Source organism: Paenarthrobacter sp. 2TAF44, assembly GCF_052114885.1.
Taxonomy (GTDB): Bacteria; Actinomycetota; Actinomycetes; order Actinomycetales; family Micrococcaceae; genus Arthrobacter.
In genome coordinates this window covers 1-230686 of record NZ_JBFRFP010000013.1, presented here as the reverse complement: position 1 = coordinate 230686, position 230686 = coordinate 1, and the positions used below count along the sequence as shown (strand labels likewise).

Genomic DNA, 230686 nt, shown 5'->3' with positions numbered 1-230686 from the left:
AGATCCATGCCATCGGCGATACCTGCTCGCACGCGGACATCTCGCTGTCTGAAGGCGAGATTGAAGGCTGTGCGATTGAGTGCTGGGGCCACGGTTCCCAGTTCGACCTCCGCAGCGGACAGCCTCTTCAGCTGCCTGCCTACGACCCCGTTCCCGTTTTCGCAGTCACCATCGATGGTGACGACGTCTACGTGGACGTGACCAACGTTGTGAACGGTGCTTCGGTAGATAACTACTAAGCGCCCGGTATCACCAGACTTACGAACGGAAAAGAAAGAAGAGCATGTCTACTCTTGAGATCAAGGACCTGCACGTCAGCATCGAGACGGAGCAGGGCACCAAGGAGATCCTGAAGGGCGTCAGCCTCACCATCAAGACCGGTGAAACGCACGCCATCATGGGCCCCAACGGCTCGGGCAAGTCCACCCTCGCGTCCACCATCGCCGGCCACCCGCGCTACACGGTGACCAGCGGTACCATCACTCTCGATGGCGAAAACGTCCTGGAAATGAGCGTTGACGAGCGCGCCCGTGCAGGCGTCTTCCTCGCCATGCAGTACCCGGTAGAGGTTCCCGGCGTCACCATGACGAACTTCCTGCGTACCGCCAAGACGGCGATCGACGGCGAAGCACCCGCCCTTCGCACGTGGACCAAGGACGTCAAGGCTGCCATGCAGCAGCTGCGCATCGACGCCGACTTCGCTCAGCGCAACGTCAACGAAGGCTTCTCCGGTGGCGAGAAGAAGCGCGTCGAGATCCTTCAGCTCGAGCTCTTCAAGCCGAAGTTCGCTGTTCTGGACGAGACCGACTCCGGCCTCGACGTCGACGCCCTCAAGGTAGTTTCCGAAGGCGTCAACCGCGCACACGCAGAGGGAAACATGGGCACGCTGCTCATCACCCACTACACCCGCATCCTGCGCTACATCAAGCCCGACTTCGTCCACGTTTTCGTCGATGGCAAGGTCGTTGAAGAGGGCGGCCCCGAACTGGCCGACCGTCTTGAAGAAGAGGGCTACGACCGCTACGCCGCAGGCGCAGGCGTTGCCGTTGCTCCTGCCGTACAGGCCTAGTTAGGATCATTCCATGACCGAAATCAACGCGGCGCGCACCAGCCTCGAGGACGTTGAGGAAGCGCTCAAGGACGTCATTGACCCGGAGCTCGGTGTCAACGTCGTGGACTTGGGCCTCCTCTATGGCCTGAAGTACTCAGATGAGGACGGCGCACTCCTGATCGACATGACACTGACGACGGCGGCTTGCCCGCTCACGGACGTGCTGGAAGAGCAGGTAGGCAAGTCCCTCGACGGAGTCGTGGACGAGTGGCGCCTGAACTGGGTATGGATGCCGCCATGGGGTCCCGAGCGGATCACCGACGACGGCAAGGACCAGATGCGGGCCCTCGGCTTTAACATCTGATTGGCAGTTTTCGCCCTCCAAGGGCAAAGAAATGGTTCCGGACCTGTGGTCCGGAACCATTTCTGCATTTAGCCGTTGGCTCAGGAAATAAACCGTCGCCACCGCAGCTATGGCGCCGCAACACCAAACGTGTCGCATTTGTTGATGTCGCCCGTGGCGTATCCCTGGTAGAACCACTTCTGCCGCTGCGCGCTTGAGCCATGGGTCCAGGACTCCGGCGAGACGCGACCTGTTGCTGCCTTCTGGATTCGGTCATCGCCGACGGCGGACGCAGCGGACAGCGCGTCCTGCAGGTCCTGCTCGGTGAGGGGGTCAAGGAACGGCTTGCCCGTTGCCGGGTCTTTCTGCGTGGTCGCATGGCGAACCCAGAGTCCTGCGTAACAGTCCGCCTGCAATTCAACCCGGACTGCACCGGACTCCGGCCCTTGGGGATCCTGTTGTGCCCGGTCAAGGTTGCCCAGGATGTTTTGGATGTGATGGCCGAATTCATGGGCCACCACATACTCCTGCGCCAGTGGCCCGCCTGATGAGCCAAAACGGGTCACGAGCTCATCGAAAAACCCGGGGTCGAAGTATGCCTTGGTATCCGCCGGGCAGTAGAACGGACCGACAGCCGTGGTAGCAGCACCACATCCGGTATTCGTCCCTTGCTCGAAGATGACTGTTCCGGGCCGGGAATACTGAACGTTGTACTGGGCGAGGTATTCGGGCCAAAAAGCATTAAGGCTGTTGACAGTGCCTGTGATCCGGCAGTCGAGTCGTTTGTCCGCATCAGCGCCCGTCTTGCACTCCTGCACACCGCCGCTTCCACCTTCGACGGCGGGTGGCTGGGTTCCGCCGCCAGTAAGGTCGCCAAGGATGTTGGGGTTGATTCCGAAGAGGGCCAGAAGCAGCACGACGATGCCACCACCAATCCCGCCACCTATTTTCGTCCCGCGGCCCATGCCTCCGCCGCGTCGGTCTTCTACTTGGGATGGGTCTAGCTGCGCACCGTCATTGAAACTCATACAGTCAGAATAGACGTCACCATTGGTGCCGGAGCGCGGACACTGCCGTAAAATTGCGGGGATGCCTTTCCTGGATAAAATTCAGCTCTGGGCCGATGAGCGTCCCCACGACACCGCCGTCGTTGTGGGCCGCAGCCGGCTCAACTGGGCCGAGCTCCGCGACGCCGCGGCAAGCCTGCTTGGCCACGCGGCGGCCACTACTGTGCTTGCCGAACCCAACTCCACTGACTTCGTCGCGAAGTTTACGGCGGCGGTGGCGGGGGAGCGCCGCTGTGCTGTGCTGGACCCACTGTGGCCTGCAGCAATGGTGGAGGAAGTGACGTCGCGCATCGTCGATCCTGCCATAGCAACCGATGTGGAACTTGTAGACGGAGATCCGTCCACTACCTTCCTGATTGGGCTTACGTCCGGCACCACTTCGGTGCCGAAGGCGTTCACGCGGTCCCGCCGTTCGTGGCAGGTTTCGTTCGACGCTTCGATCGAGTTCTTCGGACTCTCCCAGGACGATCGGACCCTGGCGGCAGGTCCGCTCTCCTCCAGCTTGAACCTCTACGCCCTGTCTGAGTGCCTGTACGCGGGCTCTGCATTCCACACGCTGGAGTCTTTCGATGTCGGTGACGCCCACGCTTCGATCAGCCATGACAACATCACAAGACTGGTGCTCACCCCGACCATGCTTCGTTTGCTCAGCGAACGCGGCTTAGCTGGGGATGTGGATGCTTCCGGCATCCGGAGCATCATCTGCGCCGGTTCCAAGCTCGATGGCCGTACGTTGGAAGCGGCGCGCCGCTGGGCTCCACATGCTGCCATCTTTGAGTACTACGGAGCCTCCGAGTTGAGCTTCGTCTCCGGCACACGGCTGGCTGCCGGCGAGCCCCTCGACCTCGGTGGTACAGGGATTGGCCGGCCTTTTCCTGGTGTGGAATTGCGAATCCTGGACGACACCGGCCAGAACCTCCCGGACGGGGAGCACGGCAACATCAGCGTCCGCAGTGGAATGGTCAGCAACGGCTACCTCTGGGGCGACGACGGCCAAGCCCTCCGCTGCCTGGATGGCTGGTACACCGTTGGGGACCAAGGCTATCTCGCCGACGGCACCTTGCACATTCTGGGACGTCGTTCGGACATGATCATCACTGCGGGAAAGAACGTGTACCCGCACGAGGTGGAACTCGCCCTCGCCTCCGTTCCAGGCATTGAAGTTGCGGTAGCAGCCGGAGCTCCGGATGACATCCGCGGTCAAAAGGTGATTGCCGGCGTCGTTCCTGCCTACGGTGCCGTCACGGCGACGCAGTTGCGCACCGGCCTTGATGGCCTGCTCGCCCGTGACAAGTGGCCACTGCAGTACTACGTCCTGTCCGAATTGCCCATTACGGATCGCGGTAAGGTCAGCCGGATGGTGCTGCTCGACTGGATCAAAAACCATGACGTCCGGGCGCGTCCCCTTGGGTAGCGGCGGCCCCTTGGGAAGCGACCCTTCCATGCAGCAGGTCGACGAGTCCCGCCAGCCGGTCATCATCGCGGCGCTGCGGACTCCGATATGCCGGGCAAACGGGCAGCTGAGGCAGCTCCGCGCCCCGGATCTTCTGGCACCGGTCATACGTTCCCTCATCGAATCGGCTGGCATTGATCCAGCCGCGGTGAACGATGTCATCATGGGCAATGCTGTTGGTGGTGGCGGAAACGTGGCGCGCTTCGCCGCGCTCCAGGCCGGTTTGCCTGTCACGGTCCCGGGGCTCACCGTGGACCGGCAGTGTGGTTCCGGCTTGGATGCCATTGCGCTTGCGGCGCGTCTGGTTGGCGCCGGCGGAGATCCGCTGTTTATCGCCGGAGGGGTGGAAAGCATCAGTACGGCTCCAGCGCGGGCCAACAGGACCGACGACGGCGGACTGGACTTTTTCTCTCGGGCCGCCTTTGTGCCACCCCTGTTTGGTGATCCTGACATGGGTGTGGCTGCGGAAAATGTGGCCCGCACATTTGGTATCAGCCGTGAGCGGCAGGATGAGTACGCCCTCCGCAGCCATCGGCGGGCTCTTGAGGCTGCGGCAGCGGGCAAGCTCGCACGCGAAATCGTGCCGCTTGAAGACGCCGGGACGATCGTCGACGCCGACGACGGCCCCAAGCCTTCGTTGCGCGCCCCACTGATGTCGCGGTTCCCGGCAGTTTTCGTCCCCGACGGGACTGTCACGGCAGCGAACTCGTGTTTTGATGCGGACGCAGCTGCCGCCGTCGTCATAACATCGCTGAAGCGCGCCCGCGAGATGGGGGCGGTGGACGGCTTGCTGGTTTTGGGTTGTGAGACCACAGGTGTGGATCCGGAGTTGCTGGGCATCGGGGCCGCACACGCCGCCGAGCAGTTGTTGGCTCAACATGGCGTGGCTGCAACCGACGTAGACCTCATCGAATTCAATGAAGCCTTTGCGTCCCAGACCATCGCTTGCCTTGATCATTTGGGTATCGATCCTGGAAAAGCCAATGCCGAGGGCGGGGCCTTGGCTTTTGGGCACGGTTACGGCGCTTCGGGGGCTGTTCTGGTGACGCGCTTGCTTACCCAGGCTCGTGGCGTCTCCCAAAATTCCGGGCTGGCACCACTGGGCTTGGCGATGATAAGCATCGCGGGCGGCATGGGCACCGCAGCCCTGCTGCGCTACTCCCGGCTCCAGCCCAACTGACCAGCATTAGTGGTTGTTATGACGCCTGAAAACAACCACGAATGCCAGCTACTTGGGCTCGTCAGGTTCCCCGAGTCCTCGGGCGGCCAAGGCGTCGCCGGTTTGGCGCGCATAAGCGACCGTGGTGATAAAGACCGGGAGTATCAGTGCCCTGGGATTGCGTTCAAGTCCGCGGGCCCGAGCCGCATCCCTGACGTCCGAAAAGGCTCCGGCAATGAAGGGGATGCTCCTGAGCATCACGGCGATGGTGAGCGCGAAGCGCTCAGGATCGGCACCGAAGCGCCGGAATGGTTTCGCGAGGGAGACAACACCGTCCAGCAGGTCCTGGACAGGGGTGGTGGCGGTCAGAACCGAGGCTGCGACGACGCACACCAGGACGTTCAGGACGATGCGTGCAGCCGTGGGGGCACCTAATTGCCACCATTGGAACAATCCGATCACCACGAGGATGGGCGTCACCATCCATATGGCACGCATCAGACGGCGCAAACCGGCCCCGCTCAGCAGGAACAAGCCGCACATGATGGCGAAGACCAGCAGCGAAACTGCCCAGTCGACAATCAGGAAGGACGCGGTCCCGCACGCTGCAACCACCAGGAACTTCAGCCACAACGGGGTTCGGTGGATGGGCGAGTTGCCCGGCACATAGTTTGCGATCAGGAAGCCGTGGCCCCTCATAACCGGCCTCGTCCGGGGCGTTCGCCATGGCTCGGAACCTCACCATGGCTCCGAACCTCACCAAAGCCCGGAACTTCGTCGAGCGCAGTCGCGCATAGCTCCCGGTACCGCGCAACGCCTTCGGCCGCACCGCCGTCGAAGACTATCCGCCCCGACTCCACCACGAGGACACGGTCCATCTCCAACGCAAGGTCGAGGTCGTGGGTGGACATGACGACTTGCTGTTCCAGGCCCGCCAAGGTGCGCCGCAGCAGCTCGCGATTCCGCAGGTCAAGGAGGGTGGATGGCTCGTCGAGGACCAACACTTTGGGATTGACGGCGAGGACTGCCGCCAAGGCGAGCAACTGACGCTCACCACCCGAGAGCTCATAGATGCTCTGGTCAGCCAGGGGCAGCAGGCCAAACCTGTCAAGCACTGCTTCCGCGTGCGCGGCTCGTTCGCGGGTGTTCTTGATGGAGCGGCGGAGGGAGAGCTCAACGTCTTCACGGCCGGTAGGCATCACCAATTGCGACAAGGGATCAGTGAAGACGAATCCGACGTTTGCACGAACCCGGCGCACGGCTTTAACTGTGTCATCGCCGTAGACGTCAACAGTTCCGTCGCTGGGCTCCACCAGCCCGTTCAATAGCCGCAATAACGTGGACTTTCCGGAGCCGTTGGCTCCGATGACGCCGATACGCCGCTCGGCGAGGCTTAAGGAAACATTCTCCAGCAGGGTCTTGGACGTTCTGCTGCCGTCAATGGCTACACGAACCGAGACCCTGTTGAAGTTGATGGAGTTCATAGAGATATTGTTTCCGACTTTTGCGTGACGCAGGCTATTTGACCCTGCGGACCAGGACATCCGGGAAGGCCTTGTGAATAGCCACCGCAATGATCACGGCGAGGACATTCTTGATGATGTCCCCGGGGTAGAAGGCCAGATCGGCAATGAAGGCTTTGGTGAAGTCCAATTTGCCGTTGACCATCATGCCCAGGACGCCCAGGCCGTGGATGAGGACGATGCTGCTGACCATGGCGGCAGCAAACAGCAGCAGGGAACGGCTCCGTACCGTCTTGCGGATAATCAACGCCGCCAGATAGCCCGTGGCAGCCGCCGCAAGGGGGAAAGCAATGATGTAGCCCGCGGATGGAGTAGCCAGGATGCCCAGTCCGCTGCGGCCCCCGCTGAAGATCGGCAGGCCAGCCAGGCCAAGGAGGACATAAAGCCCGACGGCGGCGAATCCCCGCCCGGGGCCAAGCACCAGGCCGCTCAGCATCACAGTGAGGGTCACCAAGGTGATCGGCACGCCAAGGGCGCCAACCGGAATGCCGGGAACGATCGCGGACGCGGCCACCAGGGCTGCGAAAACGGCAATGAGGCCGAGGTCTGTGGCGGTCCATCGCTTGCGCGAAGAGTTGCGCTCCACAGAGGCGGAGGTGGTTTGGCTCATGACGGGTCCTATCAGGAAATGCTGTGGGTGCGAGGTTGAAGTTTTGTTTCCCCCAACAGTGAGAATACGGAGCTTGGGAAAGGGCTTTTTTGGAGCCTCCCTACAACCATGGGGACAGATTCTATGCCAGATGGCACAATCAGCCCTTCGGGCGACGTTATGTCCGAGGGAGGGCAGGCTGCCGGTAGACTTGAACAGGCTGTTCTCACGGCCGTCCCCGCCGCAATTACCGGGCCAACCGGTCACGCAGGCGTTCCCCATTGAAAGGCATCACCCGAATTGATTACCGTCCAGGAACTCGAACTCCGCGCCGGCGCACGCCTGCTCATGGACAAGGTCAACTTCAGGGTAGACAAAGGCGACAAGATCGGCCTTGTCGGCCGCAATGGCGCGGGCAAGACCACTTTGACCCGCGTCCTCGCGGGCGAAGGCCTTCCGGCTGGCGGCAAAGTGACCCGCAGCGGTGAGATCGGCTATCTGCCCCAGGATCCCCGCACCCCGGACATGGAACAGCTCGCCCGTGATCGCATCCTTTCTGCCCGTGGCTTGGACGTGGTGGTGGGAAAGCTGAAGAAGGCCCAGGCCGAGATGGCCAGCGAGGACGAAGCAGTCCAGCGCAAGGCCATGAACCGCTACGACCGCTTGGAAGCTGAATTCCTGGCTGGCGGCGGATACGCCGCTGAAGCTGAGGCAGCCGCGATCTCCTCCAACCTTGCGCTCCCTGAACGCATCCTCAACCAGCCGCTGAAGACCCTCTCCGGTGGCCAGCGCCGTCGTGTTGAGCTCGCCCGCATTCTGTATTCCTCGGCAGAAACCCTGCTCCTCGACGAACCCACCAACCACCTCGACGCCGACTCCATCACCTGGCTGCGCGACTTCCTGAAAGACCACCAGGGTGGGCTGATCGTGATCAGCCACGACGTCGAATTGCTGGAAGCCACTGTCAACAAGGTGTACCACCTTGACGCCAACAGGGCCCAGATCGATTACTACAACATGGGCTGGAAGCGCTATCTCCAGCAGCGCGAAACGGATGAACGAGCCCGCAAGCGCGAACGCGCCAATGCTGAAAAGAAGGCCCAGGTCCTCATCGACCAAGCCAACAAGATGCGTGCCAAGGCAACAAAAGCTGTCGCAGCGCAGAACATGGCAAAGCGTGCTGAACGTCTCCTCGGCGGCTTGGAAGCGGTCCGCGAAAACGATCGCGTCGCCGCCCTGCGCTTCCCGGATCCGTCCCCGTGCGGCAAGACCCCACTGACCGCCGAAGGGCTCAGCAAGTCCTACGGCTCACTGGAGATTTTCACTGACGTGGACCTGGCGATCGATCGCGGCTCCAAGGTGGTCATCCTTGGCCTCAACGGCGCCGGCAAGACTACCCTCCTGAGAATGCTTGCAGGCGTGGACAAGCCGGACACCGGCGACATCATCCCGGGACACGGATTGAAAGTGGGCTACTACGCCCAGGAACACGAAACCCTGGATCACGATCGCACGGTCCTTGAAAACATGCGTTCCTCCGCACCTGACATGAAGGACGCCGAGGTCCGCGGCATTCTGGGTTCGTTCCTGTTCTCAGGTGACGACGTCGAAAAGCCGGCGGGAGTTCTGTCCGGCGGTGAGAAGACCCGGCTGGCCCTCGCGACCATCGTTGCCTCCAGCGCCAACGTGCTGCTCCTCGACGAGCCCACCAACAACCTGGACCCAGCCAGCCGCGCGGAAATCCTCGGTGCGCTGAAGAACTACAGCGGCGCCGTCGTCATGGTCAGTCACGATGAAGGCGCCGTCTCAGCCCTGAATCCGGAACGCGTGGTGCTGCTGCCGGACGGTGTTGAAGATCACTGGAACGAGGACTACCTGGATCTGATTACGCTGGCTTAGGGTTCGCGGTGCCGCTTGCGTCCGCTTCGCGGCGCGCTCGATGTGCCGCGTGCTCGCTCGTTCCTCGCTTGGACGCACGCTACACAAATCCACCGCGCTGCTCCGCTCGTGAGCCAGTCGCCTTCGCGGGGGCTAGCGGACCTGCAACGGCTCGGCGTTCGTTATCCTTTGCAGCTGGTCGTAGGTGATGGAGAACATTGAATTGTGGTCTCCGGCGCCGGCCCACAGTAGTGGGTGTTCTTGCAGCGAGGTGTCCAGGATGGTTCTTATGCGTTGTGGGTGACCGATAGGCGCGACTCCGCCCACCTCCTGGCCGGTGTGTTTCAGCACGAAATCTGGCTTCGCGCGGCGGATCTTTTCGGTTCCCAGGAGTTTGGCTACCAGTGTCGTATCTACCTTTGCGGCTCCGCTGGCGAGTATCAGCAAAGGTTTGCCGTCGAGTTTGAAGATCAGGCTGTTCGTAATGGCCGCAACGTCACATCCAAGGACGGAGGCCGCGGCAGCAGCGGTGGGCACCTTGTCCTCGAAGATCCGGACGGTGTCCTCAGCGCCTGCCGCCGTAAGGGCCGACTTGACGTTGAGAACTGGGTCCGGAACCGCTTCAGTAACCTTGGGCATCCAGGATTGCGTCTTCCTCTTCTTCTGACGTGGGGCGCTTGTTCTTTCGGTTTGCCGACACGCGGCGCTTGGGCGGCCCGTTGGCAGCAATAACTTCCTCGGCGTCGTCTTCGTCCTCTTCAGCGTCGATGGCAGCGTTACGCGCCTGCTGCCTGGCTGCGTAGCCGAAACCAATGAACATCAGGACGCCGAAGGCAAACCACTGCAGGGAGTACGAGAGGTGCGTGCCCTCTTCCGTGGCTGGTTTGGGGAACGGCGTGGGCATGGGTTGGACTGCGGGATCTTCGCTGGCCAGCTGCCCATAGGCGCCCGTCGCGATGGGGTAGGGGAGTTCGCTTGCAAAGCTGGCCAGGTCAATGGATGGCAGTTGTCCATCCACCGCACCGCGGTCCAGCTTCGGTTCCGTTGGCTTGAGGCGGGCAACCACGGTCACTTCGCCCGCGGGAGGTGCCGGAACGACGTCGGGACGGCCCGGCGTGTTGTTGCCAATCGGCAACCAGCCGCGGTCGATAACTACCGCGTCGCCGGTGGTGAGGCGGAAAGGAACCACGACGTCGTAACCTGGCTGCCCGTTCAACGGACGGTTCCGTACAACGCGCTGGCCATTCAGGTCATAACTACCCCGCAGTTCCACCTGGGTCCACTCCCGCTCGGGGTCCAGGGTGCGGAACTGGTCCTTGATCCCAGCGAAGGGGACAGGCGTCGCGGAGTAGTTGTTCACCACGCGGTTGATCTCAGCCAGCGTCTCTGCCCGCCGATCCATTTGCCAGCGGCCGAGGAACACGCATGCTGTGGCGAAGATAACGGCCAGAACGAAATAGCCCAGCCACTTGCTGGAGAAAAGGAAACGATACATTCAGCGGGCCTCGCCAACAGCAGCGTCATCTGCCTCGAAAGGGACGGTCTCTTTCCAGAGGCCCCGCGTTTGGAGGTAGTCCTCAAGCCACTCGCGATGCTCGTTGCACGAAAGCCAAACCTTCCGCCGTTCGGGGGTATGGATCCGGGGGTTATTCCACAGGAGTTGCCACGCCGCCCCCTCCCGGCATCCCTTACGGGAGCACAGGGCGGAGCCACTGGCGCGATCGGACTCCTGGCTGCCCAAACCGGCGCCGCCAAGGTTAAAGATGTTCATGAAGCCGCCCGTTCGTTGCCGGCGTCCCCGGCCTTCGGTGTATGAGTCGCGTCAGGCCCTGTTTCCTGACTTGGTGGATCATCGTCCACCAACTCGCCTTTTAGCACGGTGACGTTGTCCGTCGATTCCTCTTCGATGGGCAGCGAAGAGCCCTCGATTTCCGCTGTTCCCACGTAGTCCAGCAAGGAATCGCTGTGATCCTCGGCTTTGTCGCTGCCATTGGCAATGACCACGGCTATCCAGGGAAGGAACACGGCGCCGGCCACGGCGATTATTTTCAACCAGCCGTCCACCACGAAGATCAGGATGATGCAGACCATGCGAATACCCATCGCCACTGCATACTTGATCATGCGCTCCCGCATGTCTTCCGAGTGGGCAGCCGCGGCATCGGTGATGCTGTGGACTTCGGGGTCGCCAGAGACGGCGTCCGGATCCCCGGGCACCTGCTGCAGGGGACTGTTTTCTCGTGTCACAACTGAATCATCACGCTCCAAAGGCTTCTCTCAATTCTCTCACCAAGGCGGTGGCCGCCCAAACCGCGGACAGGCCGGTTACCGGGCGGTTGGAGCACGTGCCCGATAAGATCGAGGCAGGAAATCCCCTCTTCACCGCAGCACACCCATGCCGCAGAACCTGGAGCGAAAGTATGTCTGAAGCAGTATCCACCGGCCGGAGCGTCCTCATCACCGGCGGCAACAGGGGCATCGGCCTGGCCATTGCCGAGTCCTTCCTCGCGAACGGTGACAAGGTGGCAGTGACCTATCGAAGCGAAACAGAACTGCCTGAAGGCATCCTGGGAGTCAAAGCCGATGTCACTGACGAAGCCTCGATCGATGCCGCCTTTAAGACAGTAGAAGAAGCGCACGGCCCGGTGGAGGTTTTGGTTGCCAACGCCGGCATCACCAAGGACACGCTGCTCCTGCGCATGAGTGAGGACGACTTCACCTCCGTGCTGGACACCAACCTCACCGGTGCGTTCCGCGTCATTAAGCGTGCTTCCAAGGGCATGATCCGTCTCCGCAAGGGCCGCGTGGTCCTCATCTCATCGGTCTCCGGGCTGTATGGCGCTCCGGGCCAGATCAACTACTCTGCCTCGAAGGCGGGCATGGTGGGCATCGCACGCTCGCTGACCCGCGAACTGGGCAGTCGGGGGATCACGGCCAACGTGGTTGCTCCGGGATTCATCAACACGGACATGACGGCAGAACTTCCCGAGGAAACCCAGAAGTCGTACCTGGCAAACGTGCCGGCAGGCCGTTTCGCCGAGGCTTCCGAGGTAGCCAATGTTGTGCGTTGGGTGGCCAGCGACGAGGCCGCCTACATTTCAGGGGCAGTGATTCCCGTTGACGGCGGTCTCGGGATGGGCCACTAAAGCGGCCCACTCCGAGGCAAACAGCAGGTTTTTGTCGCCAGCCGACAACGGGGGTCGAGTCGGTCGCTGGCATGATGGAACCCGGGACCACACATTTTTAGATGAAGTGAACAAAAGGAGCACGAATGGGAATGCTGGATAACAAGACCGCGATCGTCACGGGATCTTCGCGTGGCATCGGTGCTGAAGTCGCCAAGATCCTCGCGGGTGAGGGCGCCGCTGTGGTCGTCAACTACCGTCAGAAGGCACCGCGCGCCAACAAGGTCGTCGCTGAAATCCAGGCAGCGGGCGGCCGCGCTGCGGCCGTGGGTGCAGACCTCACCACCGACGAAGGCGTTCACACTCTTGCCAGCACCGCAATGGAGCAGTTCGGCTCGCTTGACGTGCTGGTGCTGAACGCATCCGGTGGCATGGAGTCCGGCATGGAGGAGGGCTACGCGCTCAAGCTAAACCGCGACGCCCAGATCAACATGCTCAATGCGGCTGTGCCGCTCATGCGCGAAGGCTCGCGCGTCGTCTTCGTCACCAGCCACCAGGCGCATTTCGTGGAGACCGTTCCCACCATGCCTGAATACGAGCCGGTAGCAAAGAGCAAGCGCGCCGGTGAGGACGCACTGCGCGCACTCCTGCCCGACCTTGCCGACAAAGGCATCTCGCTGGTGGTTGTTTCCGGTGACATGATCGAGGGCACTGTGACGGCCACCCTGCTTGACCGCTCCAACCCGGGCGCCATCGAGGCCCGCCGCGCAGAAGCAGGCAAGTTGTATTCCGTTGAAGAATTTGCGGCAGAGGTCGCCAAGATGGTGACGGCCGACGTCGAAACCGGCCACACCGAATACGTGGGTGGAGCAGACTACTTCGGCAAATCCGCCGAGTAGGCACCCTGGCAGAATTAGTTGTGGCCCGGACACGCGTCCGGGCCACAACTGTTTAACCGTCCAGATGCCAATCAAAGTGGACCATGACAATTTGATAAATTGTTCAGTTTCCTGCAACACGAAATACTAAAAGTTGTTTCAAGTTCCCGCTTTTGCATTTGGGGAACCTATCTGATTGAATCTGCAAGGCGTCGTCGTCCCTAAATGCAAGCAAACTGTATTAAGCCAAGGTAGGAACTTTATGGCAGTGTCCAGGGTCGAGCCCACTACTGTGAACTAGGAGCATCTTTGGACCTGTTACTGCACGCTGATGATATTCATGCGTCCTACGATCAAAGGCGCATCCTCAAGGGCGTGGAGCTTTCCCTCCACCGCGGCGAGATCCTGGGATTAATCGGGACCAATGGTGCGGGCAAAACCACTCTCATGGGCGTATTGGCAGGATCCCATAAGCACGATGACGGGCGTATCATGCTGGCTGGCGAGAAATACGGACCGGATTCCATGGAGGAAGCGCAGGCCTGCGGCGTCGGCCTCATCCCGCAAAACTTCCGCCTCGACCCTGAACTGTCCGTCGCCAAGGCCATTTTTCGCGGAACTTTTCAAGCTGACAAATCCCATGATGAACTCCGGATTCAGGCGGTTAAACTCATCAAGGACATCGGGATCACCTTGGATCCGGACGTGAAAGTAGGCACGCTGATCCGTGCCGAGCAGACACTCGTGGAAGTTCTGAGAATGGTGGCCGAAGAAGCCCAACTCGTCATCATGGACGAAGTTGCTGCGTCGCTACCGGATCATGACGTCGCCGTCCTGCATCAAGTTTTGCGGATGCTCGTCGGGCAGGGGCGTGCGATCATCTACATCACCCATCGCCTTGATGAAGTCCGCTCCATAGCCCACCGCATCGCTGTCATGCGGGACGGCAAGGTCCACAAAATCCTGGAAGCCAGTCGGACAGACGTCGACGAGCTCGCTTTCCTCTTGCTTCAGCACAAGCTGGCCAACACCTCCAGACCCACTGATCCGGCACCCGGAGATGAAGCTATGCGGGTGGTTGAGCTCACTGTGGAAGACAGTATCCGCGATATTTCCTTCAGCGTATCCAAAGGTGAGATTTTCGGGTTGGCGGGAACACATCGCTCAGGCATATATCAATTGCTTGAAGCGCTTGTGGGTATTCACCCGAGTACCTCGGGCCAGATTTTCATGCAAGGAAAACCAGTACAGATCCGAGGGCTGCAGGATGCACTGCGTTTGAAGATCGGTTACTTGTCAGACACCGCAGACACCCTGGAATCGGCAGGTGGAATCGTTGAAGGCCTTCAGCGCAGTGACGATACGGCCGGGGCCAATTTACAGGAAGAGATCACTCAGCTTCGTGGCGTGATCGAACTGGTTCGCCGTATGCGCATCAACACGACAAACATCCATGGCGCCATCACCACTCTTTCGGGTGGCGATCGCCAGAAGGTGCAGCTTGCCAAGTGGATGACGAGCGACTGCGATGTGTTGATCCTTAGCCACCCCAGCCGCGGTATAGATGTTGGGGCCAAAGAGACGGTGTACAGGATGCTCCAGGAGCTCAGCCGAACCGGGGTTGCGATCATCCTGTTGTCGTCGGATTTGTCGGAACTGGTCAGCTGGTGCCATCGGATTGGTGTGATGCGCAACGGCGAAATGGTAGCCATAGAGGCTAATGCCAATACCAACGAAGACGCCCTGGTACACCATATGCTGGGCGAGAAGTTCACGTCCGGCAGTGGGGAAGCCCGTCGCGTGAAGAGTTGACTGCAGTGTGCCTTCCTGACGTGAAACCGAAAGGGGCGACCGCGAATGTGCGGCCGCCCCTTTCGCTCTTACGGGGAAGATCAGATGGTAATTCCCTTGGCAAGATTGCTGAGCTTGTGGCGCGCCAATGCAAGGTTTGCGTAGGTGCGGTCAAGCACCAAGTAGACAAACAGGCCCTTGGAACCGCCTGAGTTAAGAACGTTGATCAGGTGGTACTGCGAACCCAGGGTGATGAGGATGTCTTCGATATCGCTATCCACGTGCAGGTCGGCCATGGTGCGGAGTTTTGCACTGACAACATTCGAGTTACCGGCAGCGGCCACTCCCAGGTCAAAGCCAGGACTTCCGCCCTGGGCCAAAGCCATTCCGCTGGAGTAGTCCACGACGGCCGCGCCTGTTGCGCCCTCGATGGACAGCAACTGCTTTATGGATTCGTCAAGCGTGCTCATATTTTGTTCTTCCTTTTCTTTTTTATCATCACCGATATGTGTGAAGTAGACCGCCACGGGCTGCTGGTACACCGGTGCATTACGAAGTGATTCATCCTCATGGGCATGCACTTCAGCAGGAACATGCTTTTCCCGACGTTGCCACCATCTTCGTGCGTGCCGCGAACGATTCACTTTCTGCCCCTGCTGGTCTTAATCCCGGGCCGCCTAATGCATCACGACTCCGTCTTGGAATTTCCAACAATACACATTAAGAAGCCACCGGAACGCACTGTCTCAAGAAGCGAACCAGTTAGTGACAATCGCATAAATTATTCGAAAGTTGGCGTCACGAAATGCGACCCCGGGCTTCGGAGGCGCTTCTGTGCAGCGTCTTTCGATTAATGAAAGCGACGTTAATAATGTGGTCTCCTCCAGCTTCCGTCGTATTTTGGAAGATCACTTGATACGGAGTACGCCGAATCAAAAGGGCTATCCCGTCAGGAGCCCTGTCGGGCGTTTTGGACGCATTGGCGAGCATGTCCCGGAAACCCGGGTGGTTTTCCACGTGCCCCCGGATCCCGGATTGATCAAAAGACGCCAGGGTAGACAACCACACAGTTCCATCTGCCTCGATAACTCCGTGAGCCGGGTACACCACGTGGCCGGTTTCGGTGGCGAAGCCGAAGTCTGTTGGAAAGATCTTGAACCGCGCACACCAAGCGGCGAAGTGCTTCCTCAGCACACCGTCAGGATCTGCTGAAACAACAGATCTGAAAAGGGTTTCATGCTCCGGCAACGCATCTCCTTCGGATGGGCAAGCCGATGTTCGCTCACCGGCAAGGGTCACATCTGATGAGTGTCCTGAAAGCGCCAATCGTTTCGCTGAAAACCCTGTGAAATGCGCAACATGAACCCTGTGGTCCCGCTACTCGAATGGTGGAGGTCCCTGGGCAACTGCCCGGGGCACCATCAATCGAAGGGACAAGTGTGATAAATCAACGCGCATCACGGCACTGGCGAGCGGCCACTGCCACCTTGGTCGGGGCGGTGCTGACTGTGTCATTTTCCGTTGCCCCAGCTTCGGCCGCACCCGTGATTGGCAGCGACCAAACCGGTTCCATCACCGTTCACAAGTTCGAGAAGCCGACCGGTGGAGGCGGCGGCGGGAACAACGGCGGCGGACACGGTGGCGGCGGCAGTAATGGCAGCGGGAACGGTGGCGGCGATAACAACTTTTCCCGCGCCGTTCCTGACACCACCGCGCTGACGCCCCTGGCTGGCATTGAGTTCACGGTCCAGCAGGTCAACACCATTGATCTATCCACCAATGCGGGCTGGGACGCGGCACACAACCTCAGCGGTGTATTTGCGGCGTCTGACCCGTCCGGTTCCATCACAGGCGCTGGATACACCCTCGGTGCCGGGCAGGCCCAGATCACTGCCGCCGACGGCACTGCCGTCTTTGCCAACCTGCCCATAGGCCTGTATCTAGTGACCGAGACGAACTACCCGGCCGGAGTCACCCCATCGGCCCCGTTCCTTATCTCGGTGCCGCTAACCGATCCGGACAACCAGGACAACTGGATCTACGACGTCGACGTGTACCCGAAGAACTCTGTTTCGGGTGCGGAGAAGATCGTCACTGATGCTCCCGACGTCAAGCTGGGCGACCAGGTCGATTGGACGATCACAGCTGATATCCCGAACGAGGCTGTGATCGACGGTTACAAGGTGGTGGATCAGCTCGACCCCAAACTGACCTACGTCGGTGCGACGGCCATGCTCGAGAACGGTCCCGAACTTGCTGAAGGAACCGATTACGTTGTGAGCTTCGATCCCACGACCAACACCGTCTCGGTGGTCTTCACCGATGGCGGGCGTGCCTTCCTGGCCAGCTACACCGAAACCCGTGTGCGGATCGTAGTGAGCACCAAGGTCAACACCATCGGGGAGATCGAAAACGAAGCACTCGTCTACCCGAACGCTGCGAGCTTCAGCATCACCCCCGGCCAGCCGGGAGGGCCAATCGTAACGCCGCCTGTCGCTACCAAATGGGGCGGGATGACGTTGCAGAAGGTGGACGAGAATGCTGCCGCCCTGGCCGGCGCTTCTTTCTCGGTCTACACCAATGAGGCTGATGCCAAGGCAGGCACCAACCCCGTGGATATTGAAGGCCAAAGCGTCTTCACCGTTGCCGGCGATGGAACCTTGACCATTTCAGGCCTGCGCTACTCGGATTGGGCCAACGGTGCGGCCGTTGCCCCTGGGGACGCGGACTACCGCACCTACTACCTGGTGGAGACCACAGCGCCGGCAGGGTACGAACTGCTCGCCGAGCCTGTGTCCTTCCTGATCAACTCCACCACCACAGCCGTCGGTATTGACCTGAGCGTGAAGAACATCCCGTCCAACAACGGCTTTGAACTGCCGCTGACTGGCGGCGTGGGAACCGGCATTCTTTACGCAGCCGGTGCTCTGCTGGTCATTGGTGCCGGCTTGTTGTTCGTCCGCAACCGCAGGGCGGGTAGGAACAGCTAAGCACGTGGGCTTCAGACGTTGGCGATGTGCCGCACCGCATCAAGGTACGGCATGTTGATGACGGCGTCTGCCGCTGCACGGACGGCCGGTTTGGCGTTGAAGGCAACGCCAATTCCGGCCGTCCCCAGCATGTCGAGGTCGTTGGCGCCGTCGCCCACAGCGATGGTGTGCTCAAGGTCGATCCCCTCAGCGGCTGCCCACTCACGCAGGTACTTCTCCTTAGCCGCGCGATCAATCACGTCGCCCAGCACCCTGCCCGTCAAAGCGCCATCGACGATTTCCAACTCGTTGGCAATCCAGTAGTCCAGGCCGAGTTCTTCAGCGATGGGCCCCAGGATCTGGTTGAAGCCGCCGGAAACAACAGCCACCACGTGGCCTGCCTCCTTGAACGCGGCCACCAGTTCTGCTGCACCAAGGCTGAGGCGCACTTCCGCGCGAACTGAATCGACGACGGCGGCAGGCAGCCCTGCGAGCACCTCAACGCGGGCGTACAGGCTCTGGGCGAAATCCAGCTCCCCACGCATGGCCGCTTCGGTAACAGCTGCAACTTCATCGCGCTTGCCCGCATACGCCGCAAGCAACTCGATGACTTCCTGCTGGATCAGCGTTGAATCCACATCCATGATGAGGAGTTTCCTGGGAGCCTGGCGAAGGGCCTCCGGAACGATCGCAGTATCTACTCCGGCATTCGCGGCCTCAGCCACCCGCCGTCGAATAGCACTTAGTTCTGCAGGTGTGATTGCATCAACGGCGAGACCGGCCGTGTGAACACCGAAGCGGTCGTCCCCGGAATGTGATTCCGATGACACTGCGGCACCGGCATCAGCCAGCACTTTGCGCACGTTATCAAGCGATTCAGGGGACAAATTCACGCCATAGCTGACTGCAGCCAAGTTCGAAGTCATGGCCTCAATCCTACTGAGCGTGCCAGGTTCACCCGAATTCGTTTCTCCGCAGCAGCGAGCACCTATGCCCGGTTATCAGTCATCTGTATTTTTGTCCTAGTGTCTACTGCTATGAGTGATGTTCTGGAATTGGCTTCCGTCAGCGTTGTCCGAGGCAAGAAGACCCTGCTGGACAAGGTTGACTGGCAGGTCAACGAAGGCGAACGCTGGGTCATTCTTGGCCCCAACGGCGCAGGCAAAACCACACTTCTCCAGATTGCTGCAGCACGCATGCACCCGTCCAGCGGAAGGGCAGGGATCCTTGACGAAACCCTGGGCCGGGTGGACGTCTTTGAACTGCGCCCGCGGATTGGCCTTTCCTCGGCAGCACTCGCTACCCAGATTCCGGAACACGAGAACGTCCTCAATGTCGTAGTTACCGCGGCCTATGGCGTCACGGGCCGCTGGCGTGAAGGATACGAGCGCGACGACGAGCGTCGCGCCTTTGGCCTTCTGAACGACTGGGGGATGGGCCCGCTGCTCAACCGCACGTTTGCCACTCTCTCCGAAGGTGAGCGGAAGCGGGTGCAGATCGCGCGCGCACTCATGACCGATCCCGAACTCCTGCTCCTGGATGAACCGGCGGCCGGACTGGACCTCGGGGGGCGCGAAGAGCTCGTGCACAAACTTGGTGAACTGGCCAAGGACGAGGCGGCTCCGGCGATGGTCCTGGTTACCCACCACCTCGAAGAAGTTCCCCCGGGATTCACCCACGCAATGCTGCTGCGCGAAGGTGGAGTAGTGGCAGCTGGTGCCATCAAGGACGTTCTCACGGACGAACACCTGAGCAACACCTTCGGCCTTGCCCTGGACGTCACGGAAAACGCCGGCCGCTACACCGCAACTGCACGCCGCTAGGCGAACTCTTCGTCAACTGTGGAGATTCTTAGCAGCGTCCTGGTCTTTTTCGCGGGCTTGTGGGCCGGCACCATTAATGCGGTAGTCGGCTCCGGCACCCTCGTGACTTTTCCAGTGCTCATTGCGCTGGGCGTAACCCCGGTGGTTGCCTCCATGAGCAACGCCATGGGCCTGGTGGCCGGAACTGCGGCCGGAGCATGGGGATATCGCCAGGAACTCGCGGGCCGCGGCAGGCAGTTGCTGAAGCTGCTGCCGGCTTCACTTCTGGGCGGCATCACTGGCGCATGGTTGTTGCTGCACCTTCCGGACAAGGTGTTCCATTACGTCGCCCCCGTCCTGTTGGTACTGGCGCTGCTGATGGTGGTGTTCCAGCCTCGACTCCAGGCCTCAGTGCGAAACCGTGAAGAGAACCCGGAGCATGCCCTCAGGGACCGGAGCCACGGCATCCTCCTCGTGGTCCTGGTTTACCTCGCCGGGGTATACGGCGGCTACTTCGTAGCGGCCCAAGGGATTTTGCTCGTAGGAATATTGGGCGTGTTCCTCACTGGGACCATGCAGAACGCCAACGCCATGAAGAACATCCTCGTGCTCGGCGTTAACATGGTGGCCGCTGTGTCCTACCTGATCTTTGCCTTCGATCGCATTAACTGGCTCGTGGTCCTGCTTATCGGCGTGAGCTCAACCATTGGAGGCCTGGTTGGATCCAAGGTTGGCCGCAAGCTTTCCCCGCGCGTTTTGCGTGCGATTATCTTCACCCTTGGCATCGTGGCCCTCGTCGTCATGATCGCCAACCTGCTGAAATAATCACCCGGTGACGTTCCACTACCTTGAGTCCGCGGATGATCCCCGCGTGACCGACTACACCACCCTGACCGATGTGCACCTTCGCAAGCTCCGCGAGCCTAAGGAAGGCATGTACATCGCCGAATCCTCCAAGGTTCTTCGTCGGGCGCTGGCAGCAGGTCATCAGCCACGTTCCTTCTTCCTGGCTGAGAAGTGGCTGGAAGACCTCGACGACGTTTTCCGGGCCTATCCCGACGTTCCGGTCTTCATCGGCAAGGCCAAGCTGCTGGAAGAAATCACGGGATTCCACCTGCACCGCGGAGCGATGGCAGCCATGCACCGTCCGGAACCGGTGCCGCTCACGGAGCTGCTGGCCGGTGCCCGCCGGATTGCCGTACTGGAAGACATCGTGGACCACACGAACGTCGGCGCCATCTTCCGTTCAGCTGCCGCCTTGGGAATGGACGCCGTGCTTGTTTCGCCGCGCTGCGGGGACCCGCTGTATCGCCGGAGCGTCCGGGTCAGTATGGGAACGGTCTTCCAGGTTCCCTGGGCACGTCTGGAAAGCTGGCCGGGCGACCTCGAAAGGCTCAAGGAACAGGGCTTCACAGTTGTCGCTATGGAATTGACCGATGACGCTGTTGACCTTGACGAACTCGCTGCCCGCAACATCCCCAAACTCGCTCTGGTACTTGGCACGGAAGGTGCCGGAATGAGCGCAGAGACGCTTGCCGCCGTCGACCTCGCCGTCAAGATTCCGATGCGCGCCGGAGTCGATTCACTGAACGTCGCATCCGCCTCGGCAGTGGCGTTCTGGGAGCTTCGCCCGCAGGACTGAGCCTGGTTCGTGCACCCGGCTGGTTTCGGCTATGATTGATTGTTGGCCCGGCCGCTGGAATTTCTACATGGCAGCAGGCGGACCACCTCCATTCATACCTGGCAGCTGGCAAAATCCAGTTGCGTGAACAAAAGGTCCCATTATGAAGTCTGATATCCACCCGAAGTACGAAGCTGTTGTTTTCAACGACCTGGCTTCCGGCACGAAGTTCCTGACCAAGTCGACTGTGTCTTCCTCGAAGACCATCGAATGGGAAGACGGAAACACCTACCCGGTTATCGACGTCGAAATCTCTTCGGAGTCCCACCCGTTCTACACGGGCAAGCAGCGCATCATGGACTCCGCTGGCCGCGTCGAGCGCTTCAACGCTCGCTTCAAGGGCTTCGGCGGCACGAAGTAACCCACTTCACCCCAAAGCTTTTCGAAAGCCCGCATCGCTGGAATTTCCAGCAATGCGGGCTTTTTTGTTTTCCGGCAAGATGGAACGCATGACGTCCCAGCCCGTACCCCAAAAGCCCACTGACTACATTGACGACGGCGCCACTCGCCTTCACGGGGAGTATAAAGTTCCCGGCGGCAAACTCGTGGTGGTGGATCTGGACGTCCAAGGCGGCCTCTTGGCCAACGTTTCACTGAGTGGCGACTTCTTCCTGGAGCCGGACGAAGCCCTGCAGGACATCAATGCGGCGCTGACGGGCCTGCCTTCGACGACGTCGGCTGCAGACATCACTGCAGCTGTCTCAGCCGGGTTGCCCCCAGGGTCCGTTCTTTTTGGATTCTCGGCGGAGGCCGTGGCAGTGACCGTCCGCCGTGCGCTGTCCAAAGCCACAGGCTGGTCCGATCACCAATGGGAAATTATCCCGCCTACGGTCCTGCCCACCGAGGTTAACGTCGCACTCGATGAGGTCCTCACGGAAGAAGTCGGCGCGGGACTGCGAAATCCCACCCTGCGGTTCTGGGACTGGGAGGAACCTTCAGTGGTGATCGGGAGTTTCCAGTCCGTTCGCAACGAAGTCGATCCTGAAGGCGTATCCAGGCACGGCATCACGGTAGTCCGGCGGATCAGTGGTGGCGGTGCAATGTTCATGGAAGCCGGCAACTGCATCACCTACTCCCTCTACGTACCGCAGACGTTGGTGGACGGCATCAGTTTCGCTGATTCCTACGCCTTCCTCGATGCATGGGTCATGGCGGCGCTGGAGAAGCTTGGCATCACGGCTTTCTATGTTCCCCTCAATGACATCGCCACTGAGCAAGGCAAGATCGGTGGCGCCGCCCAGAAACGGCTCGCCAAAGGAGGCATGCTGCACCACGTGACCATGAGCTATGACATCGACGCCGACAAGATGGTGGAGGTCCTGCGCATCGGAAAGGAAAAGCTCTCAGACAAAGGCACGCGAAGCGCCAAGAAGCGAGTGGATCCATTGCGCCGGCAGACCGGCTTGGCCCGCGCCGCCATCATTGAGGCCATGCAGGAAGTTTTTACGGAACGGTACGGCGCAGTTGAGTCCCGCGTGTCGGACGACGAACTTTCGGAGGCCAGGAAGCGGGTGGAAACGAAGTTCGGCACAGAGGAGTGGTTGTACAGGGTTCCCTAACCGGCGGCCTGCGCCGTCAGCGCCCGTAGCAGGTGGCTGCGCTGTTCGATGATGATGCGGCGCAAAGCGCGGGGTGCATCGGCATGCTCATGCAGCCACCGGTCAGTCTTCACCAGCACTGGATGCGTGATCGGCTCCATCCCGGCGGCTAAATCCTGGGCGCTGGGGTAGAGGCCCCTGACGATCCTGCCTGCGATTTCGATACTGCGCTCAGCCCAGACACGTTCCAGGCATTCAAAGTAGGGCTCGATGTATGGGTCCACGAGGTCTCTGGGCGCAATGGTGAAACCCGTGATTGTTGCACTGAGGATCTCGTTGGACAGGCCAGTGGTGTTGACTGCTGCGTCCCATGCTCCAGCCTTTACGGAGGGGTCAGGGCGGGCTGAGGAGGCTACTGCATGGCCTTCACGGCCGGAGGCCGTCTTGTCCGCCTCAAGTTCAGCCTCCAGCTCGCGCTGCGTGGCTTGTCCATGGGCGGCCAGGGCCTGCCAGAAACTCCAGCGCAGTTCAGCATCAACGGCCAGGCCCTCAATAACAGTGCCGCCTTCCATGATGCCCCGCAGCAGGGGGAGCTCGCTGTCGCCGTGCCTGGAAACATCGGCCAGGGTTCTGGCCCACGCAAGCTGGTGGTCGGATCCAGGGGCTGCGGATTGCAATTGGGCGGCGGCGACTGCCAGGAAGTCCTTACGCGCGCCTTCCCGCATGACAGCGGGGACATAACGTTCAATAGCGGTGGCCGCATTTCCCAGCACGTTCAGGAGGACGCCGATGCCGGTTTCGGTGGCTGCGAATTGTTCGACGGCGGCAACGTACCGAACCGCTGGCGTAGCGCCATCCCGAGCCGAATCCCACAGTGCGGTCCAGCACAGGGCACGTGCCATGGGGTCCTGGATGGTGCCCAGGGAACTGCGGACCGTGTGCTCCGAAATGACGTCCAGCCGCACCTTGGCGTAACTGAGGTCCTCATCGTTGACCAGCAGCAGGGCGGGCCGGGGCTTCCCTGCCAGTTCGGCCACCAGCGTGCTCGGGCCAGAGACGTCCAGCTCGATGCTCTCTCGCCGGACGAGGTGGCCGGAGGAATCGGGGTCATACAGGCCCAACCGGAGTCGATGGGTCCGCAACTCCTGCCTGCCGGTCAGGGGGTCGATTGCATCCTGTTGGAGCGTCACGGTGCCCATGATCCCGTTGTCATCAACGATGTCCGCCGTGATCGTGGAAATGCCCGATGTCTGCAGCCACTGGCGCGCCCAGCCGGCAAGGTCCCTTCCCGACGCGACGCTGAGCGCCTGCAGAAGGTCCTGTAGCGAGGTGTTGCCGAACTCGTGGTCCCGGAAGTACTGACGGGACCCGGCAATAAAGTCATCAAAGCCTACGTAAGACACCAGTTGCTTCAGAACAGAGGCCCCTTTGGCATACGTGATTCCATCAAAGTTCTGCTTGGCCGCCTCGAGGTCCGGAATGTCAGCAACGATGGGGTGCGTGGTAGGCAGCTGGTCCTGTACATAGGCCCAGGCTTTGCGTTTGCTGGCAAAATTCACCCATGCGGTATCCCAGTCAGTGGCGCGGTCCACGCCGAGGGTCCCCATGTAGTCAGCAAAGGATTCCTTCAGCCAGAGGTCATCCCACCAGGTCATGGTGACGAGGTCGCCGAACCACATGTGGGCCATCTCGTGCATCAGTGTGTTGGCACGGGCCTGGTACTGGGCGTCCGTTGCCCGCGAAGCGTAGACATACTTCTCGGTGAAGGTGACCAGCCCGGGGTTTTCCATTGCGCCGAGGTTGTACTCGGGCACGAACGCCTGATCGTATTTGCCCCAAGGATAGGGGTAGTCGAAAAGTTCGTTGAAGAACGCCAGCCCGCTCTTGGTCAGCCGGAAGAGTTCATCGGCATCGAACGACTCCGCCAAAGACGCGCGGCAGTAAAGGGCCAGTGGCACGTCAAGGCGGGTGCCGTCGTCGAGAGTTGCTCCCCAATGATCCGTCGCCTTGAAGTAGGGCCCGGCGAGGATCGTGGTGATGTATGTGGACATCCGCTTGGTGGTGGCAAAGTCCCAGCAGCATGCTGCCGCATCATCCGCTAGAGGCGTTCGGGCGGTCTCCACGCCATTGGAGGCGACTTCCCAGCCTGCCGGAGCGATCACGTGGAAAGTGAATTCGCCTTTGAGATCGGGCTGCTCGAAGTTGGCGAAGACGCGGCGACTGTCGGCCGGTTCGTACTGGGTGTAGAGGTAGCACTGGCCATCGGCGGGGTCGACAAAGCGGTGCATGCCCTCTCCGGAGCGGCTGTAGAGCGCTGTCCCGGTCACAGTGACGGTGTTTTCGGTGGCGAGGCCTTCCAGGATGATTCTGTCCCGGTCCACGGCACGGTCAACATCAAGCTCCCTGCCGTTCAGGACCACGGACTTCACTCCGCCACTGATGAAATCCAGGAAGGTAGCTGAACCGGGCTTGGCTGAAAACCTGATGGTGCTGGTGCTCGTGTAGCCGGCGGTTGCGGGATCTGCCGCGTCGCGGACATCGAGGGTGACCTCGTAGCTGTGGGTTTTGATCAGGGCTGAACGTGTTGCGGCTTCGTCGCGCGAGAGATTGTGATTCGACACACAGCTATCTAATCATGATCCATACGGCGCCCAGGCCCAGCGTTGCGATCAGCAGCCACGATCCCAGTGCAACAGCAACGGCACGGCCACCGGTATGAACCAGGGTGCGCACCCGCACGGCGGAACCGAGCCCAAACAGGGCGGTCGCAAGCAGGATGTCCTGTACTCCGGCGGCGGCTTCCAGAGCTGCCGGTGGCGCCCACCCCAAGGTGCGGACGCCCACCATCGCGATGAAGCCGAGGACAAACAGAGGGACAATCGGCGGGAACCTGCCGTCGCCGTCGTGCTGTCCTGATTGACCTGGTACCCCATTGGACCGCCGCCGGACGTGCATCGCCCGCCGGTGGAGCCCTGCCGCGGCCGCGATGGGCGCCAGAAGCACCACTCGCGTCAATTTAACGACGACGGCGACAGCCAGCGCCGCTGTCCCCGCAGTTTGGGCGGTGGCAACCACTTGACCGACATCATGCACGGATGCACCGGTCCAGGCTCCGAATTGTTCCGGGTTCAAGCCCAGGGGGTGCATAAGGAGGGGGAGTACTCCAATGGCCAGAGTGCCGCACAATGTCACCAGCGCCACGGGAAGAACAGTGTCCTGATGCTTGACCCGCCGTACCGCTGCCATGGCACCGATGGCAGACGCACCACAAATGGAAAACCCTGTGGCGATCAGGAGGGCCGCCTCGTCCGGAAGGCGCAGGATCTTCGCGAGTCCATATGTCCCGGCGAAACTCAGTACTACAACGGCCGCAATCAGAAGCAGTGACAACCACCCCAATCCCAGGACGTCGCCCATGCTCACCTTGAGTCCAAGCAGGACGATTCCGGCACGCATGAGGTGCTTCCCGGCGAAGTCCAGGCCTGGCCGGGCGCGCCCCGCCGCCCAGACAGCAGTGCCCGGTATATTTGCAGAGAGCAGACCCAGTGCAACAGCAAGCGTCATGACGGGAATGACCCCCAATGCCGGAAATACCGTGTGGACGGTAAAGGCGACCCCCGTTGCGGCAATACTCAGGACCAACCCCGGCCCCAGCCGGGACAGGTGGGGCGCAAGACTGTTCAAGGGCATGCCTCAACCCTGCCGGATGGGGGCACCGAAAGGCGAACCGGGAGTCTCCGGAAACCGCGACACAATCAGTGCGAAATGCGCTTGACTCAAAAAGGTGATTGTCTAATTCCCATGTCTGACCTATTTCAGGATTATTCCGAGGCCGCTGCGCGCAGCGGTGCCTACGACGAGATGTTCGCTCCCGGCCACGTCGCCAGAAAATCCTACGGTCAGGTCTCCGGTGCACTGCGCGAACTTTCCCTGGCCGATGTCACCGCCCGCGCCGATTCCATGGCACGTACGTTCCTGGACCGCGGTGTGACGTTCGACTACGCGGGGGAGGAGCGGCCATTCCCGCTGGATATCGTCCCGCGCGTTATCCCCGCCGATGAGTGGGACGTCCTTGAGCGCGGCGTGGCGCAGCGGGTCAAGGCCCTTGAAGCATTCCTCAACGATGTGTATGGCCGGATGGCCGTGGTGGCTGATGGCGTCATTCCCCGGCAACTCGTCACCACAAGCGCCCATTTCCACCGTGCGGTTCACGGCTTCGAGCCTTCCGGTGGTGTTCGCGTCCACGTCTCAGGCATCGACGTCGTCCGTGATGCCGAAGGTACCTTCCGTGTCCTCGAGGACAACGTCCGGGTCCCCTCCGGCGTGAGCTACGTACTGGAGAACCGCCGTGCCATGGCAAAGGGCCTGCCGGAGGCATTTGGCCAACAACACATCCGGCCGGTGGAGGAGTACCCCCGCAGGCTCCTCTCAGCGCTGCGCAAGACCGCACCGGCCGGCGTCGACGATCCCACGGTTGTGGTGCTCACACCTGGCGTGTTCAACAGCGCTTATTTTGAGCACACCCTCCTTGCCGGACTCATGGGCGTGGAATTGGTGGAAGGCCGGGACCTGATCTGCCGCGGCAACCGTGTGTACATGCGGACCACAGCCGGCGAACAGCGCGTGGATGTCATCTATAAGCGAATCGACGACGACTTCCTGGATCCGCTGCAGTTCCGTTCCGATTCCATGCTTGGTTGCCCTGGCCTGGTCAACGCCGCCCGCGCTGGTGGCGTCACCATCGCCAACGCCGTTGGCAACGGCGTAGCCGACGACAAGCTCGTGTACAGTTACGTGCCTGACCTGATCCGGTACTACCTTCACGAAGAGCCAATCATCGCCAACGTCGACACTTTCCGGCTTGAAGAAAAGGAAGCCAGGGAACATGTTCTGGACCGCTTGGAGGAGCTTGTGGTCAAGCCCGTCGATGGTTCGGGCGGCAAGGGCCTGGTCATCGGTCCGGATGCTTCCAAGGAAGAGCTTGACGCTTTGCGGAAGCGCGTGATTGCAGATCCGCGCGGCTGGATCGCACAGCCCGTTCTTCAGCTCTCCACTGTCCCCACGCTCTCCGGAGACAAATTCGGGCCGCGGCACGTGGACCTCCGCCCCTTTGCGGTCAACGACGGCGACGACGTCTGGGTCCTTCCCGGCGGCCTGACGCGTGTGGCGCTCAAGGAAGGTTCCCTGATTGTGAATTCCAGCCAGGGCGGTGGTTCCAAAGACACCTGGGTGTTGGCCAATTCGCCACAAATGCCTGCCGAGATCATTCCCCGCCAGTCCGTGACGGTGCGCGAGCAGGTTTCTGTGTGGCCCGTGGAAAGCAATTGGCGGGACCGCCAAACGGAGCAGCAGCAGTGAGCCGGATCGCAGGCCTCAGCGGAATCCCTTCTCGATCAAACCCTGAACTTCGACAAGCACCACGCGAAGGAGGCGCAGTTTCATGCTGAGCCGTATTGCCGAGTCACTTTTCTGGATCGGACGCTATGTGGAGCGGGCCGACGGCACTGCCAGGATCCTGGACGTGCACCTGGAGCGCTTGAACCACCTGCCCCTTGAGGAGCAACGCAGTGTGGCCCGCGAACTCCTCGCCGTAATGGGCGCAAAACCACAAAGCGAAGACTTCGGCCTGCCGGAGTTGCTGCACGCACTTGCCTATGACAAGCAGAGCGCATCCTCCATCGCGGGCTCGCTTGGCGCCGCACGTGAGAATGCGCGCAGGGCGCGGGAGACCGTCTCGCAGTCACTCTGGGAAAGCCTCAACACTACGTATTACGGCCTCAGCCAGCATCGCAAGGACGTCGTGGGAACCTACCGTTTCTGCAACTGGGTCCTTGAGCGGACCGCCATGGTGCGCGGCCTGGCCGACACCACCGTCAGCCATGACGAGAGCTGGCTGTTCATGGTGCTCGGGCGTTCCCTTGAGCGTGCCGACATGACAGCACGCATGCTGTCCACGCGGGATGTGCAGTCCGCGGGAATGTCGTGGGTGAACATGCTGCGCTGCGCCGGAGCCTATGAGTCCTTCATCCGGACCCGGAGGGCCGCATTTGGCGACCAGCACGCAGCCGAGTTCCTCCTTCTGGACCGTTTGTTCCCGCGCTCGATCGTCTACGCCCTGCGCGACGCGGACGAGTGCCTGGCAAAGCTGGATCCTTCAGCACAGCGGGTCGGCTTCATCAATGATGCGCGTCGGATTGTCGGGCAGGCCAGAACGTTCCTTGAGTTCCACCGGACGGATGACCTGATGTCCGAATTGCCAGAGCATATGGAACGTGTGCAGAAGGCCGTGACCCAGGCTTCGGACGCGATTTCCCGTAAGTACTTCAATCAGGCTGATGAGCACGCCTGGGTGGGAGAAGTTTCATGACCCGGCTGAGCATCGTCCACAAGACGGCGTACAAATACAACCGACGCGTGACGTTGTCCTACAACGAGGCGCGGATGACTCCGTTGACGGACGGCCAGCAGGTGGTCCTGGAGTCCTCGCTGAAGGTTTCACCCAACCAGGCCTCGGTCAGCACGTACCGCGACTACTGGGGCACGCGGGTCACCGCCTTCGATATGCAGATGCCCCACGAGAGCCTCGAAGTCCTTGCAACGGCCACGGTGGAAGTGCACCGGACCGAGCGCGTGGCAACCGAGGACGACATCGTGGGCTGGGACGTCATCGCCTCGGAGAAGGTCCAGGACGATTTCAGCGATTGGCTGCCCCAGTCCCGCTTGAGCGGTCCGGGCGAGGAAGTCCTCGGCATCATCCCAGGGGTAGTCGACGGTAAGAACCCCCATGAGGCGGCCTTGGCGGTCTTTTCCTGGATGGCCGGCGAGATGACGTACATGAAGGGCACCACGGGTGTCACGACGAATGCCGAGCAGGCGTGGACCCAACGCCAGGGTGTCTGCCAGGACCTTGCCCATTTGGCCATTGGTGCATTGCGTAGCCGGGGCATTCCAGCGCGCTACGTTTCCGGATACATCCATCCGCGATCGTCCGCTGACATCGGCGAAACGGTTGCCGGGCAGTCCCACGCCTGGCTGGAGTGGTGGGACGGGGAGTGGCGAAGCTGGGATCCCACCAACCATAAGCCTGCCGGCGACTACCACGTGACCGTGGCGAGGGGACGGGATTACCGGGATGTTCCGCCGCTGAAAGGTATTTTGTCCGGCGGCGGAGGTTCGGGGCTATCCGTTTCCGTGGAGATCACCCGCCTCGCATAAGCGGTTAATGAACAGATATGGCCCCCAAGAAAGCACTTGGGGGCCATATCTGTTCACAAGTCGAGGATTTTTTGATCTACCAGGGGGAGGGCTTGTAGTCCTTGAGGAACACTCCATACTGGTCCTCGCCATTCTCACCCATCACGATGGGGTCATACACGCGGGCAGCACCGTCCACCAGGTCCAAGGGCGCGTGGAATCCTTCTTCCATCAGCCGCACCTTGGTGTAATGCGGACGTTCATCGGTGATCCAACCGGTGTCCACGGCAGTCATGAGGATGCCATCGGAATCCAACATTTCCTGCGCACTGGTGCGCGTCATCATGTTCAAGGCAGCTTTGGCCATGTTGGTGTGAGGATGCCCCGGACCCTTGTAGGCACGGGAGAACTGCCCCTCCATGGCCGAAACGTTCACGATGTACTTTCGCCTCGCCGTTGAGCGTTTCATGGCATCGCGGAGGCGGCTGACCAACAGGAACGGAGCTGTGACGTTGCACAGCTGCACTTCGAGCATTTCGAGCGGATCCACTTCGTCCACTACTTGCGTCCAGCTGTTGATGGTGGCGAGGTCCGGCACCAGCCCGCCGGCATCGATAGCCGTTCCGGATTCAATCCGGGCCAAAGACGCCGAGCCTGTAGAGAGCGCCAGGGAAGTGATCGCGTCTCCGGCAAGGACAGGATGTTCGGTGACGCTGCTGGCCAGGGCCAGTGGATGCTTGTCATGGGCGTGGCCGAACGTGACAAGCTCGGGCCCTCCGTTGGAAGCCTCCAATGCCGCCGGCAAGGGCTCGTCCTCGGCGTCAACCAAGGGTTTGTAGGCGTTACCGGTCCGCCGCACGGTTTGCGCGGCATTGTTGATGATGATATCCAGCGGACCGGCCTTGTTCAGGGAGTCCGTAAGGGCCATCACCTGGGCGGGATCACGGAGGTCGATGCCAACGATCCGTAGACGGTGCAGCCAATCCGCGCTGTCTTCCATGGCCGCAAACCGACGTGCCGCGTCTTTGGGGAAGCGCGTTGTGATGGTGGTGTGGGCACCATCCCTGAGCAGGCGGAGCGCAATGTACATACCAATCTTGGCGCGGCCACCGGTCAACAGGGCATTGCGACCCGTGAGGTCCGTGCGGGCATCGCGTTTGCTGTGGCTGAACGCAGCGCACTCGGGGCACAGCTGGTGGTAGAACGCATCCACCTGGGTGTAGTGCTGCTTGCAGATGTAGCACGGGCGTGAACGGATCAGGTGACCCGCGACCTCGCCGGTCGCTGAAGGAGCGAGCTTGTTGCCGCGGGTTTCGTCGTCAATGCGGTCCGGTGCAGCTGTTGCCGTGAGGGCAATGACTGCACGGTCCGCTTCCGCGATCAGATCCCGCTTGGTGACGCGGCGGTGCCGCTTGACGGCTTTGAACATTTTGCCCGTTGCGCGGCGGACCGCGACGTAGTCCGGGTGCTCCTCGTCATAGACGTGGATTGTGGTCAGAACCTTGAGGCAGGCCTGGATCTCTTCAGGCGTCAGATCGGTGGAGCTCATTGACCTGATTTTACAGCCTTGGGAGCCTGGGGCCTGCCTCGGGTTCTACCAGCGCAACCGGTGATGAAGGGGAGCCTAGCGGCCAGCGCCGTTTGACGCTGCGTCTACTACCCGGGCCTGGATTCCGGCAGCTACCTTTTCTGCAGAATCCCGGATATCGGGGTCATCCTGCGTCGCAGCCTTAACGGCTTCCGGCAGGCCCCGGCGGTACTCTGCGGACAACGCGAGCTCCTCTTCGCCAGGTTCAGGTACAAGCTGTCCCTTGGCAAGGACTGTGATCCCGGATTCCGTGACCTTATATCCACGGGCCTTGTCCAATGCCGGGTCCAGTCCGATAGCGGCGCCGGCAGGGACCTTGACATTCTTGTCCAGGATTGCCCGCTTGATCACGGCACCTTCGCCGACGCGGACCTTATCCATCAGTACCGAGTCCTGGACACGGCTCCCCGCCTCCACGAAGACGTCGTTGGAGAGCACCGAACCTTCAACGATCCCGCCTGAGATGACCACACCGCTGGCCACGATGGAGTCCAGGGCGGTACCCACCGTGCTGTTTCCACCGCGGACAAACTTGGCGGGAGGGGAAATGCTCTGGCGGGTGTAGATGGGCCATTCGGAGTTGTAGAGATTAAAGATGGGAACGGGGGAGATAAGGTCAACGTGGGCGTCGTAGAAGGAGTCGATGGTGCCAACGTCCCGCCAGTAAGTACGGTCACGTTCCGTTGCACCAGGGATGTCGTTGAGCGTGAAGTCATAGACTCCGGCCTCACCCTTGTCCACGAAGTAGGGAATGATGTCCCCGCCCATGTCGTGCTTGGTATCCAGTCGCTCAGCGTCAACATGAAGCGCCTCAACGAGGGCGTCGGCATTGAAGACATAGTTGCCCATGGAGGCGAGGAACTGGGTGGGATCGGCCGCAAGTCCTGGCGTGCTGGCCGGCTTCTCCACGAATGCCCCGATCTTCTGGGGATCGTTCTGGTCAACTTCAATCACACCGAATTGGTTGGCCATGTTCAGCGGCTGTCGCACGGCTGCTACGGTAGCCTTCGCGCCACTGGCAATGTGCTGTTCCACCATTTGGGAGAAATCCATGCGGTAAACGTGGTCTGCGCCGACCACAACCACGATGTCCGGAGCGTCGTCGTGAATGAGGTTCAGCGACTGATAGATGGCGTTGGCGCTGCCAAGGAACCAGCTCTTGCCGACGCGCTGCTGCGCCGGAACGGAAGCTACATAGCGGCCCAACTGTGTGGACATGCGCCAGGTCTCGGAGATATGTCGGTCAAGGCTGTGCGATTTATACTGCGTCAGAACCACGATTTTCAAATATCCCGAATTGACCAGATTCGATAGTGCAAAGTCAATAAGCCTGTAGCCCCCGGCGAACGGAACTGCTGGCTTGGCCCTATCCGCCGTCAAAGGCATGAGGCGATTGCCTTCGCCGCCAGCCAACACGATTGCCAATACTTTCTTCAACGCCATGGTCATAGCTCCCCGTACGTCTTCGTAGCCCCCAAAAGTCCGATTTTCCGGACCCTTTCACACTAGAACACATAAGCCGGAACGACTACGTTGGGTAACGTGCGAATAGACATTGTGACTAAAGAATTCCCTCCGGAAATTTATGGCGGTGCCGGTGTCCACGTTGCCGAGCTCAGCCGTGTGCTGGCGAAGCACGTGGATCTTCATGTCCGGGCGTTTGGCGCCCCACGTGATGCCGACTACCATGGGGCCACCGTGGCCTCCTATGCCACACCCCAGGACCTCGGCGATGCCAATGCTGCCCTCCAGACGTTGGGCGTGGATCTTCGGATCGTTCCGGACATTGCGGGAGCGGATCTCGTCCACTCGCACACCTGGTACGCCAACATGGCAGGACACCTCGCTTCGCTGCTGCATGGCATTCCCCATGTACTGAGCGCCCACAGCCTGGAGCCGTTGCGTCCATGGAAGGCCGAACAGCTCGGCGGCGGCTACGCGTTGTCTTCATGGGTGGAGAAGACAGCCTACGAAGCTGCTGCGGCGATCATCGCCGTATCCGATGGAATGCGGCAGGACATCCTGCGCAGCTACCCCGAAGTTGACCCGGCCAAGGTCAGGGTTGTCCACAACGGCATCGACGTTTCCCTGTGGGAACGGGACGAAGAGGACGACGCCATCCGCGCGCTGGGCATAGATCCCGCCAAGCCAAGTGTGGTGTTCGTTGGCCGGAACACCCGCCAAAAGGGCGTCCCCTACCTGCTGCGCGCAGCGTCCAGCCTTCCCGCCGATGTTCAACTGGTCCTCTGCCTGGGCGCAGCTGATACTCCCGAATTGGCAGCTGAAACAGCACGCCTCATTGAGGAGCTCCAAAGCAAGCGTGAGGGCGTGATCCTCATTGAGCGGATGCTGCCGCGCCGGGAACTCATCCAGGTCCTCAGCCATGCCACCGCATTCGCCTGCCCCTCCATCTACGAACCGTTGGGCATCGTGAACCTTGAAGCAATGGCTTGCGGCGCCGCTGTGGTGGCAAGCGCAACCGGCGGCATTCCAGAGGTTGTCCAGCATGGCGAAACCGGCTTGCTGGTCCCTTTGGAGCAGGTTACCGACGGTACCGGGACGCCGCTGGATCCACAGAAATTTGTGGCCGACTTCGCTGCAGCCCTGAACGAGGTAGTGGCAGATCCAGAGCGCGCCCGCAAGATGGGCATGGCCGGCAGGCGCCGCGCCGAGGAACATTTCTCGTGGGAATCGATCACTGAAACCACCCTTGAGGTATACCGCTCCGTTCTTAACTGAGCACCCTTAACTCAGCCCGGCCCGTCCGGAAAAGCAGTCAAGACCACGACGGCGCCGCCCCCTTGAGCGGGGGACGGCGCCGTCGTGGTTTGGCGAAACTTCCTAAAAAGTTCACTGACGGGAAATCTCGTACTGTTACCGCGACTTTGACGCTTTCAGGGCCAGTAGTGACTTCTCGTCGGCTGGTGCGGAGCCGCTGGCCCGCTGTTTACGGAAGTGCGTGCTGGCCTCATCCTGGCGGCTTGCTTCAGCGCCGGTGGCGATGGCTGCGCGCAGGTGCTCGGGACCGTAGCCAAACGCGTCCACGAGGTCCAGCGCGTGGGGACGGATCTTGACCAGCAACCGGTTGATGTAGGTCCCCACGGTCCGGCCGCGTTGCATCGAGAGCCGCCCATTCATGAGATACCAGGACAGGTGCTTCTCAATGAGCGACAGTCCGAACAGGTCCCGCAGCCAAGTGAGGACCCGCTTGGTTCCCTCATCGGAAACCTCAGCCAGGGCCTCCGTGAAGGCTTCCCATTGAAGGAGCTCTGCATGGGCTTGGGCGGCTTCGATGAGTTCATGCTGGTGCTGGTTGAACAGGGCTGCCGCCTGATGCTGCGGCAACTTATTGGCCCCCTTCAGCGCAGCACCTACTTCGGCCACCATGGACTGCACGCGGTCAGTCAGCAGGGTCCGCTGGCCTTCCTCGTCGCGCAAAGCCAGCGCTGCTTTCTGCACCGAACCCGTGTCGGCTACGAACTGGGCAACCTGGCGAAGGCCCGTCCTGTGCAAGGCGACACCCGCGGCCTGGTCCACTACATAGCGTGCAAGCACGCCGAAGTCCGCGCTGCGGAATTCCTTGGCATAGTCGGCAAGGAGGCGCTTGGCCACCAACTGCAGCAGGACGGTGTTGTCGCCTTCAAAAGTCACGTAAACGTCGAGGTCCGCGCGCAACGAGGCAAAGCGGTTCTCGATCAGGAATCCTGCGCCACCACAGGCTTCGCGGCATTCCTGCAGGGTGTCCAGCGCGTGCCAGGTGCTGAGGGGCTTCAGCGCTGCCGCCAAGGTTTCCAGATCCTGGCGGTCGGCGTCGGTGTCGTGGGCACCGGAGAAAACGTCGTCGAACTTTTGCAGGAGCTGCTCGTGGGCAAAACTCGCGGCGTACGTCGTGGCAAGCCGGGTGAACAGGCGCCGCTGGTGACGCTGATAGTCCAGCAGGACTTCCTCATCAGTGGGGGAGGACGCATTGAACTGACGGCGCTCAGTGGCGTACTGAATGGCTGTTTTGAGCGCAACCTTGCTTGCTGCCACAGCTGCACCGTCCAAGGAGACCCGGCCTTGGACCAAGGTTCCGAGCATCGTGAAGAAGCGGCGACCCGGGCTCTCGATGGTTGACGCATACGTACCATCCACAGCTACGTCGCCGTAGCGGTTCAGGAGGTTGGTGCGGGGGATACGGACATCGGTGAAATGGAGCCTGCCGTTGTCGATGCCGTTGAGGCCGCCCTTGATGCCGTCATCCTCCCCGCCGATGCCTGGCAGGAATTCTTTGGTAGTAGGGTCGCGCAGTTCTACGTAGAAGGCGTGGACGCCGTGGTTAACGTTCTTGGTTACCAGCTGCGCGAACACGACGGCGGCCAAGCCATCGTTCGCGGCGTTGCCGATGTAGTCCTTCCAGGCTGCCCGGAAGGGGGTGTTGATGACAAACTCCTGGCTACCCTCGTCATAGGTGGCCGTGGTGGCGATGCTTGCGACGTCGGAGCCGTGGCCCGTCTCCGTCATCGCGAAACAACCCGGAATTGCCAGACTCATGATGCCGGGGAGCCATTTGTCGTGGTGCTCCCGGGTACCAAGGTGCATGACAGCGGAGCCAAAGAGGCCCCATTGAACGCCAGCCTTGATCTGCACGGAGGGGTCCGCCGTGACGAGCTCTTCGAATCCGGCAATATTGCCGCCGTGATCATCGGAGCCACCCAGGCGCGTGGGGAACGCCCGGTGGACAGCATTGTTATCCACCAGGAACTTCAACTGCTCAAACACGCGGGCCCGGTGTTCCGTGTGATGCAGGCCTTCGATCTTCTGGACATCGGGATGACCTGCTACTTCGCGGGCTTGGTGCCGGATGTGGGCCCACTTGCCCAAGAGCTGCTCACCCAGCGCAGCGACATCGACCACCGGGTCCGCACCCTGCTTGCCAGAGTCACGGCCTCCGGATCCACTGGTGCCGAATGCGCTATTGCGGGTGGCCGCATCCTCGCGGCCTGAGGGTTGTTGGGCTGATGCCGCCCGGTCCACTACTTCAGTCATGTTGATTCCTTCTTTGGTTCCTACAACTGATGGGTCGTTGCTCATGTCACGTTGTTGTTTTGAGTTCGGGTGCGATGCCCAGGCACAGCCAGTCCGTGATGTGTCCGGCCATGGCTGCCTGATTCGGTTTCGTCTCGGAGGCAGGGCTTCCAAGCCACATTTCGCCGGCGTTCCGAACGAGCCCAATGGCTGCAGTGGGCCAATACTCGATCAAAGCCTCTTTCTCTGTACCGAGGTACTGCCGCATGGGTGTGGCGATCATGTCCGTGATTTGTTCGAAGAAGTTTCCCAGCGCACCCGACGCCGCAATGGCATCCTGTGAGGAAGCTTCCCCGGGCGTCAGCCGGGTGATGAACGCATACACGTTGGGGCTGGATTCCGCCATTTGCAGGTAGGCCGAGACCATGGCGTAGAGCCCTTCACGTGGCGTCTGCGCCAATTGGGCCGCTTCTTTCATGCGGCGCTGCATTTGCCCCAGCACCACTTCTCCCATCGCCTGTTGAAGGCCTGCCTTATCGCCGAAATAGCGGTAGTAGACCGACTTTGAGGTGCCCGCGGCACCGGCGATGTCTTCCATGGACGCCTCGCTGCCCAAGGCGTGCACAGCCCTGCGTGCTGCCTTGATGAGCTCGCGCCGACGCTCCTCGCGATGGCTCTGCCACCTGGCAGCACGCCCATCTACGGCAGGATCCGGGACGGCACTGCCGGACTCCGCTGCGGTATCAACAGCGCCAGCGCGGGAAGAGGCAGGAGCGTGCGGAAATTCTGTACGACGACGGTTCACGATACCCAGCGTATCAGGTACGCTGGGTATCAGTAACTGGTATTCATCGAAGGAGTCAAGCATGGCTGCAGCAGACGGACCCGCGGGCACGAACACAGGTACAAACAGCTTCGCAAGCGCAGAGCAGAGTGCCGAACAGAACAAGGGCATTCAAGGGACGCGTTCTGCCGTGATCGTTGGAGGCAACAGGATTCCGTTTGCCCGGACGGGCGGCGCTTACCTGAAGTCCTCCAACCAGGACATGCTTACTGCTGCGCTGGATGGACTGATCGCCCGCTTCGGGTTGCAGGACGAGCGGATCGGTGAAGTAGCAGCTGGGGCGGTGCTGAAGCATTCACGGGACTTCAACCTCACCCGGGAGGCGGTACTGGGTTCGGCGCTATCTCCAGAGACACCTGCATACGACCTTCAACAGGCATGTGCAACGGGACTGGAAACCGTGCTTGGGCTTGCCAACAAGATCAAGCTTGGCCAGATCGATTCCGCGATCGCCGGTGGTGTTGACTCCGCGTCCGATGCCCCGATTGCTGTCAGCGAGGGGCTGCGGGAGATCCTGCTGGACCTCAACCGTGCCAAGACCTCCGTCCAGAAGCTGAAGATCCTGGCCCGTATCCGTCCAAAGGATCTGGCCCCGGATGCTCCCAACACCGGCGAACCACGTACCGGCCTCTCCATGGGCGAACACCAGGCCCTCACCACGGCACAGTGGAAGATCAGTCGGGAGGCACAGGATGAACTCGCGTTCAACAGCCACCGCAACCTCGCCGCCGCCTACGAACGGGGCTTCTTCGACGACCTCATCACTCCCTACCGGGGCCTGAACCGGGACTCCAATCTGCGGGCGGACACCACATTGGAGAAGCTCTCCACGTTGAAGCCTGTCTTTGGCAAGAACCTGGGATCCAAGGCCACGATGACGGCCGGCAATTCGACGCCACTGACCGACGGTGCGGCAACCGTGCTGCTTGCCACCCAAGAGTGGGCGGACAGCCGGGGCCTGCCCAAACTCGCCACCGTCCTGGATGGTGAGGCGGCCGCCGTCGACTTCGTCCACGGCAAGGACGGACTTCTGATGGCGCCGGTCTTTGCCGTACCGCGCCTCCTGGCCCGCCATGGGCTGACTCTGGAGGACTTCGACTTCTTCGAAATTCACGAGGCCTTCGCCGGAACCGTCCTCAGCACCTTGGCTGCCTGGGAAGACGAGGACTTCGGACGAACGCGGTTGGGGCTGGACGGCGCTTTGGGAAAGGTGGACCGCGCCAAGCTCAACATCAACGGTTCCTCGCTCGCTGCCGGCCACCCATTCGCCGCAACCGGTGGCAGGATTGTGGCTTCGCTGGCAAAGATGCTCCATGACAAGGGGAGCGTGGACGGAAGGCCGGCACGTGGCCTGATTTCCGTGTGCGCCGCCGGCGGGCAGGGCGTTGTTGCCATTCTGGAAGCAGCCTAGGGGAGCGTGATGACAGACAAGTACACCAAAATCGTCAGCAAAGGACTGGGCAAGGACGTCGCCAAAAGGCTGGGCCTGCCACAGCCTGTTGAGCTGCGTCGACACCAGCCAGGCGCACCGCTCATTATGGGGCCGGTGCTGGTTAACGGCGACAGCCTGGGCGCAGATGACCTCGCCACCACGCTTCTTGGTTGGGGCCTGGACATCCGCCGTCATGCGTTGCCCAAGGAAAAGCTCGGGGCCATCATTGTTGTCCTCGACGCCGTGCAGCACCCGGAAGATCTGGGCAAGCCAGTCCTGACAATTGGCGCTTCCTTGCGGGACCTCGCACCCAATGGACGCGTCATTACCGTCTCAAGGACGGCCAGGTCGGCACCTGCGCCCGCTTCGGCCGCCGCCCGGCAGGGCATCGATGGCCTTCTGCGTTCACTGGCCAAGGAATTGCGTGCTGGAGCCACGGCGAACGGCATTCTTCTTGACGAGGACTTAGCCACCACCAGCCCATCCACGCTGGGGGCGCTCCGATTCTTCCTTTCCGGCCGCTCCGCCTACGTGGATGGCCAATTCCTGACGATCAGTTCGTCCTCCGGCAGCCTCCCCTTCGACGCCGACAAACCCCTTGCCGGAAAAGTTGCCGTTGTCACCGGTGCAGCGCGGGGCATTGGAGCGGCGATCGCCCGTACGCTCCACCGTGATGGCGCGAAAGTTGTGCTGGTGGATATTCCTGCAACAGGCGACCATTTGGCGGCGGTCGCCAACGAGGTCCATGGAACCGCGCTCCAGCTGGACATCACCCGCGACGACGCCGGTCACCGGATCATCGACCACGCAGTGGAACGCCATGGCCGGCTCGACATCGTAGTCCACAACGCTGGCATCACCCGCGACAGGCTCCTGGCCAACATGGATGAGGGACGCTGGCAGTCTGTCATCGCCGTCAACATCGCTGCGCAATTGAGGATCAACGGGACCCTCCTGGCATCGGAGCACTTCAAGGACAAGCCGCGCATCGTTTCGGTGGCATCCACCAGCGGGATTGCGGGTAATCGAGGCCAGACCAACTATGCCGCGTCCAAGGGCGGCGTGATCGGAATGGTGCGCTCAACAGCGCCGCTCATGGAGTCCTTCGGGGGGACGATCAACGCCGTTGCGCCAGGGTTTATTGAAACAGAGATGACGGCCCGGATGCCGTTCGCCATCCGGGAAGCAGCGCGAAGGGTCAATTCCCTCAGACAGGGTGGCCAGCCCCAGGACGTAGCCGAAGCCATCGCTTTCCTGGCGAGCGATGCCGCGGGAGGAATCTCGGGCGAAGTCCTTCGCGTGTGCGGGCAGCAAATGGTGGGAGCATGAGCAAACCCCAGCCCGTCATCCTTGGGGAGCTGCCGTCGCTGTCCAAGCTCTACATGAATGCCGCGGCAACTGCCGCTCGACGGCGGGTCCTGGGGTCATCGACGGGGCAGGCGACACTGCCTGCCGCTAGCCACGAGGTCAAGGGAGTCCAGGCGGACGTCGCCAATCTCACCGCCTACCAGCACCTTCTGGGGGAGACCGCCAGTGACATCCTGCCAGCAGGTTTCGTCCACGCGCTTGCGTTTCCGGTGTCAATGAGTGTCATGAACCGGGATGACTTTCCCTTGCCATTGCTCGGGATGATCCACCTCAGGAACCATGTGGAACAGCGGGTTCCCATCCAGTTCACAGAAGCCTTGGACATCCGGTCATGGTCGGAGAACCTGTCGGGTCATCGGGCGGGGACGCAAGTCGATGTCATCGCCGAAGTCCGCTCGAGTTCGTCAGGCGCGCTGCTGTGGCGGGGAATTTCCACTTACCTTGCGAAAGGGGTCTTCCTGCCTGGCATCGACAAGCCAGGAAACTCAAGTGGCTCCGGTGATAATGGCGGCTTTTCTCCGCCGGACCCTACGGCCCTGTGGCAACTCGACCTGGACATCGGCCGTAACTATGCCGCCGTCTCCGGCGACTTCAACCCCATCCACCTGAGCGTTCTATCGGCCAAAGCCTTGGGTCTGAGAGGGTCCATTGCCCACGGCATGTACCTTGCCTCCCGGGCGTTGGCAGACGTCGGTGCGGTCAAGTCGGATGCCTTCACTTGGGACGTGGCGTTTGAAGCGCCTGTGTTCCTTCCGGCCCGGGTGGCGCTTGACATCTCCACCATCCAGTCGGAAACCGGGGCTTGGCAGCGTTCGTACTACGTGGCGTGGAACCCACGCAGCGGTCGGCGTCATTTCAGGGGCGGCGTGGCGCCCTTGTAGGAACCTGCTGAATTCTGCGAGGACCTGACTGAGAGGCCATGACTTTGTGCATGCACTCAGTCGTATTCGAATATATGTTCTATTCTTAGTCCATGAGACCCAAGCAAGACTCCAAAGCCTTTGCCCGCATGATGCTGCAGACCGAGGCGGAGGCAAACCACCCCAAACCTGACGATGGCAAGATCATGGAGCTCAAGCAGGGTGCCCAACCGCTTGTCCGTGTTGGTGAGGTGTACGGACGTGCGATCAAGTACACCCGTACCTATGGCCTGGTGGAGTGGATGGATGATCGGCGGGACTATCACGTGGAATGGTTTCCGGCCGGACAGATCAAACGGGTGGCCCAGGAGTCATGGAGGGGCTGGCCGTTGGCTTAGCAAACGGTATGAATGATCGGACAAGCGTCACCCAGGGTGGCTGAGGGCACAAAAAAACCCCGGTTTCCCGGGGCCTTCTTTGTGCGCGGAGGGGGACTTGAACCCCCACCCCCTTTCGAGGACTAGCACCTCAAGCTAGCGCGTCTGCCATTCCGCCACCCGCGCAGGTGGTGTTCAGAGAAGCCATTCTGCACCTTCCGGTGCTTCACTTTCCTCCGAAGCAGCGAGAAAAACTCTAACACGGTTTGAAGCAACTAAAAAATCGATGCTGGTGAGGACCGGGTGCAAGCTTTCAACCCGTGGCGATGCCCGGAATTGCTCAACCGACGGCGCTTCCGGTGAGTAGGCTGGTGGAACACGGGACGGTAGAACTGCGGGGTCCGCAGTGCGCGTCGCCGGCACCTGCAGCCCAGCCAACGCAAGGAGAATTTCCATGTCTGTCATCCGCCCCGAAGATGAAGTTGTCCGGATCTGCCAGGAGCTCATCCGTATCGACTCCTCCAACTTCGGCGACGACACCGGACCGGGCGAACGCGCTGCTGCGGAGTACACGGCTGGCCTGATCACGGAAGTGGGTCTTGAGGCCGAGATTTTCGAGTCCGCACCGGGACGCGCCAACGTCGTCACGCGCATGGCGGGGGAGGACCCCTCAGCCGACGCGCTGGTGGTCCACGGACACCTGGACGTTGTGCCGGCCCTGAAGGATCAGTGGAGCGTTGACCCCTTCAGTGGTGAGCTGAAGGATGGACTGATCTGGGGCCGCGGTGCCGTGGACATGAAGGACATGGATGCCATGATCCTGTCAGTGATGCGGGACTTCGCCAGGACTGGCCGCAAGCCCAAGCGGGACATCATTTTTGCCTTCTTCGCAGACGAGGAAGCGGGCGGTACCTATGGCGCCCGCTATGCCGTGGAGCACAGACGAGAATTGTTCGATGGGGCCACCGAGGCTATCTCCGAAGTGGGTGGATTCTCCGCGACTATCGGTGGCCAGCGGACCTACCTGCTTCAAACTGCAGAAAAGGGGCTGTCCTGGTTGCGCCTGGTTGCCCATGGACGGGCAGGCCACGGCTCGCAGATCAATACAGACAACGCGATCACCAGGCTCGCGGCCGCAGTCACCAGAATCGGCGAATACAAGTGGCCTGTGGAACTCACTCCCACCACCAGGCAGTTCCTGGACGGCGTGACTGAACTCACCGGCGTCGAATTCGATGCGGACAACCCGGACATCCTTCTCAAGGAGCTTGGCACCGTTGCCCGCTTTGTTGGTGCGACGCTGCAAAATACCTCCAACCCCACCCTGCTCCGCTCGGGCTACAAGCACAATGTCATCCCGGAATCGGCGGAGGCCTTCGTGGATTGCCGCACGTTGCCCGGCCAGCAGGAACTGGTGTTCGAGACCATCAAGGAACTCGCTGGGGACGGCATTGAGATCAGCTACGTCAACAAGGACGTCTCCTTGGAGGTGCCGTTCGCCGGCAACCTGGTGGACTCCATGATCGACGCCTTGCACTCGGAGGACCCGGGCGCCAAAGTGCTTCCCTACACTCTCTCCGGAGGTACCGACAACAAGTCCTTGAGCAAGATCGGCATCACCGGTTATGGCTTTGCTCCACTGATGCTGCCGGACGAGTTGGACTTCACGGGCATGTTCCACGGGGTGGACGAGCGGGTACCTGCGGAGTCCCTGCAGTTCGGCGCGCGCGTCCTCAACAGGCTGCTGAGCAGCTACTAAGAAAGCAAGATTCGGGAGGGCAGGTTCGCGATGACTCCAGAGGAAATCCTTCCGGATGCACTGTTGGAACGGCTACGCGGGCGGGCGGCCGGTTATGACCAAAATAACCTCTTCTTCCACGAAGACCTTGAAGAACTGGCAGCCGCCGGTTACCTGAAACTGTTCGTGCCAGTTGCCGACGGCGGTATGGGACTTGGCCTCGAATCGGTGGCTGCGTTGCAGCAGCGCCTCGCCACGGCCGCCCCGGCCACAGCGTTGGCAATCAACATGCACTTGGTGTGGACCGGCGTCGCGCATGTCATGGCCGCCAGGGGAGACGACTCGCTGGACTTCGTGTTGAAGGAAGCCGGCAAGGGGGAAGTGTTCGCTTTCGGGATTTCGGAAGCGGGCAACGATTCAATGCTGTTCGATTCCACTACCGTTGCGGAGCCGCTGCCTGACGGAGGTTATCGCTTCACCGGACGGAAGATCTTTACGAGCCTGTCCCGTGGTTGGACCCGCCTGGGAACGTTCGGCAAGGACGCGGAGGGCAGGGACGGAGAGGGCGAATTGGTTTTCGGCTTCATCCATCGTGATGAACCCGGGCACGAGACCCTTAACGATTGGGACACCCTGGGCATGCGGGCCAGTGCCTCGAACACCACACTGTTGAAGGGAGCGGCGGTTCCTTCGGAGCGGATCTTCCGTAAACTGCCTGTCGGCCCCAACCAGAACCTGCTGATCTTCGCCATCTTTGCCTGCTTTGAGACCTTGTTGGCGGCCGTCTACACGGGATTGGCGGAGCGCGCCTTCATGCTGGGCGTTGAAAGTGTCAAACGACGGGTCTCGGCGAAGCACGGCGGACGCAGTTTCGCCCAGGACCCGGACATTCGCTGGAAAGTTGCTGACGCGGCCCTGGCCATGGACGGTATCTATCCCCAGTTGTCGGCAGTAGCGCGCGACGTCGACAATCTGGTGGACCATGGACCCCAGTGGTTCCCCAAGCTTGTTGGACTCAAGTCGCGGGCCACGGAAAATGCCCGCTACGTGGTGGATCTGGCGATCAGGGTCACGGGAGGATCCAGCTACTTCCGCGGCTCGGAACTGGAACGCCTCTACCGGGACGTACTCGCTGGAATTTTCCATCCATCTAACGACGAATCGGCGCACAACACCGTGGCGAACGCCTGGCTGGGGCCCCTGGACAGCTAAAGTCTCGACAGCTGAGGCACGTGGACAGCTGACTAAACCGTGCGCTGAACGGAATAGACTTTTCGGCGCAACCAGAAGCGTCTGCCGCCGCCCAGGTACAGCCGGCTGCGTTCCAACTCCCACTTCCCGTACTCCGAGTGCTCAGCAAGCCGTCGCCGGGCTTCGGGCAGTGAATCGTCAGGTCCTACCGTCAGTACGAGGTACTCGTACTGACGTGCATAGTCACGTTGGCGCTCTTCGGAGCTGCCTCGAAATTGTTCCTTCATCCCTCTCCATTTTCGTCCTTTTCGGGCTAACGTGAAGTCATGAGCATCGATCCGCGTGTCGCGCTTCAGTCACTGACTGCTGCCCTGGAAGAGCACTTGGCCGCCGCTTCCGCCCGTCGGGGCGAGGGTGACCCCAACGTCGAGGCGGCGTTCTTCGCCGTCGCAGATGCCTTCGAGGTTTACGAAGACGCCTTGTACGAGGCATATTCCGAGGTTACTCCGCTGCAGGTGTTTGATGACGAGGAAGAGGACGATGACGAGATCCTGGACGAAGACCTCGAAAGCCTGGAGGACTAGGAACTTTCAATAGGCGGCAACTAACCGGTCACCGGCGGTGGCCGGTTTCTTGTGTCGTTTCGCGACCTGTTTGTCCTGTTTCCAGCCCGAAATGTAGCGGTTTTCGGTGCTGCAGTGAGGCTTAGAGCACGTAGTCCTGCCTCATCCGGCTAGGTACTGGCACGTAGGAGCCATGGGTAAACCTGCGCAAAGTTGAGTACCGACTACTGGTGCGCCTCCTGACAGCCGCCGCTTCACTGGGATGTAGGCAACGGCAGGTCTGCGAAGAAGGCTGACATGGTAAAAGTTCCAGTCTTGCGTTCGGGCAAGGTGGCGGCCCCTCAGGGTCCGCACGACTTTTCCTTGGGCGCGGCGTTCACCGCGAAACCTGGTGTTGTCGATGTCAATCCGCCGGCGTCTCCCTGGATTGACAAGTCCGTTGCTGCACAACGGGCTGAAAAGGCGGGACTGGCGGCGTTGAGGGCAGATGTCACCCTGGACCTCAAGCCGCCAGTCACCCACCGCAAAGCCCGCAACTCCTCCTCTTTGGCCGATCGGTCAGACCGGTACGAAGGGGCCGGCTGGACCAAGGCGCTCACCAACGGTCTTCGCTGGGCAGACAGCGCCCTGGTAGGGGCAGCAGTCACATCCGGATTCTTTCTAAACACTGACGGTCTTGCCGTTGCGCCAGGCGGCGCGGGATATGAGCGGCACCTCATGCTCGGTTTCATACTTGGCATTGCCTGGCTGGGCGCACTGGAGGTCTACCGGACACGGGATCCGAAAGTACTTGGGGTTGGGGCCGAAGAGTACAAGCGTGTCCTGTCGGCAAGCCTGCGCGTTTTCGGCTTCCTGGGGCTCGTGGCAGTCGTTGTCCGGCTGGAGTCAGCAAGCTCCTTCGTCCTGGTGTCCCTGCCCGTCGGCTTAGTGGCCCTGACAGGCAACCGGTGGATGTTCCGCCGCTGGCTGACGCGCGAAAAGTCACGCGGCCGGTGCCTGTCCCGTGCCATTGTGGTGGGGGAGCCACAGGACGTCAGATACGTCATCAAGCAAATCAACCGGAAGTCCGGTGCCGCGTACAACATACTGGGGGCATGCCTTCCAGGGGCGCGGCGGGGTGCCGTCCTGGTGGTGGATAACGTGCGGGTTCCCGTGTTGTCATCGATTTACGGCATTGCCCACACTGTGCGTCAGACGGGCGCCAACGCGGTGATCGTTGCCGGTCCGGTCCCTGGCGGCAACCAGTTCATCCAGGAGTTGGGCTGGCGCTTGGAAGAAGATGCCGCCGAACTGGTACTGGCAGCAACGTTGACCAACGTGGCCGGCCCGCGCATCCACTGGCGCCCCGTTGAGGGCCTGCCCTTGATGCATGTGGATATTCCGCACTACTCCGGTGGCAAACACACACTCAAACGCCTCCTGGACGTTGTGGTCTCGGCTGCTGCGTTGCTTTGCTTGGCGCCACTGCTGGCTGTTTTGGCGCTGATTGTCAGGTTGGACAGCCCCGGCCCAGTGCTCTTCCGGCAGGAACGGATTGGCAGGCGAGGCACCACCTTCCAGATGCTGAAGTTCCGTTCGATGGTGGTTGACGCCGAAGCGCGGCTGGAAGAACTCAGCGGAAAAGACCAGGGCGCCGGTGTCCTCTTCAAGATGCGCGAGGATCCCCGCGTCACCAAATGCGGCCATTGGATGCGCAAGTACTCCTTGGACGAGCTACCCCAGTTCTGGAATGTGCTGGCCGGGAACATGAGCCTGGTGGGCCCCCGTCCGCCGCTCCTGCGCGAAGTCAGTGGTTACGAAAGGCATACCCATCGCCGGCTGCTCATCAAACCTGGAATTACGGGCTTGTGGCAGATCAATGGACGATCGGACCTTCCCTGGGATGAAGCTGTCCGGCTGGACCTCTACTACGTCGAAAACTGGTCGATAGCGGGCGACCTGATGATCATGTGGCGGACCTTCCGGGCCATGATCCAGCCCTCCGGTGCCTACTGATGGGCTGGCTGGAACGTACTGGCTGATCCGAGACACGTCGAGCAGCCCCAAAAGCATTACCTGAGAAAGAACCGAGCTATCCAACACAGAATCCGAGTGGAAAATGAGCATAGGAACTATTCCATCAGGCCACCTTAACGGCCACGGGATGACCCCGAAGTTACGGATCGCCGTGGTCGGAGCGGGATATTGGGGCCCGAACCTCGCCAGGAACCTCAAAGCCAGCCCGGATTGGGAACTGGTGGCAATTTGCGATCTTGACGTGGAGCGCGGACTTCGGCTGGCTGAAACGGTAGGCGGCGTCGCCGTCGTCGAGTCCTTGGACGAACTTCTGGACACGTACAACCTGGACGCCGTCGCCGTCGCGACCCCGGCGCACACGCATCACGGAGTAGTGATGACCGCGTTGCGGGCCGGCATGCACGTTCTCGTCGAGAAGCCACTCGCGGATAGCCGCGCCAAGGGCCTGGAAATGGTGGAGGAAGCCAAGGCCCGCGGCCTGGTCCTCATGGCAGACCATACCTATTGTTTTACTCCGGCGGTTTTGAAGATCCAGGAGCTCGTCTCCAGTGGGGCGTTGGGCGACATCTTGTATGTCGACTCCGTGCGCATCAACCTCGGACTTGTCCAACCGGACGTCAATGTCTTCTGGGATCTTGCACCCCACGATCTCTCGATCCTGGATTTCGTCCTGCCAGGAGGCCTGCATCCCACCGAGATCTCTGCACACGGCGCAGATCCCCTGGGTACGGGCCGCGACTGTGTAGGCCACCTGACCTTCGGCCTGCCAAACGACGCCATGGTGCATATCCACGTGAACTGGCTCAGTCCCACCAAAATCCGACAGATGATCATTGGCGGCTCAAAGCGGACGCTCGTCTGGGACGACCTGAACCCCCAACAACGCCTCAGCGTCTATGATCGCGGCGTCAGCCTGGAACAGCAGCCACGGTCAGCGGCGGACAAAAAGAACTCGGCCATCTCCTATCGCCTCGGCGATACCTGGTCACCGGCGTTGCAGGAACGCGAACCGTTGGGCCAGGTCGTCGCCGAGCTGGCCGGATCCATCCGGAACCACACGATGCCGCGCACCAGCGGCGAATCCGGACTCAGGGTCCTCTCAGTCCTGGAAGCCGTCACCCAAAGCCTTGGAACAGACGGCCAGTCAACCATCGTTGCCGGCAACGAGGTCGCTCTCCAGGTCGCACAGTGAAGAAGCTGCTCGGCGCCAACGTCCTGGTCACCGGAGGCGCCGGAACCATCGGATCCACCCTGGTTGACCAACTGGTCGACGCCGGCGCGGCGCACGTGGACGTCCTGGACAACCTCGTCAGGGGGCGCCGGGCCAACCTCAACGATGCGCTGGCTACCGGACTCGTACAGCTGGTGGAAGGTGACCTGCGGGACCGGGACCTGATCCACGACGTCACCAGGGGCAAAGATCTGGTTTTCCATCAGGCTGCGATCCGCATCACCCAATGCGCCGAGGAACCACGGTTGGCTCTTGAGGTCCTGGTGGACGGAACCTTCAACGTGTTCGAAGCCGCCGTTGAGCACAACGTGGAAAAGGTCATCGCGGCGTCAAGCGCCTCGGTCTATGGAATGGCAGAAGAATTCCCCACCACCGAGAGGCACCACCACCACAACAACGACACCTTTTATGGGGCCGCGAAATCGTTCAATGAGGGAATGGCGAGGAGCTTCCGGGCCATGTCCGGCCTGGACTACGTCCTCCTGAGGTACTTCAACGTGTACGGACCCCGCATGGACGTCCACGGCCTCTATACGGAGGTACTTGTCCGATGGATGGAGCGGATAGTCGACGGCGTTCCGCCCCTGATCTTCGGCAGCGGCCACCAGACAATGGACTTCATCCACACCGCCGACGTCGCAAGGGCCAACATCCTCGCAGCCGCAAGCGATGTCCGAGAGGGTGTCTATAACGTGGCCAGCGGCATCGAAACCAGCCTGGCCGAACTCGCACAAACACTGCTCCGGGTCATGCAATCCCCGCTGCACCTTGACCACGGACCTGAACGCGCAGTCAACGGCGTCGCTCGCCGACTCGCAGACGTCACCGCCGCCAAACGGGACCTTGGTTTTGAAGCCGCAATAGAACTTGAAGATGGACTCCGCACACTCGTCACGTGGTGGCGTCCCCTCCGTGAAGAAATCGCAGCCTCCCGGCAGCTGGCCCGGCCCGAAACACCCTCAGTAGGTGCACGATGACCACCTCCGAAACTTCCCTGGCACGCATCGACGTGATGAAACCGTGGCTTGGGGAAGAAGAAGCCCAAGCAGTGGCAGAGGTCATCGCTTCCGGTTGGGTGGCGCAAGGCCCCAAAGTCAAGCAGTTCGAGGAAGCCTTCGCCATGGAGCAACAGGCTGCTTTCGCCGTCGCGGTTTCCAGCTGCACCTCAGCCCTGCACCTGGCACTCGCCGTGGCCCGGGTTGGTCCGGGAGACGACGTCGTTGTTCCCTCCTTCTCCTTCATTGCCACGGCAAACGCCCCCAGTTATGTAGGGGCCCGGGTGGTCTTTGCCGACGTCGACGTACTAACAGGTTGTGTCACCGCTGAAACGATTGCCGCCGCGTTGACGCCTGCTACACGGGCCGTCATAGCCGTGGACCAAGGCGGAGTACCCGTGGATCTCGATCCCATCCGGGCCCTGTGCGACCCCCTAGACATCATCGTGGTGGAAGACGCAGCCTGCGGCATCGGTTCCCGTTACCGCGGCCGTCCGGTAGGAGCGGGCGCCGAGCTGGTGGCTTGGTCCTTCCACCCCCGTAAGATCCTCACCACAGGCGAGGGCGGGATGCTGTCCACGCCGCGGCAGGACCTCGCAGACCGGTCCCGCCGGCTCCGCGAACACGCAATGAGCGTCTCAGCCGCGGACCGTCATGCCAGCATCCTTGCCCCGGCCGAGGAATATCTCGAAGTAGGTTTCAACTACCGCATGACCGACCTTCAGGCCGCCGTCGGAATCGTCCAACTCGGCCGGCTGCGCCAAGCAGTGCAACGCAGGCGCGAACTGGCCGCCAACTACGCCCAGGCCTTTGCGGGCGTCGAAGGCCTCCGTTTAGTGGACGACCCCGGATACGGAACCGGAAACTTCCAGTCCTGCTGGCTGGAAGTAGGCGACGCCTTCCCTATGGGAAGGGATGCCCTGATGACCCGCCTGGCCGAGGACGGAATATCGGCACGGCGCGGCATCATGGCCGCACACCGGCAACCTGCCTACGCCCGGACAGCCAAGGGAGCGGTTTCGCTGGCAGCAACTGAATGGTTGACAGACCACACATTGATCCTGCCTCTGTACCACCAACTCACCCTGGGTGACCAGGTCCGGGTCATCGACTCAGTGCTTCGCGCGGCAGGACAGGGAAGATGACCGAGCTCCTCCTCATCGCCGCCAGCGGACTCGCCCGCGAGGTCCTGGCCATGGTCCGCAACACCGGACAATACGACGTCATCGGAATCCTGGACGACGACGAGGACAAACTCGGGCGCGTCGTGGACGGCGCCCACGTACTGGGCCCCATCCGCGATGCTCTGACCTTCCCACACGCCATGCTGCTGGTCTGTATTGGATCGGGCCGAGGACGCGAAAGCGTCGTCATGCGGTTACGCACCCTGGGCCTTGCGGAAGACCGCTACGCAACGGCGATCGACTCATCTGTACATCCGCCGGAGGGATGCAGGATCGGCCTTGGCAGCATTCTCCTGGCGAACGTCACCATGACGGCCTCCGTCACAGTGGGAAGCCACGTAGTAGCCATGCCCGGCGTCACGCTCACCCACGACGACGTCGTCAGCGACTTCGCCACCCTTGCCGCAGGCGTATCCCTCGGCGGGAACGTCCACATCGGCCGCGCAGCCTACATCGGCATGAACGCCAGCGTCCGCGAGCGCCGCACCGTCGGCGCCGGCGCAACCATCGGTATGGGAGCGGCCGTGCTTACTGATGTTCCTGAAGAAGAGACCTGGGCCGGGGTGCCGGCACGCGTTATCCGCCGCGGATTTTCTCCTGAGCTGGAGGATGCCTTGTGACCCTCCCGAGCCCTGTGCCCACTAAATCCAAACCCACACCGTCCAAGGCGTTTGTGATCAGCGTTGTCAACGCGTTCGTCACACGTCTGGGCACAATCGGTATCGGGATAGCGCTGGCGCGGCTGCTTGGCCCTGAGGAATTCGGAACGTATGCGGTGGCGTTTGTAGCACTCGTAGCGGTGCTGAGCTTCAACGAGTTGGGGGTAAGCCTGGCAATCGTGCGTTGGCCGGGTGACCCGAAGGCTATTGCCGGCACGGTGACCACAATCTCCACTGCATGCAGCCTCATTCTTTTTGCTGGTTCCTTCGTGTTGGCTCCCTATTTCACTAGCGCCATGGGCAACGAAGCCGCCACAGATGTAGTCAGGGCGCTGGCATTTTGCATCGTGCTTAACGGATTGGTAGCAACGCCGGCAGCGCTCCTTCAACGCAACTTCCAGCAGGGCCAACGCATGATCATTGATCAGGTCAATGTATGGCTGGGAGCAGCTGTATCCCTGGTTCTTGTCATCATGGGCATGGGAGCCATGAGTCTTGCCATCGGACGGGTGCTGGCCAGTCTGGTTTCCGCCGTTCTCTTCCTGGTCTATTCACCGTTACCGTATCGTTTTGGGTTCTCGCGGAGGTCAGCGAAACAGCTGTTGGCATTTGGGTTACCTCTGGCCGGCGCGAGCGCAGTGGTCTTTGCTGTGGGCTACGTTGACCAGCTCATTGCGGGAAGAATGCTCGGCTCTGTTGCTCTGGGTCTCTATGTCATGGCGTTCAATATGGCTGGATGGCCGTCGAGTTTGCTGTCCCAGCCGCTTCGCAGCGTGGCACCGGCGACTTTTGCCCGTTTGCAGGACAAACCCGAAGACATGAGTTCGGCCCTGTTGTCGCTGACCGGGGCGCTTGCAGCAGTCCTCTTGCCAACGTGTGCCGTCATGATGGGTTGTGCAGTCCCACTGGTGACGCTGGTCTATGGAGATGCGTGGGCTCCTGCTGGCGTGGCCCTTATCTGGCTCGCCCCGCTGACTGCCTTTCGCGTGCTGCACGAGTTGATTTACGACTACCTCGTGATTCTGGGATTGTCAGTATCGATCTTCACTGTCCAACTGGTTGCGCTGGGAGCTTTGGTTCCATCTTTGATAGCCGGTGCCCTTTTTGGTGGGATGCCGGGTTTGGCTGCGGCACCTGTTGCCGTAGCTGCTGCAGTGACCTCACCTTTGTACCTGAAGGCAATGCGGCGGGCAAAGGTTCCTCTTAGGGCTATGGCTGTCCGCCTGCTCCGCCCGGCTTGTGTTGCTGCCGGCGCGGGGCTTGCGTCCATGCTGTTGAGCCAGTTCATACGTTCACCCCTTGAAGCTGTTTTGGCATCCACAGGTGTTGGTGTTTTGGCGCTGGCAGCAACCCTGGCCCTGGCCCGGCACGATCTTGCCGGTGTCAGGCTCTGGGGCCGGGGCCAGGAGGTGTCTCTGGTATGAGGATCCTTGTTTATCCCCATGACCTCCGCGTGGGAGGGAGCCAGTTGAATGCTATGGAGTTGGGCGCCGCCGTTCAGCGCCTGGGCCATGACGTCGTGCTCTTTGGACAGCAGGGGCCGCTCGCGCAGAAGGCAGTGGAACTGGGTTTGGAATACGTGGAAGCACCGGCCCCCGGGAAACGACCCTCGCCGGCTGTCATCCACGCATTGGTCCGCACCGTCCGCGAGCGCCGAGTGGATATCCTCCACGGATACGAGTGGCCACCAGCGTTGGAGTGTTTGGTTGCCTCCAAACTGGTCCGCGGCACCACTTCTGTGGCCACGGTGATGTCCATGGCTGTGGCTCCGTTCATACCAAAATCCATGCCGTTGATGGTTGGTACAGAACAAATCCGGCACTGGGAGGCTTCCCGGGGCAGGCGGGACGTGCACGTTATGGAACCACCGGTGGATATTCTCGCCAACCAAGTTTCCGCCACGCCGGGGTTGAGAGCATTCAGGCGTAAGTTCGCCTTGACTGACGGTTTCCTGAATGTTGTGTGCGTTACCCGTCTGGCGCACGAATTGAAGCTGGAGGGCATCATCTGCGCCATGGATGCTGTGCGGATGCTGTCCGTTGAGGGGCCCGTTCGCCTGATCATCGCGGGAACCGGCCCGGCGAGGGCAGAAGTCGCTGCCAGGGCTGCCCTTATCAACGCAGCCACCGGTCGGGACACTGTGACCCTTACAGGTCAACTTTCCGATCCCCGCCCTGCCTATGCCGTTGCTGATGTCGTACTAGGCATGGGTGGCTCAGCGCTGCGGGGTTTGTCCTTTGGAAAGCCCCTTGTGGTGCAAGGCGAGAGAGGCTTTTGGGAACTCTTGACATCGGAGTCACTACCATCGTTTCTGTGGCAAGGGTGGTACGGATTCGGTCCCGGCACAGCCGGAGAAGGACAAATCGCTTTGGCCGCTATCCTGAGGCAACTCATGGACGATGATCAGCTTCGTCGCGGCTTGGGGTCCTTTGGCCGGCAAATCGTTGAAGAGCGGTACTCCCTGGACTCTGCGGGGCGACGTCAGGATCTCCTTTACCAGCGTTTCGCGGCTTCCCGCCATGGTCTGACTTCGACCATGGCACCTGAGGTGGCCGCAATGATCCGCTACTGCGGCTATGTGGGGAAGCGACGTGGTCAACGCGTGCTGGGACGGCTGCCCAGGGACGATTTCAATGCCCGTCCTGTCGCTATGACGGCCGCTGAATCGAAGCTAGCCGCGGCGGTGAAGGCATGAGCGGCACCATCATGTATATCTCTGGAGCGCAATGGGATGGAGTGCCCGGGACAGACAGGCTGCTGGCGGAGGCGCTGAGCGCCCGCACGAAGGTTATCTGGGTCGATCAACCGGTCTCAGTTGCCAGGGATGGGAACGTGCGTCGTCACGCGGTACGCAGCTTTTGTGGCATGGCTGAGACCGTGGCCCCCACAGTGGGCAGGTTGCGCGTCCCCGCCCTGCCCGGCTTCAGCCGGCCCCTGGTACGACGCTCCACAGAGGCCATCGCCCGGTGGACCCTGCAGTCGGCAGCGAAGAAGGTGGGCGACGGCATTGCAGGAGTGGTGAATACATCGCCCTTGATTCAGTTCCCCCGAGGACTATCCGCGCCCCGGCTTCTTCATCTGACCGATGATTGGCTTGCCTCAGCGAAGCTCATGGGATTATCCCGCCCCCACCTGGAACGGGTCCTTCGCACCAACATGGCTGCGGCCGATGTCGTCACAGCGGTGTCGCCCGGACTGGCACATAAAGCTTCTGAATTCTCAGGCCGGAAGGTGAAGTTCCTGCCAAATGGTTGCAGGCCCCCCGTTCCAGCCGAACCCGGAACTGTCCGCCAACCGGTCGCTGTGTTGATCGGCCAGCTTAATGAACGTTTGGACTTTGCCACCCTTGGTGATCTGGGCAGGACACGACTTCCCATTATCGTCTTGGGTCCGAGGACAGAACGAGAACGGTCCGCCCGGAGGAGCCTTGATGAATTCTTGTCCCGGCCGAATGTTGACTGGCGTGGCGAGGTACCCCCTGAAGAGGTTGCCAGGGTACTGGGTACGGCTGCCCTGGGCCTTACCCCTTACACGGATTCGGAATTTAACCGGTCAAGTTTTCCCCTCAAGACCCTCGAATATCTTGCCTTCGGAATACCTGTGGTCGCCACTGACCTTCCGGCCACGCGGTGGATTAGCTCCGAGTTCGTAAAGATAGCCACGACGTCGCAGGATTTTGTGGAACTTGTGCGATCAGGCCTTGAGACAGTGCTGACGTGTGAGCAGCAACGGGGAATCCAAGCCTCAGCACAGGAGCACACATGGGATGTAAGGGCAGAAAGCCTGCTTTCCCTTTTGGGTGTGCAACAAACCACGGAGCGGGTCAGTCAACGCGCTCCCCGTCATATTGGGAGCACATGATGCAGCTGCGAACTGTTCTAACGAGTGTTGTCCGGCGCTGGTATCTGGTGGTTGCAGGCATCCTCGTTACGGGGCTGCTGTGCATGGCCATCCAAACCACGGCCCCGGAAAAATACAAGTCCCAAGCAAGCCTGGTCCTCATGCCGTCGAGCCAAAGCATCGGCGAGGCCGGGAATCCTTACCTCTATTTGGGCGGAATGAGCGAGGCCCTTGACATCCTGATCCGCAAAATCACGTCGCAGCCTGTGAAGGAACGGCTTCTGGCCAACTTCGGATCCGCCACCTACATCGCCGAGCCCGACCGCGGCACCAGTGGCGCGATTCTGATCATTACTGCCACTGCGGACAACCCCGAAGAGACCATGGCACTGCTGAAGGCGGTGATGGACGAAACTCCCCGCTCACTCAACGAAATGCAGGAAACCCTGAACGTCGCGGTGCCGGCCAGGATCACCACGATGAGTCTTCTCGTGGACCGGCAAGCCGTTCCCGAGGTGAAGGCCCGCACGCAGTTGGTCCTCATTGCCGGGGCTGGGGGGCTGGCACTCACATTGCTCCTGTCTGTCCTGGTGGACGGACTCCTGATGACCAAGGCCCGCAAGAAGCAAGCAGCAAGGAAAGATACCTTGCCGGAGGGCGACGCTTCTCCCTTTGAGGGCCGTGACACCGCCGAACATGCCACTGTCCACAGCCCGACGATGCTGGCAAAAGAGGCCGTGACCGCCCCCTCCGAGATCCGCCCCGGGGGATCCCGGAGCAGGCACACTTCCCACGACGCCAAGGAAACCGATGAAGAGATCCATGGCGTCCTGCCACTGTCCTCCGGGTCAAGCTAGCCATGACTGCGTCAACTTTCCTGGGGATACTTCTGCGCCGATGGTACATTGTGGCCTTCGGACTGGCGGTAGGCCTGGCTGCCCTTGGCGCGATCCGTTCCTCGGAGCCCGTCTTTTGGACCGAAGCTGACGTCACTTTCCTGGCCCCCGAACGCGAACCGGCCTACTGGATCTCGGGTGGCAGCGCCATGACCTTGACTGAATTCGCCGACATGGTCAAGCGCCGTGTCAACCAGGAAGCTCCGTCGGTGGACCTGGCCCTGACCAGGGGGACCCTATATGGCGCCGGCGTTCAACAGGGGTTCTCAGTGACACTCCCCGCCAGCGGTGGTCAATGGAACAAGACCTTCAGCCAACCCGTGCTCAAAGTTCAGGTGGTGGACACGAGCGCCGAAAGGGTGAACCAGGTTCTGGCAGGCATTCTTGACCGTATCAACGACGCAACGATCCAACTGCAGAACGAGGCATCCGTAAAGGCCGACCGTATATCCACGCAGACCACGCCGTCAAAAGCCGAGGTCATCTTCGGCGGCGGAACCCCCGTGACCCGCATGAAGGGCGCTGTAGCGTGGGCAGGGCTGTCTTTGGCCCTAACATCAGTAGCAACCCTTTACGCTGATCGCGTTTTGGTGCGACGGAAGCGTAACCGGATCAAACCCGCAGGGAAGCACAACCGGATCACGCCAGTAGAGGGGACAGTCCATGCATCCCTCCTATGAGAACACCAAGGATCCCGGCATCCTCAGCACCGCGAACCCCCCGGAGCGCAGGGACGTTTCCTGGTTTGTCATCGTTTACTTGGTGGCTACGTGCTTTATTCCGTCAAATCTGACCATTACAGCCTTGGGTTCCGTAGGCCGGCCAACCACGCTGTGCGGACTCCTGGCCCTGGCTTGGTGGCTGCTTTATCAGTTGCAACGGACCACGCCAACGCGCGCAGGCGTCCAAACAGTCCGTACCGCCATGGTGGTCTTTCTCGCCGCCGCCTTGACCAGCTATTCATTGGCAATGCTGCACGGTGTTCCTGATCCGGAGGCCAGCCCCGCAGACAGCGGCCTCATCCGTTTGGCCAGCTGGGCCGGCATCTTCCTTCTCATCAATGACGGACTGGCCAGCCGCCAAACACTGATCAAAGTGCTGCGAAGCCTCGTCATGGTCGGGACAGCGACTGCTGTCCTGGGATTGATGCAATTCGCCACCGGATCATCCCTTGTGGACTGGATCAGCATTCCAGGCTTCAGCGCCGCCTCGGAATTGACCGGCGTGCAATCCAGGGGCGGATTCATTCGTGCGGCCGGAATGGCCAGCCACCCCTTGGAGTACGGAGTGGTGCTCGCTGCCTCCCTTCCCATCGCCATAGCGCTCGCCGTTACTGACCGGGCCAAAGGCTGGATCCTGCGATGGCTGCCCGTGGCGGCAATCTCTGCAGCAGCTGTGCTATCCGTCTCACGCTCGGCACTGATGGCGTTCGGCGTCGCTGTGCTTGCCCTGATACCGTCCTGGCCCAAGAAGGTTCGGCGTGGTGCGCTGCTGCTCGGCATCGTGCTCGCGGCGGGAATGTATCTGGTGACTCCCGGGATGCTTGGCACCCTCCGCGGGCTTTTCACGGTGGGCACCGCAGACCCGAGCATCAGTTCGAGGACCAGCGCATACGCAACAGCTTTTGGCATGCTGGCAAACAACCCCGTCGTCGGACGTGGGTTCGGGACGTTCCTCCCGGACTACGTCATCGTGGACAATCAATTCCTCGGCATTCTGGTGGAACTGGGATTCGCTGGATTGGCAGCATTCACAGGGCTGATTCTTTGTGCCATCGTTGGCGCCTGGCGTGCACGGAAGCTGTCGACCGATGCACAAATGCGCCAGATCAGTCAGGCCGTTCTCGCCTCAATAACCGCGATCGCCGTGACATTCGCGTTCTTTGACGGACTGTCGTTCCCCATGGCAGCCAGCCTCTTGTTCTTCATGCTGGGAATCGCTGGTGCACTGTGGCGCTTGGCACGACAAAGCACCGGCGACGGAGCGACGCGGCCGCTCGATGGCAGGCCAGAAAGGCGCTAGCCATGAAGCGGAGAACAATCGCCAGGTTCGGCGCCCTTGCCGCGTTGTGCCTTCTGGCGACAACCGCGATGGTCAGCGGCGCGCCTATCCCAGGCCCGATCACTGCACCCGCTCCCAGCATCCAAACGCCGCACAGCACCTCGACCCCTATGCCTGGAATTGATGTTCGCGATGTCGACGGCGGCCTTGACTTCTACTCGCCATTCACGAATGCCTTACCCACGGAACCACATTTCTTCCCAGTCGGCGTTTGGTTCGAAAGCGCTTTGGAAAAGGACTACGTGGCAAAGGACCGCGCTGAGGGACTGAACACCTACGTTGTCTTAACCACAGATTCCGACCTCGACCTCGTCCGGGCTTCCGGAATGTACGCAATTCCGACGTTCGCAGCAGCCCAGGCATCAGGCTATGCCTTAGGCGACGAAGTGGACATGTGGGCTGGTGCAGGAGACGCTCCATGGACCGGTAAGTACCCGGGCGAAGGACCTATTTGCGTCCCGGAACAATCCAAATGCGGCTACACAGTCCAGAACCAGTTACGCGCCGCCGCACCACCAGGATCAATGATCTACGCGAACTATGGCAAAGGGATAACGTTCTGGCTCTCCGACGAACAATCACGGGCTTTCATCAACGGAACCCAGAATCTCGTATCAGCGGACACCTACTGGTTCACTGACCCCAACATCTGCGCCAAAACAGAGGGCGGGGCAATCAACGGCTCGACGAACGACCTGACGGAATCCGAATGCCGACTGGCAGCAAACTATGGGTGGACAGTTGAACGCATCCGAAAACTCACTGAGGGGAAAGCACCCGTCTGGGCTTTCGTAGAAGTCGGACATCCCTTTGAGGACTCGCCGCAGGCGACAACCATCAGCGGACCGCAAATTCGAGCAGCAGTCTGGAGCAGCCTCATCCACGGAGCCCGCGGGATCATCTACTTCAACCACAGTTTCGGCGGAGACTGCGTGACCCAGCATGTGCTGCGTGACTGCCCGGGCGAAGCACAATCCACAGTGACTGCCGTCAATAAGCAAATCCACGACCTCGCACCCATCCTCAATGCACCCTTTCTCGACGGCGCCACCACAGCCAGCGGCCCCGTGGACCTCGCCACTAAACTCCACAACAGCAAGCTCTATATCTTTGCCGGAGCGAACAAGAACACCGGCGGAGCAGCAACTTTCGCGGTGAAATGCGGCGGCAGCACCGCCGTCGTCATCGACGAAAACCGCACCATCCCCATGGTGAAGGGAACCTTCACCGATACCTTCGCCGACGGCAACGCGGTCCACCTTTACAGCATTGAAGGCGGCGGCAGTTGCGGCTTCTGACTAACGGCTGGTCTCGTCCCGCTCCCAGGCAGTCACCATATTGCCGGAGGACAGCGGACGACGGCGGCCCGCACCAGCGAACACGACGTAGACCGCGGCATCAAAAGCACTCAGCGGCCCCCTGACGGAGGCGATCAACTCACGTATGGTCCGCACAGCGGAAGCACCTCCGGACATGCGATCCTGCTGCGCGTTTCCCCGGTACGTACGCCTCAGGACAGACAACAATGCGGCACACGTCCGCGGCGTCCGGACAACCACAGGCTCGGTGGGCAGGACCGCCTTCTCCCGGGCAGAGAACAGCCGGTCCACATAGTAGTCATCACCTGTAAGGGCAGGAAACGTACCCAGCCGCTCATGCCCTGAATAGCTCAGCGCATACGCACCGGCACCCCAAAGCCTCTGGGCGTTACCCGGGATGCGGCTACGGGCGCGGTAGTAGGCCCTGACCAGCGCCGAAGCGCCTCGGGTGTCATATCGAAAGGCAGGACGGGCAGCCAGCAACCCGGTATTCTCCAGCGCCGCAAAGACCACACGCAGCGCCGAAGCAGGGACCTCAATATCGGCGTCCAAATACAGCCGCGGCCAACGCAGCGTCGCCTGGTCGGCAGCGTTCAACGCCTCGGTCTTGGACGCCTCAGTCACGTGAAGGACGCGGACACCTTCACACCTGGACGCAATAGCCTCTGTGGCGTCCACGCACCCATTACAGGCCACCACAACATCAACAGTGCCCCACGCAATGACCTCCCTCAACGCATCAAGCGTTCTGCCGATAACACGGGCCTCGTTATGCGCCGGGATAATGACTGCACCGGAGGGATGTGAAGCAGCAGTCATGGCATAACTGTGGTCGAGGTCCGAGTAGCGTGGGGGAGCGAGTCCCAACGCCGTTGACTTAGCACCGCCCACGCCGCAACCCGATGCCCGGGCTTATTCAAGCGGGCAACTTCCGCGGCCAGGACCACACCCCGGAAAGCCAGCGCCCGGCCACGCCCAAGATACTTAGCTGCATAGCGAACCCGATTGACGGACATCAACGCAGTCAGCTGCGGCGACGTGCCCGACCCCCCACCTTCGTGCCACATCCGGGCCGCGGGCTCAAACCAGATGGAAAAACCCGCATCTCTCACCCGGTGGCAATAATCCGTTTCTTCCGAATACAGAAAGAACTGCTCGTCCCAGGCACCCACCGCCGTCGCTGCCCCCGCACTGATTAGGAGAGCCGCACCCGTAGCCCAATCAACGCGATGCCCGTGCAGGTAACTCTCCGGATCAAAGTCCATCTCCGACAACCATCCAGGCCTGGCCTTCACATGACTGCCCAACGCAGCGTCACCCAGCGCTCGCAGGACGCCCGGCTCACGACGCAACGAAGGGTAGATACTGCCGTCATCGTCCAGCAGGACCGGCACCACCATGCCCGCCCCTTGCTCATTCATCCGCTTGAGCATGGCGGCGACTGCGCCTGGTTCGACGCGCAGGTCTGGATTTAGGACGAGGTAGCTTCCGGCGTCGCCGGCCGCCGACACCGCCGCGTTGATACCGCCGGCATAGCCGAGGTTTCCACCTGTTCGAACTGCTGTGACGTCGGGATGGTGCGAAAGTTGAAGGAGGGTGCTTTCATCAGGGGAGTTATCTGCCACGACCACTTTGATCGATTGATTCGTCGCTTCCTTCCGCAGGCCCGCGACAAGCGGCCCGACGTCGTCCGCATTATTGTAGGTGACAACAATCACAGCGACGTCGGCCCTGTCGGTCACCGGCACAAACGATCCCGGAGCCCGGCTGGGCACGGGCCCCGGGACGGACCTTGCAGCGATGGATGGCCGGGCGGCCTCCGTAGTGCTCGCCTCAATGTCACGACTGCTGGCCGTGCGCAATTTCACGTAGGCCTCCGGTCCTTCCACCAAGTACCGGCGGGCCAACCGGCGCGGTTCCAACATCAGGCGCCACGCCCATTCAAGACTGTGCGAGCTCACCCAGGAAGGCGCACGGCGAATATGTCCGGCCAGGAAGTCCACAACCGCCCCAAAGGCCAGGAGGACCTTGGCCCCGGTCAAATGGCCGTACTCGGATATCCATAGTTCCTGGCGGGGTTTGCCCAGACCGACAACAAGGATGTCAGGTGTTGTCTCCGAAATATGGGCTGCGAGCTGGCGGGAAGCCGTGTCGTCCCCAAGCGTTGGCCGGCCAGGCGCCCACCATCCGGCGACCTCCAGCTCCGGGCGCTCAACAGCGAATCTCGTCCGGATGAGCTGTTGCGTCTCCTCTGAGCCGCCCAGGAAGCCAACCCTCAGGCCCCGTTGCGAGGCCGAATCCAGCAGGTGCTCGATCAGGTCGCTGCCAGCAAGCCTGGGCCACGCCCTGGCCGTGAGGCGACGGGCTTGCGTCGCCAAGGGTGCACCGTCAATCAAGGTCAGCCACTGAATGGACGCTGGCTGGTCCAGCGTGCCCATCCACCGGCTTCCTGCGCCGAAATGGCGGATGTGGTCAAGATTTGCTGAGCATACGCCCATGGGGGTGGCCTCAGCGGAGGCTGCGCGATCCACAATTTCCTGCAGTGCATCATTGAGCTGCGTCAGTTTCACGGGGACCCCACCCAGGCAAACCCAGGTCCCTTCAGCGGTGCCCGGCCCAGCGTCAATCTCGCCCGTGGGAGGCTGAAAAAGGAGACGGCCGCCGTTAAGTCTGCCGAACGGGCGGAGGCGGGGAACTGTCAGGTGCGCAACGTCACCGACGGACGTAATTTTGGGAAGCAGCATTTTCGGCTCCGGGCTCGGGTCCAGCTCAAGGCACAACCATGTGGCCCACGATCCAAGGCTGCTGCACTGCTTGGATCGTGGCTGGCGGACAACTGCCGCCTCTACAACATGTTCACTTGAGGTGTCTCCCGGCCCCTGCTTGAGGCTGCCGTTAGGCCCACTTTAGGCCGTTTCGCCGGACTCCGCTAGACCTCCGCCTCAAGGTACTCAGCCAAACGCTGGGTGGCGTCCGGCGGATTAAACCCGATGGCCATCATCTTGGACAGGTCCAGGACGCTGCTGCGCGGACGAGGCGCCATTCCGGGCTTGGCGTAGTCGGCCGTTCTCACGGATCCAACCTGAGTGGGATCGGCCCCGCAAAGCCGGTAAACCTCCCTGGCGATGTCCGCCCAGGATTGCGGTTCGCCGCTGTTGCTGAAGTTGTAGGTGCCATAGGGCGCACCGCTCTGAAGCAAGTGCCGGATAAAGCCTGCGATGTCCTCTGAGAAGCTAAGCCGTCCCCACTGGTCATCGACGACGGCGGGTGAGACGCCTTGGGCGGCCAACCCGGCCATGGTGCGTACAAAGTTGCGGCCTTCGCCCACCACCCAGCTGCTCCGCACAATGTAATGCCTCGGCACGGAAGCGACAGCAGCGTCCCCTGCAGCTTTACTTTGCCCGTAGACACCCAGGGGAGTGGGCGTCTCCTCCTCCATGTGCACGGCGGCCGTACCGTCGAAAACGTAGTCGCTGGAGACATGGACAAGAGTCAGTGAATGTTCGACGGCGGTCCTGGCCAACCTGGACACTGCGGACGCGTTGATGCGCCAGGCAGCCGTACGGCCTTCCGCTGTCTCCGCCGCGTCGACTCCCGTAAAGGCTGCAGCATTGATGATGGTGGAGTACTTCCGCCAATCGGTGCCGAGATAGGAATCCTCTGTGGAGATATCGAACTGCGTTCGCCCGACGAAATCCACCGTCAGGTCGTCGTCGAACTCCTGTCTAAGGGCCTTGCCCAACTGTCCGTCCGCACCAAGGACCAACGTGCGCCGGCCCTGCATGGGCGCGACTGCCGCCAACCGGGGGTGGCTGCGGTCCTGCGGAGACAGGATGGCCTGTTCCAGTGGGATCGGCCAGGGTATGGCGACGTCTTCGTCGGCAAGGTTAAGGAAGGTGTATTCAGACTGGGCCGCGGCGCTCCAGTGATCGTTAACCAAGTACGAGTATGCAGTATTGTCCTCGAGCGTCTGGAAGGCGTTGCCCACGCCCCGGGGAACAAAGATGGCTTCTCTGGGGGACATCTCTGTGTGGAAGACCTTACCGAAAGTCGGGCCCTCACGAAGGTCCACCCAGGCACCAAAAATCCGCCCCGATGCGAGCGAAATAAACTTGTCCCATGGTTCGGCGTGGATACCGCGGGTTGTTCCACGGAGGGCGTTGAAGGAGATGTTGTTCTGCACAGGCCCAAAATCCGGGAGTCCCAAGGCCGCCATCTTTTCGCGGTGCCAGTTCTCCTTGAACCAGCCACGGTTGTCGCCATGGACCGGAAGATCGAAAAGGACCAGTCCGGGGATCGGCGTGGGTCTGGATCTTAGCTGGTCTGCCGGTTCCATGAGGCTAATGGCCCTGTTCGGCGTACTTGTTTTCGGTCACGGCTTTTTGGGGTCGCCACCAGTCCTCGTTCTCCACGTACCAGCGCAAGGTGTCGGCCAGCCCCGCGTTGAAATCCTTGTAGCGGGGGGCCCACCCAAGTTCCGTCCTCAATTTGCTGGAGTCGATCGCATACCGCAGATCGTGGCCCGGCCGGTCCGTCACGAGATCGTAGGCATCCGGCGACTGGCCATCCATGGAAAGCAGCAATTCCACCACTTCCCGATTGGAATGTTCACCGTCAGCCCCGACCAAGTACGTTTCACCGATCCGTCCCCGCTCCAGAATCGCGAGGACAGCCGATGAGTGGTCTTCAACATGGATCCAGTCCCGCACGTTCCTGCCCTCGCCGTAAAGACGCGGACGGGTCTGGTCCAGAATATTTGTGATCTGCCGGGGGATGAACTTCTCCACATGCTGGAACGGCCCGTAATTGTTCGAACAATTACTGATGGTTGCCTGCAGCCCGAAGGAACGGATCCATGCGCGCACCAACATGTCCGATCCCGCTTTTGTGGCTGAGTAGGGGCTGGTGGGCCGGTACACAGAGCCCTCCGTGAACCGGTCCGGATCGTCCAGTGCGAGGTCGCCGTAGACCTCGTCCGTGGAAATGTGATGGAACCGCGTGCCGTAACGGCGTGCTGCCTCGATCAGGGTGAATGTCCCTACCAGATTCGTATCGATAAACGGCCTGGGATCTTCGAGCGAGTTGTCGTTATGCGATTCAGCGGCGAAATGGACCACGGCGTCCGTATCGGCCACCAGCGTGTCCACCAGTGCGGCATCACAGATATCTCCCCGGACGAAGTCCAGGCGACCAGCCGGCAATCCGGCCAAAGACTCTTCGTTGCCGGCGTAGGTGAGTTTGTCCAGGACCGTGACATGGAGCACAGTGTGCTCCATGATGTAGTGGACAAAGTTGCATCCAATGAATCCGGCCCCGCCGGTGACAAGGATTCTCTGCATGGCCATAGCGTAGCCGTCAATTACGGCTAAGTGCAGCGGGAGGGACAGCAAATATGCGCGGGATAATTCTTGCCGGCGGCACAGGTTCCAGGCTTCATCCCATTACGCTTGGCATCAGTAAGCAATTGGTCCCGGTCTTCGACAAACCAATGATTTACTACCCCCTGTGCACGCTGATGCTGGCTGGAATCCGTGACATCCTGATCATCACCACACCGACTGATGCCCCTCAGTTCGAGAATCTCCTGGGGGATGGATCCCAATTTGGGATAAACCTCAGCTATGCACTGCAGCCGACACCGGATGGCCTGGCCCAGGCATTCATCCTGGGGGAGCAGCACATTGGCAATGGCAAAGTAGCGCTCATCCTGGGGGATAACATCTTCAACGGTCCCGGAATGGGTAACCAATTCCGCAAGTACGCCGACGTCGAAGGCGGCGCCATATTTGGTTACTGGGTCAAGGACCCGAGTGCTTACGGCGTCGTGGAATTCGATGACGATGGTCTGGCCGTCTCCATCGAAGAAAAGCCCACGTCCCCAAAAAGCAACTATGCGGTCCCGGGACTGTACTTCTATGACAATGACGTCGTCGCCATGGCAAAAAACCTCCAACCTTCCCCTCGAGGGGAGCTGGAGATCACGGACATCAACCGGCAATACATGGAGCTAGGCAGGCTCCACGTACAGAAATTCCCCCGCGGGACCGCCTGGCTGGATACGGGAACCTTCAGCGACCTCAACGATGCGTCAAACTACGTCCGCACCACCGAGAACCGGCAGGGCCTGAAGATCGGAGCGCCGGAGGAGGTGGCCTGGCGAATGGGATACCTGAACGACGAAGAACTCCGCCAGCAGGCTTCCAAGCTCGCCAAGAGTGGCTACGGCAGCTACTTGTTGGACATCCTCGACCGCCAGTAAGGACCTCGGGGGCTATGCCGCCGAGACGTCTTCCAGGGCACGCGCAATCTCGGCCGGGAGAACCGTCAACTTGGCATCCAGCAATTCCTTGAGCTGGACGGCGTTCCGGGCTCCCACTATCGCCGTGGCAACGCCGGGACGGGAAAGCAACCAACTCAGCGACACGTCCAGGGGCGATCGTCCCAGCCCCCGGCCGGCCATGGCGACGGCCTCCACTACCCGTGATGCCTTCGGTTCAAGGTATGTCTCCACATAGGCAGCAAGCCTGCTCTGCGCGGCACGGGAATCCGCGGGAATCTGGCCCCGGTACTTTCCGCTCAAGACACCACGGCCCAGGGGAGCCCAAGCCATCAGGCCGAGACCGGCATCCTCCACGGCAGGAATGAGCTCTTCCTCCGGCTTTCGCTGCACCAGGGAATATTCGGACTGGTTGGCTACAAGCGTGAAACCAGCCACTGCCGCCGCTTTGGCTGTCTGCCACCCGTTGTAATTGGAAATTCCCACATAGCGGGCACGTCCTGACCTCTGTGCGAGCTCCAGCGCTGACAGAGTCTCGTCCAAGGGAACATTCGGGTCCCACTCCTGAACGAACCAGATATCGAGATAGTCGGTTCCAAGCCTTGCCAGGCTTGCGTCCAAGGCCGAGAGCAGGGCACCGCGTGATGCGTTGATGCTGCGCCTGGATTCCGACGACGAAACACCGGCTTTGGTTGAGATCACGACTTCCGAACGGGATACGACATCACCCAACATGGAGCCAAGCATGGCCTCAGCCTGGCCCTGGGCATACGACGCAGCGGTGTCGATGACGGTGCCGCCTGCGTCCACGAAAGCGTGAAGCAACTCCGCAGCGTCCTGCTCATCCGTCTCCTGCGCCCAGGACATTGTTCCGAGGGACAAAGAGGAGACACGGAACCCGCTGTTCCCGACATAACGCTGCTGCATGCTGATAGCTTACGGGGAGTTCCCAGTCTTCATGACGTAGGGTCTATTCACGTGAACTGGATAGAAGCAGCCTTGTTGGGCCTGGTGCAAGGCCTCACCGAATTCCTCCCGATCTCCTCAAGCGCCCACTTGCGGATCGTGGGCTCATTCCTTCCGAATGCAGCCGATCCCGGAGCCGCCTTTACGGCCATTATCCAACTGGGTACGGAAACGGCGGTCATTGTCTATTTCTGGCGCGACCTCGTGCGGATCATCGGGGCCTGGTTCAGGTCCCTGAGTGGGAAAGTCCCACGAAACGATCCGGACGCCCGAATGGGATGGCTGGTAATCCTGGGCAGCCTCCCCATCATCGTGCTCGGCTTGTTGTTCCAGGACCAGATCGAGTCGGTCCTGCGAAGCATGTGGATAGTTGCCACCATGCTCATTGTCTTCGGCATGATCCTGGCAGTTGCCGACGCCATTGGCTGCCAGGAACGGGATCTCACACAGCTCAGCTATAAGCACGGCATTCTGTACGGCCTTGCCCAGGCGATGGCCCTTATTCCGGGCGTTTCGCGTTCCGGCGGAACCATCACTGCCGGGCTGCTGATGGGGTACACGCGTGAAGCTGCGGCCCGCTACTCGTTCCTCCTCGCCATTCCGGCGGTTTTCGGCAGCGGCCTCTACCAGCTCTACAAAACAGTTTCCAAGGAGGGGCTCGCCGGTCCCTACGGCCTTCCGGAGACGGCACTGGCCACAGTCATCGCTTTCGTGGTGGGCTACGTGATCATCGGCTGGTTCCTGAAGTTCGTCTCCACACGCAGTTACAGGCTCTTTGTCTGGTACCGCATCCTTCTTGGCCTGGCCTTGTATGTCCTGCTCGGTTTCAATGTGATCAGCGCGTAGCACTAAGGTTGAGTCGTGAAATCGTGGACTTCCCGCCCTGTTCCTGAGCTGCCCGGCAGCATGCCGCAACTACGCCTCTTCGACACCGCCCTCGGCCGCGTCGTGGAGATAGAGCCGCAGCCGGAACAATCGATGTACGTCTGCGGCATTACGCCGTACGACGCGACGCACATGGGCCACGCCGCCAGCTATGTAGCCTTCGACCTCCTCAACAGGGCGTGGCGCGATGCCAGGATCCGGGTGGACTACGTTCAAAACGTTACGGACATCGACGACCCGCTGCTTGAACGCGCCACCGCCACCGGCGTGGATTGGCGCGACCTGGCGCAGAGCCAGATTGAACTGTTCCACACCGATATGGACGCCCTGAACGTCCTTGCCCCCAATCACTACATCGGCGCAGTCGAAGCCATTCCGGATATTGTGCCGGCGATCGAGCGGCTTATTGCGGACGGCGTCGCCTACCGCGTACAAGGTACTGATGGGGAGCCCGACGGCGATGTCTACTACGACGTCGAAATGGCCGGCAAACGATCCGACGCCACGGACGCATGGACTCTGGGCGACGTTTCAGGTCTCGGCGAAGCGGAAATGCTTGCCCTTTTTGCAGAGCGCGGGGGCGATCCGGACAGGGCAGGCAAACGCCAGGCGCTCGACCCCTTGCTCTGGCGGGTAGCACGCGAAGGAGAACCCAGCTGGCCGGGGGCCACCTTGGGCGACGGCCGTCCCGGGTGGCACATCGAATGTACGGTCATCGCCCAGAAGTATCTCCCCGCACCATTCACCGTGCAGGGTGGCGGCTCGGACCTCATCTTTCCCCACCACGAAATGGGAGCAGGACACGCCTACTCGCTGGCGGGCGTTCCGCTCGCCCGACACTATGCCCACGCCGGCATGGTGGGCCTCGACGGGGAAAAGATGAGCAAGTCCAAGGGCAACCTGGTACTTGTCTCCAAGCTCCGCGCCGCCGGAGAAGAACCAGCGGCCATTCGCCTTGCAATCCTCGCCCACCACTACCGCTCGGACTGGTCCTGGACCGATGAGGACTTTGCGGCAGCAAAGGACCGGCTCGCCCGGTGGCGCAATGCCCGCGACGCCGCCCCTGCCGGTTCGGCCGCAACACTCGTCGCCGCCATGCGCCTGGAGCTGGCCAATGACCTCAACGCTCCCGGAGCCATTGCCGCCGTCGATCGCTGGGCTGATGAGGCATTGAAGAACAACTCCCCGGTGTCTGCGCTGGACGCCGCACTTATGGGCGATGCCATCGACGCGCTGCTCGGCGTGGAGCTTTAGGGCCGGTCCTTACCGCGCCGCTTCAAATACCGCTCGAATTCCCGGGCAATGGATTCGCCCGATGCTTCCGGGAGGTCCGCTGTGTCTTTGGCCTCCTCCAATTGGCGCACGTACGCGGCAATCTCAGGATCTTCGGTGGCAAGTTCGTCTACTCCGCGTTCCCAGGCCTCGGACTCTTCCGCCAGGGCTTGGCTGTCCAAGGGAACCTGGAGCAGGTCCTCGATCTTGTGAAGGATGGCCAGTTGGGCTTTGGGCGAGGGCGGTTGTGCGACGTAGTGGGGGACTGCTGCCCACAATGAAACCGTTGGCAGCCCTGCCAGCATGGCAAACTCGGCCAGCACACCCACAATGCCCACGGGCCCCTCGTATTGGGAGGCCTCCAGGTTCAACCGTTCCCGCAGTGAACTGTCTTCCGTGGTGGTGCTTACAGGAATAGGCCGGCTGTGCGGAACGTCGGCCAGCAGCGCCCCCACAAGAATGACCGAGTCCACCTTCAGCGCTTCGGCGTGGACCAGGAGTTCGGTGGTGTAGGCGCGCCAACGGTATGAAGGTTCTGTGCCCAGAACAAACACCACGTCCACGTTGCTGTCCGGAACTGATGCTTTGTAGATCCGCGTCGAGGGCCATTTGACCTTGCGCGCACCAGAGGACGTACGCCGCACGGTGGGCCGGGTGAATTGGAAGTCGTAGTACTCCTCGGCGTCCACTGTGGCAACCTTCTTGCCGTCCCAGAGCTTGTTCAAATAGTGCAGCGCATCGCTGGCGGCCTCGCCGGCGTCGTTCCAGCCTTCAAACGCGGCGATCATTACGGTGACGCGCTGGCCTTCCGCGGGTTCCTTAAGGAAACGCTCGGGCTCCGCGGTGATGTCCTGTCCTTCGGGGGTCCCGTCCACACTGTTCATCCACTCACCCTACGTCCAAGACCCTTGTGGATGCATGGCATTTCGACGCGAAGCGTGTCCTGTATTCGCCCACAGCGCAAGCCCGGCCGGAAGCGCCCCGGCTTCCACGTAGACTTGAAACCATGCCTTCGTCATCCAGTCAGCCCCTCCTCAAAGCCGTGCTCTGGGACATGGATGGCACCCTAGTGGACACTGAGCCCTACTGGATCGCCGCCGAGCGCGCACTCGTGGAGGCGCATGGTGGGAGCTGGTCACACCAGCAGGCCATGCAGTTGGTGGGTCAGTCCCTGCTGCACTCGGCCGCAGTGCTCCAAGCTGCAGGAGTCCGCCTCGAAGCCCGGGAAATTGTGGATACCCTCAGCGCACAGGTGATCATGCACGTCCGCAATGAAGTTCCCTGGCGCCCAGGAGCACGCGAGTTGCTGGACGAATTACACCAGGAAGGCATCCGGTGCGCCTTGGTCACAATGTCCGAGGGGCCCCTGGCTGGCGTCATCGTCGAAAGCCTCCCCAAGCCCTACTTCGAATTCCTGGTCACGGGAGACACGGTCGTCAACGGCAAACCGCATCCGGAGGCCTACCTCACGGCTGTTGAACGGCTTCGGCTCGATGACCCGTCGCTGACTATCGATCACTGTGTTGCCTTGGAAGATTCTATTCCGGGCGCTACGGCTGCCCTGGCATCCGGCGTACTGACAGTGGGCATCCCGCATCAGGTTCCGCTGCCCGAGTATCCAGGCATGGTCATGTGGGAAACCCTGGTGGGCCGGTCCGCAGCAGACGTCAGCCAACTGGTTGCCGACCGCTTTGCACCGGGAAACCTGCTTGAAGGGGCAAACTAGGTGAGCAGCTCCTCCACGCCACACCATGCTGTTACCAAAAAGGACGGCATCCCGCTCGGAAAAATCGCGGGAATCTCCGTGTACCTCGCGTACTCGTGGTTCGTTATCGCCGGCTTCACCGTCATCGTCTATGGGCCTGCCCTGCTGGTGCGAATGCCCAACCTGGGCATCTGGGCCTACTTTGTGGCCCTCGGCTATGCCTTGCTGCTCGCGCTCTCTGTCCTGGTCCACGAGCTTGCGCATGCGCTCAGCGCCAAAATGTTCAACTGGCCCACGGAAAAGATAGTCCTGAATCTGTGGGGCGGGCACACCCAATTCGAGAGCTTCACTGCATCGCCGGGACGCTCTGTCATCGTTGCCCTTGCCGGACCGGTTTCAAACTTTGTCCTGGCCGGCGGCATGTGGGCTGTCCTTTCTTCAGGCATCCTCGGTGGCGTCGCGGAAATCCTGGCAAACATCCTGATGTGGGCCAACCTCCTTATTGGCATCTTCAACGTTCTTCCCGGTTTGCCCTTGGATGGCGGCCGCTTGGTGGAGTCGGCGGTATGGAAGGCCACGGGCAGCCAGGACAAGGGAACCATAGCGGCAGGATGGTCAGGCCGCGTCATCGTCGCCGCACTTGTCATTTGGTTCATCGGAGTGCCGTTCCTCACCGGAGCGCCCCTTGACATCAGCCTCATGCTCATCACGGTCCTTGTGTGTGGCTTCCTGTGGATGGGCGCATCGAGCTCAATCAACCATGCAAAACTCCGCAGCCGCCTTTACCTGGTGAGCGCGGCCGGGCTCGCGGAGCCCGCAGTGGGCCTCCCGAACGCGGCTACTGTGGCGGACGTCCTGGTGGTATCACCTGCCGGGAGTCCCGCCGTCGTGATTTGTGGACCTGACGGTAAACCGCAGGGAGTGGTGGATCCCGGCGCAGCTGCCGCGGTCCCTCCCGATGCAATAGCGACGACGCCGGTTACCGCCGTGGCGCACGCCCTGGCAGCCGGAGCCTATGTCCCGGAATGGTCCAAGGGGCAGGAGTTGATCCAGTATCTGGCGCGGCTGGAGGGTGGCGAATACGCTGTGGTGGACCACAACGGAACCGTGACCGGGTTGCTGCGCCAGCAGGCAGTAGTGACTGCGATTACAGGTAAAGAAGCCCGGGGCAGCGGGCGCGCCTAGCACCCTTGCCGGTAGAGTTACCTGCCGGTCCATAAAACAGACAAAACAAACCAACCTTTTCGGCGCCCATACGGCAGCAACACATGGCGGCGCAGCCGCCCAGGAGCGAGGAACACCACATGAGCAGCGAAACCGCCGCGGCTGAGACAAGCGCAGGCACTGTCACGGGCACGGATCAAGGCACCGACAAGCCAGCCACTGACTCTGCCACGCAGCCAACAGGGGCAGCCCGGCGCCGTGGTCCTTTCCGGGTGGGCGAGCGGGTGCAGCTCACGGATGAGCGTGGCCGCATGAACACCATCACGCTTGAGGTTGGGGGAGCTTTTCATACCCACCGCGGGTTCCTGAACCACGATGAAATCATCGGCAAGGTTGATGGCTCAGTGGTCAGCAACAACATTGGTCAGCAGTACCAGACGCTGCGTCCCCTGCTCTCGGACTTTGTCCTGTCCATGCCGCGTGGTGCCGCTGTCGTCTATCCCAAGGATGCCGGCCAGATTGTCACGATGGCTGATATCTTCCCGGGTGCGCGCGTCGTTGAAGCCGGCGTGGGCTCCGGTGCGCTGTCCATTTCCCTGCTGCGTGCAGTAGGTGACGGCGGCTACCTCCATTCCTTTGAGCGCCGCGAAGAATTCGCGGATATCGCACGGGGGAACGTCGAGACGATTTTCGGTGGCCCGCACCCCGCGTGGCAGATCTCCCTGGGTGACTTCCAGGAAGAGGTGGTCCGTGCCGAGGCACCTGGCTCCGTAGACCGTGTAGTGCTGGACATGCTTGCTCCCTGGGAGTGCCTTGACGCTGTGGCAACGGTCCTGGCCCCCGGTGGTGTCTGGATCAATTACGTGGCGACTGTGACGCAACTTTCCCGCACCGCCGAGGCCATCAGGGCTGACGGACGCTTCACCGAGCCGGATGCCTGGGAATCCATGGTCCGCGGCTGGCACCTTGAAGGACTCGCAGTGCGCCCCGATCACCGCATGGTGGCCCACACAGGATTCCTCCTGGTCACCAGGCGGCTCGCTGACGGAGTCACTGGGATCTCCGTCAAGCGTCGCCCTTCCAAGACCGAGTTCAGCGAAGAAGACCTGAACGCCTGGACTCCGGGAGCAGTAGGGGAGCGTGCCGTATCAGATAAGAAACTCCGGCGCGCCGCACGTGATGCCATCGCCGGAACCAACGTCCAGGACGATCCCTCGGTCACAAACTGAAAAGGTCACAATAGGGTCCGCATTCCGGATGTCACCAAGCACCCTGAGCTTTTCGGGACTAAGGTCTTGTTAAGCGCAGGAAGGGGCTGATGAATCGTGGATACGTCGAACAACAACGACATTGGACGGCCGACGCCGGAGGAAGCTAACGCCGCAGCTGAAGAGGCAGCAAACCGGAGGCTTGCCGCCATCCAGCCGCCCGACCCATCCAGTGAATTGACCGTGGCCGAACGCCAGATCAACATCCTCCGGGACAAGCTTCGCCACATCGACCGTCAGCTTGCAGCCGCCACCCAGAACAACAGCAAGCTCGTCAGCATGCTTGAAACGGCCAAGAGCGAGATCCTCCGTTTGAAGGGTGCTTTGGAGCAGGAAGGCCAACCGCCCTACAGCTTCGGAACAGTGGTTCAGATCAACCCCCGCAGGCAGCCAAGCCCAGGCAGTTCCGGGCAGGCCGCCACGGAGGAATCCGTGGACATTTTCAACGCAGGCCGCAAGATGCGCGTTGGCATCAGCCCGCTGGTGAACGTCAACCAACTGGCCGTAGGCCAGGAAGTCCTTTTGAATGAGGCTCTGCTGGTGGTTGCCGGCCTCGGCTACGAGCGGGCGGGTGAACTCGTCACGCTCAAGGAGATGCTGGGCAAGGACCGCGCGTTGGTAGTTGGTCGCGCGGACGAGGAGCGAGTGGTCCGGCTTTCCGGAGCGTTGCAAAGCGTGCACCTGAAGGTGGGAGACGCGCTGTCACTGGATTCGCGCACCGGCTACGCGCTGGAGAAAGTCCCGCGCGCTGAGGTGGAGAACCTTGTCCTGGAAGAAGTCCCGGACATTACCTATCAGGACATCGGCGGCCTCGGTCCCCAGATCGAACAGATCCGTGACGCTGTTGAACTCCCGTTCCTGCATCCGGACCTGTACCGGGAACACGGGCTCAAGGCGCCCAAAGGCATCCTGCTCTACGGTCCGCCAGGTTGCGGCAAGACCCTCATCGCCAAGGCCGTGGCCAATTCCCTGGCAGCCCGTGCCGCTGAGCGCGCCGGCAACACCGACCTCAAGAGCTACTTCCTGAACATCAAGGGTCCTGAGCTTCTGGATAAGTACGTCGGCGAAACCGAACGGCATATCCGGCTGATCTTCTCCCGTGCCCGCGAAAAGGCGTCCGATGGCAGCCCCGTAGTGGTTTTCTTCGATGAAATGGACTCGCTGTTCCGGACCCGTGGCACCGGTGTGTCTTCCGACGTCGAAACCACCATCGTCCCGCAGCTGCTCAGCGAGATCGACGGCGTGGAGCGCTTGGACAACGTGATCGTCATTGGTGCCTCAAACCGCGAGGACATGATCGATCCCGCGATCCTTCGGCCGGGCCGCCTTGACGTAAAGGTCAAGATCCAGCGTCCTGATGCTGAAGCTGCTGCAGATATTTTCGGCAAGTACATCACCACGGACCTGCCTTTCCACGCACAGGATCTGGCTGAGTACGGCGGGGACGTCCAAGCCACTGTCGACGCCATGATCCAGCGCACGGTGGAGGCCATGTACTCCACCGAGAAATCGAACGAATACCTTGAAGTTACGTACGCCAACGGTGACACCGAAATGCTTTACTTCAAGGATTTCAACTCAGGTGCCGTAGTCCAGAACGTCGTGGACCGGGCCAAGAAGTACGCCATCAAGGACCTGCTGACCAACCATCAGAAGGGTCTGAGGATCGATCACCTGCTGCGTGCAGTGGTGGATGAATTCCGGGAACACGAGGACATGCCGAACACCACAAACCCTGACGACTGGGCACGGATCTCAGGGAAGAAGGGTGAACGGATCACGTACATCCGTACGATCGTGCAAGGCAAGGCCGGCCAGGAACCTGGCAAATCGATCGAGACCACAGCCAACACGGGCCAGTACCTGTGACGGCCAAAACCGAGGGCGTGCCCGGGGACAGGTTGCCTGTGGGCGGCGCCATGCGCGTCATGGGTTCAGAAACCGAGTACGGAATCCATGCGCCATCGGCGCCGGGGGCGAATGCCACCATGATGTCCGCCCGGATCATCCAGGCCTACGCCACGGTCACGCGCCAACGTGCTGCCGGGGGGGCGGAAACCCGTTGGGACTACACCGACGAAGAACCTTTACATGATGCCCGCGGTTGGACCGTGGACCGGGCGTCCGCCGATCCCAGCCAGTTGACTGACCAACCGCCTGTGCTCGACGCCGAGGCAGTCGCGTTGGCGTATGGCCGCCAGGAACTGGAACTGGACGGCCAGGACGAGTCCGGTTCGCTCCTCATGAACATGGTCCTCGGGAACGGTGCCCGCCTTTACGTGGACCATGCACACCCGGAGTACTCCAGCCCTGAAGTCACCAACCCGCGGGATGCGGTGGCCTGGGATGCGGCCGGCGATCTCGTCGCACTTGCCACGGTGAGGAAAGTAGCGGCAGACACCAGCCTTCCGCCGATCAATCTCTACAAGAACAACACTGACAACAAGTCAGTGTCCTATGGCTCGCACGAGAACTACCTCATGCCGCGTTCCGTTCCCTTTGGCGACATCATCCGCGGTCTCACACCATTCTTCGTGTCCCGGCAGGTGATTTGTGGAGCCGGACGTGTGGGGATCGGACAGGACAGTTCCACTGCCGGCTACCAGATCAGCCAACGGGCAGACTTCTTCGAGGCTGAGGTGGGCCTTGAGACCACTATCCGACGCCCCATCATCAACACCCGGGACGAGCCCCACGCTACGGCGGATAAGTACCGGCGGCTGCACGTCATTATCGGCGATGCGAACCTCAGCCAGGTTTCCAACTACCTGAAGTTCGGCACCACGGCCATGGTTCTCAGTCTCATTGAGGCTGGCCAAGCGCCCCGGATCGAGGTCCACGAACCGGTTCAGGCGCTGCAGGCCATCAGCCATGACACAACCCTGACCACCACGGTAAGACTGCTCGACGGACGAAGAGTGACCGCCCTGGACATCCAGTGGATGTACTACGAGGCCGCCGCAAAGCTGGCGCAAGAGACCGGAGTTGCCGATTCCGTCACTGGCGACGGGCACACGCATGGCGTCCTTGAGCGCTGGGAATCCACCCTGTCACTGCTGGGCAGCGACCCCGCCGCTGCGGCATCATCCGTGGAGTGGGTAGCCAAGAAGTCCCTCATTGAGGGGTACCGGAACCGGGACGGCCTTGGTTGGGACAATGCCAGGCTCGGGCTGGTTGATCTCCAATGGTCCGATATCCGCCCGGAGAAGGGCCTTTACTACAGGATGCTGTCCAGGGACAGGATGATCCGGATCGTCGACGACGCCGATATCGGCAGGGCGGTGAGTGAACCGCCGTCGGACACGCGCGCGTATTTCCGCGGAAGGTGCGTTTCAAGCTTCGGCAAAGACGTTGTTGGCGCCAGCTGGGACTCTGTCATCTTCGATGTTCCGGGACTTGGGAAACTGCAGCGTGTCCCCACCCGGGAACCGCTTCGGGGAACCCGGGCGCTCACTGGAGCCCTCTTTGACCGGCATCAGGAGGCTGGCTCGTTCCTGGCCGAATTGCTGGGCCAAAAACCGCCGCCACCCAAGGAATGAGTCGTTCAGGCCGAAGGGAAAATGGTGCCCCGGCAAAGCCGGGCGCAGCAGCCCTCGGCGTGGCAATATGGCAGTAGGAAGTCCCCACAAACGGGGGCTGACAGTAGGGAGAATGAAATGGCAGCTCAGGAACAGCAGCAACCGCAGTCACGGGACACCGAGACTGAAGTGGACGTCCCGGAGGCCCCACCGGCAGCACCCGAAGCCCAAGCCTCGGATGCGACGCAGGGTGTGGATGATCTCCTTGACGAAATCGACGGCGTCCTGGAATCCAACGCTGAAGAGTTCGTCAGGGCCTTCGTCCAAAAGGGCGGCCAGTAAGCGGACCCGGACAAACTATGTACTGCCCGGCCGGCGCGAGGCCGCCGGGCATCGGAATGCAGAGTCGAAGGAGTGCAGCAATGCAGGACCCATCAACAGGCCCCCTGGCCACCCAGGCAACGTCTTCATTCACGGAGCACCTTCAACGCTCGCGTCCCGAACTCCTTCCTTTCAACCAAACGTTGCCAGCCGGCACCGTACCGTCCTCGCCGCACGCAACCACCATTGTCGCCTTGACGTATGCCGGCGGTGTGCTGATGGCGGGGGACCGGCGGGCAACCATGGGAAACGTGATCGCCAGCCGGCACATTGAGAAGGTCTTTCCCGCGGACCAGTATTCGGTTCTGGGTATTGCCGGTACCGCTGGCCTGGCGATCGACATTACGCGGCTCTTCCAGGTGGAACTGGAGCACTACGAAAAGATTGAGGGCACGCTCCTTAGCCTCGTCGGCAAGGCCAACCGATTGGGTGCGATGATTCGCGGCAACCTGCCCATGGCAATGCAGGGAATGGCCGTCATTCCCTTGTTTGCCGGTTTCGACCAGGTATCGGGCACCGGACGGCTTTTCTCCTACGACGTAACCGGTGGACGCTACGAAGAACAGGAACACCATTCAGTGGGTTCCGGTTCTGTTTTTGCACGTGGGGCCCTGAAAAAACTCTGGAAGCCGAACCTCTCGGAAGAACAAGCCGTTGCCGTCGCAGTTGAGGCCCTCTACGACGCCGCGGACGACGACTCCGCAACGGGCGGCCCGGATCCCGTCCGCCAGCTATGGCCAGTGGTTTACACGGTCAACCGTGCGGGTAATCGCCGGGTACCTGAACGGGACCTGGCGGCGATAGCCGGTGCCATCGTCGAATCCCGTGCCATCGCCGGACGGGAGGCCTGACATGACGCAGCAGTTCTATGTCTCGCCTGAACAGCTGATGAAGGACCGTGCGGACTTCGCACGGAAAGGGATTGCCCGAGGACGTTCAGTAGTGGTGATCAGTTGCGCTGATGGCATCGCACTGATTGCTGAGAACCCGTCACCTTCGCTGCACAAAATCGGCGAGATCTACGACAAAATCGCCTTCGCGGCAGTGGGCAAGTACAACGAGTTCGAAAGCCTGAGGCAGGCAGGGGTACGGTATGCGGATGTCCGTGGCTACTCGTACGATCGCGAAGACGTGACCGCCCGGGGACTGGCCAGCGTCTACGCGCAGAGCCTCGGAGCCGTTTTCACCGCAGAACAAAAGCCCTTCGAAGTGGAACTGGCCGTTGCGGAAGTCGCCCCGACCCAGGAGCAGGACCACCTGTACCGGCTCACCTTTGACGGTTCGATTGCCGATGAGAACGGCTTCGTGGTGATGGGCGGACTTGCCGATCAGATTTCCGACGTCGTGAGCGGGGCTTGGGAGCCTGAGCTTGGTTTTGCCGGGGCGATGAGATTGGCTTTGCGCGCTTTGGCGACAGACAAGGAAGCCGATGCCCTCCCGGCGACCGCCGTCGAAGCCGCAGTCCTGGACCGCGCTTCGGAGAGTCACAGGGGTTCCCGCCGGGCTTTCCGGCGTCTGCTTCCCGAGGACATGACACAGTTGCTCACAGAGGAGGCTTGAGATGGACAAGCGCATATTCGGCATCGAGACGGAGTTTGGAATTTCCTATTCCAGCCCCGACTCCCGTCCTTTGGCCCCCGAAGAAGTGGCCCGCTATTTGTTCCGCAAGGTGGTGAGCTGGGGCAGGTCTTCCAACGTCTTCCTGACCAACGGTTCACGCCTTTACCTGGACGTTGGTTCGCACCCGGAATACGCCACCGCGGAATGTGACGACCTCGCGCAGCTCATCGCCCACGACCGCGCCGGCGAGCTCATCCTGGACGACCTCGTCGATGAGGCCCAGGCCCGCCTCGCTGCAGAAGGTTTCAACGGCACGGTGTACCTCTTCAAGAACAACACCGACTCCGCCGGAAACTCCTACGGCAGCCACGAAAATTACCTCATACCCCGCCGCGGTGAGTTCTCCAGACTGGCTGAAATCCTCATCCCGTTCCTGGTGACTCGTCAGCTCATCGCAGGGGCCGGCAAAGTCCTGAAGACGCCCCATGGTGCAACTTTCGCCTTTTCGCAGCGGGCGGACCACATCTGGGAAGGCGTCTCCTCCGCCACCACCAGGTCACGCCCCATTATCAACACCCGTGACGAGCCGCATGCCGACGCCGAGTTCTATCGCCGGCTCCATGTGATCGTGGGCGATTCCAACATGTCCGAAACCTCGGCACTGCTCAAGGTGGGCACGGTGGACCTCATCCTGCGCATGATCGAGGCAGGGGTGATCATGCGGGACATGCGAATGGAAAACCCGATCCGGAGCATCCGGGAAATTTCGCACGACCTCACGGGCAGCGCCTTGGTCCGCTTAGCAAACGGCAGGCAACTTTCGGCGCTCGATATCCAGCGGGAGTACCTGGCAAAGGTCACAGAGTTCGTGGCCGCAAACGGCGCACACAATGCCCACGTGCCGCTTATTCTGGACCTGTGGGAGCGGACCCTGGATGCGATTGAAAGTGGCGATACCAGCACGATTGACACCGAGGTGGACTGGGCGATCAAGAAGAAGCTGATGGACGGTTACATGCGCCGGCACGATCTCAGCCTGGACTCGCCACGCATCGCTCAATTGGATCTCACCTATCACGACATTTCCCGGCAGCGCGGCCTCTTCTTCCTGCTGCAATCACGGGATGCCGCGCGGCGTTTGGTCCCGGAAACCGAAGTGAAGGACGCCGTGGACACGCCCCCACAGACAACCAGGGCCAAACTGCGGGGAGATTTCGTCCGAAGGGCGCAGGAGCTTGGACGCGATTACACGGTGGATTGGGTACACCTGAAGCTCAACGACCGCGCACACCAGACGATCCTTTGCAAGGACCCCTTCCGTAGCGTTGACGACCGCGTCGATGCGCTGCTGGACTCCATGGGCTAACCGCCTTTCTGAGCGGACTCCCAGCTTCACGCGCTATTCTGGACTGTGGCCTCTTTCCAAGAGGCCATTGCCTTGGATCTGCGATGCGCCTTTCCGAGTGTCCTTTGCCCCGACGAAAGTGTCTTTTTTGTGCGCCGACTCCTAGCAATTCTTCTTCCTGCCCTGCTGCTCATCACTGCGTGTGGGGGAGGGGGCACGCCAGCCGCCGAGCCCACCAGCCAGTCATCCGGCGATGTCTCCAAACTCGATTCCGTGAAAGTGACGGACAACGGCGATGATAAGGCCCCGGGTCTGGACTTCACCAAGCCGCTGACCGTCGCTGAACCTACCATCAAGGTAGTCAGCGAAGGCAACGGCGAGCGTATCAAGGCCGGCCAGGTTGCCGAGCTCGCATACATCGCCGTAGATGGCAATGACGGCAAGACCGTTGAAGACGTCTACAAGAATGGCCCCCAGCCCATTGAGCTGAATGACGAGCTGAAGAAGGGCAACGAGCTGATCTACAACGCCATTGTTGGCGCCAAGATCGGTTCACACATCGCGTTCGCCGCGCCGGGCTCGGCCGCTGCGGGCGCGGCCGCCGGCTCGACGCAGTTGGTGGTTTTCAAGCTGCTTTCCGCTAAGGAAGCGGCTCCGGTCCTGTCGAAGCCGGAAGGCGAGACAGTCACCCCTCCGGCTGGGCTCCCCACCGTGAAGGAAGACGACAAGGGCGTCCCTCAGATCTCCGTCGACGGCGCAGCCGCTCCCAAGGAACTCATCGCGCAGGACCTCATCAAGGGCTCCGGCGCTGCCGTTAAGGCCACTGATACCCTCACCGTGAATTACGTGGGCGTCAATCTCGTGGGAGGCCAGAAGTTCGATTCGAGCTTTGACCGGGGGCAGACAGCAAGCTTCGCACTTTCCGGTGTCATCAAGGGCTGGACCCAAGGTCTGGAAGGCAAGACTGTTGGCTCCCGCGTCCTTCTGGTGATCCCGCAGGACCTTGCTTACGGCGCGGCCGGACAGGGTGACGCCAAGGGCGATCTCGTGTTCGTCGTTGACATCCTCGGCATCAAGTAGGCAGCCACCTGATCAGGGACTGGCTAAGCTGGTTCCTGACACCATTCCTCCCTCACACCCATTCGTCCCCCAAAGCAAGGAGCAACCATGTCATTTGGTCAGCGTGACTTCGACCGCACCAAGCCGGAAATCGACTTCCCGGAAGGCGATGTTCCCACCGAACTCGTCATCACGGACCTCATTGAAGGTTCCGGCGCCGAGGCAAAAGCCGGCGATACCGTTTCCACCCACTACGTTGGCGTCGCCTGGTCTACCGGCGAAGAGTTCGACGCTTCCTGGGGCCGCGGCGCTCCGCTGGACTTCCGTGTTGGCGTGGGCCAGGTCATTCAGGGTTGGGACCAGGGCCTGCTGGGTATGAAGGTTGGCGGCCGTCGCCGCCTGGAGATCCCTTCAGAACTGGCGTATGGATCCCGTGGCGCCGGTGGAGCAATCAAGCCCAATGAGGCCTTGATCTTCGTCGTTGACCTCGTAGCTGTCCGCTAGGGCAGAAAGCTTCCTGCCAAGGCGCGTTACCTTCCGGCTTTGCCGGGCCGGTGACGCGCCTTGCTGCTTTCGCCCAGGACTTTAGTAACGTAGCAAGCGTGTCCGCTTCCCGCACTGAACGACTCCTGAATCTCCTGCTTGCCTTGCTCAATACCAGGGTGGGCCTTCCGCGCTCTGTCCTGCGGGAGAAGGTCTATCACGGCTCCGCTGAAAACGACGTCGCCTTCGGGCGGATGTTCGAGCGCGACAAAGTGGATCTGAAGCAGTTCGGCTTTGAGATCGAGACCCTCACCGACCCCCGCAGTTTCGGGTCCGACGATCCCGCATCAACCCGCTACCGCATCGGCAAGGATTCCAACAGGCTTCCTGATGTCAGCCTGACTCCCGCTGAATCCACTGTCCTCCTCCTTGCCGCCCAGTTGTGGGAACGCGCTGCTCTCGGCAACGCCGCAGTCAACGCTGTCCGCAAGCTTCAGGCCGCAGGCGGATTTACCGACGTCGACCTGCCTGCCGGTGTCCAGCCGAGGATCAAGCCAGCGGGACAAGCATTCGACGACGTCGTTGGAGCCATGCACGGCCGGCATGCGGTCCGCTTCGGGTACCTCGCCGGAAGCACCGGGCGTGAGGAATTGCGCGAGGTAGAACCTTGGGGCCTGGGGAGCCGGTTCGGGCAGTGGTACCTCGTGGGGTTTGACCGGGGGAGGGAAGCCAAGAGGATTTTCAGGTTGTCACGCATGACCACCGCCGTCTCAGTCATACCAAGCAGTTCCTTTGAGCCCCCTGCCGGTTTCAACGCCCGGGCGGAGCTGGATTCGCTCAACGAACTTCCCGTGCAGCAGGCTGTCATGGACGTAGACGCCGGACGACTTCTCGCCCTGCGCAAACGTTCTGATTCCATCGGCGCCGGGAAGGAACCGGCTGAGAAGGGGGCGGACGGCCGGGACAGGCTCGTGGTGGACTTCCGGGATCCCGAGCAGTTCGCCGAAGAGCTGGCCTCGTATGGCCCCCACGTCAAAGTGGTTGAACCTGCCGAGCTGCGTGCCGCCGTCGTACGCCGGCTCAAAAGCGCTGCGGAATTCAATGCGTCTCCGGCCATCCCCGTGGAGTTCCCCGAAGCTGCGCGCGCGCAGCGATCAAGGAAACGCACGTCCGAAGACCAACTCACACGCATGCTGCAACTGGTGCCCTTCCTCGTCCACCATCAGGGCCTGCACGTACAGGAGGTAGCCGACCGTTTCGGCATCAGCCGCAAAGCACTTATTGACGACCTAAAAATCCTGATCTGTTCCGGGCTGCCCGGAGGCTACCCGGACGACCTCCTGGACATCCAATGGGAAAACGACCATGTGTACATCACGGAGCATTTGGACCTGAACCGTCCTGTTCGCTTCAGCGAGGACGAAGCCGCGGCGCTGCTGACTGGATTGTCCATGCTCGGCGATCTCCCCGCACTTGCGGGTTTGCCCGAAGACGAACCGGGCAGCGCCCTGGAGTCTGTGACCATCAAATTGACCGGTGCCGCAGGACAGGCCGGACGCTTGGCCGGGGCCGTTGCAGGCCAGTCGGTGGCGCCCGAGCAATCGGAAGCCTTCGCCACCATCACGCACGCCATCAGGGACGGCCAACAACTGCGCCTGAGCTACCTTTCCCCTCAAAGAGATGAAGTGACCGAGCGCGACGTGGACCCCCTGCGGCTCTACTCCATGGACAATACCTGGTATTTCGAGGCCTACTGCCATAGCAAGTCGGGACTCAGGAATTTCCGCCTGGACCGTGTGCAATACCTGGAACCCAATGGCCGTCCTGTCTCCGGGACGGCGACTGCTGATGCAGACTTTCCGGCAAGGCTCTTCACGCCCAGTGATGATGACGTCCTGGTGGTGCTTGAGTTGACCCGGCAGGGCGCTGGCCTGGCTGACGACTACTATGCCGAACGCACTGCGGAATTGCCCGACGGCGGGCTGCTCGCCGAAGTGCGCTTTGGAAATGTGGAGTGGTTACCGATGTTTGTGTCCCAACATGGAGGGACGGTGCGGGTGTTGGACCCCGCGGAGTTGCGTCAGGAAGTCCAAGCGTGGCTCACGGCGGCGCTTGCCCAATACGGCGAAGTTTCCTCGTCGGACAACGTGGCTGGCTAGACTACTCAGATGCCTTGGTGGTTTTGGATCCTGTTGTGGATCGCGCTCATAGCCCTGTCGTTGCTCCTTCATGTGACCCTTGGTTTTCGGCTGTTCAGGAAATTCATGGCCACTGTTCACGAATTAGGAGACGCCGGGAAACGTTTCAGCCATGTCTCTCCTGCCGCAGAAACCTCCGATGTTGAGGCCCCCGAGCGCCACCTGGAGCCGGGATCCGCAATTTTTGCCTCGCCGGAGCAGATGCGTCATGATTACCTGACGGCCAAAGCCTTCCGCCAGGAAGTTCGTCGCCAGAAGCGCGTTCAGCGCAAAGCAGAGCGGGGTCAGCCCCAATCCCTGCACGACATTGAATTCAGATAGACGTAGGATGTATCCAAAAGGAAAGGACCTCCCCACATGAGGCTCGAAGGCTGGCATCTCATCATCATCATCGTCTTGGCTCTGGTGCTTTTCGCTGCACCGAAGCTGCCGTCCATGGCGCGCAGCATTGGCCAGTCGATGCGTATTTTCAAGTCTGAAGTCCGGGAAATGAAGAAGGACGGTTCCTCCGAAAAGAAGGAAACCCAGGACCCCTCTGACGCCGTCGAAGGCAGGGTTGTAGACCACCCGGACGTGAAGGCCAAGAACAACGGCGAGACCGACGTTCCGCCCGCCAACCGCGTCTAAGAAGAAGTGGTAGAGACGAAGGGGCGCAAGGCCAACCCCGAAGCCCGGATGGCACTCCTTGACCATCTCAAGGAGCTGAAGAACCGGCTCTTCAAGGCTGCCATCGGCGTTATTCTTGGGACGGTGCTGGGCTTCATCGTCTATCAACCCCTCTTGGAAGCTTTGATCAAGCCGATCAAGGACCTGAACGCAAAAGAAGGCCGCGCCGCCAGCCTCAACTTTGATGGCGTAGCCAGCTCATTCGACCTCATGGTCCAGGTCTCCGTATTCCTGGGCGTGATTCTTTCCAGTCCTGTCTGGATCTACCAGTTGTGGGCATTCATAGTCCCGGGCCTGCACAAGAAAGAGCGCAGGCTGGCTCTGTCGTTTGTAGCAGCTGCAGTTCCGCTCTTTATCGGTGGTGTCCTGCTGGCATGGCTGGTGCTGCCCAACGCCGTACGTGTCCTCACGGACTTCACACCTACCGGCGCTTCAAACTTCATTAGTGCCGAAATCTACCTTGCGTTTGTCCTGAGGCTGCTTCTGGCTTTTGGAATCGCCTTCCTGGTGCCGGTGGTCCTGGTTGGGCTGAACCTGGCCGGAATCGTCAAGGGCAAGCAATTGGTCAAAAGCTGGCGGATTACTATTTTCCTGGTCTGCCTGTTCGCGGCCATGGCGGCCCCAGGTGCAGATGCCATGAGCATGTTCTACTTGGCGGCGCCCATGCTGCTACTGTTCTTCGCTGCCATCGGCATTTGTCTTTGGAACGACCGCCGGCGGGAACGCCGCGCCATCAAGCGCGCTGCTGAGACCGAAGCCACGGCAGATATTGCCACCCCGGCCTCGGATCTGGAGAATCTCTAGACCTCAGGCCATTAGGCTTGGTGCATGTCCTCCATTTCCGGGTCTCCATCACCATCAGACCGCTACCAGGCGGCAGCTCACCGGGCAGCTGAGGCCAAGACATATCTTGGTGCCTTTGCCTTGACGCTGGACTTCGAATTGGACGATTTCCAGCGTGAGGCGTGCCGCTCATTGCAGGAAGGCCGCGGCGTCCTCGTCGCGGCTCCCACAGGTGCGGGAAAGACGATCGTTGGCGAGTTTGCCATCTACCTGGCTTTGGAACGTGGCCTCAAAGCGTTCTACACGACACCCATCAAGGCGCTGAGCAACCAGAAATTCTCCGAGCTCGCCGCCAAGTATGGCTCTGCCAACGTTGGCCTGCTGACGGGCGATACAACCATCAACGGTGAGGCGCCCGTTGTGGTCATGACCACCGAAGTCCTCCGCAATATGCTGTACGCCGACTCGGAGACCCTCGGCGACCTCGGCTTCGTCGTGATGGACGAGGTCCACTACCTCGCGGACCGCTTCCGCGGAGCCGTCTGGGAGGAAGTCATCATTCACTTGCCCAGTGAAGTGCAGGTTGCTTCCCTGAGCGCCACTGTGTCCAACGCCGAAGAGTTTGGTGCCTGGCTGGATACCGTTCGGGGCGATACTGATGTCATCGTGTCCGAACACAGGCCCGTGCCATTGTGGCAGCACGTCATGGTGGGCAGGGAGATCGTCGACCTTTTTGCCGGCGATACCACTTTTGATGAAATCGCTCCCCAGATACCGGATACAGAAGTTCCGGATCTTAGCGATACTGACGACGCCGTGGACGAGGTCACCCTCCCGGCAGAAACCCGGAAGATCGCCGTAAAGAGTTCCGTGGCACCTCCTGTCCGCCAGGCAGTGACAGGTCCCGAGTTCGAAGTGAACCCGGACCTGCTGGCAATGGCCCGTTCCGAGAGCCGGATGAACTTCAACGGCCGATTCGGCCACGGTGGCCGGAGCCGCCGTCGGCAGGACCGCTATCGGGATGAACGGCAGAACACTGAACAGCGCAGTCCAGTTCGGAAAGCAAGCCGCCCTCAGGTTATTGAAAGCCTTAACCGTCAGGGCCTGCTGCCTGCCATTACGTTTATTTTTTCCCGGGCCGGTTGTGATGCTGCAGTGGCCCAGTGTGCAGCATCGGGACTATGGCTCACTACTGAGCGCGAACAACAGATCATTGCCCAGCGGGTGGATGAAGCAAGCCACGAAATCCCTGCAGACGATCTCGATGTTTTGGGGTTCTGGGGCTGGCGCGATGGCCTTATACGGGGCTTCGCGGCTCATCACGCAGGCATGCTTCCCACCTTCAAGGAGGTAGTGGAGAAGCTGTTTGCGGATGGCTTGGTCAAGGCGGTTTTTGCCACCGAAACGTTGGCACTCGGGGTGAACATGCCTGCGCGTTGCGTGGTATTGGAAAAGCTTGAGAAGTTCAATGGCGAAGCCCACGTCAACATCACGGCGGGGGAGTACACACAGCTCACTGGGAGGGCTGGACGCCGGGGTATCGACGTCGAGGGCCATGCCGTCGTGCTGTGGCAGCCGGGAACAGATCCCGCTGCCGTGGCTGGCTTGGCGTCACGCCGCACCTACCCGCTGAATTCCAGCTTCCGGCCCACTTACAACATGAGCATCAACCTCATTGCCCAGTTTGGGCGGGTCCGGGCACGGGAAATCCTCGAGTCGTCTTTCGCACAGTTCCAGGCAGACCGCTCGGTGGTAGGGCTGGCCAGGCAGGTCCGCGGCCGCGAGGAGTCCTTGGCAGGATACGCGAAATCCATGGAATGCCATCTGGGCGACTTCACCGAATACGCCAGGCTCCGGCGGGAGCTCACTGATACCGAACAGTTCGCTGAGCGGAACTACCACCGTGCGCGAAAGTCCAGGGTGGCGGACTCACTGACGCGGCTCATTCCAGGGGACGTCATCAGCGTCTCCAGCGGCAGACTGGCGGGCTACGCCGTCGTGCTTGATTCCGATGCCAATGCCCGCGAGCCGAGGCCTTCTGTCCTCACCTCGGACAATCAACTGCGCCGGATCGGCGTTCACGACGTCGATGCCCCGGTCTCTCCTGTGACCCGTATCAGGATCCCGAAATCCTTCAATGCCAAGGTCCCCAAATCGCGGCGTGACCTCGCCTCCTCCATGCGCCATGCCATCAGCGACGAAGCGCCCAAGTCGAGCCGCAACAGCAGGCATGAAGACTTTGGACTGGGTTCCCGGCTCCCGGACCAGGAACAGAAGATCACTGAACTACGCAGGGCGCTCAGGGCGCATCCTTGCCATGGCTGCAGTGAACGAGAAGACCACGCGCGCTGGGGGGAGCGTTGGTGGAAACTTCGCAAGGAGACAGACGGCCTGATTCGCCAGATCCAAAGCAGGACCAACACGATTGCCAAGACCTTCGACCGCGTCTGCGATGTCCTGTCCGCCTATGGCTACCTCGAAACCAACGACGCCGGCAAGGTCACCATCAGCACGGATGGGCAGCGGTTGCGGCGCATTTACGGTGAGAAGGACCTGCTCATCTCGCAGTCCATCAGGCGGGGTGCCATCAACGATCTCGATGCTGCCGAGCTGGCCTCCTTGGTCAGCACCCTGGTGTACCAGGCAAAGCGTGAAGACCGGGGCCTTCGCCCGAGGATGCCTTCGATTGCACTGGAAACGGCTGTCGACATCGTCGTCCGGGAATGGTCGCAACTTGAGGACACCGAGGAACAGAACAGGCTTCCACTGACCGGCGAACCGGAGCTGGGCCTCATGTGGCCCATGTACAAGTGGGCCAAAGGCCGCCATCTTCAGGACGTGCTCAGCGGCACGGACCTTGCTGCGGGCGACTTCGTCCGTTGGGCAAAGCAAGTGGTTGACCTCCTGGACCAACTCGCCAAAATTCCACAACTGGATCCCCGCTTGACGGGGATCTGCCGTGAATCCATCGATCTGGTCCGCCGGGGCGTCGTGGCTTACTCCACCATCGCCTGACCCGGAACCGTTTTCGAGACCCAGACCTTCTTCAACGCTCGAGGAGCACACCGCATGAACCAGCCAGGCCTGTCCGCCGGCGACCGCCCCCACGAAAACGTTCGCAAGGTGACCCTTTACCGGAACGGTTCGATCTATACCGCTGCCGATCCGTTCGCTACCGCCATGGTGGTGGACGGTGACACGGTGGCGTGGGTGGGTTCCGAGCAAGCGGCAACATCCATCGCTGATTCCACGATGGACATCATTGATCTTCGGGGAGCCCTCGTGGCGCCGGGCTTTGTTGACTCCCATGCGCACTTGACGGAGACGGGCCTCGCTTTGGCTGGACTGTCCTTGACGGGCGTTCGCTCTGCCCGGGAACTGCTGGACGCCGTTGCTGCCGCTGGCGGTACCGGGACTGTCTTTGGGCATGGCTGGGATGAAACAACCTGGCAGGATGCCACCCTTCCAACGCTTGAAGAGCTGGAACAGGCCTCGGGCGGCAGGCAGGTTTACCTTTCCCGCATTGACGTTCACTCCGCCGTCGTTTCATCCTCCCTTGCGGCGTCGGCAGGCCTTGCTGGCATGGACGGCTTCACGGGGGACAGCGGCCGCGTAGTCAGGACAGCCCACACCGCCGCCCGCCTCGCGGCCCGGCGCCTCAGTGAGGCCGAACGGAGTGGGTATCAGGAACAGGCCCTGCATTATGCGGCTTCCAACGGCTACGTTGCCTTGGCTGAAATGTCGGCCCCACACATTTGCGGGCCGGAAGATCTTCACATGGCCATGTCCTGGAACAGGCAAGCCGGCAAACCGCAGGTGCTGCCGTATTGGGGCGAGCTGGCTTCATCGGAAGATCATGCCCGCAGGATCCTGGACAGCGTGGGCCCCGAGGTCCTGGGCTTGGCGGGAGATCTGAACATCGATGGTTCCATTGGTTCGCGGACAGCTGCCTTGAGGCAAGACTATTCCGATGCGCCAGGTCAACGGGGCAACGTGTATCTTTCAGTGGATGAAGCCGCCAAGCACCTTGCTGCATGCTCGCTGTTGGGCATCCAGGGCGGTTTCCACATCATCGGAGATGCAGGACTTGATGTTGCGCTTGAGGCATTGGACGCAGCAGCTGACGAGGTGGGGGAGCAGCGGATCCGCGCGGCGGGTCACCGCTTTGAACACGTTGAGCTCGCCGACCAGTCCGCCGTCGAGAAGCTGGCCAAGTACTCCGTGACTGTCAGCATGCAGCCGGCATTCGACGCTCTCTGGGGAGGCTCCGGGGGACTCTACGAGCAACGACTCGGCGGCCGCAGCAAGGCAATGAACACGTTTGCGTCCTTCTACGCCAGCGGAGTTCCGATCACCTTTGGCAGCGATAGCCCGGTCACACCGCTCAGCCCTTGGTCCAGCATCCGGGCTTGCCTGGAACACAGCAACCCGGACCAGCGCATTTCAGCCCGCGCGGCTTTCCTTGGCCATACGAGGGCGGGCTGGCGGGCCACCAAACACAGGAACCCTCTCATGGGCCAACTCGTCCCTGGCGCGCCGGCAAGCTTCGCGGTATGGGAAATTGAGGAACTCATGGTGCAAGTAGCGGATAGCCGTGTGCAATCGTGGAGCACCGATCCCCGAGCCCGCACCCCCTTGCTCCCGGCACTGGATACTGGCAGCGATCCTGTATGCCTGCAGACCGTGAGGGAAGGCCAGGAGCTCTTCGCTCACGAATCCCTCCGGGTCTGAGGGCACTATTTCCTTGGCTTCGAATGGGCCCCCTGAACTGGGTCGATACACGAACCCGCAGGTCAAGTCCTGGTTGACAGCTTTTGTAAAGTCCGTAACATTGAGCCTCAACAGATCGTTAGGGCTTCGGGTTCTCCCGCGAGTAATTATCTGGTCGCGGCCAGAAAATGGTCTGGTGGCGGTACGCGAGTGGGCAGGCCCATAGGGTCCTAGAAAACAGTTCGTCCGGCAAAATAACTGTCCGGACAACACTGGTCCTGGGTCTATGGACCTGCCCTCAGCACTTAACCCTGTGTGGCCATGGCCACAGCTGCCCTTAGTAGTGCACTCGATCGTCCTATAATGGAGAGTTGCGCCAGAATGCCAGCCCCAAGGCTGGTCCGGCACACTGACCGCTCCATCAAGGAAAGGCCTCTTCTTGCGTGTCCTGACGATCATCCCTACCTACAACGAGCTGGAATCGCTCCCCAAGACATTGGGTCGGCTGCGGACAGCAGTACCTGAGTCGGACGTCCTGGTGGTTGATGACAACAGCCCGGACGGCACGGGACAGCTTGCCGACGGCATAGCCGCCGAGGACAAGCAAGTGCACGTACTGCACCGCAAAGGCAAAGAAGGCCTCGGCGCAGCCTACATCGCCGGCTTCAAATGGGGCCTCGCGGCAGGGTATGACGTCCTGGTCGAGATGGACGCCGACGGCTCCCACAAGCCCGAGCAGTTGCCCCTTCTTCTTGATGCCGTCAATGAGGGCGCGGACCTTGCCATGGGCTCACGCTGGGTGCCGGGAGGCAGCGTTGTGAACTGGCCTCTCTACCGCCAGGCAATCTCCCGAATCGGCAGCACGTACGCCCGCCTCATGCTTGGTTTGAAAATCAAGGACGTCACGGGCGGTTATCGTGCTTTCCGCCGCAGCACACTTGAAGCCCTCAAGTTGGATGACGTGGATTCAGTGGGCTACGGCTTCCAGGTTGACCTTGCCTGGCGCGTGGCCAAGCTCGGCCTGCGTATTGAGGAGCGACCCATCACCTTCGTTGAGCGGGAACTCGGCGCATCGAAGATGAGCGGCAACATTGTGGTGGAAGCCATGATCAACGTCACCAAATGGGGCCTGGCAGCACGGTGGGCCAAGCTCACCAGAAAACAGCCTGCCCTCGCAAAGTAAAAATTCCACAAGAAAAGGCCGGACCAGTTCCCACGAGGAACCGGTCCGGCCTTTTTGCTTGAGTCTGAAGACTAAGCTGAGCGGCGCTCTCCGCGGCGCTCACGCAGGATGTTCAAACGATCCTCAAGGATCTGCTCCAGCTCCGGAAGGCTGCGGCGTTCCAGGAGCATGTCCCAGTGGGTACGGACGGCTTTCTCGTTGGCATCCACGGGACGCTCGCCATCTACGAGCAAGGCTTCCTTGCCAGTCTTGGAAACCCAAACAGGGGGGATCTCGGCTTCGGCAGAGAAGGTTACGAAGACCTGCTCGCCGTCCTCGCAGCGGTATTCAACCCGCTGGCGCGGTGCCGGTTCAACGCCGGACTCGGTTTCCATGCTTTGGGCGCCAAGACGCATACCCCGCAGGCTGCGATCGCTCATGATTACTCCCTCTGTCTGTTCGCGGAGCCTGAACCCCGCGCTAGCCGTAAGCCGTTATTACGGTCTCAACGGACTACTTCTGCACACCTTGCATCACTAATTGCAACGCCTGGCCAAGCTTTAATGTTCCATCCACACTGAACCAGCCGGACAAATATCCCATTATACGCCCATGGATAGCGAGTACCCAAAAGCAGTGCAAACGCAGCGAGCGGCCAGCCGCCTGGCTGACCGCTCAACTGCCTGACGGCAGAGTTATTCTGTGGGCCGTGTCTGTGCTGCCGTGGTGGATTCCACCGGAGCCGCCGGTTCTGAAGCCGCAGCTTTGTTGCTGCCGCCGAACAGGCCAGCAGCATCGGAGTCACCGTTGACGCCTCCGAGCGCGCTGCCAATGCCCTTCAGGGCTTCGCCAACTTCGCTCGGGATGATCCACAGCTTGTTGGAACTCCCCTCCGCGATCTTGGGCAGCGTCTGCAGGTACTGGTAAGCCAAAAGCTTCTGGTCGGGGTTGCCTTTGTGGATGGCATCAAAGACCTTCTGGATGGCCTGGGCTTCACCGTCTGCCCGAAGGATCGCGGCCTTCGCATCACCTTCAGCTGCAAGGATGGCCGCTTGGCGCTGGCCTTCTGCCGTAAGGATTTGCGACTGCTTGGTTCCTTCAGCAGTCAGGATGGCTGCTCGACGGTCGCGCTCTGCACGCATCTGCTTTTCCATCGAGTCCTGGATGGAGTGGGGCGGATCAATAGCCTTCAGTTCCACGCGCGAGACGCGGATGCCCCAGCGGCCTGTGGCCTCGTCCAATACTCCACGCAGCTGGCCATTGATCTGGTCACGGGAGGTTAGCGCCTCTTCGAGGTTCAGGCCACCCACAACGTTACGAAGTGTGGTGGTGGTCAGCTGCTCTACTGCCTGGATGTAATTGGCGATTTCGTAGGTGGCCGCCCGGGGGTCCGTTACCTGGAAGTAGACCACGGTATCGATCGAAACCACGAGGTTGTCCTCGGTGATCACTGGCTGCGGCGGGAAGGACACCACCTGCTCACGGAGGTCAAGCAACGGCAAGAGCCGGTCGACGAACGGAATCAGGATGGTGAGGCCGGGGTTGAGCGTGCGTTGGTACTTACCGAGGCGTTCAACGACGCCGGCACGTGCTTGCGGGATGATCCTTACCGACCGGACCAACACGATGATGACAAAAATGACGAGAACAATCAGCACAACTGCTGCCGCTGTTCCTCCTAAACCGTCCATGCGTCTCCTTGATTCCCCAATTGCGTGGCTTGCTTTGGCCATTTGCGGGCAGGCTGCCAAGCCGTTATCCGCAGAATTCTGGTTTTCCGGTTCGAATCAGCGCGGGCTGTTTTCCGCAGGCGAGGCAACTACCGCCGTCGCGCCGTCAATCCTGGTGACCTGAACCGTGGCACCGGCGTCGAGGACTCCGGCGGTGCTGCGCGCACTCCAGACGTCGCCGCCGATCTTTACCAGTCCGCTGGTGCCCGTGACGGCTTCGATGACGAGGGCGGGTTGACCGATAAGGCGGTCGATGTTCGTCCGCTGTTCTGCTGGTCCCTTGTGCAGGTGCTTCAAGGCGACCGGCCGGACGAAGGCGATCATCAAGAGGGAGACCACGCTGAAGATGACGATCTGGAGCCAGAAATCGGCGCCGGCGAAGTCCGCGACCAATCCCGCTAGTGCGCCGCCGCCGAGCATGATGAAGAAGAGGTCGAGGGTAAGCATCTCCACCACCGCGAACGCGAGGAAGACCGTGAGCCAGAGCGCCCACCAGTTCTCGCCGAGCCATTCAAACATCAATTCCCCCTTGGTCCCGGATTCCGCCGCAGGCGGGATCACAGTCGCTGTTCCTCCATCCTAGCCCGACGCTGAGTCCCTCGTCAGGAAGCCGAAGCCCCCACTGTGAAGCGGCTGATTCGGAACTTCGCGGTGGTTGCTACGGTCCCAAGCTCATCGGCCAGAAGTGCGAGTTCTTCGGGCTTGATGTGGTGGCCGGCTGGCCCCATATAGGCGATGTCGGCCAGCTCGGAGCCCGTGAGGATGAGCGGCACGTCCAGGTTGTACGTTGAATTAGCGTGGAAATAGCCGCCCAGCGACTCAGCCAGGCGCTCGGCCTTGCCTTCCTCAATGCTGAGCATTCCGGTGCGGGCAGCGATTTCAGCTAAATGTCCGGGCTGCGGCGTCACCACAATCAGTTGTCCACCAGGCCGCAGTACTCGGGCAAACTCTGACGGATTCCGTGGGGCGAACACCACCAGCACGACGTCCACCGCGTCATCGGCAATGGGTAGCGGACGCCAAATGTCCCAGACGAGGTTGGCAGCGTCCCCGTTGAGCCGCGCGGCGCGACGCAGCGCGAATTTGGAGATGTCCAGCCCTATCGCGGAGGCCGGAGTGGTTTCCAGGACGCGGTGGAGGTAATGCCCGGTGCCCGTTCCGGCGTCGAGAACCACGGCCCCGGGCCGCTGCAGCGATGGAGCTACGAAACTGGCGACGCGATCGGCCAGCACAGCGTAATGTCCGCTGTCCAGGAATCGCAGGCGGGCTCCCACCATCTCCGCCGAATCAGCTTCGAACACTGTGCCTTTGCCCGTCAGCAGGTTGAAGTAACCCTGCTTCGCGGCATCGAATACATGCCCGGAATCGCAAACGAGCCGCCGCTGTGGATCTTCGACGAGCTGAAACCGCCCTTCACAAACGGGACATCGGAGGGCGGCAACGGCGTCGGACAACATGGATTCAATCCTACGGTGGGCCGGAGTGTCTGGTGCCGGCGCCAAGCCAGCGGGGCTAGGCTCACCAAGGTGAAACCCGAGCAACTGCCTTTGTTGAACTCCGTCTCCGCCCCAGCCATCCATCCTGACGGGACCAAAGCGGTGGTATCCGTCGTCAGGCCCGATTTCGACGCCGATGCTTATGTCGGTCAATTGTGGAACGTACCGCTGGACACTAAGAGGCGCCCACGACGCATTACCCGCGGGTTCAGGGATACTTCCCCGGCTTTCTCGCCTGACGGCCTGGTTTTGGCCTTCCTGCGGAGCGACGCAGAGGGAAAAGCACAACTGTTTGTTGTGGAGTCGGCAGGTGGCGAACCACAGCAGGTCACGGATCAGCACGCCGGAGTCAACGGGTTTGCGTGGGCTCCCGATTCCCATCGGGTGGTCTTCACCAGCCGTGTTGCCGAACCAGGCCGTTATGGAACGGTCGACGGCGTTACTTCCGGCAGCGAAGATGCACGGCTTATCGGCGTGAACCAGTACCTGATGAACGGCGTGGGCTACGTCCTGGACCAGCGCCAGCAACTATTCGTCGTTGACGTGCCGGAATTGGGTGGCGAGCCTGTTGTCATTCCCCGCGGCAGAGCCGCCCACGAACGGCCAGGCGCCAGGGTAACTGGTGTTCCCGATGCCAGGCAGATGACGTTCGGCGAATCAGACCATGAGGCGCCCTGCTTCTCGGCCGACGGCAGATTCCTCTACTTCGTAGCCGCCCTCCACGACGGGCATGATGACGACCTCGTAACGTCCGTGTATCGGATGGACGCAACAGGCGGCGAACCCCAGCTCGTCAAACCTCACAACCCAAAACTGCAGACCGTCACGGCCGTGCGGGCGTCCACCGATGGCCGCTCGCTGTTCTTCACCGCGCAGGACCTGGGCGACACAGGACGTGACTTTGTCGCGCGCAACAGCGTTCTCTACTCAATGCCTGTCATCGGGGGAGATGCCGTTGCCCTCACCGACGTCGAGCATTTGGACGTCTCGGGTCCGCTGGAACCGAGCGGACCAGACAGCGTCCTGGTCCTGAACACAGCGTTGGGCAGCGTGGAGCTCCTCGATGTCACTGCAGAAGGAAGCATTACACCGCTCGTCCATGGAGCCCGGGTAGTCAACGGCGCCACTGTCGCTGCCAATGGTGAAATTGCCATCAGCTTCCTGGATGCGTCTACCGCCGGCGACGTCGCCTCCCTGGAGCGTGGTGAACTGCGTCTGCTGACGGACTTCTCGGCGGGACTACGGAATAACTCACGAGTCAGCGAGCCCGCGGATTTCCAGGCAACCGCAGACGACGGATACCCCGTGAACGGTTGGTTGGTGCTGCCCGACGGCCCCGGACCGCACCCTGTCCTGCTGAACATCCACGGGGGTCCGTTCTCCCAATACACCGGAGCCTTCTTGGACGAAGCGCAAGTCTATGCAGCTGCAGGATACGCAGTAGTGATGTGCAACCCGCGGGGCTCCTCAGGGTATGGACAATCCCATGGAAGGGTCATCAAGGAACGCATGGGAACCGTGGACATGCAGGACGTGCTCGCCTTCCTTGACGCTGCCCTGTCCGCCCACGCAACCTTGGACACAGACAGCGTGGGCATCATGGGTGGATCCTATGGCGGTTACCTTACGGCGTGGACCATCGCACACGACCACCGTTTCAAAGGGGCAATTGTCGAACGCGGATTCCTGGACCCTGTCAGCTTTGCGGGTACGTCCGATATCGGCTGGTTTTTTGGCGGCGAGTACGCTGGAGCCACACCCGGTCAGCTTGTGGCACAGAGCCCCCTGGCCGTAGGCGGCTCCGTCGTGACACCGACCCTGGTGATCCACAGCGAAAACGACCTTCGGTGTCCTCTCGAACAAGGGCAGCGGTACTATGCGCTCCTCAAAGAGAAGGGAATTGAGACGTCGTTACTCGTCTTCCCGGGCGAAGACCATGAACTGTCGCGTTCGGGGACTCCGCACCACCGAAAGCAACGGTTCGAACACATCCTTGCGTGGTGGGCCAGGCATCTGCCGACGGCATCAAAGCATATGGCGGAATGATGCATAAAGAGGAGCGGCTAGCCGTGCAGGAAACCGAGGGTCCGGCGCGCGTCCTCAATGTCCGGGTTGGTCCACCGTAGGGAGTGTTCGGCGTTGCTGGAGAGGGAACGCATTTCTGCTTTGTCCACGTAAAGGATTCCCTGCAGGTGGTCTGTTTCATGCTGCACAATGCGTGCCTGCCACCCTGAGAACCATTCCTCCACAGGACGTCCCTCTGGCGTGAGGTAGCTCAATTCCACATTGCGATACCTGGTGACCACCGCTTGGTAGCCGCTAATGGACAGGCACCCTTCGTAGAAGGACGCTGTCTCATTGCCCAAGGGCCGATATTGCGGGTTGAGCACAACCATGAACTCCATTGGCTCCCTGTGCCGGACCGTTGCCGACTCCGGATCCACCTCGTACTTGTCCTCAAGGACTGCCAACTGCAACGGAATGCCCAACTGCGGAGCCGCCAGTCCAACCCCCGGTGCCGCATGCATGACCTCACGCATCCGCTCGATGAACGCCGCCAATTCAGCGCCATCAAGCTGGCCGTCATAGGGCGCCGCCTGTTGCCGGAGGACGGGGTGCCCGGCTTGAACGATCGGCGGAAGTTCCTCGGTTTCAAGTAGCCGCAGGACTGCGTCCCTGATCTGAAGGGGATTAAAATCAGTGGCCGGGCTGGGCGCCTCGGAGTGAGGTTGCTGCGTCATGACTCGAGCCTAGCGCGAAGGCTCCGCTTCGCGCCTGCGTCCTGCACTACGGTTCGCCCTTGCCGGGCCTTGTCTCCGCGTTCAGCTAGGCTCGTCGAATGAGCGAAAGCAACCCCCTGGACCATGTACTCGGATTTATCAGGACGGTTGAGTCCGGCGGCGGCGCCACTGAGATCAGTCCGTACCTGGCCTACGACTTCACACTCACGGAATGGCCGCACGCACTATCCAAGACCGGGTCCACCAGGACTCTTCAGGAGACTCTCACCGGCGCGGATCACAGTAAGAACATCGTGGCGAACCAGAGCTTTGAGGTGGTCCGGACCACCTGCGAAGGCAACCGGGTAGTCCTGGAAATGAACTGGTCAGCCACATTGCTGCTGGACCTCCCGCACTGGGACGCAGGCGAAACCATACGTGCGCGGAGCACCGCTGTCTTTGAGCTGCGGGACGGTCTAATCGTCAGCCAGGACACTTACGACTGCTACTACACCCTCCCTGAACAGACAGCCGCGGGCTCCTGAACGAGCGCTGAGTGAACACCCACGAGCTAGCGCATGGTGAAGCGCCGCTCCACCAGCGCTGAGACAGCGGGCAATTCCAAGGCGTGGGCAAAAAACGAGTTCCTGGTCGCCATGATCGCCGGAGGGAGAGGCCTTCCAAGTGCCATGTTCAACCCCGCCTGCAAGGATGCGCGGGCCGCTGCCCGGCGTCGGTCCTTCTCGAACAGCTGAAGCTGGCGGCCGACGCCCTGTCCCCTGAGGGAGGCATCAATGAGAGGTACCAAGGCAGCAGCGTCGAGCCATCCAAGACTCATTCCCTGGCCACCGATGGGGCTGATCTCATGGGCGGCGTCGCCCATCAACACGGTTCTGCCATGGATCATGCGCCCCGCAAGCCTGGATTGGACATCAAATGCACTCAGCATGGTGTTGCTGTGCGAATCCACCACAGCCCCGGTCCTGGCGTGGACCATGGCAGCAAGGTTGGCCGCCGTCGCGCCTTTGGCCGGGGCTCCCAGCCGTACCACCCATCGCCGAACCTCTCCAGGCAAAGGGAAAGACTCCACGATGCCCTCCGGCTCCAGATACAGGACCGCGTTGTCTCCGTGGCCTGTCCCATCAGTGAAGTCGCCCATCAGATAACTATCCGGATAGTTACGGGCCGGGAGGTCGGGGAGAAGACGTTCTCGTATCAGCGAGTGGGCTCCGTCAGCTGCCACCAAAAGACGGCTGGTAAAGGTGCGTTCCCCGGAAGCTGAGGCCGCTCGGACGCTGACAGTGCCGCCGTCGTCGGCAAAATCGCGCACGTCCGCGCCGCGGACGATCGCGTCCGGGTCCAACGCAAGGACTGCTTGCTCCAGTGCCTGCTCCGTCACTGGTTGCGGGACCGCGAGGATGAAGGGGAAGTGCGGGTCCCCTGTAAAAGGCAGCTCGGCAATTTTCTTGCCTTTGCTGTAGGCAATGCCCCGCTCGATCCGCACGCCGGATGCCAACAACGGCGCGGAAAGACCGGCCCTTTCCAGTTCCATGAGAGCCGGCGGGTGTATCCCTATTGCCCTTGAACGGTGGCTCCTGTTCAGACGGCGTTCAAGGATTCGGACCTGGTGCCCTTGTTTGAGCAACAAAGTGCCCATGAACAAACCGACCGGACCGGCACCCACGATGACGACGTCATGGTCGTCCATCTTCATGGCCAGGATCCATTGCCGGCATGCTCGTAGACGAGCAGGTTGTGCCATGGTCCGTTTCGATCCACCCTCCATCCTCCCGGAGCCGCCGTTTGGAGCTCTGCAGAGGTGAAACTGCGTTTGATGGAGACCAAACCATCTCCGCAGATGAAGGAGCCAACGCCCAAAGGCCAAAAGCCGGCCGCGAAGAGAAGGTAGGCGATGTTGCTCCGTTTGAGATCGTTATGCAGCGCGAGCCTGCGGCTCAGTACTTCTGAGTCCTTCAACACTCCGGCGAGTTGCTCAGCGTCGAGGTGGTGAAGCATGTGGTTCGACAGGACGATATCGAAACTGCTGCCCTCGGCCACAAGCTCGGCACTGTGCGCCCGCCGGTAGGTGACGCCTTCCACCGCTGGCGCACGGGTCGCAAAATTGTACGCCCGTTCGTCAGGGTCTATGGCAGTCACCTCTAACGCAAATCCATCCTTTGCCGCCCATTTGGCCAGGCTTCGAGCGACGTCCCCACCACCGCACCCGATGTCCAGGACCGACGCCGTGCCACTCGCTGCGAGAACTGGCCGGAAGCGGTCACGGTACGTCCGGTGCCATCCGGAAAGGAGGCGGTTAACCACCGGGAAGCGGGCGTAGCTGCGATCCAGGCGCTGGAGGTCACAATCAGGCCGGTCCATGTCCTCGATGGCCTGCAAGTCCCTGTCCTTCAGGAATCCCCACGGGCTCACAGGCTGGGAGAGACCAGGGTAAAGAGGCCTGTCTCCACCGTGAGGCCGGGACCGAAAGCCATGGAGCAGATCCGCTCCTCGCGTTGGTTTGCGGCCTGTCCGAGCATGTACTTCAAAACAAACAGCACAGTGGCGCTACTCATATTGCCGTATTCCCTGAGAGTCTCCCTTGCCGGGACCAGTTGCTCCGCAGTGAGTTCGAGCTTGGATTCGACCTTGTCCAGAATGCTGCGCCCACCCGGATGAATGGCCCAGTGCATTATGTCCCGATAGGGCAGTCCTGCCAGTTGAGGCTCCTTGGCGAGCAGCGGCTCCAAGGCGCCGGTGATGTGCTCCTCGATGATGTGGGGCACATACGAACCCAAGACCATTTCAAAACCCTCGTCACCGATGTTCCAGGCCATCGCTTCTTCACCTACGGGAGTGAGGACCGTTTCGAAGTGGTCCAGCCTGATGACGGGCTCAGGCCCTTGCGGTTCCTTGGACGTCACGATGGCCGCGGCTGCACCGTCGCCGAAGATCGCCGAGCCCATGATGGTGTCAGGGTCGTTGGAGGTGCGCACGTGCAGCGAACAAAGCTCCACACAGATAACCAGAACGACGGCGGCTGGATCTGCCAGGCAGAACTGCTTGGCTGCTTTCAGGGCTGGAAAAGCGGCGTAACAGCCCATGAAGCCCAAGTGGTAACGCTGCACGGAGGGGTTCAGTCCCAGTGCGCGGACGACCTTGTAGTCGGGACCAGGGTTGAAGAATCCAGTGCAGGAAACAGTAATGACATGAGTGATGTCATCGAGATCGATATCCGGTACGCGGGCTACTGCAGCTTTGCCGGACTCTATGAAGAGCTTGGTGGCCTCTACGGCAAAAATCTCGTTCCTGACTTTGGTGCTCGGGCTTAGCACTTGGTTGGTTGAGGGATCGAAGAATCGTGGATTTTCGGGATGCGCGTCCAGGCTCAGCTCTTCTACCGCCGTATAGCGGGTATCTATGGCAGCGGAGTCGAAGCAGGTGGAGACCAGTCGTGACCCCAGCCGGGTCAGGCCTGGTTGCGCTGCGAAGACGTCGCGTGCCTGCGACTGCACGAGGATGGTTGGCGGAACTGCGGTTTCAAGGGACCTCATGTATACCGGCATGCTTCATTCTTAGTGAGTCCGCAGCTGATGACAATGGTTGGAGTGGTTCAGGATTCGCGTCCTCCCGAAGGCATGCAGCGCAGGCCGTTAGTGTGGACAATGACCGTTGCCGCTTTCGCGACGACGAACGAGAATTTTACGTACTGACCGAGGCTGGCCGGTCCGGGCCAGGCGGGCCGCCGAGCTTTTGGGCAGCGCCGACCAACAGATGGTGCCTAAAGATGGAGAAATCATGAGCATTGCCACGAGCACCGACACGCAGTCTGCTGCGTCGCACGTAGCAGACACCCACGACCTCATTCGGGTGCAGGGTGCGCGCGAGAACAACCTCAAGGACATCAGCGTAGAGATCCCCAAACGTCGTCTCACTGTGTTCACGGGTGTCTCCGGCTCGGGCAAGAGTTCTTTGGTCTTTGCAACCATCGCCGCAGAATCCCAGCGGATGATCAATGAGACATACAGCGCTTTTGTTCAGGGCTTCATGCCTTCGTTGTCACGGCCGGATGTGGACATGCTGGAAGGCCTGACAACGGCCATCATCGTGGACCAGGAGAGGATGGGCTCGAATCCGCGCTCAACCGTGGGCACTGCGACAGATGCCAATGCCATGCTCCGCATTCTCTACAGCCGGCTCGGGCAGCCCCACATCGGGTCGCCGAACGCGTACTCATTCAACGTGCCCACCGTTAAGGCCAGCGGGGCCATCACCGTCGACCGCGGCGAGGGCAAAACCAAGACGGAGAAGGCCAGCTTCAACCGCCTGGGCGGCATGTGCTCACGCTGTGAGGGAATGGGCTCGGTCAACGATTTCGATCTCACCGCGCTCTACGACGACACCAAGTCCTTGAACGAGGGCGCGCTCACGATTCCCGGGTACACGATGGATGGCTGGTATGGCCGGATCTTCAGCGGATCAGGCTACTTCAATATGGACAAGCCAATTGCCAAGTTCACCAAGAAGGAGCTCCACGACCTCCTGTACCGGGAACCCACCAAAATCAAGGTCGAAGGCATCAACCTCACCTACGAAGGTGTCATCCCCAAAATCCAGAAATCGATACTCTCAAAGGACGTTGACGCACTTCAACCACACATCCGCGCCTTCGTGGAGCGGGCCATCACTTTCACCACCTGTCCGGAGTGTGAAGGCACCAGGTTGAGCCCGGAGGCACGTTCTTCCAAAATCAGCGGCAAGAGCATTGCGGATGTGTGCAAGATGCAGATCAGTGACCTTGCTTTGTGGATCCGTGAAATCAATGAGCCTTCAGTGGCGCCGCTTCTCAAGGGACTACAGCACCTCCTGGACTCCTTCGCCGGGATAGGCCTCGGATATCTTTCCCTCGATCGGCCTGCCGGTACATTGTCCGGGGGAGAGGCGCAGCGAACCAAGATGATCCGGCATCTGGGCTCATCCCTGACTGACATCACGTACGTCTTCGACGAGCCAACCATAGGGTTGCACCCGCATGACATCGAGCGCATGAATCAGTTGCTGCTGCAGTTGCGGGATAAAGGCAACACTGTCCTGGTAGTCGAGCACAAGCCTGAAACGATTGCGATCGCTGACCACGTGGTGGATCTGGGTCCGGGTGCGGGCACAGGCGGCGGCACCGTCTGTTTCGAAGGCGATCTGGACGGGCTGCGAGGGAGCGACACCATCACTGGACGCCACCTCGACGATCGCGCATCCATCAAGGAGCAGGTTCGTTCCGCCTCCGGCACACTTGAAGTCCGTGGCGCCTCCACCAACAACCTTCAAAACGTGGATGTTGATATTCCATTGGGCGTGCTGTGTGTGCTCACCGGGGTGGCCGGATCGGGCAAGAGCTCGCTCATTCACGGGTCCGTAGCCAAACGTGACGGTGTCCTGGTAATCGACCAAGGTGCAATCCGGGGTTCCCGCCGAAGCAATCCTGCAACCTACACCGGACTCCTTGAGCCCATCCGCAAGGCATTCGCCAAGGCCAACAACGTGAAACCGGCACTTTTCAGCTCCAATTCCGAAGGCGCTTGCCCCACCTGCAACGGCGCCGGGGTCATTTACACGGACCTGGGCGTCATGGCCACTGTGGAGTCAACGTGCGAGGAATGTGAAGGGAAGCGCTTCCAGGCATCCGTACTGGAGTACAGGCTTGGTGGCCGCAATATTGCAGACGTGCTTGCAATGTCTGTCAACGAGGCTGGGATCTTCTTCAGCGAAGGCGAAGCACGCACACCGGCCGCCCACAAGATCCTGGACCGCCTTGCCGACGTCGGGCTTGGTTACCTGACGCTTGGCCAGCCGCTCACCACACTGTCCGGTGGGGAACGCCAGCGGCTCAAGCTTGCCACGCAAATGTCGGAGAAGGGCGACATCTACATCCTGGACGAGCCGACCACAGGCCTTCACCTGGCCGATGTCCAGAATCTGCTCGGGATGCTGGATCGTTTGGTGGAGTCAGGAAAGTCAGTCATTGTCATCGAACATCACCAGGCCGTCATGGCACATGCCGACTGGATCATCGATCTCGGTCCCGGCGCCGGACACGACGGCGGCAAAATTGTTTTCTCTGGCACGCCAGCTGACTTGGTGTCTGACCGCTCGACGCTGACCGGCAAGCACCTGGCTGCTTACGTCGGGCTTGACACTCGATTGGCCTGAAAAGACGCCAATCCAGCTTGTTGCGAAGCCGTCTAATAGCCGCTTCTCAAGTAAGATTTTTAAGGGATTGCTTGACTATTCCCTGTGATGTGACCCACACTTACTCAAGATTTGGACTATTTACAGACCATTAAAGATCTTGAGCGCAGGGGGAAGCATGTCCACATTTTCGTCAGGCTTGGTCAAGGGTGACAACACCCACGCGAAGGAATCTCGCCGGAAGCACCATTTCCGGTTTGCGACCACTGTGGCGGCAGTGGCGATCCTCATGTCGGCCACGTCGTGCGCCACGCCACTTGCAACCGGCATTGAGCCAGCAGCTGAGTGCCGCCAACTTGACGCCAAACTGACGTGGCCGGATGAGGTCCGGGAACAACTACAAAAGACCATCGACGCGCACAGCAGCTGCACCGGAACAGCCCGCGGAGACCAACCTCGAGTGGCGATCTTTGACTGGGACAACACCGTGGTGAAGAACGACATCGGTTACGGCACGAACTTTTGGATGCTGCGGCACGACAAAGTCCTGCAACCGGCGAACAAGGACTGGAAAAGCACAAACCGCTACCTTACAGATGCGGCAGCGAAGGCGCTGACAGCAGCCTGCGGCACTGACACTCCCGCAGGCCAACCTCTCAAGACCAGCAGCAACATTGACTGCGCCGATGAAATCCTCGCCATCCTTGAGGACAAGACACGTTCCGGCGAACCGGCATTTGAGGGCTTCAATGCCCGCCACCTCATAGGCGCCTACGCCTGGGGTACGGCTCTCTCTGCAGGATATACCGAGGAGCAGCTCGGCCAGTTCGCCCTCGCGATGAAGCAGGAGAACCTGTCCGCAGCACAAGGCAGCATGCAGATGGTTGGAAGCCAGCAGGTGGACGGTTACATCCGGATTTACCCACAGATGAAGGACCTCATCAGTGTCCTTCAGGCACACGGCTTCGAAGCCTGGGTGGTGTCCGCATCGCCCGAGCCGGTAGTCAAGGCCTGGGCCGGCGACGTCGGCATCGACGCCGGGCACGTCGTGGGCGTCCGCAGCGTATACGAGGACGGCATCCAAACGTCCCACCTGAAAGGCTGCGGCGGAATACCCGACGGCGAAGATTCCGTCATGACCTACATCGAAGGAAAACGTTGCTGGGCCAATCAGGTGATCTTCGGCGTCGAGGGTCCTTCAGCCTTTGAGCAGCTGCCTGCCGAACGCCGCCAGATCCTGGCCGCCGGTGACTCCGGCACAGACGTAACCTTCGTTGGCGACGCCACCGAAGCCAGGCTGGTGGTGAACCGGAACAATGCCGAAATCATGTGCCGCGCGTACGACAACGAGGACGGCAAGTGGTTGATCACGCCAATGTTCATCGACCCCAAACCACAGCGTAGTGAGCCGTATCCATGCACCACCAAGGCGTACACCAACCCGGACAGCAGCAAGGGGCCGGTGATGCGCGGGGTCGGCAGCCTCATCCCGGATCAGGCGGACCGTGTCCACTGAGGGGATTTCGTGGTGGGCGCTTCTGTCGCGAAGGCTCCTACTTCAGGCTTCCCATGGTCACGCCTGAGCGCCAATAGCGTTGCATGGCGATCATGAGGACGACCATGGGAATCGTGGAGATGAGTGATCCCGTGATCACGAGACCGGTCAGGTCATACTGACTGTCAGTTCCACGCTCGAGCCATGAATAGAGTCCGAGCATCACAGGCCATTTGTCTGCGCCCTTGAGGAAGACCAGAGGCCACATGAACGTGTTCCAGGAAGCCACAAAGTGAAGGAGAAATATTGTTGCGCCTGCAGTTGTCATGAGCCTGAGACCGAGGGAGAAGAAGATCCTGTACTCACCAGCTCCGTCGATCCTGGCTGCCTCCATGAGCTCACTGGGGACTGCTCCCTCGGCGTATACCTTCGCCAAGTAGACGGAAAATGAGCCAAACATGCCGGGGAGGATCATGGCCCAGATCGTGTCGTAGATACCCATCTGTGTGAACAGCACAAAGGAGGGGACGATCATGAGGGTTCCAGGAATGAGGAACGAAGCGATAATGAGGCCCATGGTGAACCCTCGCCCTAAATAGCGGTACTTGGCGATGGCATAACCTGCTGCCAAGGCAACCAACGTCAACCCGACTGAGCCCAGCGTGGCGTAGACCACGGTGTTCCAGAGCCATCGGGCGAAGATGCCGTCCTGATAAGTGAAAAGGTCCGAGAGGTTGTCCAGGAGACTGAATTCCCCAAACCACATGCCGTTGGTTGTGTACAGCTCTTCTTTCGACTTCGTCGATGCCACGATGAGCCACCACAGCGGGCCCGCGGAGTAGACGGCCAGGAAAGCCAGAATTCCCAGCATGACCCAGCGGGAGACTCCCACAGCCTCGTTCGCGGATCGCTGTACATTTGGATTTCGCCTCCGCTTGCGGGGGAAACGAGCAGTGTGGGACGCGCCTACTCCTTCATGGACTGTCCCGCTCACCGCGGGCCGCAATGATGCCTGGGTCATGACTCGATCCTGTTCGTAAAACGGTAAATGATGGTCGAAACGATGCCCACCACGACTCCCAGCACGATTGAGAGCGCCGTGGCGTAGTTGATGTTTCCCACTTGGAAGGCCTGGTTGTAGATCATCATGGCGGGCGTGAAGTCCTTGGTTATGGTCTCCGGAGTCACGGCTCGGAAGAGAAGCGGCTCGTTGAAGATCTGGAGGGTTCCGATGATTGCCAGCAGGCTTGTCAGAACGAGGGAGCCCCGAAGGAACGGCACCTTAATGTCCATGGCGATTCGCAGTTCCCCGGCGCCGTCGATCCGGGCGGCTTCAAAAATTTCATGGGGGATCGACTGAAGGGAGCCGTACATGATGAGCATGTTGAACCCGATGCCGCCCCAGATTGCCAGGTTCCCGATTGAGGACCATATGGTGTTGCCGGCGAAGAAATTTACCTGGACCCCAAACACCTGGAGGAAATCACTCAGTGGTCCGACAACGGGGCTGTAGAGAAAAATCCAGACCATGGTGGCCACCAGCCCTGGGACCATGTAGGGGAGCAGCAGCACGATCCTGAACCGCGCCGCCACCCGCCGCCGGACGCCGTCGAGCACCAAAGCCATCGCGAGGCTGGCCAACTGGCCAAGCGGAACGACGATGATCGCGTAGATGAACACGCGAAACATTCCAGCCCAGAAGGACGTGTCCACGAGGGCTTCGGCAAAGTTGTCAAAGCCAACAAAGGTTGACGTTGCCTTGCCGAAGCCGAGCCCGGACGTCTTGGTCGCAAAAACGCTTTCCTTGAGCGCCATCGCGACTGGGATGAGGGTAAATAAAGCAAACCCGAGGAGGAAAGGCAGACTAAGGGACGCACCTTTCAGGTCTTGCTTTACGCGCCACCCGGATCGTGCCCGGAGGGCTGGCCCGCCCGTTCCACCGCTGTTTTTCTTCCGGGTTGTGTTTCCACGAGGGGACCGGCGTCGCTTGGCTGCTGCCTGGATAGTTGCTGTCATGAAGTCCTCCTGCTCTCAATGCACCACAGCCGTTAGCTGCCGGTGGTGAATGAGATGCCCTTCTTTTCCAGGTCCGAGGTCACGAAGTTCTGGACATTCTTCAGTGCTTCGCTCAACTTGATCTGGCCGGCCACGGCCTTGCCCCATTGATCCTGCAACTCCGGGAACCACGCATCGTAGTTCGGTCCCAGCTCAAATTTGCCTACGGTAGCCTTCTGGGCCTCCACCATGACTTCTGCAGCTTTCGTGTCGTCGACGAAGAAGCCCTTAGGGATGACATCCTTGACGTACGGGGACGGGTCCTTCAGGGAGGAAGGCAGGCCTACGGAACCAGTCTTGGGGTTTTTGCCCGCCTGGATACCTTCGGGCGTGGCCAGCCAGTCTGCGTACGTGACCACAGCTTCGGGGGAGTCGCAGCCAACGGGGACAAAGCTTGGAGTCGATCGGCCTGGAGTAGCCTTCTTGTCGGAACTGAATTGCGGGATCTCCACTGCCTCCCAGTGGCCTGACGTGGCGGGAAAGTTCGTTTTGTAGCCAGTTAGCGACCACCATTGCGTGGTTGTGGAGGCCATCTTGCCTGAGTCGAAGTACGAGTACAGGGCAGGACGATCTTTATAGGTCTGGTTTGAGACGAAGTCGTTGTCGATAAGTTGCTGAATGATGTCGGCCGCCGCCATCGTGGCCTTGTCGGTAAAGTTGACCTTCCATTTGTCCCCGTCTATCGCGAACCACTCCGCGCCGCCCTGCTGGGCCAGGTTCATCAGGGTACTCGGGTCCTCACCGGCGAGGTTGGTGACGTCAACGCCGTTGGCTTTGAAGATTTTGCCGGCGTCCACGAATTCCTGCCATGTGGTGGGTATCTTCACTCCGTACTTGTCGTACGTGTCCTTGTTGACGATCATGAACTGCCCGTCAGACCCGGAGGGAAGACCGTAGTAGCGGTCATTCACCTTAGCCGCGGCCTTGGCACCGTCGTTGTAGATGTCCTCGGTAGGAGTGACAGCGTCAGTGATGTCCTGGGCCCAGCCGTTGACCACCATCGTGGTCAACGGCGCGAAACCCTGAACCAGGCATGGAACATCGCTCTTGGCTTCCATGGCATTCCGGAAATTTGTTTGGGTAGCGGTGTTGGAGGCCTGGAGAACGTAGTTGACCTTAACATCGCTCTGTGCGGCGTTGAACGCGTCCGCTATCTGCTTACCCGTTTCGGCATTCCAACCCCACACGTCAATCGTGACCGGGCCCGACCGGGCCTCTGGGGCTGCCGGTGAGGCAGAGCCCCCGCCGCATGCCGAAAGTAAAGCGGCTGAGGCTAGGACGGCAGCACTCAAAGTGACCCGCCTGCGATGTGTGAACTTCATATGTCTCTCCTTTGAGGTGGTACGAAAGGTGGGGAAAGGGCCCGTTCCCCACATGACTAAGGCGCGGGCGAACTGGACAGGAAATCGTTATCCCAAGCATGAGTGATGAAGGCCACATTGTCAACGCGTTAGCGCTAACAACGGCTTCGGCGCGCTGTTGCTGATAACCAGGGACCGAATGCTGGGGGAGTAGCGGACGCTTTTGGCTAAGAGGGCTTACTGGTGGGAGTGTGGCCAGTGAACTTGCCTGGACCCACCAGAACGGCCCCTACGGATGGTGTTCCATCCGTAGGGGCCGTTAGCCACTGACCGACTTCTAAGGGGCAGCTAGCTCTTTTGGCTACGCGGCAAGAGCGGCATCGAAAAGTTGCTCGGCCAGCCGGAGCAAGTGAGGGGGTGCATCTAACTCCTCGCCGTTGTCGTCATGGCCAAGTAGAACGGCGGTCCCACTAACGGGCTGTGCAATATCCAAGCCTGCTTCGCGCAGCAACACCTCGGCCCGGGCATTCAGTCGCAGGGGAATAGACCCTGCCTCATCGTTCAAATAGACGTACCAATCGTTCCAGGTAATTGCTTCAACGTTTCCTTCAACCAGCCTCTGCATGGTAGGCAGGGCCGCATCGATTCTTTCGACGCGGACGGGCTGCCTGAGGGGAGCTGGGATAATCAGGGCATTGCGTTTCCGATACATAATTCATCCCTTCCACGTCTGGGCGACCGGCATTCCCAGGGCTTCAAACCCGCCCCTCCTGGGAATGACCAAGTGACCGCTCGGGGCAAACTTTTACATAGACTTGGCCGCGATTTAGACCGCGTCGTGCCCGTGTGCCAGATCCACTAACAACACTGACCCTAAGCGCGACGCGTCACCTTTGGTTTTTACGCGGCTTTTGGAAGAGATTTTCGCTGGTATCAATTTTTGCCTTTTTCGCGGCTCTTTTTTCAAGAATCGATTTTCCCGATTTTTTGGCACTAATATTTCTGGGGGACTTACCGGCCACAGGAATCACGCCTTTCTGAACGCTATCTAGCAATCACCATACCGACTTTAATTTTTAAAGCCAGTCCGCGGTTTGGTGGATATTTCTGCAAGCTACTCGTAGACAAGACTTTCGAAAAATTTATCGAAGACTTCAACACCAGGAGCCGACATTGCCGCCCGAGCGCACGGACATCGCCGGCCTGATAGTGGCAGCGCGCCGTCAGTCCGGCTTGATGCAGGTAAGCCCCTTCTACTCCCGTATTTATAACGCCGATAATCTACATTATGTAAAGTAGCGGTTGATTGCAGCACCTCGTCGCCCCCTTGCCCGCCCCCCCTCGGCTTCGCAGGCTGTCTTGACTGGAACACCGCGGTCCATTTGCAGGCGACGGCGTCTGCTCCTGACCGGCGCCGGTTCACTAGGCAGCTTTGTTTGACCGGGCCGATGACTCGGTGGACCGGATCACGACTCTGGGCCGTAAGGGCTGGCTGCCGACCTACCGCGGTTCTGTCCTGTTCAAGGTGGCCTACTGTTGGGGGCTGCGACGCAATGAGGTCAGACACCTGCAGACCGTGGACTTTGCCAGGAACCCGCACGCCCGGGAATTCGGCAAGTACGGAGTGCTACAGGTCTGCTATGGCAAGGCCATGAAAGGGTCTCCCCCGAAACGCTGCAGCGCCCTGACGGTGTCTGAATGGTCGGCGGAGATCCTCGCTGCTTGGCTGGAACGCCGCCGCCCCAACATGACCGACAGGCTGGACCCGTTTCCTCCGAACCCAGCACTTTGGTTTCCGACACTGCGCTGAACGGCAGGTTCAACCGGTAGTGCCAAGATCTGGGCCTCTCCCCCGGCCTGGACGCTGTTTCCCGGCCCCGGCCCGGGCAACACATCCACCCAAACACGCCCATGGAGCGCTTCAGGGAAATCGGAATCCAACTCCTGGACGCACGCAAGGCGTCCCGAATCTGCAAATTCTCGCTCTGAGGCGTGGACCGGATAAGTTTCGCCTGCTGGCTATGATGCATTCAATTACGCGCGAAAGTACTGCAGATGACACAGGTTTCGATATATGTGTACCTCTTGCTCTTGGGCTACAACCTCAGCTGGGCTGGGCGACACCGTATGGCTATCAAAGCCGGTGGTAAGGGCGAGATCGCCTTTGAGGCGGTACACTTGGCGTTCCTTGTCGCCGCCGCGGCGATCATTTTTGCCCTGCCTTCGATGACGTCCTATCAGGGGCTACCCGCACTTGCGTACGCGGCCTTTGGGGCACTGATGGTTGCGCTCGTAATCTACGGCCTAAAACCGTTGCGCCTGGAACATCTAGATCGTAAGGGCAGAGAAGAAGCGGAGAGATCCAGACTTTTCTCGGCAAAGCGGCCGCAGTCGGCGGCTTGGGTAGTAGGGCACGGGCTCGCAGTCATATACATTGCTTCGATTGCACAATATATGTTCCGCTGACTAGCTCTGCCCTCAGGAGGAGCCGCATCCCACGCGCCGCAGTTCAGCAAGATCGTCGAAGGTCAGCCATGCCCGAGGTAGGCGGCGCCGCCACATGTCCACCGGCCGCGCGGTTCAGAGCGCAGGGTGCAGTATCGGCCAGTATCCGCGGGCAGACCACAGAATAGTTCCACATCGAATATGAGCGGTCACCAGTAAATCGGGATATTGGCACCCAACGCAGAATCAACGCTCCTCTGCAGCGCTATGCACTCAGCCCAGCCTCTGCCACCTCAGATATACCGAACTCTGGCCAGCGATAGGAGCCCTGAACCCATATCGGTGCGACTCGAACCCGCCCCTACTGGAAGGTCGAAGAAGCCTCACTAAAAGCTTCAAGCCTGGAGAGGCTCGTCAAGGACTGACCAACCTAGTCGAAACGAAAAGCTATCTCTTAGGAATCCGAGGCTTCTTCGCCAAGATCATGTCGGCAAGCTCCATTCCGGTCTCCCGGTTTTGCCTTCCGGATGGCACCAGCCGAACGACTGCGACGTAGGGTGTGTTCCACGAATCGATCTCGATGACCAACATTGGACGGCGACTCAATGGCCTCCTGAGTGTTTCCATTCTTACTGAAACGACCTGCCCCCACGGCACCAAACCGAAAAACACAGGTTGCCTTCGTTGTCGGACCAACTGTAGGCCACGGGCATCTGCAATCAAATCGAGGATGAACCCCGTCCCCTTCGTCTTTGAAGTCAACGGGCCCTTCTTGAGGAACCTTCCGAGTTCCTTTCCTGTCCAAAAGGTGTCGACGACCAAGCCTCCGGGATGGTTTAGCTGCAGCCACGTCTTGAACGTTCTCGCTTTATAGAACAGCCACACCAACCATGGCGGTATGACAATCGCCATGATCAGCAGGGCAACCCCGAGAACCTTTAGACCGTCCGGGTAGCTAAGGGCTTCGTCAAGTTGAACTAGGAATCTGACCAATAGGACTGCGACGCCGATTAGCCCTATGGATATACCCAGCTGGCGCTTCTTATTCATCCCGACATCCCCCAACTTGCTACCACACTGCGCGCTACTGCCTACCGTACTTCTTGTGGACGAGGTGGCGGGGCCTGCAGCTTGACGAATATAGAAGCATCCAAGAGACAACTGCCAATTGCTATATATGTGGGCGCAGCGACAGCCCAGACCAGCATCTGCACCGGAGCCTGGTTGAGCCACGGGAACCCCAACACCACGGTAATGATGCAGATCCCAGACCTTGGACCGTTCGTGAGGGGCGCTCTTGCCCGTCCAACTGGTTGGCGGCCAACGAATCACCTTCGAAGTCTGGGTATCCATCCACCCCGACGAGCTCCAACGCGCCTACTCCGTTTGGTGGGAACCTGAATACGCAGATTTGCGCTCTACAAGCTACCTGGCCTACGCCATCAATCCATGGGGCTTGCTGGGAGCACCCGTCGCGCTAGCCGTCAGAGGCTCCGAGTAAACGCCATACAGCGTAAGCAGTCCCCGCAAAGACGCTTCGGACCTCCTACTCAAGGATTGGCCCCACGAGATCATCGACGAGATCCGCTAAGAAGGGCACGATCGGTCGCTGAACGTTCGCGGTGACACCCATTTCGGTGATGAGGGTTGGGCGCTGCTTCAATGAGCCAATGAACGAACCGTCGACAATTGATCCGATTCTCCTCCGCTCGGTGCCCCCGGCTGCGAAGCATCACTGCCGGCGTGCAAGCCGGAGATACGCGGCAATCAAGCGGGGGACGACGACGTATACGGCTACGGGGACCACGATGAGCGTGATTGCCAGGGCCCGGAGCACAGCCGGCCATGGCCCGATCAACGGTGTGAGCGCCCACTGGCTGAGCGCGACGAGCGGAAAGATGGCGGTCCATGTGATCGCCGCCCGCTCATGGATTGTCGGCGGGGCGGGTGTTCGCGCCGGGGTTGGTGTTGTGGCGTACATGGTGGGCTCCTTACGGTCTGTGTGCCCTTTCTGATGCCTTTACAGTAGGTCTCGACTGCTGGCCGAGACATCGGGGCGGCTACTCAAGTGCCTACTCATTTAGGGGGGATAGACACACTTCTCCCCTGCCGCAGATACTGATGGCATGGCCAGGAGAACCCATGCCCTGGGACCTAGGGCGCGTTCGCCGGGGCGTCTCCCGGCGTCTCCCAGCAGCTTCATAGGCCGCGTCGACGAACTAGCCGCCATCAATAACGCTCTCCTGTCGAGCCGCCTCGTGACGCTGGCCGGCCCCGGGGGTGTCGGGAAGACACGCATCGCACTCACCGCGGTGAGCGCCGCCGGCGATCGCTTTGGTCATCCGGTATTCGTGGACCTCACCCGAATTCCAAAAGGAGCCCCAGTCGCGCTATCCGTCGCGGAGGCGGTGGGCCTTCGCGGTGTCAAGAGGGAGGGCGCCGTCAACGCGATCCTGTGGTGGCTCGACGGCGGGGAGCGCGTACTCCTCATCCTGGACAACACGGAGCATGTCCTTGAGGAGACGGCTGCCCTTGTGGCCGAGCTCCTGGAGGGCGCCTTGGACTGTACTGTTCTGGTTACGACCCGAGAGCCGCTGCGCATTTCGGGTGAGCGTATCGTCCCGGTGGGGCCCATGCTGGACGACGACGCAGAGGCTCTCTTCTGGGAGCGCGCGCAGGCAGTTCGGCCGTCACTTACGGTTTCCTCGGAATCCCGCTCCGCCTCCCGCGAACTGTGCGCACGTCTGGACCGGCTGCCGCTGGCCCTTGAGTTGGCAGCTGCTCGCATGTCCGTCATGACGCCGGCGGAGATGCTGCCCCTACTCGAACACCCCTTGCATGTGCTTGGGTCCGGATCTTCCACAGGACCGGCCCGCCACCGCAGCCTGAGAGCCTGCATCGCTACAAGTGTGGACCCACTTGGGGAGCACGAGCGCGCCGCGTTCGAGGCGTGCGCCGTCTTCGCGAGCCCGTTCGACGCGCGTGCGGCGGCCGCCGTCGCGGGTGCGTCGCTGGAGGCCCTCGAAGACCTCGTGGCCCGATCCCTGCTCCAGCCGTCCTTCGACGCTGCAGGCCACACGGTCTTCCGACTTCTTGAGAGCTTGCGGGAGTTCGCTCGGGAAGGGCTCGACAGTGAACGGCTCGAGGAGGTGCAGAGGCGCCACCTTGCGTGGATCGCCGCAGAGTTCAGCGCCGACAGGCCACTGAGCGTGATGGAGAGCTCACGCAACGGGCAAGCCGTCGATCGCCTACCGGACCTCCGGGCGGCTCTCGACTTCGCGGTCGTTGCCGCACCTGCCGAGGGCCTTGAGGTCATGGGTGCAACGCGCGAACTGTGGTTCCGCTATGCCCAGGACGAAGGGCTTTCCCGCGCCTCTAGTCTTCTGCAACGCCATCCAGTCCACGATGATGCGCGGGCCCAAGGTCTGGTAACGGCTTCCGTCTGCCACACCTCGCGCCAGGAGACCGAGGCCGGGAACCGGCTGGCTGCGGAGGCGCTTGCCATTCTTGAACCAGGTTCGGCAGGGGCAGGCGCCGCCTTCTTCTATCAGGCCATCGCCCGCTGTCTTGCCAAAGACACCGAAGGTTGTATCGAGTCGTGTGAGGCGGCTCTGGACGTATATACAGGGCTCGGTGATGTAGCCGGACAGAGCAGGGCCATCGGTATGCGGGGAATGGCGGCGGTGTGGGCACATCGCGACGAGGAGGCAATAGGCATCCTCATTCGGGCTTTGGACCTTGCCGTTTACGCGGGGGACCTCTGGGCGCAGGGGCAGATCCTCACGTACCTGGGTCTTGCCGAGTCGAATCGGGGCCGCCCTGCCAGGGGCCGGGCAAGGCTTTTCGAAGGGGTGGAAGCCTTCGCCCGGGTGGGCGATATCTCCTACCGCGGAGTCGCGCTCGCCCGTCTCGCGGCGCTCACTGTGCCCCGGGACCCGGCGACGGCGGTGCGAGCTGCCGCCGCGACGACCCGCAGAGAGGGAGCCGGCGGAAGATTCCACGAGATTGCGCTTGCCGACTTCGACTACGTGCGGTCGTCCGCTGAGCTGCTGCTCGGACCGCAGGGCTTCGCGGCCGCATGGGAGGCCGGGGAAAAGCTCTCCTTCGCTGAGGCCGCGGCGGAGCTCCGGGCCGTCGAAGGTGTGCTGCAGCCGGACATGCTCACGCCCCGCGAATTCGAGATCGCTGAGCTTGTACGCAGAGGCCTCAGCAACGCGTCCATCGCGAGGCAGCTCTCGCTCTCGGCGCGAACCGTGGAGAACCACGTTGCGCATGCCCTGACAAAGCTGGGACTGCACAGCCGCGCTGCCTTGGCTGTCTGGGCTGCCGAACACCGGAAGCCTGACTAAACCTCGGCGAAGCCAGTGGGCGAACCGTCGTCAACGCCGAGGAGCAGCACGGCCTATTGCGTAGTTCCCCCTCGAAAACGCACGGTCACCAGCAAATCGGACTTTTGGCAAATAACGCATGATCAACCCTCCCTCCGCAGCGCCATGAGCTTTCGGACCTCCTTCTAAACGATTGGCCACGAGATCCTGGACGAGACCTCGTGAGAAGGTCTCGACCGATCGCGGCAACGTTCCATTTCGGTGATGCGGGCCTAGGCGCTTGCTTTAATGAGCCAATGAATGAATCGTCGATAACCGATCCGCTTCTCCTCGGTGCGGTGCCTCCGGCGGTTCGCGCGGACGCCGACGCTGCACTGGGTGCTCTGCCGCGTCCAGACCACCCAACGATGTCCGTTCTCATTCAAGACACAAATGGCCAGTCGTCCTCCCACATCGGAATTCGCGTCGAGGGTGAGTTGGTTCAGATCCCGTACAGGATCTACTACGGGTGGCCCGAGTTTGATCGCACTCAAGGACTGAGCCCAGAGCAACTACTCGTACTTGCGGCCTGGATGTCGAGACATAGTGACGGGAGAATCCGCCAAGCGGCTCTCCGCCAGCTCCTAGAAGCGGACGCTTCGTGGACGATTCCATTCGTCGTCCAGCTCTGCGGCGAATACATCGTCGAAATCGGCAGTGATCTGCTGCATTTCTTCGAGATCACGCTCACTGAGCGGCCGGGACTCCGACAGGCTTACGTCCAATTCACTCATGACAATCCGGCATTCATAAGCCTGACAGCTCAAAGAGCGCTGAGCTATTGGAACGCCTATGACCGATGGCGGTTTCACAGGGATCAGTACCCCCAACTGGCCGCGCTCAAGTGCCTGGCGTTATTGGCCAGTCCTTCCTCCAAAACGAATATGCACGGTTACCAGTAATGACCCCGAGCAGCCCGCAGTCAGGCCTATCCAGCGCGGGACCCGGCCTGTTTCATTCCTGACTGAACTTCCACCAGCTCAGCCAACACCCCTGTGCAACGGAGGCAATCGTCCAAGTGCCGGCGAACTTTCCCCTGGGCGGCCTGGCGCACGGCATTTCGGACATATTTGCCTAAGTAGCGCGAAAAGTCCGTGCAGGGGCCCGGCGCTGATTCCTGCACGTGTTTTTGCAGGTACGCCTGGCGGAGACCCTCCCGTGCGCGGATGAGCAATGACGACACAGCGTTTGGAGTCAGTTCCATAGTCCGTGCCGCTGCAGCAGGCTTCATGCCCTCAACGTCCACGTGCCAAAGTACGGCCTGCCACCGGGATGGCAAAGAACGGAAAGCCAGCATCAGGATCGTATTCTCGAAGTCTTTGAGAACAGGATCATCATTACCAACCACCACTTCACTCACAACGCCATTCACTGTCGCCGCTGCTCGTCTGCTTTGCAGATTGCGGCGGTGTGACATTCGCCGAACGGTGGTCAACAGATAAGCCCTGAATGAGTCCGCCGGTCCCCTGCCGTCCAGCAGCAATTTTAGGATCGATGCAAACGCCTCGGACACCACGTCCTCAGCATCCATTGGATTATCCGATTCAGTCCGGGCGACATAGGTGGCAATGCCTTGGTACCGGCGAAAAAGTTCCTCGTAGGATCCAGAGTCACCCCCGCGCACGGAAGCAAGCAGAAATGGCTCACTCTCCCCCGCCGCTAATGGGTGTGTGCCTGCTCCCCTCCCCTGCTGACTTTGCGCAGGTTTCAGAAGCACTTGTACTTGCTGAGCCGTCATGGAAGATTGGACGCGGCCGAACGGCAGGACGGGAGCAAGCATGGCTGCCTTCCGAAGTGTTTGAGTGGTGACGCCTAGAATCTAGGCAGCAAGTGATTGGTCACACTCAAAACGCAGGCAATTTGTTGGAAGTAGACGTTCCATGCAGGATTTTGACTTTGATGAACGGGACCTCAAACTCCTGCATGCCCTTCAGATCCGCCCCCGGGCACCATGGACGGCCTTGGCACCTGGTGTGGGTGCCGATGCAGTCACCTTGGCCCGACGCTGGAATTTTCTGTCCGGTGAAGGGCTGGCATGGGTAGCAACCTACCGTGGGCTCGGTTCCAAAGTCGCCTTTGCCCTGGCGGAAATTGAGTGCTCGCCCGCCAGCATGGCAAGCGTGACCGAGGAGCTTGCGGCCGATCCGGATGTGCTCTCAATGGATCACACCGCAGGTGGCAGGGACATGGTCATCACTGTCATGAGCCGCGATGACGCCTCCCTCGGACGTTTCATTTTGGACCGCTTGCCAGCGGTCAAAGGAATCCGCAGTACAAGAACCCATCCGGGCATTAATCTGTTGGCGGACGCCAGGAGCTGGCGGTTGCGCTCCTTGACGGACCACGAAGCAAAACTCATAGAACGCGCAGCGCCTCAACCAAGTCCGGCCGCCAAGGGCGCATCGGCGGATCTGGAAGAGCAACTTTTTTGGATCCTGCGCGCTGATGGTCGAGCGTCGATAACGGAAATATCCCAAAAGTTGGGAATCAGCCCACCGCGCGCGAAGAGCGCTTTAGGTGCGGCCCTGGCCCAGGATCGGATCGTTGTCCGGCTGGAAATGGCCCGTACATTCTCGCCTTGGCCGGTAAATGTTTGGTACTTCCTCCGCGTCCCGGCCACACAGGTGGAGGCAGTGGCGGCCAGGCTGGTCGGTCTCGGCGAAGTGCGTTTGGTCCTCACTACGGGCGGGTTGTATTCGATTGTGATGGCGATATGGCTTCGCAGGCTTGAGGACATGACTATTCTCGAACGGCAACTGGGTGAAAGGTTGCCCATTGTGGAGATCATGGACCGTTCAGTCGTCTTGCGGACGCCAAAGCATGTTGGCGTCAGGCTGGATCCCTCTGGCCGCCGCATTATGTAAGCCGGACACAGGAATGCCTCGTCCAACGCGAGTCGGACGAGGCATTCGTTTACGAAGTATTCTGCGCGACTGCTACGGCTCCTGTTGTTGCGCTCCTGCAATATTTACCAGCCAAGCGATGCCGAACTTGTCCACACACATCCCGAAGGTGTCACCCCACGGTGCGCTTTCAAGTGGCATGGTGACGGTACCGCCGTCGGCCAGTTTGTCCCAGTAGCCACGAAGCTCGGCTTCATCTTCGGATTGGCCGCTCAGCGACACCGAGATGTTGTTGCCAGGACTGAATTCCATGCCGTTGGGCGTGTCGGCAGCCATCAACGCCAGGCCATTGGGTGTTACCAGCATTGCGTGCATGACCTTCTCCGCTTCGGCGGGGTCTTCGCTTGCCTGATATTCGCCAAAGGTGCTGATTGTCAGTTCGCCACCGAAGACGGACTCATAGAAGTTGACTGCGTCCCTGGCATTGTCGCGGAACGAGATATATGGGTTGAGGCGGGTTGTCATTAGTCAGTTCTCCTCATGGTTGTGATAGGTGCGCACGTCACCGTGCGGTAATGCTAGCAGCGCCCAAAGGCGCCTGTCCCCCAAACTTTCAGTCGCCCTCGTACGCCCTTTGCAGAACGTTGATATCAAGCTTGCGCATCTTCAACATGGCTTCCATTGCCCGTTGGGAACCTGCTGGATCCGGACCATTCAACAGGCCCGGCATCCCAGCAGGGACGATCTGCCACGACAAGCCAAACTTGTCCTTCAGCCATCCGCACTGGCTTTCTTCTCCCCCTCCTTCCAGGAGCGCGTTCCAGTAACGGTCCACCTCGTCCTGCGAATCGCAGTTCACCACGAGGGAAACTGCTTCGTTGAAGGTGAAGGCGGGTCCCCCGTTCAGGGCTATGAACTGCCGCCCTTCAATCTCAAAGTCCACGGTTAGGACCTGTCCGCCTGGCCCCGGCATCGATGTCAGGATGGACGAATCATCAAATGTCGAGGTGTAGAACTCAGCCGCCTCTGCCGCCCGGCCGTCAAACCACAAACAGGTGGAAATCTTCTGCATTCTGCAAGTCCTCCAGGATCGTGAGGAACCACTTGTCCCCCGACCGAGGCTAGTCGTGTGGGTTCGCCCACACAACGCCCGACGGCGGCTGTCACCGCATGCGCTGTACGCACCAGCCATCGGCGGCCAGTCCTTGAGTCAGAGTTAGTCGCCGGACGTTCTGATCCGGCTGACCAGGCCTACCGTATTTGCCTCGCTGTCCTCAATGAACGCCATCCATTCCTCGGAATCTGCCGGTCCGAGGACGTCATCCTCATGGGTGAAGATCATGTGAGGCTCCGAAATGATCTTGACGCCTTTGCTCCTCAATGCCGCCACTGTGCCGTGAAGGTCTCCAACCTCGAAATAGAGCAGGGACGACGGCGCCCCTTTCTCCAGCAGAAGCCGCACGCCGCCCACGTCAAAGAAGAGGAGCCCAGGAGGGTCAAACAAGGCTCTGGGCTCCGCGCCCAGCAATGCAGCGTAAAAGGCCGCAGCCCTCTTCAGGTCTTCGGCATGCTGGGCTACTTGAACGAATCGCATGATCTCCTCCAGTAATTGGGGTGCGTCCTTTGTTCCTGCCAGTCATCGTGGCCGCAGCAGAAACCAAGCGCAAGAGAGAATCTGCGGGACGTCAACTTCGCACCCGCACTTCCGCCCGGATAGTGTCAGACCATGCCCTCATCGCTTAGATCCTGGATTCCTGCTGCCGCCGCCGACCTCGTGTTGATTCTTGTCTTCGCCGCGATCGGCCGCGACGCCCATGCCCGGGGAGACATCATCACAGGCGCCTTTGTCACGGCCTGGCCCTTCCTCGCTGGTGCGGGCGTTGCCTGGCTGGTCGCAAGGGTTTGGCGTGCGCCCTATGCCCTCTGGCCTTCGGGCATTTGCGTCTGGATCGGTGCGGTAATGATCGGCATGCTGCTCAGGGCGGTGACTGGCCAGACGGTGGTGTTGCCCTTTGTCATCGTGGCACTTATCAGCCTGGGCGTTTTCCTGCTCGGCTTCCGCGCCATTCTCGCGTTAATTCTGCGGGCGTCACGAAAACGCCATTCCAAAGCCTGAAAGGGTCCCTTCATCTCCCATGTACTAGGCTGAAGTTCGTCCGCAATGAAGGTTTTCCGGAAAGGCCCCACGTGATCACCGCTTTCGTCCTGATCAAGACCGATGCTTCGCGCATTCCGGAAACCGCCGAGCAGATTTCAGCCATCCAGGGCATCAGTGAAGTCTATTCCGTCACTGGAGAATGGGACCTGATCGCTGTAGCCAGAGTGCCCAAGCATGAAGACCTCGCGGATGTCATCGCTGATCGCCTGTCGAAGGTGGATTCCGTAGTTCACACCACTACCCACATAGCCTTCCGTGCCTACTCGCAGCACGATCTCGACGCGGCCTTTGCCCTCGGCTTCGAATAGGACTTAAGGACGCCTCTAGATCCCGCTTCGAGGCGGCAGCACAGCCTGCGAGGCTGACGCTGTGGCTAGTCTTTGGAACTCTGGCTAAGGGCGATCCACTTGGTCAGGACACCAGCGGCCTTACCTGTATCCACGGACTCCGCCGCCAGCATGAAGGCGGCTCGCATCCGTTCCAACAGATCGCCTTCGGCGTTCATGTCAACGGAAACCAGGCCAGCTGCAGCATTCAAGAGGACAGCATCACGCACAGGACCTGTCTTGCCATCAAGGACTTCACGTACAACCACTGCATTTGCGGCTGCGTCCCCGCCCCGCAGATCTGCAACGGTGGACGGTTCGATACCGAGCTCAGCGGGTGAGAACACCTGTTCTGTGACGGTTCCGTTCCTTATCTCCCAGACTGTGGATGGCCCCGTGGGTGTCAATTCGTCCAGCCCATCGTCGCCGCGGAACACCAGGCCGCGGCTGCCGCGACGGGCAAGGACGCCCGCAACAAGTGGAGCCATCCGGGCGTTGGCGACGCCGACTGCCGAAGCCTGAACATGAGCAGGATTCGTCATGGGGCCGAGAAAATTAAAGGCCGTGGGCACTGCCAACTCCCGCCGGGGTACTGCGGTATGACGGAACGAGGGATGGAAAACCTGCGCGAAGCAGAAGGTGATTCCTGCCTCCTCCGCATTCCGGGCAACCTGGTCAATCGAAAGGTCCAGACGGACACCCAAGGCTTCCAATACATCAGCAGAACCAGACGTCGACGACGCCGCCCGGTTTCCGTGCTTGACGACTTTCGCGCCCGCACCGGCCGCAACAAGGGCTGCCATGGTGGAGATGTTGACGGTGTTCAGCCTGTCCCCGCCTGTTCCCACGATGTCCAGCTTTTCACCGGAGATCTGTATGGGGTTGGCATTCTGAAGCATGGCCTCCACAAGGCCGGTCAGTTCTTCCACCGTTTCGCCCTTGGCCCGCAGGGCAACCAGGAAACCAGCGATCTGCGCGGGAGTCGCTTCGCCGGCCATGATCGTGTTCATGGCCCACTCAGTGTTGCCCACTGCAAGGTCGTCGCCGTTGATCAGTGCTGAGATGAGCCCTGGCCAGTTATTGCTGGCTGCAGGTGCCGATGCCGGAGAAGTCACTCCTTGATGCTATCGACCGGGCTGCACCGATGACCAATGTGAACCGGACCGGGAACTTTTCCGCGCGATTTCGCGTCTTTGTAGAAAAAGTCTCCCGAATCGGTGGTTTGCATTGGGAACTCTGGACTTTTACAGACATAATGTCCTTGTGACATCTGCGACCCATGCCCCCAGTACCCCGGCGCACCCGACGCTGAACCGCCCCAATCTGGTTTCTGTTGGAACCGTTGTTTGGCTGTCCAGTGAGTTGATGTTCTTCGCCGGTCTCTTTGCCATGTACTTCACCCTGCGGTCCACATCAGGATTGATGTGGGCCGAGGAGACGACCAAGCTCAACTTCCCGTTTGCGCTCGTCAACACCATCGTCCTTGTGGCCAGTTCCTTCACGTGCCAGATGGGCGTTTTCGCCGCTGAGCGCCTTGAACCGCGCCGCACCGGCGGACCCCTGCAGTTCACCCGCTGGGGCATGAGCGAATGGTTCGTTCTCACCTTCATCATGGGTTCCTTCTTCGTAGCCGGACAGACCACGGAATACGCCATGCTCGTCTCAGAGCACGTTTCCCTGTCATCCAACGCCTACGGTTCCGCCTTCTACATGACCACAGGCTTCCACGGCCTTCACGTCATCGGCGGTTTGATCGCGTTCCTGTTCATCATTGGCCGTGCGTTTGCAGCCAAGAAGTTTGGGCACTTTGAAGCCACATCCGCGATCGTCACCTCGTACTACTGGCACTTCGTGGACGTTGTCTGGATTGGCCTCTTCCTGGTCATCTACGTCCTGAAGTAGCCCGGCTTTGACTCTTTTTCTACAAGAGGCAGAATTTCAAGAAGCGGCTCGCGGAGCCGACGCAGGATCGAATAAAGGAACCACCACGTGAAGGCACTCTCGCAGAAGCGACGTCACCCACTGGCAGCCATAGCGCTGCTGCTGATGGGCCTCCTCCTCACTGGTGGGCTGTACGCCGTTGCCACATCTGTCAACCAGGCCAAGGCCGACACCACCAGCTACAGCGCAAGTGACGTAGAGCAAGGCGGCAAGTTGTTTGCTGCCAACTGCGCCACCTGCCACGGCATGGGTGCAAGCGGTACCAAGGACGGCCCCTCGCTGGTCGGCGTGGGCGCCGCAGCAGTTGACTTCCAGGTTGGCACCGGCCGCATGCCCATGCAGATGAATGGCCCACAGGCCCAGAAGAAGCCCGTCCAGTTCAACGAGGAGCAGACCAGCCAACTGGCGGCTTACGTTGCATCATTGGGCGCAGGCCCTGCGATTCCGGAAGAGCACCTCCTTGACGAAAAGGGAGACGCAGCCAAAGGTGGCGAGCTCTTCCGCGTCAACTGCGCCATGTGCCACAACGCTGCAGCAGCCGGCGGCGCCCTGACGCGCGGCAAGTTCGCTCCCGCGCTGGCAGATGTCACTGGAAAGCACATTTACGAAGCCATGGCCACAGGCCCTCAGAACATGCCTGTGTTCAACGATTCGAACGTCTCACCCGAAGGTAAGCGCGACATCATCACCTTCCTCAAGACCATCGAAGCCAACGGCTCACCGGGCGGTGCCGATCTCGGCGCCCTGGGCCCGGTGTCTGAAGGTCTCTTCGTCTGGATTGCCGGCTTGGGCGTCATCATCGCCTTCACCATCTGGCTGACGTCACGCACGTCCTAGTCCGGACGAAACAACAAACTTCTGCTGCATGGTCAGCAGTTTCGAACTGAAAATTAACTCGGCCCAGGCCGAGACAACGAGAGAAGGATGAGGCGAATTATGGGCAACCATAGTGACGGCAGTCCGAACCACTCGGGCACCGTAGCTACGGCTGGTCAGAATGAAGTGGAGAAGTTCCAGGATCCTGGACTTCCTCCGCATCGTTTGCGCCTGGCTGACACGGACCCGGTAGCCGCAAAGCGAGCCGAGCGTCAGGTAGCCATTTTGTTTGGCACCTCTGTCATCGGCACGCTGATCTTCCTGGTGGCGTACTTCGCCATCGATTTGGGCGACGATTCGACGATTGCAAACATCCGTACCCAGAACCTGCTCCTGGGCCTGGGTACGGCGTTCGCAATGCTCGGCATCGGCACCGGCATCGTGCACTGGGCCAAGGCCTTGATGCCGGATCACGAGGTGTCGGAAGAGCGCCACGCTATCCGTCACGAGGAAGATCGCCAGGCTGCGGTGCGCATCGTCGACGACATCGTCGAGGAAACCGGCATTAAGCGTCGCCCGCTGATCCGCAACACCCTTCTTGGCGCCGTTGCCCTTGCCCCGCTTCCTGCTCTCGCTATTTTCGGCGACCTGGGACCGCGTCCTGATGACAAGCTCGCACACACGATGTGGGCTCCTGAAGGTGGCAAGCTCAAACGACTGACGCGCGATCCCGATGGCACTCCCATCAAGGCTTCGGATGTCACTATCGGTTCTGCCTTCCACGTTATTCCCGAAGGCCTCAACGAACTTCACGAGGGCAAGCTGAACGCAAAGGCCAAGGCCGTCGTTCTGCTGATGCGCCTGGATCCGAACTCGCTGAACCCCTCTGAGGGCCGCGAGAACTGGAGCTACAACGGCATTGTTGCCTACTCCAAGATCTGCACACACGTTGGTTGCCCGGTTGCTCTTTACGAGCAGCAGACACACCACCTTCTGTGCCCGTGCCACCAGTCCACGTTCGACCTCACGCAGGAATGCAAGGTCATCTTTGGACCGGCCAGCCGTCCGCTCCCCCAACTGCCCATCGCAGTTGACGCAGAAGGCTACCTCGTCGCCACCAGCGACTTCAAAGAACCTGTAGGACCGAGTTACTGGGAGCGTGACGAGCATGAGCGCCTCATCAACAGCTGAAGCCCCCTTCGTAGCGAAGACCAAAGTTGGCCGTTTCACTGATTTCGTGGACGAACGTGTAGGTGGCTCCGGCATCCTGCGCGAGTTCGGACGCAAGGTCTTCCCGGACCACTGGTCATTCATGTTCGGTGAGGTGGCGCTGTATTCCTTCGTCATCCTCCTGATGTCGGGCACCTTCCTGACCTTCTTCTTCGATCCCTCGATGGCTGAAACTCACTACCAGGGTTCCTACACGCCGTTGTACAACGTCGAAATGTCCGTGGCTTACAGCTCATCGCTGAACATCTCCTTCGATGTCCGCGGTGGCCTCTTCATGCGCCAGGTGCACCACTGGGCGGCGCTGCTGTTCGTGGCCTCCCTGGGTGTCCACATGCTGCGTGTCTTCTTCACCGGCGCGTTCCGCAAGCCGCGTGAAATGAACTGGGTAGTGGGCGGCGTCCTGCTGATTCTGGCCATGGCTGCCGGCTTCACTGGCTACTCCCTCCCCGATGACCTCCTTTCCGGCAACGGTCTGCGCATCATCGATGGCGTTATCAAGTCCATTCCGGTCATTGGTACCTACATCTCGTTCTTCCTCTTCGGCGGAGAATTCCCGGGCACAGCGATCATTGGTCGTCTCTATGTGCTTCATATCCTTCTGGTTCCGGCCCTGATTCTGCTCATGATCGTGATTCACCTGTTCATGGTTGTCGTGCACAAGCACACCCAGTACCCCGGCCCGGGACGTAACGACGGCAACGTCGTCGGTTACCCCCTTGGCCCGGTTTACGCAGCCAAGGCTGGCGGGTTCTTCTTCATCGTCTTCGGCGTCCTGGCCCTTATGGCAGCTGCCTTTACGATCAACCCGATCTGGAACTACGGTCCTTACGACCCCTCCCCGGTTTCCGCCGGTACCCAGCCTGACTGGTACATCGGATTTGTTGACGGCGCTCTTCGACTCATGCCTGGCGTCATCAACAACTTCCACTTTGAATACATCATCTTCGGACACACGCTGACGCTGAACGTCCTACTGCCGGCACTCGTGCCCGCGGGCATCATCTTCACCGTGCTGTTCATGTACCCGTGGATCGAACGCTGGGTAACCAAGGACAACCGTGAGCACCACGTCCTTGACCGTCCCCGTAACGCACCCACCCGTACCGCGATCGGTGTTGCAGGCTTCACTTGGTACTGCGTCATGTGGGCAGCGGCAGGCTCGGACCTCATCGCAACGCACTTCCACGTATCCCTGAACGACGTCACGTACTGGTTGCGCACACTGTTCTTCATCGGCCCGATCCTCGCGTTCATCGTGACCAAGCGAATCGCCCTCGCTCTGCAGCGTAAGGACCGCGAGATCGCCCTCCACGGGCGTGAGACCGGCCGCATCGTACGGCTCCCCCACGGTGAGTTCATCGAGGTACACGCTCCCCTGGACGAGTACAAGCGCTACAAGCTCGTTGGATTCGAATCCCCGGTTCCGTTGCCCGCGACGCCGAACGAACACGGTGTCGTAACCCGCAAGGAAAAGCGGCGTGCAGCGCTCTCCAAGTGGTTCTTCGAAGACCGTGTTGCTCCGGCAACTGGCACGATCCATATGGATCGTGCCCTTCCCTGTTGCATTTAGTGTTTGTGACGAGCGGACCGTTTCCGGCGCTATTGAGTTCGATAACCAGAGGAATAGTTGCGTGTGGGCCGCACCCCTGGTCGCTGCAGAGGAACCCAGAGCTTGTAGCGATCTGCCCGATAGTACGAAACAGAGTAGTCCACCATTGCGCGGGCCACGAAGGCATGACGTTGGATCTTCAGCAGCGGCGAGCCCACATCCACGTTCAACAGCCTTGCCGTGGAGGGGGATGCAGCCGTTGCCTCAATCATGTCCTCTCCCCATTCCATGACCAGGCCGAAGCGTTCGCTGAGGACGTTGTAGAGCGACGTGGGCGGCGCCTCATCCAATAGTCCGGGGACACGGTGCGCCGGGATGAAATTCTCGTCGACGCTCATAGGTTCGTTGTCGGCCAACAGCAACCGCCTGAAACGGACCAACGGCGTGCCCTCCTCGAGCTGTAGCTCCCGCGCCAGAAAGGCACTGGCAGCAATCTGTTCGAAACTCAACACCTTGGCAGCCGGAACCATCCCGCGTCGTTGCATCTCCTCGCTATAGGAGGTCAGCTTTACTTGAAGATCCAGTTTGGGCTTCTTCACGAACGTGCCCAGTCCCACCACACGCTCAATGACTTCTTCGCCCACCAACGCATCAATGGCCTGCCGTACCGTCATCCTTGCAAGGCCAAACCTTAGCGAGAGGTCCCTTTCGGACGGCAACGACGAACCAGGAGGACATGACTGGGCTATGAAACTCCTCAATATCTCACGGAGTTGGATGTAAATGGGAGTGCTGCTGGTCCGGTCAATTTCACCGGCGATACTCGCGGCTTCAGGCATGACGAGCGCCCAACATCAAATGAGTCATGCATTAAGGGTAGATCAGTCAGGGCACAGGTCTAGACCAGCCGGAGTCCCCGATATGGAGAGCAGGCCAAGCAACGGCTACGCTTGTATGGATCAAATTTCACGGACGCATATTCCGTCTTAGCAAAGGAGCTGGCTTGCTGGAGCAGAAATCCTTCGTCGCAGCAGAGATTGGCTTGCATGCGCGAGCAGCAGCCATATTTGTCCGCGCAGTAACTGAGACAGGCCTGCCAGTGACGATAAGGAAGCCTGACGGACCGCCAGTAGACGCACGCTCCCTCCTGGAAGTCATGACAGAAGACTTTGGCCATGGCTGCGAGGTGCTCCTTGAAGTCGCGCTGGACGGCCTCCTGGACGGCCAAAGTGTGTCCGACGCCAACAAGGCCCTCGTCGGGCTGTCTGCTGTGCTGGAGGGCATTCACGCCCTGTGAAACCCCAATAATGGCCCAGGACACTATCTAAAAGCCAGCGACCACCCATAGAGACAACGACGACGGGCCCCACCAGAAGGTGGGGCCCGTCGTCGTTATGCTGTTTTGTTGCTAGTGCGCGTGGTCGCCACGGCTGTATTCGAAGACCCAGCCGACCAGTGCCACAACGGCAATGCCACCCGCGATGAAGGTGATCCAGAAACCCACCGCAAGGCCCAGGAAGCCGCTTGCGCATGCAATGCCGAGAACCAGCGGCCACCAGCTCCAAGGGCTGAAGTGCCCCTGTTCACCCGCGCCCTCGTGAATTTCAGCATCAGGACGGTCTTCTGGACGCATGCCAATCCGCTTGCCAGTAAAGCCCAGGTAAGCGCCGATCATGCCTACGAGACCGCCAACCAGGAGAATGCCCAGAACGCCGACCCACTCATGCCATTCCGTCAGGAAGCCGTAGGCGATGGCGACCGGGATGAAGAAGAATGCTCCTGCTCCAAAGAGCCACGATTCAATTTTCACTTGCGAACGTCCTTCTGGTCGGCGTTGCCTAGCAGCACTGCTGCGGGGTCCGGGGACTGGGCGGTGTGGACCTGGGCCAACTCAGGGTGGTGCAGGTCCAGTGCCGGGCGCTCCGAACGGATACGGGGCAGCGATGTGAAGTTGTGGCGCGGCGGCGGGCAGGAAGTCGCCCATTCAAGCGACGCTCCGAAGCCCCAAGGGTCATCAACTTCCACCTTCTTGTTGCTGCGCCACGTGATGTAGACATTCCAGAAGAATGGCAGCAGGGATGCACCCAGGACAAAGGACGAGATCGTGGAGAACTGGTTCATCCAAGTGAAGTTGTCCTGCGGCATGTAGTCGGCGTAACGGCGGGGCATACCCTCAACACCCAGCCAGTGCTGGATCAGGAAGGTGCCGTGGAAGCCAAGGAATAGAAGCCAGAAGTGAATCTTGCCCAGACGCTCGTTCAGCATCTTGCCGGTCCACTTCGGCCACCAGAAGTAAAAGCCGGCGAACATGGCGAACACAACCGTACCGAAGACCACGTAGTGGAAGTGTGCCACCACGAAGTAGGAGTCCGAGACGTGGAAGTCCAGTGGCGGGGACGCAAGGATAATACCCGTGAGGCCACCAAACAGGAAGGTCACCAGGAAGCCGATGCTCCAGAGCATCGGAGTCTCGAAGGTGATGGAACCCTGCCAGAGCGTACCGATCCAGTTGAAGAATTTCACGCCGGTGGGCACCGCAATCAACATGGTCATGAACGCGAAGAACGGAAGGAGCACGGAACCGGTCACGTACATGTGGTGTGCCCAGACGGTGACGGACAGCGCCGCAATTGCGATGGTTGCGTACACAAGGCCCTTGTAACCAAAGATCGGCTTCCGGCTGAAGACCGGGAAAATCTCGGACACGATGCCGAAGAACGGCAGGGCGATGATGTACACCTCGGGGTGGCCGAAGAACCAGAAGAGGTGCTGCCAGAGGACGGCGCCGCCGTTTTCGGGGTCGAAGATGTGGGCACCAAATTTGCGGTCCGCACCGAGGGCGAACAGGGCAGCGGCCAGCGGCGGGAACGCCATAAGGACGAGGATGGACGTCACCAGGGCATTCCAGGTGAAGATCGGCATGCGCCACATGGTCATGCCGGGGGCACGCATGCAGATGATCGTGGTGATGAAGTTGACGGCACCAAGGATGGTGCCGAAGCCGGACAGTGCGAGGCCGAAGACCCACAAGTCACCGCCGACGCCGGGCGTAAAGGTGGTATTCGACAGTGGCGCATACGCGAACCAGCCGAACGATGCAGCACCCTGTGGCGTGATGAAGCCGGACACAGCAATGGTGGAGCCGAAGAGGAAGAACCAGAAGGCCAGCGCGTTCAATCGCGGGAAGGCGACGTCGGGGGCGCCAATCTGCAGGGGCATGATGACGTTCGTGAAGCCCGCAAACAGCGGTGTCGCAAACATCAGCAGCATCACGGTGCCGTGCATCGTGAACATCTGGTTGTACTGTTCCTTGGTCTGCAGGATCTGCATACCGGGTTCGAACAGTTCAGCACGGATCAGCAGCGCCATGACGCCGCCGAGGCAGAAGAACACGAAGGACGCAATGAGGTACATGTACCCGATGGTCTTGTGGTCCGTGGAGGTGATCCAGTTGACGACTATGCGTCCCTTGGATTTAGGAACTACGGGAGCCTCTAGGGTCCCGGCGGATTGAGTGTAAGTAGCCACGTCGCTCCCCTTACTTGGTTTCGATCAGGTCCGGGTTGCGGTCGTATTCCGCACCGAGCAGGCCCGTGTTGCCGTCCTGGCGAAGCTTGTCCATGTGGTCCTGGAATTCAGACTCGGAGACAACCTTGACGCGGAACAGCATTTCGGAGTGGTATTCACCGCAGAGTTCGGCGCACTTGCCATCGAAAGTGCCCTCCTTGGTGGGAGTGAACCTGATGTAGTTGGTCTTGCCGGGGATCATGTCCCGCTTCTGCAGGAAGGCCGGAACCCAGAAAGAGTGGATGACATCGCGGGAGTTCAGCTCCAGGTCAACCGACTTGCCAACAGGCAAGTACAGCGTGGGAAGCAGGTCCTTGTTGACCTCGTTGCCGGTCAGGTGAGCCTGAACGCCGGCCTCGTGGAGGTCTTCGTTGATGACCTGGCCCTTTTTGTAGTTGAAGTCCCAAGCCCACTGCTTGCCGCGCACGTCAATGACGACGTCTGCCGGCTGTGAGCGGTCATCGATCGCGCGCTGGTCCTGGTCGGTGAAGTAGAAGAACACCAGCACCATGAACAGCGGAATGGTCAAGTAGAAGACCTCAAGCGGCAGGTTGTAGCTGAGCTGCTTCGGGAATCCAATGGTGCCCTTGCGGCGGCGGTAAGCGATGATGCACCAGACCAGAAGGCCCCACGTGATGATACCGACTGCCAAGGCGGCGATCCATGAGTTGACCCAGAGGTCCATGATCCGGTCAGTGTGGTTGGTCGTGCCGCGCTCAGTTGGCAGCCAACCCTTCTCTACCTCTGGTGAACATCCGGTCAAAACCAACGCGCCGGCTAGTGCCAAGCCAGTGATCGAGGTGATCTTTATGCGTCGGCTGCCGGTTCGGTTCTGCGAACTCACAGACGGCCCTTCCTCTTGTTGCTGTCTCCCGGCAGGCCAAAGGCCACCGGGCACACTAAAAGTTTTACTACCCGATGTAGAGCTTACCGCTATGAAGCGGTTTTCGCGCACATGTCGGCGCCGTGGCTCCGAATGCGTTGGAACGCATGCAGAGGGGCGCCGACATGCGGCGATAGCTCACGTCAGTGGAACGAATCGCCGCAAGCGCAAGACCCACCGGCGTTCGGGTTATCAATGGTGAAGCCCTGCTTCGAGATGGTGTCCTCGAAGTCGATGCTGGCCCCACTCAGGTAAGGGACGCTCATCTTGTCGACTACGACCTCAACGCCGTCGTAGTCGCGGACGGCGTCGCCGTCGAGGAGGCGCTCGTCGAAGTAGAGCTGGTAGATCAAGCCGGAGCAGCCGCCCGGCTGGACTGCAACGCGCAGCCGCAGATCGGTGCGCCCTTCCTGTTCGAGGAGGCTACGGACCTTGCCTGCCGCGACATCGGTCAGATTGACCTCATGCGTGGGAAGCTCCTCGTCGGGGACGAGCTGTGCTCCGGTGCTGTTTTCGTTGGTTGCAGTGCTCATTGGCCTACCTTCTTATGACGCTTCTGGCGGCGGCGCCGGAACGCAGCCTGCCCTTACCCAATTACGTACGGGTTATAGCTCCATGCTACGTCGCGCAGACGCTGATCTATAACTTCTGACGTAACCACGGACGGCAATTACTTGTTCCCGGCGTGCTCGACCGCCCACGGAAAAAGTCCCCCGGAACGCCAATGCGCTGCTTACCGGTCCAGGCCTTCGACATTAAGCCGCGCCAGCATCAGCGCCTCGGCCAGCACAGCATGACGGAAATCGCCGATGTGAAGTGATTCGTTGGCACTGTGGGCGCGGGAATCCGGATCTTCTACACCCGTCACGAGAATCTGGACATCGGGATACATCTCGGTCAGGTCGGCAATGAACGGGATGGAACCGCCGATTCCCATTTCCACTGGTTGGACTCCCCAGGCCTCCCCCAGGGCCCAGAGTGCCACCCTGGCAGCTGCTGACGAGGTATCGGTCGCGAAGGCATTTCCTCGCTCCCCCGGCGTGAATGTTACTTCTGCACCGAATGGTGCACGGGACTGAACGTGGTTCCTTAAAGCCTCCATGGCGGCGTCAGGATCCTGACCGGGTGCCAGGCGCATGCTGAATTTCGCCCGGGCTGCGGGAATGAGCGTATTTGAGGCAACGGCAACAGCGGGAACATCCATGCCGATGATGGACAACGCCGGCTTGGTCCACAAACGCGAGCCGATCGTCCCGCTCCCGGCAAGTTTGACGCCGTCGAGCACTGAAGCGTCAGCGCGGTATTCTGCCTCGGTCAGGTCAACCGCAACGTCGTCATTTCCCACCAGGCCCGCCACGGCGACGTTTCCTTCGTCGTCGTGGAGCGTCGCGATGAGACGGGACAACAGGGTGGGGGCGTCCAGCACCGGGCCACCGTACATTCCCGAATGCACCGCATGCTCCAGCACACGGACTTCGAAGGTGCCATCCACGAGCCCACGCAGGCTGGTAGTTAAGGCGGGAATGCCGACCTTCCAGTTGCTGGAGTCCGCCACCACGATCACGTCGGAGCGGAGAAGCTCGCGATGTTCCTCAAGGAATGTCCGAAACGTGGGTGAACCCGCTTCTTCTTCGCCTTCAAAGAAGAAGGTTACGCCCAGGCCAAACTCATCCCCCAGGACTTTCGTAGCAGCGGCGTAAGCCGCCAGATGGGCCATGATGCCGGCTTTGTCGTCAGCAGCGCCACGACCATAGAGCCGGCCTTCCCGCTCCTCCGCGATGAAAGGCTCGGAAGCCCATAGATTTCGATCGCCTGGAGGCTGGACGTCATGGTGCGCGTACAACAGAATCGTCGGCTGACCGTCGCGGGCCGGGCGGCGGGCGACGACGGCGGGACCACCGGGCGTTCCATCCAATTTGTCGCAGCGAAGAATTCGGACGTCATCCATTCCCGTTGCCCTTACCAAGGAGGCGACAGCTTCAGCGCTGCGATCCAGTTCCGCAGGGTCGAAGCTTGGCCACGCGATTCCGGGGATCCCGACGAGGTCCTTCAAGGAGCCAAGGGTAGCGCTGAATGATTCATCTACTGCTTTGGCCAAAGCGGCCACGCCATTGGAGTCGATGACCTGGTTCGACGACGGACCCTCCATGCTGTGGCCGGAGTTCCGTTGCTGATTCTGCGGGGTCTCCGCATGTGCTGATGTCATGCCCAAACTTTACAGCTGGCCAAGAGACGGCGACGGAAGGCGCGGCAGGCTGCCACACGCCCACCGAACCACGGTGGGCCCGTAACCTGCGCCACCTTCCTGCGGGGTATTCTGTATGGGTGTTCGGACGCAAAAAGGAAGAGCCCAGCGCTCAAGCAGTAGTAGACCAGGCCCAGGCCGCCCAGGAACCGGGTGTCGGAAAGGGCGCCCCTACGCCCAAGCGGAAGGACCAGGAGGCAGCCCGCAAGCGCCCGTTGGTGCCCACTGACCGCAAAGCTTCCAAGGAGGCCGAACGGGTAGCGGTTCAGGACCAGCGGCAGAAAATGCGGCAGGCCTTGGACACTGGGGATGAAAAGTACCTCCCCCTCAGGGACAAGGGACCCCAGAAGCGTTTCGTTCGGGATTACGTCGACGCCCGGTTCAGCCTCGGTGAATACCTGATGTTCGGCGCACTGCTGTTCGTGGTCATCTCCCTGATCATCCCGGCCAGCAGTTCACAGATTACGTATGTCCTGATTGGCTTCTGGATCATGTTCCTTGCCGTCTTTGTGGATGTTTTCATCCTTTCGCGCAAGCTCCGTAAGCGCCTGGGCGAGAAGTTCGGTGAAGTCGAGCGTGGATCAGTCTGGTATGGATGTATGCGCGCCCTGCAGTTCCGCAAGCTCCGCCTCCCCAAGCCGCAGGTCAAGCGCGGCCAGTACCCCGCTTAGCGTCACGCTGAAGAGGCCCCAACCCACTACTTATACGAAGACCCCGGACCATTGGTCCGGGGTCTTCGTATTGTCGCCTTCGTCCAGGCTCCTGGATGGAGGCCCCGGACCAACGGCAGCCCTGGCCTAGCGGGAGTTACGCTTCCGGATCTTCGCCAGGCCCTTGTTGATGCGTGATGCCCAGAACGGGCCCTCGTAAAGGAACGCGGTGTAGCCCTGCACCAGGGTTGCCCCTGCATTCAAACGGTCCTGGACATCCTGCGCTGACTCCACGCCACCCACGGCAATGAGTACGAGCTGATCTCCCACGGCGTCCTTGAGTCGTCGCAGGACCTCCAGGGATCGCTGCTTCAGCGGGGCACCAGAAAGCCCGCCCGCTCCCAGTGATCCAACCTTCGCGGCATCAGTGGTGAGCCCCTCACGGGCGATGGTGGTGTTGGTGGCGATGATGCCGTCCAGCTTGAGGTCAAGCGCAAGCCGGGCGACGTCGTCGATGTCCTCATTGCTCAGGTCAGGCGCGATCTTGACCAGGAGGGGAACATGGCGGCCAGCAGCTTCATCTGCTGCATCTCCCACGGCCCGTAGCAGCGGCCGAAGAGTTTCCACGTTCTGGAGCAGCCGTAGTCCCGGCGTGTTGGGCGAACTGACGTTGACCACCAGGTAATCGGCGGCGGGAGCGAGGCTCCGGGCGCTGACGAGGTAGTCTTCTGTGGCCTCATCCAGCTCAACAACTTTCGTCTTACCGATGTTGACACCAATCACGGGTCGTACGTCGGCATGCAGGCGCTGCAGTGCAGCTTTCGCCGACTTGAGCCGCGGAGCAACTGCTGCTGCGCCATCGTTATTGAAGCCCATGCGGTTGATGACGGCGCGGTCCTCAATCAAGCGGAACAAACGCGGCTTTTCGTTGCCCGGCTGCGCCTGACCGGTGATGGTTCCGACCTCTACATGGCCAAACCCAAGATCGGCCAACGCTTCGATTCCGTGGCCTTCCTTGTCAAAGCCGGCCGCCAAGCCGAAGGGAGAGGGGAACGTCAACCCAAAAGCCTCAGTTCGAAGGGAAGCATCCGGAGCTGTGATCCTGGCAAGAACCCGGCCTGCACCGGTGCGGTGGGCCGCCCGGATCGCTTGAAAGCCGATCTTGTGTGCTTTCTCGGCATCCATCCAGGAGAAGGCGAGCTTGAAGAAGGTGGGGTAAACACGCATGGTCCTAGTTTTCCGGTTTACGGACAACACACCAAACCCGTGACCTTGCCTGCGGCTAGCATGTACGCATGCCGCTACAAGATCGTGATGCAGATCATGGGAATCGAATCCTCGCCGACGTCATCGTTGTAGGTGCGGGCTTGTCCGGGCTGGTAGCGGCAGCAACCGCCTATGCGGCAGGTAAGCGCGTGGCGATCCTGGACCAGGAACCAGCGGCATCCTTGGGTGGACAGGCGCATTGGTCCTTCGGTGGCCTGTTCATGGTTGACACCCCGGAGCAGCGCCGGCTCGGTGTCAGGGATAGCGCTGAATTGGCGCTCTCGGACTGGGTGGCCTCCGCAGGCTTTGACCGACCACACGATGCGATGGCGCGGCAGTGGGCCGAAGCGTACGTCGAGTTTGCATCCGGTGAGAAGCGCGCCTGGTTGAAGAGCCTCGACGTCGGCATCTTCCCTTTGGTTCAATGGGCAGAACGCGGGGGTTACGGCCCCCAGGGACACGGAAACACGGTTCCCCGATTCCACGTCACGTGGGGAACGGGCCCCGCCCTCGTGGAACCGTTTCTGGCCAAGGTCCAGGAAGGTGTCCAGGCCGGGAGGGTATCGCTGCACTTCCGGCATAGAGCTACTTCGTTGACGACGACGGCCGGCCGGGTGGCGGGTGTCTCGGGCCAGATACTGGAACCCTCGACGGCGGTGCGCGGCCAAGCGTCCTCGCGAGCCGCCGTCGGGGGTTTCGACGCCAAGGCAGGCGTTGTGGTCGTGACGACAGGCGGCATCGGCGGCAATCACGAGACGGTGCGTCGCCAGTGGCCGGGCAACGCCGCGCCGGCCGACCTGCTCAGCGGCGTTCCTGCTTCAGTGGACGGTGATTTCCTTCCTGTTGCGGAATCTCTCGGTGCAGCACTGGTAAACGGTGACCGCATGTGGCACTACCCCGAGGGAATCCACAATTACGATCCCGTGTGGCCCAAGCACGGCATCCGCATCCTGCCCGGTCCGTCATCCCTATGGTTGGATGCCGAAGGGCGCCAATTGCCTGCGCCCCTGTTTCCGGGCTTCGATTCCCTTGGCGCGCTTCGCCACATCGTCGCCACCGGTCACAGCCATTCATGGTTCGTCCTGAACCGCACCATTGCGCTCAAGGAACTTGCGCTTTCAGGATCCGAGCAGAACCCGGACCTGACGGGGAGGGACGTGTCACTGCTCGTTTCCCGACTGAAACCAGGCAGCGATACTCCCATACAACGTTTCCTGGACAAAGGCATCGACTTCATTCAGGGATCCTCACCCCATGACCTTGCCGGAAAGATGAACGCACTCACGGGGAATCAACTGATCAGCGCTGACCGCTTGGAGGCGCTGGTACGGGCCCGGGACCTTCAAGTGTCCAGCGGGCTGGGCAAGGACCCCCAACTGGCTGCTATCCGGGCGGCCCGCCGTTTTGCCACTGACAAACTGATGAGGGTGGCTCCCCCACACCGCTTGGCGGATCCTGCCCATGGGCCGCTCATTGCCATCAGGCTGTCCGTCCTCACCAGGAAGAGTCTGGGAGGGCTGCAGACCGACCTCCGATCCAGGGTCCTGGATCAGGAAGGCCGAGTGATCCCGGGCCTTTACGCTGCAGGTGAAGCGGCGGGCTTCGGCGGAGGCGGTATCCATGGGTACAGGGCGCTGGAGGGAACCTTCCTGGGTGGATGCCTTTTCACAGGGAGGTCCGCGGGACGCGAAGCCGCGGCGGATGTCTAAGCTGAAGGCATGGAGTGGTCGGCGGATATCCTCGGAATGGACTTCCAGGCATGCGCCCTGGACGTGGAAGGACCTGACGGTGTGGTGCGACGGGCAACCTTGGTCCGTCACAGGCCGGAGTCGATGACCCCGGAGGCCGAGGCAACTCGTGGCGCATTGCTGTTCCTGCATGGCTGGAGCGACTACTTCTTCAACGTGGAACTCGCCAGGTTTTGGGCAAGGCACGGCTATGACTTCTATGCATTGGACATGCACAACCACGGAAGGAGCCTGACTTCAGGTTCGCCGGGCGGATACGTGGCCAACCTTGGGGACTACGATGCCGAAATCAGCCGTGCCCTCGAGGTCATCCACAGCGAAAGCCCGGGACCTCGCCTGAACGGCGTTGCCATGATGGGCCATTCCACCGGGGGCCTCATCGCAGCGCTGTGGACGAGCAAGCACCCAGGCCAGGTGCAACACCTGATACTTAACAGCCCTTGGCTTGAAATGCATGGCAGCTCGATTGTCAGGCGGGCCGCGCAAGTCATGGTGGGACCCATTGCCAGGGTCCGGCCCGAGATGGTTTTAAGGCTGCCGGAGCGTGGGTTCTACTTCCGTAGCATCAGCAATACCGCCGAGGGCGAATGGCCGCTGGACGAAAAGTACCGGCCTCCCCTGGCCTTTCCCGTCAGGGCAGGTTGGCTGAGCGCCGTCCTGGCCGGCCATTCACAGGTTGCACGCGGCCTGGACCTGGACATCCCGGTCCTGGTCCTGACATCGGCTGCCAGCGCCAACGGAATGGTGTGGCAGGAGTCCATGCGACGTTCGGATGCGGTGCTGGACGTGGGCATTATCGCACTGCGTGCCATGGCCTTGGGTCGCAGCGTGACCCTGGAGAGAGTGGATGGCGGGCTGCATGATGTCTTCCTGTCCGCACCCAAGGTCAGGGCAGATGCCTACGCGAGGCTTTCACGATGGATTCGCGGGTACATGGAAAGTGAGTTGCCGCAGGTACGGCAGGAAGGGGACGCATGACCACCACTGAAGAATCGGTATCTCTGTGGCAACCGGACATCCTGGGCACCGGATACGAACGTCTGGAACTTCCCCTCTCCCCTGACGAGGAAGGACCGGTCAAAGCCACACTCGTCAGGCATGCCCCGCCAGTTACGGCCCCAACTCCTCACGGCATCCTCGATTTTCTATCCTCCTTCACACAACGCAAGCGACGTGAGGCGTCCATGGATCCCACGGGGGCGCCGCGGGTGGTCCTCTACCTGCACGGCTGGGCTGACTACTTCCTGCAGACCGAACTCGCCGAGTACCTGACGGCGTCCGGCTTTCATTTCTACGCGCTGGATCTTCGGAAATTTGGACGGAGCCTGTTGCCCGGTCAGACACCCGGATACACCACTGACCTGGCTGTCTACGACGAAGATATCGAGGCGGCCTTGCTGGAGATCGAACGGGATGTTGTGGCCAGGACCAACAACCCAGCATCACCGACCATTCATATGGTCGCGCACTCCCTGGGCGGGCTGATTGCTTCGTTGTGGGCTGACCGCCATCCACGCCGGATCGGGTCACTGGTCCTGAACTCCCCTTGGCTGGAGCTTCAGGGCAGCAGCCTGGTTCGCAGCATCGCCATGCATCTGGTGGAGCCCTTCGCGCGAACCGACCCCAAGCGTCCGTTCAGGTTCCCCGAAATGCCTGCGTACTGGGAGAGCGTCAGCAACCAGGCCCACGGCGAATGGGTGCTGGATTCTGTCTGGCGGCCGCGGGCCTCATTCCCCATCCGCGCTGGTTGGACGAAGGCAGTGCTTGCCGGCCACAAGGCGGTGGAGCGAAAACTGAACATAGACGCCCCGGTCCTGGTCCTTTTATCAGGCCGGACCAGGATCCAGTCCGAATGGACAGCAGACCTCATGAGGGCCGACGCCGTGATCGACGTCGAGGAGACATCCCGGCGCGCCTTGGGCTTGGGCAGGCGAACTGCTGTGTTCCGCTACCCAGGGGCACTGCACGACATCTTCTTGTCGCGAAGGACCATTCGCCAACAGGCTTACCGTGACGTGTCGGTCTGGCTTTCGTCCTACCCGTATTGAAGTAGCAGGACCATGTTGAAGTGGCAGACCCCTGCTAATTTGCGGTTGGCGCCGCATCTATCGCGCCACCGTAGCGCCGGTCACGCTTTGCGTAAATCTCGACGGCGTCCCAGAGCGTGCGCCTGTCAACGTCAGGCCACAGGGTGTCCATGAAGACGAATTCAGCGTAGGCGGACTGCCACAGCAGGAAGTTTGACAATCTCTGCTCCCCGGAGCTGCGCAGGAAGAGGTCTACGTCAGGAAGGTCTGGCTCGTCCAGGTACTTCTGGATGGTCTTTTCCGTCACCGATCCCGGCTTGAGCCGCCCGGCGGCAACGTCCACGGCAATGGCCGAGACGGCGTCGGCGATTTCCGCCCGCCCGCCGTAGTTAACACACATGGTCAACGTGCAGGTGTCGTTGGCCTTGGTAAATTCCTCGGCCTCTTCAAGCTCACGAATCACCGAACCCCAGAGGCGCGGCCGTCGACCGGCCCAGCGGATACGGACTCCCCATTCATCGAGTTGGTTCCGTTGGCGACGTAGCACATCCTTGTTAAATCCCATCAGGAAGCGGACTTCCTCCGGGGATCGTCGCCAGTTCTCCGTGGAAAACGCATACACGCTGACGTACTTGATGCCTAGTTCGATGGCTCCGGCCATCACGTCCAACAGTGCAGGCTCACCGGCCTTGTGCCCTTCAATGCGGGGCAATCCCCGCTGGTTGGCCCAACGGCCGTTGCCATCCATGACAATGGCTACGTGCTGCGGAATAAGTTCACTTGGAATGCTGGGCGGAACGGCACCTGAAGGATGTCCGTAAGGGGCCACTACGGGCGAAGTCCGCACCCGGGTTGTCTTGCTCTTCTTGCCAAGTGCCACAGTCAGCTTCGCTCCACGTGTTTAAGTGATTTCAAGGCGCGTTCCAAATGCCATTGCAGGTAACTGGCCACCAGTCCGGCTGCTTCGCGTCGATGTCGCGAATCCGAGGCGTCAGCTACGCTCCAATCCCCAGTCAGGAGGGCTCCCAACAACACCACGGTCTCCGGTGCCGGGGCCGGGGAGCCGGGAGGGCGGCACTCGCTACACACCATACCCCCCAATGGCGCGGCAAACGCCGTGTGCAGTCCGGGCCTGCCGCACCGGGCGCAGTCAGTAAAGCTCGGCGCCCACCCGCCAGTGGCCAACGCGCGCAAGAGATAGGAGTCCAGAATAAGTTCCGGAGCATGGTCCGAGCGGCTGAGCGCCGCCAGGGCACCCACCAAGAGGTTGTACTGGGCGGTGCCGGATTCGGCGTCCGCGTCCGTAAGCTTCTCGGCCGTCTCTGTCATGGCAGCAGCTACAGTAAAACGGCCATAGTCCGCTGCGATGCTGCTCCCATAAGCGCCTTTGGCCACAGCCTGGGTAACGATATCCAGAGTTCGGCCCGAGATGAGCTGCAAGTCCGCCACCATGAACGGTTCCAGGCGGGCGCCGAAACGGCTGGTGGTCCTGCGCACACCTTTTGCGACCGCACGTACTTGCCCGTGATGCTTGGTCAGCAGGGTAATAATCCGATCTGCCTCGCCCAACTTATGGGTGCGGAGCACAACGGCATCGTCCCGGTAGGACCGTGCTGCAAATGAGGAGGGATTGGCCACAACTAATCTTCGCACTAAGCCAGTGGCCAAGGAGGACCACAAGCCGTGTGGTGACGGTATTTCCCGTCACCACACGGTCCAGGCGTTAGGCCCGGGCGTCCCGAACTGCCCGGTTTACGGCAGAGATGAGTGCTTTCAGTGAAGAAGTCGTGGTGCTGGGGTCGATTCCCACGCCCCAGAGGACACGTTCGCCTACCGCGCATTCAACATAAGCAGCCGCGCTTGCGCTGCCGCCTTCTGATAGGGCATGTTCGCTGTAGTCGAGCACACGAACATCAACACCGTCATGGTGCAGGATGTCCAGCAGCGCGGCGATTGGACCATTACCGTGGCCGGTCCTGCGAACCTCTACGCCATCAATCCGCAGGTTCGCGTTCATGGTCATGGCGCCGGATTCATCCGTTTCAGTGCTTACGCTGCCCAGGGAGTACCGGCCCCACTGGGCTTGTTCCTCATCGGAGGGCAGGTATTCGTCCTGGAAGATCTGCCAAAGCTGCGCACCGCTGACCTCGCCGCCAACAGCATCTGTCCGGCGCTGGATAACGCCGGAGAATTCAATCTGGGCGCGCCGCGGCAGATCGAGGTTGTGCTCGTTCTTCAGCAGGTAGGCGACGCCGCCCTTGCCGGACTGCGAGTTGACCCGGATGACAGCTTCATAGCTTCGGCCCAGGTCCTTGGGATCAATAGGCAGGTAGGGAACCTGCCAAGTGAAGTCATCCACGGGTACGCCTGCTGCGGCAGCATCCTTCTCGAGTGCTTCGAAGCCCTTCTTAATGGCGTCCTGGTGCGATCCCGAAAAGGCAGTGAAGACGAGGTCGCCACCATAGGGCGAACGTTCGGGAACCGGCAACTGGTTGCAGTACTCAACCGTGCGGCGGATCTCGTCGATGTCTGAGAAATCGATCATCGGGTCCACGCCCTGGACAAACATGTTCAGGCCCAGGGTGACGAGGTCAACGTTTCCGGTGCGCTCCCCATTACCAAACAGGCAGCCCTCAATGCGGTCTGCTCCAGCCAGGTAGCCGAGTTCCGCGGCAGCAACGCCGGTACCGCGATCGTTGTGCGGGTGCAGTGAAATGATGATGCCGTCACGGGGATGCAGATTGCGGTGCATCCACTCAATGGAGTCCGCGTAGACGTTGGGAGTTGCCATCTCCACCGTGGCCGGCAAGTTGATAATGACCTGCTTGTCCGCTGATGCTTCAAAAACGTCTGCAATCGCATTGCACACCCGGGCTGCATACTCCAGCTCGGTTCCGGTGAAAGACTCCGGCGAGTACTCGTAGGTGATGTGGGTATCGGTCAGCGTCTCTTCATACTTCTTGCACAGGCGGGCACCCTGCAGGGCAATATCGAGGATGCCGTCCTCGTCCTGGTTGAAGACAACGCGGCGCTGCAGCACAGAAGTGGAGTTGTACAGGTGCACGATCGCCTGCTTGGCACCCACCAAGGACTCGTAGGTCCGTTCAATGAGGTGTTCACGCGCCTGGGTGAGGACCTGGATGGTGACATCGTCCGGAATATGGCCGCCTTCGATCAGCTGCCGAACGAAATCAAAGTCGGTCTGGGATGCGGAGGGGAAGCCAACCTCGATCTCCTTGTATCCCATGTTGACCAGCAGCTGGAACATCTTCAGCTTGCGCGCCGGGCTCATGGGATCGATCAGCGCCTGGTTGCCATCGCGCAGGTCCACTGCACACCAGCGTGGGGCCTTGGTGATGACTTTGTCCGGCCACGTACGATCCGGAACCTCGACAGTGATCTGGTCCTGGAACGGCAGGTAGCGGTGAATCGGCATACCGGAGGGCTTTTGTGCATTACGCATGTCGTGTTGGCCTTTTCTCTAAGATCTAAATGAAAGCTTAGCCGGGCACAACTAAACTCCGCGGCGAGGGTGGCCCAGCTTTCAGATAGCTTTCAGGCCTCGCCGCGGCAGCTAAGAAGAAGCATTCCCGCACGCACAAGTTCACAGTAACACGGTGCGTATGATGACATTGCAACACCTCATGCAAAGTCCACTATGCAGACGCAGCGACGGTGGCAACGCCGGCTGCAGCGTTCATTCAAGGAGCCACAGTGCCACAGTCGGGGATCACTCTTTCCAACATAGATCACAGCGTCCGGCCGCAGGACGATCTCTACCAGCACGTCAACGGTGCATGGCTGAACAGCACGACGATCCCTGACGACCGCCCGCTGGAAGGCACCTTCACCGCTTTGCGGGACGAGGCAGAATTGGCTGTCAAGGCGATCATCGAGGAAGCCGCAAACAAGGGAGCATCAGCCTCCGGCATCGAACAGAAGGTCGGCGGACTCTACGCGAGCTTCATGGATGAGGCCGCCGCAGAGGCGAAGGGACTCGAACCCTTGCAGGAGCGACTGGAGGAAGTCCGGTCAGTGGGTTCGGTGGAGGAATTTTCGACGTTGCTGGGCCGCCTGTTCCGATGCGATGTGTCCGGTTTGTTCTCGATCTACCCGGCACCCGACGCCGGAAACCCGGAGCGGATTCTTCTGTACATCGGCCAGGGCGGCCTCGGACTCCCGGACGAGTCCTACTATCGCGACGAAAAGTTTGCGCCGATTGTGGCCTCCTACGGTGAATACGTCGCGAAGTTGTTCGGCCTCGCCGGAGTTGCAGACGCGGAAGCCGCGGCTGGCCGCATCGTTGCCTTGGAAAAGGCCCTCGCGTCCCACCACTGGGACAACGTCACACTTCGGGATCCCCAAAAGACGTACAATCTCAAAACGGCGGAAGAAGCAGCGAAGCTGTTCCCCCTGCTGGATACCTGGTTTGAGGCCGGCCGTGTCGATGCCGGCAAACGCGGCGAGATCGTGGTCAGCACGCCGGACTTCTTTGCCGGCGCCGCAGCGCTTCTGGAATCGGAACCCCTCGCCGTCTGGAAGGAATGGCTGACCCTGAGGGTACTCAGCTCAGCCGCGCCTTACCTTTCTTCGGAGTTTGTGGACACCAACTTCGACTTCTACGGGACCACCCTCAGTGGCACCCCACAAAACAAGGAGCGCTGGAAGCGCGGCGTGGCCGTCGTCGAAGCAGCACTTGGCGAGGCAGTGGGTCAAATCTATGTGGAGCGCCATTTCCCCGAGGGGCACAAGGCCAGGATGCAGACCCTCGTGGCCAATCTGATCGAGGCCTACCGGGACAGCATTTCTTCCCTTGAGTGGATGGGTGAGGACACAAAGGCTGAAGCCCTTAAGAAGCTGGACGCATTCCGCCCCAAAATTGGTTTTCCTGAGAAATGGATAGACTACTCCGCTGTTGAGATCGACCCCCATGACCTCCTGGGTAACGTAGAGCGGGCCCACGACGCCGACGTCGATCGCCACCTGGATGAAATCGGCAAGCCGGTGGACTTGGACAAATGGCTCATGACGCCACAGACAGTGAACGCCTACTATCACCCGATGCTGAACGAAATCGTGTTCCCCGCCGCCATCCTCCAGCCGCCATTCTTCACTGCAGAAGCGGACGACGCAGTGAACTACGGTGGCATTGGTGCTGTAATCGGACATGAGATCGGCCATGGATTCGATGACCAGGGATCCCAATTCGACGGAAGCGGAGCCCTCCGCAATTGGTGGACCGAAGAGGACAGGACGGCCTTCGAAGCCCGCACGGCAAAGTTGGTTGCCCAATTCGACGCGCTATCTCCCTACGCCGCACCTGACCACAAGGTCAACGGCAAACTGACGTTGGGTGAGAACATCGGTGACCTGGGCGGCCTCACCATTGCGTATAAGGCCTACCTGCTCAGCCTCGATGGTGCCGAGCCTGAGGTCTTGGACGGTTTCACAGGCCAGCAACGGTTCTTCATGTCCTGGGCTGCCGGCTGGCGCCAGGTGATCCGAACCGAGGAAGCGATCCGCAGGCTTGCTACGGATCCGCACTCCCCCAATGAGTTCCGCACGAATGCCATTGCCCGGAACCTCGACGCCTTCCACGAAACCTTCCAGGTCAACGATCAAGACCGGATGTGGATGGCACCTGAGGACCGCGTCAGCATCTGGTAAAGCCACTACGACGAATGGCCGGACCCCGTGGATGAATCGGGTTCCGGCCATTCGTCTTTATCCTGCCTTTGCAGCCAATCACCGCTGCGATGACTGTTATTGGGTGATGTAGAGCGGGTTCACCTGTTGGCACACTGCTTCTTTGGCCGTCTGGTTGACTACATCAGGTGGAACAGAGGCCGCCCCATAGGCTGTCCCGGTCGCAAAGTCCGTGCCTACGTAGAGCTGCACGCCCGAAACTCCCTTGGCTTGCTGAACCTGTGCCGCCGGGATACCGAACAGCGCGGCAACGTCGGTAGCAACGTCGGCGAAGTCCGGACCGTAGTAGACCACGGTCTTCTCCACTGGGTTGGCCAGATACGAAACGGACTGTGTAAATCCATTGCCGGTCAAGGTGGCCAGGAGTTCCTGCGCCCTGGTCCCAACCCCGCTGCCGTTGGCGACTGCTACCGGCTGGATGGCTTTGTTGTAGGCCGGGACTGCAGGGGCAGCAGTAGTAGGCGCCGTGGATGGAGTACCGGCCCCAGGCTCTGTTGGAGCCGGGCTTGACGTTGCTCCGGGGTTTGTCAGATCCAGATCTGCGCGAAGGGCCGCAAAAAGCTGTGATGCCTGGGGCTCAACGAGCTCCAATCGGTTAGGGTCCAACGCGGCTGGCTGGGTGGGGACAGCAACAAAGGCGACTTTGGAGACATCAATGTCCTTCAGCCTTCCACCAATGGTCAGCAGCGATGGCACAGACGCCAACCCCTCGTCGACGGTCAGGTTTTGCGTGACGACGTCAGCGATCTGCAGGAGCCTCTGGGGATTGCCGAGCGTGCCGTCGGCCTTCAGCTTCCGCGTCAGTGATGAAAGAAATGCCTGCTGGCCCTTGATTCGCCCGAGGTCGCCACCGTCTCCAAAGGCATGCCGGGTGCGCAGGAATGCCAGGGCCTGCTCGCCTTCAACCTGGGAGTTACCCTTCGGCAAACGAAGATGGGAGTCGGGATCAAAGACGGGATCGCTGACACAAACATCCACTCCGCCCACAGCCTTGGACAGTTCCTTCACCGCATTGAAGTCGGCCATCATGAAGTGATCTATTTCCAGGCCGGTGAGCTTGTTGATGGTGTCCACGGCACAGCCGATTCCGGCTTCTGCCATGGCTTCGTTGATCATCACGCCGCTCCGCGCGGGGAACGTCTGGTTGTTGGTGTGGTCCGTGCACTGGGGCACATCCACCAGGAGGTCACGTGGGAAACTCATGACGCTGACACGTTTATTGTCCGCAGAAATGTCCAGCAGCATCATGACATCCGAGTGGCCGTAGCCCGTGGAATCGTCCGCGTTACCATACTGGGAGTTTTTCCCATCACGGGTATCCGACCCGAGGATAAGGATCTGCAGTCGGTCCGACTTGTCATTGACTACCGCATCATTACTATCGCGCGATTCTGCCGCGGATAGCGGGGCCTTGGTGATGTTGGTCTGTAGACGGATAAACCAGAAGGCCGCAAAAGCAACGCCGGCAACGAGAGCCACTGACACGATGCCGGTAACAATCTTTAGCCACAACGGGAGGCCCTTGGGCGCGTTCATGTGGCGCGGAGTTCCCTCGGGGTCCTCCCCATGGCGCGCCGCATCAGGAGCAGCGGTGCCGGGGCCCAGCGGGCGGGCGTCACGACGTCGCACTATTCGGTTACCTTTCCTCAAACACGTGGATCCCCGCAATCATAGTGGCGGATTCTGGGAAGTTCCTTATCGAGCCCGGGCCACGCCGTTGCCGTGACGCCGGTCAGAAGCCGAGTTTCACCAATTGCTTGGGATCACGCTGCCAGTCTTTGGCAACCTTGACATGCAAATCCAGGTAGATCCTTGTTCCCAGGAGCGTCTCGATTCCCTTACGCGCGTTGGTTCCGACCTCACGCAGCCTGCTGCCACCCTTACCAATGATGATGGCTTTCTGCGAAGGCCGCTCCACGTACAGATTGACGCGGACATCCAGCAACGGGTTGTCCTCCGTACGTCCTTCGCGGGGCACGATTTCCTCAACGACGACGGCAAGGGAGTGGGGAAGTTCATCCCGGACACCTTCGAGTGCGGCTTCACGGATGAGTTCAGCAATCATGACGGCCTCGGGCTCGTCCGTCAGCTCACCATCCGGGTAAAGGGGCGGCGACGAGGGCATATGCCCGATAAGTACGTCGGCAACGGTGGATACCTGGAAACCGTCGGCGGCAGAAACGGGAACGATATCCGCCCAGCCTTGTTCTCCGAGGACTTCACGGCCCAATGCGGCAACAGCGAGCAGCTGCTCGGTCAGGGCCTGACGGTCCACGAGGTCAGTTTTCGTCACAAGGGCAACAATGGGCTTGCGGCCAACGGCAGCGAGCTGCGCGGCGATGTACTTATCGCCGGGACCGATTTTTTCGTTGGCCGGCAAGCAGAAGCCGATAGCGTCCACCTCGGACAACGTGTCAGCCACGAGGTCGTTGAGTCGCTTTCCCAGAAGCGTACGTGGCCGGTGGAGGCCCGGTGTATCAACCAGGATCAGTTGTGCGTCCTCGCGATGGACGATGCCACGAATCGTGTGGCGCGTGGTCTGCGGCTTGGCAGATGTAATGGCCACCTTCTGCCCTACCAACGCATTTGTCAGCGTGGACTTACCCGCGTTGGGGCGGCCAACGAGGACCGAGAATCCGGCGTGGAAGCCACCGAAATCGTCATCGGCGTCGAATTTCTTATTTTGCTTGCTCACGTGGAACTCCCTGTTGCGTTGTGTCGGCCTCATCGAGAAGGTCTTCAAAGTCAGTGTCTTCCTTTGGCATGGCTGCCGCAATGATGTGGCTGACCCGGTTTCGGCGACCCTCAAGCCTATCTGCCTTTAGCGACACACCGTTCACTTCAACGGAGCTCCCGACGATCGGAACCTGGCCGAGAGCCTTGGCAAGGAGGCCGCCAACGGTGTCCACTTCGTCGTCGTCGAGGTCGATATCGAACAGTTCCCCGAGGTCATCGATGCTCATGCGGGCACTGACACGGTAGGTTCCGTCGCCCAGGTCCACCGCTTCTTCGGCCGCGGAATCGTACTCGTCAACGATCTCTCCCACGATTTCTTCGATGAGATCCTCCAAGGTCACCAGGCCGGCGGTGCCGCCGTACTCATCGATGACGATGGCCACGTGGGTGGATTCCTTCTGCAGTTCCTTCAAGAGGTCGCTCACGGGCTTGGATTCCGGGACGTACCGAACGTCCCGGGCGAGGGAATCGACGTCGTGCGGTTGCAGTCCGGGTTCGCCGCGATGCATCGCCGCGGCAACGTCCTTGAGGTAGAGAATGCCGCGGATCTGATCCGAGTTCTCGCCAATGACCGGTATCCGGGAGTAGCCGGAGCGGAGGAAGAGTGCCATGGCCGCTTCAAGGTCCGAACCCGTCCCGATGCTGACGATGTCCGTGCGCGGAACCATGACCGAGCGAACCAAAGTATCGCCGAAGTCAAAGACCGAGTGGATGAGCTCTGCCTCGTTGTCTTCGATCATGTCCGATTCCGCCGCCCGGTCCACGAACTCGCGGAATTCTTCCTCGCTGACAAACGCGTCATCACCGCCGGGGGCGCCGGGCGCGACTGCGCTCCCCAACGCGACAAGCCAGCCGGGAATCGGTCCGAGGATCCAGCAGAGGAACCTGATCAGCGGGGCGGTAAAGCGGACGATGGGGCCCGAATGCGCGCGTCCCAGCTGCCGGGGCGAGACGCCAACCAAAACGAATCCGATGACAGCCATGATGCCGGTTGCCGCCAATCCGGCAAGCCACACGTTGTCCAAAAAACTGTGCATGACGACAGCGACGGCGACCGCTGCCGCCATCTCGAACCACACGCGCCAGAATCGCAGGGCACGCATATGAGCGACCGGCTTCTTGAGGATGCTCCCCAAAGCTTTGCCCTTGCTGCGGACTACCGATTGTTCAGCTTCGTGCCGGGGCAGGAAATTGAACGCAGCCTCGGCTGCGGTCAGCAAGGCGACGAAACTGAGGAAAACCAGCGCCATGCCGACCAGGATGAGCGAGGTCACTGCATGGTCTCCATGGGGGCATCCTTGCCCAGGAACTCAGACAGCAACTCACGCTGCAAACCGAACATCTCTTCCTTTTCCTCCGGTTCAGCATGGTCGAAACCAAGCAGGTGGAGGATGCCGTGCGTGGCGAGCAACAGCATTTCGTCCTGGGTGGTGTGTCCGGCGTTCCGCGCCTGCACCTCGGCCACCTGGGGACAAATGGCTATGTCTCCGAGCATTCCCTGCGGCGTGGGCTTGTCAGGTGTCCCCGGCGTCAACTCATCCATGGGCACCGAGAGCACATCCGTGGCTCCTGGTTCGTCCATGAGCTCGATGTGCAGCTTCTCCATGGCGGGTTCATCCACCAGGAGGATGGACAGCTCAGCCTGCGGATGGATGTAGAGGCGCTCGAAGATGAACCGCGACAACGTCACCAGTTGGGCTTCGTCCACCTCTACGCCGGATTCGTTGTTGATTTCAATGCTCATTTTCGTTCTCCACGTTTGTGATGTGTGCCGGCTGCCCCATCGGTACGGTGCGCGTCATCCCACCTGCTGTAGGCGGAAACGATGTCTGCAACCAAACGGTGCCGGACGACGTCCGCAGCCTCCAGGATGGAGAAATTGACGTCCTCGATCCCACTGAGGATTTCCCGTACGATCCGCAGTCCGGAGGTGGAGCCAAAAGGCAGGTCGATCTGCGTTACGTCTCCTGTGACAACCATCTTTGAGCCGAATCCGAGGCGGGTCAGGAACATCTTCATCTGTTCAGGAGTGGTGTTCTGGGCCTCGTCCAGGATGATGAATGCGTCATTGAGCGTCCGTCCACGCATATAGGCCAACGGTGCGACTTCAATGGTGCCGGCAGCCATCAGCCTGGGAATGGACTCCGGATCCATCATGTCGTGCAAGGCATCGTAAAGCGGCCGCAGGTAGGGATCGATCTTGTCGCTCAGCGTTCCCGGCAGGAAACCCAGCCGCTCCCCCGCCTCAACAGCGGGTCGGGTCAGGATGATCCGGCTTACTTCCTTGAGTTGGAGGGCCTGCACGGCCTTGGCCATGGCGAGGTATGTTTTGCCAGTACCTGCCGGGCCAATACCGAAGATCACTGTGTTGGCATCTATGGCATCCACATAGTTCTTCTGATTCAAGGTCTTGGGCCGGATGGTTTTGCCGCGGCTTGAAAGAATGTTGTGGGTAAGGACATCCACGGGATTCTGGACCGACTGTGTCCTCAGGAGGGAAACGAGCTGCTGCAGGACATCAGGGGTAACGACCGTTCCCCTGGCTACCAGTCCGCGGACCTCTTCAAGGAGGCGCATGATGCGCGGGATGACCGTGGACGGACCGGACATGGACAATTCATTGCCGCGAACGTGGAAGTTGACGTCCGGGAACTGCTCCTCGATGTAGCGCAAGGCTTCGTCATGGCTGCCCAATGAGTGAACCATCTGATCGGAGTTGTCGAACGTGACGATTTCCGTGCGCGTGCCCGGTAAGGTGTGCGGGAACTCGGTGGTGGCTGGGTTCCCGTTTCCGGTCCGCAGCCGCCCATTCAGGGATTCACTCATAGTGGTGGCCGTACGGCCTCTTCTCCTCCGGTCGGATAACAGTTGGTCCATCGTTTCGACAACGGGACTGGCTCAACCGCCAGGCCATATGCCGGAATGCCTTCAATCCTACGCCAGCCCGGCAGACCTCGGGCGTTCGCCCGCGGATCCTCTGCCGTATCCTCCCCGTGTCCTCCCCGCGGGGCGTCCGTCGGACGCGACATTTTGTCTCAACTCGGCATCAAGCGGGTATCAATCCTGTTTCAGTTGCTGCCAGTGCCCGCAAACCCGGCCAGCCGCCGTCGACGATATGCCAAGCTGGCAGAGCGGGTAGTCAAACTACGCGCGTTCGACGGGCCAGCGACAACCACCGGCTACCAAGGCAAGGAACCCCCATCGCGCAGTCAGTAAGCCATCAGCCCGGCGGGCGAAAGCGGAAAAAGTCCGCCGTCGCAGCGCCTGCGATGCTTGCTGTCCTTTTGCTGACCGGCTGTATCGCCAACGGCGGACCCACTCAAACTACGTCCAGTGCGCCGCCAGTCAGCGTCCAGGAAGCTCCGGCCAGCAACGCTCCCCTGGAGACCACCCAGGCGTCCACTAAGATCCCGGTCTACTGGATTGGGCGGAGCAAGGAAGATGTCTACCTCTACCGCGAATTCAGGGACATCTCCGGCGATGGAAACCCCGTCACCACTGCGCTGCGCATTATGATGGCCGAAAAGCCGTTGGACCACGACTTCTTCACCCCGTGGCAGGACCCTGGCAGCCTGGCAACATCCATCTCGGGCAAGAACGTGATCACCGTTGATATTTCCCGGGATGCCTTCAACTCCAACCTTGATGCCGGCATGGCGCAACGGGCTGTACAGCAGCTGGTCTACACTGCCACGGCAGCAGCCTCGTCGTCAGGCCTGCTCAACTCCGGGCAGCAAATCCAAGTGGTCATCCTGGTCGACGGTCACACTGATTTCATGGCCTTCGGCCAGGTACGGCTCGGACAACCAATGGCCAGGGACGCTTCCTTGGTGGCGCCACTATGGATCATCGACCCGCAGGAGGACACCTCGCTCCCGGCCGGCGTGGTCAAGTTCAATGGCCGCAGCACTGACAGCTCCAAGCCGGTCAGCTGGCAGATCCTCCGGGACAACGGCAATGGCGAAAAGGCCAGCCTGCTGACCGGCCAGACAAAAGCCACAGGAGAGCCGGGACAATTCGGCGTCTTCTCCTTCAATGCGACACTGAAACCAGGGAAATACGAATTGCGCGTGTCCCAGGTTCAGGACTCCGGGCAAGCAGACACATCCACCACCGATACGCGACTTTTCAGCGTCGGCTAGAGCCGGCGTCGCGCCTTAGCTGGCGTTGTCTGGAAGGCGACACAGCCTACCAGCGGCCCAAGACGTCGGAGGCGAGTACGACGGCGGCGGGTCCCGCCGTCGAAGACCTCAGGACGTGGTGGCCCAAGAGCGCCGTGACCGCCCCGGCGTCGCTGAGGCGGGTTACCTCGCGCGGAGAGATGCCACCTTCGGGCCCCACGATCAAGAGGACTTCACGCGGCGAGGCCAGCGCGCCACCCTCAGCCACGACCGGCGCCTCAAGCACGGTCCGCAAGGGGTTCTTGGCGTCCTCGTGAAGGATCACGGCCAGATCTGCGGCAGCAACAGCCTTTGCCAAAGCCGCGGAATCCAGGATAGGACGCACCTCCGGTATCCACGCCCGCCGGGCCTGCTTCGCCGCGGCAGTGACTACAGACTGCCACTTCGCGTGGGCCTTGGCAGCGCGATCCCCCTTCCAGCGGACGATGGATCGCTCAGCCTGCCAGGGGATCACGGCGTCTATGCCCAGTTCGGTGGCAGTTTCAATGGCCAACTCGTCACGGTCACCCTTGGCCAACGCTTGGACCAGCACCAAACGCACGTCCGGCTGATCTTCGAAAACTACCTCGGATGCCGTGACGGACAAACTTCCAGGGCCAACTTCTGCAACCGTGCCTGTCAAGCGGGCTCCTGCGCCATCGGCGATGTCCACGGACTCACCGACAGTGAGCCTCTTCACGGTAACGGCATGCCGGGCTTCTGCACCGTCGATGACGAACACAGCGCCCGGCTCAACTCCGTCCAGGCTCCCGGCGGGCGTGAAGAAAACGGGGTTGCTCACCGCTACAGGTTACCGAGCTTGTCCCGCAGCTTGGCGAACATGCCGCCGCTGGCCACGAGTTTGCCTTCGCTGAACTGCTCGCCGCGCAACTTGGCAAGCTGCTGCAGGAGCTCTTCCTGTGCCGGATCCAGCTTGACCGGTGTCTCAACGTGCAGGTGCACCTTGAGATCGCCGCGGCCGTAGCCCCTGAGGTGGGTAACGCCCAAGCCGCGAAGCGTGATGACCTCGCCGGACTGGGTGCCGGCCTTGACGTCAATCTCCTGGGGCCCGTCGAACGTTTCCAGGCTCAGTTCCGTGCCCAAGGCGGCGGCTGTCATCGGAACGCTCAGTGTTGCGTGCAGATCGTCGCCTTCGCGGATATAGGTGGAGTCATTGTTGACGCGGATCTCTACGTAGAGGTCGCCCGCAGGTCCGCCAGCTGGTCCTGCTTCGCCCTGTCCGGAGAGTTGGATGCGCGTACCTGTCGCAACACCGGCAGGAACCTTGATGGTGAGGGAACGACGGCTGCGGATACGGCCCTGCCCGTTGCACTCGTTGCAGGGATCCTTGATGACCGTACCGAAGCCCTCACAGGAACCACACGGCGCCGTGGTCATGACTTGGCCCAGGATGGATCGAACGGCCCGCTGGACTTGGCCGCTGCCGCCACAAATGTCACAACGCTCGGGATGCGTGCCGGGCCGGCAGCAGCTGCCATCACACGTGGGGCAGACGACTGCCGTATCAACTTCGAGCTTCTTGTTGACGCCAAACACGGCGTCCTTGAGGTCGATGCGGACACTGATGAGTGCGTCCTGGCCGCGGCGTACGCGGGAAGCCGGACCAGCGTGCCCGCCGCCACCGCCGAAGAAGGTGTCGAAGATGTCCTGGAACGCGAAGCCCTGGCCGGAGTAGCCGCCACCAAAGCCGTTGTCAGTGCCATTCTCGTTACCGGTGGCATCATAGACGCGGCGCTTTTGGGGGTCGGACAGCACTTCGTAAGCATGCGTCACGGCCTTGAACTGCTCCGCGACATCCTCCCCCGGGTTGACGTCCGGGTGAAGCTTTCGCGCCAACTTGCGGTACGCCTTTTTGATCTCTTCCCCGGTGGCTTCCGGCGAGACTCCCAAAACGTCATAGTGGCTGCTCAAAGTCTGTATCTCTTCCTTGTTATACGGTTACACGGCGATTCTTACCTCGGGGCTTGCGTCAGCCGCCGAGAATGCGGGAAAGGTAGCGGGCCACGGCGCGCACGGCAGCCATGGTGGTGGGATAGTCCATCCGGGTTGGTCCGAGGATTCCCACCTTGGCACCGGAGCCGTACCCCGTTGCCACGACCGACGCCTCGGCCAAGCCGTCGTAAGGATTCTCGCGCCCGATGCTCACTGTCACGCCGCGGGGATCATCCCCCATATCGGACAACAACCGAAGCATGACAACTTGTTCCTCAAGAGCTTCCAGCACTGGCCCAATGCTCAACGGGAAATCGACATTGGAGCGGGCAAGGTTGGCTGTTCCGGCCATGACGATGCGCTCTTCACGGCTGGTGTCGCTGAGGGCCTGGAGACCATGGGCAAGATGCTGCGCGAGTCCCCGAAGCTCCGGCGGGCACAGCGCCACTACGGAAGGCAACACCTGCGGCAGCAGTGCCAGCTGGGTTCCCGCGATGCTTCCCAGGAACCGGGAGCGCAGGGCCATCAACGCCTCATTACTTACATCGGAGCCAGCCTCGATGACCTTCTGGCCAACGCTTCCAGTATCTGCGATGAGCACCACGAGCACCTGCTTTGGCGCCAGGAGGACAAATTCAACGTGACGGACCAGGGCACGGTTGGAGTGCGGGTACTGAACGACGGCGACCTGGTTGGTCAGTTGCGACAGTAGCCTGACCGTGCGCTCAAGGATGTCATCGAGGTCGTCCGGCCCTTCAAGGAGCGAGTGGATGGCTCGACGCTCCGCGGCGGACAACGGTTTGACCTGCGAGATGCGGTCCACGAACAGCCGATAGCCCTTGTCCGTGGGGATGCGGCCTGCGCTGGTATGCGGCGCTGCGATGAGGCCTTCTTCTTCCAGAACAGCCATATCGTTCCGGATGGTGGCGCTGGAAACGCCCAGATGGTGCCGCTCCACAAGTGCCTTGGATCCAACAGGCTCACGGGAATGCACATAATCCTCAACGATTGCGCGCAGCACTTCAAGCTTGCGTGGCTCACTCATTGCAACACCTCCTGACGACTGTCCGGGCCTTTATCGGGACGGATAAACAGCACTCACTTAGCACTCAACATGCCCAAGTGCTAACAAGTCTAGTATGAGCCAGCACGTTGCTAGCATTGAAACCGCCCGCGGGAGTTATTCCCAGCACAACCAGCACAGAGGGGTATGAAGTCCTTGGCTTTCGATACGTGGGGCCCGCAGGATCTGTCCGCTCCTGCCAAACGCCAACTCCCCGAGGTAGCCGTCCAGCGCGGGATGGTCCTTGAAGACGTTCAGTCCGGCTGGGTGGGCGAAGTCACACGGGTGGAGAAATCGGGGGGAATGCACATCGTCTCCCTTGAGGACAGACGTGGCAAAACCAAGTCGTTCCAACTCGGGTTCGGTTTCCTGCTTGAAGGGCAGGCCATCCGTCTCATGCCTCCGGCAGCAAAGGCTCCTGGTTCGCCTGTGCGGTCGGGTCGAACGGCATCCGGGTCCGTAAGGGTGCTGGGCCATCGTGCACAGGTGGCCAAGGCGAGCCGTATTTGGGTGGAAGGCAAGCACGACGCCGAACTGGTGGAGAAAGTCTGGGGCGACGACCTCCGCATTGAGGGCATCGTCGTAGAGCCACTCCACGGCGTGGACGACCTCAAGTCAGCTATCGCCGCATTCTCGCCCGGGCCAGGGCGCAGGCTCGGAATCCTGGTAGACCACCTCGTGGCAGGCTCAAAGGAATCACGCATCGCCGCAGAAGCCATGACGGTGCCCGGAGCCGCCGGAAACGTCCTGATCGTCGGCCATCCGTATATAGACGTCTGGCAAGCCATCCGGCCAAAAGTGCTGGGTATTGAGCGGTGGCCGGAAGTTCCACGAGGCACTGACTGGAAGACCGGGATACTGACCGCGTTCGGCTGGCCGCACGAAACCGCCGAAGACATTGGACTCGGCTGGCAGCGCCTGCTTGGTGCGGTACGCAGCTACGCCGACTTGGAAGCGTCGCTGCTGGGACGGGTGGAGGAAGTCATCGATTTCCTCACCACTGCCTGACGGTCCTGTCCTGAATTACGTTTCCTCAATGCACTTTTCGCAGGGACGTAACGGGGCGTTGGTCCCGGGATGACCCGGAACCCAGTATTCTGGGACAGCAACACTGCAGCATCTTTACAGCAAAGGGAAGACACCGTGGCAGAGAACGCTCCTGAAGAACCGGGCAGCGCCGCAGGCCAGCCCCAGTACCATGGCGCGCCCGCAAACGCACTCCCACTGACGGCAAGCGAAGACCGGCAGTGGGCCACCCTTGCGCACTTCGGGGGAATTCTGGGATGCCTGCCGTCCCTGTTGATCTATCTCATCTTCCGTGATCGCGGGCCATTTACGGCGCAGGAATCCAAGGAAGCACTGAACTTCACGCTTCCTCCGACCATCGCGGCAGTCCTGGCAAATATCCTGGTTCTGCTTCCCGTGGTGGGCAATATCTTTGCAGTCATCGCCACGGGCATCTGGGTAGCCCTGACGTGCTTCTCAGTCTCGGCTGGTATCCGCGTCAATCACGGACAGCCCCACCGCTACAAGCTCAACCTGCGCTGGATTAAGTAGTCCAAGGCTTCCATCGGATTCTGCCGACGATTAGTCCGGCAGAATCCTGCGCACCACGGCGTCGGCCAGGAGTCGGCCCTTAAGGGTAAGAACCAGGCGCCCCTTGAAGGCCGCACCCGGATCCACGAGTTCTTCAGCGATCAGTCCTGCCATCGCATGGCGGCCAACTTTGTCCAGCGCATCAACGGACAGACCTGTACCGAGCCGGGCCTCAAGCATGATGCGCTCGACTTCCCGGGTTTCGGCGTCAAGGGTTTCCCTGCCAGCTGCCGGCGAGTCTCCTGCAGCCAGACGGTTGGCGTAAGCGGTGGGGTGCTTGACGTTCCACCAGCGGACACCGCCCACGTGCGAGTGAGCGCCCGGACCGATCCCCCACCAGTCATCGCCCCGCCAATAGGCAAGATTGTGACGGCAGGCCTGTTCAGGCGCTTTCGACCAATTGCTGACCTCGTACCATGTCAGCCCGGCTTCCGAGATCAATTTATCGGCGAGCTCATATTTCGCGGCGTGGTCGTCGTCGTCAATTCCGGGAACTTCGCCGCGGCGGATTTGGGCCGCCAGCTTTGTGCCGTCTTCCACGATCAGGGCATAGGCGCTGATGTGATCGGGTTCGTAGGACAGGGCGGTCTCAAGGGACAGTTGCCAGTCCGCCATCGACTCTCCCGGCGTGCCGTAGATGAGGTCAAGGCTAACGGCCAGGCCCGCCTCGCGCGCCCACTGGACCACCAGCGGAACGCGGCTCGGGGTATGGGTCCGGTCCAGCACTTTGAGGACGTGCGGTACCGCGGACTGCATGCCGAAAGAGACGCGCGTAAAGCCGGCATCCGCCAGCACCTGGAGCGACTCGGGCGTTACGGAGTCGGGGTTGGCTTCGGTGGTCACCTCGGCGCCCGGTTCAAGTCCCCACTGCACGACGGCGGCACGAAGGATACGAGCCAAGTCCTCGGCAGGGAGCAACGTGGGTGTCCCACCACCGAAAAATACAGTGCTCAGTGGGCGCTTCGGCAGACCGGAGGCATCCATAGCGGTGGCTGCAAAGTCCAGTTCAGTGACAGCCGTGCCTGCGTAAGCATCCTGCGACGCCCCACCACCCAGCTCGGTGGCCGTGTAGGTGTTGAAGTCGCAATAACCGCACCTCACCGCGCAGAAGGGGATGTGCACGTACAGGCCGAACTTGCGGTGCTCGACGCCGATCAGCACCTGCGGAGGCAACAAACCGTCCGCAGGTGCAGGGTCGCCCAAAGGGAGGACGCTGGGCATTTACTTCTTTGCCTTGTCCTTGGACTCGTCGGTGGTCAGCGCAGCGATGAAAGCTTCCTGAGGCACTTCAACGCGGCCCACCATCTTCATGCGCTTCTTGCCTTCCTTCTGCTTCTCGAGCAGCTTGCGCTTACGGGTGATGTCACCGCCGTAGCACTTGGCAAGAACGTCCTTGCGGATGGCCCGAATGCTCTCGCGGGCAATAATGCGAGATCCGATGGCAGCCTGGATGGGCACCTCGAATTGCTGACGCGGGATGAGTTCGCGCAGCTTGCCGGTCATCATGACACCGTAGGCGTAGGCCTTGTCACGGTGGGTGATGGCACTGAAAGCATCCACCTGCTCGCCCTGGAGCATGATGTCCACCTTAACGAGGTCGGCAACCTGTTCGCCGTCGGCCTTCCAGTCCAGCGAGCCATAACCGCGCGTCTTGGATTTGAGGATGTCGAAGAAGTCGAACACGATTTCCGCCAAGGGCAGGCGGTACCTGATTTCCACACGGTCCTCGGAGAGGTAGTCCATACCACCCATAACGCCGCGGCGGCTCTGGCACAGCTCCATGATGGCGCCAACAAACTCGTTCGGTGCCAGGATGGTGGCTGAGACCATAGGCTCGCGGACCTCGGAGATCTTGCCTGTGGGATATTCGCTGGGGTTGGTCACGTGGATCACCTTCTTGTCCTCCAGCGTTACCTCGTACTCCACGTTGGGAGCTGTGGAGATGAGATCGAGGTTGTACTCGCGCTCAAGACGCTCACGGGTGATTTCGAGGTGGAGCAGACCCAGGAAACCAACACGGAAGCCAAAGCCCAATGCGGCGGACGTCTCGGGCTCATAGACCAGAGCGGCGTCGTTAAGCATCAGCTTCTCGAGGGCATCGCGGAGCACGGGATAGTCAGTTCCATCAAGAGGGTACAGACCCGAGAAAACCATGGGCTTGGCATCGGCGTAGCCGCTGAGCGACTCCGACGCCGGCTTGGCGAGGTTGGTCACGGTATCGCCAACCTTGGATTGGCGGACGTCCTTAACACCGGTGATCAAGTAGCCGACCTCGCCCACACCCAAGCCCTTGGAAGGTGTGGGCTCCGGGGAGCTGACGCCGATTTCCAGGAGTTCGTGAGTGGCGCGCGTGGACATCATCTGGATCCGCTCACGCGGGTGCAGCATGCCGTCCACAACGCGAACGTAAGTGACCACGCCGCGGTAGGTGTCATAGACGGAGTCGAAGATCATGGCCCGGGCAGGAGCATTGGCATCGCCCACGGGAGCCGGGAGGTCACGGACAATTTTGTCCAGCAACGCTTCCACGCCTACTCCGGTCTTGCCTGAAACCTTGAGGACATCTTCCGGGTCTCCGCCAATAAGGTTGGCCAGTTCCGCCGCATACTTCTCAGGCTGGGCTGCCGGGAGGTCGATCTTGTTCAGCACCGGGATGATGGTGAGGTTGTTCTCCATCGCCAGGTAGAGGTTGGCAAGCGTCTGGGCTTCGATCCCCTGTGCTGCGTCAACCAGCAGCACAGCGCCTTCACAAGCTGCCAGGGAACGCGAAACCTCGTAGGTGAAGTCGACGTGGCCAGGAGTATCGATCATGTTCAGGGCGTAGCTGGTGCCATCGAGTTCCCACGGCATACGCACTGCCTGGGACTTGATGGTGATGCCGCGCTCACGTTCGATATCCATACGGTCCAGATACTGGGCCTTCATGTCGCGCTGTTGAACGACGCCGGTGTACTGCAGCATGCGGTCGGCCAAGGTGGACTTACCGTGGTCGATGTGGGCAATGATGCAGAAGTTCCGGATGATGGCCGGATCTGTTGCGGCGGGCACCGGTGCGGTGCGGGCCATGGGAGACACGCAGGATCCTTACTGTCGACACTCACACGGCAAATCCACCGGCTGGGCAAAGGCCAGCCGGGACACGCCGCGCATCTGATCCTCTAGTCTCCCACGAACCAGCGGTTCACCGTACATTCCCTGACGGAGCAGTACATTCCGGGAGGACTCGATTGAAACGTCGGGCACCTTGGCTTGGACGACCGTCGCTGTAGCGTTGTCCGCATGGCTTTGGACTTGCGCCCACTGGGCAAACTCATCCTTCGATCCCTCAAGGCGCTCGGCGGCAGCAGTACTGGTAGGAAGAACGCTCCCGCTGGTTCCCCTCGGCAGCGAACCCGGCAACCCGCCGTCGGGCAACAACAGGGCGCCTACCCCGGCGACTTCACCGGCGTGACGAAACTGCACTACTCCCCCAAGCCGGATGGCCGGCCGGATCCCGGTGAAATTGTGTGGACCTGGGTTCCCTTTGAAGAGGACTTCTCGCAGGGCAAGGACCGCCCGGTGCTGTTGGTTGGCAGGGATGGCGAATGGCTCCTGGGCCTCATGCTGACATCCAAGGACCACGACAACGGCAGGCGGGCTGGAGATTACGTTGATGTTGGGGTGGGGCAATGGGACCGTCAAGGGCGCCCCAGCGAAGTCAAGCTTGACCGCGTGATCCGGGTGAGCCCCCAGGCGATCCGGCGCGAAGGTGCAGTCCTCGGCAAGCCAGCGTTCCTTGAGGTTTCCCAGGCCCTGAGGGATCGTCACGGCTGGAACTAATCACCGTTCCACACTGGGCCCGGCTTTCTGCTATCCTTTATAGCTGTGTGTCCGTGCAGGTCGACGGCCACTCATGGTTGGCTGCCATAGGCATCCCCACGCCGCTCAGTCGATGGCCAACCTGAAAACCCTCTAGACCATTTCCGCATTAAAAAGAGAGTTCATACGTGGCTAATATCAAGTCCCAGAAGAAGCGCATCCTCACCAACGAGAAGGCTCGCCTGCGTAACAACGCCGTCAAGTCCGAGCTGAAGACGGCCATCCGCGTCGTTGCCAACGCCGTTGAGTCTGCTGACAAGGATGCTGCTGCAACTGCACTTGTTGCTGCCAGCCGGAAGCTGGACAAGGCTGTCAGCAAGGGCGTTATTCACAAGAACAACGCTGCAAACCGCAAGTCGGCGATCTCCAAGAAGGTCAACGCACTCTAAGGTTTTTCCAGTTCGACTGAGCTGATCAAAAGGCCGGCGCCCACGGGTGCCGGCCTTTTGGGTTTAACCCCGCCGCTGGATTTAACCCCGCCGCGCGGAGGTAGCGATAACCGTTACCGCGTGTTCCACGGCATACACAGGATCGCGGGACAGGCCTTTGACTTGGGCGTCGGCCTCGGCGACAACCTGTATGGAGCGAATGAGGCCCTCGGGGGTCCAACGACGGACGTCCCGCTGGGCCTGCTCGACGAGCCAAGGCTGCATGCCGAGGCTTTTCGCGATATGAGCCGACGATCCTTGGGCTCCGGCAACCTTGGCCAACGTGCGCAGCTTTGCCGCAAGCGCAGCCACCAAGGGAACAGGATCAACCCCAGTAGACAGGGCATGCCGCAAGGTGGACAAAGCCACTGGCCCGTTGCCCGCCATCGCGGCATCGGCCACCTTGAACGCAGTGGCCTCGACACGTCCGCCGTAGTAACGTTCCACGGTTGCTGCATCCACGGCTGTAGTCGCGTCAGCAATTAACTGATTGCAAGCGGCCGCGAGCTCGGACAGATTGGCTCCCACTGCATTGACCAGGGCCTGCACAGCTTCGCCATCAATCCGGCGACCACCGGCTTTGAACTCCGAAACAACAAACGCAGTTTTGTCCGCGTCCTTCTTAAGAGGCTGGCAATCGATCACAGGCCATCCAGCCGATTTCACTGCGTCAAGCAGCTTCTTCCCGCGAACACCACCGGCATGGCGCAACACCAAAACCACATCCTGTTCGGGACGGGCCAAGTACGACAAAGAGTCGGCCAGGAACGCATCATTCATGGCTTCCAGGCCCTCAACTTCAATGAGCTTTCCCTCGCCGAACAGAGATGGGGTTACGGTCATCGCCAATGACCCGGCCTCGTAGGAGCCAGCGTTCAGCCTGCTGAGTTCAACATCCGGAGTTGCCGTCCGCACTTGGGATCTGATGCGGTCCATGGCCCGAATACCGAGGTACTCCTCCGGGCCCGTGATCAGCACCACGGCGGCCGGGGTCGCGTCCCGCCAGCTGACGTTGTTCGCAGCGACGCTCTTGGCCCGGGTGTTTGGGGCAGCAGCCACAGATGGTTCCTTCCGGCGGAATTTTTTGCAGACTTCAAGTCTGCCATGCCTTCGCGGCCGCGGTGCCACTGCTGTTGGGGTCGGACTCTTACCAACATCGAACACCTGGCTGCTCTGTGGACCTTTCCTCCGCCTGCGGCACGATTCGAACAATCTTCCTACTAGGTGTGTGTTAGCGGGCAGCAAGAAACCTGCCACAGGCACCTGTAAGGGGATACCGATGTACAAGAAATCGCTGCTTGGCCTCGGGGTCGTAGCACTCGTTGGAATGGCGCTGGGTGCATGCTCAGACCTTGGAACATCGCCGGACACAGCTTCCGCTCGGCCCAGTGAGAAGGCAGCACAGGCGAAACAGTACAGCAACGGGGAACTACTGGATTTGGTCAAGCAGATCAAGGCGGCTGATGGCACCAGCCTGACCACGGTCTCCGGCGAGGAACTGTCCAGCCAGGAGAACCCGATGAAGGAACTACTGGCCTTGATGACCATTGAGCCCGCGGAATGCAAGGCACTTGGCGCCCTCGGCTCATCGGAGACCATTGCCGGATCCACAACGGCAGGAGGGGCATCAGTTGACACTGCCGGTGGCGTGATGACGGATGTAACCCTGACCTCTGGTTTGGACGCAGACGCACTGCGCAATACGGTCCAGAACAACAAGTCCCAAGCAGCAGCCTGCGAGAACATCACACTCTCCATGGCGGGGCAATCAATGACCATGACAACGAAGCCGGTGGAGGGCGTCAGCTCCGTGCCTGCCGCCGCGGCGTACAAGACAGCCATCAGCCTGCCCGATGGCAGGGCGCAGTCCACGTTTATCGCTTACGCCGTGAAGGACGGAGTGTTGATTACCGCTACAGCGTCAGGGCAGAACGCTGATGCAACGGGTGCCGCCGCTGCAGGTGCGCTCATGGATCAAGCAGCGGCACTCATCAAGTAGCGGACCACAAGCGGCGGCATCAGGAAAACCATGATGCGCGCTACTTCCTCCGTGCGATGTTGTCCAGCCGCTCCAACACAACCATCACCCGGTGATGAAGGACCCTCATCCGCAGAAGCACGCCGCCAGGATGCAGGGCTGTCCAGACGACGAGTACGGTAACCACCGAAGAGATGGACATGGCAACAATGCCTGCCGGTCCTTCTGCCCAGGGAAGCGCCGCGCCCGGTAATCCGGCAAAGAACCGCGCTATGCCCGCCACACCACTGGCACAGCCACCCGCCAGCGCGATCGGAATCGCCGCTGCCAAGGGATGGATCGCGGAGAGCGGCACGGAAAGAGTCCCCAGAATCGTTATGGGAGCTACAAGCGGGCCAGCGATCACGTTTGCAATGAGTGCATACGGCGAAAACTGCGGTTGGAGTGCCGCGATGACCGGTCCACACAGCACCTGCGCGGATAGCGGAACCGACAGACCCACAGCCAACCATTTGGGAATGGTGCCAGGAAACCACGACGCAATACGGCTGGCAAGCAGCACGATGCCAAGCGTAGCCAGGACGGAGAGGAGGAAGCCAAAGTTGCTGGCAAGCGTGGGATCCAGCAAAAGAAGCACAATGGTAGCCAGGCATAGGAAAGTTAGCGGTCTTCCCCGCAACCCGCCCGTCAACGCAGCCATCCCGACAAATCCCATCACGGCTGCCCGCAGGACACTGGGCTCCGGTCCCACCAAGACTACGAAGGCACCAAGGCCACATCCCGCAAAGGTGGCGGCGGGAGGACGCGCCAGTCTGAGGCATCTCGCAAGCAGGATGAAGCCGCCCAGGATTAGACTGCAATTCGCACCGCTGACGGCCGTCAAATGGACCATTCCGGTCGTTTTCATGTCCGCTTCCAGGCTCTCCGGAAGAGCGCTGGTATCACCGGTCACCATACCTGGCAGCAGCCCCGCAGCATCGGGAGGCAACCAACTTGCGGCATCACGTAACTGCTCGCGCAGCTTGGCGGCCGAGTCTTGCAGGTCGAAGGCAGAGCCCATCACAACCGGTTTGGTGGAGGCTGTGAGAATGGCCGCTTCTGATTGTCCGGGCCGAACTTCCTTGAGTGTGCCAGTTGTTCGCACACGCTGTCCCGGGCGTATGTCCTGCCAAGCATCGTCGCCGATAACGATAAGAGAGGCAGAACCGCGAATTACGTTCCCTTCGGTGGTAAGGCTGACCAGGTTCGCCGGAACCGACCATCGGGTATCGCCCGAATGCCCGGGCTGCGGTACAGCAGAAGGGCTGCCCGTGACCCGGACCTGGATGACCACACCGGCGTCGGCGTCGACGGCGGCCCCGAGGGGACCTTGGTTCCGCTTTCCGGCAGCCAAAGTACAATGCCCAGCCGCCACAGCACCCAGTACGCAGGCCAGGGCGAGAGTAGCCGGAACTGTCCTGGCACGTGAAGCCGCGGTTGCCCGCAGACGCGAATGAAACAGCAGGGCGCTGGCGGCAGCGGCAAGGACTGCGCCAACAGTCGCCGACCACGCAGCTGTGAGAACACTGCCAGCCAATGCAGCGACCCACGTGACAAGCACAGCAGGAATCAACCGGAGATCCAGACGCCTCAGCAACCGATCGCGCTCTGAATCCTCAGCCACCCTGCACCGTCACCAAATCCTGGAGCGACTCCATAAGCTTGGGCCCGATGCCGTCAATGGCATCCAACTCATCCACTGAGGCAAACGCACCGTGCTCTTTGCGCCAGTCCACGATGCGCTGGGCTGTCACCGGACCCACCCTTGGCAGTGTCCCGAGCTCTTCCACGGAGGCAGTGTTGATGTTGACCTTTGTGCCTCCGGTTCCCGGGCTTGCCTTGGTTTCCGCTGGCCCACGTGCGCCGTTCGCGGGTCCGGTTTCCGGTGACGTCCCTCCCCCTGACGCCTCCCCCGCGGCAGGAACATGGATCTTTGCCCCATCTGTGACTACTTCTGCGAGGTTGAGACCATTTAGGTCAGCGCTGGCAGTTGCACCGCCCGCAGCATCGATCGCCTGAAAGACCCGGCTTCCTTCGGGAAGCGAAACGACACCGGGTTTCTGCACTGCCCCGGCAACGTGGACCAACAGCATCTTCATGTCTTGTGGCGGCGTTGCCGATCGAGTCGATTCAGGCTCCCCACCCTCGGGCACTGTTCCAGCCGATACCGACTGACTCAAGGGCTCCATAGTGGGCTGGCCAGTAGTCGCCTGAATAAGGAACCATGCTGCGCATGCTGCACCAACAACGAAAACGGCAACCGCTACCCTCCACGACGTTCGCCACCGAGTCCGCACCGTCATCGTCTCTTGACCATGGAGGAGATCGGTAGTCACTTCGTCCGGAACGGCCTGGTCCAATGGAGGGATGGAAAGCAAGGGAGCGGGACCCTCTGGAGGGTTCAGTCCCGAGGCAAAGCGTCGCCTGGCTGCCAGCGCTGCGGCGTCTGGGGATCCATCCCGATTCCAGCGTGGCATGATTCGAGCCTACGACCGACGCGATGGGAACTCAGTGGGGGTCTTAGCCTATGTGGATAAGCTCACGCGGGCGTACTGCTCTCCCCCACGATCACCGCCAGAACGCCCAAGCCCGCGTGCGCAGCGAGGACTGCCGGCAGGGCGCTGATCTGCGGTGGCGGACAGTCCGGGCATTTATCGCTCAGCCGTTCTGCCAACGCTTCGGCCTCTGACTGGTTACCAAAATGATGAACCGCCAACCGTTGCTGACCAGCAGGTCTTGAAGCAACATCAGCGGCCACGATCTCCTCGAGCCGGGCAACGGCGCGGACAGCGGAACGGACCTTTTCCAGCGGAACGATCCTGCCGCCGTCGACTGCGAGTATTGGCTTGATGGCCAGCACTGTCCCCAGCAGCGATGCTGCCGCTCCAATGCGTCCCCCGCGCCTCAGCTGCTCAAGGCTGGGAACGTAGAAATAAACCTTGGTTCGCTCCATGCGCTTCTCCGCGAAAGCACGAACTTCAGCTGCGGACTGGCCAGCGGCCGCTGCGACTACCGCGCTCTGCACACCCATGCCTTGTGCCATGCCGACGGTGCGGGAGTCGAGCACCTCCACAGGGATATCAACCCGGGCTGCAGCCAAGCGCGCAGCATCGGCGGTTCCTGACAATTCAGAGGAAATATGGATCGACACTACCGCTTCGAAGCCGCGACTTTGAGCGGCGCGATATGCCTGTTCAAACTGACCGGGCGAGGGGCGGGACGTCTTCACTGATGCACCCGATGCCAAGGCAACGGCCAACGTCTCGGTGATATCGTCTTCGCCCTCACCGTAGATCTCGCTTCCCACCATGACGGGCATGGGAACGACGGCCAGACGGCCGTCCGCAGCAAATGCTGCAACCCAGTCAGCCGGCAGGGCAGCTGCAGAATCTGTCACTACAGCGGTCTTTACGACGGCGGGAAGCGCCTCGTCGGCGACCGGAACCGGGAGCGCGGGCTGCCGCAGGCGGGACAGCCGTTCCTTGAGCCACATCCAGGCAGGTGGTTCTCGCTCGGGCACGCAACCTCCAACAAAGGTGACCGGCCGCCGGCACAATGCCGGCGGCCGTAAAGTCCCTGATGCCTTGTTAAGTGCCTCGTTTAGGCGGGGACGATGTTCACCAGTTTAGGCGCCCGGACGATCACGGTGCGGATGCCACGGCCATCCATGGCGCGCTGAACATTTTCGGACGAGAGTGCGAGTTCGCGGAGTTCGTCCTCGCGGATATCCGGCGATACTTCCAACCGGTCGCGGACCTTCCCCTGTACCTGGACAACGGCGGTGACGGTGTCCTGCACGAGCAGAGCGTCGTCGTGTTTCGGCCAGCCGGCATTGGCCACTGAGGCAGGATGTCCCAGCGTGTTCCAGAGATCCTCTGCCGTGTATGGAGCGAAAAGGCTCAGGATCACTGCAACGGCCTCGACGGCCTCACGCACGGCGGGGTCTGCTCCGCCTGCTCCGGAGTCGATGGTCTTTCGCGTCGCGTTGACCAACTCCATGAGGCGCGCCACCACGACATTGAACTTGTTGTTGTCCAGCAGTTCAGCCGCATCCGCGATCGTCTTGTGGGTGACAGTTCGCAGGGCGCGGTCGCCGGTGGCAGGATCGACGCCGGGCTCGCTGCTAACGTCCTGGCCGAGGCGCCAGGCACGGGCCAGGAACTTCGCCGAACCGGACGGCGAAACGTCTGCCCAGTCGACGTCGTCCTCCGGCGGGGAGGCGAAGACCATGGTCAGGCGTACTGCGTCCACACCGAACTTGTCCAGCTGCTCGCCAAGGTCCACGCCATTGCCCAGTGACTTGCTCATGGCCTTGCCACCGTTGAGGACCTGGCCCTGGTTGAGCAGCGCGCTAAAGGGCTCGCTTGCCTCAATCAGGCCGATGTCCTTGATGACCTTGGTGAAGAAGCGGGCATAGAGCAGGTGCAGGATCGCATGCTCGACGCCGCCCACGTATTGGCCGACAGGCATCCAATTGTTGATCTTTTCGGGATCAAAGGGACCTTCGGTGTAGTCCGGCGAAACGAAACGCAGGAAGTACCACGACGAATCCACGAAAGTGTCCATGGTGTCGGTATCGCGCTGGGCTGCGCGGCCACAGTTGGGGCACTCCACGTTGACCCATTCGACGGCGGCAGCCAGCGGGGAGGTTCCCTTCGGCGCCAGCGCCTCACCACGGAGGTTCTCGGGCAGCTTCACGGGAAGCTGGTCGTCCGGGACGGGCACTTCACCACATTCGGCACAGTGGATGATCGGAATGGGCGTACCCCAGAAACGTTGGCGGCTCAACAGCCAGTCACGCAGGCGGAAGTTCACGAACTTTTCGCCGGTTCCCAGCTTCTCCAGGATTTCGATGGCAGCAGGGATGCCTTCGGACTTGGACAGTCCATCCAGGTCGCCGGAGTTCTTGAGCGTTCCTTCGCCCGCGGTGGCAACACCGGTCTCTGCGGGGTCTTCGTCCCCGGTATCCAGTACGGCGCGGACGGGCAGGCCGAACGCCTTGGCGAAGTCGAGGTCACGCTGGTCGTGCGCGGGCACGGCCATGATGGCTCCGGTGCCGTAGTCGGCCAGAACGTAATCGGCTGCCCATACAGGGAGCTTCTCACCGTTGAGCGGATTGATCGCGTAGCGTCCGGTAAACACACCGGTCTTCTCACGCTCTGTGGACTGGCGCTCTATCTCGGAGAGGGCTTTGACCTTTTCCCGGTAAGCCATGAGTTCGTCATGATGTTCAGGTGTGACGAGGTCAAGGGCCAAATGTGCATCGGCTGCAACGACGAAGAAGGTCGCGCCGTAGAGGGTGTCCGGACGGGTGGTGAAGACGGTGACTTCGCGCTCGGCACGGTCCTGCGTCGCCTCGATGACAAAGCGGACATGGGCCCCTTCGGAGCGGCCAATCCAGTTCCGCTGCATGGCCAGCACGCGCTCGGGCCAGTGGCCCTGCAACTGGTCCATATCCTCGAGCAGGCGGTCGGCGTAGTCGGTGATCTTGAAGTACCACTGGTTCAGCGACTTCTTGGTGACGGGAGTGCCACAGCGTTCGCAGGCACCGTTAACGACTTGCTCGTTCGCGAGGACGGTGAGGTCCTTGGGGCACCAGTTGACGGGCGAGTCCTTGCGGTACGCCAAGCCACGCTCGTAGAAGCGCTTGAACAGCCACTGGGTCCAACGGTAGTACTCGGGATCGGACGTGTGCAGGCGCCGGGACCAGTCAGCCGAAATGGCGTAGCGCTTGAATGAAGCTGCCTGTGTATCGATATTGGCGTAGGTCCACTCGCTGGGGTGGGCGTTGCGCTTGATGGCCGCGTTCTCAGCGGGAAGGCCGAAAGAATCCCAGCCGATGGGGTGCAGGACATCGAAGCCCTTCTGGCGCAGGTAACGTGCGACGACATCGCCCATGGCAAAGGCCTCGGCATGGCCCATATGAAGGTCACCGGAGGGGTAGGGAAACATGTCCAGCACGTAGCGACGCTCCCGCGAACCGTCGTCAAGCGGGGTGAACACCTTGAGGTCCTCCCAGACCTGCGGCCACTTGGCTTCCATCGCGGCGAAGCTGTAGACGCCTTCTTCAGGCGCTCCAGCTGCGGCTGTCTGTGCTGTTCCGGTCTCTGTCTCCGGCTGAACGCTCACTGCTGCCCTCTTCTGTTCTTCGATGGCGGTATTGCCTCCTGCTGCGCCCCCAGGTAAGCCCCGGACACACAAAAGCCCCTCGACAATGGAGGGGCGGCCGCTCGGCAGTTGATGGCCGGGCGGCTAGCTAAGCAGAAGGATCGCACGCATAGATCTACAATAGCGCACGATCATCCTTCCACTCGCCGACAAATCATGGTTGGCGGCGCAGCGGCCGGCTTACAGAAGGCCGGCTTAATTGACGCCGTGCTGTTATGGGGGCCCGGGAGCGGCTTCGGGCGTCCGCGTAGCGGGCGGGGCCCCCATAACAGCTAAGGCGTCAGGTCGCTGGCCTTACTTCACGTCTTCGTCGACCCAATCCATGGATTTGGTTACGGCCTTCTTCCAAAGCCGCAACTGCCGCTCCTGCTCTTCGGCGGGCAGCTGCGGCTCCCAGCGCTTGTCCTCGCCCCAGTTGGCACTGAGTTCACCGAGGTCCTTCCAGAATCCAACAGCCAGGCCAGCGGCGTACGCGGCGCCCAGTGCCGTGGTTTCAACCACCTTCGGGCGGACTACGGGTACGCCGAGGATGTCTGCCTGGAACTGCATGAGTGCCTCGTTGGCGACCATGCCGCCGTCGACCTTCAGTTCGGTGAGGGGAACGCCCGAGTCCGCGTTGACGGCGTCCAGGACCTCGCGGGTCTGGAACGCCGTGGCCTCGAGGGCCGCACGCGCAATGTGGCCCTTGTTGGCGAAGCGGGTGAGGCCCACAATGGCGCCGCGCGCGTCAGCCCTCCAGTACGGAGCGAACAAGCCTGAGAACGCCGGGACGATGTAGACGCCTCCGTTGTCCTGTACTGCGGCTGCCAGGTCTTCGACCTCCGGAGCGGAACTGATCATGCCGAGGTTGTCACGAAGCCACTGGATCAACGAGCCGGTGACGGCGATGGAGCCTTCAAGTGCGTAGTGCGGCTTGTTGTCGCCCAGCTTGTATCCCAGAGTGGTGAGCAGACCGTTCTTCGAGTGGACGATCTCTTCGCCCGTGTTGAAGATCAGGAAGCAGCCGGTGCCGTAGGTGTTTTTCGCTTCGCCGGCCTGGAATGCTGCCTGGCCAAACGTTGCTGCCTGCTGATCGCCGAGGATGCCGGCCACTGGAGTTTCCCGGAGCAACTGGGAGGTGTGGACGTGCCCGTAGACCTCGGAGGAGGACTTGATGGCGGGCATCATGGAGGCCGGGACGCCGAAGACATCAAGGATTTCCTGGTCCCATTGCAGCGTCTCAAGGTCCATGAACAGGGTGCGGGACGCGTTGGTGACATCGGTGACGTGCACGCCGCCGTCGACTCCACCAGTCAGGTTCCAGAGAACCCAGGCGTCGGTGTTTCCAAACAACAGGTCACCGGCTTCGGCGCGTTCGCGGGCGCCGTCGACGTTGTCCAGGATCCATTTGATCTTCGTCCCGGAGAAGTAGGTAGCCAGCGGGAGGCCAACCTTCTGTTTGAACCGTTCAGGTCCACCATCCTTGGCAAGCTCGTCCACAATCGGCTGGGTGCGCGTGTCCTGCCAGACGATGGCGTTGTAAACGGCCTCGCCCGTGTTCTTGTCCCAGACCACTGCGGTTTCGCGCTGGTTGGTAATACCGACGGCGGCGATGTCGTGCCGTGTCAGGTTCGCCTTGGACAGGGCGGAGGCAATGACCTCGCGGGTGTTGTTCCAGATCTCGGCGGGGTTGTGCTCAACCCAGCCTGCCTGCGGGAAGATCTGCTCGTGTTCCATCTGTCCCGTTGACACAATATTGCCCGTGTGGTCAAAGACGATGGCTCGGGAGCTGGTGGTGCCCTGGTCGATGGCGATGACGTATTGATTCATGGTGACGTCCTTGTCTGAAGTGGTTTTGAAACGATATGTGGATAAGTGTGTGTGATCTGTTGAGGACTGCGTGTCCAGGAATCAGCCAGCGGCTGAGGGCATGATGGCAGGCACCCAGAGGGAAACGAGGCCAGCAAGGGTACCGCCAAGAAGGGGCCCGACGACCGGGATCCAGGAGTAGGCCCAGTCGCTGGAGCCCTTCCCCTTGATGGGGAGGATGGCGTGTGCGATGCGGGGACCCAGGTCACGTGCCGGGTTGATGGCGTAACCGGTCGGTCCACCGATGGAGACGCCGATACCGACCACGAGCAGCGCCACAGCCAACGGCCCAAGGCCCGAGGGGGTGCCGCCAAAAGTCAGGATGACGAAGACCAGGACGAACGTGCCAATGATTTCGGTGATGAGGTTCCACGGGGTTGATCGGATGGCAGGACCGGTGGAGAACGTTCCCAGTTTGTTGGCTGCCAGCGGCTCCTCATCAAAGTGCTGCTTGTAAGCGAGCCAGCAAACAACGGCGCCCAGGAATGCACCGAGCAGTTCGCCGCCGAAGTACGTCAATGTGGACGCGAAGTCCACGCTGACATCGGGCGCGTACTCCTTGCTTCCCTTCACAAGCAGGCCCAAGGTGACAGCGGGGTTCAGGTGCGCACCGGACTTTGCGGCCACGAAAACGCCCGCGAAGACCGCAATACCCCAGCCCCACGTCACCATCAAGAATCCACCGTTGTTGCCCTTGGTGCCTTTGAGCGCAACGTTGGCCACGACGCCACAACCCAACAGGGTCAGCATCATGGTTCCGAATACTTCGGAAAGGAAAACTATTCCAAGAGACATCTTTGACTCCTCATTTTTCTGTTGTCAGCCTCCTCGCGGGTTGAAAAGGCTGTTGGGACGGTTCCGTTTTCCGCAACCACCCCGGTGTAGTGGGCCCCAAGGGGCTCACCTACCCCGTTTTCCGTCCCCGTCGAACAGCGGGACGGTCAGCATTTTGTGCAGTCGTCCTCAGGCTACGAGACTGTGGACGTCAACCTTGTGGAACCGCTGCAGGACTTCCTGGGCGTGGCGGATTTCAGCCTCACGGACAGCGGCATCCCAACCAAGCGGTTCAGCCAATGCCGCAGCAATTTCATTCAGCAACTCACCGGTCACCAGCCCCCGGAACGCCAAGGACGTCCGTCGGATGAGTACATCAACGAGGTGCCCGATCTGCTCGTGCTCAGCCATGAAGGCCAACTCGCGAACACTGAGTTCCCGGGTGGAACGAAGGGGCGAGTCGTGTCCGGCGTTGAGGTAATTGATGACTGCCTCTGCCCTCGTTCCATACCGGGTCAGGAGCCCAGCCACGCGATCTGCGTCCAAGCCCGGCCCCATGTGCTTCTTGATCCACTCCTGTTCGCCCTGTTCCGTTGCAGGGAAGCCGGCGCCGCCACCGATGGCGAGCTTCGCCGTCGAAACTTTCCGTTCCTGACCCAGTTCTCGAAGGACGTCGTTGGTCATGTGTTCGGCAAGCGCCCGGAAGGTGGTCCATTTGCCACCCACCAAGCTGAGTACGACGGCGGCCTTACCGCCTGGCGTCGTCAGGGCACCTTCGCCGGAGCGGACGCTGCGTTCGATCCTGTAGTCCCTTGAGACGAATCCCGGCTGGGTGGCGTCGTGACGCGGCAGGGGGCGGACCCCAGCGAAGCTGTACACGATCTGGCCACGATCCACCGTGATGCTCGGAAAGACGTGGCCGATCAGCTTGAAGAAGTAGTCGATTTCGGATTCTGTACAGACGGCGTCTTCTGACATGTCGGCGTCAACGTCCGTGGTGCCGACCAACACCCGGTCCCCCATGGGGTAAATAAGGACGATGCGGCCGTCTGTGTGTTCGAAGAAGATCTCCCGGCCGTTGCAGGCGGCCAGCAGTTCAGGGTGGTCCAGCACGATGTGCGAGCCCTTGGTGCCGCCCATGAACTGGCTGGCGGCTCCCATGGCCTGGTTGGTGAGGTCTACCCATGCACCGGTGGTGTTGACGATAACGTCGGCCTGGAAATCGAATTCCTTGCCGGTCAGTTCATCGCGGAGCCGCACTCCATCGGTGCCCATGGAAACCAGTGAGACGTAGTTGCTGGCGCGGGCCGTCCCGTCAGGGAGGCCACCGCCGCGTCCGGCCTTCTCGCCATCCTGAAGCACGTCCAGGGTGAGCCGCTCAGGGTTGTGGACCGACGCGTCAAAGTAGGTTGCCGCGTATTTGATTCCCGGGTGCAGCTTGGGTAGCTCCGCCAAAGCCTTGTCCTTGCCGCGGAACTGGTGCCGGGGGACGCTGCCGCCGTCACGGGAGAAGAAATCGTACATGCTCAAGCCGAGCTTGATGAGGAAGGCGCCGCGTTCGTTCGGTTTGCCCTGCTTGTGGGTGAGGAAGCGCATGGGAGCGGACAGGATTCCCGAGAAGGTGCTGAAGATAGGAATGGTGGTCTGCAGCGGCTTGACGTAGTGCGGGGCGATCCGAAGGAGACGGTTGCGCTCCACCACTGATTCCTGGACAAGGCGGAACTCACCGTTCTCCAGGTATCGAATACCGCCATGGATCATGTGCGAGGATGCACCGCTGGCGCCTTGGCAGTAGTCCCCACGCTCCACGAGCGCGACGTCAATGCCCTGCAGGGCGAGGTCCCGGAAGGTTCCTACGCCGTTGATACCGCCACCGATAATGAGTACTTTCGCCGAAGGCCGCTCCCGCAAGGCGGTTACAGATTCGCGCCTGTGCGCATCAGAGGAGGTACCGGAAATCCTGTTGTGTCCCAAAACTGCTCCCTTGGGCTTGGTTTGTGCGCGGCGTTACGTTCGCTGCACCTTTCACCACTAATCTGGCGAAGGTGGAAAATGGAGTCAAGCTATTTGCACAAACGTGCAGTAAGGAAATGAGATGGGACGCTCACGTCACTCGGATGCCCTCCGGGCCGCACAAATGTATTACCTGCAGGACCTGACCATGGACGCAATCGCGCGGGAGCTCAGGACCTCCCGTTCCACCGTCTCCAGGTTGTTGTCTTCCGCCCGGGAAACAGGCCTGGTCCAGGTCCAGATCCGCAGCCCATTTGACACCGCTCCCGAGTTGGAGAGCCAGATTCGCGACAAATTCAAAGTGGACGTCCACGTGGTGCCGGTGCTGGACACCTTGAACGAGGCGGAAACGCTGGACCGCGTGGCCATGCAGGCAGCGCGGACGATAGGACCCCTGGTGGATTCCAATGCCATCATCGGCATTGCCTGGGGTGCAACGCTTAGCGCTGTGAGCCGGCACCTGACCAGGAAGGTCACGCACGACACCATCGTTGTCCAACTCAACGGCGCCGGGAACATGCAAACAACCGGCATCACCTACGCGAGCGACATCATGCGACGCTTTGGCAGCGCCTACGGAGCGCGGGTGGAACAATTTCCGGTGCCCGCGTTCTTCGATCACGCAGCTACCAAGACAGCAATGTGGAATGAGCGCAGCGTTCAACGCATCCTGGATCTGCAGGCCCGGATGAGCATCGCCATTTTCGGTGTTGGATCCGTAGATTCGGACTATCCAAGCCATGTGTACGCTGGCGGCTACCTCGACGAACGAGACCTCAACATGTTGGCTGCCGACGACGTAGTGGGCGACGTCGCCACTGTCTTCTTCCGCAGTGATGGATCATCTGACGGCATTACCCTGAACCAACGGTCCACCGGGCCAAGCCACGAACAATTGCGGCAGGTACGGCGGCGGATTTGCGTCGTTTCCGGCGCCTCCAAAATCAACGGCCTGCAGGGCGCCTTGGCAGCCGGACTTGCCACGGACCTCATCCTTGATGAAGCCTCTGCGCGCCGCTTGGTGAGTTTCAACGGCCAGTCCTGAGGCATTCCGCCGCGGAATGGGTAGAGTCGTTGATATGAGATTCCCGGCCCGGCTGACCCTGAACAATGGCGTGATGATGGACCGCTTGGGATCCGGACTCTATAAGGTGCCGCCAAAAGAAGCAGAGGCTTTGGTGAGCACCGCCCTCGGCGAAGGCTATCGGCGGTTCGATACCGCGGCCATGTATCGCAATGAGGTAGGCGTAGGCCGTGCGATCGGTGGTGCAATCGGCGACGCCAACGAGGCAAACCTCGGCACGGGTGGTTCGGGAGAATCAGTGCACGCCCTGACCCGTGAAGACGTCTTTGTCACCACCAAGGTCTGGAATGACGACCACGGCTACGACTCCACGCTCCGCGCTTTCGATTCATCCATGGCCAACCTCGGATTGGACTACGTGGACCTTTACCTCATCCACTGGCCATGTGCCGGCCGAGGCCTGTTCGTAGAGACCTATAAAGCCATGGAAACCCTGTACAGGGAAGGCAAAGTGCGGGCCATAGGAGTTTCGAATTTCCAGCCCGGCCACTTGGAAGAACTCATGCAGAAAGCCGAAGTGGTCCCAGCCGTTAATCAGATCGAGCTGCACCCTTGGCTTCAGCAGGCCAGGCTGCGGACACTGCACGAACAACTCGGGATCCGAACCGAAGCATGGAGTCCACTGGGCCGTGGACAGGTCCTGGCCGACCCCGCGATCGTGGAGTTGGCTGAAAAGTACGGCAGGACCCCCGCCCAGATCATCATCCGGTGGCATCTCCAGCTTGGGAACCTCGTGATTCCGAAAGCCAGCTCCGCTGGTCGGATCAAAGAGAACTTTGCTGTTTTCGACTTCGAACTGGAGGCAGCAGACATGGACGGCATGGCCGCGCTTGAACGCCACCACCGCACGGGCTCGCACCCGGACAACGTGAATTAGGAACGGCCGAATGGAAAAAGTGGACACCGCGCACACCCCTGAAGGTGCAGATGCCCCGATTGAGTTCTTCAGCAAGTCCCTGCCGGGACGTACCGTCGCCTCCGACGTGGACGTCGATGGCAGCAAAGTAGCTTATTGGACATACGAGCCCGTCAAACCCATGCAGGATACCCGCACGATTTTGGTCATTCACGGTTTTAGGGGTGACCACCATGGATTACTCCGTGTAGCGGACCTGCTTCCGGACATGCGGATTATCATGCCCGACCTCCCGGCGTTTGGCAGTTCAGATCCTTTCCGCGACGACGAACACTCGGTTGAGCGTTACGGCCATTTCATCTCCGGCTTCATGGCCGCGCTGGGCCTGGGTCCCAAGACCGTGCTGCTGGGCCACTCGTTTGGCTCCATCGTCGCGAGTCATTTTGCGGCCCGGAACCCCGGCGCCATTTATCCATTGATCCTGATCAACCCCATCGCTGCACCCGCTTTGGAAGGTCCCAAGGGGATCATGACCAAGCTCGCGGTGTTTTACTACCAGGTGTCCGCCAAGCTTCCAAGGCGCCTTGGACTTGCCCTCCTGCGCAACCGCGCCATTGTCCGGGTCATGAGTATCACCATGGCTAAGACCAAGGACAAAGACCTGCGCCGCTTCATTCACGGCCAGCACGACGCCTACTTCAGCGCCTTCGCCGATCGAAGGAGCTTGCTCGAGTCTTTCAAGGCATCCGTATCGGGCACCGTGGGGGATGTCGCCGAGGAGTTGAACCTCCCCGTGCTGCTGATCGCCGGCGAAAAAGACGAGATCGCCACTTTGCCCAACCAGCACAAACTGATGGAGCGCCTTCCAGAGGCCACCCTGGAAGTGATTCCCGACGTCGGGCATTTGATCCATTACGAGACGCCGGCCCCGGCGGCCGCAGCTATCCGCACCTTCCTGGAGGAACACCCCGCGTGAAAATTGTCATCGACGCCCGCTTCACCAGGACGGACCATCATGATGGCATCAGCCGCTACGGTTCTAGCCTCATTGCAGCAACATCCAAAATTGCCGATGTCACCATGCTCATCAATGACAAACGCCAACTCGCGTTGCTTCCTCACGTGCCCTATGTGATGGTCAACAGCCCGCTGTCCCCACGCGAACTGTTCGTTGCCGGCAAGGTCAACTCCTTGGGCGCGGATGTGGTGGTGTGCCCAATGCAGACCATGGGAACCCTGGGGCGGAAGTATGGCCTGATCCTTACGCTGCACGATCTCATCTATTATGAACACCCCGCTCCCCCGGGCTTCCTACCGGCTCCGGTTCGCCTGCTCTGGAGGCTGTACCACAAGGCGTTCTGGCCGCAGCGCCTGCTGCTGAACCGGGCTGACGTGGTGGCCACCATCAGCAGGACCACGGAAGCTTTGATGGCCAAGTACACCTTGACCACGCGCCCCGTGCGGATCGTTGGCAATGCCCCGCAGCCCGGCCAGACTCCCCGCGATCCTACAGCCGGGGCGGATAAGACCCTGCTGTACATGGGTTCTTTCATGCCTTATAAGAATGTGGAAACCATGATTCGGGGAATGGCAGGCCTGCCGGATTACACACTGCACTTGCTTAGCCGGATTACGCCCCAGCGTCGGGCGGAACTCGAGGCCATGGTCCCCCACGGCGCAAGGGTCCATTTCCATAACGGTGTAACGGACGCCGAATATGAAGAGCTTTTGACCAGGGCAACTGCACTCATCAGCTTGTCCCGGGCCGAGGGATATGGCCTGCCCCTGGTGGAGGCGATGTCACTGGGAACTCCTGTTATCGCCAGCGACATTCCGATTTTCAGGGAAGTGGGCGCCGATGCGGTCAGTTATGTTGACCCGGAGTCGCCCTCGGAGTTCGCTGCGGCTGTCACGGCGTTGGGCGATGACAGATTGTGGCAAGAACGTTCCCGCAGGTCCGTGGAACGTGCTGGAGACTTCAACTGGGACGAATCCGCCCGGCAGTTGCTGGCTGCGGCCGAAGAGGTCGTAGAACTTCGCAAACGCTACAAGACGTCCACGCCGTCAAGCCGCAGCTGAACTGGTCCGGCTGTGCGCTTCGCCGCGTTCGCTGCCTTGACGGCACGCATGGCACGAGTAGCATCTGCGGCGTCTGCGTAAGGAATGAAATACAGAGTACGGACGTCTGCCTCGGCCTCACGTCCGGCGCCTTGGGCACCACTGGAGAACAGCTGAAGTGGGGCCGGACCGGCGCTGCGGAGCTTCGTACCGGACTTTAGCTTGACGCTTGCCTCGAAGGTATCGGAAAAGCGCGCGACGTCGGCCCTTGGCCCGGTCACTGAAGCTACCCGCACTGCCGGGGGAAGCTGGAGTTCCTTCCTGAGTGCCAGTTCACGCGACGCGTAGCCCGGTGCGTCCCAGCGCAGCAGGGCTCCGGTAGCGGTTGTGTCGTCTGCCGTGATGATGACCAAGCCACCTTGGTTGGAGGGTCTCACCAGGGACGCAGCGTTGAACCACCGCCGAACAGTGTCCTCACCGGCCCGCAGGTTTTCCCGGCGGAGCAATGAATTGCCATCCAGAAGCAACGCGGCTGCGTACCCTTGGGGAGCCACGGGTTCGGCGCCAACTGTAGCAACCACCAATGCCGGAGCATCAGGCACCGTTGCCTTGATGTTCTCCCCCGACGAGGTGATAACCGTTTTTCCAGGAAAAGCCCGCCCTAGTTCCTCCGCCGTTCGCACAGCTCCTGTCGCACTACGGCGCAGGTGGGTGCCGTTGCAATGGTTGCATCGCCACTGCGGCGCCGGCGTGGAACACCAGCGGCAAAGCGGCATGGCGGAACTGCTGGAGATGGCCAGCGGTCCTTGGCAGTTGTTGCAGCGGGCCAGTTCCCGGCACGTCTCGCAAGCCAAAGAGGGCGCGTAGCCAGCACGTGCAACCTGCACCAGCACAGGGCCATGTTCGAGGCCTTCCTTGGCCGCACGCCAAGCTGCTCCAGGCAAACGTGCAATCCGGGCCAGGGGATCACGTTCCTGTTCAAAGCTGTCAGCTGTGTTCAGGACGCGCGGAACAGTGGAGCGAATGACCGTTCGCGGCGCCTCGATGGGCACAGCCCATTGCATTTCAACCAGGCGCTGGAGTTCAGTGCTGCGGCTGTGTGATGCCATCAGGCAGGCTGCGTTCTCCTGCTCGGCCCGCAGGAGCAGCACTTCGCGTGTGTGCGCATAGGGAGCCCGCTGCTCGATGTGGAGGTCGTCACCGTCGTCCCAACAGACCACGAGTCCCAACTCCCGGACCGGCGCATAGGCGGCGGAGCGTGTGCCGATGGCTACGCGCGCTTCGCCACTGAGGATTCGCAGGTAGCTCCGGTAGCGCGGAGTTTGACCGTCGTCAGCAGTCAGCCGTGCGACGTCACCCGCTGGCAGGACTTTGGCGAGGGCCGCCTCAAGCTGTTCGAGATCCCTGTAATCGGGGACGACCACCACGGCACCACGGCCGGAAGCCCGGACTGCCGCCACAGCCGAGGCAACCAGCGAAGGCCACCCGTCGGGGCCGAATCCCTGCAGCGCAGTGAGGACAGCCTTGGGCGATCCGCCGCCGGCCAGGTGATGGAGGTACGGTGCTCCGTTGGAGTAGGAACCCCAGGCATGGGCGTCCGGCGCCTTTGACGGAAGCTCCGAATCCCGCGCTGCGTCTCCGGAGAATAGCTCCTTCTCCACTTTGGCAACGCGAGGAGGAACAGCAGTACGCAGGACATCGCTCAAGGTTCCGGCGTAGCGCGCAGCTACCGTTCCAGCCAACTCAGCGATGTGGGGCGTCAGGACCGACAGTGTGGAGATTACTTTGTGAAGCGGGGTCAGCGGGTGGCCGGCGTCCGAAGTATCGACGCGTTCCAGCACGAAGCCGTTAAGCTCCTGGCCGTTGAACTTCACTTTCACGCGGACTCCGGGAACAGCAGAATCAGCGAGCTCAGCGGGCACACTGTAATCGAAGGGCCGATCCAGGTGTGGCAGGGAGGATTCCAGCACCACGCGGGCGACTGGATTCACTGCCGCCAGCGGGAGTCCACTGACGGGAGACTTGTCCGGGAATCCTTGCAGCAAAGAAGGTTGAAGCAGCGACGGCTGGGCTTCGTGTCCGGCCATACTCTTCACCTCCAACTCAGTTGCGCGGACTTTCCACATGTGAACGCAGGATGCCCGCAGCGGGATTGACCCACTGCGGGCATCTCTCTGGCTCCAGCCAATCATGGGCCACCGACAAAGTTACAAACACGCCGCTGGCACAGGCGGATAAGCGGAAGATCAGGCGTTGAAGAATTCCTTCAGGTCCGCCACACGGTCCAGGCGTTCCCACGTGAAGTCGGGCTCGTCGCGGCCGAAGTGGCCGTGAGCCGCCGTCTTGGTGTAAATGGGACGCTTGAGGTCCAAGGCATCAATGATGGCGCGGGGACGGAGATCGAAGAGCTCGTTGATGGCCTCGCTGATGCGGGCCGGGTCAACAGTTTCCGTGCCGAAGGTCTCTACATAGGTTCCCACCGGACGTGCCTGGCCAATAGCGTAGGCAATCTGGATCTCGGCGCGCTTGGCCAGACCTGCAGCTACCACGTTCTTGGCAACCCAGCGCATGGCGTAGGCAGCCGACCGATCTACCTTGGAAGGGTCCTTGCCGGAGAAGGCGCCTCCACCATGCCGCGAGAACCCGCCATAGGTATCGACAATAATCTTGCGACCAGTGAGACCGGCATCGCCAACCGGGCCGCCGATCACGAAGGCACCCGCCGGGTTCAGGATGTTGGCTACATGGGAGATGTCAAGGTTGGATGCCGCCAGAACGGGATCGATGACGTGGCTCGCGAGGTCGGCGCGCAGTTGCTCCAGGCTCGCGTCTTCGGCGTGCTGGCTGGAAATCACTACCGTTTCAACCGAAACCGGGCGATCGCCGTCGTACCCTACTGTGACCTGCGTCTTGCCATCGGGACGAAGGTAGGCAAGTTCGCCGCTCTTACGGACCTCAGTAAGGCGCTCGGACAACCGATGTGCAAGCCAGATGGGCGTCGGCATGTAGGACGCAGTTTCATCGCTGGCGTAGCCGAACATGATGCCTTGATCGCCCGCGCCTTGGAGATCGTAGTCGTCCTCCTGGCGGCCTTCACGTGCCTCAAGGGAGTTGAAGACGCCGCCGGCGATGTCGTTGGACTGCTGCCCGATGGACACCGAGACGCCACAGCGGGCACCGTCGAAACCGTTGGCGGAAGAATCGTAGCCAATGCCAAGAATGGTCTCGCGGACAATCTGCGGTATCTCGACGTAAGCGTCCGTGGTGACCTCACCGGCCACGTGGACCAGGCCGGTGGTGGCCATGGTCTCGACAGCCACCCGGGATTCGGGATCGGCAGCCAGCAGCCCATCCAGGATGGCATCACTGATTTGGTCGCAGATCTTGTCCGGGTGCCCTTCAGTGACCGACTCGGACGTGAAGAGCCGGAGCTTGGACGGGGTGCCATGGTGTTCATGGTGCAGCGGTAAAGTCACTCGACCACCTTACTGTGTTGCGGGACGGCGGCATCTGCCGTGTGTCCCTATGCTAAGAATTGCGGGCGGCGGCTACCGCCGGTGGGTGTTACCGGCCTGGAAAAACCCTGGCCAATTCGGAGCCCACCCGATCCACGACTGCCGCGGCGACGTCAGCCTTGGAGCCGGATGCCGACTGTGGTTCTGCGCCATGGCCGGAAAGGATCACTACGGAGTTATCGTCCTGGCCGAAGACGCGGCCAACCCCGACGTGGTTGACCACCAGGAGGTCGCAGCCCTTACGCTTGAGTTTCGCCGTGGCATGCTCCAGAACGTCGCCTTGGGCATCACCGGTCTCGGCGGCAAAACCCACGATCAGCTGCTGGCCACCCTCGGCGTTGCGCCGTTCGACCAGTTCATGCAGGATGTCCGGGTTGCGAACCAGGCGCACCAAGGGTGCATCCTCGCCGTCGACCTTCTTGATCTTGGTGTCCGAAACCTCTGCGGGGCGGAAATCCGCTACAGCCGCAGCCATAATTACGACGTCGGAATCCACCGCCGCTTTCAGCGCTGCCTCACGCAGCTCCAGGGCTGATTCAACGCGGACGAGCTCGACGCCGGCGGGTGGCTCGACGTCCATATGCGCGGCAAGGAAACGCACTGTGGCACCGGCAGCCAACGCTGCCGCGGCCAGGGCCGCACCCTGCTTGCCTGACGAACGGTTACCCAGGAAACGCACGGGGTCCAATGCTTCCCTGGTACCACCTGCCGAAATCGTCACCGTACGGCCAGCGAGGGAAGCATGTGCTGCCGGCACAGTCTTGGGTGAATCCGCCTCCGTGGTGGCCTCAGCCAACGCCACGGCGGCCGTGAAAATGGCCTCAGGTTCGGGCAGGCGGCCCGGACCGGAATCGGCACCGGTCAGGCGCCCGCTGGCAGGCTCCAGGACTGTGATGCCACGACTCCGCAAGGTTTCCACGTTGGCCTGGGTTGCAGCATGCTGCCACATTTCCGTGTGCATCGCAGGAGCGAACAGCACTGGACCGTGAGCCATGAGAAGCGTGTTGGTCAGGAGGTCACCGGCCTGGCCTGTGGCTGCCTTTGCCAGGAGGTCCGCAGTGGCCGGTGCGACGACGATCAAGTCAGCCTCGTGGCCCAGACGGACATGGTTGACCTTCTCGACGTCGTCAAAGACGCTGTTGCTGACCGGGTTTCCGGAGAGCGCCTCCCACGTAGCAACGCCGACGAAACGGGTGGCCGCTTCCGTTGGGATGACCGTCACCTGATGGCCGGCTTCAGTAAAAAGCCGGAGGAGCGATGCAACCTTGTAGGCTGCGATCCCTCCCCCGACTCCGAGGACTATGCGCACGTGACCTCCGTCAACAGGCAGTCTGTTTTATTCTGCGGGCTCGATCGGCGTGGAAACCAGGAGGCCTTCGTTGATCTCGCGGAGGGCGATCGACAGTGACTTCTCGTTCAGCTTGGTGTCTACCAAGGGACCGACGTACTCGAAGAGGCCCTCGTGCAGCTGGGCGTAGTAGGCGTTGATCTGGCGGGCACGCTTGGCGCCGAAGATCACCAGGCCGTACTTGGAATCGGCAGCCTCAAGCAGCGAATCGATCGGCGGGTTGATGATGCCTTCAAGGTTCGTGGACACGAAATCTCCAAATTCTAGCGGGCCGACAAGTGCAAGCGCTTTTAGCGCTCGTGCGGGGTTAGCCCCATGAGTGAAACAAGCTCGTCCGCTGCCCGGCGAACGTCGTCATTAATGACGGTGTGGTCAAACTCCGGTTCAGCAGCAAGTTCCAGTTTAGCGGTTTCCAGCCTGCGCTGCTGTTCCTCGGCAGTTTCGGTGCCGCGACCCACAAGCCGGCGCACCATTTCTTCCCAGCTGGGCGGTGCCAGGAAGACGAACTTGGCATCCGGCACAGCCGCTTTTACCTGGCGTGCGCCCTGAAGATCGATCTCGAGCAGTACCGATTTTCCCTCCGCAATGGCAGCATTCACGGTACTCCGGAGCGTGCCGTACCGGTTCTGGCCGTGGACCACGGCCCACTCCAGGAGTTCGCCATCGGCTACCAGCGAGTCAAACTCTTCGGCGGACTTGAAGAAGTAGTGAACCCCATCCTTCTCCCCTGGACGCGCGGCGCGGGTGGTGGCGGAGACGGAAAGCCAGACCTCTGGATAGTTGTCCCTGATGTAGGTGGATACGGTTCCCTTGCCAACAGCAGTTGGGCCTGCGAGGACAGTCAGTCCAGGTTTCTTGCTCACGGATTCCTTCGGGGAGATGCGTCAAACGCTTTGCTGGGTATCCATAAAATCTACCAGCGCGCGGGCCTGGTGAATTCCCAATCCCCTGATGCGCCGGGATCCGGCGATGCCTATGTCCGCCATGATCCCGGCCGCACGTACAGGTCCTATGCCTGGGAGCGCCTCCAGCAACTCCACCACGCGCATGCGCGCAATGGCTTCATCCGTGGTGCCTGAAGAGATCAGCTCAGCAATGCTTACTTCACCGCGTTTGAGCCGTTCTTTGGCTGCGGCCCGCACAGCGCGCGCCTTTGCAGCCTTATCCAAAGCATCGGAACGCTCCTGCGGTGTCAGCTCTTTCAGACCCACGGCCAAACCCCTGTCAGATCGGATTTGTGATTCACGTCACGCGAAACTGATCCTGAACCTACCGGCAGGCGGCGGGTTGCGCAATGAGGCGCCAGCGAATCATTCCGCCCGCAGGCCGTCGAGCGTTTCCTGGGTAGCTGCCCGCAAGGCAGCCCTCGTTGGACCGGCGGCAAGGATGCCCCGGCTCGACGTAGCCAGCACTGTGGGATAGGCGGCGCCGAAGGTCGAGCGGAGATCCGCGGGCGTAGCACCCTGCGCCCCCAAGCCGGGCGCCAGGATCGCTCCACGGACCGGGCCGAGATCGATGTCCAGATCTTCGAGTGCAGAACCAATGGTTGCGCCCACAACAAGTCCCACTGAACCCAGGACACCCGCGTACCGCTGGTTCTCGGCTGCGGCCGCATTGACGATCCCCCGGGCGACGGAGTTGCTTCCGCCAACGTGCTGGACAGACTTTCCCTCCGGATTGGATGTCAATGCGAGCACAAACACTCCCCTGCCATTTTGCGCAGCAAGGTCCAGGGCCGGACGCAAGGATTCGAAGCCCAAGTAGGGACTCAGGGTCACTGAGTCCGCAGCCAGGGCTGAACCGTCACGCAACCAAGCATCTGCGTAGGCAGCCATGGTGGACCCGATATCACCGCGCTTGGCGTCGGCGATGCTCAGCACATCCGCCTCGGCAGCTGCGGCCAGGGTCCGCTCCAGGACAGCCATGCCCGCCGAGCCGTGGCGTTCGTACAATGCCACTTGCGGCTTCACCGCGGCAGCGAGGGAAGCCACGGCCTCCACAACGCTGAGCGAGAAGCGCTCCAGCCCGGCGACGTCGTCGTTCAGTCCCCAGTCAGCCAGAAGCTGGGGATGAGGATCGATTCCGACGCACAGCGGACCGCGGCTGGCCATTGCGGCAGCCAGCCGGGAGCCAAATGACTCCCGGTCCGGCTGCTGCGCGTCCTGGGCCTCGTGCCCAACAACAGAGTCAGGCATTGACGGCGGCCTGTGATGCGCTCAGGTTGGCTGCGTGCTCCTGCAGGCTGGTGACCGACCACTCGTAGGTGCGAAGTGCCTCAATTGCCTGCACGGCTGCGTTGAACTCAGCCACAGTGGTGATGCAGGGAATGCCGATGGAGGTAGCCGCTGCCCGGAGCTCGTAGCCATCGCTGCGGGCTTCCCCACCGGACGGGGTGTTGAACACCATGTCGATCTCGCCGGCAATGACGAGGTCTGCGATAGTGCCTTCACCTTCGGCGCTGCTGCCCTCGGCCACCTTGCGGACCGGAGTCGCCTGGATGCCGTTGCGGCGCAGGACGTCAGCCGTGCCACCCGTGGAGACGATCTCGAAGCCAAGGTCCGAGAGGCGCTTGACGCCCATGATCACCGAGCGCTTGTCGCGGTTGGCTACGGAAACGAAGATCTTGCCTTCGGTGGGCAGCGCGTTGTTTGCGGCGGCCTGGCTCTTGGCGAATGCGGTATCGAAGTGCTTGTCGATACCCATGACTTCGCCCGTGGACCGCATTTCGGGCCCGAGCAGGGAGTCGACAACCTTGCCCTCTGGCGTACGGAAGCGGCTGAACGGCAGGACAGCTTCCTTGACGGCGACCGGAGCGTCCAGGGGCAAGGTGGAACCGTCACCGGTTTCCGGCAGCATCTTGTAGGCGCTGCGGAGCTGGTTGATGGTGACACCAGTACCGATCAGTGCGGCAGCCTTGGCCATCTGAACGCCAGTGGCCTTGGAAACGAACGGTACCGTACGCGAAGCACGCGGGTTCGCTTCAAGGACGTACAGGACGTCGGAGGCCAGCGCGAACTGGATGTTGATAAGGCCACGGACGCCCACGCCCTCAGCGATGGCCCGCGTTGCAGTGCGCACGCGCTCGATCACGTTGTTGCCAAGTGTGATCGGAGGAAGGACACAGGCCGAGTCTCCGGAGTGGATACCGGCCTCCTCGATGTGTTCCATGATGCCGCCGAGGTACATGTCGGTGCCGTCGAAGAGGGCATCGACATCGATTTCGACCGCGTCTTCCAGGAAGCGGTCAATCAGCACCGGGTGGTCCGTGGTGATTTCCGTGGCGTTAGCGATGTAGCGGGAGAGGTTTGCCTCATCGTAGACGATCTCCATGCCGCGGCCACCCAGGACATAGGACGGACGGACAAGCACGGGATAACCGATCTCGTCAGCGATCTTCTTGGCATCCTCGAAGGAAACGGCGGTGCCGTTCTTCGGGGAGGTCAGGCCTGCTTCGTCCAGGACGCGGGCGAAGGCGCCCCGGTGCTCTGCGAGGTCAATCGCCTCAGGCGAGGTGCCCAGGATCGGCACACCGGCGTCGGCAAGCTGCTGTGCAAGCTTCAGGGGCGTCTGGCCACCGAGCTGGACGAAGACGCCCATGACGCCACCGGTGCGCTCTTCAGCGGCGATGACCTCGAGGACGTCCTCAAGGGTCAGCGGCTCGAAGTAAAGGCGCGTGGAAACGTCGTAGTCCGTGGAAACGGTCTCGGGGTTGCAGTTGACCATGACGGTCTCGTAGCCGGCCTTGCGCAGCGCCATGGAGGCGTGGACGCAGGAGTAGTCGAACTCGATGCCCTGGCCAATGCGGTTGGGCCCTGAACCAAGGATGATGACGGAGGGCTTGGCGTGCAGGCCTACCTCATCTTCCTCGTCGTAGGACGAGTAGTGGTACGGGGTGTAAGCGGCAAACTCAGCGGCACAGGTGTCCACCGTCTTGTAGACCGGACGGATACCCAAGGCCTGGCGGACGCCGCGGACCACTGCCTCATTGTTGTGCGTCAAGGCACCGATCTGCTCGTCGGAGAAACCATGGCGCTTGGCGTTGCGCAGCATTTCCTCGGTGAGCACGCCAGCCTGGCGGATCTCCTGCGCGGTCTCGTTAAGGAGCTGCAGTTGGTCCAGGAACCAAGGATCGATCTTGGTGGCTTCGAAGAGGTCTTCCACCGTGGCGCCACCCAGGAGCGCGCGCTGCACTTGGTGCAGGCGGTCCGTCGTGGGACGCTTGGCCTTCTCGATGAGCTCGGCAACCTCGTACTCCGGCACGGAGCTGAAGTCCAGCTGCGAGCCCTTTTGCTCCAATGAGCGGAGGGCCTTCTGCAGGGCTTCGGTGAAGTTGCGGCCCATGGCCATGGCTTCGCCAACGGACTTCATGGTGGTGGTCAGCGTGTTGTCGGCTGCCGGGAACTTCTCAAAGGCGAAGCGCGGCACCTTGACCACAACGTAGTCCAACGTCGGTTCAAACGATGCCGGCGTCTTCTGGGTGATGTCATTCGGGATCTCGTCCAGGGTGTAACCGAGCGAGAGCTTCGTTGCGATCTTGGCAATGGCGAAGCCGGTTGCCTTGGATGCAAGGGCGGAGGACCGGGAAACGCGCGGGTTCATCTCGATAACCACTACGCGGCCCGTGGCGGGGTCGATGGCGAACTGAATGTTGCAGCCACCGGTGTCCACGCCGACTTCGCGGATAACGGCGATGGAGACGTCCCGAAGCTTTTGGTACTCGCGGTCCGTGAGGGTCAGCGCCGGAGCAACCGTGATGGAGTCACCGGTGTGGACGCCTACGGGATCGAAGTTTTCGATGGAGCAAACAACAACGACGTTGTCGTTCTTGTCGCGCATCATCTCAAGCTCGTATTCCTTCCAGCCGAGAATGCTCTCTTCGAGCAGGACCTCGGTGGTGGGGCTGTACTGGAGGCCCTGGCCGACGATGCGGCGGAGGTCGTCCTCGTTGTAAGCCAAGCCTGAGCCCAAGCCACCCATCGTGAAGGACGGGCGGACCACCATGGGGTAGCCGAGGTCTTCGGCCGCAGCGAAGGCTTCGTCCATACTGTGAATGATGTGGCTGCGGGCCGACTCGGCGCCACAACGCTCAACGACGCCCTTGAACTTCTCGCGGTCTTCTCCGAGCTCAATGGCAGCAATGTTTGCGCCAATGAGTTCCACGTTGTACTTCTCCAGCACACCGTTCTTGTCCAACGCGATGGCAGTGTTCAGAGCCGTCTGGCCACCCAGGGTGGGCAGGATAGCGTCCGGACGTTCCTTGGCGATGATCTTCTCAACAACCTCGGGCGTGATGGGCTCGACGTAGGTGGCGTCGGCGAACTCGGGGTCCGTCATGATCGTGGCCGGGTTGGAGTTCACGAGGATGACGCGGAGGCCTTCCTCCTTGAGGACGCGGAGAGCCTGGGTACCGGAGTAGTCGAACTCGGCTGCCTGGCCGATGACGATGGGGCCGGAACCGATGACAAGGACGCTCTTGAGATCTGTACGCTTGGGCATTACTTCTTGTCCTCAGTCTTGGATTCGGTGGAGTTGGCGGCGCCCGCCGTGGCCGATTTGGTTTCGGCCATGAGGTCGATAAAGCGGTCGAAGAGGTACGCAGCATCGTGCGGGCCAGCCGCCGCTTCAGGGTGGTACTGGACCGAGAACGCCGGGATGTCCAGGCATGCTAGTCCTTCAACGACGTCGTCATTCAAGGACACGTGGCTGACTTCGACGCGGCCGTAACGCTCTTCCGGGGCGATCGTGGCACCGTTCAGCGGCGCGTCGACGGCGAAGCCGTGGTTCTGCGACGTGATTTCAACCTTGCCGGTGCGGCGGTCCATTACCGGCTGGTTGATGCCGCGGTGGCCGTAGCGGAGCTTGTAGGTTCCAAAGCCGAGGGCACGGCCCAGGATCTGGTTGCCGAAGCAGATGCCGAAGTAGGGCAGTTTCTCGTCCAGCACCGAACGCAGGAGTGAGACCTGGTGGTCTGCGGTGGCAGGGTCACCGGGCCCGTTGGACATGAAGAAGCCGTCCGGATTGACCGCGTAGACCTCCTCCAGGGTGGACGTCGCCGGCAGGACATGCACACGCACGCCGCGCTCCGCGAAGCGGACCGGGGTCATGGCCTTGATGCCGAGGTCGACGGCGGCAATGGAGAACCTGGGCTCGCCTTCCCAGCCGTGGTCCTTGGGTTCCACGACGTAAGCCTCATCAATGGACACCTCTTCAGCCAGCGCCGCGCCTTCCATGGGGGCGCTTGCCAGCACGGCGTTCAGGAGCTCCTTATCCGATGCCTGTGCGGCCTCGCCCGAGAAGATGCCTGCGCGCATGGTCTTGTGCTCGCGGAGGTGCCGGGTGATGGCACGGGTGTCGACGCCCTGGATGCCCACGATGCCTTGCTCCACGAGTTCATCATCGAGACTGCCTTCCGAACGCCAGTTGGAGGGGCGGCGGGCAGCGTCGCGCACAATGTACCCTGCCACCCAGATGCGGCGGGACTCAGCGTCTTCGCTGTTGACGCCCGTGTTGCCGATGTGGGGTGCTGTCTGCACCACGAGCTGGCGGGCATATGAGGGATCGGTGATGGTCTCCTGGTAGCCGGTCATTCCGGTGGCGAAGACGGCCTCACCGAGGGCCGTTCCCTGGGCGCCGTAGCTGCGGCCGCGGAACATGCGGCCGTCTTCCAGCACCAGTACTGCTGCGGAGGGGGTGGGTGTGGTGGCTGCTTTACTGTCCGTCACTTTATTACTTTCCACTATCGGCATCTGCCTGAGGGGCTGCGGAGATCAATTCTTGAATGGCTTCGAGGAGGAGCTCTTTGTCGGCTGCATGCCTGGTCCGGAATCCGGTATCCAGTTCCTTGCCGCCCAGCTTCCAGCTGACGACCAGGAGTCCGTCTTTTTCCACGAACTTCCCGGCCATGCCGGCTGCTTGGCGGCTGTCAGCCACTGCGGCGCGCGGGATGAACACCGGGGCGGCGCCCGAGCGGTCGAACAAGATGCCTTCAGTATGGATGCTCAGTTCCGCATTGGTGCGGAGTCCGAGGCCTTGCACTGCGATCCGGTCCAGCCAGTCACCTGCCGTGGTAGTGGCAACGTACTGGCCCTCCGCTACTACCGTGGCCGGTGTCAGCTGCTGCGGCACCTCGGGGAGGCGTTCGACGTCGGCTTGTCGCCTGAGCCTGTTCCGCCACCCCAGCCAGATCATCATCAGGACGACGATGATCAACGGCACCGTGATGAGCACGGTGAGTGTCTGGTTGCTCATCAGCTACCGCTGACTGCCCCGGCGGCATCCGGGGTTGGGTAGTTTCCGGCGTACCGGTACGGGGTGTTGAGCTTGCCGTTGAGAACCGTTGGGTGGCCCTTGAAGAAGGTTGCCACCACGGATCCGGGCAGCTCTTTGCCCTTGAACGGTGAATTGCGGCCCATGGTGGCCATCTTATGGGGGTCGACCGTCCAACGCGCAGCCGGGTCCACCAGGATGACGTTGGCGGGCTCGCCTTCCTCCAACGGGCGGCCCTGGTCCGCCACGCGGCCGATAACTGCCGGCGTGAAAGAGGTGACCCTGGCGAAGTCGGCCCACGTCATGAGTCGGGTTTCGATCATCGTCTCCTGGACAACAGACAATGCCGTTTCCAGGCCAGTCATGCCCATGGCCGCCTGGGCCCATTCGCATTCCTTGTGCTCGCTGGGGTGCGGGGCGTGGTCCGTGCCGACAACATCGATCGTGCCGTCAGCCAGGCCTTCACGGAGCGCCTGGACGTCCGCATCCGTACGCAGCGGCGGGTTGACCTTGTACACGGGATCGTAGCTGCGGACCAGTTCGTCGGTGAGGAGCAGGTGGTGGGGCGTGACCTCGGCCGTGACGTTGATCCCGCGGGCCTTGGCCCAGCGGACAATTTCGACAGATCCAGCGGTGGAGACGTGGCAAACGTGGAGGCGGGAACCCACATGCTGCGTGAGCAGGACGTCGCGGGCAATGATGCTTTCCTCTGCCACGGCCGGCCAACCCGCAAGACCCAGCACCGCCGAGACGGCGCCTTCATTCATCTGTGCCCCGGCGGTAAGGCGGGGTTCCTGCGCGTGCTGGGCCACCACGCCGTCGAACGCTTTGACGTACTCCAACGCTCGGCGCATCAGCACGGGATCGTGCACACAAATGCCGTCGTCGGAGAACATCCGCACCTGGGCGCGGGAATCCGCCATCGCACCGAGCTCCGCAAGTTGCTCACCGGCCAGGCCCACCGTGACAGCGCCAACGGGACGCACGTCCACCCAACCGGATGCCCGGCCGAGGCTGTGGACCTGTTCGACGACGCCCGCCGTGTCAGCAACGGGGTTGCTGTTGGCCATGGCGTGGACGGCGGTGAAGCCACCAAGGGCTGCGGCACGAGTGCCGGTTTCGACTGTTTCTGCATCTTCGCGGCCGGGTTCGCGCAGGTGCGTGTGGACGTCAACCATGCCGGGGAGGGCAACCAGGCCCGTTGCGTCGATCACTGTGGCGTCGTCGTCGTGGAGATCCTTGCCGCGGGCGGCGATGATGCCATCCCGGATTAACAGATCTTCAGCTTCGCCGCCGAGAATGGCGGCCCCGCGGATCAGGTACGTGTTCTCGGCCATCAGTTGCTCTCCTTGGTGGGCTGGCTTACAGCGTGGGTGGTGGCTGCCGTTGCAGCGGTTGCTTCGCGGGAATCCCCGGAGAGCAGCAGGTAAAGGGCGGCCATGCGTACTGAAACACCGTTCCGCACCTGTGCAAGCACTGTTGAGCGGGGCGAATCGGCGGCGGCCGAGGAAATTTCCAGGCCACGGTTCATGGGGCCGGGATGCATGATGATGGTGTCTTTCATGCCAAGGTCATCCAGTGCCCGAAGCCGGGCGTCGTCGAAGCCCCAGCGCCGTGAGTACTCACGGGTGGACGGGAAGAACGAGGCATGCATGCGCTCACCCTGGACTCGCAGCATCATCATCGCGTCGACGCCCGCTTCCAGCGTTTCGTCCAGGTTGTAGCTGACCTTGCAAGGCCAGTGCTCGACGCCGATCGGCAGCAGTGTGGGTGGCGCAACCAACGTGACCTCGGCACCGAGCGTGCGAAGCAACCAGACGTTGGACCGGGCCACGCGTGAATGCAGGACATCTCCGACGATCGCCACACGCATGCCGCGAAGGTCCGCCCCTGTGGACTTCGTCCCGTTGAGCTGGGACCAGTGGCGGCGCATCGTGAACGCATCCAACAGCGCCTGCGTGGGGTGTTCGTGGGTGCCATCGCCTGCGTTGATCACTGCGGCGTCGATCCAGTCCGTGGCAGCAAGCCGGTGCGGAGCGCCCGAAGCCCAGTGGCGGATGACAACCGCATCGGCGCCCATGGCGGCCAGCGTCTGCGCAGTGTCTTTCAGGGACTCACCCTTGGACACGGAAGAGCCCTTGGCGGCGAAGTTGATGACATCGGCCGAAAGCCGCTTGGCTGCGGCTTCGAAGGAAATCCGGGTCCGGGTGGAGTCCTCGAAGAAGAGGTTGACTACCGTGCGGCCACGGAGTGCGGGGAGCTTTTTGACCTCGCGGTCCCCCACGGCCGACATTTCCTCGGCGGTGTCCAGGACCCGGATGGCGTCGAAAGCGCTGAGGTTCTCAGTGGAGAGGAGGTGCTTCATTTGCCGGCCTCGATTACTACTTCGTTGACCGGAACGCCGTCTACGGAGTCGATTTCCTGAAGGTGGACGCGGACTTTTTCCGCGGAGGAAGTGGGCAGGTTCTTGCCTACGTGGTCCGCGCGGATGGGAAGCTCACGGTGACCCCTGTCCACCAGGACTGCCAGGCGGACAATCCTGGGACGGCCAAGGTCCACCAGGGCATCCAGCGCTGCCCTGATGGTGCGGCCGGAATACAGGACGTCGTCGATGAGGACAACAACTTTGTTGTCGATGCCAGACAGTGGCAAGCGTGTGTGGTGGGGAGGCCTGGTGGGCTGGTGTGAAAGGTCGTCACGGAACATGGTGACGTCGAGTTGGCCGACGATCGTTTCCGCGTTGACACTGGGGTCAGCGGCAGCGATCTTGTTGGCGAGCCGCACGGCCAAGGGATAACCGCGGCTGGGAATGCCCAGGAGAACCAGATCTTGGGAGCCCTTGTTGGCTTCGAGGATCTCATGGGCGATACGAGTCAGCGCGCGATCGATGTCCGCTTGGTTGAGGACAACCCGCGACGGAACCTGCGCTGAAGTGACTTCAGTCATTTGCTCGTCTCCCCTTTCCCCGCCTCACGGGACGGAATTAAAAAAGGAATATTTGCCTTCCAAAACTACCACAGCGGGAAGTGGCCGCCTCACCGGGCGACGGACGAGGCGGTGAGTTAAAGCTCACAGTCAAGGCTGTGGAATAGGCTCTAGGCCATGAGCAGCAACCATCCTGGGCACCCCGGCGGACACCAACCCTACCCGCGGCCCTACCTGGAACCGGCAGCCAATCCAACGTGGATCGGGCGGGTACAGCCCGGAAACTACCAACCAGCCCCCGGGAACCCCGGCGACCTTCCCCAGCAGACCTGGGCGGCTCCACCGGCATCCCGGGGACGCCGGTCGCCGGGCACACTCCCCCTGCTCCTGGCGGGCGCCATATTAGTCCTCGGCAGCCTTCTCCTGGTGGTTCCGTTCCTGCTGGGCAATACAGGAATCGCCGGCTTCGTGATCGGGTTCATCGCCTCCCTGATCCCTTTGTCGGTAGTGCTGCTGACCGTGCGGCTCATTGACCGTTGGGAGCCGGAACCGAAAAGGCTGCTCTGGTTCGCTTTCACGTGGGGAGCCGCAGTTTCGATTGCCGGAACCCTGTTAATCCAGCCCCTCTTCGCCTTGGCAGCTCCTACCACCAGCGAAGAAGCATTCACATACTTCATGGCCACGGTCCAGGCTCCCATCGTGGAGGAATTCACCAAGTCGCTAGGCCTGTTGCTTCTCATCCTTGGTGCCCGGAAGTACTTCGATGGCCCCGTGGATGGTGTCGTCTTTGCTTTTACCATCGCCGCCGGCTTCGCTTTCACGGAGAACATCCTCTACTTCGGCCGTGAGATCGCGTCATCATCGGAGCCCGGCACGGACCTTGTCCGCATCTTCATCCTGCGTGGGGTAATGTCACCCTTCGCACATGCCATTTTCACGGGAACAACCGGCCTCGTCATGGGATTCGCCGCCCGGAGGTGGCATTCCGGCTATGCAGTCCTGGCCTTCGTCATCGGCCTCCTGCCGGCCATGTTCCTGCACAACAGGTGGAACAGCATGGGCCAGGACTTCCTGCTGGACTACTTCGTGGTGCAGGTGCCAATCTTCCTGATCGCGGCCCTCGGCATCATTTTCCTGCGCATTGCCGAAGGCAAACTCACGCGCCAGCGGCTCCTCGAATATGCCAGGGCCGGATGGTTTACGCCTGCCGAAGTTGAAATGCTGGCAACATCCCAAGGAAGACGACATGCCCTTCGGTGGGCGGCCTCCAGTGGTCGCGCCGCACAGATGCGCGCATTCATCAAGGGTGCCACGGCCTTGGCGTTCACGCGCCAACGCATCCTCAGCGGCCGCGATGTGCTCCTTCATCAGCAGGATGAACTTGACCATCTTCGTGCGATTCCAGCGCTTCGGGCGGCTGTGCTGCACTAGGAGCTTGAGCACGCTTAAAGAGAAGGACCCGCATCCTGAATGGATGCGGGTCCGGCGGTGCACTTAGGCGAGAAGCGACGGCTTGAGCTTCTGGAGCCGGCCAAGCAAGCCGTTGATGAAGGCCGGTGATTCGTCCGTGGACATCGTCTTGGCGAGGGCCACAGCTTCGCTGACAGCCACTCCGTCCGGGACTTCGTCGTTGTAGAGGAGTTCCCAAGCGCCAATGCGGAGGATGATGCGGTCTACCGAAGGCATCCGCTCCAGTGTCCAGCCCTGGGCATAGGTCTGCAGGAACTCATCGATGGTTGGCTGCATGGCGACGACACCCTCAACGATTTCCATCGTGTAAGGATTGATGACGAGATCCGTCTTCTCCCGACGCGCCTTGAGCGCGTCAAAAGCCGAAACGGAGCGCTGCTCCGCCTCGAAAAGTACTTCAAGTGCCCTGCTACGGGCTTTACCGCGTGCGCTCACTAGTCGTTGACCCGGCCCAGGTAGCTGCCGTCGCGGGTATCAACCTTGACTTTGGTACCCTGCTCCACGAACAGCGGAACCTGGATTTCGTAGCCGGTTTCCACGGTCGCAGGCTTGGTGCCTGCCGAGGAGCGGTCGCCCTGGAGGCCGGGCTCGGTGTAGGTGATTTCGAGAACGACGCTCGGCGGCAACTCGATGTACAGCGGCGTGCCTTCGTGGATGGCGATGTTCACCATCTGGTTCTCAAGCATGAAGTTTGTGGCGTCGCCGACCGTGGCACCGGAAACGGTGATTTGGTCGTAGTCCTGGGTGTCCATGAAGACGAAGTCTTCGCCATCCTGGTACAGGTACTGGTAGTCACGGCGGTCAACCGTAGCGGTCTCGATCTTCAGTCCGGCGTTGAAGGTCTTGTCAACCACCTTGCCGGACATGACATTGCGCATCTTGGTGCGAACGAAAGCGCCACCCTTGCCCGGCTTGACGTGCTGGAACTCAATGATGTTCCAGAGCTGGCCCTCGAGCTTCAGTACGGTTCCGTTCTTGATGTCGTTTGTGGTTGCCACTCGTGTCCTCTGGTTTCTCTCACTGGTTCTAGCTACGGTTTCTAGCTTCCAGCCGGGTATGCCAGCCAGCACGCCAAAAGGCGTGCCAGCGCGTATTTATCAAAAATCCAAGAACCATTCTACCGTCAAATGCACAGTGGCTTGCCTACGGGTGGTTTCGCCCGGGATCAGGACGCGAGTTCCAGCACATCCCTGGCCCGCTGGAGGGCCACCGCAGAGGAGTAGATCAGTGCGGCATCGGCAGCCTTGGCAACCCTTAGGTCCAGTGCCTTGGCGAACTCCTCGGATGCTGCCAGCGCATTTCCGCTGACGAAATATGCCCGGCCTAAATACTGGTGGACGATCGCTTCCTTGGAAGTACCTTGGACTTCCTGCAGCAGCTGGCGGAACAGTTGGATGGCACGATCCAGGCGATTGGTGGCCCGGTGGACTTCGGCTTCAAAAATCCGCAATCGGAAGGATTCCGGGTCCTTGTAGCGTGCCTCAGCGAGCAGTTCCGCCGCTTCCTTGGGCTGGTTTTCCAGCAGCAGCGCCATGATCCGGTCCGCAGGGTCTTCCGAAGCCGCCAACGCAGACTCCAGTGCGTCTTCGTTGACGATGACGGGCAGCAAAGTATCGGGGTTCGTGCGGACGCCCGGGAATCCGCCGGTTGGCCAGTCGCTGACGCCTTCTCTGAGGGCGGTCATCATGAAGCAATCTCCTGGTAAGCGGCAAACAACAGGGAGGTGTCCGGGACGTCCAGAATGCCGGGCTTGCCCACGCCGTCCAGGACAACAAAGCGCAGGAGGTCCCCACGGGACTTCTTATCCCGGCGCATCCCGTCCAGCAGGCCTTGCCAGCGGTCCTTGCGGTAGGTGATAGGGAGGCCAAGGCTCTCAAGGATGGTGCGGTGCCGATCGGCGTCGGCGTCCGGGAGACGTCCAACGCTCCGGGCCAATTCCGCAGCGAACATCATGCCTACCGACACGGCCGCGCCATGGCGCCACGAGTAGCGCTCCACGAGTTCAATGGCATGGCCCAGGGTGTGTCCATAATTCAGGATCTCGCGCAGCCCGGATTCCTTGAGGTCCTGGGAGACGACGTTGGCTTTGACCGCAATGGCACGCTCGATGAGTTCACGGACAACGTCCGATTCCGGGTCCATCACTGCGTCCGTGTTCTTTTCAATGAGGTCAAGGATCGCGGGATCGGCGATGAAGCCGCACTTGATGACCTCTGCCATTCCAGAAATCAGCTCGTTCCTGGGCAACGTCTTCAGTGTGTCCAGATCCGCCAGAACAGCCGCGGGAGGATGGAATGATCCCACCAGGTTCTTGCCTTCGGCAGTGTTGATACCTGTTTTTCCGCCAACTGAGGCATCCACCATGCCCAACAGGCTGGTGGGCATGTGGATGACTTTGACTCCGCGAAGCCACGTGGCAGCAACGAATCCGGCGAGGTCGGTCACCGCGCCGCCACCTACGGCCACGATGGCGTCCGAGCGCGTGAAGTCGTTCTGACCCAGCACCTGCCAGCAGAAAGCGGCAACCTGTATGTGCTTGCCTTCTTCGGCATCCGGGATCTCGGCCGTCAGTGCGGTGAAGCCGGCAGCTTCGAGCTCATCGCGGACGGTGTCGCCGGTCAGGCGAAGAGCGCGTGGGTGAATGACAAGCACGCGTCGAACCCGCTCGCCAAGTTTGGCGGGAAGGGATTGCAGGAGGCCACGGCCCACCACGACGTCGTAGTTCTCAGCGGTTGATTGGCCGGTCACCTTGATGACAGTTGCTTCGTTGCTCACTTTTCAACTTCCTCTTTCAAGGCTGCATGCTGGCGCAGCCGCTCCTCCAGGTGGAGGCCGATTTCAGCCACGGATCCTGAACGGACATCCAGGACGATGTCTGCAAGACGCTCATATACAGGACGCCTGGTGGCAAACAGGGCCTCCCAACGGGACATTGCGTCGCCCTGCAGCAGGGGCCTTCCAGTATTTCGCGCGATCCTGTCCGCAACGGTGGAGGCGTCGCATTCCAGGTAGACCACGGTGCACTCCCCCAGCAATTGCTGGGTTCCCGAGTCCAGAACGGCTCCGCCACCCAGCGAAATCACCGCGGGCTGTTGTTTGGCGGCCTCGATGGCCTTCGCCACTGCCCGGGCCTCAATTTCACGGAAGGCGTGTTCTCCCCGACCAGCGAAGATGTCCGCGATGCTGCCGTGCGCGGCAACGACAACCGCATCCGTGTCCACAAAAGGAACGCCGAGCTGCTGGGCAAGTTGCTGGCCGATCGCAGACTTGCCAACTGCCATAGGGCCCACCAGGACAACGGGACGGCCAGCGCAGCCGCCCTGGATCGTGCGGCCCACTACCGGCCGACCGAGTCCAGGGTTGCCGGGATGTTGTCCAGGTAGCTCTGCAGGTTACGCATGGTCTCGGCAACAGAGTCACCGCCGAATTTTTCGGCAATGGCTTCTGCGAGGACAAGAGCCACCATGGCCTCTGCTACTACGCCCGCTGCTGGAACTGCACAGACGTCCGAACGCTGGTGGTGCGCCTTGGCTGGCTCGCCGGTGCTGACATCAATGGTGCGCAGTGCGCGGGGAACAGTGGCGATGGGCTTCATGGCTGCGCGGACACGCAGTACCTCGCCGATGCTCATGCCACCCTCAATGCCGCCGGCACGGTTGGTCTGGCGAATGATTTTGCCGTTCTCGTCCTTAAGGATTTCATCATGCGCTGCGGAGCCCCGGCGGGCAGCGGTGAGGAAGCCGTCACCGACCTCTACGCCCTTGATGGCCTGAATACCCATCAGAGCTGCGGCGAGACGCGAATCGAGGCGACGGTCCCAGTGGACGTAGCTGCCCAATCCAGGGGGAAGTCCGTAGGCAAGGACCTCAACCACGCCTCCCAGGGTTTCGCCTTCCTTGTGGGCGGCATCCACCTCGGCGACCATTGCATCCGAAGTCTCACGGTCAAAGCAACGCAGGGGATCAGCGTCAAGGGCGATCACGTCCTTGGGCAGAGGCAACGCTTTGCCTTCAGGAACGGTGACGCTGGCGATGGAAACGGTGTGGCTGACCAACTCCACGCCCAGTTGCTTCAGGAACTGGGCGGCAACGGTACCGAGCGCAACACGGGTGGCGGTCTCGCGCGCACTGGCGCGCTCAAGGACCGGACGGGCTTCGTCAAAGCCGTACTTCTGCATCCCGGTGAAATCGGCGTGCCCAGGGCGCGGGCGGGTCAGCGGGGCATTGCGGGCTTGGTCGGCAAGGACTTCAGGGTCCACTGGATCAGCAGACATGATCTGCTCCCACTTTGGCCATTCGGTGTTGCCGACCTGAATGGCAACCGGACCACCCTGGGTGATGCCGTGACGTACGCCACCGAGGATGGTGACTTCATCCTGCTCAAACTTCATGCGGGCGCCACGTCCATAGCCCAGGCGACGACGCGCCAAAGCATCACGGATTTGCCCGCTGGTGAGTTCAACACCGGCGGGCACGCCTTCAACAATTCCGATCAGAGCCGGACCATGGGATTCACCGGCAGTCAACCAACGCAACATATAACCAATCCTGCCATGTAAGGCCTCTAGAACACTCGCCGGGGAAGCCCAACTGAGTCGCACATCACATCTATGACGGAGGCGTCAACGTCACAGCCACTGAACTGCCGGATCTGCTCTGCTGCTTGGTACATCAGCATTTCGAGCCCCGGAACCACCGCTCCCCCATGTGCGTGCCAAACCTCGGCGAGGCGGCTCGGCCAAGGGTCATATGCGACGTCGAGCAAAACGCCCGCCGCCGTTCCCGGCAGGGCAGAGAGTTCCTCCGCCAGGGCATCGGCCGCACGCGGTGGAAAGGTGGAGATGATCAACCCGGAGGAAGCAACGGCCGTAGCCGCCTCGGTGAGGGGGCGGAGACGCAGGGAAATCCCGACGGCGGCAGCGGCGGCTTGCGCGTCGAGGGCACGTGCGGTGTCCCGCACGAAAACGTCGACATGATCGGCACCGAGCTCGCGCACAGCAGCAATCGCGGCTGCCGAGGTACCTCCACCGCCAAGAACAGCAGCATGCGGTGTCGAAGCGATTCCCGCGTAACGAACTGCTTCCACGATGCCTTCGACATCTGTGTTGTAGCCAATCCGGCGAACCGATCCGGCGTCGTTCTCGAAGACGACCGTGTTGATAACACCCAGGTGGGCGCCAGCACCACGAACCTCATCGACTTCCCTGACCATGGCCGATTTCAAGGGCATGGTTACCGAAAGCCCGCACCACGATGCGTCCCCGCGGAGGGAGTCCATGAACGCCGGAAGCCTGTCAACCGTCAGGTCGATTGCCGAGTATTCGATGTCCACACCGAGCTTGGCATAGGCAGCGGTGTGCATCGCCGGGGATTTCGAATGTGAGATCGGATGCCCGAGGACCGCGGCGCGACGACTCACACGCACCGTCCGGCGTTTGCCTGGCACCAGGCGTTGTACTGCTCAACGTAAGTGCTGTGTTCCGCCAGCGTCTTGGAGAACTTGGTCTCCTTGGTGTCCAGGTTGATGGTCACCCAATACAGGTAATCGTTTTGCGTCGGTTTAGCCGCTGCATCAATTGCCGTCTTGCCCGGGGAACCAATCGGGCCTGCGGGAAGCCCTGGATTTGCGTAGGTGTTGTAGGTGTTGGACTTGTCAGCCTTCTCTTCGTCCGTGAGGTGGAAGGACTTCTTGCCCAGACCATAAGTGACCGTGGCGTCTGACTGAATGAGCCCGTTGGTCTCCGTGTTGTTGGGCTTAAGGCGGTTATAAATCGCGCCAGCGACATTTCCGTAGTCGGCCTGGCCGCCCTCCGCCTGGACGATGCTGGCGATGGTTACGGTGTCGTACTGCTTGGCCGGATCCGTAATTCCTTGGGCCTTGAGCTCATCAAGAGTGCTGGAGACCAGCTTCTGGATGATGTCCTTACCCGATGTGCCCAGTGGGAAGCGATACTCTCCGGGAGCCAGAAAACCCTCCAGGTTCTTGGCCTTTGCAGGCACCCCGAATTGTCCCGGTGCCTGGTTGAAGCCATTGAGCTGGGCCATGGGAATACCGGAGCCCTTGGAGATTGCCTCCAACGACTCGGTGATCCGCAGGCCTGCACTCAAGGCGAAGTAGATCACCTTGGAAGCGTCCTTGTTGACGAGGACCGCAACGGCGTCGGAGTTTTTCATCTCGGTACGGAAGGTGAATTCCCCGGGCGAGAGTTCCCCGCCCTCGGTCACGAACTCCTTGACGAAGGAATCGGCGTCTGCCACGACGTGATTTTCCACAAGGGCTGTTGCCACCGCCTTGGGGCCGGCGCCTTCCGGCACCGTAATGCTGACGGAGCCTGTCCCGGGACCGGGGTAATCAGTGACTTTGTCCATGCCAAGGAGGGGCTTGAGGAATTGCGCCCCGATCGCGATGGCAGCAACAAAGACTCCCAGCGTAATCAGCAACGCAAGGACACGACGGCGACGCCGCGCCTTCTTGGCCGCAGCTTTGGACGACGCCGTAACTTCTACTGGAGCGATGAGGTGGTGGTGCTCGTCATGAAGCTCGTCATGAAGCTCGTCATGAAGCTCCATGTGCCCTTCGTGGGCTTCGTAATCGAACTCCGGTGCATGCTCTGCAAACGCATGATCGTCCACGTGGACAGAGCCTTCGTGGACCGAGCCTTCGTGGACACCGTAATGATGGGCTTCATCCGCATGACCGGCATAGACATGTGCAACGGCTGGGACCGGAAGGGCATCGTCATGGTGCTCCTCTTCCGGAAGTGCAGGATCCACGTGCTCACTGGGAGATGGCGTCGCAATTGCCGGTGCTGCCTCCGGAACGGGCGGTAAGGCCTCCGGAACAGGCGGAGTCACGACTGTCTGCACGGGTTCAGGCGCAGCAGGTGCAGGCGCAACCGGTTTAGGCATAACGGGTTCAGGCGCAGCAGGTTCAGGCGCAGCAATTGGCTTGGGAACCGCGGGAATGGGGCGCGGCAGTTCAGGCTCAACATCCGCCGAAGGCGCTGCTTCCCCCGGGGTCGCTTCAGGAACGGGTACGACGTTCTGGTTCTGCGTGGCGAGGAATCGTTCCCGCGCCCGCAGTTCCTTGCGGGTCAGCGGCATGCCGCCGCCGGCGGTTCCGCTGGAGGGGTCGTTGTTGACCGGGCTCACAGTTGCAGTCCCCTCGTAGAAGAATCTGGTTCAGGGCCGGAGGAAGCCTGCAGCGTTGGGGCACTGCTGGACGTGTTGGACTGCGCCGGTGCTTTTACGCGGCGGCCAACGTCCGTTCCTCTGGCTTTTTGCATGTCGATCGCGTGCTGAAGTATTCCAGCAGCGGCAACCTGATCAACCACTTTACGGTGGTTCTTGCTGCTCATGCCAGCTTCGTGCAGGTTGCGGTGCGCCGTAACAGTGGAAAGACGCTCATCTACGAGGTTCACGGGAACGTCCAAACCGGCGCGGGCGAGCTCGCCCGCCAGCAGTTCGGCGTACTCCGTTGCCATCTGCGCCGAGCTTCGTTCCTCACCCTTCATGGTCTTTGGAAGGCCCACGAAAATCTGCACGGCCCGCATTTCCGCAGCCTGTTTAACCACCACACGAACATCGGAGTTCTTCTTGGCGTCACGGCCCACTGTCTTGAAAGGCGTGGCCAGGATTTCGTCGGGGTCGCAAATGGCCAGCCCAACCCTGACGGTGCCGACGTCTACCCCCAGCTTGATGCCGTGGGGGTAGACGCCGCTGTTCGTACTGGAATTCACCGTTAACGCTTGGCTATCGCATCCACCACCGCTGTGAGGGCCTCAGAGACCTTCCCAGCGTCGGTGCCGCCACCTTGAGCGACATCGTCCTTGCCGCCGCCGCCACCGCCAAGGATGCCTGCAGCAAGACGGACCAGTGCTCCGGCCTTCACGCCGGCTTCACGGGCAGCTTCGTTCGTGGCAATCAAAATGACGGGCCGATCATTGCTGACACCTGCAACTGCAACAGCGGCGGCTTCGGAGCCCAGACGGTTGCGGAGGTCCAGGGCAAGGTTCCGAAGATCGTCTGCTCCACCTACCTGGCCGGCATCGTGGGCCACAACCCGCACACCCGCGGCGTCCTTGGCGGTACCCACCAGGTTGGCGGCCGCCGCAGCCAACTGCTCCTTGCGAAGGCGGTCGAGTTCCTTCTCCGTTGCCTTCAACTTGTTCAAGGTACTGGAGATGCGGTCTGCGAGCTGGCCGGAGGGAACCTTCAGCAGTTCTGTAAGTTCCGTAACAAGTGCACGCTCGGCGGCCAGGTGGCGGAAAGCGTCCAAGCCCACGAAGGCCTCCACTCGGCGGTTTCCCGAACCGACGGACTGCTCACCCAACAGGGAAAGGCTGCCAATAAGGGAAGTATTGGACACGTGGGTGCCACCACAAAGCTCGCGGGACCACGCGCCGTCGATCTCCACCACACGTACTTCACTGCCGTAGTTCTCGCCGAACAGTGCCATGGCGCCCAGCGCCTTGGCTTCGGCCAATCCCATGACCTTGGTGTCCACGCGATAGTTGTTCCGGATGGCGATGTTGGAAACCTCTTCAATTTCCGATCGAGTGGCGGGACTCAGGCCCTCGCCCCAGGCGAAGTCGAAGCGGAGGTAGCCGGCCTTGTTGTAGGAACCACGTTGGGTAGCTTCCGGGCCCAGGATCTGATGCAGCGCGGCATGCACAATGTGCGTTCCAGTGTGCGCCTGCTCAGCTGCGTGGCGCCGTTCACGGTCGACGGCGGCGCGCACCAGGGCATCGGTGGCGATCTCGCCTTCCCGGACGATCGCCTTATGGACGCTGAGGCCCTTGACCGGGCGCTGGACATCCAGGACCTCGACGACGAATCCGTCGCCGGTGATCAGGCCGGTGTCGGCCGACTGTCCACCGGCTTCTGCGTAGAATGGCGTCTCATTGAGGACCACTTCGATTTCGTCGCCCGTGGAGGCGTGTGCCACCCGCTGACCGGCGCTGAGGATGCCGCGCACCTTGGACTCGCCATCAAGCTCGTCATAGCCGGTGAAGGTGGTCTCACCCTCACCCAGCATTTCCTGGTAGGCGCTGAGGTCGGCGTGGCCACCCTTCTTGCCCTTGGCATCTGCCTGTGCGCGCTGACGCTGTTCAAGCATCAGCGAGCGGAAGCCTGCTTCGTCCACCTTGAGGCCGGCTTCTTCAGCCATTTCCAAGGTGAGGTCTATCGGGAATCCATAGGTGTCATGGAGCGCAAAAGCGTCAGCGCCGGACAAGGGAACGCCTGCAGCCTTGGATTCGGCCACTGCATCCTCCAGGCGTGCCGTACCAGAAGCAATGGTGCGCAGGAACGCCTTTTCTTCGGCATAGGCGATACGGCTGATGCGTGCGAAGTCCGTCTCCACTACCGGGTAGACACCCTTCATGGCGTCGCGGGAAGCGGGAAGAAGGTCCGGCAGGCAGGCCCGCTCAACACCGAGCAGGCGCATCGCACGGACGGCCCGGCGGATCAGACGGCGCAGGACATAGCCGCGGCCTTCGTTGGACGGTGCCACGCCGTCGGCAATGAGCATCAGGGCCGAACGGATGTGGTCTGCAACAACGCGCATGCGGACGTCGTCAGTGTGGTGTGGGTCATCAGCTGACTCTGCAGAGGTGTACTCCCGGCCGGAGAGCTCAGCAGCTTTGTCGATGACAGGACGGACCTGATCGGTCTCATACATGTTCTCAACGCCCTGGAGGATCATCGCAAGACGTTCCATGCCCAGGCCGGTGTCGATGTTCTTGTTCGGGAGTTCGCCTACGATGTCGAAGTCCACCTTGGAACGGACATTTTCGATCTGGTACTGCATGAACACGAGGTTCCAGATCTCGATGTACCGGGTCTCGTCAGCGAGGGGTCCGCCTTCAATGCCGTAGGCGGGGCCACGGTCATAGTAGATCTCGGAGCACGGGCCAGCCGGGCCGGGCTGGCCGGTGTGCCAGTAGTTGTCGGATTTACCCATGCGCTGGATGCGCTCAGCCGGGATGGCGGTATTCTTGAGCCACAATTCCTTGGCTTCGTCGTCTTCTTCATAGACGGTCACCCAGATGCGTTCGGCCGGAAGCCCATAGCCGCCGTCGTCAACGCTCTTGGTGAGAAGCTCGAAGGCGAACTTGATCGCATCTTCCTTGAAGTAGTCACCAAAGGAGAAGTTGCCGCACATCTGGAAAAACGTGCCGTGGCGCGCTGTCTTACCGACTTCCTCGATGTCGCCGGTGCGGATGCACTTCTGGACGCTGGTGGCGCGCTGGTAGGGCGGCTCTTCGCGCGCGGTCAGATAAGGAATGAATGGGACCATGCCGGCCACAGTGAAGAGAAGTGACGGGTCGCTTGAAACGAGCGACGCGGAGGGAACGGCGGTGTGGCCCTTGCTGACAAAAAAGTCCACCCAGCGCTTGGTGATCTCCTGCGACTTCATTAGCTGATTACTTACCCTTCTCAATTCACTGCACACGTTGTGCGCGGAACCGGCTGTTGCCCTTCCGCAGCTTTCCATTCTGCCCTGTTGCGGGCGCGGGAGCGAACCGTGTTCGCTAGCGCCGGCCGGCGTTGGGGTTGTTATCCGTACTTGTAATGCCCAACGCGGCCCTCAAGTCCTCTTCCCGTTCATGCATGCCTGACCGTACAGCGTCGGCGAAATCGAACATGCCATCGGCCAGGCGGCCAACCGCGCGATTCAGGCCATCGGGGCCGATGTTGGCCTGGGCCTGGGTGACTTTGCGGAAGGCGATAACGCCAATGGCGACGCCAATGCCCATCCATACAATTCTTTTCATGTGTTCCGGGTCTCCAATTGGTTCAGCGGCTGCGGCGGCCGGAGGACGGAGCGCGACGGCCGGCGAAAGCCGAACGGACACCATAACTGAAAGCTGCAACCTTGATCAGCGGCGAACCAACAGTCGCAGCCACCAGGGAGGTCAAAGCGGAAATGTTCGCCGATGCGTCGGAGACATTTGAGGCGATGCCGTCGACTTTTTTCAGTTGCTGGTTGGTAGTGGAAACCGTTGCGGTTACTTCGTCCATGAGGGGCGTCGCCCCGTCGCTGATGGATCGGATGGTGGTGCGCACTTCGTCAAAGACGCCACCGAGCTTCAAGATAGGCACGGCCAACAGCAGGACCAGGAGTGCGAAGACTCCTGCTGCTATCAGGCCGGCGATGTCGCCACCAGACATAGAATTCATCTCCTAGATTGTTGCGCTGCCCTGCACGACCGGAATCCGGCTTCGGCCAAGGCCTCCCCAGTACCTTATACAAAAAGGAAGCCCGCGGCGTGTGCCACGGGCTTCCTTGTAAGCGCTGCTTGAATTTAGCGAGCGTAGAATTCGACGACGAGCTGCTCTTCACAGATCACGGGGACCTCAGAGCGCTTCGGGCGGCGAACCAAGCGGGCCTGCAGGGCGTCGAGCTTGACGTCCAGGTATGCCGGCACGTTGTTCAGGGCGTGGGCACCAGCAGCTGCGACCTGGAACGGAGCCATGACCTCGGAGCGGCTGTGAACGTGGATGAGCTGGCCTTCGCCAACGCGGAAGGACGGGCGGTCCACGCGGATGCCGTCAACCATGATGTGGCGGTGCACAACGAGCTGGCGGGCCTGTGCGATGGTGCGGGCGAAGCCTGCACGCAGTACCAGGGCGTCCAGACGCATTTCGAGCAGCTCAACCAGGTTTTCACCGGTGAGGCCCTTGGTGCGGCGTGCTTCTTCGAAGGCACGGGTCATCTGGGCTTCGCGGATGCCGTACTGGGCGCGCAGACGCTGCTTTTCGCGCAGACGTACGGCGTAGTCGGAGTCCTGCTTCTTGCGGGCACGGCCGTGCTCACCGGGGCCGTACGGGCGGCGCTCCATGTACTTGGCGGCCTTGGGGGTCAGAGCAATGCCGAGTGCACGCGAAAGGCGTGCGGTACGGCGAGCACGAGTGTTGTTAGCCACTTGTGTCCTTCCAAATTACTGCGGTGTGTCAGTGTTACTGGCCTCCATCAGGGAGAGCATCGGCCAACCGCTGCCTTTTGCTACTGGTCCGCGGCACAGCTCCATTGAAGGAATCTTCAAAGGGATTGTGCGTCGGGTCATGCCAGACAAGCAACTATCCTACCACGCTACTGTCCCCGGATGATCTTCCGGAGCCGTTCCAGCCTGACGGCTATATCGCGTTCGACGCCGTTGTTGGTTGGCTCGTAGTAGTCCTTTCCCACGAGGTCATCGGGCGGGTACTGCTGAGTTGCCACTCCATGCGGTTCATCATGCGCGTACTTGTAGCTCTTGCCATGTCCCAATTGTTTGGCACCTGGATAGTGCGCATCGCGCAGGTGCATGGGGATGCCCCCGCCGAAACCGGCACGGACATCGGCAACCGCTTTGTTCAGGCCCATGTATGCCGCATTCGACTTGGGTGCCGTGGCAAGGTGGACTACAGCTTCAGCCAGGACAATCCGGCCTTCGGGCATCCCTATCAACTGGACGGCCTGCGCGGCTGCCACAGCTGTTTGCAACGCCGTGGGATCAGCCATGCCGATATCTTCCGCAGCGGAGATGACGATGCGCCGTGCCACGAACCTCGGGTCCTCCCCCGCCTCCAGCATCCGCGCCAGGTAGTGAAGGGAGGCATCAACGTCCGAGCCCCTGATCGACTTGATGAACGCACTGGCGACGTCGTAGTGCTGGTCGCCAGCCCGGTCATAACGGACAGCAGCGGCGTCCAAAGCACGCTCAGTATGCCTGAGTTCCACCAGCACCGGAGCGTCCGGGGCGCCGTCGCCGGCAAGTCCGGGTTCGCCGTCGTCTGTGACATTGGTCCCGTCGGTTTCGACTTCCCCTTCGTCGACGGTTGAGACGGCATCCTTGTCTCCGAACGCGACGCCGGCCGCAGCTTCCAAGGCAGTCAGGGCCCTTCGGGCGTCACCTCCGGAGAGCCGCACCAAATGATCCAAAGCCTCAGGGCTGAGTTCCACCCGCCCGGCAAGGCCACGGGCATCGGCAACAGCCCGCTGTAGCAGCCCGGCAATGTCGTCATCCGTGAGCGGCTTCAACGTCAGCAGAAGCGAGCGGGACAGCAGGGGCGATACCACCGAGAAAGACGGGTTCTCGGTGGTAGCAGCCACCAGGACCACCCACCGGTTTTCAACGCCAGGCAACAATGCGTCCTGCTGCGCCTTGTTGAAACGGTGGATTTCATCAAGGAACAGGACGGTGGTCTTCTTGTACAGGTCCCGGGCGGTCAAGGCCTCATCCATCACCCGGCGAACATCCTTTACGCCAGCAGTAATGGCGGACAGTTCCACGAACTTCCGCCCCGGCCCGCGGGCAATGACATGCGCCAGCGTGGTCTTCCCGGTGCCCGGAGGCCCCCACAGAATGACGGAGCTCGGCCCGGCCGGCCCCGCAGCTTCTGCACCGGCGGCGAGCTGGCGAAGCGGGGAACCGTGGCCCAACAGATGCTGCTGGCCCACCACGTCATCCAAGGTCCTGGGGCGCATCCGGACTGCCAGGGGGCTCCGCTGGGACGCCATCCATCCGGCGTCGGAGGCTCCCCCGGCGGCAGGCAGATCCTCCGACTCGTCGTCGTTGTTTGCACCGGCACCAAAGAGATCTTCCACATGGATAGGCTACTCATAGTTCCAGCAAAGGAGACATCGACGTGGACCGCCGCGCATCCGCCCCGCAACAACGGCAGCCGAAGGCCTCCAGCCGCACGGCCCTTGTCCCCGCATCACGGCTGTCCGGTTGGGTGGATCGGTTCGCCCAGAGCCATGGCCCACTCACTGAAGAGACCAGCGACGGCGGAATCCTCCTCCGCGCCGCTGACGGGGCTTCTGCCCTCCTCAAGGCACCGTGGCCGGTCGATGGACGTCCAGGCCGGGGCACCACTGACATCGAACGGCTTGCCGCTCTTGCAGGCCAGGAACGTGGCCTTGGTATTTTGCTGGTGCGCCGGGGCGGATTCGCCGTGGCTGTGGCGAGCGGCAGCAAGATCCTGGAATCCAAAAGCGGTAACCGCTACGTTCAGTCCAGAACGGCCGCAGGTGGCCAATCCCAACAACGGTATGCCCGGCGCCGCTCCAACCAGGCGGACGCCTTGGTGGACTCCGCGGCGGAATATGCCGCGCGTATTTTTGCCAGCCACCGTGTTGAGTACCTTGTACCCGGCGGGGATAGAGCATTGGTGGACCTGGTTCTGGCGCAACCCTCCATGCGCGCTCTGGCCAGCCGAAGCCAGCTTGCTTTCCTGGACGTACAGGAACCCAAAACTGCTGCGCTTGCAAAGGCTGCTTTGGACGCTTGTTCCATCCGAATCCTGGTGACTGATCCACCAGCGTAAATGATCCTCAGCAGCCTCCAGGCGCCCGCCTCAAGGGAGCCTGCCGATACAGATAACTCCCTTGTTCCACGAACCCGGCCCGCGAATACAACGCCTGGGCACCGCGGTTGGAAGCAGTAACCAACAGCCAAAAACCCTGGAGATTGCGGGCCGCTCCCTCATCCAGTAGAGCTGCCAGCACCATCGTGCCGTATCCCCGCCTGCGGTGGGTGGCCGAGGTTGCCATGGCGTAGAGGCCTCCCCAGCCGTCCACCAGGGCGAGGCGTCCGACGGCGGCCGGTCCGCCGTCGTCGTCCCTCACCAGTGCGTACACAGACTCGCATCCGGTAAGAATGGCGCGGGCAACCTCCAGTTCCGCCTGGCCACCACGCCCATCCACGGACCACCACAAGCGAAGCCATTCATCGGTGGGCGCGTCCGAGAGTTCTACCCTCTGGGGCCGGTCATCCAAGGTTTCCAAGACGTCCATGCCCCGGACCATAATCAGGGTTTCCGACTGCCTGGTGAAGCGTTGCCCGTCCAGGACGGCGTTAAGGCCTGCACTGGCGTTAAGACCTGCACTACGGGAGTCATCGAATATCTGGAAAATGAGCGGGAGACGCCGCTGCCTGTACCAGGCTGACGCCGAGCTGACTGACCGCTCCAGGTCCGGACTGCTTGCCAGGCCCGGACTGCTTCCCAGCTCCGGCGTGTCGGCCAGCATCCCCTGCAGGTTCCTCGGCCACACGGAGTTCGCCCTCTGCGTGACCCCAGCGGCCGCACGGAGCACCCACTCCCCCGCATTTCCCACGTCAAGGGCTTCGCGCTCTACGGCGGGCCACGCCTTATCCATGAGGGTTTCCAAGAATGCTTGTTCCAACATCGCGGCACCTTTCATGTGCAGGAACACCAAAGGCTCCCCACATCAGTGGGGAGCCTTTGGCTACCGTCTTATTCGGACTCGGTCTCCGGCTTGGCCGCGGGCTTGGTTTCCGGCTTGAAGTCCACGCCGGCTTCCTTTCGCTGCTGTGCCGTAATGGGTGCAGGAGCGGCGGTCAGCGGGTCAAAGCCATTGCCGGTCTTCGGGAAGGCAATGACGTCGCGGATGGACTCGACACCGGCGAGCAAAGCCACCACACGGTCCCAGCCAAGCGCGATTCCGCCGTGTGGCGGCGCGCCGTACTTGAAGCCCTCCAACAGGAAGCCGAACTTGGTCTCGGCGTCTTCCTTGTCCAGGCCCATGAGCTGGAAGACGCGTTCCTGGACTTCACGTTCGTGGATACGGATGGAGCCGCCACCGATTTCGTTGCCGTTGCACACGATGTCGTATGCGTAGGAAAGTGCCGACTCAGGATCCTTGTCAAAGGTGTCAAGGAACTCGGGCTTGGGAGAGGTGAAGGCGTGGTGCACAGCTGTCCACTGGCCAGCGCCAACAGCAACGTCACCGGAGGCAACTGCTGCAGAAGCGGGCTCGAACATCGGAGCGTCCACGATCCATACGAAGGCCCAGTCTTTGGGATCAATCAGGCCAGTGCGGTGGCCAATTTCAACACGTGCAGCGCCAAGGAGGGCCCGTGATGCGGACTTCTCGCCAGCGGCGAAGAATATGCAGTCGCCCGGCTCGGCACCAACAGCATCGGCCAGGCCGGCACGTTCTTCGTCGGTGAGGTTCTTGGCCACGGGGCCAGCGAGTTCGCCATCTTCCTTGTAAAGAACGTAGGCCAGCCCCTTTGCGCCACGCTGCTTGGCCCATTCCTGCCAGGCATCCAGGGCACGGCGCGCCTGGGAAGCGCCCCCGGGCATAACGACCGCGCCAACGTAAGGTGCCTTGAAAACGCCGAAGTTGGTGTCCTTGAAGAACTCAGTCAGCTCGGTGAGCTCCAGGCCGAAGCGCAGGTCCGGCTTGTCGGAACCATACTTTGCCATCGCGTCCAGGTACGTCATGCGTCGGATCGGGGTGGGGACCTCGACGTCGATCAGTTGCCACAGGGCCTTCACGATTGCTTCGCCAAGCTCGATGACATCGTCCTGGTCAACGAAGCTGGCCTCGATGTCCAGCTGGGTGAACTCCGGCTGGCGGTCCGCGCGGAAGTCTTCGTCACGGTAGCAGCGGGCGATCTGGTAGTACTTTTCGAATCCGCCCACCTGGAGCAGCTGCTTGAAAAGCTGCGGCGACTGCGGGAGCGCGTACCAGGAACCCGGGGCAAGTCGGGCGGGGACGACGAAGTCACGGGCGCCTTCCGGCGTCGAACGCGTCAACGTGGGTGTCTCAATCTCGACGTAGCCGCGCTGGTGCAACAACTCGCGGGCGATACGGTTTGCCTCGGAGCGGAGGCGGAGGTTGCGTGCAGGACCAGGGCGGCGAAGGTCAAGGTAGCGGTGCTTAAGGCGCGCTTCTTCGCCAACTTCCACATGCTCGTCGATCTGGAACGGCAGGGGTTCCGAAGTGTTCAGGATGATGACTTTGTCCGCCATGACCTCGATCTCGCCCGTAGCCAGCGCGGGGTTCTCATTGCCTTCAGGACGCTTGCTAACGGTGCCCGTAACCTGCAGGACGTACTCGTTCCGCAGGCCGTGGAAGACCTCTTCTTCACGGACAACCACCTGGGCGACACCGGAAGCGTCACGAAGGTCAACGAATGCAACGCCACCGTGATCACGGCGGCGGCCCACCCAGCCGGCCAGGGTAACGGTTTGTCCAATGTGCTCGGAGCGAAGTGATCCGAGGTCATGTGTGCGCAGCACAGCATTCCTTTCAGCATGAATTTTCAAGGGATCATTGCAAAGACGATCCCGTCCGAGTTTACCCGCCCCGGCCGCGGCTGAATCACCTGGCCTGGATCAGGCGGTGATGACCCGGACGTGCAGATCTTCCTCCGACGGCGACCAGCTGGCCGGGTCCGCGTCCACCTGCGCGCCGGACCGGATGTCCTTGACCTGGTGCTTGCCGTCATCGTCAGTAAACCAAACAAACGGAATTCCCCGACGATCCGCGAACTTGATCTGCTTGCCGAACTTTTCTGCCTTCGCAGCAACTTCAGTAGCAATACCGCGGCCGCGAAGCTGTGCCGCGACATCCTGTGCCGCGGACCAACTGTCGTCGTTATTCAAAGCGACCAGGACAGCAGTCGGCACCGCGCGGGTAGCCGTGGCGAGTTCCTGGCTCAGGATCCGCGAGACAAGGCGGGTGACGCCGATGGACAAGCCGACGCCGGGGAACTTCCGGTTTCCCTTGCTGGCCAGGGCGTCGTACCGTCCGCCGGAACAAATCGAACCCAGTTGTTCATGGCCTACAAGGACAGTTTCGACGACGGTGCCCGTGTAGTAGTCCAGTCCACGGGCGATGCTGAGGTCAGCGACCACCTTGCCGGGTGCGCGCTGGACCGCAGCCTCAATGACCTGCTGGAGCTCGCTCAATCCTTCCTCGAGAAGGTCATCAGTCACCCCCAGGGCACGTACCTGGTCCACGAACGAGGTGTCCTCCGTGCGGATGGTAGCAAGCTTGAGCGCCAGTGCCGCCTGCTCATCCGAGGCGCCAAGCTCGCTCTTGAGCAGCTCAGCGACTTTGCCTTCGCCAATCTTTTCCAGTTTGTCGATGCTCCGCAGGACTCCGGCCGTATCAGTCAAGCCAATACCGCGGTAGAAGCCTTCAGCCAGCTTGCGGTTGTTGATCCGGAGGCGGAAGTCCGGAATCGGGAGGGCGCTCAATGCCTCGGCGATGACCAGAGCGATTTCGACGTCGTAGCGGAACGGCAACTCGCCATCGCCCACCACATCTATGTCTGCTTGGGTGAATTCGCGGGCGCGGCCTTCCTGCGGACGCTCGCCACGCCAGACCTTCTGGATCTGGTACCGGCGGAAGGGAAAGGCAAGATAACCCGCGTTTTCCACGACGTAGCGGGCGAAGGGAACAGTGAGGTCGAAGTGCAGGGCAAGCGCATTCGGATCGGCTTTGTCTGCCTTGTCCGTGGTGGTTGACCTGGAAGCTTCGTCTTCGTCGTCCTGCAGGCGGCTCAGCCCATAGACCTCTTTATCGATCTCGCCTTTACGCAGCAACTGGCCGACCGTTTCAACAGCACGCGTCTCAATGGAGGAGAAACCATGCAGTTCGAACGTTTTCCGGAGCGTGTCCAGCACATGGAGCTCCACCAACCGCTCCTGGGGAAGCCACTCGGGGAATCCGGACAGGGAGGCGGTACGTGCCATGGTGGATAAATCTCCTCGAAGAAAGCTGACTCAGGAATGAGCACCGCAGCTTTAAAGGCCTTTTCGGCGATTATGGGGCGGGCGTCCAGCCGGTCATGCATAAACTATGTGCGGCAGCCAGTTTATGCTTTCCGCGCGTGCACATCTAATGCAGCATGCCCGGTCCCTGCAGGCGGCCGGCGAACGTGGACACAATCAGGAGGACTCTTGGCAACAAGGTCGCGGGATGACCGCGAAGCGAGACGCCGCATCCGGCAGATGGAAGCCAAGCGTGCCCTGCGGCAGGAACAGGGCAAGCGGCGCAAACGCGACAATACTGTTGCCATCGGCGCGGGCGCTGCCGCTGTGATCCTTGCGGTGGTGCTGCAACTGACAGTTTTCAGTTCCAATCCCACTGAGGCAGAGTTCGCCGCCGCAGAAGCCGGACTGAACTCCCCTTCGGCCTCACCTTCGGCATCCAACAGCGCAGACATACCCAGCCCGGACACCGCAGCCGGTAAAACCTTCACCGGGGAGCTTGCCTTGAACAGCGGCGTTGTAGGAGTGGAACTGAACGGAACTGCTGCTCCCCAGGCGGCCGCCGTCATCAAGTCCCTCACCGATGCCGGCTACTACAACGGAGCCTTCTGCCACCGGCTTACAACCTCTGACACGTTCGGCCTGCTGCAGTGCGGCGCCAAGTCCGAAGACGGCGCAGACGATCCCAACTACCGCTGGGGTCCGCTGGAGAACACACCAACGGACAACACATACCCGGCTGGAACAATCGCCGTTGCCCGCTCGGGAAACAACGCCTACGGCAACGGTCATCAGTTCTTCATTGTGTATAAGGACACCACAATTCCTGCGGACACGGCCGGTGGTTACACAGTGGTGGGCAAGGTCACCAGTGGCCTGGATGTGGTCACGAAAATCGCTGCAGCAGGCCTGAAACCGGGCGAAAACGCGACCGACGGCGCCCCTGTGGCACCTGTCACGATAGACTCGTTTTCTCTGAAGTAACCAGCCTTTGGCCCCGGTCCGGGGTGCAGTACCTTAGCAGTCCCTCCAAGCGAAAGACTTTTAGCGGTGACAGACAGTCAGAAATCCGACGAAACAGCAGTAGTGGCCAACCAAGACGCAGTCGAGGCAAACAGCCCGAACGGCACTGAGGCAGCACCTGCGGCTGAACAAACCCCCGCCGTTGCGGCCGACGAAACACCGGCAGCAACCGAAGCCCCTGCCGCAACCGAAGCCACTGCCGCTGCAGAAACGCCTGCGGCAGAAGAAACGCTTGCAGAAGCAGCTGAGGTGGCACCTGCAGCGGAGGAAGCACCAGCGGCTGCGGCGGCACCGGCACCCGCAGCGGAGGAAAGCAAGCCTGCCGACTCGCGGCCCACTCCTTCCCCTGCTGCCTTCGCCGCGCGCCCCAAGGCGCCTGCCGCCGTCGTTCCGGCTGCACCCGCAGTGTCGGCCGCCTCGCTTGCTGAGGCAGCCAAGTGGGGGCGCGCCGAAGGCGATGGCCACGTATTCCTCACTTTGGATGGCGAAGAGATTGCCGTAGGCCAGTACCCGGGTGTTAGCCCTGACGAAGCCCTGGGCTACTTCGCCCGGAAGTTCGACGACGTCATTGCCCAGATAGTCCTGCTGGAACACCGCGTGGAATCCAAAGCCCCGGCAACGGATATGCAGAAGACGGTAATCCACCTCCGCGAACAGCTCGCAGAGCGCAATATGGTGGGCGATATCCGTTCGGCCGAAGCACGCCTGGACACGCTGTCCGAGCAGATCGCCGAGCTGGAAAGGTCCGAGAAAGCAGCACATGAGGCCGTCCGCGCAAATGAGCTTGCCGCGCGAGAAGCCATTGTGGCGGAGGCGGAGAGCATCGCCGGCCAGGATCCTGCCCAGATCCAATGGAAGACGTCCAGTGCGCGAATGAACGAACTTTTCGAGACCTGGAAGGCTGCGCAGAAGAGCGGGGTCCGTCTTGGCCGGAGCAATGAAGACGCACTCTGGAAGCGCTTCCGCTCGGCACGCACTGTCTTCGATCGCCACCGCCGCGCGTACTTCTCGCAGCTGGACAGCAACAACTCTGCGGCCAAGGTGGCCAAGGAAGCATTGATCGCAGAGGCTGAGGCGCTTTCCTCTTCCACTGACTGGGGTTACGCCGCCGGGGAGTACCGCAGGCTCATGGATCAGTGGAAGGCCACCCCACGCGCCAGCCGCAAGGATGACGACGCGCTCTGGGGCCGTTTCCGCGCCGCGCAGGATGTGTTCTTCAGCAACCGGCAGGCTGCAAACGAGCAGATCGACCAGGAGTACACGGCCAACCTTGCAGTGAAGGAGCAGTTGGTAGCTGAGGCGCAGGCGCTGCTGCCGATCAACGATCTCAACGCAACGAAGAAGGCCCTGCAGTCCATTCGTGATCGCTGGGAAGATGCCGGTAAGGTCCCCAGGGCGGACATGGGCCGCATCGAGGCCGGTCTTCGCAAGGTGGAGGACGCAGTCCGCGAGGCCGAGGAGGAGAAGTGGCGCCGGAGCAATCCGGAGACCAAGGCCCGCACCAACAGCGCTTTGTCCCAGCTTGAGTCCGCTATTGCCGGGCTCAAGGAGGATCTGGAGAAGGCTGAAAAAGCCGGAGACCAGCGCCGCATCAAGGCTGCGCGTGAAGCTCTTGAAGCACGTCAGGCGTGGCTGGACCAGATCCAGCGTTCAGCGAGCGACCTCGCCTGACCCAGCTTTGGGTTCATGGTGAGCCCACGTTTGCCTGCAGGCCCTGTACCGGTTATCCACATGCCCGGTACGGGGCCTGTACTGTTGCGGTCAGGACACGGAATGATCAATGAATGGTCCCACCCGTCACAGCCCCGCACCTGCTGGAGCCCGTTCTTCCCGAGCTCTATGCACCCAGCCGCATCTTCACCTGGCCTGAATTGCAAAGCATGGCGCTGGATGGCATCCTGCTTCCCTTATACGGGAGGAGCTACGCGTCGCCCGGGATTGCAGTCACGCCCCGCCTCAGGGCCCGTGCAGCTGCCCTGACTGTCCCGGACCGGATGCGGACCAAGGTGGTGGCGGGCAGGCTTACTGCGGCGTGGATCTACGGATGCGCCGGCCCTCCAGAGCGGTTATCACTCCTGGTGGATGCCAAGCATCGTATCTCCAGTGTGCGCAGTGCCCGGGGATGCAACCTCCATGAGGTCCGGCTCGGCCAGCTGGACGTTGTAAGCCTAGGTGGCATGCTGGTGAGCAGCCCCTTGAGAACAGCCGCGGACATCGCACTGCACGTCGAGTCGGATCAGGCCCTGCCGGCACTGCGGCGACTCCTGGACCACCCGGAGCTCGGCATCAGGCTACGTTTGCTTACCCTTGCCGTGGAGGCAGCGCCACGGGTTCCCCACAAGAAGCGTGCGCTCGCTACGCTCGCACGGCTCTTGTCCCCGAACTAGCTCCTGCGCCTGTTACCCGTGGTGCGGTAAACGTCGAAGACCCCGTCAATACGCCGCACCGCGCTGAGGACATGGTGCAAATACTTTGGGTCACCCATTTCGAAGGCAAACTTGGAGATCGCTACCCTGTCGCTGGAAGTGTGCACCGAAGCCGCAAGGATGTTGACATGGTTTTCAGACAGGACTCGCGTGACATCGGACAAGAGAGACTTCCTGTCCAGGGCTTCCACCTGAATCTCAACGAGGAAGACACTGGACTGTGTTGGTGCCCACTCGACCTCGACGATCCTGTCCGGCTGGTCGCGCAACCCGGAGACGTTGGTGCAATCGGTCCTATGGACCGAGACGCCAGAACCGCGGGTGACAAATCCAAGGATCGGGTCAGGGGGCACAGGAGTACAGCACCGGGCAAGTTTGACCCAGACGTCTCCCACGCCGCGGACGATGACACCGGAATCGGAAAACTTGGACTTGGCAACCTGCGTGGGGATGCTGACCTCGTCAAGGTCCTCATCCGGGGTCTCGTGCCCACCCAGATGCTCGACCAGCTTCTCCATGACTGACTGGGCAGAAGTGTGGCCGTCACCCACGCCTGCATACAGGCCGGAGATGTCAACGTAGTGGAAGTCCTCGGCGACCGCAGACAGTGCATCATGCGTCATGAGCCGTTGCAGTGGGAGGTTCTGCTTTCGCATTGCCCGCGTCAGCATGTCCTTGCCGCGGTCAATCGCTTCCTCGCGGCGTTCCTTGGTGAACCACTGGCGGATCTTGTTCCGGGCCCTTGCCGACTTGACGAAGTGCTGCCAGTCCTGGCTTGGACCTGCACCCTCCGCCTTTGAGGTGAAGATCTCGACCCAGTCGCCATGGTTCAGTTCGCTGTTGAGCGGCACCAGCTTGCCGTTAACACGGGCTCCAATGGTCCGGTGACCTACTTCCGTGTGAACCGAGTAGGCGAAGTCCACGGGAGTCGATCCAGCAGGCAAGGCCATGACTTCGCCCTTGGGCGTGAAGACGAAGACTTCCCGTGCGTTGATCTCGTACCGCAGGGAATCGAGAAATTCGCCCGGATCCGAGGTTTCCTGCTGCCAGTCCACCAAGGACCGCAGCCAACCCATATCGCCGTCGCGTGGGCTGCCAGGACCCACGGCGGTGCGGTTCGGCTGGTCCTTGTACTTCCAGTGGGCTGCGACGCCATACTCCGCCCGGCGGTGCATCTCATGGGTGCGGATCTGGATTTCCACGGGCTTTCCACCCGGGCCGATCACCGTGGTGTGAAGGGATTGGTACATGTTGAACTTCGGCATGGCGATGTAGTCTTTGAACCGCCCTGGAAGTGGGTTCCATCGCGAGTGCAAGGTACCGAGTGCCGCGTAACAATCCCGCACCGAGTCAACCAGGACGCGAACGCCCATGAGGTCGTTGATGTCGTCAAAGTCCTTATCGCGGACGATCATCTTCTGATAAATCGAGTAGTAGTGCTTCGGCCGGCCGGTAATGGTCGCCTTGATCCGCGCAGTCCGAAGATCATCGGCAATCTGGTTGCGGATAACACTGAGGCTCTTCTCGCGTTCGGGGGTGCGGTCCCCCACCATGCGGACGATTTCCTCATACACCTTGGGGTAGAGCGCCGCGAAGGACAGATCCTCCAACTCCCATTTAATGGTGTTCATACCCAGGCGGTGCGCCAGGGGAGCGAAGATCTCCAGAGTTTCCCGGGCCTTGCGGGACGAGGATTCTGCAGAAACGAACCGCCATGTACGAGCGTTGTGGAGCCGGTCGGCAAGTTTGATCATCAGGACCCTGATGTCCTTGGCCATGGCCACGACCATCTTGCGGACTGTCTCCGACTGGGCTGCTTCTCCGAAGCTGACCTTGTCCAGTTTGGTCACGCCGTCCACGAGCATGGCCACTTCCGGGCCGAAGTCGCGGGTGAGGTCATTCAGGGTGTAGGGGGTGTCCTCCACCGTGTCGTGGAGCAACGCAGCGGCCAGGGTGGTTCCTGTCATTCCCAGCTCAGCAAGGATGGTGGCTACTGCCACCGGGTGGGTGATGTACGGATCACCACTCTTGCGCTTCTGCCCCTGGTGACTGCGCTCTGCAACCGCGAATGCGCGCTGAATGAGGTCGAAATCTTCTTTGGGGTTGTTGGCCCGCACCGTTCGAAGGAGCGGTTCCAGAATCGGCGAGTACGGCGCTACGCCCCGGCCGGTCAATCGCGCAAGCCGGGAACGCGTGCGCTCCCGCCTACCTGGAAAGGTAGGACGCACGCCGGGAGTGTCGACTGGAACCGTACCAGCAGTCCGTCCAGCCACGCTTGTTGCCGGAACCGTCACACCGTGGTGACTGTCCTCCCCGCCCGTCGGTGGTGCCGACGTCGCACGTTCTTCCACAGAAGTACCCCTCACGACCTATTTAATTCTTCCAGTCTATTCCCGCAGGCGAATGCTTCCGCAACCGGACAGCACATGACGCAGGCGCCGGCAAGTCAAAGAGAAAGGACCCCGCTGTAAAGCGGGGTCCTGCTCAAGGACGTAATGCCTGGTGGAAATAGTCTAAACAGTGGCCTCCGCCCGGCGGTGGGCCACTTTCTTGGCCTGCTTCACGAGGTCCGGCTCGCCCTGGCGCAGCCAGGCATAGAGCGGTGCCGCTATGAAGATCGTCGCTGCCGTACCGATGAGGATTCCGACGAACAACGCCAGGGAAAGATCCCGCAGCGTTCCAGCGCCCAACAGTCCGGCCCCGATGAAGAGAATTGCTGCAACCGGAAGGACGGCAACCATCATGGTGTTGATGGAGCGGACCAGGGTTTGGTTGACCGCAAGGTTGACCTCTTCACCGAAAGTCCGGCGCGTAGAGGTGGAAATGTCAGCCGTGTTCTCGCGGATCTTGTCGAAGACCACCACGGTGTCATACAGCGAATAGCTCAGGACAGTCAGGAATCCGATGATGGCCGACGGCGTCACCTCGAAATCACTCAGGGCGTAGACGCCCGCTGTGGTGAACATCGTGACGAGCATGCCCACCAAGGCAGAGAGTGACATCTTCCAGGTCCGGAAATACAGAGCCATGAGGACAGCAGCGAGGCCGACGAACACCACAAGCCCAATAAGTGCCTGGCGTGTGACGTCCTGACCCCACGTGGGACCAACAAAGTTTGATGTCACCTCGTTGTCCGTTACACCGTAAGCGGTGGTCAGGCCTTCTTTGATGCGGTTGGTCTCGTCATCTGTCAGCTGGTCCGTCTGAATCCGCATGGTGTTGCCCGCCACGTTCGCAACGCGGGGAATGGCACCGGATACGACGTCATGGACAGCCTTTTCGCCCAGGCCGGCATCGGTGGTCTTCACGTTGGAAACGGTGAACTCCGAGCCGCCGCGGAACTCGATGCCGAGGTTGAAGCCGCCCTTCAAGACCGGGATCAGGATGGAGAGGGCCACAGCGACCGCAGCAATGATGAACCAGATCTTCTTGGAATCAACAAAGTTATAAGAGCGCTTGCCCGTGTAAAGCTCGTTGCCGAAGGTTGCGAAGCTCGTAGTCATTACTTCTCCTCCTTGGTGCCGTTGGAGGGACCGGTCAACTGGCCCTTCTCGGCAAGGCGCCGTTCGGCGATGGTCATGCGGCGTTCTGCTTCGGCTGCTGCACCCGTATTACGTGCACGGACAACGGCCGGTTTCTCAGCAGGTGTGCGGAGACGTCCAGCTCCCCGATACAACGGGATAGCTCCCAGACGGTCAGGTGACAGGCCGGAGAACCTGTGGCCTTCGCCAAAGAACCTTGTGCGGGCAAGGACCTGCAGCATCGGATGCGTAAACATGAACACCACGATGAGGTCAGCGACAGCCGTGAGGCCAAGGGTGAAAGCGAAGCCACGGACATTGCCCACAGCCACGAAATAAAGGACCAAGGCTGCCAGCAAGTTCACTGCCTTGGAGGCCAGCACAGTCCGCTTGGCACGCTTCCAGCCATTCTCGACGGCGGATACGAGCCCGCGGCCTTCACGAAGTTCATCGCGGATTCGTTCGAAGTACACAATGAACGAGTCGGCCGTCTGTCCGATGGCCACGATCAGGCCGGCAACACCTGCCAGGGACAGGCGATAGTTTTCAGTCCAACCCAGAATGGCGATGGCGAGGTAGGTCAAGCCACCGGCGACTACCAGGGAAGCGATGGTGACAAAGCCAAGGGCCCGGTACTGGAAGAGCGAGTACACAACTACCAACAACAGGCCGATGAGGCCGGCAAGCAGGCCGAGCCGGAGCTGATCGCCACCGAGCGTGGCAGAGATCTGTTCCTGGGACTGGATCTCGAAGGAGATCGGCAAAGCGCCGTAGCGGAGCTGGTCGGACAGTGCTTTTGCGGAGGCCTGGGTGAAGTTGCCCGTGATCTGCGGTTTTCCGTCAGTGATGACAGCAAGCGACCTCGGTGCAGAGATGACCTTGTCATCAAGGACGATGGCGAATTGTGCCTTGGGGTCGTTGCCGCCCTGGGCAAGGGACGCGGTGTAGAACTGGTTCAACCGCTCCGTGACTTCCTTGAACTTGGCAGTTGCCTCGGAGTTGAACGTGATGTTCACGCCCCAGGAGTTGGTCACCGATCCCTGTGCACCTTGGACTTGCGAGAAGGAGGAGGAACTGATGTCCTGGCCTTTGACCTCGACCGGACCAAGGATGTACTTGATGGCCGGAGTCTTGTCCGTTGCCGGTTCACACGTCACCAGTGGCTTGGCCGGATCTGAACGCTCCCGCTTCTCAGTGGAAGGGTTGACGCAGTCGAGCGCCTCGAATTCCTTGTAGATCTCAGGAGTCACCCAGTTGGTATCGCTCGCGTTGGTGGGTTCCGCGGTGGGCTTGGGCAGTTTGTCATCCGGCGTACGGGATTCGACAGGGATGGCCGCAGGATCGGCCGCAGCGATCACCGGGCGGAAGTTCATGTCCGCCGATGCCTGGATGAGGTCACGGGTTTCCTTGGACGGAGTTCCCGGGAGGCTCACCACCACGTTCCGCCCCGACTGGGTGCTGATCTCGGCTTCGGCAACACCGGAGCCGTCCACACGCTGCCGGATGATGGCCACTGCCTGGTTGAGCTGTTCCTCGGTGATATCGCTGGAACCCTCCACCCGGGGCGCCAGAATCATCTGGGTGCCGCCCTCGAGATCCAAGGCAAGCTTGGGAGCCCAGCTGGCATGGCCGGAAATGACTCCGCCACCCAGCACAGCGGTGAGTACAACGAATATTGCTCCAAGCCAAGTCAGCACCCTGCGGGCTGAGTTTTTGGGGCCGGTCCGTGCCATTATCGATCTTCCTTTTATCGCCGGACAGCCGCCGGCGGACGCTGGTAAGCGTCAGCCGGCGGCTTCCGCTGCCGTAGAAGTGTCCTTGCGCGGTGTTGCCGCGACTGACGGTGCTAGTTGTCCTTCTTGTCCTCGTTGTTGAGGCGCGCGATGGTTTCGTCCGGCGTTTCAGTCGCAGCGGGGGTCTCATCGGCAACGGTCAACGAAGAAGCGTCGTCCGGAACAACAGGGGCTTCCTCTTCAGCCTTTTCGACCACCTTGGTGACGGCCTGGCGGTGAACCGTAGCTTCGTTTCCGGGAGACAGCTCGATAACGACCTTGTTCTCAGCTTCATCGATGGACACGATGCGTCCGAAAAGACCGAAGCTGGTCATGACATCGACGCCCGGAGCGAACTTGGACTGCATCGCAGCCTGCTGCTGCTGGGTCTTCTTGTTGCGGCGGAACATCATGAAGACAAAGAGTCCAAGCATGACGAACAGCAATATGGTCATTGGATCCACAGGGAAGTTCCGTTCTTTACTTACGTTTTGGTTCACGGCAACGTCCCCGGCAGATCCTGCGGCCACGGGACTAAACCCGCATAGCAACGCGCTTCACCGCGAAGCGGGCGCATGGATCAAGGACTCGAACGTGCCGAGCGTCATACCAGTCTAGTGGGAAAAGCTGAATACAGCGTGTTAACCGATGGTATCTACGCTTTCAGCATGGTTTTCATCCTCGTCAAACAATGCAAGGGTCTCCTGACCGAATACGCCCGCAGGCACAGCATAACCAAGGTGTGTCCAGGCTGATGCCATGGCGATGCGCCCACGAGGTGTCCGCCCAAGCAGTCCTTCGCGCACCAGGAATGGCTCAGCCACGGTCTCCACCGTTTCGGGTTCTTCACCCACGGCAATGGCCAAGGTGGACAAGCCAACAGGGCCACCATTGAACTTGGTAATGAGGGCTTCGAGAACTGACCGGTCCAGCCTGTCCAAGCCACGTTCGTCTACTTCGTACATATCCAAGGCAGCTGACGCCGACCCGGCATCGATTTGCTCAATGCCATGAACGAGGGCCCAGTCACGAACACGGCGCAGGAGTCGGTTGGCTATACGTGGTGTTCCCCGGGAGCGACCGGCGATCTCGGTGAAACCTGCAGAGTTTACCTTCAGGTCAAGAAGTCCGGCAGAGCGGCGGAGGACAAGTTCGAGTTCGGCCACCGAATAGAACTCAAGGTGCCCGGTGAAACCGAATCGGTCCCTCAATGGGCCCGGAAGAAGTCCTGCACGGGTGGTGGCGCCTACCAGGGTGAAAGGCGGGAGCTCCAAAGGAATTGCAGTTGCGCCTGCTCCCTTGCCAACCACGATGTCCACGCGGAAGTCCTCCATGGCCATGTACAGCATTTCTTCTGCGGGCCTGGACATGCGGTGGATTTCGTCAAGGAACAGGACCTCCCCCTCCGAGAGCGAGGAAAGGATGGCGGCGAGATCCCCTGCGTGCTGGATGGCCGGTCCGCTGCTGATACGCAGCGGCGCGTTCATCTCCGCTGCAATGATCATGGCAAGTGTGGTCTTACCGAGTCCTGGAGGTCCGGACATCAGCACGTGGTCGGCGCTGCGGCCACGCATCTTCGAGGCCTCAAGGACCAAGGCAAGTTGTTTGCGGACACGATGCTGTCCTACGAAGTCGTGCAGGTTCTTGGGTCGGAGAGCAGCCTCAATGACCCGCTCTTCCGGTTCCTCTCCCCCGCTGACGAGTGACAGCTCAGCCACGGCTGCCTACGCGGTTGCCGGCGCGGGCCCCGTCCTGGCCAAGCCAGCGCAGCGTAGCCCGAAGTATTTGGGCCACGTTACCGTCGTCGACAAGCTCGGGGGAATCGGCCATGGCTTTATCGATGCTGCCGGCGGCGTCCTTCTCGGACCAGCCCAGACTGGTCATGGCAGCCACTACCTGGGGCTTCCATTCCACGGTAGCGATCACCGCAGGTGTTGTTCCTGTGCCCGTGCCGTGCGGGACCAACTTCCCGGCCAGCTCGAGGACAATACGGCCGGCCACCTTTGGCCCAATGCCGGGCACCTTGGTGAATGCCTTGCTGTCACCAGTGTGAGCCGCCACCCGGATGGCTTCCGGTTCGTGCACGGCAAGTACGGCCAGAGCCAGCCGCGGCCCGACGCCGCTGACGCTCAGCAGGACATCGAAAACCTCGCGTTCATCATCATCGGCGAAGCCGAACAACGTGAGGGAATCCTCACGGACGATCATGGAGGTGAAGAGCTTCGCCTCGGCACCTACTTTTAGGTGGCTCAAGGTCTGGGGTGTAGCGAAAACGCTCATTCCCGCACCGTTGAGGTCGATCACGGCGGTCGACAAGCCAACGTGGGCAACTGTTCCACGGAGAAAACTGATCAAGACCCGGCTCCTGAGGTACTGCCTGCTCGGCTCCCATGGATCCATGGCGCCAAGCGGACTATCCGAACATATCTACGAATACCCTAGCAAGGGGTACCGACAATCACCGCGCACGGCGCGCTTTCGCTTCGGCTTCCGCCCAGGCCCGCTGAGCCGGGGTGAGGGAACCCGTGCCCGTGTTCCCGCCGATTCCACCCATGCCGCTCCCTGCCCGCCAAGCATGCGTCAGGGCCAGGGCGAGGGCGTCTGCGGCGTCAGCGGGCTTGGGCGGGGCATCGAGCCGCAGGATCTTAGTCACCAATTTGGTGACCGCATCCTTGTTGGCAGTACCACTTCCGGTGACGGCGGCTTTGACTTCAGAGGGCGTGTGCAAGGCGACGGGAATGCCGCGACGCGCGGCCGCAGCGATGACAACGCCCGAGGCTTGGGCCACACCCATCACAGTGCTGACATTCATCTGCGAAAAAACGCGTTCGACGGCGACGACGTCCGGCTCGTGCAGGTCCAGCCACTCGTCGATGGCTTGTGCGATGACCAAAAGCCGCTTGTCCAGCGTCAGCTCAGCTGAGGTCCCGACCACACCAACAGCCACCATGGTGGCCCGGCGGTTCCGTTCGATATCAACTACACCGATGCCGCAACGGGTGAGGCCCGGATCGACTCCCAATACGCGAAGAGTCAAGTCCGGGCCTCCCTGTTTGTTGTCAAAATAAAGGTTCTGCCCTGCCTAGTCGGCGTCGAGGGCAGCCTGTACTTCCTCGCTGAAGTCGGCGTTGCTGTAGACGTTCTGGACGTCATCCAGGTCTTCGAGTGCGTCCACGAGTTTCATGAATTTCCGGGCACCATCAATATCCAGGTCCACCTGCATGGAGGGCACGAATTCAGCTTCATCGGATTCGTACTCGATGCCGGCATCCTTCAAGGCGTCACGGATGGCCTGCAAATCGGAGGGCTCGGAATGCACTTCCCAGTTCTCGCCACTGTCCTTGACTTCCTCTGCGCCGGCGTCCAGGACGGCCATCAGGATGTCATCCTCGCTCAGCCCATTCTTTGGCAGCACCACGACGCCCTTGCGGGTGAACAGGTAGCTGACCGAGCCGGGATCTGCAATGGTGCCACCGTTGCGGGAAATCGCGAGTCGAACCTCGGAAGCCGCACGGTTCTTGTTGTCAGTCAGGCACTCAATCAACAACGCCGAGCCCTGGGGGCCACGGGCTTCGTACATGATTTCGGTGTAATCGACCACTTCGCCTGTGAGGCCGGCGCCACGCTTGATGGCGCGGTCGATGTTGTCGTTGGGAACCGAGGTCTTCTTCGCCTTGGTAACCGCGAGTTCCAGGCCTGGGTTGCCGGCGAGGTCCGGGCCGCCCATGCGCGCAGCAACTTCGATGTTCTTGATCAGCTTTGCGAACGACTTTGCACGCCTGCTATCAATGATGGCTTTCTTGTGCTTGGTAGTCGCCCATTTGGAGTGGCCTGACATGCTTTACGCTTCTCCTCTGATCATTCGAATAAAGAGTTCATGCACGCGCTTCTCACCTGTGACTTCCGGATGGAAAGAGGTGGCCAACAGCTGGCCGGAGCGCACTGCAACAATTCTAGCCAATCCGTGCAAAGTGGCGGTGTGGCTGGCATGCTCCGGATCAACCTGAGCCAGGACTTCGACTCCTGGGCCAACCCGTTCCACCCAAGGTCCACGGATGAAGACTGCGTGCACCGGATCCACGCCGGACTCCCCTGCGCTGAATTCGAGTCCTTTGAAATCGAGGTCCGTTTCAAAGGACTCGCGCTGCCGCCCGAAGGCATTGCGGCGCACCGTGATGTCCAGCCCGCCGAAGGTCTGCTGGGGGTTTCCGTCCAGATCAGCAGCGGGATCGGCAATCTCATCGGCAAGGAGAATCATGCCGGCACAAGAGCCGTACACGGGAAGGCCTTCGGCGATACGCTTCCGCAGCGGGTCCGCGAGTTCAAAGATCCTTGAAAGTTTGTCGATCGTGGTGGATTCCCCACCCGGGATGATGAGGCCGTCAACGTCATCCAGCTCTGCGGGCCGACGGATGCCCACACCCGTGGCGCCTGCGGCTTCCACTGCGTGGATGTGCTCACGGAAGTCGCCTTGGAGGGCCAGTACGCCGATCCGGAGTCCTGCACCCACGCGTGATGAAGCGTCGGAAAGGGGGTTGGTCATTAGACCATCATAGTGGTCCGGCCAGGCAATCTCCTCCCCGAGGCCACGCCGGAGGACAAGCCGGAGCGCCAGCAGGAGAAGCCTCCGGGCCAAGTTCCATGCCTTAACTGGGATATATTACAGAGCATGTTTTCCTTCAGCGTTCCCCTCGGCAAGCTGGTCCGCACACTGTCCCGGCTCCGGGGTGGCGGCTCTGCTTTCCCCGGCCTGGTGGTTGAAAAAATCGATCCTGGTTTCATGCAGAGAACGCTGTCCGGCCTTCCCCATGGTGTGGCGGTTGTCAGTGGCACGAACGGAAAGACGACAACCACCAAAATGGTGGTCGAGCTGCTGGAAAGCCAGGGCCTGAAGGTCTTCACCAACCGCACAGGCAGTAACTTCACCCGGGGCGTAGCCGCCTCCCTCCTCGGCGATGTTGACTGGCGTGGCCGGCTCGACGCCGACGTCGCCATCCTCGAACTCGACGAAGCACATGCCGTGCATTTCGTGAACAAGGTCCCGCCCCGTTTCAGCCTCTTGCTGAACGTCCTCCGCGACCAGCTTGACCGGTTCGGCGAGATCGACAAGACCGCCCGATTGCTCGAACACATCGCCCAGAAAACCACGGATACCGTGGTGCTGAACCGTGAGGACCCCCGTGTGGCACGCATCGCCAACACCCTCAATGCTCCGGGGGCCCTCCACCATCCCAGCGTCCGCTATTTCGGCCTCGATGAATCGCTGCGCAGCACATTTCCCAACGACGACGATATGAGGACCGCCACCACGGGCCCCTCGTCCCCGAACACACCGGCACCCGGCACCGCAGGTGAGGTACCCGACGGCCCTGCTGCCGACGTCGTACTCCGCCGCGTGGGTGCCCAGGACGCTGACTTTGAGTTCGACGGCGAAACAGTCACCACGGGCATGAAGCTACGGGGTGTCTACAACATCTTCAACGCGGCCGCCGCGCTCTCCCTGGCCAGGGCGATCCTGGGTACGGGAGCCGTCGACACTCCCAAACTGGTCAAAGCACTCGGTGATGTGGCTCCCGCGTTCGGGCGCGGCGAAAGCCTCACCGTGGATGGCCAGCCGTTGGAACTTGTGCTCGTTAAGAATCCCAGTGGCTTCCGGCTCGGCCTGAAGTCCTTCCCTGCCGGCGGATACGCCACGATGATCGCCATCAACGACAATTATGCAGATGGCAGGGATATGTCCTGGCTCTGGGACGTTGACTTCGAATCACTCAGGGAAGCTGGCGTCGAGGTCCTTACCGGCGTCCGCGCCTACGATATGGCCCTGCGCCTGCAATACGACGAGGTCCGCTTCGGTACAGTCGAGACCGACATCACCGCGGCCCTGCATGCATTTATCGACGGCTCGCGAGGCAAGCCCAAGCGGATTTTCTGCACGTACACCGCCATGCTCGCGATCCGTCGCGAACTGGCCAAAATCACCATAGTTGAGGTGGTCTCATGACCTCGGAAGCACAGCCCACCAAAGGAACCGTCCGCGTCCTGCAGCTGTACCCGCGGGACATGAATATTTACGGCGACTGGGGCAATGCCCTGGTCCTGCAGAAACGAATCAAGTGGCATGGCTACACGCCGGAGCTGCTTGAGTACAACGTCGGCGACGACTTTCCCGAGGACATTGACATCATCGTGGGCGGCGGCGGGCAGGACAGCGGCCAGCTGGTTATTCAGGATGATCTGCAGGCACGCGCCGATCATTTGCGGGAGCTCGCGGACGAGGGCGCACCAATGCTGGTCATTTGCGGTCTCTACCAGCTTTTCGGAAAGTTCTTCAAGACAAGCGCAGGCCCTGTCATTCCCGGGATCGGTATCCTCGACGTCGAAACGCACGGCACGGATGAGCGGCTGATCGGCAATGTCACGCTCAAGTCCTCCGAATTCGGGGACGTCCTGGGCTACGAGAACCACAGCGGGCAGACCACGCTGGGCCCCGGCGTCCAACCGTTGGGGACAGTCACCAAAGGTGCAGGGAACAACAGCAAGGATGGTCACGAGGGAGCCCGCTACCGCAACGTGGTGGCCAGCTACCTGCACGGTTCGCTGCTGCCCAAGAACCCGGCGATCGCCGACTTCCTGATCCGGACGGCCGTGGAACGCAAGCATGGCACTTTCGTGCCTGGAACGCCCGACGACGACTATGCCCGCCTCGCGCGGGAGCACGCCGCCCGCCGCCCACGCTAGCCGGGTGGTGGTTCGACTACCTGCTGACCTTACTTGTCCTTGGTAATGAGCAACTCGTGGGCGCCGGCAGTTGCTGCCCCCATCGACTCAACCACAGTCTTGGTGCGCTCGTGGGTCTCTGCATCAGCTGCCGGGGAAGCGCAGACTCCTTGGGGTGCATCGCTGGCCACTGAGCACCAACGGTAGGGATCCCGGACAATCACTGACGGCGCCCATGCGAGATCCGAGGCGGTCCAAACACCGGCCGCGTTCTGGCTGAACTGTGCACGGACCAGAAGTCCTTCATTGTTGACCACATACCAGGGCGACAATTCCGTCACGCCATTGCCCAGTCCGTAGACAATCCACGTGCCCTTGTAGTTTTCGATCGGCAGCACCGAGTGCGTGTGGTGTCCATAAACCATGGTGAATTGGCCGCTGTCCACCAAGGCGTGGGCGACTTCCTGTTGTTGGGCATTGGCCTCGCTGGCGTACTCATCACCGGCGTGCATGACTCCCAGCACGATGTCGGCCCCTAGCGCACGGGCCTTGGTGGCTTTCGCAATCATGACCGTGGGATCAAGCTCGTCCACAAGCCACGGGTACTCCGGAATCTGCCCGTTGTGACCGTAGGTGCCAGCAATGACGGCTACTGTTGCGGCGCCGGTTTTGAGCATCAGGATTTCCTGTGATGCAGCTTCAGTCCGGTAGGAACCAGTGTGCTTGAGCCCGGCAGCATCCAGCGCATCCAATGTCCGGAGCAACCCTTCCGTCCCCCGGTCTATGGTGTGGTTGCTGGCTGTGGTGCAGGCCTGGTACCCCACATCCTTGGAGGCGGTAACGATCTGCGGCGGGACATTGAAGGACGGGTACGCGGAGAACGGACCATCCGGCGTGGCAACGGGCGTTTCCTGATGGCAAATAGCGAGATCGCTGTTCCGGATGTAGCGGCGCTGGCCTTCAAGGAGCGGTATGAAGGTGTAACCAGGCTGCCCTGCGGCGGCGGCATCGGCCCGGGCTTGCTGCCACAACTGTGTATGGATCAGCATGTCGCCCGTGACAGTGATGGACGTGCAACGCAGTTCGGGACAAGCAGGCCCCTTGCCCGGGGTTGGCGTAGGAGTCGGCGTTGGGGTGGACGCAGGAGACGCGGGGGCAGTAGCGGCGCTGCTTTGCTCCCGGGAGTCGTTTTCTGCGATTACTCCGCAGGAGCTCAAGGACATGGCAAGCACTGAGGCGGCCAACAGGGCGCCCGTTCGCCGTGAACTCTTGCGGCGGCTGTGAGCCCGACGAGTTGCGGAAGATGTGATGTTCCCCATAACGGCAATCCTACGGCGCACGACGCGCGGGATTCTGGCGAGCCGCCCTTGAGGACACGATTCTTAAGTGAAAGAGTCCCTTCATGACGAATCCGCTTTTGAGCCCCAGTCCCCTGCCGTTCGGCTTGCCACCCTTTGAAGCAATCAGCACCGAGGACTACGCCGAAGCCGTGGACGCGGGACTGGACGAACACCTCCACGAGATCCAGCAGATTGCGGCGAACTCTATGCCGGCGACTTTCGAGAACACGGTCTTGGCCATGGAAAGGTCCGGGCGGTTGCTGGACCGGGCCTCGGCGTCGTTCTTTACGCTTGTATCGGCCGATGCGTCGGAGGCGATCAGGGAGTTGGAGACTGGCCTCGCACCCAAGTTTGCCGCACATCAAGACGCCGTCTACATGAACCGTGACTTATACGAACGCTTCAATGCCATCGACAGCGCCGGCCTTAATGAAGAGTCTGCTCGCTTGGTCCAGGAATACCTCAAAGAGTTTCGGCAGTCCGGCATTCAACTTGACGACGACGGCCAGGCGCGGCTTCGGGAAATCAACGCCGAACTCTCGCGTCTGGGCACTGAATTCGGCCAGCGCGTCAAGGAGGCGATCAAGGCTGCCGCTATTCTCCTCGACGACGAAGCCGACTTGGCCGGCATGTCTCCCGAAGATGTCGCTGGCGCTGCCGAAGCCGCCAAGACCGCCGGGCACGATGGTCAGTTCCTCTTGACGCTGATCCAGCCAAGCAACCAGCCTGCCCTCGCCTCGCTGGAAAACCGGACCGTTCGGCGTCGCCTGTTTGAAGCGTCCCTCGCTCGAGGCACCGACGGCGGAAACCTGGATGTCCGTGATCTGGTGACGGCAACGGTCCGCTTACGCGCGGAGAAAGCCGGCCTGCTGGGCTTTCAAAACTTCGCGGAACTCGTAGTGGACCAGCAAACGGCCCCGGACTTCACGGCCGTGCAGGCAATGCTGGGCCGGTTGGAACCTGCAGCCGTCCGCAACGCCCAAGCCGAAGCCGAAGCTTTGGCCGAGTCCGCCGGCCATCCACTGGAGCCTTGGGACTGGGCTTACTACTCCGCCCAGGTTCGGCGGGAAAGGTACCAAGTGGATGAACAGGCCATCAGGCCCTACTTCAGCCTCGAAACTGTCTTGGCTGACGGCGTCTTCTTCGCAGCGACCCAGCTCTATGGCATCACGTTCCATGAGAGGCCGGATCTGGCCGGATACCACGAGGACGTCCGGGTGTGGGAGGTGCGAAACGAGGACGGCAGAGCTCTGGGCCTCTTCCTTGGGGACTATTACACGCGCGAATCCAAGCGCGGAGGAGCCTGGATGAACTCGCTCGTGGAACAGTCCCGGCTCCTTGGCACGCAAGCCGTGGTGATCAACAACCTCAACATCACCAAGCCGGCGCCAGGCGAGCCTGCTCTCCTGTCCCTGGACGAGGTCCGGACTGTCTTCCACGAATTCGGGCATGCGCTCCACGGACTATTCTCCGACGTGGAGTATCCGCGGTTCTCCGGAACGTCCGTGCCTCGGGACTTCGTGGAGTACCCGTCCCAGGTCAACGAAATGTGGATTATGTGGCCAGAGGTATTGACCAATTACGCACGCCACCATGCCACGGGAGAGCTGCTCCCGCAGGACATCGTGGACAAAATCAACGGATCCCTGCTGTGGGGTGAGGGATTCGCCACCACTGAATACCTCGGAGCAGCATTGCTGGATGTGGCGTGGCACGTGATGACAGAGTCCGAAGTTCCGGACGACGTCCTTGCCTTTGAAGCCAAGGCGTTGGCCGACGCCGGCATCGCCCACCCGCTGATTCCGCCGCGCTACCGCACCGGCTACTTCCAGCACATCTTTGCCGGTGCCGGGTATGCTGCCGGCTATTACTCCTACATCTGGAGCGAAGTCCTGGATGCGGACACCGTTGAGTGGTTTAAGGAAAACGGCGGTCTCACCCGCGCAAACGGCGAACACTTCCGCGCCGAGCTACTCGCCCGCGGAAACAGCCGCGATCCGCTGGAATCCTTCCGCACGTTCCGAGGCCGGGACGCCGACCTTGGCCCCCTCCTAAAGCGCCGGGGACTCAACTAACCCCAACACCCCAGAAAACGGAACGGTGGGCGCCGATCCGGCAGCGTGCGTAAAAGGGCCCCCGCCCCAGCCCACCGCCAAAATGGCGGCGGCGAGGGCGGGGAATAGCACGCAGAGGATCGGCGCCCACCGGGCGCAATGGAACCTACCAGCCGCGCTCTGCCAAGCGGTGAGGCTGCGGGATTTCGTCGACGTTGATGCCGACCATCGCTTCGCCCAGGCCGCGGGAGACCTTGGCGATGACGTCGGGATCATCGTAGAACGTGGTGGCCTTCACGACGGCGGCAGCGCGCTCTGCGGGGTTGCCGGACTTGAAGATCCCCGAACCGACGAACACGCCATCGGCGCCGAGTTGCATCATCATCGCAGCGTCAGCCGGGGTTGCGATGCCACCAGCGGTGAACAGGACCACCGGGAGCTTGCCGGTGGCGGCGATTTCCTTGACCAGTTCGTACGGGGCCTGCAGTTCCTTGGCCGCAACATACAGCTCGTCTTCGGGAAGTGCGGCCAGCTTGGCGATCTCGGAACGGATCTTGCGCATGTGCCCGGTGGCGTTGGAAACATCGCCGGTGCCGGCTTCGCCCTTGGAACGGATCATCGCCGCGCCTTCGTTGATGCGGCGCAGGGCCTCACCAAGGTTGGTGGCGCCACAGACGAAGGGAACGGTGAAGTTCCACTTGTCGATGTGGTTCACGTAGTCGGCCGGGGTCAGGACCTCGGACTCGTCGATGTAGTCCACGCCGAGGGACTGCAGGACCTGGGCTTCGACGAAGTGGCCGATGCGGGCCTTGGCCATGAC

Annotated in this window: 211 protein-coding genes and 1 tRNA gene (1 of these 212 cut by a window edge); 99 read left to right on the top strand and 113 right to left on the bottom strand. The window is 61.1% G+C overall.

Features of this window, described 5'->3' with window-relative positions; translation table 11 throughout:
* The 3 genes in view from AB4Z15_RS14825 to AB4Z15_RS14815 are tightly spaced (at most 44 nt apart) and all read left to right on the top strand, a layout consistent with a single transcriptional unit that may run on beyond the window.
* Positions 1–239, top strand: partial view of a non-heme iron oxygenase ferredoxin subunit gene (locus tag AB4Z15_RS14825; protein WP_377653811.1) — the 3' portion only. Its footprint begins 118 nt before the window's first position; only the last 239 of its 357 coding nucleotides appear in the window; its start codon lies beyond the left edge, outside the window; its stop codon occupies positions 237–239.
* Between the two features lie 44 nt (positions 240–283).
* Positions 284–1069, top strand: coding sequence for a Fe-S cluster assembly ATPase SufC (gene sufC / locus AB4Z15_RS14820; RefSeq protein ID WP_224090246.1), 786 nt, complete (start codon positions 284–286; stop codon positions 1067–1069).
* Positions 1070–1082: 13 nt separating this feature from the next.
* Positions 1083–1415 (top strand): metal-sulfur cluster assembly factor, encoded by a 333-nt coding sequence (locus tag AB4Z15_RS14815; RefSeq protein WP_216925770.1) that lies wholly within the window; start codon positions 1083–1085, stop codon positions 1413–1415.
* A 107-nt stretch (positions 1416–1522) separates the two neighbouring features.
* On the opposite strand, the gene ypfJ is transcribed toward AB4Z15_RS14815, so the two are convergent.
* The gene (gene ypfJ, locus AB4Z15_RS14810; RefSeq protein ID WP_442005379.1) at positions 1523–2422 is read right to left on the bottom strand and encodes a KPN_02809 family neutral zinc metallopeptidase; all 900 of its coding nucleotides are present in this window, start codon (positions 2420–2422) and stop codon (positions 1523–1525) included.
* A gap of 61 nt (positions 2423–2483) precedes the next feature.
* Here ypfJ and AB4Z15_RS14805 point away from each other — a divergent pair, with 61 nt between their 5' ends.
* Both AB4Z15_RS14805 and AB4Z15_RS14800 read left to right on the top strand, forming a co-directional pair.
* Positions 2484–3875, top strand: a complete 1392-nt coding sequence (locus AB4Z15_RS14805) for a class I adenylate-forming enzyme family protein (protein ID WP_442017859.1) — start codon at positions 2484–2486, stop codon at positions 3873–3875.
* Positions 3876–3903: 28 nt separating this feature from the next.
* Complete coding sequence (locus AB4Z15_RS14800) at positions 3904–5094, top strand: thiolase family protein (RefSeq protein ID WP_442017871.1); 1191 nt, start codon at positions 3904–3906, stop codon at positions 5092–5094.
* A 48-nt stretch (positions 5095–5142) separates the two neighbouring features.
* Here AB4Z15_RS14800 and AB4Z15_RS14795 read toward each other — a convergent pair whose 3' ends face one another.
* From AB4Z15_RS14795 to AB4Z15_RS14785, 3 genes are read right to left on the bottom strand one after another with little or no spacing between them, the layout of a single operon-like run.
* Positions 5143–5772 (bottom strand): energy-coupling factor transporter transmembrane component T family protein, encoded by a 630-nt coding sequence (locus tag AB4Z15_RS14795; protein ID WP_442017858.1) that lies wholly within the window; start codon positions 5770–5772, stop codon positions 5143–5145.
* A complete protein-coding gene (locus tag AB4Z15_RS14790) occupies positions 5769–6557 on the bottom strand; it encodes an energy-coupling factor ABC transporter ATP-binding protein (protein ID WP_442017857.1) in 789 nt (262 codons plus the stop codon). Before AB4Z15_RS14790 ends, AB4Z15_RS14795 begins: the two co-directional genes overlap by 4 nt.
* Before the next feature lie 34 nt (positions 6558–6591).
* A complete protein-coding gene (locus AB4Z15_RS14785; protein ID WP_442005374.1) occupies positions 6592–7206 on the bottom strand; it encodes a biotin transporter BioY in 615 nt (204 codons plus the stop codon).
* Between the two features lie 279 nt (positions 7207–7485).
* On the opposite strand from AB4Z15_RS14785, the gene AB4Z15_RS14780 reads away from it, so the two are divergent.
* Complete coding sequence (locus AB4Z15_RS14780; RefSeq protein WP_223946045.1) at positions 7486–9084, top strand: ABC-F family ATP-binding cassette domain-containing protein; 1599 nt, start codon at positions 7486–7488, stop codon at positions 9082–9084.
* A gap of 132 nt (positions 9085–9216) precedes the next feature.
* Here the strand turns inward: AB4Z15_RS14780 and AB4Z15_RS14775 are convergent, their stop codons facing one another.
* The 4 genes from AB4Z15_RS14775 to AB4Z15_RS14760 are packed head-to-tail and all read right to left on the bottom strand — an operon-like array spanning position 9217 to position 11331.
* Entirely contained in the window at positions 9217–9702 is a 486-nt protein-coding gene (locus tag AB4Z15_RS14775; protein ID WP_442017856.1) for a YbaK/EbsC family protein, read from the bottom strand.
* Positions 9686–10558, bottom strand: coding sequence for an SURF1 family cytochrome oxidase biogenesis protein (locus AB4Z15_RS14770; RefSeq protein ID WP_442017855.1), 873 nt, complete (start codon positions 10556–10558; stop codon positions 9686–9688). The genes AB4Z15_RS14775 and AB4Z15_RS14770 overlap by 17 nt, the downstream gene beginning before the upstream one ends.
* Entirely contained in the window at positions 10559–10834 is a 276-nt protein-coding gene (locus AB4Z15_RS14765; RefSeq protein ID WP_442017854.1) for a hypothetical protein, read from the bottom strand. It abuts the gene before it with no gap.
* Complete coding sequence (locus AB4Z15_RS14760; RefSeq protein WP_442017853.1) at positions 10831–11331, bottom strand: DUF3099 domain-containing protein; 501 nt, start codon at positions 11329–11331, stop codon at positions 10831–10833. The genes AB4Z15_RS14765 and AB4Z15_RS14760 overlap by 4 nt, the downstream gene beginning before the upstream one ends.
* A gap of 152 nt (positions 11332–11483) precedes the next feature.
* Here AB4Z15_RS14760 and AB4Z15_RS14755 point away from each other — a divergent pair, with 152 nt between their 5' ends.
* The 3 genes from AB4Z15_RS14755 (at position 11484) to AB4Z15_RS14745 (ending at position 14878) form a co-directional block, all read left to right on the top strand.
* Entirely contained in the window at positions 11484–12209 is a 726-nt protein-coding gene (locus tag AB4Z15_RS14755; protein ID WP_223932850.1) for a beta-ketoacyl-ACP reductase, read from the top strand.
* Positions 12210–12334: 125 nt separating this feature from the next.
* Positions 12335–13087: an SDR family oxidoreductase gene (locus tag AB4Z15_RS14750; RefSeq protein WP_442005369.1), complete on the top strand. Its 753-nt coding sequence runs from the start codon at positions 12335–12337 to the stop codon at positions 13085–13087.
* Positions 13088–13375: 288 nt separating this feature from the next.
* Entirely contained in the window at positions 13376–14878 is a 1503-nt protein-coding gene (locus AB4Z15_RS14745; protein ID WP_442017852.1) for a sugar ABC transporter ATP-binding protein, read from the top strand.
* 80 nt (positions 14879–14958) lie between these two features.
* Here AB4Z15_RS14745 and AB4Z15_RS14740 read toward each other — a convergent pair whose 3' ends face one another.
* Together AB4Z15_RS14740 and AB4Z15_RS14735 are read right to left on the bottom strand one after the other, a co-directional pair.
* Positions 14959–15327 (bottom strand): hypothetical protein, encoded by a 369-nt coding sequence (locus AB4Z15_RS14740; protein WP_442017851.1) that lies wholly within the window; start codon positions 15325–15327, stop codon positions 14959–14961.
* Between the two features lie 328 nt (positions 15328–15655).
* A complete protein-coding gene (locus tag AB4Z15_RS14735; protein WP_442017850.1) occupies positions 15656–16105 on the bottom strand; it encodes a hypothetical protein in 450 nt (149 codons plus the stop codon).
* A gap of 191 nt (positions 16106–16296) precedes the next feature.
* Between AB4Z15_RS14735 and AB4Z15_RS14730 the strand changes: the two genes are divergently transcribed.
* Positions 16297–17847 (top strand): SpaH/EbpB family LPXTG-anchored major pilin, encoded by a 1551-nt coding sequence (locus AB4Z15_RS14730; RefSeq protein WP_442017849.1) that lies wholly within the window; start codon positions 16297–16299, stop codon positions 17845–17847.
* 11 nt (positions 17848–17858) lie between these two features.
* Here AB4Z15_RS14730 and serB read toward each other — a convergent pair whose 3' ends face one another.
* A complete protein-coding gene (gene serB / locus AB4Z15_RS14725) occupies positions 17859–18752 on the bottom strand; it encodes a phosphoserine phosphatase SerB (protein ID WP_442005364.1) in 894 nt (297 codons plus the stop codon).
* A 111-nt stretch (positions 18753–18863) separates the two neighbouring features.
* Here serB and AB4Z15_RS14720 point away from each other — a divergent pair, with 111 nt between their 5' ends.
* The 5 genes from AB4Z15_RS14720 (at position 18864) to AB4Z15_RS14700 (ending at position 22868) form a co-directional block, all read left to right on the top strand.
* On the top strand, positions 18864–19649 hold the full coding sequence (locus AB4Z15_RS14720) for an ABC transporter ATP-binding protein (RefSeq protein ID WP_442017848.1): 786 nt from the start codon (positions 18864–18866) through the stop codon (positions 19647–19649).
* Positions 19650–19667: 18 nt separating this feature from the next.
* Complete coding sequence (locus tag AB4Z15_RS14715) at positions 19668–20453, top strand: sulfite exporter TauE/SafE family protein (RefSeq protein WP_442005362.1); 786 nt, start codon at positions 19668–19670, stop codon at positions 20451–20453.
* Positions 20454–20460: 7 nt separating this feature from the next.
* Positions 20461–21270, top strand: coding sequence for a TrmH family RNA methyltransferase (locus AB4Z15_RS14710; protein ID WP_442017847.1), 810 nt, complete (start codon positions 20461–20463; stop codon positions 21268–21270).
* A gap of 142 nt (positions 21271–21412) precedes the next feature.
* Positions 21413–21670 carry a type B 50S ribosomal protein L31 gene (locus tag AB4Z15_RS14705; RefSeq protein WP_216925747.1) on the top strand — a complete coding sequence of 86 codons (258 nt, stop codon included), beginning with the start codon at positions 21413–21415 and terminating at the stop codon, positions 21668–21670.
* Positions 21671–21758: 88 nt separating this feature from the next.
* Complete coding sequence (locus AB4Z15_RS14700; RefSeq protein ID WP_442017846.1) at positions 21759–22868, top strand: lipoyl protein ligase domain-containing protein; 1110 nt, start codon at positions 21759–21761, stop codon at positions 22866–22868.
* Here AB4Z15_RS14700 and pepN read toward each other — a convergent pair.
* Positions 22865–25468: an aminopeptidase N gene (gene pepN / locus AB4Z15_RS14695; protein ID WP_442017845.1), complete on the bottom strand. Its 2604-nt coding sequence runs from the start codon at positions 25466–25468 to the stop codon at positions 22865–22867. The genes AB4Z15_RS14700 and pepN overlap by 4 nt on opposite strands.
* A gap of 4 nt (positions 25469–25472) precedes the next feature.
* Complete coding sequence (locus AB4Z15_RS14690; protein WP_442017844.1) at positions 25473–26537, bottom strand: YeiH family protein; 1065 nt, start codon at positions 26535–26537, stop codon at positions 25473–25475.
* A gap of 111 nt (positions 26538–26648) precedes the next feature.
* Between AB4Z15_RS14690 and AB4Z15_RS14685 the strand changes: the two genes are divergently transcribed.
* The 3 genes from AB4Z15_RS14685 to AB4Z15_RS14675 all read left to right on the top strand — a co-directional run bounded on the left by AB4Z15_RS14685 (position 26649) and on the right by AB4Z15_RS14675 (position 30062).
* Entirely contained in the window at positions 26649–28205 is a 1557-nt protein-coding gene (locus AB4Z15_RS14685) for a circularly permuted type 2 ATP-grasp protein (protein WP_442005357.1), read from the top strand.
* Positions 28206–28287: 82 nt separating this feature from the next.
* On the top strand, positions 28288–29214 hold the full coding sequence (locus AB4Z15_RS14680; RefSeq protein ID WP_216925742.1) for an alpha-E domain-containing protein: 927 nt from the start codon (positions 28288–28290) through the stop codon (positions 29212–29214).
* Positions 29211–30062: a transglutaminase family protein gene (locus AB4Z15_RS14675; RefSeq protein ID WP_442005356.1), complete on the top strand. Its 852-nt coding sequence runs from the start codon at positions 29211–29213 to the stop codon at positions 30060–30062. The genes AB4Z15_RS14680 and AB4Z15_RS14675 overlap by 4 nt, the downstream gene beginning before the upstream one ends.
* 76 nt (positions 30063–30138) lie before the next feature.
* On the opposite strand, the gene AB4Z15_RS14670 is transcribed toward AB4Z15_RS14675, so the two are convergent.
* Complete coding sequence (locus tag AB4Z15_RS14670) at positions 30139–31590, bottom strand: SDR family NAD(P)-dependent oxidoreductase (RefSeq protein ID WP_442017843.1); 1452 nt, start codon at positions 31588–31590, stop codon at positions 30139–30141.
* A gap of 75 nt (positions 31591–31665) precedes the next feature.
* Positions 31666–33078: a glucose-1-phosphate adenylyltransferase gene (glgC, locus tag AB4Z15_RS14665; RefSeq protein ID WP_442005354.1), complete on the bottom strand. Its 1413-nt coding sequence runs from the start codon at positions 33076–33078 to the stop codon at positions 31666–31668.
* A 93-nt stretch (positions 33079–33171) separates the two neighbouring features.
* Here glgC and glgA point away from each other — a divergent pair, with 93 nt between their 5' ends.
* Positions 33172–34368, top strand: a complete 1197-nt coding sequence (glgA, locus tag AB4Z15_RS14660; RefSeq protein WP_442017842.1) for a glycogen synthase — start codon at positions 33172–33174, stop codon at positions 34366–34368.
* A gap of 135 nt (positions 34369–34503) precedes the next feature.
* Here the strand turns inward: glgA and AB4Z15_RS14655 are convergent, their stop codons facing one another.
* Complete coding sequence (locus tag AB4Z15_RS14655) at positions 34504–36657, bottom strand: acyl-CoA dehydrogenase family protein (RefSeq protein WP_442017841.1); 2154 nt, start codon at positions 36655–36657, stop codon at positions 34504–34506.
* A 46-nt stretch (positions 36658–36703) separates the two neighbouring features.
* Positions 36704–37504, bottom strand: coding sequence for a TetR family transcriptional regulator (locus tag AB4Z15_RS14650; protein WP_442017840.1), 801 nt, complete (start codon positions 37502–37504; stop codon positions 36704–36706).
* On the opposite strand from AB4Z15_RS14650, the gene AB4Z15_RS14645 reads away from it, so the two are divergent.
* The 4 genes from AB4Z15_RS14645 to AB4Z15_RS14630 all read left to right on the top strand — a co-directional run bounded on the left by AB4Z15_RS14645 (position 37503) and on the right by AB4Z15_RS14630 (position 41538).
* Positions 37503–38891: an acetyl-CoA C-acetyltransferase gene (locus tag AB4Z15_RS14645; RefSeq protein ID WP_442017839.1), complete on the top strand. Its 1389-nt coding sequence runs from the start codon at positions 37503–37505 to the stop codon at positions 38889–38891. The genes AB4Z15_RS14650 and AB4Z15_RS14645 overlap by 2 nt on opposite strands.
* Before the next feature lie 9 nt (positions 38892–38900).
* Positions 38901–40241 carry a 3-oxoacyl-ACP reductase gene (locus AB4Z15_RS14640; protein WP_442017838.1) on the top strand — a complete coding sequence of 447 codons (1341 nt, stop codon included), beginning with the start codon at positions 38901–38903 and terminating at the stop codon, positions 40239–40241.
* Complete coding sequence (locus AB4Z15_RS14635) at positions 40238–41161, top strand: MaoC/PaaZ C-terminal domain-containing protein (RefSeq protein WP_442017837.1); 924 nt, start codon at positions 40238–40240, stop codon at positions 41159–41161. The genes AB4Z15_RS14640 and AB4Z15_RS14635 overlap by 4 nt, the downstream gene beginning before the upstream one ends.
* Before the next feature lie 92 nt (positions 41162–41253).
* Positions 41254–41538 (top strand): hypothetical protein, encoded by a 285-nt coding sequence (locus AB4Z15_RS14630; protein WP_442017836.1) that lies wholly within the window; start codon positions 41254–41256, stop codon positions 41536–41538.
* An 82-nt stretch (positions 41539–41620) separates the two neighbouring features.
* On the opposite strand, the gene AB4Z15_RS14625 is transcribed toward AB4Z15_RS14630, so the two are convergent.
* A tRNA-Leu gene (locus AB4Z15_RS14625) sits at positions 41621–41703 on the bottom strand.
* A 268-nt stretch (positions 41704–41971) separates the two neighbouring features.
* Between AB4Z15_RS14625 and AB4Z15_RS14620 the strand changes: the two genes are divergently transcribed.
* Positions 41972–43276, top strand: a complete 1305-nt coding sequence (locus AB4Z15_RS14620; protein WP_442017835.1) for a M20/M25/M40 family metallo-hydrolase — start codon at positions 41972–41974, stop codon at positions 43274–43276.
* 30 nt (positions 43277–43306) lie between these two features.
* A complete protein-coding gene (locus AB4Z15_RS14615; RefSeq protein ID WP_442017834.1) occupies positions 43307–44467 on the top strand; it encodes an acyl-CoA dehydrogenase family protein in 1161 nt (386 codons plus the stop codon).
* Positions 44468–44499: 32 nt separating this feature from the next.
* On the opposite strand, the gene AB4Z15_RS14610 is transcribed toward AB4Z15_RS14615, so the two are convergent.
* Complete coding sequence (locus AB4Z15_RS14610; RefSeq protein ID WP_216925728.1) at positions 44500–44733, bottom strand: DUF5703 family protein; 234 nt, start codon at positions 44731–44733, stop codon at positions 44500–44502.
* A gap of 39 nt (positions 44734–44772) precedes the next feature.
* Here AB4Z15_RS14610 and AB4Z15_RS14605 point away from each other — a divergent pair, with 39 nt between their 5' ends.
* The 13 genes from AB4Z15_RS14605 to AB4Z15_RS14545 all read left to right on the top strand — a co-directional run bounded on the left by AB4Z15_RS14605 (position 44773) and on the right by AB4Z15_RS14545 (position 59189).
* Positions 44773–45030, top strand: coding sequence for a hypothetical protein (locus AB4Z15_RS14605; protein WP_431115260.1), 258 nt, complete (start codon positions 44773–44775; stop codon positions 45028–45030).
* Positions 45031–45306: 276 nt separating this feature from the next.
* The gene (locus tag AB4Z15_RS14600) at positions 45307–47004 is read left to right on the top strand and encodes a sugar transferase (protein WP_442017833.1); all 1698 of its coding nucleotides are present in this window, start codon (positions 45307–45309) and stop codon (positions 47002–47004) included.
* Positions 47005–47107: 103 nt separating this feature from the next.
* Entirely contained in the window at positions 47108–48217 is a 1110-nt protein-coding gene (locus AB4Z15_RS14595) for a Gfo/Idh/MocA family protein (RefSeq protein ID WP_442017832.1), read from the top strand.
* Positions 48214–49233 carry an NAD-dependent epimerase/dehydratase family protein gene (locus AB4Z15_RS14590; RefSeq protein ID WP_442017831.1) on the top strand — a complete coding sequence of 340 codons (1020 nt, stop codon included), beginning with the start codon at positions 48214–48216 and terminating at the stop codon, positions 49231–49233. Before AB4Z15_RS14595 ends, AB4Z15_RS14590 begins: the two co-directional genes overlap by 4 nt.
* Positions 49230–50396: a DegT/DnrJ/EryC1/StrS family aminotransferase gene (locus AB4Z15_RS14585; protein WP_442017830.1), complete on the top strand. Its 1167-nt coding sequence runs from the start codon at positions 49230–49232 to the stop codon at positions 50394–50396. Before AB4Z15_RS14590 ends, AB4Z15_RS14585 begins: the two co-directional genes overlap by 4 nt.
* Positions 50393–51055 carry an acetyltransferase gene (locus tag AB4Z15_RS14580; RefSeq protein WP_442017829.1) on the top strand — a complete coding sequence of 221 codons (663 nt, stop codon included), beginning with the start codon at positions 50393–50395 and terminating at the stop codon, positions 51053–51055. The genes AB4Z15_RS14585 and AB4Z15_RS14580 overlap by 4 nt, the downstream gene beginning before the upstream one ends.
* Positions 51052–52518, top strand: coding sequence for an oligosaccharide flippase family protein (locus AB4Z15_RS14575; protein WP_442017828.1), 1467 nt, complete (start codon positions 51052–51054; stop codon positions 52516–52518). Before AB4Z15_RS14580 ends, AB4Z15_RS14575 begins: the two co-directional genes overlap by 4 nt.
* Positions 52515–53789: a glycosyltransferase family 4 protein gene (locus tag AB4Z15_RS14570; RefSeq protein ID WP_442017827.1), complete on the top strand. Its 1275-nt coding sequence runs from the start codon at positions 52515–52517 to the stop codon at positions 53787–53789. Before AB4Z15_RS14575 ends, AB4Z15_RS14570 begins: the two co-directional genes overlap by 4 nt.
* Positions 53790–53959: 170 nt before the next feature.
* Positions 53960–54955 (top strand): glycosyltransferase, encoded by a 996-nt coding sequence (locus AB4Z15_RS14565; protein WP_442005335.1) that lies wholly within the window; start codon positions 53960–53962, stop codon positions 54953–54955.
* A complete protein-coding gene (locus AB4Z15_RS14560) occupies positions 54952–55791 on the top strand; it encodes a hypothetical protein (protein ID WP_442005334.1) in 840 nt (279 codons plus the stop codon). Before AB4Z15_RS14565 ends, AB4Z15_RS14560 begins: the two co-directional genes overlap by 4 nt.
* A gap of 2 nt (positions 55792–55793) precedes the next feature.
* Positions 55794–56510, top strand: a complete 717-nt coding sequence (locus tag AB4Z15_RS14555; RefSeq protein WP_442005333.1) for a hypothetical protein — start codon at positions 55794–55796, stop codon at positions 56508–56510.
* Entirely contained in the window at positions 56494–57852 is a 1359-nt protein-coding gene (locus AB4Z15_RS14550; protein WP_442005332.1) for an O-antigen ligase family protein, read from the top strand. Before AB4Z15_RS14555 ends, AB4Z15_RS14550 begins: the two co-directional genes overlap by 17 nt.
* A 2-nt stretch (positions 57853–57854) precedes the next feature.
* Positions 57855–59189, top strand: a complete 1335-nt coding sequence (locus AB4Z15_RS14545; RefSeq protein WP_442017826.1) for a hypothetical protein — start codon at positions 57855–57857, stop codon at positions 59187–59189.
* Here AB4Z15_RS14545 and AB4Z15_RS14540 read toward each other — a convergent pair whose 3' ends face one another.
* The 4 genes from AB4Z15_RS14540 to rfbB form a co-directional block, all read right to left on the bottom strand.
* The gene (locus AB4Z15_RS14540; RefSeq protein ID WP_442005330.1) at positions 59190–60029 is read right to left on the bottom strand and encodes a glycosyltransferase; all 840 of its coding nucleotides are present in this window, start codon (positions 60027–60029) and stop codon (positions 59190–59192) included. It abuts the gene before it with no gap.
* Positions 60026–61954, bottom strand: a complete 1929-nt coding sequence (locus tag AB4Z15_RS14535) for a WecB/TagA/CpsF family glycosyltransferase (protein ID WP_442005329.1) — start codon at positions 61952–61954, stop codon at positions 60026–60028. Before AB4Z15_RS14535 ends, AB4Z15_RS14540 begins: the two co-directional genes overlap by 4 nt.
* Before the next feature lie 185 nt (positions 61955–62139).
* Positions 62140–63546: a sugar nucleotide-binding protein gene (locus AB4Z15_RS14530; protein ID WP_442017825.1), complete on the bottom strand. Its 1407-nt coding sequence runs from the start codon at positions 63544–63546 to the stop codon at positions 62140–62142.
* A gap of 4 nt (positions 63547–63550) precedes the next feature.
* On the bottom strand, positions 63551–64549 hold the full coding sequence (rfbB, locus tag AB4Z15_RS14525) for a dTDP-glucose 4,6-dehydratase (RefSeq protein ID WP_442005327.1): 999 nt from the start codon (positions 64547–64549) through the stop codon (positions 63551–63553).
* Positions 64550–64602: 53 nt separating this feature from the next.
* On the opposite strand from rfbB, the gene rfbA reads away from it, so the two are divergent.
* Entirely contained in the window at positions 64603–65469 is an 867-nt protein-coding gene (gene rfbA / locus AB4Z15_RS14520) for a glucose-1-phosphate thymidylyltransferase RfbA (protein ID WP_442017824.1), read from the top strand.
* Between the two features lie 12 nt (positions 65470–65481).
* Here rfbA and AB4Z15_RS14515 read toward each other — a convergent pair whose 3' ends face one another.
* A complete protein-coding gene (locus AB4Z15_RS14515) occupies positions 65482–66414 on the bottom strand; it encodes an aldo/keto reductase (RefSeq protein WP_442017823.1) in 933 nt (310 codons plus the stop codon).
* A 51-nt stretch (positions 66415–66465) separates the two neighbouring features.
* Here AB4Z15_RS14515 and AB4Z15_RS14510 point away from each other — a divergent pair, with 51 nt between their 5' ends.
* Together AB4Z15_RS14510 and mshC are read left to right on the top strand one after the other, a co-directional pair.
* Complete coding sequence (locus tag AB4Z15_RS14510; RefSeq protein ID WP_442005324.1) at positions 66466–67299, top strand: undecaprenyl-diphosphate phosphatase; 834 nt, start codon at positions 66466–66468, stop codon at positions 67297–67299.
* Positions 67300–67314: 15 nt separating this feature from the next.
* The gene (gene mshC / locus AB4Z15_RS14505) at positions 67315–68592 is read left to right on the top strand and encodes a cysteine--1-D-myo-inosityl 2-amino-2-deoxy-alpha-D-glucopyranoside ligase (RefSeq protein WP_442017822.1); all 1278 of its coding nucleotides are present in this window, start codon (positions 67315–67317) and stop codon (positions 68590–68592) included.
* Here mshC and AB4Z15_RS14500 read toward each other — a convergent pair.
* Entirely contained in the window at positions 68589–69494 is a 906-nt protein-coding gene (locus AB4Z15_RS14500; RefSeq protein WP_431115281.1) for a PAC2 family protein, read from the bottom strand. The genes mshC and AB4Z15_RS14500 overlap by 4 nt on opposite strands.
* Positions 69495–69616: 122 nt before the next feature.
* Here AB4Z15_RS14500 and AB4Z15_RS14495 point away from each other — a divergent pair, with 122 nt between their 5' ends.
* From AB4Z15_RS14495 to AB4Z15_RS14410, 18 genes are all read left to right on the top strand, one after another.
* On the top strand, positions 69617–70336 hold the full coding sequence (locus AB4Z15_RS14495; RefSeq protein WP_442017821.1) for an HAD family hydrolase: 720 nt from the start codon (positions 69617–69619) through the stop codon (positions 70334–70336).
* Positions 70337–71500 (top strand): site-2 protease family protein, encoded by a 1164-nt coding sequence (locus AB4Z15_RS14490; protein ID WP_442017820.1) that lies wholly within the window; start codon positions 70337–70339, stop codon positions 71498–71500.
* Positions 71501–71619: 119 nt separating this feature from the next.
* A complete protein-coding gene (locus AB4Z15_RS14485) occupies positions 71620–72708 on the top strand; it encodes a tRNA (adenine-N1)-methyltransferase (protein WP_442017819.1) in 1089 nt (362 codons plus the stop codon).
* A 96-nt stretch (positions 72709–72804) separates the two neighbouring features.
* Positions 72805–74616: a proteasome ATPase gene (gene arc / locus AB4Z15_RS14480; RefSeq protein WP_442017818.1), complete on the top strand. Its 1812-nt coding sequence runs from the start codon at positions 72805–72807 to the stop codon at positions 74614–74616.
* A 50-nt stretch (positions 74617–74666) separates the two neighbouring features.
* Entirely contained in the window at positions 74667–76286 is a 1620-nt protein-coding gene (gene dop / locus AB4Z15_RS14475) for a depupylase/deamidase Dop (protein WP_442017870.1), read from the top strand.
* A gap of 117 nt (positions 76287–76403) precedes the next feature.
* The gene (locus AB4Z15_RS14470) at positions 76404–76607 is read left to right on the top strand and encodes a ubiquitin-like protein Pup (RefSeq protein WP_216925702.1); all 204 of its coding nucleotides are present in this window, start codon (positions 76404–76406) and stop codon (positions 76605–76607) included.
* A gap of 80 nt (positions 76608–76687) precedes the next feature.
* Complete coding sequence (gene prcB / locus AB4Z15_RS14465; RefSeq protein WP_442017817.1) at positions 76688–77497, top strand: proteasome subunit beta; 810 nt, start codon at positions 76688–76690, stop codon at positions 77495–77497.
* 1 nt (position 77498) lies between these two features.
* Positions 77499–78206 (top strand): proteasome subunit alpha, encoded by a 708-nt coding sequence (gene prcA, locus AB4Z15_RS14460; protein ID WP_431115289.1) that lies wholly within the window; start codon positions 77499–77501, stop codon positions 78204–78206.
* 1 nt (position 78207) lies between these two features.
* Complete coding sequence (gene pafA, locus AB4Z15_RS14455) at positions 78208–79572, top strand: Pup--protein ligase (RefSeq protein WP_224164420.1); 1365 nt, start codon at positions 78208–78210, stop codon at positions 79570–79572.
* Positions 79573–79701: 129 nt separating this feature from the next.
* The gene (locus tag AB4Z15_RS14450) at positions 79702–80631 is read left to right on the top strand and encodes an FKBP-type peptidyl-prolyl cis-trans isomerase (RefSeq protein ID WP_442017816.1); all 930 of its coding nucleotides are present in this window, start codon (positions 79702–79704) and stop codon (positions 80629–80631) included.
* Between the two features lie 87 nt (positions 80632–80718).
* A complete protein-coding gene (locus tag AB4Z15_RS14445) occupies positions 80719–81114 on the top strand; it encodes an FKBP-type peptidyl-prolyl cis-trans isomerase (protein WP_216925697.1) in 396 nt (131 codons plus the stop codon).
* 98 nt (positions 81115–81212) lie between these two features.
* Positions 81213–83252, top strand: coding sequence for a helix-turn-helix transcriptional regulator (locus tag AB4Z15_RS14440; RefSeq protein ID WP_442017815.1), 2040 nt, complete (start codon positions 81213–81215; stop codon positions 83250–83252).
* Between the two features lie 9 nt (positions 83253–83261).
* Entirely contained in the window at positions 83262–83612 is a 351-nt protein-coding gene (locus AB4Z15_RS14435) for a hypothetical protein (protein ID WP_442017814.1), read from the top strand.
* A 36-nt stretch (positions 83613–83648) separates the two neighbouring features.
* Positions 83649–83918 carry a Sec-independent protein translocase subunit TatA gene (gene tatA, locus AB4Z15_RS14430; RefSeq protein ID WP_442017813.1) on the top strand — a complete coding sequence of 90 codons (270 nt, stop codon included), beginning with the start codon at positions 83649–83651 and terminating at the stop codon, positions 83916–83918.
* Between the two features lie 6 nt (positions 83919–83924).
* Positions 83925–84761 (top strand): twin-arginine translocase subunit TatC, encoded by an 837-nt coding sequence (gene tatC, locus AB4Z15_RS14425; protein WP_442017812.1) that lies wholly within the window; start codon positions 83925–83927, stop codon positions 84759–84761.
* A gap of 24 nt (positions 84762–84785) precedes the next feature.
* Positions 84786–87755 (top strand): DEAD/DEAH box helicase, encoded by a 2970-nt coding sequence (locus tag AB4Z15_RS14420; protein ID WP_442017811.1) that lies wholly within the window; start codon positions 84786–84788, stop codon positions 87753–87755.
* A gap of 54 nt (positions 87756–87809) precedes the next feature.
* Entirely contained in the window at positions 87810–89471 is a 1662-nt protein-coding gene (locus tag AB4Z15_RS14415; RefSeq protein ID WP_442017810.1) for an amidohydrolase, read from the top strand.
* Between the two features lie 418 nt (positions 89472–89889).
* On the top strand, positions 89890–90633 hold the full coding sequence (locus tag AB4Z15_RS14410; RefSeq protein ID WP_442017809.1) for a polyprenol monophosphomannose synthase: 744 nt from the start codon (positions 89890–89892) through the stop codon (positions 90631–90633).
* A 71-nt stretch (positions 90634–90704) separates the two neighbouring features.
* Here the strand turns inward: AB4Z15_RS14410 and AB4Z15_RS14405 are convergent, their stop codons facing one another.
* From AB4Z15_RS14405 to AB4Z15_RS14390, 4 genes are all read right to left on the bottom strand, one after another.
* On the bottom strand, positions 90705–91052 hold the full coding sequence (locus AB4Z15_RS14405) for an RNA polymerase-binding protein RbpA (RefSeq protein ID WP_021470504.1): 348 nt from the start codon (positions 91050–91052) through the stop codon (positions 90705–90707).
* Between the two features lie 255 nt (positions 91053–91307).
* Positions 91308–92303 carry an SPFH domain-containing protein gene (locus AB4Z15_RS14400; RefSeq protein ID WP_442017808.1) on the bottom strand — a complete coding sequence of 332 codons (996 nt, stop codon included), beginning with the start codon at positions 92301–92303 and terminating at the stop codon, positions 91308–91310.
* 96 nt (positions 92304–92399) lie between these two features.
* The gene (locus AB4Z15_RS14395) at positions 92400–92861 is read right to left on the bottom strand and encodes an NfeD family protein (protein WP_442005310.1); all 462 of its coding nucleotides are present in this window, start codon (positions 92859–92861) and stop codon (positions 92400–92402) included.
* A gap of 83 nt (positions 92862–92944) precedes the next feature.
* Positions 92945–93799: a methyltransferase domain-containing protein gene (locus AB4Z15_RS14390; RefSeq protein WP_442005309.1), complete on the bottom strand. Its 855-nt coding sequence runs from the start codon at positions 93797–93799 to the stop codon at positions 92945–92947.
* A gap of 69 nt (positions 93800–93868) precedes the next feature.
* Here AB4Z15_RS14390 and AB4Z15_RS14385 point away from each other — a divergent pair, with 69 nt between their 5' ends.
* On the top strand, positions 93869–95884 hold the full coding sequence (locus tag AB4Z15_RS14385; protein WP_442017807.1) for a S9 family peptidase: 2016 nt from the start codon (positions 93869–93871) through the stop codon (positions 95882–95884).
* Positions 95885–95901: 17 nt separating this feature from the next.
* Here the strand turns inward: AB4Z15_RS14385 and AB4Z15_RS14380 are convergent, their stop codons facing one another.
* Positions 95902–96579: a peptide deformylase gene (locus tag AB4Z15_RS14380; RefSeq protein ID WP_442017806.1), complete on the bottom strand. Its 678-nt coding sequence runs from the start codon at positions 96577–96579 to the stop codon at positions 95902–95904.
* A 98-nt stretch (positions 96580–96677) separates the two neighbouring features.
* Here AB4Z15_RS14380 and AB4Z15_RS14375 point away from each other — a divergent pair, with 98 nt between their 5' ends.
* Positions 96678–97103 (top strand): nuclear transport factor 2 family protein, encoded by a 426-nt coding sequence (locus AB4Z15_RS14375; protein ID WP_442017805.1) that lies wholly within the window; start codon positions 96678–96680, stop codon positions 97101–97103.
* Positions 97104–97129: 26 nt separating this feature from the next.
* Here AB4Z15_RS14375 and AB4Z15_RS14370 read toward each other — a convergent pair whose 3' ends face one another.
* The 3 genes from AB4Z15_RS14370 to AB4Z15_RS14360 are packed head-to-tail and all read right to left on the bottom strand — an operon-like array spanning position 97130 to position 100121.
* Positions 97130–98272, bottom strand: a complete 1143-nt coding sequence (locus AB4Z15_RS14370) for an FAD-dependent oxidoreductase (RefSeq protein WP_442017804.1) — start codon at positions 98270–98272, stop codon at positions 97130–97132.
* Positions 98269–98988: a class I SAM-dependent methyltransferase gene (locus AB4Z15_RS14365; RefSeq protein WP_442017803.1), complete on the bottom strand. Its 720-nt coding sequence runs from the start codon at positions 98986–98988 to the stop codon at positions 98269–98271. The genes AB4Z15_RS14370 and AB4Z15_RS14365 overlap by 4 nt, the downstream gene beginning before the upstream one ends.
* Positions 98985–100121, bottom strand: coding sequence for a type III polyketide synthase (locus AB4Z15_RS14360; RefSeq protein WP_442017802.1), 1137 nt, complete (start codon positions 100119–100121; stop codon positions 98985–98987). The genes AB4Z15_RS14365 and AB4Z15_RS14360 overlap by 4 nt, the downstream gene beginning before the upstream one ends.
* 232 nt (positions 100122–100353) lie before the next feature.
* Here AB4Z15_RS14360 and AB4Z15_RS14355 point away from each other — a divergent pair, with 232 nt between their 5' ends.
* Both AB4Z15_RS14355 and AB4Z15_RS14350 read left to right on the top strand, forming a co-directional pair.
* Positions 100354–102762, top strand: a complete 2409-nt coding sequence (locus AB4Z15_RS14355) for an ATP-binding cassette domain-containing protein (protein WP_442017801.1) — start codon at positions 100354–100356, stop codon at positions 102760–102762.
* 157 nt (positions 102763–102919) lie between these two features.
* The gene (locus AB4Z15_RS14350; RefSeq protein ID WP_442017800.1) at positions 102920–104257 is read left to right on the top strand and encodes a haloacid dehalogenase-like hydrolase; all 1338 of its coding nucleotides are present in this window, start codon (positions 102920–102922) and stop codon (positions 104255–104257) included.
* Between the two features lie 37 nt (positions 104258–104294).
* On the opposite strand, the gene AB4Z15_RS14345 is transcribed toward AB4Z15_RS14350, so the two are convergent.
* The 4 genes from AB4Z15_RS14345 to AB4Z15_RS14330 form a co-directional block, all read right to left on the bottom strand.
* A complete protein-coding gene (locus AB4Z15_RS14345; protein ID WP_442017799.1) occupies positions 104295–105257 on the bottom strand; it encodes a carbohydrate ABC transporter permease in 963 nt (320 codons plus the stop codon).
* Positions 105254–106252, bottom strand: coding sequence for a carbohydrate ABC transporter permease (locus AB4Z15_RS14340; protein WP_442017798.1), 999 nt, complete (start codon positions 106250–106252; stop codon positions 105254–105256). The genes AB4Z15_RS14345 and AB4Z15_RS14340 overlap by 4 nt, the downstream gene beginning before the upstream one ends.
* A 32-nt stretch (positions 106253–106284) precedes the next feature.
* Positions 106285–107613 (bottom strand): ABC transporter substrate-binding protein, encoded by a 1329-nt coding sequence (locus AB4Z15_RS14335; RefSeq protein ID WP_442017797.1) that lies wholly within the window; start codon positions 107611–107613, stop codon positions 106285–106287.
* A gap of 340 nt (positions 107614–107953) precedes the next feature.
* A complete protein-coding gene (locus AB4Z15_RS14330) occupies positions 107954–108304 on the bottom strand; it encodes a DUF3846 domain-containing protein (RefSeq protein ID WP_442017796.1) in 351 nt (116 codons plus the stop codon).
* Between the two features lie 720 nt (positions 108305–109024).
* Between AB4Z15_RS14330 and AB4Z15_RS14325 the strand changes: the two genes are divergently transcribed.
* Entirely contained in the window at positions 109025–109402 is a 378-nt protein-coding gene (locus AB4Z15_RS14325; RefSeq protein WP_442017795.1) for a hypothetical protein, read from the top strand.
* Positions 109403–109719: 317 nt separating this feature from the next.
* Positions 109720–110058 (top strand): hypothetical protein, encoded by a 339-nt coding sequence (locus AB4Z15_RS14320; protein ID WP_442017794.1) that lies wholly within the window; start codon positions 109720–109722, stop codon positions 110056–110058.
* 426 nt (positions 110059–110484) lie between these two features.
* Here AB4Z15_RS14320 and AB4Z15_RS14315 read toward each other — a convergent pair whose 3' ends face one another.
* Positions 110485–111087, bottom strand: a complete 603-nt coding sequence (locus AB4Z15_RS14315) for a hypothetical protein (RefSeq protein WP_442017793.1) — start codon at positions 111085–111087, stop codon at positions 110485–110487.
* A gap of 247 nt (positions 111088–111334) precedes the next feature.
* Here AB4Z15_RS14315 and AB4Z15_RS14310 point away from each other — a divergent pair, with 247 nt between their 5' ends.
* On the top strand, positions 111335–111538 hold the full coding sequence (locus tag AB4Z15_RS14310; protein WP_442017792.1) for a hypothetical protein: 204 nt from the start codon (positions 111335–111337) through the stop codon (positions 111536–111538).
* A gap of 231 nt (positions 111539–111769) precedes the next feature.
* On the opposite strand, the gene AB4Z15_RS14305 is transcribed toward AB4Z15_RS14310, so the two are convergent.
* On the bottom strand, positions 111770–112018 hold the full coding sequence (locus AB4Z15_RS14305) for a hypothetical protein (protein ID WP_442017791.1): 249 nt from the start codon (positions 112016–112018) through the stop codon (positions 111770–111772).
* 145 nt (positions 112019–112163) lie between these two features.
* On the opposite strand from AB4Z15_RS14305, the gene AB4Z15_RS14300 reads away from it, so the two are divergent.
* Both AB4Z15_RS14300 and AB4Z15_RS14295 read left to right on the top strand, forming a co-directional pair.
* Positions 112164–114386, top strand: coding sequence for an ATP-binding protein (locus AB4Z15_RS14300; protein WP_442017790.1), 2223 nt, complete (start codon positions 112164–112166; stop codon positions 114384–114386).
* A 275-nt stretch (positions 114387–114661) separates the two neighbouring features.
* Complete coding sequence (locus AB4Z15_RS14295) at positions 114662–115306, top strand: hypothetical protein (RefSeq protein WP_442017789.1); 645 nt, start codon at positions 114662–114664, stop codon at positions 115304–115306.
* A 26-nt stretch (positions 115307–115332) separates the two neighbouring features.
* On the opposite strand, the gene AB4Z15_RS14290 is transcribed toward AB4Z15_RS14295, so the two are convergent.
* Positions 115333–116184, bottom strand: coding sequence for an RNA polymerase sigma factor (locus tag AB4Z15_RS14290; protein WP_442017788.1), 852 nt, complete (start codon positions 116182–116184; stop codon positions 115333–115335).
* Positions 116185–116284: 100 nt separating this feature from the next.
* Between AB4Z15_RS14290 and AB4Z15_RS14285 the strand changes: the two genes are divergently transcribed.
* Entirely contained in the window at positions 116285–117268 is a 984-nt protein-coding gene (locus AB4Z15_RS14285; RefSeq protein WP_442017787.1) for an Lrp/AsnC ligand binding domain-containing protein, read from the top strand.
* A gap of 72 nt (positions 117269–117340) precedes the next feature.
* Here AB4Z15_RS14285 and AB4Z15_RS14280 read toward each other — a convergent pair whose 3' ends face one another.
* From AB4Z15_RS14280 to AB4Z15_RS14270, 3 genes are all read right to left on the bottom strand, one after another.
* The gene (locus AB4Z15_RS14280; protein ID WP_442017786.1) at positions 117341–117772 is read right to left on the bottom strand and encodes a VOC family protein; all 432 of its coding nucleotides are present in this window, start codon (positions 117770–117772) and stop codon (positions 117341–117343) included.
* 88 nt (positions 117773–117860) lie between these two features.
* Positions 117861–118319 (bottom strand): VOC family protein, encoded by a 459-nt coding sequence (locus AB4Z15_RS14275; RefSeq protein ID WP_442017785.1) that lies wholly within the window; start codon positions 118317–118319, stop codon positions 117861–117863.
* A gap of 144 nt (positions 118320–118463) precedes the next feature.
* Positions 118464–118841: a VOC family protein gene (locus AB4Z15_RS14270; protein WP_442017784.1), complete on the bottom strand. Its 378-nt coding sequence runs from the start codon at positions 118839–118841 to the stop codon at positions 118464–118466.
* Positions 118842–118973: 132 nt separating this feature from the next.
* On the opposite strand from AB4Z15_RS14270, the gene AB4Z15_RS14265 reads away from it, so the two are divergent.
* Complete coding sequence (locus AB4Z15_RS14265; RefSeq protein ID WP_442017783.1) at positions 118974–119363, top strand: DUF3054 domain-containing protein; 390 nt, start codon at positions 118974–118976, stop codon at positions 119361–119363.
* Positions 119364–119434: 71 nt separating this feature from the next.
* Entirely contained in the window at positions 119435–119713 is a 279-nt protein-coding gene (locus AB4Z15_RS14260) for an Lrp/AsnC family transcriptional regulator (protein ID WP_442017782.1), read from the top strand.
* A gap of 65 nt (positions 119714–119778) precedes the next feature.
* On the opposite strand, the gene trpD is transcribed toward AB4Z15_RS14260, so the two are convergent.
* A complete protein-coding gene (gene trpD / locus AB4Z15_RS14255) occupies positions 119779–120846 on the bottom strand; it encodes an anthranilate phosphoribosyltransferase (protein ID WP_442017781.1) in 1068 nt (355 codons plus the stop codon).
* A 148-nt stretch (positions 120847–120994) separates the two neighbouring features.
* Here trpD and ctaE point away from each other — a divergent pair, with 148 nt between their 5' ends.
* From ctaE to qcrB, 4 genes are all read left to right on the top strand, one after another.
* On the top strand, positions 120995–121633 hold the full coding sequence (gene ctaE / locus AB4Z15_RS14250; protein WP_442005649.1) for an aa3-type cytochrome oxidase subunit III: 639 nt from the start codon (positions 120995–120997) through the stop codon (positions 121631–121633).
* Positions 121634–121720: 87 nt separating this feature from the next.
* Positions 121721–122509: a cytochrome bc1 complex diheme cytochrome c subunit gene (qcrC, locus tag AB4Z15_RS14245; protein ID WP_442005650.1), complete on the top strand. Its 789-nt coding sequence runs from the start codon at positions 121721–121723 to the stop codon at positions 122507–122509.
* Positions 122510–122608: 99 nt separating this feature from the next.
* Positions 122609–123679 carry a cytochrome bc1 complex Rieske iron-sulfur subunit gene (gene qcrA, locus AB4Z15_RS14240; protein ID WP_216925616.1) on the top strand — a complete coding sequence of 357 codons (1071 nt, stop codon included), beginning with the start codon at positions 122609–122611 and terminating at the stop codon, positions 123677–123679.
* Positions 123657–125288 (top strand): cytochrome bc1 complex cytochrome b subunit, encoded by a 1632-nt coding sequence (gene qcrB / locus AB4Z15_RS14235; protein WP_442017780.1) that lies wholly within the window; start codon positions 123657–123659, stop codon positions 125286–125288. Before qcrA ends, qcrB begins: the two co-directional genes overlap by 23 nt.
* Positions 125289–125317: 29 nt before the next feature.
* Here the strand turns inward: qcrB and AB4Z15_RS14230 are convergent, their stop codons facing one another.
* Positions 125318–126106 carry a GntR family transcriptional regulator gene (locus AB4Z15_RS14230; protein WP_442017779.1) on the bottom strand — a complete coding sequence of 263 codons (789 nt, stop codon included), beginning with the start codon at positions 126104–126106 and terminating at the stop codon, positions 125318–125320.
* A 164-nt stretch (positions 126107–126270) separates the two neighbouring features.
* Between AB4Z15_RS14230 and AB4Z15_RS14225 the strand changes: the two genes are divergently transcribed.
* Positions 126271–126564 (top strand): HPr family phosphocarrier protein, encoded by a 294-nt coding sequence (locus tag AB4Z15_RS14225; protein WP_442017778.1) that lies wholly within the window; start codon positions 126271–126273, stop codon positions 126562–126564.
* A gap of 111 nt (positions 126565–126675) precedes the next feature.
* On the opposite strand, the gene AB4Z15_RS14220 is transcribed toward AB4Z15_RS14225, so the two are convergent.
* The 5 genes from AB4Z15_RS14220 to AB4Z15_RS14200 form a co-directional block, all read right to left on the bottom strand.
* A complete protein-coding gene (locus AB4Z15_RS14220; protein ID WP_442017777.1) occupies positions 126676–127077 on the bottom strand; it encodes a cytochrome c oxidase subunit 4 in 402 nt (133 codons plus the stop codon).
* Complete coding sequence (gene ctaD, locus AB4Z15_RS14215) at positions 127074–128795, bottom strand: aa3-type cytochrome oxidase subunit I (protein ID WP_216925611.1); 1722 nt, start codon at positions 128793–128795, stop codon at positions 127074–127076. The genes AB4Z15_RS14220 and ctaD overlap by 4 nt, the downstream gene beginning before the upstream one ends.
* 10 nt (positions 128796–128805) lie before the next feature.
* Complete coding sequence (ctaC, locus tag AB4Z15_RS14210; protein WP_442005655.1) at positions 128806–129678, bottom strand: aa3-type cytochrome oxidase subunit II; 873 nt, start codon at positions 129676–129678, stop codon at positions 128806–128808.
* Positions 129679–129860: 182 nt separating this feature from the next.
* Complete coding sequence (locus AB4Z15_RS14205; protein WP_216925609.1) at positions 129861–130250, bottom strand: HesB/IscA family protein; 390 nt, start codon at positions 130248–130250, stop codon at positions 129861–129863.
* A 200-nt stretch (positions 130251–130450) separates the two neighbouring features.
* On the bottom strand, positions 130451–131923 hold the full coding sequence (locus tag AB4Z15_RS14200) for a dipeptidase (protein WP_442017776.1): 1473 nt from the start codon (positions 131921–131923) through the stop codon (positions 130451–130453).
* Positions 131924–132042: 119 nt separating this feature from the next.
* On the opposite strand from AB4Z15_RS14200, the gene AB4Z15_RS14195 reads away from it, so the two are divergent.
* Positions 132043–132633: a DUF3043 domain-containing protein gene (locus AB4Z15_RS14195; protein WP_442017775.1), complete on the top strand. Its 591-nt coding sequence runs from the start codon at positions 132043–132045 to the stop codon at positions 132631–132633.
* Positions 132634–132759: 126 nt separating this feature from the next.
* Here the strand turns inward: AB4Z15_RS14195 and AB4Z15_RS14190 are convergent, their stop codons facing one another.
* A complete protein-coding gene (locus AB4Z15_RS14190; RefSeq protein ID WP_442017774.1) occupies positions 132760–133839 on the bottom strand; it encodes a quinone-dependent dihydroorotate dehydrogenase in 1080 nt (359 codons plus the stop codon).
* Positions 133840–133907: 68 nt separating this feature from the next.
* Between AB4Z15_RS14190 and AB4Z15_RS14185 the strand changes: the two genes are divergently transcribed.
* From AB4Z15_RS14185 to AB4Z15_RS14175, 3 genes are read left to right on the top strand one after another with little or no spacing between them, the layout of a single operon-like run.
* Positions 133908–135587 (top strand): FAD-binding dehydrogenase, encoded by a 1680-nt coding sequence (locus tag AB4Z15_RS14185; protein WP_442017773.1) that lies wholly within the window; start codon positions 133908–133910, stop codon positions 135585–135587.
* 9 nt (positions 135588–135596) lie between these two features.
* Positions 135597–136604 carry an alpha/beta hydrolase gene (locus AB4Z15_RS14180; protein ID WP_442017772.1) on the top strand — a complete coding sequence of 336 codons (1008 nt, stop codon included), beginning with the start codon at positions 135597–135599 and terminating at the stop codon, positions 136602–136604.
* Positions 136601–137674 carry an alpha/beta hydrolase gene (locus AB4Z15_RS14175; protein WP_442005662.1) on the top strand — a complete coding sequence of 358 codons (1074 nt, stop codon included), beginning with the start codon at positions 136601–136603 and terminating at the stop codon, positions 137672–137674. Before AB4Z15_RS14180 ends, AB4Z15_RS14175 begins: the two co-directional genes overlap by 4 nt.
* A 34-nt stretch (positions 137675–137708) precedes the next feature.
* Here the strand turns inward: AB4Z15_RS14175 and AB4Z15_RS14170 are convergent, their stop codons facing one another.
* The 3 genes from AB4Z15_RS14170 to leuA form a co-directional block, all read right to left on the bottom strand.
* Positions 137709–138533, bottom strand: a complete 825-nt coding sequence (locus AB4Z15_RS14170; RefSeq protein WP_442017771.1) for an isoprenyl transferase — start codon at positions 138531–138533, stop codon at positions 137709–137711.
* 2 nt (positions 138534–138535) lie between these two features.
* Positions 138536–139291 (bottom strand): DNA repair protein RecO, encoded by a 756-nt coding sequence (gene recO, locus AB4Z15_RS14165; RefSeq protein WP_442005664.1) that lies wholly within the window; start codon positions 139289–139291, stop codon positions 138536–138538.
* A gap of 85 nt (positions 139292–139376) precedes the next feature.
* Entirely contained in the window at positions 139377–141116 is a 1740-nt protein-coding gene (leuA, locus tag AB4Z15_RS14160) for a 2-isopropylmalate synthase (protein WP_442005665.1), read from the bottom strand.
* Positions 141117–141367: 251 nt separating this feature from the next.
* On the opposite strand from leuA, the gene AB4Z15_RS14155 reads away from it, so the two are divergent.
* Positions 141368–143320 carry a M13 family metallopeptidase gene (locus AB4Z15_RS14155; RefSeq protein ID WP_442017770.1) on the top strand — a complete coding sequence of 651 codons (1953 nt, stop codon included), beginning with the start codon at positions 141368–141370 and terminating at the stop codon, positions 143318–143320.
* Positions 143321–143416: 96 nt separating this feature from the next.
* Here the strand turns inward: AB4Z15_RS14155 and AB4Z15_RS14150 are convergent, their stop codons facing one another.
* The 5 genes from AB4Z15_RS14150 to AB4Z15_RS14130 form a co-directional block, all read right to left on the bottom strand.
* Positions 143417–144988 (bottom strand): LCP family protein, encoded by a 1572-nt coding sequence (locus AB4Z15_RS14150; RefSeq protein WP_442017769.1) that lies wholly within the window; start codon positions 144986–144988, stop codon positions 143417–143419.
* Positions 144989–145091: 103 nt separating this feature from the next.
* A complete protein-coding gene (gene era / locus AB4Z15_RS14145) occupies positions 145092–146087 on the bottom strand; it encodes a GTPase Era (protein ID WP_442005668.1) in 996 nt (331 codons plus the stop codon).
* Positions 146038–147369: a hemolysin family protein gene (locus AB4Z15_RS14140; RefSeq protein ID WP_442017768.1), complete on the bottom strand. Its 1332-nt coding sequence runs from the start codon at positions 147367–147369 to the stop codon at positions 146038–146040. Before AB4Z15_RS14140 ends, era begins: the two co-directional genes overlap by 50 nt.
* Positions 147366–147839 (bottom strand): rRNA maturation RNase YbeY, encoded by a 474-nt coding sequence (gene ybeY / locus AB4Z15_RS14135; RefSeq protein ID WP_224090475.1) that lies wholly within the window; start codon positions 147837–147839, stop codon positions 147366–147368. The genes AB4Z15_RS14140 and ybeY overlap by 4 nt, the downstream gene beginning before the upstream one ends.
* The gene (locus AB4Z15_RS14130; protein WP_442017767.1) at positions 147836–148921 is read right to left on the bottom strand and encodes a PhoH family protein; all 1086 of its coding nucleotides are present in this window, start codon (positions 148919–148921) and stop codon (positions 147836–147838) included. The genes ybeY and AB4Z15_RS14130 overlap by 4 nt, the downstream gene beginning before the upstream one ends.
* A 443-nt stretch (positions 148922–149364) precedes the next feature.
* On the opposite strand from AB4Z15_RS14130, the gene AB4Z15_RS14125 reads away from it, so the two are divergent.
* Positions 149365–150237: a GerMN domain-containing protein gene (locus tag AB4Z15_RS14125; protein ID WP_442017766.1), complete on the top strand. Its 873-nt coding sequence runs from the start codon at positions 149365–149367 to the stop codon at positions 150235–150237.
* A gap of 46 nt (positions 150238–150283) precedes the next feature.
* On the opposite strand, the gene AB4Z15_RS14120 is transcribed toward AB4Z15_RS14125, so the two are convergent.
* Genes AB4Z15_RS14120 through hrcA form a run of 3 tightly spaced genes read right to left on the bottom strand, consistent with a single transcriptional unit; the run spans position 150284 to position 153253 of the window.
* Complete coding sequence (locus AB4Z15_RS14120; protein ID WP_442017765.1) at positions 150284–151057, bottom strand: 16S rRNA (uracil(1498)-N(3))-methyltransferase; 774 nt, start codon at positions 151055–151057, stop codon at positions 150284–150286.
* Positions 151058–151059: 2 nt separating this feature from the next.
* Positions 151060–152187 (bottom strand): molecular chaperone DnaJ, encoded by a 1128-nt coding sequence (gene dnaJ, locus AB4Z15_RS14115; protein WP_431115348.1) that lies wholly within the window; start codon positions 152185–152187, stop codon positions 151060–151062.
* Positions 152188–152245: 58 nt separating this feature from the next.
* The gene (gene hrcA / locus AB4Z15_RS14110) at positions 152246–153253 is read right to left on the bottom strand and encodes a heat-inducible transcriptional repressor HrcA (RefSeq protein WP_442005673.1); all 1008 of its coding nucleotides are present in this window, start codon (positions 153251–153253) and stop codon (positions 152246–152248) included.
* A 174-nt stretch (positions 153254–153427) separates the two neighbouring features.
* On the opposite strand from hrcA, the gene AB4Z15_RS14105 reads away from it, so the two are divergent.
* A complete protein-coding gene (locus AB4Z15_RS14105) occupies positions 153428–154279 on the top strand; it encodes a DUF3097 domain-containing protein (protein WP_442017869.1) in 852 nt (283 codons plus the stop codon).
* A 135-nt stretch (positions 154280–154414) separates the two neighbouring features.
* Positions 154415–154828: a DUF4870 domain-containing protein gene (locus AB4Z15_RS14100; protein ID WP_159699313.1), complete on the top strand. Its 414-nt coding sequence runs from the start codon at positions 154415–154417 to the stop codon at positions 154826–154828.
* Positions 154829–154858: 30 nt separating this feature from the next.
* Here AB4Z15_RS14100 and hemW read toward each other — a convergent pair whose 3' ends face one another.
* Both hemW and lepA read right to left on the bottom strand, forming a co-directional pair.
* On the bottom strand, positions 154859–156088 hold the full coding sequence (gene hemW, locus AB4Z15_RS14095) for a radical SAM family heme chaperone HemW (RefSeq protein ID WP_442017764.1): 1230 nt from the start codon (positions 156086–156088) through the stop codon (positions 154859–154861).
* Positions 156089–157942 carry a translation elongation factor 4 gene (lepA, locus tag AB4Z15_RS14090; protein WP_442005675.1) on the bottom strand — a complete coding sequence of 618 codons (1854 nt, stop codon included), beginning with the start codon at positions 157940–157942 and terminating at the stop codon, positions 156089–156091.
* A gap of 204 nt (positions 157943–158146) precedes the next feature.
* On the opposite strand from lepA, the gene AB4Z15_RS14085 reads away from it, so the two are divergent.
* Both AB4Z15_RS14085 and rpsT read left to right on the top strand, forming a co-directional pair.
* The gene (locus AB4Z15_RS14085) at positions 158147–158686 is read left to right on the top strand and encodes a type II toxin-antitoxin system PemK/MazF family toxin (protein ID WP_442017763.1); all 540 of its coding nucleotides are present in this window, start codon (positions 158147–158149) and stop codon (positions 158684–158686) included.
* A 167-nt stretch (positions 158687–158853) separates the two neighbouring features.
* A complete protein-coding gene (gene rpsT, locus AB4Z15_RS14080; protein ID WP_442005677.1) occupies positions 158854–159114 on the top strand; it encodes a 30S ribosomal protein S20 in 261 nt (86 codons plus the stop codon).
* 81 nt (positions 159115–159195) lie between these two features.
* Here the strand turns inward: rpsT and holA are convergent, their stop codons facing one another.
* Complete coding sequence (holA, locus tag AB4Z15_RS14075; protein WP_442017762.1) at positions 159196–160212, bottom strand: DNA polymerase III subunit delta; 1017 nt, start codon at positions 160210–160212, stop codon at positions 159196–159198.
* 220 nt (positions 160213–160432) lie between these two features.
* Between holA and AB4Z15_RS14070 the strand changes: the two genes are divergently transcribed.
* Positions 160433–161152 carry a hypothetical protein gene (locus tag AB4Z15_RS14070; protein ID WP_442017761.1) on the top strand — a complete coding sequence of 240 codons (720 nt, stop codon included), beginning with the start codon at positions 160433–160435 and terminating at the stop codon, positions 161150–161152.
* A gap of 40 nt (positions 161153–161192) precedes the next feature.
* On the opposite strand, the gene AB4Z15_RS14065 is transcribed toward AB4Z15_RS14070, so the two are convergent.
* From AB4Z15_RS14065 to AB4Z15_RS14035, 7 genes are all read right to left on the bottom strand, one after another.
* Entirely contained in the window at positions 161193–162794 is a 1602-nt protein-coding gene (locus AB4Z15_RS14065; RefSeq protein WP_442017760.1) for a ComEC/Rec2 family competence protein, read from the bottom strand.
* A complete protein-coding gene (locus AB4Z15_RS14060; protein ID WP_442017759.1) occupies positions 162787–163647 on the bottom strand; it encodes a helix-hairpin-helix domain-containing protein in 861 nt (286 codons plus the stop codon). Before AB4Z15_RS14060 ends, AB4Z15_RS14065 begins: the two co-directional genes overlap by 8 nt.
* 62 nt (positions 163648–163709) lie before the next feature.
* Positions 163710–164690: a DegV family protein gene (locus AB4Z15_RS14055; RefSeq protein WP_442017758.1), complete on the bottom strand. Its 981-nt coding sequence runs from the start codon at positions 164688–164690 to the stop codon at positions 163710–163712.
* Positions 164691–164770: 80 nt separating this feature from the next.
* Positions 164771–167299, bottom strand: a complete 2529-nt coding sequence (gene leuS / locus AB4Z15_RS14050; protein WP_442017757.1) for a leucine--tRNA ligase — start codon at positions 167297–167299, stop codon at positions 164771–164773.
* Between the two features lie 333 nt (positions 167300–167632).
* Complete coding sequence (gene glpK, locus AB4Z15_RS14045) at positions 167633–169147, bottom strand: glycerol kinase GlpK (RefSeq protein WP_442017756.1); 1515 nt, start codon at positions 169145–169147, stop codon at positions 167633–167635.
* Between the two features lie 81 nt (positions 169148–169228).
* Positions 169229–169981, bottom strand: a complete 753-nt coding sequence (locus tag AB4Z15_RS14040; RefSeq protein WP_442017755.1) for an MIP/aquaporin family protein — start codon at positions 169979–169981, stop codon at positions 169229–169231.
* A gap of 168 nt (positions 169982–170149) precedes the next feature.
* Positions 170150–171871 (bottom strand): glycerol-3-phosphate dehydrogenase/oxidase, encoded by a 1722-nt coding sequence (locus tag AB4Z15_RS14035; RefSeq protein WP_442017868.1) that lies wholly within the window; start codon positions 171869–171871, stop codon positions 170150–170152.
* 184 nt (positions 171872–172055) lie between these two features.
* Between AB4Z15_RS14035 and AB4Z15_RS14030 the strand changes: the two genes are divergently transcribed.
* The 4 genes from AB4Z15_RS14030 to AB4Z15_RS14015 are packed head-to-tail and all read left to right on the top strand — an operon-like array spanning position 172056 to position 175992.
* Entirely contained in the window at positions 172056–173018 is a 963-nt protein-coding gene (locus AB4Z15_RS14030) for a sugar-binding transcriptional regulator (RefSeq protein WP_442017754.1), read from the top strand.
* Positions 173019–173052: 34 nt separating this feature from the next.
* Positions 173053–173934: an aldo/keto reductase gene (locus AB4Z15_RS14025; RefSeq protein ID WP_442017753.1), complete on the top strand. Its 882-nt coding sequence runs from the start codon at positions 173053–173055 to the stop codon at positions 173932–173934.
* 10 nt (positions 173935–173944) lie between these two features.
* Complete coding sequence (locus tag AB4Z15_RS14020; RefSeq protein ID WP_442017752.1) at positions 173945–174889, top strand: alpha/beta fold hydrolase; 945 nt, start codon at positions 173945–173947, stop codon at positions 174887–174889.
* Positions 174886–175992 (top strand): glycosyltransferase family 4 protein, encoded by a 1107-nt coding sequence (locus tag AB4Z15_RS14015; protein WP_442017751.1) that lies wholly within the window; start codon positions 174886–174888, stop codon positions 175990–175992. Before AB4Z15_RS14020 ends, AB4Z15_RS14015 begins: the two co-directional genes overlap by 4 nt.
* Here the strand turns inward: AB4Z15_RS14015 and AB4Z15_RS14010 are convergent.
* From AB4Z15_RS14010 to pyrR, 13 genes are all read right to left on the bottom strand, one after another.
* Positions 175959–178058: a primosomal protein N' gene (locus AB4Z15_RS14010; RefSeq protein WP_442017750.1), complete on the bottom strand. Its 2100-nt coding sequence runs from the start codon at positions 178056–178058 to the stop codon at positions 175959–175961. The two genes, AB4Z15_RS14015 and AB4Z15_RS14010, sit on opposite strands and share 34 nt — an antisense overlap.
* A 159-nt stretch (positions 178059–178217) precedes the next feature.
* The gene (metK, locus tag AB4Z15_RS14005; protein ID WP_224090531.1) at positions 178218–179447 is read right to left on the bottom strand and encodes a methionine adenosyltransferase; all 1230 of its coding nucleotides are present in this window, start codon (positions 179445–179447) and stop codon (positions 178218–178220) included.
* Between the two features lie 88 nt (positions 179448–179535).
* Positions 179536–180795: a bifunctional phosphopantothenoylcysteine decarboxylase/phosphopantothenate--cysteine ligase CoaBC gene (gene coaBC / locus AB4Z15_RS14000; protein ID WP_442017749.1), complete on the bottom strand. Its 1260-nt coding sequence runs from the start codon at positions 180793–180795 to the stop codon at positions 179536–179538.
* 27 nt (positions 180796–180822) lie between these two features.
* The gene (rpoZ, locus tag AB4Z15_RS13995) at positions 180823–181083 is read right to left on the bottom strand and encodes a DNA-directed RNA polymerase subunit omega (protein WP_017197559.1); all 261 of its coding nucleotides are present in this window, start codon (positions 181081–181083) and stop codon (positions 180823–180825) included.
* Positions 181084–181124: 41 nt separating this feature from the next.
* On the bottom strand, positions 181125–181697 hold the full coding sequence (gene gmk, locus AB4Z15_RS13990) for a guanylate kinase (protein ID WP_442017748.1): 573 nt from the start codon (positions 181695–181697) through the stop codon (positions 181125–181127).
* A 21-nt stretch (positions 181698–181718) separates the two neighbouring features.
* Positions 181719–182045 (bottom strand): integration host factor, actinobacterial type, encoded by a 327-nt coding sequence (mihF, locus tag AB4Z15_RS13985; RefSeq protein WP_223933000.1) that lies wholly within the window; start codon positions 182043–182045, stop codon positions 181719–181721.
* Positions 182046–182144: 99 nt separating this feature from the next.
* Entirely contained in the window at positions 182145–183029 is an 885-nt protein-coding gene (gene pyrF, locus AB4Z15_RS13980; RefSeq protein WP_442017747.1) for an orotidine-5'-phosphate decarboxylase, read from the bottom strand.
* Positions 183022–186330 carry a carbamoyl-phosphate synthase large subunit gene (carB, locus tag AB4Z15_RS13975; protein WP_442017746.1) on the bottom strand — a complete coding sequence of 1103 codons (3309 nt, stop codon included), beginning with the start codon at positions 186328–186330 and terminating at the stop codon, positions 183022–183024. Before carB ends, pyrF begins: the two co-directional genes overlap by 8 nt.
* A complete protein-coding gene (carA, locus tag AB4Z15_RS13970; protein WP_442017745.1) occupies positions 186330–187580 on the bottom strand; it encodes a glutamine-hydrolyzing carbamoyl-phosphate synthase small subunit in 1251 nt (416 codons plus the stop codon). The genes carB and carA overlap by 1 nt, the downstream gene beginning before the upstream one ends.
* Positions 187561–188082, bottom strand: a complete 522-nt coding sequence (locus AB4Z15_RS13965; RefSeq protein ID WP_442017744.1) for a PH-like domain-containing protein — start codon at positions 188080–188082, stop codon at positions 187561–187563. The genes carA and AB4Z15_RS13965 overlap by 20 nt, the downstream gene beginning before the upstream one ends.
* Positions 188082–189437 (bottom strand): dihydroorotase, encoded by a 1356-nt coding sequence (locus tag AB4Z15_RS13960; protein ID WP_442017743.1) that lies wholly within the window; start codon positions 189435–189437, stop codon positions 188082–188084. Before AB4Z15_RS13960 ends, AB4Z15_RS13965 begins: the two co-directional genes overlap by 1 nt.
* Positions 189437–190465, bottom strand: a complete 1029-nt coding sequence (locus AB4Z15_RS13955; RefSeq protein ID WP_442005701.1) for an aspartate carbamoyltransferase catalytic subunit — start codon at positions 190463–190465, stop codon at positions 189437–189439. The genes AB4Z15_RS13960 and AB4Z15_RS13955 overlap by 1 nt, the downstream gene beginning before the upstream one ends.
* A complete protein-coding gene (gene pyrR / locus AB4Z15_RS13950; RefSeq protein WP_442017742.1) occupies positions 190462–191046 on the bottom strand; it encodes a bifunctional pyr operon transcriptional regulator/uracil phosphoribosyltransferase PyrR in 585 nt (194 codons plus the stop codon). The genes AB4Z15_RS13955 and pyrR overlap by 4 nt, the downstream gene beginning before the upstream one ends.
* Positions 191047–191202: 156 nt before the next feature.
* Here pyrR and AB4Z15_RS13945 point away from each other — a divergent pair, with 156 nt between their 5' ends.
* Positions 191203–192456 (top strand): PrsW family glutamic-type intramembrane protease, encoded by a 1254-nt coding sequence (locus AB4Z15_RS13945; protein WP_442017741.1) that lies wholly within the window; start codon positions 191203–191205, stop codon positions 192454–192456.
* Between the two features lie 63 nt (positions 192457–192519).
* Here AB4Z15_RS13945 and nusB read toward each other — a convergent pair whose 3' ends face one another.
* The 14 genes from nusB to AB4Z15_RS13875 all read right to left on the bottom strand — a co-directional run bounded on the left by nusB (position 192520) and on the right by AB4Z15_RS13875 (position 206088).
* Positions 192520–192930 carry a transcription antitermination factor NusB gene (nusB, locus tag AB4Z15_RS13940; RefSeq protein ID WP_442017740.1) on the bottom strand — a complete coding sequence of 137 codons (411 nt, stop codon included), beginning with the start codon at positions 192928–192930 and terminating at the stop codon, positions 192520–192522.
* Complete coding sequence (gene efp / locus AB4Z15_RS13935) at positions 192930–193493, bottom strand: elongation factor P (protein ID WP_011774957.1); 564 nt, start codon at positions 193491–193493, stop codon at positions 192930–192932. Before efp ends, nusB begins: the two co-directional genes overlap by 1 nt.
* Before the next feature lie 167 nt (positions 193494–193660).
* Positions 193661–194182 carry a tetratricopeptide repeat protein gene (locus AB4Z15_RS13930; RefSeq protein WP_442005703.1) on the bottom strand — a complete coding sequence of 174 codons (522 nt, stop codon included), beginning with the start codon at positions 194180–194182 and terminating at the stop codon, positions 193661–193663.
* A complete protein-coding gene (aroB, locus tag AB4Z15_RS13925) occupies positions 194179–195270 on the bottom strand; it encodes a 3-dehydroquinate synthase (RefSeq protein ID WP_442017739.1) in 1092 nt (363 codons plus the stop codon). The genes AB4Z15_RS13930 and aroB overlap by 4 nt, the downstream gene beginning before the upstream one ends.
* The gene (locus AB4Z15_RS13920) at positions 195267–195821 is read right to left on the bottom strand and encodes a shikimate kinase (protein ID WP_442005731.1); all 555 of its coding nucleotides are present in this window, start codon (positions 195819–195821) and stop codon (positions 195267–195269) included. Before AB4Z15_RS13920 ends, aroB begins: the two co-directional genes overlap by 4 nt.
* 11 nt (positions 195822–195832) lie before the next feature.
* Positions 195833–197032: a chorismate synthase gene (gene aroC / locus AB4Z15_RS13915; protein ID WP_442005705.1), complete on the bottom strand. Its 1200-nt coding sequence runs from the start codon at positions 197030–197032 to the stop codon at positions 195833–195835.
* Positions 197033–197058: 26 nt separating this feature from the next.
* Entirely contained in the window at positions 197059–197913 is an 855-nt protein-coding gene (locus AB4Z15_RS13910) for a shikimate dehydrogenase (RefSeq protein WP_442017738.1), read from the bottom strand.
* Complete coding sequence (gene mltG / locus AB4Z15_RS13905; protein WP_442017737.1) at positions 197910–199646, bottom strand: endolytic transglycosylase MltG; 1737 nt, start codon at positions 199644–199646, stop codon at positions 197910–197912. The genes AB4Z15_RS13910 and mltG overlap by 4 nt, the downstream gene beginning before the upstream one ends.
* Positions 199643–200233, bottom strand: coding sequence for a Holliday junction resolvase RuvX (gene ruvX / locus AB4Z15_RS13900; RefSeq protein WP_442017736.1), 591 nt, complete (start codon positions 200231–200233; stop codon positions 199643–199645). Before ruvX ends, mltG begins: the two co-directional genes overlap by 4 nt.
* A 2-nt stretch (positions 200234–200235) precedes the next feature.
* The gene (gene alaS / locus AB4Z15_RS13895; RefSeq protein ID WP_442017735.1) at positions 200236–202914 is read right to left on the bottom strand and encodes an alanine--tRNA ligase; all 2679 of its coding nucleotides are present in this window, start codon (positions 202912–202914) and stop codon (positions 200236–200238) included.
* Between the two features lie 115 nt (positions 202915–203029).
* Entirely contained in the window at positions 203030–203272 is a 243-nt protein-coding gene (locus AB4Z15_RS13890) for a DUF6167 family protein (protein WP_442017734.1), read from the bottom strand.
* Between the two features lie 22 nt (positions 203273–203294).
* Complete coding sequence (locus tag AB4Z15_RS13885) at positions 203295–203669, bottom strand: DUF948 domain-containing protein (RefSeq protein WP_442017867.1); 375 nt, start codon at positions 203667–203669, stop codon at positions 203295–203297.
* 134 nt (positions 203670–203803) lie between these two features.
* Entirely contained in the window at positions 203804–204424 is a 621-nt protein-coding gene (gene rpsD / locus AB4Z15_RS13880; protein ID WP_216925553.1) for a 30S ribosomal protein S4, read from the bottom strand.
* 167 nt (positions 204425–204591) lie between these two features.
* The gene (locus AB4Z15_RS13875; protein ID WP_442017733.1) at positions 204592–206088 is read right to left on the bottom strand and encodes a replication-associated recombination protein A; all 1497 of its coding nucleotides are present in this window, start codon (positions 206086–206088) and stop codon (positions 204592–204594) included.
* 41 nt (positions 206089–206129) lie between these two features.
* Here AB4Z15_RS13875 and AB4Z15_RS13870 point away from each other — a divergent pair, with 41 nt between their 5' ends.
* Positions 206130–206810, top strand: a complete 681-nt coding sequence (locus AB4Z15_RS13870; RefSeq protein WP_442017732.1) for an acVLRF1 family peptidyl-tRNA hydrolase — start codon at positions 206130–206132, stop codon at positions 206808–206810.
* A 7-nt stretch (positions 206811–206817) separates the two neighbouring features.
* Here AB4Z15_RS13870 and AB4Z15_RS13865 read toward each other — a convergent pair whose 3' ends face one another.
* The 3 genes from AB4Z15_RS13865 to hisS form a co-directional block, all read right to left on the bottom strand.
* Positions 206818–207672 (bottom strand): GNAT family N-acetyltransferase, encoded by an 855-nt coding sequence (locus AB4Z15_RS13865; RefSeq protein ID WP_442017731.1) that lies wholly within the window; start codon positions 207670–207672, stop codon positions 206818–206820.
* A gap of 68 nt (positions 207673–207740) precedes the next feature.
* Positions 207741–209534: an aspartate--tRNA ligase gene (gene aspS / locus AB4Z15_RS13860; RefSeq protein WP_442017730.1), complete on the bottom strand. Its 1794-nt coding sequence runs from the start codon at positions 209532–209534 to the stop codon at positions 207741–207743.
* Between the two features lie 96 nt (positions 209535–209630).
* A complete protein-coding gene (hisS, locus tag AB4Z15_RS13855; protein ID WP_442005714.1) occupies positions 209631–210995 on the bottom strand; it encodes a histidine--tRNA ligase in 1365 nt (454 codons plus the stop codon).
* Positions 210996–211202: 207 nt separating this feature from the next.
* Between hisS and AB4Z15_RS13850 the strand changes: the two genes are divergently transcribed.
* From AB4Z15_RS13850 to AB4Z15_RS13840, 3 genes are all read left to right on the top strand, one after another.
* On the top strand, positions 211203–211997 hold the full coding sequence (locus tag AB4Z15_RS13850) for a peptidylprolyl isomerase (protein WP_442017729.1): 795 nt from the start codon (positions 211203–211205) through the stop codon (positions 211995–211997).
* 66 nt (positions 211998–212063) lie between these two features.
* Complete coding sequence (locus AB4Z15_RS13845; protein WP_442017728.1) at positions 212064–213707, top strand: DUF349 domain-containing protein; 1644 nt, start codon at positions 212064–212066, stop codon at positions 213705–213707.
* A 113-nt stretch (positions 213708–213820) separates the two neighbouring features.
* Complete coding sequence (locus AB4Z15_RS13840) at positions 213821–214423, top strand: hypothetical protein (RefSeq protein WP_442005717.1); 603 nt, start codon at positions 213821–213823, stop codon at positions 214421–214423.
* Here AB4Z15_RS13840 and AB4Z15_RS13835 read toward each other — a convergent pair.
* The 9 genes from AB4Z15_RS13835 to pdxT all read right to left on the bottom strand — a co-directional run bounded on the left by AB4Z15_RS13835 (position 214420) and on the right by pdxT (position 224298).
* Positions 214420–216813, bottom strand: coding sequence for a RelA/SpoT family protein (locus AB4Z15_RS13835; RefSeq protein WP_442017866.1), 2394 nt, complete (start codon positions 216811–216813; stop codon positions 214420–214422). The two genes, AB4Z15_RS13840 and AB4Z15_RS13835, sit on opposite strands and share 4 nt — an antisense overlap.
* A 162-nt stretch (positions 216814–216975) precedes the next feature.
* The gene (gene secF, locus AB4Z15_RS13830; RefSeq protein ID WP_442005718.1) at positions 216976–217965 is read right to left on the bottom strand and encodes a protein translocase subunit SecF; all 990 of its coding nucleotides are present in this window, start codon (positions 217963–217965) and stop codon (positions 216976–216978) included.
* Positions 217965–219716: a protein translocase subunit SecD gene (secD, locus tag AB4Z15_RS13825; protein ID WP_442005719.1), complete on the bottom strand. Its 1752-nt coding sequence runs from the start codon at positions 219714–219716 to the stop codon at positions 217965–217967. Before secD ends, secF begins: the two co-directional genes overlap by 1 nt.
* Before the next feature lie 113 nt (positions 219717–219829).
* Positions 219830–220210 carry a preprotein translocase subunit YajC gene (gene yajC, locus AB4Z15_RS13820; protein WP_442005734.1) on the bottom strand — a complete coding sequence of 127 codons (381 nt, stop codon included), beginning with the start codon at positions 220208–220210 and terminating at the stop codon, positions 219830–219832.
* 186 nt (positions 220211–220396) lie between these two features.
* Positions 220397–221473, bottom strand: a complete 1077-nt coding sequence (gene ruvB, locus AB4Z15_RS13815; protein ID WP_442017727.1) for a Holliday junction branch migration DNA helicase RuvB — start codon at positions 221471–221473, stop codon at positions 220397–220399.
* Complete coding sequence (gene ruvA / locus AB4Z15_RS13810) at positions 221466–222110, bottom strand: Holliday junction branch migration protein RuvA (protein ID WP_442005721.1); 645 nt, start codon at positions 222108–222110, stop codon at positions 221466–221468. The genes ruvB and ruvA overlap by 8 nt, the downstream gene beginning before the upstream one ends.
* Positions 222111–222213: 103 nt before the next feature.
* Positions 222214–222792 carry a crossover junction endodeoxyribonuclease RuvC gene (gene ruvC / locus AB4Z15_RS13805; protein WP_442005722.1) on the bottom strand — a complete coding sequence of 193 codons (579 nt, stop codon included), beginning with the start codon at positions 222790–222792 and terminating at the stop codon, positions 222214–222216.
* 45 nt (positions 222793–222837) lie between these two features.
* Positions 222838–223593, bottom strand: coding sequence for a YebC/PmpR family DNA-binding transcriptional regulator (locus AB4Z15_RS13800; RefSeq protein ID WP_216925538.1), 756 nt, complete (start codon positions 223591–223593; stop codon positions 222838–222840).
* Positions 223594–223596: 3 nt separating this feature from the next.
* A complete protein-coding gene (gene pdxT / locus AB4Z15_RS13795; RefSeq protein WP_442017726.1) occupies positions 223597–224298 on the bottom strand; it encodes a pyridoxal 5'-phosphate synthase glutaminase subunit PdxT in 702 nt (233 codons plus the stop codon).
* Positions 224299–224424: 126 nt separating this feature from the next.
* Here pdxT and AB4Z15_RS13790 point away from each other — a divergent pair, with 126 nt between their 5' ends.
* Both AB4Z15_RS13790 and AB4Z15_RS13785 read left to right on the top strand, forming a co-directional pair.
* Positions 224425–225756, top strand: a complete 1332-nt coding sequence (locus AB4Z15_RS13790; protein WP_442017725.1) for a MurT ligase domain-containing protein — start codon at positions 224425–224427, stop codon at positions 225754–225756.
* Positions 225753–226493, top strand: coding sequence for a type 1 glutamine amidotransferase (locus tag AB4Z15_RS13785; RefSeq protein ID WP_442017724.1), 741 nt, complete (start codon positions 225753–225755; stop codon positions 226491–226493). The genes AB4Z15_RS13790 and AB4Z15_RS13785 overlap by 4 nt, the downstream gene beginning before the upstream one ends.
* 29 nt (positions 226494–226522) lie before the next feature.
* On the opposite strand, the gene AB4Z15_RS13780 is transcribed toward AB4Z15_RS13785, so the two are convergent.
* Positions 226523–227791, bottom strand: coding sequence for a CapA family protein (locus tag AB4Z15_RS13780; RefSeq protein ID WP_442017723.1), 1269 nt, complete (start codon positions 227789–227791; stop codon positions 226523–226525).
* A gap of 83 nt (positions 227792–227874) precedes the next feature.
* Here AB4Z15_RS13780 and AB4Z15_RS13775 point away from each other — a divergent pair, with 83 nt between their 5' ends.
* Positions 227875–229887 (top strand): M3 family metallopeptidase, encoded by a 2013-nt coding sequence (locus tag AB4Z15_RS13775; RefSeq protein ID WP_442017722.1) that lies wholly within the window; start codon positions 227875–227877, stop codon positions 229885–229887.
* A 145-nt stretch (positions 229888–230032) separates the two neighbouring features.
* Here the strand turns inward: AB4Z15_RS13775 and AB4Z15_RS13770 are convergent.
* On the bottom strand, positions 230033–230686 hold a 654-nt coding region (locus AB4Z15_RS13770), incomplete at its 5' end, for a pyridoxal 5'-phosphate synthase lyase subunit PdxS (protein ID WP_442017721.1).

What these genes read in the sequence shown, in the direction of transcription:
- AB4Z15_RS13775 (WP_442017722.1), top strand. Translation starts at nt 227,875, where the DNA reads ATGACGAATCCGCTTTTGAGCCCCAGTCCCCTGCCGTTCGGCTTGCCA.
- AB4Z15_RS14610 (WP_216925728.1), bottom strand. Translation starts at nt 44,733, where the DNA reads ATGAAGGAACAATTTCGAGGCAGCTCCGAAGAGCGCCAACGTGACTAT.
- AB4Z15_RS14650 (WP_442017840.1), bottom strand. Translation starts at nt 37,504, where the DNA reads ATGCTTGACTCCTTCGATGAATACCAGTTACTGATACCCAGCGTACCT.
- AB4Z15_RS13780 (WP_442017723.1), bottom strand. Translation starts at nt 227,791, where the DNA reads ATGGGGAACATCACATCTTCCGCAACTCGTCGGGCTCACAGCCGCCGC.
- AB4Z15_RS14775 (WP_442017856.1), bottom strand. Translation starts at nt 9,702, where the DNA reads ATGCCCAAGGTTACTGAAGCGGTTCCGGACCCAGTTCTCAACGTCAAG.
- AB4Z15_RS13930 (WP_442005703.1), bottom strand. Translation starts at nt 194,182, where the DNA reads ATGATGACCGCCCTCAGAGAAGGCGTCAGCGACTGGCCAACCGGCGGA.
- AB4Z15_RS14415 (WP_442017810.1), top strand. Translation starts at nt 87,810, where the DNA reads ATGAACCAGCCAGGCCTGTCCGCCGGCGACCGCCCCCACGAAAACGTT.
- AB4Z15_RS14495 (WP_442017821.1), top strand. Translation starts at nt 69,617, where the DNA reads ATGCCTTCGTCATCCAGTCAGCCCCTCCTCAAAGCCGTGCTCTGGGAC.
- pafA (WP_224164420.1), top strand. Translation starts at nt 78,208, where the DNA reads ATGGACAAGCGCATATTCGGCATCGAGACGGAGTTTGGAATTTCCTAT.
- AB4Z15_RS14795 (WP_442017858.1), bottom strand. Translation starts at nt 5,772, where the DNA reads ATGAGGGGCCACGGCTTCCTGATCGCAAACTATGTGCCGGGCAACTCG.
- AB4Z15_RS14595 (WP_442017832.1), top strand. Translation starts at nt 47,108, where the DNA reads ATGAGCATAGGAACTATTCCATCAGGCCACCTTAACGGCCACGGGATG.
- hrcA (WP_442005673.1), bottom strand. Translation starts at nt 153,253, where the DNA reads ATGAGTGAGCCACGCAAGCTTGAAGTGCTGCGCGCAATCGTTGAGGAT.
- AB4Z15_RS13960 (WP_442017743.1), bottom strand. Translation starts at nt 189,437, where the DNA reads ATGGCCGAGAACACGTACCTGATCCGCGGGGCCGCCATTCTCGGCGGC.
- rfbA (WP_442017824.1), top strand. Translation starts at nt 64,603, where the DNA reads ATGCGCGGGATAATTCTTGCCGGCGGCACAGGTTCCAGGCTTCATCCC.
- rfbB (WP_442005327.1), bottom strand. Translation starts at nt 64,549, where the DNA reads ATGCAGAGAATCCTTGTCACCGGCGGGGCCGGATTCATTGGATGCAAC.
- AB4Z15_RS13890 (WP_442017734.1), bottom strand. Translation starts at nt 203,272, where the DNA reads ATGAAAAGAATTGTATGGATGGGCATTGGCGTCGCCATTGGCGTTATC.
- AB4Z15_RS14620 (WP_442017835.1), top strand. Translation starts at nt 41,972, where the DNA reads ATGTCTGTCATCCGCCCCGAAGATGAAGTTGTCCGGATCTGCCAGGAG.
- yajC (WP_442005734.1), bottom strand. Translation starts at nt 220,210, where the DNA reads ATGACCATATTGCTGTTCGTCATGCTTGGACTCTTTGTCTTCATGATG.
- AB4Z15_RS14040 (WP_442017755.1), bottom strand. Translation starts at nt 169,981, where the DNA reads ATGTCTCTTGGAATAGTTTTCCTTTCCGAAGTATTCGGAACCATGATG.
- AB4Z15_RS14805 (WP_442017859.1), top strand. Translation starts at nt 2,484, where the DNA reads ATGCCTTTCCTGGATAAAATTCAGCTCTGGGCCGATGAGCGTCCCCAC.
- AB4Z15_RS13945 (WP_442017741.1), top strand. Translation starts at nt 191,203, where the DNA reads ATGAGCAGCAACCATCCTGGGCACCCCGGCGGACACCAACCCTACCCG.
- AB4Z15_RS14205 (WP_216925609.1), bottom strand. Translation starts at nt 130,250, where the DNA reads ATGAGCACTGCAACCAACGAAAACAGCACCGGAGCACAGCTCGTCCCC.
- qcrA (WP_216925616.1), top strand. Translation starts at nt 122,609, where the DNA reads ATGGGCAACCATAGTGACGGCAGTCCGAACCACTCGGGCACCGTAGCT.
- AB4Z15_RS14785 (WP_442005374.1), bottom strand. Translation starts at nt 7,206, where the DNA reads ATGAGCCAAACCACCTCCGCCTCTGTGGAGCGCAACTCTTCGCGCAAG.
- AB4Z15_RS14405 (WP_021470504.1), bottom strand. Translation starts at nt 91,052, where the DNA reads ATGAGCGATCGCAGCCTGCGGGGTATGCGTCTTGGCGCCCAAAGCATG.
- AB4Z15_RS14070 (WP_442017761.1), top strand. Translation starts at nt 160,433, where the DNA reads ATGTACAAGAAATCGCTGCTTGGCCTCGGGGTCGTAGCACTCGTTGGA.
- hemW (WP_442017764.1), bottom strand. Translation starts at nt 156,088, where the DNA reads ATGCCCAGCGTCCTCCCTTTGGGCGACCCTGCACCTGCGGACGGTTTG.
- AB4Z15_RS14790 (WP_442017857.1), bottom strand. Translation starts at nt 6,557, where the DNA reads ATGAACTCCATCAACTTCAACAGGGTCTCGGTTCGTGTAGCCATTGAC.
- AB4Z15_RS14680 (WP_216925742.1), top strand. Translation starts at nt 28,288, where the DNA reads ATGCTGAGCCGTATTGCCGAGTCACTTTTCTGGATCGGACGCTATGTG.
- AB4Z15_RS14545 (WP_442017826.1), top strand. Translation starts at nt 57,855, where the DNA reads ATGAAGCGGAGAACAATCGCCAGGTTCGGCGCCCTTGCCGCGTTGTGC.
- AB4Z15_RS14755 (WP_223932850.1), top strand. Translation starts at nt 11,484, where the DNA reads ATGTCTGAAGCAGTATCCACCGGCCGGAGCGTCCTCATCACCGGCGGC.
- AB4Z15_RS14585 (WP_442017830.1), top strand. Translation starts at nt 49,230, where the DNA reads ATGACCACCTCCGAAACTTCCCTGGCACGCATCGACGTGATGAAACCG.
- AB4Z15_RS14315 (WP_442017793.1), bottom strand. Translation starts at nt 111,087, where the DNA reads ATGAATAAGAAGCGCCAGCTGGGTATATCCATAGGGCTAATCGGCGTC.
- AB4Z15_RS13955 (WP_442005701.1), bottom strand. Translation starts at nt 190,465, where the DNA reads ATGAAGCACCTCCTCTCCACTGAGAACCTCAGCGCTTTCGACGCCATC.
- AB4Z15_RS14285 (WP_442017787.1), top strand. Translation starts at nt 116,285, where the DNA reads ATGCAGGATTTTGACTTTGATGAACGGGACCTCAAACTCCTGCATGCC.
- AB4Z15_RS13840 (WP_442005717.1), top strand. Translation starts at nt 213,821, where the DNA reads ATGGTCCCACCCGTCACAGCCCCGCACCTGCTGGAGCCCGTTCTTCCC.
- AB4Z15_RS14690 (WP_442017844.1), bottom strand. Translation starts at nt 26,537, where the DNA reads ATGCCCTTGAACAGTCTTGCGCCCCACCTGTCCCGGCTGGGGCCGGGG.
- AB4Z15_RS14025 (WP_442017753.1), top strand. Translation starts at nt 173,053, where the DNA reads ATGAGATTCCCGGCCCGGCTGACCCTGAACAATGGCGTGATGATGGAC.
- AB4Z15_RS14200 (WP_442017776.1), bottom strand. Translation starts at nt 131,923, where the DNA reads ATGACATCAGCACATGCGGAGACCCCGCAGAATCAGCAACGGAACTCC.
- AB4Z15_RS14175 (WP_442005662.1), top strand. Translation starts at nt 136,601, where the DNA reads ATGACCACCACTGAAGAATCGGTATCTCTGTGGCAACCGGACATCCTG.
- AB4Z15_RS14340 (WP_442017798.1), bottom strand. Translation starts at nt 106,252, where the DNA reads ATGACAGCAACTATCCAGGCAGCAGCCAAGCGACGCCGGTCCCCTCGT.
- prcB (WP_442017817.1), top strand. Translation starts at nt 76,688, where the DNA reads ATGCAGGACCCATCAACAGGCCCCCTGGCCACCCAGGCAACGTCTTCA.
- AB4Z15_RS14400 (WP_442017808.1), bottom strand. Translation starts at nt 92,303, where the DNA reads ATGGACGGTTTAGGAGGAACAGCGGCAGCAGTTGTGCTGATTGTTCTC.
- AB4Z15_RS14580 (WP_442017829.1), top strand. Translation starts at nt 50,393, where the DNA reads ATGACCGAGCTCCTCCTCATCGCCGCCAGCGGACTCGCCCGCGAGGTC.
- AB4Z15_RS14700 (WP_442017846.1), top strand. Translation starts at nt 21,759, where the DNA reads ATGACGTCCCAGCCCGTACCCCAAAAGCCCACTGACTACATTGACGAC.
- AB4Z15_RS14500 (WP_431115281.1), bottom strand. Translation starts at nt 69,494, where the DNA reads ATGAACAGTGTGGACGGGACCCCCGAAGGACAGGACATCACCGCGGAG.
- AB4Z15_RS14130 (WP_442017767.1), bottom strand. Translation starts at nt 148,921, where the DNA reads ATGAGTGAATCCCTGAATGGGCGGCTGCGGACCGGAAACGGGAACCCA.
- AB4Z15_RS13790 (WP_442017725.1), top strand. Translation starts at nt 224,425, where the DNA reads ATGTTTTCCTTCAGCGTTCCCCTCGGCAAGCTGGTCCGCACACTGTCC.
- AB4Z15_RS14020 (WP_442017752.1), top strand. Translation starts at nt 173,945, where the DNA reads ATGGAAAAAGTGGACACCGCGCACACCCCTGAAGGTGCAGATGCCCCG.
- AB4Z15_RS14030 (WP_442017754.1), top strand. Translation starts at nt 172,056, where the DNA reads ATGGGACGCTCACGTCACTCGGATGCCCTCCGGGCCGCACAAATGTAT.
- AB4Z15_RS14335 (WP_442017797.1), bottom strand. Translation starts at nt 107,613, where the DNA reads ATGAAGTTCACACATCGCAGGCGGGTCACTTTGAGTGCTGCCGTCCTA.
- AB4Z15_RS14380 (WP_442017806.1), bottom strand. Translation starts at nt 96,579, where the DNA reads ATGACGCAGCAACCTCACTCCGAGGCGCCCAGCCCGGCCACTGATTTT.
- AB4Z15_RS14765 (WP_442017854.1), bottom strand. Translation starts at nt 10,834, where the DNA reads ATGAACATCTTTAACCTTGGCGGCGCCGGTTTGGGCAGCCAGGAGTCC.
- pyrR (WP_442017742.1), bottom strand. Translation starts at nt 191,046, where the DNA reads ATGACTGAAGTCACTTCAGCGCAGGTTCCGTCGCGGGTTGTCCTCAAC.
- AB4Z15_RS14010 (WP_442017750.1), bottom strand. Translation starts at nt 178,058, where the DNA reads ATGGCCGGACACGAAGCCCAGCCGTCGCTGCTTCAACCTTCTTTGCTG.
- AB4Z15_RS14550 (WP_442005332.1), top strand. Translation starts at nt 56,494, where the DNA reads ATGCATCCCTCCTATGAGAACACCAAGGATCCCGGCATCCTCAGCACC.
- hisS (WP_442005714.1), bottom strand. Translation starts at nt 210,995, where the DNA reads ATGGCACGTACCGCCTCCCTGTCCGGATTCCCCGAGTGGCTTCCCCAG.
- AB4Z15_RS13785 (WP_442017724.1), top strand. Translation starts at nt 225,753, where the DNA reads ATGACCTCGGAAGCACAGCCCACCAAAGGAACCGTCCGCGTCCTGCAG.
- AB4Z15_RS14685 (WP_442005357.1), top strand. Translation starts at nt 26,649, where the DNA reads ATGTCTGACCTATTTCAGGATTATTCCGAGGCCGCTGCGCGCAGCGGT.
- AB4Z15_RS14800 (WP_442017871.1), top strand. Translation starts at nt 3,904, where the DNA reads ATGCAGCAGGTCGACGAGTCCCGCCAGCCGGTCATCATCGCGGCGCTG.
- AB4Z15_RS14630 (WP_442017836.1), top strand. Translation starts at nt 41,254, where the DNA reads ATGAGACCCAAGCAAGACTCCAAAGCCTTTGCCCGCATGATGCTGCAG.
- prcA (WP_431115289.1), top strand. Translation starts at nt 77,499, where the DNA reads ATGACGCAGCAGTTCTATGTCTCGCCTGAACAGCTGATGAAGGACCGT.
- AB4Z15_RS14125 (WP_442017766.1), top strand. Translation starts at nt 149,365, where the DNA reads ATGCTTGCTGTCCTTTTGCTGACCGGCTGTATCGCCAACGGCGGACCC.
- AB4Z15_RS14485 (WP_442017819.1), top strand. Translation starts at nt 71,620, where the DNA reads ATGAGCAGCGAAACCGCCGCGGCTGAGACAAGCGCAGGCACTGTCACG.
- AB4Z15_RS14815 (WP_216925770.1), top strand. Translation starts at nt 1,083, where the DNA reads ATGACCGAAATCAACGCGGCGCGCACCAGCCTCGAGGACGTTGAGGAA.
- AB4Z15_RS14645 (WP_442017839.1), top strand. Translation starts at nt 37,503, where the DNA reads ATGGCTGCAGCAGACGGACCCGCGGGCACGAACACAGGTACAAACAGC.
- AB4Z15_RS14740 (WP_442017851.1), bottom strand. Translation starts at nt 15,327, where the DNA reads ATGAGCACGCTTGACGAATCCATAAAGCAGTTGCTGTCCATCGAGGGC.
- AB4Z15_RS14390 (WP_442005309.1), bottom strand. Translation starts at nt 93,799, where the DNA reads ATGTTGTCCGACGCCGTTGCCGCCCTCCGATGTCCCGTTTGTGAAGGG.
- AB4Z15_RS14330 (WP_442017796.1), bottom strand. Translation starts at nt 108,304, where the DNA reads ATGTATCGGAAACGCAATGCCCTGATTATCCCAGCTCCCCTCAGGCAG.
- AB4Z15_RS14190 (WP_442017774.1), bottom strand. Translation starts at nt 133,839, where the DNA reads ATGCGTGTTTACCCCACCTTCTTCAAGCTCGCCTTCTCCTGGATGGAT.
- AB4Z15_RS14615 (WP_442017834.1), top strand. Translation starts at nt 43,307, where the DNA reads ATGACTCCAGAGGAAATCCTTCCGGATGCACTGTTGGAACGGCTACGC.
- dop (WP_442017870.1), top strand. Translation starts at nt 74,667, where the DNA reads ATGCGCGTCATGGGTTCAGAAACCGAGTACGGAATCCATGCGCCATCG.
- AB4Z15_RS14655 (WP_442017841.1), bottom strand. Translation starts at nt 36,657, where the DNA reads ATGACTGAAGTAGTGGACCGGGCGGCATCAGCCCAACAACCCTCAGGC.
- pdxT (WP_442017726.1), bottom strand. Translation starts at nt 224,298, where the DNA reads ATGACCAACCCCCTTTCCGACGCTTCATCACGCGTGGGTGCAGGACTC.
- AB4Z15_RS14570 (WP_442017827.1), top strand. Translation starts at nt 52,515, where the DNA reads ATGAGGATCCTTGTTTATCCCCATGACCTCCGCGTGGGAGGGAGCCAG.
- AB4Z15_RS14750 (WP_442005369.1), top strand. Translation starts at nt 12,335, where the DNA reads ATGGGAATGCTGGATAACAAGACCGCGATCGTCACGGGATCTTCGCGT.
- AB4Z15_RS14605 (WP_431115260.1), top strand. Translation starts at nt 44,773, where the DNA reads ATGAGCATCGATCCGCGTGTCGCGCTTCAGTCACTGACTGCTGCCCTG.
- AB4Z15_RS14060 (WP_442017759.1), bottom strand. Translation starts at nt 163,647, where the DNA reads ATGCCACGCTGGAATCGGGATGGATCCCCAGACGCCGCAGCGCTGGCA.
- tatA (WP_442017813.1), top strand. Translation starts at nt 83,649, where the DNA reads ATGAGGCTCGAAGGCTGGCATCTCATCATCATCATCGTCTTGGCTCTG.
- sufC (WP_224090246.1), top strand. Translation starts at nt 284, where the DNA reads ATGTCTACTCTTGAGATCAAGGACCTGCACGTCAGCATCGAGACGGAG.
- AB4Z15_RS14355 (WP_442017801.1), top strand. Translation starts at nt 100,354, where the DNA reads ATGAGCATTGCCACGAGCACCGACACGCAGTCTGCTGCGTCGCACGTA.
- AB4Z15_RS14300 (WP_442017790.1), top strand. Translation starts at nt 112,164, where the DNA reads ATGGCCAGGAGAACCCATGCCCTGGGACCTAGGGCGCGTTCGCCGGGG.
- AB4Z15_RS14085 (WP_442017763.1), top strand. Translation starts at nt 158,147, where the DNA reads ATGGCTTTGGACTTGCGCCCACTGGGCAAACTCATCCTTCGATCCCTC.
- AB4Z15_RS14770 (WP_442017855.1), bottom strand. Translation starts at nt 10,558, where the DNA reads ATGTATCGTTTCCTTTTCTCCAGCAAGTGGCTGGGCTATTTCGTTCTG.
- AB4Z15_RS14675 (WP_442005356.1), top strand. Translation starts at nt 29,211, where the DNA reads ATGACCCGGCTGAGCATCGTCCACAAGACGGCGTACAAATACAACCGA.
- AB4Z15_RS14265 (WP_442017783.1), top strand. Translation starts at nt 118,974, where the DNA reads ATGCCCTCATCGCTTAGATCCTGGATTCCTGCTGCCGCCGCCGACCTC.
- AB4Z15_RS14530 (WP_442017825.1), bottom strand. Translation starts at nt 63,546, where the DNA reads ATGGAACCGGCAGACCAGCTAAGATCCAGACCCACGCCGATCCCCGGA.
- pyrF (WP_442017747.1), bottom strand. Translation starts at nt 183,029, where the DNA reads ATGCCTGACTCTGTTGTTGGGCACGAGGCCCAGGACGCGCAGCAGCCG.
- AB4Z15_RS14370 (WP_442017804.1), bottom strand. Translation starts at nt 98,272, where the DNA reads ATGAAGATGGACGACCATGACGTCGTCATCGTGGGTGCCGGTCCGGTC.
- AB4Z15_RS14280 (WP_442017786.1), bottom strand. Translation starts at nt 117,772, where the DNA reads ATGACAACCCGCCTCAACCCATATATCTCGTTCCGCGACAATGCCAGG.
- AB4Z15_RS14420 (WP_442017811.1), top strand. Translation starts at nt 84,786, where the DNA reads ATGTCCTCCATTTCCGGGTCTCCATCACCATCAGACCGCTACCAGGCG.
- AB4Z15_RS14230 (WP_442017779.1), bottom strand. Translation starts at nt 126,106, where the DNA reads ATGCCTGAAGCCGCGAGTATCGCCGGTGAAATTGACCGGACCAGCAGC.
- leuA (WP_442005665.1), bottom strand. Translation starts at nt 141,116, where the DNA reads ATGCGTAATGCACAAAAGCCCTCCGGTATGCCGATTCACCGCTACCTG.
- AB4Z15_RS14180 (WP_442017772.1), top strand. Translation starts at nt 135,597, where the DNA reads ATGGAGTGGTCGGCGGATATCCTCGGAATGGACTTCCAGGCATGCGCC.
- AB4Z15_RS14270 (WP_442017784.1), bottom strand. Translation starts at nt 118,841, where the DNA reads ATGCGATTCGTTCAAGTAGCCCAGCATGCCGAAGACCTGAAGAGGGCT.
- qcrB (WP_442017780.1), top strand. Translation starts at nt 123,657, where the DNA reads ATGAGCGCCTCATCAACAGCTGAAGCCCCCTTCGTAGCGAAGACCAAA.
- secD (WP_442005719.1), bottom strand. Translation starts at nt 219,716, where the DNA reads ATGGCACGGACCGGCCCCAAAAACTCAGCCCGCAGGGTGCTGACTTGG.
- AB4Z15_RS13885 (WP_442017867.1), bottom strand. Translation starts at nt 203,669, where the DNA reads ATGTCTGGTGGCGACATCGCCGGCCTGATAGCAGCAGGAGTCTTCGCA.
- AB4Z15_RS14640 (WP_442017838.1), top strand. Translation starts at nt 38,901, where the DNA reads ATGACAGACAAGTACACCAAAATCGTCAGCAAAGGACTGGGCAAGGAC.
- AB4Z15_RS14515 (WP_442017823.1), bottom strand. Translation starts at nt 66,414, where the DNA reads ATGCAGCAGCGTTATGTCGGGAACAGCGGGTTCCGTGTCTCCTCTTTG.
- AB4Z15_RS13965 (WP_442017744.1), bottom strand. Translation starts at nt 188,082, where the DNA reads ATGAGCAACCAGACACTCACCGTGCTCATCACGGTGCCGTTGATCATC.
- AB4Z15_RS14635 (WP_442017837.1), top strand. Translation starts at nt 40,238, where the DNA reads ATGAGCAAACCCCAGCCCGTCATCCTTGGGGAGCTGCCGTCGCTGTCC.
- AB4Z15_RS14395 (WP_442005310.1), bottom strand. Translation starts at nt 92,861, where the DNA reads ATGTTTGAATGGCTCGGCGAGAACTGGTGGGCGCTCTGGCTCACGGTC.
- AB4Z15_RS14350 (WP_442017800.1), top strand. Translation starts at nt 102,920, where the DNA reads ATGTCCACATTTTCGTCAGGCTTGGTCAAGGGTGACAACACCCACGCG.
- AB4Z15_RS14295 (WP_442017789.1), top strand. Translation starts at nt 114,662, where the DNA reads ATGAATGAATCGTCGATAACCGATCCGCTTCTCCTCGGTGCGGTGCCT.
- AB4Z15_RS14600 (WP_442017833.1), top strand. Translation starts at nt 45,307, where the DNA reads ATGGTAAAAGTTCCAGTCTTGCGTTCGGGCAAGGTGGCGGCCCCTCAG.
- AB4Z15_RS14560 (WP_442005334.1), top strand. Translation starts at nt 54,952, where the DNA reads ATGATGCAGCTGCGAACTGTTCTAACGAGTGTTGTCCGGCGCTGGTAT.
- era (WP_442005668.1), bottom strand. Translation starts at nt 146,087, where the DNA reads ATGAGGCCGACACAACGCAACAGGGAGTTCCACGTGAGCAAGCAAAAT.
- ypfJ (WP_442005379.1), bottom strand. Translation starts at nt 2,422, where the DNA reads ATGAGTTTCAATGACGGTGCGCAGCTAGACCCATCCCAAGTAGAAGAC.
- AB4Z15_RS14305 (WP_442017791.1), bottom strand. Translation starts at nt 112,018, where the DNA reads ATGTACGCCACAACACCAACCCCGGCGCGAACACCCGCCCCGCCGACA.
- AB4Z15_RS14290 (WP_442017788.1), bottom strand. Translation starts at nt 116,184, where the DNA reads ATGCTTGCTCCCGTCCTGCCGTTCGGCCGCGTCCAATCTTCCATGACG.
- AB4Z15_RS14535 (WP_442005329.1), bottom strand. Translation starts at nt 61,954, where the DNA reads ATGCTGCTTCCCAAAATTACGTCCGTCGGTGACGTTGCGCACCTGACA.
- AB4Z15_RS14275 (WP_442017785.1), bottom strand. Translation starts at nt 118,319, where the DNA reads ATGCAGAAGATTTCCACCTGTTTGTGGTTTGACGGCCGGGCGGCAGAG.
- AB4Z15_RS14375 (WP_442017805.1), top strand. Translation starts at nt 96,678, where the DNA reads ATGAGCGAAAGCAACCCCCTGGACCATGTACTCGGATTTATCAGGACG.
- AB4Z15_RS14445 (WP_216925697.1), top strand. Translation starts at nt 80,719, where the DNA reads ATGTCATTTGGTCAGCGTGACTTCGACCGCACCAAGCCGGAAATCGAC.
- AB4Z15_RS14720 (WP_442017848.1), top strand. Translation starts at nt 18,864, where the DNA reads ATGAGTGATGTTCTGGAATTGGCTTCCGTCAGCGTTGTCCGAGGCAAG.
- secF (WP_442005718.1), bottom strand. Translation starts at nt 217,965, where the DNA reads ATGACTACGAGCTTCGCAACCTTCGGCAACGAGCTTTACACGGGCAAG.
- AB4Z15_RS14565 (WP_442005335.1), top strand. Translation starts at nt 53,960, where the DNA reads ATGGCTGAGACCGTGGCCCCCACAGTGGGCAGGTTGCGCGTCCCCGCC.
- AB4Z15_RS14360 (WP_442017802.1), bottom strand. Translation starts at nt 100,121, where the DNA reads ATGCCGGTATACATGAGGTCCCTTGAAACCGCAGTTCCGCCAACCATC.
- AB4Z15_RS14185 (WP_442017773.1), top strand. Translation starts at nt 133,908, where the DNA reads ATGCCGCTACAAGATCGTGATGCAGATCATGGGAATCGAATCCTCGCC.
- serB (WP_442005364.1), bottom strand. Translation starts at nt 18,752, where the DNA reads ATGACTTCGAACTTGGCTGCAGTCAGCTATGGCGTGAATTTGTCCCCT.
- AB4Z15_RS13865 (WP_442017731.1), bottom strand. Translation starts at nt 207,672, where the DNA reads ATGTTGGAACAAGCATTCTTGGAAACCCTCATGGATAAGGCGTGGCCC.
- AB4Z15_RS14345 (WP_442017799.1), bottom strand. Translation starts at nt 105,257, where the DNA reads ATGACCCAGGCATCATTGCGGCCCGCGGTGAGCGGGACAGTCCATGAA.
- carB (WP_442017746.1), bottom strand. Translation starts at nt 186,330, where the DNA reads ATGCCCAAGCGTACAGATCTCAAGAGCGTCCTTGTCATCGGTTCCGGC.
- carA (WP_442017745.1), bottom strand. Translation starts at nt 187,580, where the DNA reads ATGCCGATAGTGGAAAGTAATAAAGTGACGGACAGTAAAGCAGCCACC.
- AB4Z15_RS14540 (WP_442005330.1), bottom strand. Translation starts at nt 60,029, where the DNA reads ATGACTGCTGCTTCACATCCCTCCGGTGCAGTCATTATCCCGGCGCAT.
- AB4Z15_RS14470 (WP_216925702.1), top strand. Translation starts at nt 76,404, where the DNA reads ATGGCAGCTCAGGAACAGCAGCAACCGCAGTCACGGGACACCGAGACT.
- AB4Z15_RS14670 (WP_442017843.1), bottom strand. Translation starts at nt 31,590, where the DNA reads ATGAGCTCCACCGATCTGACGCCTGAAGAGATCCAGGCCTGCCTCAAG.
- AB4Z15_RS14320 (WP_442017794.1), top strand. Translation starts at nt 109,720, where the DNA reads ATGGCTATCAAAGCCGGTGGTAAGGGCGAGATCGCCTTTGAGGCGGTA.
- AB4Z15_RS14705 (WP_216925747.1), top strand. Translation starts at nt 21,413, where the DNA reads ATGAAGTCTGATATCCACCCGAAGTACGAAGCTGTTGTTTTCAACGAC.
- AB4Z15_RS13800 (WP_216925538.1), bottom strand. Translation starts at nt 223,593, where the DNA reads ATGTCAGGCCACTCCAAATGGGCGACTACCAAGCACAAGAAAGCCATC.
- glgC (WP_442005354.1), bottom strand. Translation starts at nt 33,078, where the DNA reads ATGACCATGGCGTTGAAGAAAGTATTGGCAATCGTGTTGGCTGGCGGC.
- glpK (WP_442017756.1), bottom strand. Translation starts at nt 169,147, where the DNA reads ATGAATCAATACGTCATCGCCATCGACCAGGGCACCACCAGCTCCCGA.
- aroC (WP_442005705.1), bottom strand. Translation starts at nt 197,032, where the DNA reads ATGTTGCGTTGGTTGACTGCCGGTGAATCCCATGGTCCGGCTCTGATC.
- ybeY (WP_224090475.1), bottom strand. Translation starts at nt 147,839, where the DNA reads ATGAGCATTGAAATCAACAACGAATCCGGCGTAGAGGTGGACGAAGCC.
- AB4Z15_RS14435 (WP_442017814.1), top strand. Translation starts at nt 83,262, where the DNA reads ATGCCTTGGTGGTTTTGGATCCTGTTGTGGATCGCGCTCATAGCCCTG.
- AB4Z15_RS14555 (WP_442005333.1), top strand. Translation starts at nt 55,794, where the DNA reads ATGACTGCGTCAACTTTCCTGGGGATACTTCTGCGCCGATGGTACATT.
- alaS (WP_442017735.1), bottom strand. Translation starts at nt 202,914, where the DNA reads ATGAAGTCGCAGGAGATCACCAAGCGCTGGGTGGACTTTTTTGTCAGC.